The organism is Shewanella sp. SR44-3 (assembly GCF_014163735.1).
Lineage (GTDB): Bacteria > Pseudomonadota > Gammaproteobacteria > Enterobacterales > Shewanellaceae > Shewanella.
In genome coordinates this window covers 1-230686 of sequence record NZ_JACJDV010000001.1, presented here as the reverse complement: position 1 = coordinate 230686, position 230686 = coordinate 1, and the positions used below count along the sequence as shown (strand labels likewise).

Here is a 230686-nt window from a genome sequence, read left to right as displayed (position 1 = left end):
TGCTCGACGTTCCTTGTTCAGGGCTTGGCGTACTGAAACGTAATCCGGATTCTAAATGGCGCGATACTCCAGAACGCTTGCCTATTTTAATGGATTTACAAAAGCAAATTTTACAAAGCTACAGCCGTATGGTGAAAGTTGATGGTATTTTGGTGTATGCCACGTGTTCAATTATGCCTGCAGAGAACCGCTTACAAGTGGATGCTTTTTTAAGCGAAAACCCACAATTTATCTTATTAATGGATGAAAATATCACAGTTGCTGAGTCAGGATTTGATGGATTTTATTTAGCTAAAATGCAGCGCATAAGCGAATAAATAATGCTTGATGTACCACTAGCCGTTATCTTTCTGCTAGTGGTTGATTATTCATGAGCTAAGAAATCATTCCTCTCAATATTTTTCCCTATGATAGTATTAGCTTTTGTGCTTTATTAACTTAAAATAAGTATTATGCTTTTAACATGTTATCGGCGCTATACTCTTGATTAGTTCTGTCATAATAAAGTAAAGCCGCATAAGCCTAAGAGGGCCATTATTTCTGCGTTAACTCAAGTCATCTAAGGTGACGTCATCATAAGCTAAGCCCGTTGTTGCAGTGGAGAGGAAGCCACCTTGAATCGTCAAAATACTGAACCTAATATTGAACGCTATAGCGCTATTTTATCATTGGTGCTGGCGGGGGCTCCATTACAGGAAGTCTTGACTGCATTAGTGTTATTGATTGAAACGCAAAATGTTGGCACTAAAGCCTCGATATTATTACTCAGCGATGATGGAAAACGCCTACTCAAAGGGGCGGCGCCAAACCTTCCTAGTGGCTATAACGACGCCATAGATGGGGTTGTCATTGGCGCTTCAGTGGGGTCTTGTGGTACTGCAGCATTTACCCATAAGCGAGTGATTGTAGATGATATCGAGCATCATCCCCACTGGGAGCAATATAAGCCGCTGGCCCTAGGCTTCGGGCTTAAGGCATGTTGGTCTGAGCCTATTCTTGACAGCCTAGGTGACGTGCTTGGTACCTTTGCTATGTATTATGAGGAAGTGAAATCTCCCACTCCTGATGATCTGTTATTAATCGAGCAAGCCGCAAAACTTGCAAGCCTTGCCATTGAGCGCAACAAAAATACCCATTTACAAAAACTTACCCACATGATTTTTAATCATTTACCTATGGGTTTAGTGATCACTAACGGCATAGGTTCTATGCTATTTTCGAACCGCCTGTTTAACTCGATAATCTCCGGGAATGAAGTCAGTCCACAAACAAAACTGCAATTAGTTGAACAAGACAGAAGCCGAGTGTTTGAACCAGAGCAATTTTTTGCTGCGTCACCATCAACGGCATTGCAAAGCTTGCTTGAAAATCTCAATCAAAATTTATCTTGGGATGGCGAACTCTGTTGTCAAAGAGAAGATGGCCGTTTTATCTACCTTGCCTTGTCTGTGACTCCTTATCGGGATGTATTCGGACAGCAAAATTGTTTTGCCTGGATCATGGTCGATGTTAGCGACAGTAAAAAAGCTAAACGACTCATCCAATATCAAGCTAATAATGACTCTCTGACAGGGCTTAGTAATCGTAAGTATTTGCTGGAGAAGATAAAAAAATATGTTCACAGTAATAAAACTGAGCATCTAAAAACCGCTAAATTTAGCTTGTTACAGCTGGATTTAGATAACTTTAAGCAGATAAACGATACCTTAGGCCATGAAAATGGCGATGCTTTATTGATGGAAGTGGCAGACAGATTGAATCAAGTCTGCCCTAAAAAAGCCTTGCTAGCACGTTTAAGCGGTGATGAATTTATTCTAATGCTGCCTGAGAAAGTCGATGTTGATGAACTGAGTGAATTAGCACTCTCTTTGAATGAGTTGATCACAGAGCGTTTTGTGATTAATCAGCAAGTGTTGTATACCAGTGCCAGTATTGGTATCGCCCGCTATCCTGCGGATTCAACCAGTATTAGCGCGCTGTTTAATTGTGCCAGCCAAGCCATGTATAGCGCCAAAGAAAAAGGCCGCAATGGCTTTCAGTTTTTTGATCAACAAATGCAACTTAAAGCAGAGCGTACCGCCTACATTCATACACAGATCAAAGCCGCATTAGAAAACGATGAGTTTGAGCTCTATTATCAGCCGATAGTTAATATTCGCACAGCTTCAATTCACCGCGCCGAAGTCTTATTGCGCTGGCGCCATAATGGGGAATTTATCTCTCCAGATGAATTTATTCCAGTGGCGGAACAGACAGGTTTTATCGTTAGCTTAGGTGAGTGGATCCGTAAGGAAGCATTTAAAACCATAGACTTATTTCATCAGAATCAACTTTCTGTAGATTTAGCCATTAATGTGTCAACAATGGAATTTTGGACCACAGAGTTGCAGCAACGGTTCTTGGCTTCATTTGATGAAACCGTACGCGAGTTAGACTTGGATTATTTTCCTTATCATATGCTGACACTTGAAATTACTGAGTCTTTGATGATGCAGCAGCATTCTCAAATTGCCAATTTATTGCAAACCTTGCGTAAGCGTGGGATTAAAATCTCAGTGGATGACTTTGGTACTGGCTATTCATCATTATCCTATTTAGTTAACTTCCCAGTAGATCAGATTAAAATTGACAAATCCTTTGTGCAGAAATTGACTGAAGGTCACAGGCACATTGCCATCGTTGAAGCTATTGCTAGTCTGAGTCGTTCTTTAGAATTGACTGTTACTGCCGAAGGGGTTGAGACTAAAGAGCAATTGGCGATTATAAGTGGCAATCAAATTGATATGGTGCAAGGGTATTACTTTTATCGACCTATGCCTAAACAAGAATTTTTATCGTTACTGTTTGAACAAGCAGGTTACGGTTTGATTTAAGCTTTCTGAATCTAATGGGCTGAAGGGATAAAAAAATGCCGTTCAAGTTGAACGGCATTTTTTATGAGTTGCATTTAACCACGAATGTTTAACATTCAGTGCTGCGCTCAACTGCGATTATTCGCTCGACAAACTTAGGCAAGCAAGCTCTTAGGATCGGTGAACTCAAGGCTTAAGGCTTCAGCCACTTCTTTACATACAAGCTTACCGTGCATGACATTTAAGCCATTAAGTAAATGTCTGTCTTGCAGTAGGGCTTCTTTGTAGCCTAAATTAGCCAGTCTTAAGATGAAAGGCAGGGTGGCATTGTTTAGTGCAAATGTTGAAGTACGGGCAACTGCACCTGGCATGTTGGCAACGCAATAGTGCACCACATCATCAACAATGTAGGTTGGGTCTTGGTGAGTCGTTGCGTGTGATGTTTCAACACAGCCGCCTTGATCTATGGCCACATCGACAATGGCGCTACCAGGCTTCATGCGTGAAACCATACTGCGGGTAATGAGTTTAGGCGCAGCAGCACCAGGTACTAATACGCCGCCAATCACAAGATCGGCTTCTAATACATGACGCTCAATAGCATCAGCTGTGGAGTAGATGGCTTTAACTGCTGAACCAAACTGCACATTCAAACGACGAAGTGCATCTATGCTGCGATCTAATACCACCACATCTGCGCCCATGCCCACAGCCATTTGTGCTGCATTGGTACCGACCATGCCGCCGCCTAAGATAACGACTTTAGCAGGCTCAACACCCGGGACGCCACCGAGCAACATGCCGCGTCCACCTAAAGATTTTTCAAGGGCGCGAGCACCAGCTTGAATAGACATGCGGCCAGCAACTTCTGACATAGGGGCAAGTAACGGCAAACCACCGCGGTCGTCAGTCACAGTTTCGTAAGCGATACACACAGCACCACTTTTAATTAGATCTTGTGTCTGGGGTAAGTCTGGCGCTAAATGCAGGTAAGTGAATAGAATTTGGTCTTCACGAAGCATGGCGCGCTCAACGGCCTGTGGCTCCTTCACTTTTACTATCATGTCAGCTTTAGCAAACACTTCTGCAGCTGTATCTAAAATTGAGGCTCCTGCTTCTATATAGTCTTGGTTTGTCATGCCTATGCCTAAGCCAGCATCTGACTGAACAAACACTTGATGACCCTTGATGGTCAATTCACGAACACTCGATGGGACCATACCAACACGATATTCGTGATTTTTGATTTCACTTGGAACGCCAATAATCATTTTTGAGCCTCGATTTACATAAAACCCACCATAATAGGTGGGTAGAATTATTATTATTTAGGGACCTGAGATGTTCATTCAGGTGTAACTAGTATAGTATCCCTCTGGCAGTTTATGCTGCTGAAGTTCGGTGTGAAACAGGAAATAATATTGTTTTAGTGTAAGTTAATGGTGAAAAATATCGTGAGCGCAAAAAATAATCCACAAAAAGATCTCGATAGAATAGATCGTAATATTCTTAATGAATTACAACTCGATGGCCGAGTATCAAACGTCGAGTTATCTAAACGGGTCGGCCTAAGCCCAACCCCATGTTTAGAAAGAGTTAAGCGTCTAGAAAAGCAAGGGTTTATTAAAGGCTATACCGCGCTGGTAAATCCCAATTTTCTAGGGGCCTCATTATTGGTTTTCGTTGAAATTACTTTAAATCGCGATGTGCCTGATTTATTTGATAGATTTAACCGCGCAGTACAGTTACTGGATGATATTCAAGAGTGTTATTTGGTCTCAGGGGATTTTGACTATTTGCTCAAAACTCGGGTTTCAGATATGTCAGCCTATCGTCGCTTATTAGGGGAAACCTTAATGAAATTGCCTTCAGTGTCCGATACCCGTACTTACGTGGTGATGGAAGAGGTGAAACAGAGCACTCGGATTGGCTTAAATAACCTCGGAATGGATTGATTTTAGCTTCATTTACTTTAACTTCAGTGTGGCTGCACCTCAGTCGCAACAATAGATTGAGCTTGAGATAAACTCAAGGCATAATCATTATTCATTCAGTCAGTCGAACTTCATCTTTTATACTGACTTCTATCACTTTTTTATGGATGTCTGCGTGTGTCTCAGGGAAAAAATTTAACCACACTTAGTGGTATTCAGCGGTTACTTGAAGGTGGCCTGATTTTATCTTGCATGATTGCCACTTATATTCTGTTGGCTTTGGGCAGTTTTGACCCTAACGATCCTGGTTGGAGTCAATCCCAATATCAGGGTAAAGTGGCCAACCTCACAGGTTCAGTCGGAGCTTGGATTGCTGATGTCTTGTATTACTTCTTTGGTTTTATTGCCTATCTTATCCCGCTAATTATTGCCGCAACAGGTTGGTTTATCTTTAATCGCGCCCACAAGTTATTAGAAATTGACTATTTTTCAGTGGGGCTTAGGATCATAGGTTTTATGCTGATGATATTGTCATTGGCGGCGCTTGTCAGCATGAATGCCGATGATATGTATGTATTTTCAGCCGGCGGAGTGGCGGGGGATGTAATAGGCCAAGCCATGCTGCCCTATTTTAATACCATAGGTACTACCTTATTATTATTGTGTTTTATTGCGGCAGGTTTCACCCTTACTACAGGGGTCAGCATGTTAACGCTTATCGAGTTAACGGGTTACGGCACCATTTGGCTTTATAACAAAATTAAGACATTACCAGCATTGCTGGCGCCTGCCAAAGAGACAGATGATACTCGAGGCTTTATGTCTTTAGTGGAAAAGTTCCGTCAAAGTCGCGATGAACAAGAGTTTGATGAGATTAAATTTGAATCCGAGAGTCAGCACAGTAATAAAAGTCGTAAAAACTCAGACTTTGATGACAGTGAAGCCGCTGCAGATAGCGCGAGTCAGAATGAATATCCTGAATATGAAGACGATTCATTCTTCGGTAAATTGAAACGTAAAATGCGTCCAACTAAGCAGCGCCAAGAGCCGCAAGTCAGTAGCACTGCGGATATCGATACCGAGACTGCAATTGGAGCTGAGCCTAATGCTAAAGCTAGTTCTAAATCTAAGTCTTTTTCCACTATTGCTCCTTGGGTGGCCAATGATGATGAGCTTGATGCTGCAGGCCTGCAAAGCAATAGGGAAGATACCCATGGTATTAATGCCTTTGATGAAGATGAAGCGGTTATTCATTTTAGTCATCACCAGGATGATGATCTAGACCAGGACTTAGACAGTGATATCCATGATAACGAGATAGCGTTTGACACCACAAGCTCCCAAGGCGCGTTAACGGCTGAGCGAAAACAGGCGTTAGCCGTAGCCAAGGCAAAAATTGTTGACGGTATCGTTATACTGCCAGGGCAAGATAAGCCAGTGCCGCCTAAACCTATGACGCCATTGCCAAGCATTAGCTTACTTGATGTGCCTAATCGCAAGCAAAATCCTATTAGCGAAGAAGAGCTAGATCAAGTGGCTCGTTTGGTAGAAACCAAACTCGCTGACTTTAACATCATAGCGAATGTGGTTGGCGTGTATCCAGGTCCTGTGATCACCCGTTTTGAGCTTGAACTCGCCCCTGGGGTGAAAGCGTCAAAGATCACAAATTTATCTAAAGATTTGGCGCGTTCTTTACTTGCTGAAAGCGTTCGTGTGGTTGAGGTAATTCCAGGTAAAGCCTATGTCGGCCTGGAATTACCCAATAAATACCGTGAAACCGTGTATATGCGTGATGTACTTGATTGTCCCGCCTTTAGCGAGAGCAAATCAAACCTTTCTATGGTGCTGGGTCAAGATATTGCTGGCGATCCTTTGGTGGTCGATTTAGGCAAGATGCCGCATTTGTTGGTGGCAGGTACCACTGGCTCAGGAAAATCTGTGGGCGTCAACGCCATGATAACCAGCCTGTTGTATAAATCAGGTCCTGATGATGTGCGCTTCATCATGATTGACCCTAAGATGCTTGAATTGTCCGTCTATGAAGGTATTCCACATTTACTTTGTGAAGTGGTGACCGACATGAAAGAGGCGGCGAACGCCCTGCGTTGGTGCGTAGGTGAGATGGAGCGGCGTTACAAGTTGATGTCAGCCCTTGGGGTGCGTAACCTGAAAGGCTATAACATTAAAATTAAAGAAGCTATAGAGCGCGGTGCGCCCATTCAAGATCCACTGTGGAAATCCTCTGACAGCATGGAGGAGCAAGCGCCTGCGTTAGAAAAACTGCCATCCATTGTGGTTGTGGTGGATGAATTTGCAGACATGATAATGATAGTCGGCAAAAAAGTGGAAGAGCTTATTGCCCGTATCGCCCAGAAAGCCCGCGCCGCGGGTATTCATTTAATTCTGGCGACCCAGCGACCTTCTGTGGATGTAATTACCGGTTTGATTAAAGCCAACATCCCAACCCGAATTGCGTTCCAAGTATCATCGCGCATCGATTCACGCACTATCTTAGATCAACAAGGTGCAGAAACCTTATTAGGCATGGGTGACATGCTGTATTTGCCACCAGGCACTGGCGTGCCAATTCGTGTCCATGGCGCCTTTATTGACGATCATGAAGTGCACAATGTGGTGGCCGACTGGCACGCTCGCGGCAAGCCGCAATATATTGATGAAATTTTAAATGGTGGCAGTGACGGCGAGCAAGTATTGCTTCCGGGTGAAACCGCCGAGAATGATGATGAGCATGATGCTCTGTACGATGAAGCCGTGGCCTTTGTGACCGAAACTCGCCGAGGCTCTATTTCAAGCGTACAACGTAAATTTAAAATCGGTTATAACCGTGCGGCAAGGATCATCGAAATGATGGAATCCCAAGGCATAGTCAGCTCACAGGGCCATAATGGCAACCGTGAAGTGCTAGCACCGCCGCCACCAAGAAACTCTTTTGATTAGGATAAACCATGTTTAAACGCTTTTTATCGTCAATGTGTGTCACCGCTTTAGGTGCCAGCGCTATGGTGACATCAACGGTCAGTGTTGCCGATGATGCTATGCAGCTTCGCAGTAAACTTGCCGAGATTGATTCTCTGCATGCAGCCTTCAGTCAGCAAGTGACAGACATCAACAACAAAGTGATCCAGCAAGGTCAGGGCGTATTTGCACTGGCTTACCCTAGCAAGTTTTATTGGCATTTAGTTGAGCCTGATGAGTCATTAATCGTTGCGGATGGTATCAATCTTTGGGTATACAACCCCTTTGCCGAAGAAGTGACTGTGATGGATGTGTCTCAAGCGGTTGACGCTTCACCCATCGCTTTATTGGTGCACCGTGACGAAGAAACGTGGTCGCTATACCATGTTGAGCAAGCAAGCGTGCAAGGGAATAAGCAGTGTTTTGATATCTTGCCTAAGACGCTAAAAGCAAATGTGGTTGCGGTTTCAGTGTGCTTTAATGGTAAGCAACTAACAGATTTTAACCTCACTGATAGCCAAGGTAATCTAAGCCGTTTCGCTTTAAGTGCCCAGAGACAAGTGAAGAGTGATGAAGCTAAGCTGTTCAAGTTTGCCTTGCCCGAGAATGTTGATATTGACGATCAGCGCCTTAAGCAAGGTAAACAAGGTAACTAAGGTACTTAAAGTAAATAAGGTGATGTTTTGGCAAATCTAGGCTTCGATTTTTCGCCTGATTTTAGACCCTTGGCCGCCAGAATGCGCCCAAAGATCTTAAGTGAATACATAGGCCAGTCGCACCTGTTAGGTGAGGGCAAAGCCTTGCGAGTTGCCTTGGAGGCAAACCGTGCCCACTCTATGCTGTTGTGGGGGCCACCAGGTACGGGTAAAACAACCCTTGCTGAACTTATTGCCCATTATGCCAATGCCCATGTGGAGCGTATTTCTGCAGTAAGCTCTGGGGTTAAGGATATTCGCGCCGCCATTGAACAAGCCAAAGCCGTGGCCCAAAGCCGCGGTCAGCGCACCTTATTATTTGTCGATGAAGTCCACCGCTTTAATAAAAGCCAGCAAGATGCCTTCTTGCCTTATATCGAGGATGGCACGGTGATTTTTGTTGGCGCCACCACAGAGAATCCCTCGTTTGAGCTCAATAACGCGCTGTTATCCCGTGCGCGGGTGTATTTAATTCATAAATTAACCGAAGCTGAAATTACCGCGATTATCATTCAAGCCCTTGAAGACACCGAGCGTGGTCTTGGTAAGCGGCAACTGATTATCCCAGATGAGGTGATGACAGAGCTTACCCATGTTAGCGATGGCGATGCTAGAAAAGCGCTTAACTTAATCGAGTTAATGAGCGATCTTGTGGCCGATGGTGATACCTTTAACCTTGAGATGTTAAGCCAAGTGGTGGGCCATAAAGCGGCGGGTTATGATAAAAATGGCGATCAATTTTACGATTTAATATCAGCTGTGCATAAATCCATTCGCGGCTCCGCTCCTGATGCGGCGCTTTACTGGTTTTGTCGTATCTTAGAAGGCGGCGGCGATCCTTTATATGTGGCAAGGCGCTTACTGGCTATTGCCTCTGAAGACATAGGTAATGCCGATCCTGTCGCCATGACGGTCGCCTTAAATGCCTGGGATTGTTTCCACCGCGTGGGGCCTGCCGAAGGTGAGCGGGCTATCGCTCAAGCTGTGTTATACCTTGCCAGTGCGCCCAAAAGCAATGCGGTTTATACCGCCTTTAGCGCTGCCCGTGAGCTTGCCCGCGCCACAGGCCATGAAGCAGTGCCGAATCATTTACGCAATGCCCCTACCAAATTAATGAAAAGCTTAGCCGTAGGTGAGGGCTACCGTTACGCCCATGATGAGCCCAATGCCTACGCCGCAGGTGAATGCTATTTACCGCCAGCGCTTATTGGGCAACAATTTTATCAACCCACGGATCGGGGGTTTGAGAAACGCATCAAAGAGAAACTTAGCCAGTTAACTCAGCTCGATGAGCATAGTCGAGTAAAACGCTATGACTAATCTGTTGTTTGTCGCTCTAGGTGGTTCAATTGGCGCAGTTTTACGCTATCTTATGTCAATTATTATGCTTCAGCTATTTGGAAGCAGTTTTCCTTTTGGTACACTGTTAGTCAATGTACTGGGTTCATTTTTTATGGGCGTTGTTTACGCTCTGGGGCAAATGAGTCACTTAAGCCCTGAGTTGAAAGCCATGGTTGGTGTTGGTCTATTAGGCGCATTAACCACGTTTTCAACCTTTTCCAACGAAACCCTACTGCTGATGCAGCAAGGTTGTTGGTTTAAAGCACTTATTAATGTGTTGTTGAATGTTTCCCTGTGTATCTTCATGGTATATCTGGGTCAGCAACTGGTTTTTTCTCGCGTTTAACTTAAAAGAATATATGACATGCTTGATCCTAAATTTTTGCGTACTGAACTTGATGCCACAGCCGAGCGTTTAGCTAGCCGTGGTTTTACCCTTGATACTGCTCATTTGAGCCAACTTGAAGAGACCCGCAAGTCGCTACAAGTGGAAACAGAAGAATTGCAGGCTTCTCGTAATGCAATTTCTAAATCAATAGGTCAGGCTAAATCCCGCGGCGAAGACGTCAGTGCCATCATGGCGCAAGTGGGCGATTTAGGCAGCAAGTTAGATGCAAAGAAAGCGGAGCTTGCCGAGTTATTACACGCGATTAATCTTATCGCCATGAGCACGCCAAACTTGCCAGATGAAAGTGTGCCAATGGGTAAAGATGAAACAGAAAACCTTGAAGTGCGCCGCTGGGGCACTCCCAAAAACTTCGATTTTGAAGTCAAAGATCATCTTGATCTCGGTGAAGCCTTAGGCGGCCTTGATTTTAAAAGTGCGGTTAAAATTACCGGCTCACGCTTTATCGTCATGAAAGGTCAGCTTGCACGTTTAAACCGTGCCATCGGCCAGTTTATGCTTGATTTACACACCCAAGAGCACGGCTACACAGAAACTTACGTGCCATTATTGGTCAACGAAGACAGTTTATTAGGCACAGGCCAGCTACCAAAATTTGGCGAAGACTTGTTCCACACTAAACCCGCCACAGAAGAAGGGCAAGGCTTAAGCCTTATCCCGACCGCAGAAGTGCCCTTAACCAACTTAGTGCGTGACACTATTGTTGAAGTGAGTGATTTGCCGCTTAAGTTAACCGCGCAAACCTCGTGTTTTAGAAGTGAAGCCGGCTCTTATGGCCGTGATACTCGAGGTCTTATTCGCCAGCATCAGTTTGAGAAAGTGGAACTTGTGCAAATCGTTAAACCTGAAGATTCGATGCAAGCCCTTGAAGAGCTCACATTACATGCTGAGAAAGTGCTGCAGTTGTTAGGTCTTCCATACCGCACTATGTTGCTCTGTACCGGTGATATGGGTTTTGGCGCCAGCAAAACTTACGATCTTGAAGTGTGGTTACCGGCGCAAAATACCTACCGCGAAATCTCATCATGTTCAAACATGAAAGATTTCCAAGCCCGTCGTATGCAGGCAAGGTATCGTAACCCAGAAGACAACAAGCCTGCATTGCTGCATACCTTAAATGGTTCTGGTTTAGCAGTGGGACGTACTTTAGTGGCGATTTTGGAAAATTATCAAAATGCCGATGGCAGCATTACTGTGCCAGAAGCGCTGCACCGCTACATGGGTGGCATAACCGTTATAGGCTAAGCCCAAAAGGCATTGAATTTAATTCAATGCCTTTTTCTTAAACTTCATTTTTAAAAATTTTAGATTTTTGTTATTAATGCCGCTTTAATGCTTGATAAAGCTATATGCGAGATGCGAGAAACGCAAAGTAGGATAAGAAGCATATTAATGTGAGTTACCACTATGATGCATCAATAAGAGTCATAAGAAAGAACCCAAGCTAGGGTTCAGCATAATAATAGTGATATCTAGTAATTAGAATAGTGCCGTAATCTGCGCGGCAATGAAAGGAAGCCATGAGTTCAAGTCCAAGTTATTTTCGCTGGCTGGCCCGTAGTGCCGTCATTTTTACTTTTATGTGTTTTATCTTTAGCATGCTAGGCCAAGCCATCTGGATAATAGCAGAGCATATATTGATGGAGTTTTAACATTTCTCCTGTGATGCAAAATGGAACATAGATAATTCCAACAGGTTGAAAGGGACATTCGACGTATAATTAATGGTTTTTTGGGGGATTTTTACTAAAACCTAAAGATTTTATTAAAAAGTTAGACATTTCAAATACACTTTCTTAGTAGTAAATAAAATTATTTAATGTAACATTATTTACAAACTAATGGATGGGTGCCTAAATTGAACACACTGCTTACCTGGCTTGGTAATAAAGATCTTGAAAATATGCAAGCTGACAAGGGGGCGGCAATTGCAACCTTAGCAATAAAATCCAAAATCCCCTTCGATAAAATAGTCATTTTATCCAATAAAGATGAACAGCTATGGCCAAAATTTGAACGCTATTTAAAAAAACAACTGGCCATTAATCATCGACCTTTTGATGATATTCAAGTTTTTAAAGCCCATATAAATAGTCCGATTGATTACCCGTCAATTGCAAAAGCCAGCGAGCATTGGATAGCAAAACTCAGCGATGAGGCACAAACGCTATCAATAAATCTCACATCCGGCACGCCAACCATGACCACATTGTCAGTGCTCATAGGTAAAGGAAAACCCAATACCCATTTTTTACAAACCACCCCAGATAATCAATTAATTGAGGTGGATATCCCCCTCGACTTTGTTCACACCTATGTCAAATCCGCCGCTAAGAATATCGCATCGAGTGCCAGTGCCTTATCTATTCACAGCGCAGCGTTTGCAGCATTAACCTCCCAATCCCCCGCCATGAAAGCCCTTATTGTTAAAGCTCAAAAAATTGCCGTCTCCGAAGTTCCTGCGTTGATTTTAGGTGAAACCGGGACCGGCAAAGAGTTAATGGCTCATGCGATACATAAAGGCAGTTTAAGGGCTAATAAACCCATTAGAATCGTCAATTGCGGCGCGTTTGCACAAAACTTGGCTGACTCCACCTTATTTGGCCATAAAAAAGGCGCCTTTACCGGGGCGGATAAAGACTACGCCGGTTTATTTGAGCAAGCCGATGGCGGCACGCTTTTTCTCGATGAAGTCGGGGAGTTGCCGCTTGATATTCAAGTTAAGTTGCTACGAGCCTTACAGCAAGGTGAGATTAATCGCCTTGGAGACAATAAACCCATTTATGTGGATGTGAGAATCATTGCGGCCACACATCAAGATCTACAACAACAGATCGCCGCTGGCCAGTTTAGAGAAGATCTGTTTTATCGACTCGCGGTCGGCATTATCCAAATGCCAGCACTAAGAGAGAGAAAGCAAGATATCCCAGAATTAGTCAATCAGCTCATTAGCCAAATTAATCACGTTGGGGCCAAGCATCCCCAGTATAAAAGTAAGAATATTTGTGAAAAGGGAATAGAATTTATTTCCAATCAAGCTTGGCCAGGTAATATTCGTGAGTTATGGAGCACATTAAACCGTGCCTGCTTGTGGTCAGACTCAGAAATGATCACAGCTAACGATCTTGCTGATGCCTTGCTTGCATCACATAAACCACAGCAAGACGCTGATATTTCTATGTCTATTCACGATAAAATTGATATAGTGCAACTCACTGATGAGATTCAAAAAAACTATGTTAAAGCCGCGTTAAAAGCCAGTGGTAATGTAAAAAAACAAGCCACGCAAATGTTGGGCTTAAAAGATCATCAAACGCTAACCAATTGGATGAAGCGTTTGCAGATTGACATAGATAAATAACCATAGCAGCATAACTGGCATTATCATTGCTCAATAGGGATATAAAGGAAACAACACGGAATGAAGCAATCAATGAATTTTGAACATATTCAAACAAAGTGGCCGCAGCTCCATCAATTAGCAGCATTTGCCGAAGAGTATGCGATATCAGATCCACAAAGTGCATTGGTTAAACTTCGCTGTTTTGCTGAACAGGTTGTCGGCTATTTATATAAAGAACTTCAATTGCCTGCTTTTCCCAATTCAAATATCTATGACAAGCTCACATCGGATGATTTCACTAGCGTAGTCCCCAATTTAATTACCGATAAACTTCACGCAATACGCAAAAGCGGTAATCAAGCGGCACACGAAGGTCGAGTCGATCAACAACAAGCTATTTGGATTTTAAAAGAAAGTTATTATGTTGCCTGCTATTTATTTATGGCTTACGCAAATGGGAAACAAGCTGATTGCCCAGAATTTACTGCGCCTGAACAAAAACAGCCCTTAAATCAAGGTGACGCTGAATATACTAAAAAGAATAAACAACTAGCACTACAGCTGAGTCAAAATGAAGCGCGCCTCAAAAAAGCGTTAGAAGAATTAGAGGCTTCTCAACAAGCACAAAAACAAGCCCAGCAAGAAGCCGAAAGACTCAAACAAACGATAAATGAAACAAAAGTCGGTGAAGTTAAGGCGCTTAACAAACTTATCACGGCAAGTTTTAACTTTAGCGAAGCAGAAACACGTGCGCGGATCATTGACATGGATCTACGGGCTGCTGGTTGGCAAGTGTCTCTTGATGAAACGAGCACAGATGAAGTCGGTAAAGAAGTACAGGTAACTGATCAGCCTACCAGTACAGGCATAGGTTATGTAGATTATGTGCTTTGGGACGATGATGGAAAACCACTCGCAGTAATTGAGGCCAAACGCACTCGTGAATCTGTCGAAAAAGGCAGGCAACAAGCTAAGCTCTATGCCGATGCACTCCACAAACAGTACCATCAACGACCTGTCATTTTTTACTCTAACGGTTACGACATCCGTATATTAGACGATGCCCAAGGCTATAACAGTCGTAAACTTTACGGCTATTACTCTAAAGACTCGCTGCAATATCTAATTAAGCAGAGAGGCCTTAAAAAAGATTTAAATCAAACACCAATTGATACCAATGTCGCAGGCCGTTTGTATCAAATGGAAACAATCACTCGTGTATGTGAACGTTTCGCCGATAAACATCGCAAATCTCTTATCGTACAAGCAACCGGCACAGGAAAAACGCGTGTATCTATTGCGCTGGCTAAACGTCTACTCGATGCAGGCTGGGCCAAACGCGTACTGTTTTTATGTGATCGTAAAGAGCTACGTAAACAGGCGGGCAATGCCTTTAATGAGTTCACCAACGAGCCACTCTACATTGTGGGTAAAACCAAAAAAGAGTTAGCCACAAATTCACGGGTATTTATTGCCACTTACCCTGGCATGATGAGTATTTATCAAAAATATGATGTGGGTTATTTTGACTTAATCGTGGCTGATGAATCACACCGTTCTATCTATAATATTTATGGTGATATTTTTAAATACTTTGATGCACTAGAGGTCGGCTTGACAGCCACACCTGTTGAAATGGTATCGCGCTCAACGTGCCAGTTGTTTGGTTGTGATTTCAAATTACCTACCGCTAATTACCCATTAGAAAAGGCGATTGAAGAAGGTAACTTAGTACCTTATAAAATTGTTAGTTTAACCACTAAATTTTTACGCGAAGGTATCAAAAAAGATAACCTCACGGATGAGCAAATCGCACAATTAGAAGATCAAGGCTTTGACCCTAACGAGTTAAACTTTGACGCCAAACAAGTCGATGAAGCGGTAAAAAATAAAGACACCAATCGCGTTATTTTACGTAATTTAATGGAAAAGGGCCTGCGTGATAGTGACGGTCAATTACCTGGTAAAACCATAGTATTTGCCCGCAACATTGCTCATGCCGAACTACTGGCGCAGCTGTTTGGCGAAATGTATCCTCAATTAGGCAGTAACTTTTGTCGCGTTATCCATTCAAAATACGAACGGGCAGAAGAGTTAATTGATGACTTTAAATCAAATGAAGTCAACAGTGCTCGCATTGCTATCTCAGTAGATATGCTCGACACCGGAATTGACGTTCCAGAATGTGTCAATCTCGTATTTGCCAAGCCCATTAAGTCAAAAGTCAAATTTTGGCAGATGATTGGTCGTGGCACACGCCTATGCAAAGACCTCTACGGTAAAGGTAAAGATAAAACCCACTTCTTAATTTTTGACCACTGGGAAAACTTCGACTACTTCGATATGGACCCCAGCGAAGAAGATGTAAAACAGGCTAAATCTCTTACTCAAAAACTGTTTGAAAGCCGTCTGTTACTGGCTGAAACAGCGCTTAAAAAGGCAGACATCACCACCTTTGATGCCGTGATAAAGCTTATCCATCAAGACATTAAAGCACTTGATATGAACACTATTGCGGTGCGCGATAACTGGCAAGTGGTTGAATCCTGTAAAGATGAAAAAACGCTTAACCAATTTGCACCACAAACAAAAGCTAACTTATTCGAGCATATAGCGCCACTAATGCAATGGCGCAACATCATGGGGCAATCAGAAGCCTATAAATTGGATAATGAAATAGCCATCATTCAAACCCTAATGTTTACCGATCCCAATCAAATAGATCTTGTTAAGCAAGGTGTAATGGGCAAGGTAGAGTCATTACAAATGCACTTGAATGAAGTGCGCGCCAAAGCGAAAGATATTGCCAACATACAAACCAGTGCATTCTGGGACTTGCTAACCTTTGATGCATTAGAACAAAGTCGTTTAGCATTGCGCAGTATCATTCATTTACGCGACAAATTTGCTCAACCTCCAACGGTTGATTATGTTATTGACGTAAAAGAACAGGTTAGTGAAATACACGAAACAACGCGACCAACCAAAATAGTGTCTATCGACTATCAAATATTCCGCCAAGAAGTCGAAAAAACCCTTACACCATTATTTGCAACAGACCAAGTACTGCAAAAAATACGTAAAGGCGAACTGGTAACCGCAGATGATTTAGCTAAACTAAACTCCCTTGTGCATACCCAAAACCCAAGCGTAGACTTAAATACCCTTAAAGAGTTTTTTCCAGAATCTACCGCCACATTAGACAAAATATTGCGCACTATTGTGGGGATGGATAAACAAGATATTGAAGCCAAGTTCACCGTGTTTGTTCAACAAACCCACACTCACATGAATGCCAAGCAGCAACGCTTTATTGGCATGTTACAAAACCATTTAATTCGTTATGGCTCGATACAAATATCACAGCTTTATGATGCACCTTTTACCCAAGTTCATGATATGGGATTAGATGGGATATTTAGCGAGCAGCAAGCCGATGTGATTCAAGATTTTATTGCTCAATTTGATGTTCAATTAGGTCAAAAGACACAAACAATAGAACAAGTCATCACACAATAAAAACGAGTCTAATTTTAACTCCAAGGGTAACGGCTATTTAACGGTCGCTGCCTAATTTACAACCAAAGAGTACACCATGATCACAGGTCAACTAAAAAGTAAAATCGACAAGCTATGGGAAGAATTTTGGACCGGCGGCATTACCAATCCGTTAACGGTTATCGAACAAATTACCTTTTTAATGTACGCCCGCATGCTCGACATGAACGAACAAGTTGACGAAAAACGAAGTGCACGAACTGGCCAAGCGTTTAACCGTCGTTTTAATGATGCGCAGCAACACCTACGTTGGCAAAATATCCGTCATTTAGGTGCCGAGCAGCTATACAAAACAGTCAAAGATGAACTCTTCCCGTATTTTGGTTCAAGCTCTGCGGCATCAGTAAAAGAGGGTAACGAAGGCTCGTTATTTTCTGAGTTTATGAAAGATGCCCAGTTAATGATCCAAAAACAAAGCTTATTGGTAAAAGCGGTTGAAATGGTTAACGACTTGCCACTTGATAACAGCGATACCAAAGGTGATTTATACGAGTATTTATTAAGTAAACTGACCACCGCGGGGATTAACGGCCAATTTAGAACCCCGCGCCATATCATCCGCGCCATGGTCGAAATGTTAGACCCAAGCACAACCAGCCGTATTTGTGACCCCGCGAGCGGTACCGGTGGTTTTTTATCCATTGCTTACGAATACCTACTCGAAAAATACACCTCAAAAGACAGTATAGAACGTGAACCATTATTTGATGAAGACGGTAAACCGCTTCTAGACAATCAAGGGCAGCAGCTTGAAAATGTACTATTTTCTGGTGATTTAATTGACCCACAAGCACGCCAACACATAGACACCGACATGTTCCACGGCTTTGATTTTGATGCCACCATGCTGCGGGTAGCAGCAATGAACCTAGTGATGCACGGCATTAAACAACCCGACGTGCATTATCAAGACACCCTTAGCCAACGTTTTAGTGAAAACTTTCCACTGGATTCAAAAGAAGGCTTCGATGTCATTCTTGCTAACCCGCCATTTAAAGGCAGTTTAGATGAAGAAGATGTTTGCCCAGAGCTGCTGCGAAAAGTCAAAACTAAAAAGACTGAACTGCTGTTTGTTGCCTTAATCGAGCGCATGTTAAAAATCGGCGGCCAGTCAGCCACTATCGTGCCAGACGGCGTGTTATTTGGCTCATCCAATGCCCACGTACAATTACGTCAATTATTAGTCGAAAGTAACCAGCTTGAAGCGGTAATTTCATTGCCAAGTGGGGTATTTAAGCCTTACGCAGGTGTGTCTACCGCTATCCTGATTTTTACCAAAGGCGGCCCAGGATCACAAGGAACGGATCATGTATGGTTTTATGATGTGCAAGCCGATGGTTTCTCACTAGACGACAAGCGCACCCCAATAAAAGCTAACGACTTACCAGATTTAGTTGCGCAATTTAAAGCTCGTGATAAATCTGAGGCAATAGAACAAGAAAAACTCAGAAAAGCTGACGTGCAGGGAAGCACTAATGCCGCGGGTGCAGGACGCACAGGAACGGCTTTTTGGGTAAGCAAAGATGAAATCATTGCTAATAAATATGACTTGTCCATTAACCGCTACAAAGAAGTGGTGCACACCGCAGAAGTCTATGACGACCCAAAAGTTATCCTAGCCAAGCTTAAAGCACTAGAAAACGACATTCTAAAAGACTTGAATGAGCTGGAGGCAATGCTGTGAGTTCAAGAGTAGAATATTTTCCTGTTACTAAATGTTTCAATATTACAACTGGAAAACTAAATTCAAATGCTGCAATTGAAAATGGGAAATACCCATTTTTTACATGCGCAAAAGAACTGTTTCATATTGATACACATGCTTTCGATCAAGAGGCTCTTTTGCTTGCAGGTAATAATGCACAGGGACAGTATGACGTGAAGCATTATTCTGGGAAGTTTAATGCTTACCAAAGAACTTACGTTTTGACACTGGCGAATTCTGAACATAGTTATGATTTTTATAAATATGCGTTACAAGCTCAATTAGAAAAATTAAAACATGACTCGAAGGGAACAAATACAAAATACATAACAATGGAAATTTTGGAAAGGACTTTCTTACCCGTTCCTCTTCCTCAAGAGCAAAAACGCATTGCCGCGATATTAGATAAAGCCGATGCCATCCGCCGCAAACGTCAACAAGCCATCCAACTCGCGGACGACTTCCTCCGCAGCGTCTTCCTAGACATGTTCGGCGATCCTGTCACCAACCCGAAAGGTTGGGGAGTTAAAGAGTTAAAGAAATTAACAATTAAGTTAGGAAGTGGATCAACTCCTAGAGGGGGTAAAGAAGCTTACCTTGAAGAAGGGATTTCTTTAATTCGTAGTTTAAATATCTATGATAATAAATTTGTTCATAAAAATCTGGCTTTTCTATCTGACGAACAAGCTGAAAAACTTAAAAATGTGGTAATCGAAAAAAATGATCTTTTGTTAAATATTACTGGAGCTTCAGTGTGTAGAGCTACCTTAGTTGATAACAAAATTTTACCTGCTCGAGTAAACCAGCATGTTTGTATAGTGAGAGTTAAAGAAGACGTTATATTGCCCACTTATATAGCAAGGCTAATCACTGCTAAAAGCTATAAACAAAAGCTAATGAGTATTGCGACTGCTGGAGGCGCTACAAGAGAAGCGCTGACTAAACAACAAGTTGAGTCGCTTGAAATAATCGTACCGCCAATAGAGTTGCAGAAGAAGTTTGAAATGATAGTCATTCAGATTTTAGATATGCTTGAAAATGCAGAAACTCAAAATAAAAAACCATTATTTGATTCACTAAGCCAAAAAGCATTCACCGGCGAACTATAACTCTATTAATAAAGACAATAACAAGGACGTTTAGATGTCAGAAGAAAGAGAACAAGAAGAAACAAAACTTAAACGCATCACCATTAAAACCGAAACAGGCAGTAAATGGTTTGATGAACCTGAAAAGTTACTCGCTTGGGTTCAACAACAACGACAACTTTATGCTTTTGATAGAAATATTGCTCAACGCTATCAAATGCAACAGCTGTTCAGCATATTCGATGAGAGTTGGAATAATCTACAACAACAAATTACCAATGGTTTACAGCGATTTAAGCATGAACCGTTCAATTATAACGCCCGTGTAGAGCAATTTAGCCAGTCATTTACCAATTACTTAAATAGCAAGGGGCTTTACACTGAAGAAGCGACATTTAACGGATTTATTCAACGACAAAAGAATAAAAGCACAGAGTATGGTTTAGCCGCTATTGCTGTCGCGTTTGATATTAATGTTTCCCAAATTGACCGAAACATGTATCAAGGCCTGCTAGAAGCGGATGCTTACTTTTCCGGGAGTGAAGGCAGGATTGACGACGAGACAGAGTCGCTAGAACAATTAAAGCATCGTTGGGATGATGAGTTCACTAACAATAGAGATAATTGGGTTACTGAATATCAAATAAAAATTGACGAAGCAACTCGCCAGAACTTAACTGTTGATGGTTTGATCACTGATTGGCAAGACCAAACAGATACGCAAACTGCCGATTTGGAAACCCATAAAAATCAATTTAAAACAAAGTTCGATGATGAACTTGTAAAGGCAAAGACAGATTTAGAAAACCTCACAAAAACCTATGACGATAAGCTCGCTTTGCATGCTGCTGTGAGGTATTGGGGCATTCAACAAAAAAGTAACCGTAATAAAGCAATCGGCTTTGGTATTGTAATGTTATTGATGATTATCGCTGTTGTTACAACGCTAATATACTTTGTTGATAATCACTTAAACACAACGATTAAAGATGTCGCACTTAATAAGCTGATAACTGTTGCCGTTATTACTACATTTGGTATTTGGTTAATTAAAGTTGCAGCCAATATCTTTATGTCTCACCTACATCTCACTACCGATGCCCAAGAGCGCAGAACGATGATCCATACTTACCTTGCACTCACTCGTAAAGGACAAGGGCCTAAAGAAGAAGACCGCCAGCTTATACTGCAAACCTTATTCAGACCAAGTACAACCGATATGGTGAAAAACGACCAAGGGCCAACTCAACTTGTTGACTTAATTAACCGCTTATCACCAAAGCAGTAAAGGATTTTATTATGTCAAAGTCAAAAATAACAACGCTAGATAACTTAGCCAGAACGCGTTTATCAAAGCATTTTTTCTTACGTGATTTTCTGTTTTCCGAAACTGCCGCTGTTCATGGCATTAATAACATTCCAGATGATATCGAATTGGCAGTAGCAGCAGGTACGCAGCTTTGTGAAAAAGTGCTTGAGCCTATTCAAGAGGTATGGGGGCGTATTCATATTCGTTCTGCTTTTAGAAGATGTGAAGTAAACCAGTTGGGTAATGAACTAGGTGCTAATTGCGCGAGCAATGAAAAGAACTATGCTGGCCATATTTGGGATAGGCGAGATGAAAATGGCAATATGGGCGCAACAGCGTGTATCGTTATCCCTTCGTATCTTGATTATTTTGAGAAAACAGGTGATTGGACGTCATTAGCATGGTGGATTCACGCCCATATTCCAGCCTATAAGCATATGTACTTTTTCCCGAATTTATGTGCGTTTAATATTTCATGGTATGAAGACGAAAGCGCTCCTAAAAGCATTAGTTCGTATATTACCGACCCCAACACAGGACATAAAAAACGTATCTTAACCGCTGGGATAGAAAGTGACTATTACCAAGCTATTGCACTTGAGAAACGTTATAAGGCCTGTGAGAAAATCTTAACAACGAAGGAAGGTTTTTAATGGCAAATGGTAATACTGAGTACCCAAATATCGAAAAATGCTCTGCGACCGATGACTTTAAGGTATTTGTTAATAGAAAAGGGTTAGATAAGGCGGTATTAGATGCTGCAATTAACGTTATTCATCAAGCCAACTTTGATTTATGGAATGTGAGTCGTGGGCATACAAAGCTTCATTTTGGCCGAAAAAGCATTGATGAAACAAATGGTAAGGTTGTTGGTGACTTTCGCTTTATCAATAACGAATTAGTAGTTTGCTTTTCGAGTAAATATGAACGTAACAACGCTAAGCGCATTGAACTAACCAATAATCTTGCAGAAAACCAAAAACAGATAGAAGCAGAGTTAAATAGTCAGTCGGCAGTTTTTGAGAAAAATGCTTTGTACGGTAAAGGTCGTTGGCCTATCGACTACGGTGATGCCTCTGCTAACGTAAACCCTAGAGTTTGGAAGGTTTCTCACAGCCCATCAACATTCAAAAAAGAAGAACTTGATTGGCTAGAGCAAAATCATATTATTACTGTACATGAAAATACGGGTAATGGTAGCGCTAGCGCATTTAAGGAAATTAGTGAGGGAGATGTTGTATCGCTGAGTTACGGTGGCAAGGTATATCAGGTAGTTAGAGTTACGTCGGATGTCCAATATTTTGAGGGGCCATATTTCGATAATGAATGGATGATGCGTAAGTACGAGATTATTAAGCAATTAGATAAACCTATACAGTATCAGGGTAACCCTAAAAGGTGGTCGCCAAGCTTTAACGGCACAAGCTGGGAAGTACCTAAAAAAGAATTCTGGATGTTTGAAGAGGAAGTTCTTAAGCCATACTACGAACTTACATTTGAAGACTTGGGCTTCGATACTCGCCAAATAACTAAGCCTGAAAATAACAGTAGTAATGGATCTGTGGAAACAATGAATAGAGTACCTCTTAATCAGATTTTATATGGTCCACCGGGCACAGGTAAAACATATCACTCAATTCAAGCAGCGGTAAAAGCGGCTGAACCTAAAATGTTTAGTGCTCTTGGTATAGATGAAAGTTCAAGTGCAACACCAGATCAGCGAGCCGAATTAACTCGCCTTTACAAGGAACTTTATGACGCAGGACGTATAAAGTTTGTTACTTTTCATCAAAGTTATGGCTACGAGGAGTTCGTTGAGGGTTTAAGCGCTAAAACTGAGGGTGACCAGCTTAGTTACTTTGAAAAAGATGGTGTGTTTAAACAGATTTGTAAAGTTGCAAAGCGCAATGTAGAAGACAGTCAAAAATCAACCGCAAAATTAAAAGATGAAAGTAAGTTCAACCAAGCACTAGAAGCTTTCAAGTTATCAATGTTTGACGAAGCTGATGCCTACCCATTGACAGAGTCTTGCTCGCTTATTGCCATTGAAGAGGATGGCTTTAGATATGGTGGTAATTGGAATAATACGTCAAAAATGAAATATGATGATTTAAGGTCGCTATACCTTGAAGGGGTAGATAGCAGACAAGGCATTAAAAAATCAGATAATGTTTCAGGGCTAGCCAAGCAGCATGCATCTTACTATATTCGCGCACTAGATGCTGTTAAGGCTTGTATCTCGGAAGAAACTAGCGCAGTTGTTACTAATAAGCAAAATTACGTCTTGATAATCGATGAAATCAATAGGGGAAATATATCAAAGATTTTTGGTGAGCTAATTACATTGATTGAACCATCGAAGCGTTTGGGTGGTGAAGAGGTTATAGAAGTATCCTTGCCATACACTGGTGATAGGTTCTCTGTACCGGATAACCTTTATATAATCGGCACCATGAATACTGCTGATAGGTCGTTAGCACTTATGGACACAGCTCTTCGCCGCCGTTTCGATTTTGTCGAAATGATGCCTGATTACAATGTATTACATAACGAAGAAGGCTTGCCATTCAAACTTGCAAATGAAGGTTTTGAAATAGATTTAGCGCGTTTACTTGAAACAATGAATAAACGAATTTCAGCGTTATATGACAGGGAACATCAGCTAGGTCATGCGTTTTTAATGCCTGTTGTGAAAGTTATTGCTGCTGATAAAATTGATGAGCCACTTCATGAGCTTAGAAACTGTTTTCAGAATAAGATAATTCCATTACTCGCTGAGTACTTTTTTGAAGATTGGCAAAAGATACGTTTAGTGCTGGGTGATAATCAAAAGCCAGAAGCTTATCAGCTTATTAAACAGTCTGATGTCGATTACAGCGCGCTATTTGGTGACAGTGACGAAGTCAGTGACTTGGCTGATGGAGCCCAAGCGTTTAGCCTGATCAGTAATGATTCCAAGCTCTGGCAGAGTGTAAATACATATATTGCCATTTATGATGCTAGCCAATTACCTAAGATTGAGGCTTGATTAGTCAATCATGCTGAAGGGATTAAAGCAGCCAAAGAAGACCAATATTACTGTATTTGAATATGGTCTTTTAAGTGCAAGCGACAAAGCAGCTAAAGACGAACGAGTCAACGCGATTACGCAGCACGCTTTTGAATATTTAAAAAAGTGCTGTTTATGTGATGTTTCTGAGTCTCGATTTTTAAAATTAACAATTGCACACGGCATGGAAGTGCTGCAAGTGCAAAATTATGCTGGCGTTATACTGTGCCCAGATGGCACTCAGATTGAAGTGCTACCTAAGGTTGCCAAACACAGTGACATGAGCCCTATGGGTGATAAGCTTAGCAGTGATAACAATTGCCGTGATAGCAATTACTGCGATAACAAAGGCAGTGAAGAGCGGGCTAGGCTTTCATTGTTGATGATGCTGAAATCACTTAAGCAGTTTCGCCACATTGAAACTGAAGTGGCCAGCATCAAAAAGCAAAAAATGCCCTTAATGGAAATTTTTATTGCGCAGTTTTTAACTGCAGTGAACCATTTAATCAAAAAGGGCATTAAAAGTGACTATGTGAGAGAGCAAAGCAATAGCCCATTTTTAAAGGGTAAGTTGTTACATAGCCAACAGCTAAAACATAATTTTATCAACCGCCATAAATTTTATGTTGAGTATGATGCCTACCTTATGGATAGAGCTGAAAACCGCCTTATCCACTCAGCCTTAGGCAAGGTTGCCGGATATACCCAAGTGACTAAGAGTAAAAAGCTGGTTCAGGAGCTATTATTTGCTTTTGATGAGGTGCCGTTAAGCACCAATTATAAAGATGACTTTTCTCGTATCAAGCTGCAGCGGGGAATGCAGCATTATGATGTGCCGTTAAGTTGGGCAAGATTAATATTGCAAGGTTACTCTCCGCAATCAATGCTAGGCGAAAACAACGCTTATTCGCTGCTATTTCCAATGGAAGCCGTGTTTGAAAGCTTTGTTGCCCAATATTTGAGGAAGAAAGTCCAATACCCCTCTACGCTGTCTGCTCAAGTTCAATCTACGTCTTTAGTCACTTATGATGCAAAAAATTATTTCCACTTACGGCCAGATTTGCTTATAACAACCCCAGATCTAGGTTCGATTGTGCTTGATACTAAGTGGAAATTAATTGATATGGCTAAACCCAAAGGGAAAAACAAATTTGGACTGTCACAGTCAGACTTTTATCAAATGCTAGGTTATGGTCACAAATACTTACATGCCGAAGGTGAATTAGTATTGATATACCCTAAAACCAGTAGCTTTAACGCACCTTTCGAGCATAGTTTTAATTATGATACCGCAGGGAAGTTGAGGTTGTGGGTTATTCCTTTTGATATCAGTCACGATGCTAAAGACAGAATTAATCATCATATACTAGGTTTAAATCATGATTAACAAATTTCAAATGCAATTTAGTGTGTCAAATGCACTCAATAAATGGCTTAAGGCCGACTTACCTCGCTTACCTAATAAAGAGGGCCAACGAGTCGGGGTGCATAGCTTAACATCAGATGAGCAAACGTTTTGCTGGCAATTAAACATTATCGATAATGGCCCCGCTGTATATAGAGAGAGGGCTCGGCATAAAACCATTATTGCCTGTGAAGCAAACAGCCGCTTTATTGTGTTTATTCCAGTTGATACCAAGCTAACGCTGGATGAATTAGCAGCACGCTTACAAATGCAGTGGCAATATTCATTAGCAGAAACCTTGCAGCAACTGCGCGCCATACCAAGTAGTGATATTGCTATGTTATTAAGTGAGCTAGCTGAACTGCACATGGATACTCATTGGGTTAAAAATACCGATTTAAGCATTAGCGGCCATATTAGTGATGCCGCACTTTGGGTTAGCCAAGCGTTGGCGGAGCAGGGGCTTAATGAGCTGCCTTCTGATCTGTGCACCGATTTAGCGATTCATCTCAATACTCAAAAAAAGCGAGCAAATAATCAAACACAAAAATTTATGCCAATAGTAAAGATGATGGATTATTGTCAGGGGATATTGCTGGAGCCGCAATCCTTACCAGCAAAGCCAGATTTAGCATCTGCTACTAATACGGCTGCAGAGAGTGCGGCTGCAGAGAGTGCGGCTGCAGAGAGTGCGGCGGCTAATAGTACTCTTGTTGGCGGCAATATAGTTCAACTGAGTGATTACAGAAAGTAATAATAATTACCTATTATTAAAATTAACTACCTTCAATATTTAATGCGTTTAAGTGGGTTTGTCATAAGTAATTGAAATATTTAGAGTTTAATCGATGGCGCTGTTAGCGCAGTTTTGGCTCGGTTCTGGCATTAGCAGTCATACATTTATTGAAAAGGTATGAACAATGTCCAAGCTGTTGTTACTGTTAGCCCTGTTAGTGGTGATCTTAATCATCAACGCCATCGCCTTGCTAGTATACCTTGCCAAAGGCGACACCTATGAAGTGCCAGTTAGCAAAAACATTGCTAACCAAGATACTAAGCTTAAACAGCAACAACAGTTAAAGGATTAATATGACTCGCTTAGGATTAGCATTCATAAAGGCTGACAAGCCGAACCCCATAAAAGGGATATGCTGTGTATTCTGCAGTATTTGTCATGATTATTTAGCTTTGCTATCAAAAAAATTTGAGTTCAGCAAAGCTTCATGCTTGAATACAAGTCTCTGAAACAAGGATGTTTTTATGCCACTAGATCTTTCTAATACCTTAGTCGTTGGTATTTCAGCCACGGCCTTATTCGATATGGCGGAATCTGACCAAATTTTCAGAGAAACCTTTAAATCAGATCCTGGTACTGCCATTGAAAAATACCGCGAGTTTATGCTGGCACACGAAGATGAGCCGCTAAAACCTGGGACCGTTTACCCTCTGATCAAAGCTTTACTTGGCCTTAATCAATATCAGCAGGGCAATAGCCCGCTTGTTGAAGTTGTGGTGATGTCACAAAACAGCCCAGATACCGGTCTTCGGGTGCTTAATACTATTCGCCACGACAAGCTCAACATTACTCGTTCAGCCTTTACCGCGGGTGAAACCGTTGCCGATTATCTCGATGCCTTTGATGTGGATTTGTTTCTCACCACCAATGTTAAAGATGCTCAGCAGGTGATTGATTCCAAGAACTGCGCCGCGGCAATATTAAAAGCACCGCCAACGGATGCACCGGAAATACCCGAGGGTCAGGTCCGCATCGCCTTCGATGGTGATGCAGTATTGTTTTCTGATGAAAGTGAATTGGTTTACAAAACCCAAGGCATGGAAGCCTTTCATGCCGAAGAAGATGCAAAACAAAATATCCCAATGGCAGAGGGCCCTTACGCCAGTTTATTGCATAAGTTGTCTCGCTTGCAGGACAGATTACCCATTCGCGTTGAATACTCACCGATCCGCATCGCATTAGTCACAGCTCGTAATAGTCCATCAGAGATGCGAGTAATTAAAACCTTAAGGCATTGGGGCGTGTATGTTGATGAGGCTTTTTTCTTAGGAGGAGTAGAGAAGACTAAAGTGTTAAAAGCCTTTCGGCCTCACATCTTCTTCGATGATCAGGACGTGCACCTTGATGCAGCCGCAAATTTAGTTCCATCCGGAAAAGTCCCATATTTAAGTAGCTCAGAGTTATCAAAGCCAATAGTGGCAAATAAAATTGATGACATAAATGATTAGAAATCACAATCAATTATATGGTTAGCGATTCACAAAAAAAGTGTTGCAACATAAACATAACATCAATAGTTAGAGATATTTAGATAAGGACATTACCTTGACTGATTCATTAAAAATTTTTCGCCAATCTTTAAGCGAAGCCCGTGAACTGGCTGATTGTTATGATGTGTTTAATAGCCACCCAGAACTGTCTACTCCATCTTCATTAAAAAAAGCCTGCCTTATTTTAACGCTGACCGCATGGGAAACCTATATAGAGGATGTCGTTACTGAGCTGTTTGATAGTAAATTTAGTTTACTTAAAGGTTCTAAATTAGGCGTGTTTGCAGCAAAGCAGCTAAACGAGCGCTTGAAGTTTTTCCACAATCCAAATTCACAAAAAACAAAACATCTATTTGAAGAGTTCTTTGATATCGATGTCACCGAGCATTGGCAATGGAATAATGTTATGCCAAAAGATGCCAGAGAACAGTTAAACCGTTGGATTAGTAAACGAGGTGAGGCCGTGCACAGAGCTGGAGGGGATATGAATCAACCTCAAATAATCAAGAAAGATGAACTCGCTAAGTGTTTACGTTTTTTTGATGAGCTGGCCAAAGCCACTGATCACGTACTAGAACAAATTTAACAGAGTCTATCTAGATATATACTACTGTAAGAAATGGTACATCCGAGTGGACTCGCGCCTTAGACCCCTACCGCCGCCGTTAATAAAGAGAAGGTAGTGCGATGCTTTATTCTCTTAACGATACGCAACTGTAAATTTCAGGGACAAAAAAACCAGCTTATGCTGGCCGATACTTTATTCTTTTAACTTTAGGCATCAGTGAATTGTAGGCACAAAAAAAAACAACTTTCGTTGGCCAGTGATTCTTCACATCATATATCACTAGAGAAATGGTACACCCGAGTGGATTGGAGTCTTATACCCCTACCGCCGCCGTTAATAAAGAGAGGGTAGTGCTCTGCTTGTTTTAGGGTAACTATTCCACTGGACTAGGGTTAGAGTACAATTTTAAGGTACAAAAAAACCAACTTTCGTTGGCCTCAATTAGTCATTCAATCATTTACTAGCATGAGAAATGGTACACCCGAGTGGACTCGAACCACCGACCCCTACCATGTCAAGGTAGTGCTCTAACCAGCTGAGCTACGGGTGTATACAATTATCTCTATTAAAACTTCACTTTTTATAGTGGTACACCCGAGTGGACTTCTCTCTATTAGAGAATACCGACCCCTACCGCCAGCTTACAAATGAGTAGGTAGTGCTACTCTTTATTACCAACTGAGCTACGGGTGTATATTATCTAACTTTTAGCATTTTTTCAGTGGTTTTAACCACCGACCTCTACCGCCGCCGTTAACAAAGAGAGGGTAGTGTGATGCTTTATTCTAATTCCACATCTTAAAAGAAATGGTACACCCGAGTGGACTCGAACCACCGACCCCTACCATGTCAAGGTAGTGCTCTAACCAGCTGAGCTACGGGTGTATACAATTATCTCTATTAAAACTTCACTTTTTATACTCTGTGAAAGAGTGGTACAGCCGAGTGGACTTCTCTTTGTTAGAGAATACCGACCCTTACCGTTAGCTTTCAAATGAGCAGGTAGTGCTACTCTTTATTACCAGCTGAGCTACGGGTGTATTGTTTACGTTTCAATGTTTAAACCCTTTGAGAAGAGTGCTTCACCCGAGTGGACTTCTCTTTGTTTAGAGAAGTCCGCCCCTACCGCCAGCTTACAAATGAGTAGGTAGTGCTACTCTTCATCAACTGAGCTATTTAGGCGTATCGTTTTTAACAAATTGAGTTTGCGTCAAAGCGGTCGCTATAGTAAGGGTGATAGCCTGTTTGTTGCAAGTAAAAAAATGCTTTTTATTGCCAAATGGCGATTTGATGCGCAAATCGCATTAAGGATGAGCAAATGTGCCATTTGTTTTTGCCTTTCTCTTTGATAGAAAAGTCATTTTAATCGATTGCTTTTATCCAGAATGTGCACGTTATTCATCTTTTATGCTCGCCATGTCAGCATCCTTATTGCGAGCGTGGCTTAGTCTCAGTCTATTTCAACAAAGATGATGCCTTTCTTTTGAATGTACCTTAAGCGTATCGCAAACAGTATTGCTGCTGAGGTGAGTCCGGCGATTAAGCCTATCCAAAAACCGTGAGCGCCCATGGCGGGGACAATTAAGTCTGTGTAGGCCAGTGAATATCCCAATGTCATACCAATAAACCAGTAGGATACCAGGGTGATATAAAAAGCGCTGCGGGTGTCTTTGTAACCACGCAGAGCACCTGCTGCAACGACTTGGATTGAATCCGATATTTGGTACACGGCGGCTAAAAACATTAAGCTGCCCGCTAGAGTGACGACTTCTGGATTATCGTTATACAAAAGGGCGATTTCTTGTCTTAAACTGACTGTCAGCATGGCGGTAATGAAGGCAAGACTCAGTGATAAGGCGAGGCCCACTTTTGCCACTAAAGCTGCAATTTCAGTTTGCTCGCGTCCGAGGTAGTAACCAATGCGAATAGACACGGCAATACCGATAGACAATGGCAACATAAATACAATGGATGAAAAGTTTAACGCGATTTGATGGCTGGCAACCACGTTAGCGCCAAGCGGGGCGAGTAATAAGGCGATGATGGCAAATAGGCTCACTTCAAAAAACAGCGCCATGGCAATGGGGAACCCTAGCTTGGTCATGCTCCACATGCTGCTAAGTTTTGGTGCATAAAAGTGCTTAAAAGGCGCAAGTTCAATGAATTTCTTGTCTACTAACATGTAAATCACCATGGCGATAAACATGGCCCAGAACACCATCGCCGTCGCCACGCCGCAACCTGCGCCGCCCATGGCTGGCATGCCAAATTCACCGTAAATAAAGATGTAGTTGGCGGGAATGTTTACCCCAAGGCCAATAAAGCCAATCACCATAGTGGGCATGGTATAAGAAATGCCTTCACTGCAGCCCCTAAGGACTTGGTACATGATAAATGCTGGCACGCCCCATAAGAAACCATCAATATAGCCTACGGTAAGGCTATGCAATTTAGGCTCTAAATCCATAAATTGTAATAAATATCCAGAAGAGGCAAGAAATGCCATAACCCCTAGCGCACCAATCAATGCTATGTAACCAGCTTGATATAAGACTTTAGGGATAGCTTGCTGGTTGTCGGCGCCGTGATGCTGTGAAAACACCGGCGTAAATGCCATTAATAGTCCTTGGACAAATAAAATCGCAGGTAGCCACAAGCTGGTGCCTACTGCAACGGCTGCCATATCGACAGCGCTGACGCGGCCAGCCATAACCGTATCGATAAAGCCCATCATGGTTTGCGTCACTTGTGCGATAAGCACTGGCAACGCCAATTGAATTAAGCGTTTAACTTGAAAACCTGTATCATTCATCGAAAATAACCTTAACGCGTGGAGAGATTATGTTTACCGGTATCGTGCAGGCCAAATGTGAGCTGCTTAACATAGAGGAAAGCCCGGGACTAAAAACCTTTGAAGTCGCGATGACGCAGGCCTTAGTTCAGGGCTTAGTTCCCGGGGCGAGTGTTGCTAATAACGGTGTGTGCCTGACAGTCACCAAGGTGTTAAATGATAAGGTGTTCTTTGATGTAATGGAAGAAACATTAACCTTGACCAATTTAGCCCATTTAAGCGTCAGTGATAATATTAATATTGAGCGCTCGTTAACCTTCGGCAGTGAAATTGGCGGCCATATTTTATCGGGCCACGTGCATTGCCAGGCTCGAGTGAGCGCAATCAGTCACACGGATACTCATTACAATATTGAAGTCAGTCTAGACGCTAAATGGATGAACTATATCTTTTATAAAGGTTTTGTAGGTGTTAATGGCTGCAGCTTAACAGTAGGCGCGGTGAATAAGACCGGCTTTATATTGCACCTCATTCCAGAAACCTTGGCGTTAACTAATTTAAGTGAATTAGTCGTGGGAGATTTTATTAATATCGAAATAGACAGCCAGACCCAAGTTATCGTTGATACCGTTGAGCGAGTGCTCGCCCAGCGAGGCCTTGTCTGAGTACCTACTTAGTCAATAGATGTTTTTGCTGCTACCCATGTTCTTATGACTTATAAGTAAGGTTATGAATTTATTTGTTTAAAAAATTCGTGTTTAAATAGATGCGTGATGAGTCAGTAAATTTGTTCATCATCGGCATCGATATAAAGCTGGGCGCACTTACGCGATTCATCTAGATGCAGCCGCATGTGAATGGGATTACAGCAAATACGGCAGTCATAGTAGTCATCTTGATCGCCACCACTGGCGTCAATATCAACATTCTGGCTATGCCCGCAATAAGGGCAGCTAATGGCGCGGTTGAGTAATTGCATTTATTCACTCCCTAAGGCTTCCATTTAGTGCCATCGCATAATTATAGAGCATCAAAACAGTGAGGGTTTAGCCCTGGATGACTCTTGCGTGTGGTGACATAAATCTACTAGAATGGCTTTCTCTATGCTTAGAGGCCAAATTGGGTAACTAAGACTCTTGTACTGTCTTGATTTCAATAGGGCAAATATTGATGGGTGAGGGCTTCAGCACACTCAAAATAATCGAATTACATACTTAATTTTACATAAACCAAGTGGCCCTACGTGTGGGTCACCACTGGAAAGGACACTTCATGCCTATTATTACCTTGCCTGATGGCAGCAAACGCGAGTTTGCCAATCCCGTTTCAACCTTAGATGTCGCTTTAGATATTGGCCCAGGTCTTGCGAAAGCCTGTATAGCCGGTCGCGTTAATGGCGAGCTTAAAGATGCTGGCGATATCATCAGCACAGATTCGGATTTATCTATCATCACGGCAAAAGACGATGAGGGTGTTGAAATCCTTCGTCATTCTTGTGCGCATCTATTAGGTCACGCGATTAAGCAAATGTGGCCAGAAACCAAGATGGCTATTGGTCCTGTTATCGATAATGGTTTTTACTATGACATCGATTTGGATCACAAGCTGACCCAAGAAGACATCGAAGCGTTAGAGAAGCGCATGATGGATTTGGCTAAGACAAATTACGACGTAGTAAAGCGCGTAGTGTCTTGGCAAGAAGCTCGCGACGCCTTTAGCGAGCGCGGTGAAGAATACAAAATTGCCATTCTTGATGAAAACATCAGTAAAGATGCGACCCCAGCACTTTATCATCATGAAGAATACACTGATATGTGCCGCGGCCCCCATGTGCCTAACATGCGTTTTTGCCAGAACTTTAAGTTGATGAGTGTCGCCGGTGCCTATTGGCGCGGTAATTCAGACAACAAGATGCTGCAACGTATTTATGGTACAGCGTGGGCAGATAAAAAAGCCCTTAAGACGCACTTAACCCGTCTTGAAGAAGCGGCAAAGCGCGATCATCGTAAAATTGGCAAACAGCTTGACCTTTACCATATGCAAGAAGAAGCACCAGGTATGGTGTTCTGGCATAACGATGGTTGGAGTCTGTATTTAGAACTTGAAAAATTTATTCGTCAAAAGCTAGGTCAATACACTTATCAAGAAGTGAAGGGCCCACTCATGATGGATCGCGCCTTGTGGGAGCGCAGCGGTCACTGGGATAAATACTCAGATGCTATGTTTACCACCAACAGCGAAAACCGTGAATACGCGATTAAGCCGATGAACTGCCCAGGCCATGTGCAAATCTTTAACCAAGGCCTTAAGTCATACCGCGACTTACCGTTACGCATGGCAGAGTTTGGTTGCTGTCATCGTAATGAGCCATCGGGTTCATTACATGGCTTGATGCGCGTACGCGGCTTTACTCAAGACGATGCGCACATTTTCTGTACCGACAACCAAGTTCAAAAAGAAGTCAGCGATTGTATTCAAATGGTGTATGACACCTATGCGACATTCGGCTTCGAAAATATCGTAGTCAAGCTTTCAACTCGTCCAGAAAAACGCATCGGCGACGATGATATGTGGGACAGGGCTGAAGAAGCACTGAAGCAAGCGCTTAATGCTAATAACATCGAATTTGAAATCCTTCCTGGCGAAGGTGCCTTCTATGGTCCTAAAATTGAGTTCACTTTGCATGACTGTTTAGACAGAGCATGGCAGTGCGGCACAGTGCAATTAGACTATGCATTGCCGAGCCGTTTAGGGGCAACTTACGTGGCTGAAGACAACACTCGTCAGACGCCTGTGATGATCCATAGAGCTATTTTAGGCTCGTTAGAGCGTTTCTTAGGGATATTAATCGAAGAATACGCAGGTAAATTCCCAACTTGGCTGGCTCCTATGCAAGTTGTTGTAATGAATATTACTGACAAACAGGCTGATTACGTTCAAGATGTTGTAAAAATCTTCAAAGAACAAGGCATTCGTGCATCTTTTGACTTGAGGAATGAGAAAATAGGCTTTAAAATACGTGAACACACACTCAGACGTGTACCTTATTTATTGGTCGTTGGTGATCAAGAGATGGAAAATAAGGAAGTTGCGGTCCGAACTCGTGATGGTATCGATTTAGGCAAAATGAGCATTGAAGATTTTGCTAAAAAGATCCACAAAGATATTTCGAGCCGTAGTCTAAAATTGTTGGAGGAATAGGTCATAAAGATCAAAAGAGCAGCAGGGCGACAACCAGCCCCGAATAGAATCAATGACGAAATCACAGGCGTACTAGAAGTACGTTTGTCAGACATTGAAGGCGAGCCAGTTGGTGTAGTTAGCATCAAGGAAGCACAGAATTTAGCAGATGAAGCAGGGGTTGACCTTGTTGAAATCAGCCCAAATGCTGAGCCACCTGTTTGTCGCATAATGGACTACGGTAAGTTCCTTTTCGATAAGGCGAAAGCTCAGAAGGAACAAAAGAAGAAGCAAAAACAGGTCCAGGTTAAGGAAATTAAATTCCGTCCTGGCACTGATGAAAACGACTATCAGGTAAAACTACGCAACCTGATTCGTTTTCTGGAAGATGGGGACAAAGCGAAGATTACGCTGCGTTTCCGTGGTCGCGAAATGGCACACCAAAACCTAGGTATGGATCTTTTGAACCGTATCAAGGCTGATTTGGAAGAGTATGCGGTTGTTGAATCTTTCCCGAAAATGGAAGGTAGACAAGCAATTATGGTGCTAGCACCTAAAAAGAAATAGTAGGGCAACCCTAAAAGTAGCAAAAGTCTCTTGAGGCTTTTACTCGCCTTACGTTTATTAATATCCCAATGCGGAGTTTTAGAAATGCCTAAAATGAAAACAGACAAGGGTGTACAAAAGCGTTTTAAGAAAACCGCTAATGGTTTCAAACGCAAACAAGCACACTTACGTCACATTTTGACCAAGAAAAGCACTAAGCGTAAGCGTCACTTACGTGCTAAATGTTTAGTTGCTAAGTCTGATGTGCCAGCAATTGCACGTCAACTACCATACGCTTAATTAAAGGAGAGATGAACAATGCCTAGAGTTAAGCGTGGTGTAACCGCTCGTGCTCGTCACAAGAAAGTACTTAAATTAGCTAAAGGTTATTATGGCGCTCGTAGCCGTACTTACCGTGTTGCTGTTCAAGCAGTAACTAAAGCTGGTCAATATGCTTACCGTGACCGTCGTCAGAAGAAACGTCAATTCCGTCAATTATGGATTGCACGTATCAATGCAGCGGCTCGTCAAAATGGTCTGTCTTACAGCCGTTTCATCAACGGTCTGAAGAAAGCGTCTATCGAAATCGATCGTAAGATTTTGGCTGACATCGCTGTTTTCGACAAAGTTGTATTTGCAACATTAGTTGAAAAAGCAAAAGCAGCATTAAACTAATTTATTAGTTAAGCTCAAAAAAAGGAACCCCAGGGTTCCTTTTTTAATGTCTGAAATTTAAGTTTTGCTATCTAAAGAGTTGTAGCATTAAACCGGGCTATTCCCTAACCATGGCTGATGAAGCTTGGCTCATTTTTAGTCTGATGATTCTCGTGGCTAATGCTGGCAGCGACTTGCGTCATGGCCTGGGTCAGTTGGCTTAATTGCGCTGAACTGATGCTGTAGGGCGGCATGATGTATATCAAGTTACTGAAGGGGCGCACCCAGACGCCTAAATCCACGAAAGCCTGCTGGAGCTTGGCGGTATTGACTTGATGATTCATTTCTATCACTCCAACGGCGCCTAATACTCGTACATCTTTGACTTGTTCATACTCGATGGCATCAGCAAGCTCTAATCTGAGCTGGGCCTCAATGGCGGCGACTTGCTTGGGCCAGTGGTTTTGCTTAATTAAGGTTAAGCTTGCTGCCGCCGCGGCGCAGGCCAGCGGATTGCCCATAAAGGTGGGGCCGTGCATAAATACCCCAGCAGGTGAGTCACAGATCCCTTGGGCGACCTCATCCGTGCATAGGGTGGCAGCAAGGCTGATATACCCCCCGGTTAAGGCTTTACCTAGACAGAGAATATCGGCTTGAATATCGGCATGCTCATAGGCAAATAACTTGCCAGTACGGCCAAAGCCTGTGGCAATTTCATCTAAAATCAGTAGCACATCGAATTGAGTACACAAGGTTCGAAGGGCTGTTAAATAAGCGGGGGAGTAGAAGCGCATGCCACCAGCCCCTTGCATTATCGGCTCAATGATCACGGCGGCGACTTGGGCGTGGTGTTGCTCAAATTGTGCCCTTAAGACTTGTTCATCCTCAAGGCTAAAGGGGGCATCAAAGCCCAATCTTGGCGCCGGCATAAACAGCTGCTGGGTGACATTGGCGCCAAACATAGTATGCATGCCGCCGTCGGGATCGCAGACACTCATGGCGGCGAAGGTATCACCGTGGTAGCCGGATTTCACCGTCATAATGCGCTGTTTGTCTTGGCGTTGTCGCCCTTGCCAATATTGCAGCGCCATTTTTATGGCCACTTCCACGGCAATGGAGCCAGAATCGGCGAGAAATACCTTGCTAAGGGCTGGGCTTGTCATTTCAATCAGCAGCTTGGCTACATCGATAGCGGGCTGATGAGTGATACCACCAAACATCACATGGCTGAGAGTACGCAATTGCTGCTCCATGGCCGCGAGAATATCGGGGTGGCCATAACCATGAACGCAGGCCCACCAAGAGCTAGTGCCGTCGATGAGCACAGTGCCATCTTCTAAGGTTAGCTCGCAGCCTTGACCGCTGACCACGGCTTGTACTGGCAGGGGAGAGGCCATCGAAGTATAAGGGTGCCAAATATGGGCACTGTCGAAGGCAAGGTCGAGTTTGAGATCACTGGCTTTAGATTTGTTCATATTTTAACCGCTAGTCAAGTTTGGAATCTGGTCTGCGTTGACAGTCTAAGGCCTCAAGGTATGCTAGCCAACATAAAAACACATTAAAAGGGTTGTCCATGTCGTTGTTTGAAGTCCGCCATGATTGGAAAAAAGCTGAAATCGAAGCCTTATTTGCTCTGCCTATGAACGATTTGTTGTTTAAGGCGCACACCATTCATCGTGAAAGCTTCGATCCAAACGAAGTGCAGATCAGTCGTTTATTGTCTATCAAGACGGGCGCTTGCCCTGAAGATTGTAAGTACTGCCCACAAAGTGCTCGCTATGATACGGGTCTTGAGAAAGAGCGTTTACTGGAAATTGAAAAAGTACTTACCGAAGCAAAAAGTGCCAAAGCGGCGGGGGCTTCACGTTTCTGCATGGGCGCAGCTTGGCGTAATCCTCGTGATAGAGATATGCCCTATTTGACTCAAATGGTTAAAGATGTCAAAGCCTTAGGGCTGGAGACTTGTATGACCCTAGGCATGTTGTCCACAGAGCAATCTCAAAAACTTGCGGGCGCTGGGCTTGATTATTACAACCATAATTTAGACACCTCGCCAGAGTATTATGGCGACGTTATCACCACCCGTACTTATCAGAGCCGTTTAGATACCTTATCTAATGTGCGCGCCTCTGGCATGAAAGTCTGCTCTGGCGGCATTGTTGGTATGGGCGAGAAGGCAAGCGACAGGGCGGGGTTACTGCAGCAGCTCGCCAATCTTGAACAGCACCCAGATTCAGTACCCATTAACATGCTGGTCAAAGTGGCGGGGACGCCGTTTGAGAAAATCGATGATTTAGATCCGCTGGAATTTGTGCGCACTATCGCTGTGGCACGGATCATCATGCCAAAATCACGGGTGCGCTTATCGGCAGGGCGTGAAAACATGAGCGATGAACTGCAATCCATGTGTTTTTTTGCCGGCGCGAATTCGATTTTCTACGGTTGCAAACTACTGACCACAGCGAATCCGGAAGAAAACGATGATATGAGCCTGTTTAAGCGTTTAGGTCTGCGTCCAGAGCAAGGTCCTGCAGCCCCTGTCGCCCATGAGGCAAACAGTCTGGAAGAAGAACAAGCCCTACTGAAAAAAGCCAGTGCCTTAAATGAGAAAGCGACTCAGCAGTTTTATGATGCGGGCGCACTTTAATATAACTTAAGGCATGTAGGCGGTTCATTGATAGTTATGCTAAGACTTGAGCATGGCCATAGCGGTATCGTTTTAGGATAAAAGGTTAACAGTCATGAGCCATCCTCTGATGGATAAAATGCGCCTGCAAATGCAAGGTCTTGAACAGCAAGGCCTGTTACGTAAACGCAGACTTGCTAATAGCAATCACGCTATCGATTTTAGCCATAATGACTACCTTGGGCTTGCATCAAGTGAGGCACAAGCTAATGCCCTCTATGAAGGCGCACTGCACTATGGGGTTGGCAGCAAGGCATCACCTTTGGTGAGTGGCTACTCAAAAGCCCATGTTGAGCTTGAGCAAAGCTTGTGTCAGTACACTGGCCATGAAGCGGCGATGTTGTTTTGCTCAGGTTTTAGCGCTAACAGTGCTTTGATGAGCGCCTTATTTAACCAAGATGACGTGGTTATCGCCGATAAATACGTCCATGCCTCCATTATTACTGGAATTCAATCAAGCAATGCGAAACTGGCGCGCTTTATTCACAATGATTTAGCCAGCGCGGCTGCTCAAATAGCTCGCTATCCTCGCTCAACCATAGTCACAGAAAGTATTTTCAGTATGGACGGGGATATCGCCCCCATTGATGCGTTATCGACCCTTGCTAAGGCACAGGGAAGTCTGCTTATTGTGGATGATGCCCACGGATTTGGGGTATTGCCCCAAGGCGTAATCAGTGCAGAGAAGGTCGATATTCAAATCGTCACCTTCGGCAAAGCCCTCGGCTGCCAAGGCGCAGCAATCCTTGCTTCACAAACCGTGATTGATTTTTTAGTGGCTAATTCACGGCATTACATTTATTCCACCGCTTTGTCACCTGCTTGTGCGCATCTTGCCTTAAATGCCATTAACTTGTGCCAACAGCCTGCAGCAAGATCAAAGTTAATGGCCAATATTTTACTGTTTCGAACACAAGCCAAGGCGCAGGGCATAAACCTAAGTGAGATGGCTGACTCTGAAACCGCTGACAGTGGAATGAACAGCCTTGAGCTAGTAAGCAGCCTTGAGCCTGCTGAAATGAACAGCCATGAGCGAGTCATAAATAGCCCCATTCAGCCAATCATTACGGGTAGTAATGAACGCACTATGGCCATCGCTAGTACCTTAGCTGATAAGGGGTTTATCGTAGGGGCTATTCGCTCACCTACAGTGCCTTTTGGTCAAGCAAGGCTTAGGATCACCCTAAGCGCACTGCACAGTAGCGAGCAAATCATCTCATTGGTTAACGCCCTAAAGTGCGCCTTAGAGGATACGCCGTGATGACGGTTAAACCAGGTGTTGCAGTTATGGGTGATTCAGCTGTTCCTTTACAAGCTAGCTCACAAGTCTGCGGGCAAGCCAGTTCACAGGCTTTGCCCCATATTGAGTGTTTTTCAAAGGCCGCTAAGCACTATAAACAGCATGATGTGCTGCAGCGATTAACCGCAATTCGCTTACAAAAAAACGCGAATTTATCAGGCCGTTTGTTGGATGTGGGCGCCGGTCCTGGGACCTGCTTTGCAGCATTTAGTGATATAAAACAAGTCATCGCCTTGGATATCGCTCAAGGGATGTTAGAGACTTTAAGTGCGCGTTTTAAGGATTATCACACAGTGTGCTGCGATGTGCAGCGTATAACACTCGATGATGATGCTGTTGACAGTCTCTATTCAAACTTAGCATTGCAGTGGTGCACGGACTTACCGCGCGCCGCAGCGGAACTTGCCCGTGTGTCGGTTCGCGGCGCTGAGTGTCATCTCAGCATAGTGGCGGCAGGCAGTTTACCTGAGCTTGAGGCCCTAGGTTTTAGAACTAATAGCTTCATGAGCTTAGCTGAAATCATTAAGGCTGTTACTGGCATTAATCAAACAGAAAATGATCGCGTTAAGCAATCTCAATCCCATGATTTAACGGCAAAGACTTGGCAAGTGCTAGATGCGAGTATTGAACAAACCCAAGTCTATTTCAATGATTTACGCAGCATGCTGTATTCCATTAAAGGAGTTGGCGCATCAGCCCAAAGCAAGCTTGCTAGCCACACCTTACCAGGAGAGACTACTCGAGCTGATTTGCTATTAAACTCCACAGCAGTAATGTCTAAAAGCCAATGGCAGCGTAGACTTAAACTTGCTGAAACCATGCGCACAGAACAAGGCTTACCTCTGACTTACCAGATTGCCTATTTGAGGCTTAAATTAGCCTAGCAGGCAGAATAATTGGGATCACCACATGGTATTTTTCGTAACAGGTACAGACACAGACTGCGGTAAAACTTTAGTGTCCGCCGCATTGTTATCATTAGCAAGTGGCCAAAAAACCGGGCTTAAACCTATAGCCTCTGGCTGCATGCAAACCGCCGATGGACTTAGAAACTCAGATGCACTGCAGTTAATGGCTCAATCAAACATGGGGCTCAGTTATGAGGAGATTAATCCCATCGCTTTTGAACCCGCCATAGCCCCTCATATAGCGGCAAAACACGCTGGTATCAGCCTTACGCTTGATGCCATTGATGCAGCTATGCCATGGACACAGCTTAAGGGTGCTGATTTTGCTTTGATTGAAGGCGCAGGAGGCTGGCGTTTACCTTTAGGAGAAGGGCGCTATTTGTCAGAACTTGCTCAGCACTGGAATACCAAGGTGCAACAGGATCAAAATGGGCTTGGGATCATCCTTGTGGTGGGCATGAAGCTGGGGTGTTTGAACCATGCCTTACTCACCCAGGAGGCGATTCTCAATGATGGGCTTAAGATTGTCGGCTGGGTGGCTAATCAAGTGGATAAAGATATGGCTTGTATCCATGATAACCTTGATAGCCTTCAGCAGGTGATGCAAGGTGAATTTTTAGGTTATGTGCCATTTCTCTATGAACCAAATCCTCAAACTGCCGGCCTTTACTTAAATTTTGATGCCCTAGGTAATCTGCAGTTCCTTTAAAATACTTTATAACGATTATTGCCTTATACAGCCAAAAATGAGCACCTAACTGCCATCTGCTGAGTGAATTTGAAACTGTAGCACTCATCCCTCATAGGATATCCCTCATTAAAATATCATCTTTGTCGACAATCTTCCGGTAATTTATTGACCATTGGCATAAATGGCGCTACATTGTCGACAACCTTGTTAATATATTGCTTATCAAATGACATTCCATTCACAAGCACCGATCACAACAGCAGATAAAACCTTTATTCTTCTTCGAGATGATATTGTCGAAGGACGTATTCTGGCTGGCGCTAAGCTCAGCGAGACTGAGTTGTCGACAAAATACGGTGTCAGCCGCGCCGTGATCCGTGAAGCCATTAATCGTTTAGAGTCGTGCCACATCGTTGAGCGTAAAGCCAATGTGGGCGCTAGGGTGGTGGCCTTAACCTCCGAAGGGTTGGCGCAGCTCTATGAAGTGCGTGAATCCTTAGAAGGCATGGCAGCAAGGCTTGCGGCTAAAAACATGACCTTAGAAGAAATCAATGAATTGAGCGCTTTATTAACTCGCCATTTTGATGAAGTCAAAGGCGGCGAGTCCTATTACCAAGAAGCGGGAGACGTGGACTTTCATTATCGCATTATCCTAGGCAGTAAGAATAAACACCTGATTGCACTGCTATTTGATGGCATTTATCACCTAGTGCGCATGTATCGGGTGCAACTTGGGATGGCGGGGCCGCGAGTGACCACCGCATTTGATGAGCACAAACATATAGTGCAGGCCATTAGTAACCGCGATGAAGAATTAGCCGAAATTTTGATGCGGCGCCACATAATGTATTCAAAACACAATATTGAAACCAAGTTGGCATAAGCCAGCATGACATTTATATACACCAGACTGATGAGGGAACACCATGAGCGCAGGTAAAAAATTCCGTCAGGCATTAGCCGACAATAAGCCACTGCAAATTTTAGGCACCATCAATGCGTACAGCGCGATTATGGCGAAAAAAGTGGGCCATAAAGCCATTTATTTAAGTGGTGGCGGCGTGGCTAACGCTTCATACGGTTTGCCTGATCTTGGCATGACCTCCCTTAACGATGTGTTAGTGGATGTGCAGCGCATCACTGCAGCCTGCGATTTACCATTATTGGTGGATATCGACACAGGTTGGGGCGGCGCGTTTAATATCGCTAAAACCGTGCGCGACATGGAAAAAGCGGGCGCTGCGGCGGTGCACATGGAAGATCAAGTGGCGCAAAAGCGTTGCGGTCACAGACCTAATAAAGAAATCGTTTCAGTAGAGGAAATGGTTGACCGCATTAAGGCGGCCGTGGATGCGCGCACAGATCCTGATTTTTTCATCATGGCGCGCACTGACGCCTTCGCTCAAGAAGGATTGGAGGCCGCCATTGCCCGTGCTAAAGCCTATGTGGCAGCTGGCGCCGACGGTATTTTTGCCGAAGCCATTAAAACAGAAGCTCATTATCGCGCCTTTGCTGAAGCCTTAGATGTGCCGATTTTGGCGAACATTACCGAGTTTGGCCAAACTGAGCTTTGGAACAAAAAAGAGTTGGGCGAGTGGGGCGTAAGCATGGTGCTTTATCCTTTGAGTGCGTTTCGCGCCATGAACAAGGCGGCAGAAATGGTGTATCAGTCTATTCTTGAGCAGGGCGATCAAAAAGCCGTGGTCGACAGCATGCAGACCCGCATGGACTTGTACGATTATTTGGGCTATCACGAGTACGAACAAAAGTTAGACAGCTTGTTTGCTGAAGGAAAAAATAAGTAAATCATTAGCTTAAGCAAAGATTGAAAGATAAATAATAAGAATCAACATTCACCCTACACGTCGCGGCCACTTAAGTGGCCGTGATCTAAAAAAAGGAAGCTATCATGGTAGATAAAAAATTAGCGGGCGCAGGTCTTCGTGGTCAAAGCGCAGGGGAAACGGCCTTGTGCACTGTGGGCAAATCAGGTTCAGGCCTTACTTATTGCGGTTATGACGTGGCAGATTTAGCCGATAACGCGACGTTTGAAGAAGTGGCCTACTTGCTGTTCAATGGCGAGCTACCAACAAAAGCCCAGCTTGATGTTTACCAGAGCGAATTAACCGCCATGCGCGACTTGCCTGATGCACTTAAGCAAGTGCTTAAGCTTATTCCAGCTTCAGCCCATCCAATGGATGTGATGCGCACCGCTTGCTCCTTTTTAGGTAATATCGAACCAGAAACGGATTTTAGTGCCCAGACAAAAGCGGCTAACCGTTTATTGGCGGCGTTCCCTGCCATCATGTGTTATTGGTACCGTTTCAGCCATGAAGGCGTAGACATCGAGTGCACCACAGATGAGGCCTCTATCGGTGGTCACTTCCTAAAGCTGCTTAACGGTAAGACACCTTCTGATCAGCACAGACGTGTCATGGACGTGTCATTAATTTTGTATGCAGAGCATGAATTTAACGCATCAACCTTCACCGCTCGTGTGTGTGCATCGACGTTATCTGACATGTTCTCATGCGTCACTGGCGCTATCGGCTCACTTCGCGGTCCACTCCATGGCGGCGCAAACGAAGCGGCGATGGAGATGATCCAAAAATTCAGCTCGCCAGAAGATGCCAAAGTACAAATGGCGGCCATGCTTGAGCGTAAAGAGAAAATCATGGGCTTTGGTCATGCGATTTATCGAGATTCGGATCCCCGCAACGTCATCATCAAAGCCTGGTCTGAAAAGCTGGCTAAAGAAAATGGCGATACCTCACTGTATGACATTTCGGTTGCCTGTGAAGAATTTATGTGGGACACCAAGAAACTCTTCTGTAACGCCGATTTCTTCCACGCCTCTGCGTATCACTTTATGGGCATTCCCACCAAGTTATTTACCCCCATTTTTGTATGTTCACGGGTAACAGGTTGGGCGGCCCACGTGATGGAGCAGCGCAGCAATAACCGCATTATCCGTCCAAGTGCCGATTACACGGGCCCAGAGCCGCGTAAAGTGGCGCCTATCGCACAGAGATAGCCAGCAACAACCCATGTTCCAAGCTATCACTTGAAACATAAAGAGAGTGCCAATGACGAGGTAATCCGTTGCCTCGTCATTTATCGCACTGTTTTATCTTGTTAAATTGCTTATGGATTAAGTTATGAATTCGTCATACCGCAAGCCGTTACCCGGCACTAAGTTAGATTTTTTTGATACCCGTGAGGCAGTCGACGCCATTTCTCCCGGCGCATTCGCCACTTTGCCTTATTGCTCCCGCGTGTATGCCGAAAACTTAGTGCGCCGCTGCCCGCCAGAGGCCCTTGAAGCCTCACTGAAACAAATTATTGAACGTAAACGTGACTTAGACTTCCCCTGGTTTCCTGCACGGGTTGTGTGTCATGACATTTTGGGCCAAACCGCACTGGTAGATTTAGCCGGCCTTAGAGATGCCATTGCCGAGAAAGGCGGCGACCCATCAAAAGTTAACCCTGTGGTGCCAACTCAGCTTATCGTGGATCATTCTTTAGCCGTGGAACACGCGGGTTTTGAAACCGATGCCTTTGAGAAAAACCGCGCCATCGAAGACAGACGCAATGATGATAGATTCCATTTCATCAACTGGACCAAAACTGCCTTTAAAAATGTCGATGTTATTCAGCCCGGCAACGGCATCATGCATCAAATTAACTTAGAGCGCATGTCACCTGTGGTCCATGCCCGTGATGGCGTGGCATTTCCTGATACCTTAGTGGGTACCGACAGCCACACGCCTCACGTGGATGCGCTTGGCGTTATCGCTATCGGTGTGGGCGGCCTAGAAGCGGAAAGTGTGATGCTTGGACGCGCTTCATACATGCGCCTGCCAGACATTATCGGGGTAGAGCTCACCGGTAAGCCGCAAACAGGGATCACGGCAACAGACATAGTGCTGGCATTGACCGAATATTTGCGCGCGCAAAAAGTGGTGTCCTCTTATTTAGAATTTTTTGGCGAAGGTGCAGCCCACCTCACATTAGGGGACAGAGCGACCATTTCTAACATGACCCCTGAATATGGCGCCACCGCTGCCATGTTCTATATTGACCAGCAAACAATTGATTATCTTAAGTTAACAGGCCGTGATGACGAGCAAGTTAAATTGGTTGAAACCTATGCTAAGCACACAGGCCTGTGGGCTGATAGCCTAACTACGGCTGTGTATGAGCGTAACTTAAGTTTTGATTTATCCAGTGTTGGCCGCAATATCGCCGGTCCCTCAAACCCTCATGCACGGGTGGCCACTAAAGATTTAGCCGCTAAGGGCATATCTGGCATAGTTGAAAATGAGCCAGGTAAGATGCCAGATGGTGCTGTGATCATCGCCGCTATCACCAGCTGCACCAACACAAGTAACCCAAGAAACGTGATTGCAGCAGCGCTTTTGGCTCGTAATGCCAATGCCGCTGGCTTAAGCCGTAAGCCATGGGTGAAAACCTCACTGGCCCCAGGCTCCAAAGCGGTGCAGCTGTATTTAGAAGACTCGAACCTCTTGACCGAGCTTGAGCAATTAGGCTTTGGTATTGTTGGTTTTGCCTGTACCACTTGTAACGGCATGAGCGGCGCCCTTGACCCAGTTATTCAACAAGAAGTCATTGAGCGGGATCTTTACACCACAGCTGTGCTGTCTGGTAACCGTAACTTCGATGGCCGTATTCACCCCTATGCTAAGCAAGCCTTCTTGGCATCTCCGCCTTTGGTGGTGGCTTATGCCATCGCTGGCACCATACGTTTTGATATCGAAAAAGACGTGCTGGGATTGGATAAAAACGGCAATGCCGTGACCTTGAAAGATTTATGGCCATCGGATGAGGAAATCGATGCTGTGATTGCTAAAAGCGTAAAACCTGAGCAATTCCGTAAAGTGTATGAGCCGATGTTCGACTTAAAAGTCGAATACGGTAGCCACATCAATCCTCAGTATGACTGGCGCCCTCAAAGCACTTATATTCGCCGCCCGCCTTATTGGGAAGGTGCACTAGCAGGCGAGCGTGCCATGAAAGGCATGCGCCCCTTGGCCGTGCTTGGGGATAACATCACCACAGATCACTTATCGCCATCAAACGCCATTTTGCTCGACAGCGCCGCCGGTGAATACCTGCATAAAATGGGACTGCCTGAGGAAGATTTTAACTCTTATGCCACCCACAGGGGCGATCATTTAACTGCCCAGCGCGCCACCTTTGCGAACCCTAAACTATTTAATGAAATGGTGAGCGAAATCGGCAAAGACGGCGGCGTTAAGATAAAGCAAGGCTCTTATGCTCGCATCGAGCCTGAAGGTCAAGTGACCCGCATGTGGGAAGCGATTGAAGCCTATATGGAGCGTAAACAACCGCTTATTATTGTTGCTGGCGCCGACTACGGCCAAGGCTCGTCTCGAGATTGGGCGGCCAAAGGTGTACGCCTAGCTGGGGTTGAAGTGATTGTCGCCGAAGGCTTTGAGCGCATTCATCGCACTAACTTAGTGGGCATGGGCGTATTACCGCTTGAATTCGTCAATGGTGATAATCGCCATACTTATCAGATTGATGGCACAGAAACCTATGACGTTATTGGGGATCGCACCCCAGGCGCCATGATGACACTTATCATCAACAGAAAAGACGGCCAGTCGGTATCTGTACCGGTGAAATGTCGCCTCGATACCGAAGAAGAGCTGTCTATCTATGAAGCAGGCGGCGTGCTGCAACGCTTTGCTCAAGACTTCTTAGCAGGCAATGCTTAACTCTCTTTGTTAGCTTGGCTGTGCTCGACTGTATTCGCGCTGCGGTATTAGCTCTAGGGTATTAGTTCGGCAATATCTGTCTGGCAATATTAGCTAAGCCATATTAGTTTGAAAAGCGACAACAAAAAGGCGCTATCGTTTTTATCATGTTAAATGACTGATGAAATACGATAGCGCCTTTGATTAAAAGGATCTTCCAATGACGTCTTCAACTCAGTTAACTTTCCCCCCCCAATTGAGAGTGCCCGCCACCTATATGCGCGGCGGCACCAGTAAAGGGGTATTTTTTAGCCTCAAGGATTTACCCATAAAAGCCCAAGCGCCGGGGCCTTATCGTGATGCCCTGTTATTGCGCATTATCGGCAGTCCAGACCCATACGCCAAACAAACCGATGGCATGGGCGGCGCCACCTCAAGCACCAGCAAGACGGTAATTTTATCTAAGAGTGAGCAAAAAAATCACGATGTGGATTATCTGTTTGGCCAAGTGGCCATAGACAAAGCCTTTGTGGACTGGAGCGGTAACTGCGGCAACTTAAGCGCTGCCGTGGGGGCGTTTGCCATCAGCAATGGCCTAGTGGACAGCAGCCGTATTCCACAAAATGGCATAGCCACAGTGCGTATTTGGCAGGCCAATATTAATAAAACCATCATAGCCCATGTGCCCATGACGCAAGGTCAGGTGCAAGAAACCGGTGATTTTGAGCTAGATGGCGTGACCTTTCCCGCAGCCGAAGTGCAGCTTGAATTTATGGCACCAGCGGACGGTGAGGGCGCCATGTTCCCCACAGGTAATCTTGTCGATGAATTAGCTGTGCCAGGCCTTGGCAATATTAAGGTCACCTTAATCAATGCCGGTATCCCCACCATTTTTGTCGATGCCGCCGCCATAGGCTACAGAGGCACTGAACTTCAAGATGCCATCAATAATGATGACAACGCCTTACGTCTATTTGAAACCATACGTGCTCATGGTGCGGTAAAAATGGGTTTAATTAAGCACATAGATGAAGCACAAAACCGCCAACATACCCCCAAAGTTGCCTTTGTGGCCGCGCCATTGGACTATCATGCGTCTAGCGGGAAAAGGGTCAATGCCAGCGATGTCGATTTATTAGTGCGCGCCATGTCCATGGGTAAATTACACCATGCCATGATGGGCACCGCAGCGGTTGCCATAGGTACAGCAGCAGCAATTCCCGGCACCTTAGTGAATTTGGCAGCGGGCGGCGGTAACCGTCAAGTGGTGAGTTTTGGTCATCCATCTGGGGTGTTAAAAGTGGGCGCAGAGGCTGAATTTATTGGTAATGAGTGGCAGGTGACGAAGGCAATAATGAGTCGCAGCGCGCGAGTGTTAATGGAAGGCTGGGTGCGAGTGCCAGAGCCTGAAATGTAGCATACAGCTGTAATAGAAAGTCAAAATAGCGTGAAAAAAGAGCAAAAAGGCAGTTTCAGCAAGTTGGAATAACTAAATTTTTCAACTTGCTGACTTGGCTCTACAAATCAGCGCCTTGGGGTGGTATAAAGAGCTATCTTTCGCTTTTATCGCCATTCTAGGATATTCAAATGATTTTTACCGACATGCTTCTTGCTCCAGCAGATCCCATTTTAGGCTTAAATGATGCGTTTAATGCCGATCCGCGTCAGGATAAAGTCAACCTAGGTGTGGGTATTTATAAGACAGATGCAGGTTTTACGCCGGTATTAAGCTCGGTAAAAAAAGCTGAAGCTTGGTTACTCGCAGAAGAGAAGAGCAAAAACTATTTAGGCATTGAAGGGGTGAAAGCCTATAACGCTGGAGTTCAACGTTTACTTTTTGGTTCACAACATAAGGTGATCCAAGACAAACGTGTGGTGACGGCGCAGGCGCCTGGCGGTACTGGATCTTTGCGTATCGCGGCTGAGTTTTTAGTGCGCCAAACTAAGGCTCGCCACATTTGGGTCAGTAACCCAACTTGGGCCAATCATCACAACATTTTCGAAACCGCAGGGCTTATTTGCAAAGATTATCGTTATTATGACGCCGCGAGTCATGATCTTGATTTTGATGCCATGTTAGTTGATTTAAACAAGGCCAATGAAGGGGATTTAGTGCTGCTTCATGGCTGTTGTCATAACCCAAGCGGCATAGATTTAAACTTAAGCCAATGGCAGCAAGTGGCTGAGCTTTGCCGTGACAAAAGCTTAGTACCGTTAGTTGATTTTGCCTATCAAGGCTTCGGCGCTGGCATTGAAGAAGATGCGGTGGGCCTTCGAGTGCTTGCAGATACCGTGCCTGAGCTTATTGTCGCTAACTCATTTTCCAAAAATTTTGGCCTCTATAACGAGCGCATTGGCGCCGTGACCTTAGTGGCACAAGATGAAGACACTGCCGTTCGCAGTTTTAGCCAAATAAAGAAAACTATTCGCGCAACCTACTCAAATCCGCCCGCTCACGGTGGGTTAATTGTCAGCACCATTTTAGCCAACCCAGAGCTGAGACAAGAATGGGAAGGCGAGCTAACCCAAATGCGTGAGCGTATTGCTCAAATGCGGGTGTTATTTGTTGAACGTTTAAAGCGGGCTGGGGTAACTCAAGATTTTAGCTTTATTTCCCGTCAGACAGGCATGTTCAGTTTCTCAGGCCTTAATAAAGAGCAAGTTATGCGCCTACGTGAAGAATTTGGCATTTACATTGTCGGCTCTGGCCGCATCAGCGTTGCCGGCATGACAACGAACAATATGGATAAAATCTGTCAGGCGATAGCCCAAGTACTCTAAGGTTCACGCATCGCTTAATAAAAAACCGCCAGTTAATCACTTAACTGGCGGTTTTTTATCAGATAAAGTGGCGGTTTATCGACATTTCTCTGATTATATTTTTCCAGAAATATGCAAAATACTTACCTTTGCATCGGTTAAAAAGTAGCTGTCCCGAGATACTTTGGCCCATTCTTGTCTGAAATCGGCATAAGATGTACTGTTTTTAGATTCGACTAAGATCAAACCCAGTGAGGAGTTGAAACTAGTGGAAAGATTGATTTTATGAACGGCATCCGTTGGTAATTCAATCAAGGGCAAGGTTCCTGATTTTGCACCTTCAATACTCCAATCCCAAGCTTGTGAGCCGAGTTCAAAGTTGACAGCTGAGATATTGGCGTCATATTGGCTAAAGTCATAGCTTGTCGCTTGGTTCGCTGCAACGCCTTCTAACACAGGCTGTAATGCCTCGAGTAGTGGTGCGAAATCTCGGTTTATTTCAGCATTATAGATTTTATTTGCATCGTGTATTTGCTGAGTATGGGCGCTTAAATAGAAAATCGATGTTCCATTGGGCAGATTATGGAATTGGGTATGACTGGCTGAAACATATTCTTCACCAAACTGTTGTGGGAACGCATAAGCTGATTGCTGCCAACTAAATTGTTGATCTGCGCCTGATTGGCGATTTGAGACACTACCAGTACTTAGGTGATCACCTGATACAAGTCCATCGAGCGTGATAGCTTGGCCTTGGCGATATTCACCATTAAAATCTTCAGCTTTAAGCAGTATAGCCTGACCGTTAATTAGGTTGTTAACATCAATGCTTGTTGCAATTGGGGCAACACCATCCTGAGTTGGCACTAAAGCAAGGTTAATTGACTGGTATTTACCTTCAACTTTACAGACTTTCACATTTGATGATGAAGGCAGTAATTGGGTATTAGGATAAAGAGGTGCAATTTCAGAAGTGTCAAAATTGACGTAAGTACAATCACAATTGTTAGTGGCATCACTTTTCAACGGAATAAGACCAAGATCACCAGCACTGACATTTAGCAGTGTTTTTGCGTGTAAGTTGACACCATTTTTAACAAAAGAGATATGAGTATCACCTTTATCCCAAGATACGCTGAACTCACCATCATCAGTATTTTTAACCCGTTTTACTATTTTTCCAGCATTGTCATGTACCAGTACTTCAACACCAGGATAACTTTGATTTCCACACGTGGTTTCATTGATGACTCGACCTTTAATCGTTTCTACAATCACAGATGCTGAGTTATTGTCACCGCCACTTCCGCCACCACATGCAGTTAGTAGACTTAGCGTTAATCCAACAAGAACTAATTTATTTCCTTCCATATATCCTCTTTAATACCACTTAAAGTAAAGAGTGCGCATTTTGATTAATCTAGTGCAGAAGACAAGTGATAGATGCTTAATCTATGATGCTATGCGCTAAAAAATGATTAGATGAATATAAAATAGACAATGATTGTCTTTTATCATTATCGAAGCTGCTGGCTTTAGGATAAACCTAAGTACCAGCCTAGGCTGAATAACACGCTAAAAACGAAAGTCAGCAGTGCGGTTTTGGCCAGAATAGGATTAAGTTCAGCGCCGCTTAATTCATGGAAATGCAGGCTGAGTTTGCGGGCATAGAGTAAACTTAATCCGCATAAAATGACTGCGATTCCTGGTAAAAAGCCCAATAAAAATGCGCAAATAATAATAGCGTAAGGCAAGTATACTAAGGTTTGGTAGAGCACCCGCGCTTGGCTTTGCCCTAAGCGCACCGCTAAGGTGCGCTTATTGGCTTTAGCATCAGTACTCATATCACGGGTATTATTGACTAGCATAATGGCAGCATTGAGTGAGCCAATGGCAGCGCCCAAAAGCCAAGCTTCTTGACTGGTAATGCCGGTTTGCAAATAAAAACTGCCGACCACTGCCACTAAACCAAAAAAGATAAACACAGTCAATTCACCCAGTCCGTGAGAGGCGAGAGGATAAGGCCCGCCGCTGTAACTTAAGGCGGCCAAAATACTGGCTGCGGCCAATAGCCCGATAGGCCAGCCGCCAATGACGATAAGATAAAACCCCACTAAAAATGCGCTGATAAGGCTCGCTATCATGGCATTTCGCATTTGTTTTGGGGCAATAATCCCAGCTTGAGTGAGTCGCAGCGGCCCGAGGCGTTCATGGGTATCAACGCCAGAGACACTGTCAAAATAATCATTACCCAGATTGACGGATATTTGCAGCAACAAGCCACAACCAAGGGTGATTAGTGCGGTCAGCAAGCTAAAACCTTCAACGCCTAAGGCAAGCACATTGCCCACTAATAGCGGCCCAATGGCGGCGGGGAGTGTGCGCGGCCTAATGGCCAGTAGCCAAGCGCGAGCTTGTGATATATCTGCGATGTCTTGAGTCATAAATCCGTTATCTAGCGAAATAATCTGTGGCGCTAGCATAGCAAAAAAATCTCTTAAAAGACGAGCGTTAAGGCTTTTTCATGGCTTGGGTGATAATTAGGTGATAAGTCCTAGGAAGGGGCCCTAGAGATGAGGTAACCTTATGAGCATGCAGAATTTTTAAAGAGCGAGTTTATGAGTCAAGTATTGGACGATTTGGTGTCATTGTTATCCCTTGAGCAACTTGAAATGGGCCTTTATCGCGGCCAAAGCCAAGATTTGGGTTTTGGTCATGTATTTGGTGGTCAAGTGATGGGCCAAGCCTTAAGCGCTGCTAAACAGACGGTGGCAGATGACCGTGCTGTGCATTCGTTGCACTCTTATTTTCTGCGCGCAGGTGATGAAAAATTACCTATCGTTTATGACGTAGAAATCATGCGTGATGGTGGCAGCTTTAGCGCAAGGCGAGTCAAAGCCATTCAAAAAGGTCAGCCCATTTTTTACATGACCTGCTCATTTCAAACCCCAGAAATCGGTTTTGAACACCAAAGCGAGATGCCAAGTGTGCCAGGCCCTGAGGGTATACTCAATCAGCGCGAGCTTGCCATGACCATGGGAGATAAAGTACCACCTAAAATGTTAGCCAAGTTTTTAGCTGACACCCCCATAGAAATGCGAGTGGTGGAGCCGGTGCACCCTGTCTCGCCAAAAATCACTGAGCCTAAGCGTTATGTGTGGTTAAAGGCCAATGGTAATTTGCCCTTCGATCCCAATATGCAGGCATATTTATTGGCTTATGCCTCGGATTTTAACTTTCTAATCACAGCCACTCAGCCCCACGGTGTTTCCTATTTAACGCCCGGCATTCGGATGGCAACCATAGATCATTCAATGTGGTTTCATCGCCCCTTTAAACTCGATGAATGGCTGCTTTATAGCATAGAAAGCACCAACGCCAGTGGTGGCCGCGGTTTTGTGAAAGGCCAGTTTTTCAACACCCAAGGTCATTTGGTGGCATCTTGTACTCAAGAAGGCATGATAAGGATGAAAACAGCATGATATTAATCAGATTATGTAACAGGGTAGCCACTGGGATGAACGTCATCAAGACATCTATGGCATTACTGCTTAGCTTAGTGCTACTTGCAGGCTGCGTGACAGTAAAGCCTGAGCCGCCAGTGGTGGTTAACGGCTATGCAGGGTATTTAGAGCGCATTATGTTGCCTCAAGGCTGTAAAATTAATATTGCCGTGATTGATTTTAATACCCCAAACCGCATTATTTCACAGAAAACCTTCGATATTGCCAGAGCGCCAGTCCCTTTTAAGTTTATTTTTCCCGCCAACAGCATAGAGAAAAACACCGATTATGGTGTGGTGGCCATGATAACCTATCAAGGCAAAGCACTGTTTCAAACCTATGAGAAGTTTAGGGTTATCCATAACGATAAGTTCACCACTGAAGTTGTCATGAAGCAGGTGCATTAATTCATTGAATGACGTAAATCCAAGGCGATTGATCTGGGGGCTGTGCATCGCCTCCGTGGTCATTTACATTAATCTGTACCTGATGCAAGGCATGCTGCCTTCTATTGCGGAGCATTTTAAGGTGAGTGGTGCCAATGCTGCCTTGGTATTATCGGCCACAAGTTTTAGCCTCGCTTTTTCCTTGCTTATGTTTGCCTTGATTTCAGATAGAGTCGGCAGACAGGGACCGATTATCATCACCTTGTGGTTATTAGTGAGCTCAAATCTGCTGCTTATTCTAGTGCAAAACTTTGATGATTTAGTGGCGATTCGTCTGTTACAGGGCGTATTACTGGCAGGCGTTCCCGCAATTGCCATGGCGTATATGAAAGAGCAATTATCCGCGGTATTCATCTTAAAGGCGGCGGCTATTTACATCATGGCCAATAGCTTTGGCGGGATTTTAGGGCGGATTGTCGGCGGGGTATTGTCCCAGTATTTTGACTGGCAACAGAGCATGATAATACTGTTTATTATGACGTTGTTAGGTGTTGGATTAGTGCAGTATTTGCTCAGGGTTAAAACTTGGCCGTTAACCTCAAACCGTGATGCATCCCTTAAGGGGTTAGAGAGTACCGCGGAACGGTTATTTAGCACCCAAGTTAGCCCCAATGCGAGCCAAGCGGTGCTGAACCCAGTGGCGACTCAAGTTCAAGGCTTGAGTCAAAAAGCCAAGTTAGCTCAAGATATCGCAGGCTTTTTATACCACTTAAGTGATAAGCAAATGCGGCTTGCCTTCATCATTGGCGGCTTAGCTTTCTTTGTGATGGTGAATCAATTTAGTTTTATTCAGCTGCACTTAATGGCAGCCCCCTACGGCCTAAGCCGCTTTCAAGCGACCTTGATTTTCCTGTGTTATTTAAGCGGCACTCTGACCTCTTATTTGTCTGCCCGCTGGATAGCTAAATTTGGCAGCTTGCCGTTATTTCAACTGGCCTTAGGCTTAATGCTGCTGGGCAGTGTGCTGACATTATTCAATACTTTGTTCATGATAGTGGTCGGTTTTTTACTTACAGCAGCGGGATTCTTCCTCACCCACAGTTGCTGCAATGCCTTTGTGGCCATTCGGGCTCAAAGTCACAGGGCGAAGGCGACCGCGCTGTATTTATGCAGTTACTACTTAGGCGCCGCCTTGGGCGGGCCTTATCTTATGGTATTTTGGCAACAAGCCCTGTGGCCAGGAGTGGTATTAGGCTCAGTTGTCATCATGCTGTTGTTGCTACTTGCAATAGTGAGACTAAGCAAATATCAAAAATGCGCTTAACTCATATAAATTCAATTTTTTGAAGTTTAAATCGGATAATTTAATACAAGGAATGTTCATGAGTTTTTTTAAAAAACTATTTAGTGGAAAAAGTAATAAAAAAAATATCGAAGAACCGAGTTGTTCTGACTTAGGTAAAACGCAATCAAAAGATAACCTAGTTAAGGTTCATGATGAATACGGTCGTGAGATTCATATTGATCGGAACGTTTGGCTAGACAGTGTCTTGATCGGAAACCTAGAGAAAAATCGTGATAACCCTGATGAACTTTATAGCATGATCCTATCAGGGCTGGATGACGGGTTTGAGGTACACCTTCAAGACGCGAGCGCGCGCCTGTATGAGATAGACCCAAATAAAGAACGAAGTGCTTGCATTTATGCAATTGTATTAATGAAAAATAAATGCCTAAAGCAAGCAGAGAAAATTCTAAAGGAAACCATGAGTGTTATTGGCGGATCAGGGGTGTTACTTACTAACTTGGCTAAGGTTTACGCTATGCGTAATGAGCATGGCACGGCAGAAACGATTTTATGGAGTGCACTTGAACTAGATCCTAATCAAGATAATGCTCTTGATTGGTACTCCGTCATTCATCATGAACGGGGAGGGAAACCTGCTTATATTGATGCGCTTACAAAAGTCAGTAAGCTTTCTGGTGCCTGGAGGCCACATTTGTGGTTAGCTCGTGAATCTCTGGAACGTGGAGATAAGGATGTTGCAATTTCTTGTTACGAGGAAGTTTTTCTGCGAGCTAAAAATCCAAATTCACAAGTGCTACAGCAAATAAGTGGAGATCTTGGACTAAAAGGGCATATTGAAGACATCCTTACAGTCGTAGTGCCGCATTTCAATATCGAACAACATGGTTTTTCAGTTGGGAACAATTTGATAAAAGCTTTCATTGAATTAAAAAGATATCAGGAAGCTAAATCTCTTGTTGAAGCTCTATTTATGCAAAAACGATCAGATTGGAAAGAAGGATTGAACTATTGGAGTGATGAATTAGACAATTTGATGATGGACTTCGGTCCTGTAGAAGATAATGAACCACCTAAGGTAACTTTGATGCCTATTACAAAGCCCATTTGGTTACATAAATTAAATTCAGTAGACAATATTATACCAGCTAAAATGAGCAAGCCTTTTACTATTCTTACCACTTCGGGTAGTTGCTCACTCAAAGAAAATCATGATGAAATAATCATACAAAAAACGAATGAAGAAGGCAGCATCTGCCGTGGTGTTCCTCTGTCTTTTTGCGATAAATTGAACTTGGAAACTAATGGGCAAGCTACCATGGTAGTGCCATTTTTTGCAAATGCAGGTTTTGTTTTTTGTGCAAAACGCCATGAAGTAGATTGGGCCATCAAACTAACAGAGCAAATGCCATGTGACATAATTGTACTTCCACATCTTTATGCTGATTTGGATATATGGAGAATGGAGTTTCGCATATTTGAGCCGACTGTTCCTCAACAAGTAAAAACCATTACTGTTGAATTCAACCCTGAACAACCATCATTGGCTTTAAAACAACTTGTGGATGAAGCTTGCCTTTATATAACGGAAAGTTATTCAGTTAAATTAGCTAACGGGCTTGTTAGCGCCAGCCAAATAACTCCTGACTTATTTGCTCATTATGTTGACGCTAATGAGAGTTGTTTAGCACTCTCATTAGCATGTAACATTGAAGATGGAGCGAGCACTTTGTATGGAGAAAGGCATATTTTTGATAGGCTACTAGCGCTTGCTCTTGAGGAACCGAATAGTGATATTCATAAAATGATGCTTATTTCTGCAATGGCAAAAAATAAGGCATATTCTTCGGATATATATCAAGAGTATGAAAAGAAGCTTCAGAAATTGTTCAAAGAACAAACATCAACAAGCATGGTCTCGACTGTTCTTAATAATGCTTTAGGTGATATCTATGGGCGTGAAGCATGCTCGTTAATTATTGAATAAATTAACTAGAACGTTCCAAATTTCACGCCTCAACAACAATGTTTTGTAGTCATAGAGCAGTGTATTCAATATCAACAGATATGCCACTATCTATGTGGTATATCAATTATTAAAAGGTCGTGCTTTTACATTGAATATCTGTGGTAGTTAGCTAAATCTAAACCTCAACTTAAAAAGTGTTTTCTGTCTAAGGCAAATTTTTGCATCTTGTCATACAAGGTTTTGCGGGGCAGAGCTAATTGCTCCATGGTGAGTTTTATGCTGCCATTATTGTTTGCTAGCGCATCTTCAATTAATAACTTCTCGAAAAACTCCACTCGCTGACTCAGTGACATACTGGCGCGAACGCTCTCTTGGTTGAGTTCAATGCCAAAGGCGGTATCGGCTCCCAGCAGCACATATCGTTCGGCTAAATTTCTTAGCTCGCGCACATTGCCGGGCCAAGAGTGAGCGGTAAGCTGGGTGCTTTGTTCAGGATTTAGCGGCACTAGGGCCATGTGGTAGCGGGCTGAGGCGATACGGGCAAAATGCAAAAATAGCAGCTGAATATCTTCTCGGCGTTCTCGCAGCGCTGGTATGGTTAAGGTAACGAGGGCCAGGCGGTAGAATAAATCCTCACGAAACAAGCCTTGGCGGCAAAGGGCTGAAAGATCAACTTTAGTGGCGGCAATCACGCGGATATTGAGTTTAATGGGTTTATTTGATCCAAGGCGCTCCACTTGTCTGTCCTCAAGTACCCGCAGCAGCTTTACTTGCAGGCTCATGGGCGTACTTTCGATTTCATCGAGAAATAAGGTGCCGCCATTGGCGTATTCGAACTTGCCGATCCTGAGTTTATCGATACCAGTATACGCCCCAGCTTCAGCGCCAAAGAGCTCACTTTCAATGAGGTTCTCCGGAATCGCGCCGCAATTAATGGCAACAAAATTGGCTTGTGCTCTCAGGCTATGGTCGTGTAAGTAGCGAGCGACCAACTCTTTGCCTGTGCCTGTTTCACCTTCAAGCAACACATCGGCGGGAGCATTAATGACCTTGTCTATTATGGTGCGCATCTTGGTGATGCTAGGGCTAACACCTAAAATTCTTGGACCTGGAGCTTGGTGGGCATCGAGCGCTTTTTTAAGGGCGCGGTTTTCTAAGGTGAGCTGGCGCTTCTCTAGTGCTCGTTTGGTGACGTCGAGTAAATGCTCATTATTAAAGGGTTTTTCAAGAAAATCATAGACTCCTCGTTTAACCGCGTTAACGGCCATGTAAATGTCGGCAAATCCTGTGAGAAGAATAAAAGGTAAATCTTTATCTATTTGTTTTATCTGTAAAAAAAGACTTAATCCATCGAGTTGTGGCATCGCCATATCTGAAATTATCACCCCAGCCCAATGGGGATGAATATTCACCGCCACCTGAGTCGGAGCTGTGGTGGCGATGGCTTTGATGCCCTCAAGCTCAAACAGCTGCACCAGCACTGTGCCTATGGCAGATTCATCATCGACGATAAGGACTGAATAGCTATCAAGGTTTGCAAGATGTTCCATAGCGTTAGGCTTTCTCAATTAGGTGGGCGGGCAGAATGATAGAAAAGATAGCACCGCCTTGGCTGGCATTTTCAACGGTAATACTGCCTTGCATAGATCCAATAATACGCTCTGAAATCGACAAGCCTAAGCCCAATCCTTGGCGTTCACTGGTGGTGAAATAGGGTTCAAATATCTTGTCAAGTTGACTCTCCATCACCCCTGGGCCACTGTCTTGGATAGTAATGATGATTTTATTATCACAACGCACCTTAATCGCTAATGTTTTAACTTGGGTGTGCTCCATGGCGGCGATGGCATTGGTCATTAGATTCACCAAGACTTGTTGCAGCCGTAAGCCATCCCCCCAGATCTGACAGCGGCCACTGGGTAAGTGAGTGCGTAATGTTATATGGCACTTTTCAATCTCAGGTTTAACTATCACTAGGGCTTGAGTGATGGTCGTGGCGATTTCCACCGCATTATCTTGGCCCTGACTTTTACGGGTGAAACTCTTAAATTGACCTATGATATCGGCTAATCTGTCGGTGAGCTGGATCATAATGTGAATGTTTTCATTAGCCTTGTCTATCATATTCCGTTGCATAAAGGCTTGGGTATTTTGCGCATAACTTCTAAGTGCGGCCAAGGGTTGATTCAATTCATGGTTGATACTGGCAGATAAGCTGCCAATCACGGTCAGTTTAGCCGCTTGGATTAATTCTTCCTGGGTATGCTTAAGCTTATGGTTACTGTGCTCAAGTTCTGCGGTGCGAAGCTTAACCCTTTGTTCAAGTTGCTCTTTTGCATTGCTCATCTGGGAGTAATAACGCCTGCGCTCAAAGCTGTAAATGATGGCCAGTACAAATAATAAATACAGGGTTCCCGCCAATAACAATGCCGTTGGGAGGGTGTTATATAAGGGCGACATCGGAGCCAAAATATGGACACGCCACTTAGCTGCAGGCATGGTTTCACTGATTTTTAAATAACGCTTAGGGCTGGTGACTAAGTTTATAGTAAACACCTGAGGCTGGGTTTGCATGGCCATGGCGTTACTCACTTGCTCACTTGAGCCGAACGAATAAAAGTCTTCTACATAGGCAGGTTTGATGCTTAATTCGGTAATTGAGCGGGTGGCATAGCGTTTTGATGCATTGAGTTTATGGCGTTTATTTTGAGTCAAAGGGGTTAAGGCTGCATAACGCCAACTGTTAATACTGGCAAGAAACACCACATCGTCAGGATCGCTTATCATAAACTCAAACCCGCTGGCATTGGCTATGCCAAGGCTTTGATTTTCTAGGGCATCTATATCCATTTTTACTACAATCACCCCTAACACTTCATTTGCACTTGATACGGGATAAGAGAAATAATAGCCGCGTTTGTCTGAGGCTGTGCCTACGGCGTAGTAACGTCCTTGTTCTCCTTTTAATGCATCAATGAAATAGGGCCTGAAGGAATAGTCCTGATTAATGAATTTATCACTTAGCTGCCAATTACTGGCTGCTAAGGTGATCCCCTGAGCATCGATTAAATAGATATCAGAAGCATGGGTCGCTTGCTGTATTTCTTGCAAGTAATGATTCAGTTTGTCTATTTTGGCTTTATTTTTATTGTCCTTTAGGGCATCGGCCAGTAAGGGATTGTTGGACAGTACCTTAGGGATTGTTTCATAACGGTCGAGGGCATGACGCCAAAAAAGAACCAGCTCATTGAGCTGTTTTGTTGAGGTTGCCGCGATATGAGCCGTGCCTTGGGTGAGTAAATACCAATAACTTATGCTTAAACTGACGGCTAAACCTAGACAGAGAAACAGCGAGAGTAATGCTTTACGTTGTCGACTCTTAGTCAAAAAGGTCATTGAGTTTCCTTTAGAGGATCTGGGCTAATACCATGGAGTTAGCTCAAGTAAGGCTGAACAATAAGTGTATACCAAGCTGATTAACACTATGGATATTAGGGTAATTCTACTATGGGCAGGGTCTTAGCGCCCGCCCATAGTCACGTTTTTGAATTATCCTTTAGTCTAATACCCGTTTAATTTATCAATATATTCAGGAAGAAAGAGTGATATTTGTGGCACATAAGTGATTAAGATCAAAAATCCTAATAACAGCAATAACCACGGCAGGCAGGCATGAATAACCCAGCCCATACTTTTTCCTGTTATCCCCGCAGTCACAAACAAGTTGAGGCCAACAGGGGGGGTGAGCATGCCTATCTCCATATTCACCACCATGATTATTCCAAGATGAATAGGATCAATCCCTAGTTGAGTCGCTATGGGGAACAGAATAGGTGCCATGATCAATAAAATGGCTGAGGGCTCCATAAAGTTACCCGCCGCCAAGAGTAGCAAGTTGACTATGATCAAAAATCCCCATGCCGGTAAGCCAAAGCCAATGATGGTTTCGGCTATCATGTGGGGAATGCGCTCAGTGGTGAGAACGTGGGCAAACAACATGGCATTGGCGATGATAAACAGCAGCATAATGCTGACTTTAGCGCCGTCTCTGACCACGTGGCGTATGTCTTTATCTGTGGGAGTTTTTAGCACAGCAAGCAGGCTGCAACCCAAATTACGCAGTCCCGCTAGCGCAATGGACTCTTGAGGTTTGCGCCAAGGTACAGCCTTAAGCGGACCTATGTCTCGATAGCCAAAAACTGCGATGAAATAGGCATAAACGCAGGCGACAGCCGCCGCTTCTGTAGGACTTGCGACGCCGCCGTAAATTGAGCCAAGTACGATAATAATAAGCGCCAATCCGCCCAAGGCTTTTGCGCTGGAAAGGGCTAATACCTTTACCCCAGGGAATGGCCGTGAAGGCAGGCCTTTTATCCGTGCCACGATGTAAATGGCTAGCATCAAAATACCGCCCATCATTAAACCGGGAATAAGCCCAGCCATAAACATCCGCGCCGCTGAGACTTCGGTTGCCGCTGAATACACCAGCATCACGATTGAGGGCGGGATTAAAATACCTAAGGTGCCCGAGGTAGTAATCACGCCCGCGGCGAACTTTTCAGGATAACCTGCCCGAACCATACCCACGATGACAATGGAGCCGATGGCTGCAACGGTTGCAGGCGATGAACCTGAAACTGCGGCAAATAGCATGCAGGCCATGACTGATGCCATGGCAAGGCCACCACGAATGTGACCCACACTGTCCATGGCAAAATCAATGATGCGTCTGGCAACACCGCCTGTGGATAAAAACGCGGAAGACAGAATAAAAAATGGAATGGCTAATAGGGTGTAATGCTCTGAGGTAGATTCATAAAGTTTAAGCACGATTGAGGCTAATGAATCGTTAGAGAACAACATGATAGTTAATATGCTGGAAAAGCCTAAAGCGATGGCAATGGGCATGCCAATTAACATGCACCCCAGCAAGGCGATAAATAAAGTCGCTATGGTCATTAGCTGGCATCCTTATTATTGTTTTTCTGGGCTGGACTTTTGGTGATTGTACTCTTTGTTATTGTACTTTTCGGGATCGTATTTTGCCGGCTTGTATCAAGCTTGGTGCTATCAACTTGGGTTGTACTAAGCTTGGCTTCGTCAACAAAGTGCATGCTGTCTTTGGCTTCATCGGCAAATTGAAAACCGTCGACTTTATCGGTCCAGATGGCCTTGAATAAGCCCATAAAACGCCAAGTCAGCATCAGAAAACCTATCATGATGATGCTTTGAGACATCCAAATCGGCACAGCGCCATCTTCAACATCAATACGCAGTGTGTCCCAAGCAAAATCCGGATCGAGGCGTTCAATTAAGATTGACGGCAAGTCTATGTCTTCCATGGGAATGCCAATTTGGTACATCTGAGATAAATAATCCCAACTGCCTTTAATAAACAAGGCGCAGTAGAGTAAACATCCGCCACAGGCGACAAGCGCCGCGATTTTACGTTTACTCGGCGACAGGCGAGTCACCAGCGCGTCCACCCCGATGTGCGCGCCGACTTTAACGCCGTAGGACATGCCAAAAAGCACAAACCAACCACAGAGGGTCAGGGTCAGTTCTTGGATCCAAAGGAACCCAGTATTAAAAAAGAATCGGGCAATGACTTCACCAAAAACCAGCAGTGTCATCATAGTGATTAACAGGTTGAGAAAACCTTCTTCGAAATTGTCCAGCAGCTTAGCGATCACAAGCTTGCTCCTTCGTTAATGGATTTTGAGTTGTGCCACTGAGCCCTAGGGTTATCCATGGGGCAGTGGACGGCTCTTTTTAATAGCTCTTTGTAATAACTCTTTATCAATAGCACTTTACTAATAAAGCAGGGCTTAGCTTATGAACTAAGCCCTATTTGTCGCAGGCTTGAGTTATTGCGGTGCTTGATTAGCAGCTTGAGCGGCTTTCAACATATCGCTGCCAATCTGTGTTTCAAACTTAGTCCACACAGGCTTCATGGCATTGACCCACTGCATGCGCTCAGCAGGGCTTAGGGTCACAAGTTTAGAGCGCTTAGAATCTAAAATAGCCAGTTTGTCTTCATTGTCTTTGGCGGCGGCAATTTCATTGCCTAATGCAATGGCCTCGGCCAGGGATTGCTTAAGAATATCGCGTTTGTCTTTGGGTAGCCCTTTCCAGAATTTATCTGAGGTCACGACCATGTAATCGAGCACGCCGTGGTTTGATTCGGTGATTTGGCTTTGAACCTCAAAAAATTTCATTGAATAGATGTTTGACCAGGTATTTTCTTGGCCATCAATAGCGCGGGTTTGCAATAAGGTGAACACTTCAGAAAAAGGCTTTTTCACTGGTATGGCACCAATAGCATCAAACTGTGCAGCAATCACATCTGAGGCCATAATCCTAAACTTTTTGCCTGCAGCATCTTTTGGCAAATTTAAAGGATCATTGGCTGAAAACTGTTTCATGCCATTGTGCAAATAGCCTAAACCAACTATGCCTTTGCGGGTCATAGCATTGAGTAGGCTTTGGCCTGCATCGCCTTGCTGGAATCTATCAACAGCGGCCATGTCTGCAAACAAGAAGGGTAAGTCAAACACTTGCAGTTTTTTAGTGTAACGCTCGAACTTAGACAAAGAAGGCGCCACAAATTGCACATCGTTTAGTAGCAGTGCAGCGAGTTCATTGTTGTCACCAAAAAGTTGAGAGTTAGGATAGACGCTGACCTTGTATTCGCCCGGCAGTCTTTGTTCCACCAATTGCTTAAATTTAAGGGCCATTTGACCTTTTGGGGTATTTTCTGCCACCACATGAGAGAACTTAAGTTCAACGGGCTCGGCACTGGCGCTGAAACAGGTAAAGCAAAGCGCGGCAGCGCTGGCAAGCTTGCTGAGATTAGTGAGGTGTTTTTTTAAGGGATGGAGGGTAGAGAGAGTCATGTTTTGCTTCCTTTTATGTTGTATTTTTGTGTTCACTCTAGTTAATTAAAGCTCAAAGGTGACACTTTTCATTAACAAGGTTGCAATAACTATAGGCAAAGACTAAGCCAAGATTTTATAAAAATATAATCCATTGTTTATTAATGACTATTTAATATTTCACTCCATGTTGCGATACCGTTTTGTGTGAACTTCCCTCTACAGGTGTTAAGCGGATGGGTGGGCAATGACCCATATTGAATTATTTTGCATTGGCTAACTCGAGTTGAGACGAAGTTGCGGCATAAAAAAACGCCCATTGAGATCAATAGGCGTTGAGTGGTTTTGACTTAAATAAGACCAACATAATGCTAGCTGGCTTAGCTCATGATTTAACTTATACTCATGGCTGTTTAGCCTTCGTAGGGCTTGATCTGCGGGGTTAATTTTTGCTGTGCGTCTTGCTGCATTTCTTGTTCTAGCTGCTGGTAAGGATCGATGCTAGGTTGCTCCACAGCTTGTGGCACAGGGGCTGAAATCACTATGGGTTTAACTTGAGTTGGCTGTGTCATCTTACGAATTTGCATCACTATCCCCATCTGAGGATGGTCAAAGTAATGAATTTCACCGCTTCTAACCCGTCTATTCTGCTGTAGCGGAATAGACTGCAAGAAAGGTGTCATGACTTTTTGCGCTGGGCCTTGGCTGTTAAAACCCACGACTTCGCCGTGGCTAGGATCCATCAATTTTTGGCTCACTTTACGCAAGAATACATCGGTTTCAATGTACAGGTAATGGCTTAAGTAGATGTTGATGCTGCCATCGAGCTCCCATACTGGCATTACTGGGGCCGGTGCGCTGAAGCTACCAAGGGCTGAATAATCACTGAGCATATCTGCCGTAGCACTGGGTTGAGATTGGTTCACTTGCTGGCCATGATAACTAAATTGTTTAGAGAAATCGCGGCCACCTATTACCCTAATCGCTTTCGCTTGCCGACGAGATTGCATATTTTGCTGCCAAGTGAGGTGGACAATACCTTGAATGTTCCCTTCACGGGTTAAGGTTTTAATTAATTGCTTAAATTGACCTTGATGTTCGGCTAATAACACCGCTGACTCACCTATATAGGCCTTCTTGGGTGTTTTTGGCGCGATAGTAAAAGGCAATAAGCTTGGGTAGCTTTTGGTGCTATTACTGACTTTAGGATCATTACAGCTACTGGTGTCCACAGCCCAATCACTGGAGTCACAACCTGAAAGGCCGATGGCAACACCTGTGATATCTGTGCTTATCTCAGGGGTAAGAATGTCAATTAATTGTTTATTCTTATTCGGGGCGCTTAAGTCAGGCCACTGTTCTAAGCTGTTGCTTTGACGCTCAAAGATAAACACTTCCACTTCAAACCATGATTCTGCATGGGCGTTGAAGGGTTGGGTTAGGGCAATAATAGCGGCCAAGCTGGTGGCAAATTTAGCGAGCACTATTTCTCTCCAATGCTGTGTTGAGCGAGTTGTTCAAGCAAGGTCGCCATAAGTTCAAGGCGTTGTTTGCTGCTTTCTGCTGGAATGGCGAATCTTAGCTTATTTGGCCCTTCCATTCGATAGATATTTGGCTGCTTTTGCAATAAACCTATGATGAACATGGGGTCGATTTTGTGACTGTCACCAAATTCTATGCTGCCGCCTTTAGCGTGCATTTCAATTTTAGTGGCCCCAAGTTTAGTGGCTTGGTGTTTGTATAGGCTAAGTTCCAGTAAGTTTTTTGTCGGCTCAGGTAATAAGCCGAAGCGGTCGATAAACTCGACTCTGAGCTCATCCAGCATGGCTTCACTGTTGCAGTTAGCGATGCGCTTGTACATGGACAGGCGCATGTTGACATCGCTGACGTAATCTTCTGGCAACAGGGCCGGAATACGCAAATCCACTTCACATTGGGCGTTAAGCATGTACGCCAATGAAGGTTCTTTACCTTCTTTTAAGGCACTGACCGCAGATTCGAGCATCTCCATATAGAGGCTGAAGCCAATTTTTGAGATGTGACCGCTTTGCTCGTCGCCTAATAATTCACCGGCGCCGCGAATTTCAAGATCTTGGGTGGCCAGCATAAAGCCTGCACCTAATTCTTCTAATGCGTCTATCGCCTCAAGGCGTTTGCGCGCATCGGTTGAAATTAGCTTAATCGGTGGGGTTATCATGTAAGCATAAGCTTGGTGATGGGAGCGTCCCACGCGGCCACGGAGCTGATGCAGCTGGGCTAGACCAAACTTGTCGGCCCTGTCTATGATAATCGTATTGGCGCTGGGCACATCAATACCGGTTTCAATAATGGTGGTACACACCAGTACGTTGAATCTTTGATGATAAAAATCTGCCATCACTTTTTCAAGGTCCCGTTCACGCATCTGGCCGTGACCTGTGACCACTCGAGCCTCGGGCAATAAGTCTCGTAAATCTTGGGCGCACTTTTCTATGGTTTCGACATTGTTGTGCAGGTAATAGACTTGGCCGCCACGAAGGATTTCACGCAGCAGCGCTTCCCTGATGGTGGCTTGATGGTATTCACGCACGAAGGTTTTGACCGCTAAGCGCTTAGCGGGCGGGGTGGCGATAATGGATAAATCACGCATTCCCGACATGGCCATATTGAGGGTTCGGGGAATGGGGGTGGCGGTTAAGGTCAAGATGTCGATATTGGCTCTTAGGGCCTTGATTTTCTCTTTTTGGCGCACCCCAAATCTATGCTCTTCATCTATGATCAATAAGCCTAAATCGACAAATTTTGCCTCAGATTGCAGTAGCTTATGGGTACCAATAACGATATCCACCTTGCCTTCGCTTAAGGATTGCAGCACTTGTTCTTGCTCTTTGGCGCTGCGAAAACGTGACATGACCTCGATTTCTACCGGCCAATCGGCAAACCTGTCTTTAAAGTTTTCATAGTGTTGCTGAGCAAGCAGGGTGGTGGGCACTAATACCACCACTTGTTTACCGGCATTGACGGCCACAAAAGCGGCGCGCATGGCCACTTCTGTTTTACCAAAGCCCACATCACCACAGACGAGACGATCCATGGAGGTTGGCGCCTGCATATCATCAAGCACGGCTATGATGGCACTTTCCTGGTCAACCGTTTCCTCATAGGGAAAACCTTGGGCAAATTGCGCGTATTCATCGGCATCTAAACTAAGGGCTTCACCGGGGCGAGACTGACGTCTGGCGTAAACATCCAGGAGTTCGGCTGCCACATCGCGAATTTTCTCAATGGCTTTTTTCTTGGCTTTGGCCCAAGTCTCATTGCCCAATTTATTTAGCTGGGCATTGTCTTCAGAATTAGCGTTGTAGCGGCTTATTAAATGCAACGACGATACTGGCACGTAGAGCTTATCGCCACCGGCGTACTCAAGTTTTAAATATTCGGCTACGAGCCCGCCTGTGTCTAAGGTTTCAAGGCCTTGATAGAGGGCAACGCCGTGCTCTAAATGCACGATGGCTTGGCCCACTTTAAGTTCGGCCAAGTCTTTAATCAGCGCATCGCTACTGACTTGTTTTTGCTTATCACGGCGGCGCTGCTGAGCAATTTTATGACCAAAAAGCTCGGTTTCACAAATTAGGCTTAACTCACCTCGTGGGGAGTCAAGCAGTATGCAGCCGCGAGAAAGCGGCGACACGATTAAGCCATGTAAGGGGGCTTTTGAGGCGCCCTTGGCGGCTAAAAATTCATCTAAATGCTTAAATAGCGTCGGCTTGAGACCAATTTTAGCCAGCAATGCCAATAGGGCCTCGCGGCGTCCTTCAGATTCTGCGCTAAATAGCAGTTGCTTGTTGTCTTGAGCAAAGACTTGCAGGCTTTCTAGGGGTTGCTTAAGTTTGTGATTGGCATTGATATTAGGCAGTGGAGCAACGTTGGCTTGTAAGCTGCCGTCTTTAGCAACATCGTCACCTAATAGAGCATCTTCTGCGACGTGAATAAAAAATTGGCTGCGCTTAAAAGGCTTAAAGGCGGCGAAGAGTTGCTCTTGAGTCAGGTACAACTCATGGGGCGCAAGCAGTGGCCTTAATGGATCGACTCGTCTGTCTTCATATCTATGATGAATTTCACTTAAATGACTGGCGCAGGCTTTATCTATATCGCCTAAGGTCACCAGCTGAGTATTGTCTGGCAGATAATCAAATAGTGATGCCGTGTCATCAAAAAATAATGGTAGATAATTTTCAATGCCTGCAGGCATCAGATTACGGCTCACCAACTGATAGACGGATTCAGCTTCTTTTGAAATGACCTCAAAGCGGCGGCGATACCTTTGCCTAAAGCCTTCAATGGCGGCGCTGTCGGTGGCAAACTCTTTGGCGGGCAACATACGTATAGCATCGACCGCCACCTCAGAGCGCTGAGTCTCCACATCAAAATGGCGAATGGATTCGATTTCATCATCGAATAATTCTATTCGCAGTGGCTGTTGGCAGCCAGTGGGGAAAATATCTAAAATCGAGCCGCGAATCGCAAATTCGCCATGTTCATACACTTGCTCAACCAAGTGATAACCGGTATCGACTAAGTGTTGCCTTACCGTTTGCAGGGCATAGGTATCACCTTTTTTAAGCACCATGACATTGGCACTCAAGTAAGCTTTAGGGGGTAAGCGCACCATCAAGGTATTGATCGGCACGATAACGGCACTGTGAGCATGGTTACCCAGTTGCGCTAAGGTCTCAAGGCGCTGGGAAATCAAGTCTTGGTGGGGTGAGAAACTGTCGTAGGGCAGGGTTTCTCTGTCTGGGAATAAGCACAGGTTAACATCATGATTTGCCAGTAAATAATGCAGTTCAGTTTCCAGCAATAGCGCTGTAGGCGTATCGTGAGTTACGATAAGGCTAGTGCCCTTATTGGCTAAAATAAGCTGGGCTAAGCTTAGGGCTTGAGACGCGCCCCCTAAGGTAACAAGACGTTGGGTTTGTTGGCCTTTTTTAACACTAGGCGGAGTGAATACACTAAATTGACTCATGGTAATAAGGTCGATAATTCCATTTTAAATGAACCGCTGAAGACCAAGTTTATGGCTCCCAGCATAGGCAATGCCGCACATAGCACGGCTTGAGCATAGTAGGCTTCGAACATGACGGCTTACGCAAGCTAGGGCGTACTTTAGGTGAATGGTGTGCAATATTAGGTCGCTTGCTGTCGCTGTTTTTTACGTTTTTTTAGCATTTTTTGCTGTACGTTTAAACTGGCTTTCACTAATTGCTCGACATCGGTATCTAAAATTTGGCTGAACTCCAGTTCAATGAGATAACCTGTGTCAGCGTTAACATCGTCTGGGTTAACATTGGCGTTCTCGATACTGTTGCTGCCATGATTAATCTCCATTGGTGTTAAGGTTGTTTGTGGCTTACAGCTCACTACAGTGCAAAAGCATAATAATGCCACCAGCTCAGAGCTGATGTAAATATGGCTCTTAAACACGCTGCCAGAGAGAAGCGCCTTAGGAGAGGCAATACTGAATCCAGAACCACCAAATTGCAGCCCTTGGTGGTATTCACCTTCCTGTATTTGTTTTTCCAATATATGTTGCAATACCAGATCGACCTTGCGTGATTGCAGTTTTAAGAAGTCCACCACAGCTTTAGCTTCATTATCTAAGTGACGCAGTTGCATTAAGCAATCGGCCTCTAAGGTTTTAACTTCGCTAAGTAGCTGTAAACCGGTGGATTGCATCTCTCTGAGTTCGTCTTCATCAGGCAGCGGTGCACCTTGACTCCAAGGTGTCAGATAAGCGGCAAAGCTATGGGGCACACTAAAATAAGAATTGAGTTCGGGGAACACGGTTTTGCCTCTTTATTTATCACGCTAATACCCCTATTATCGTGCCCAACTTAATGATTTAGCAAGTCATACCCAAAGTGATTCAGTTTTGGATAAAAATTAGTCACATTATAAGCTTAGGATAATGCTGTTTTGATGAATTTTGGCGTTTCTTTTTTTATTGGTTATCGCTATTGGCGCGCAAAGAAAGCCAATGCGTTTGCCTCTTTCCTGACCTTGTTTGCGGTATCGGGGATTTTCTTGGGAGTGGTGGCGTTAATTTTAGTCAGTTCAGTGATGAATGGCTTAGAAGGGCAGCTAAAGCAGCGGATCTTAGGTGCTATTCCGCAGCTCACTGTAATAAATGATGCAGGCTTTACCCAGTGGCAGCAAGATATTGCCCCAATAGAAGCCTTACCTCAGGTCCTTGGCGCTTCGCCAACGGTCACCACCCAAGCCATGATCCAATCCGTTGAAAATATTGGTGCCGCCCAGATCTACGGCATCTTCCCCGAACAAGAAGCTCGGCTTGCCGCCAAAATAGGCAGTGTCTATTCTGCCGCGTTTGAATCCCTTGAGCCTAATCACTATCGCATCGTTCTGGGGGTTGAGCTTGCCAGAACGTTAAGCGTTGATGTGGGCGATAAAATTCGGCTATTAAGCGGTGATGGCGTGGTGTATTCCCCCATAGGGCCAGTGCCAAGTCAGCGTAAGTTTGTGGTCGCTGGGATATTTGAAACCGGATCTCAAGTGGATGCCAGTGTGGCCTATGTGCATTATCAAGATGCCAGGCGACTGATGCGCTTAGAGAGCCAAAGCATTAATGAAGTCAGATTGTATTTAACCGACCCTTTTTTAGCCCCCAGTTTAAGCCGACAGGCCATCGAGTTGATGGCAACTCAAGGTATTGAGGTACGTAGCCGAGATTGGCGCGCCGATTTTGGTCAGCTATTTGCCGCCGTTAAGATGGAAAAAAGCATGATGGCCTTAATGCTAAGCCTCATTGTGGCAGTAGCGGCATTTAATATCGTCTCAGCCTTGGTGATGATGGTGGTGGATAAAACCGCCGATGTAGCGGTATTAAAAACCCAAGGACTGCCAACCCTTGGGGTGATGAATATTTTTATCGTTCAAGGCTCACTCAATGCGATATTGGGACTCGCCTCTGGGCTTTTGGTGGGCGTTATCTTAGCATTAAATTTAAATTCCATCCTTAATCTGTTTGGGGTGTCAATTTTAGGCACAGGACAGTCATTACCCGTGGCATTAAGCGCAGAGCAACTTGGACTTATTGCTGTTGGCACTTTAGTTATCACCTTACTTGCGACCATATATCCCGCATTTACTGCCGCACGGGTTCAACCTGCTAGCGCCTTGAGATATGAATAATGACATCCGAGTCTATAACCCACGAACCTATGAAATTTGAGTCTATGACATTATTAGAAATTAACGCAGTGAGCAAAGTATTCCATGATGGCGCCAGTGAAACTCAGGTGCTAAAAGGGGTGAATTTATCTGTGATGCGCGGCGAACAGCTTGCCATCGTGGGCAGTTCAGGTTCGGGTAAGAGTACGCTTTTGCATATTATGGGCACCTTAGAAAGCCCAACGTCTGGCACTGTATTGTTAGAAGGCGAAAACTTACATCAATTGTCGTCCAAGCGCCAAGCTGAGGTTCGCAATCAAGATCTAGGTTTTATTTACCAATTTCATCATCTGTTGCCTGAATTTAATGCATTAGAAAACGTCGCTATGCCAGCATTTATCCAAGGTAAGAATAAAACTCAAACCTTAGTTGAGGCGACGGCGTTACTGGAGCGGGTCGGCCTTGGGCACAGATTAACCCATCTACCGTCGCAGTTATCGGGCGGTGAACGTCAGCGAGTTGCCATTGCAAGGGCGCTTATTAATAAACCTAAATTGGTATTGGCTGATGAGCCCACAGGTAATTTAGATGCGGCCAGCGGCGAGGCAGTGTACGGGCTTATTCGTGAGCTAGCCGAGCAGCTAGGCACCGCATTTGTGGTGGTGACTCACGATGCCAACCTTGCCGCCAGAATGGATCGACAAGTGAGCATGAAAGACGGCGTGTTAACGCTGTCTGAGGCTGGCCAATGAGTGCGCTGCTGCCTTTCACAATAGGCTGGCGTTTTTACCGTGCGCGTCAATCTAACGGTTTTATTGGCTTTATTTCTTTTGCCTCCACGGCAGGTATTGCCCTTGGAGTGGCGGTGCTTATTTTGGTGTTATCGGCCATGAATGGCTTTGAAGAGCAGTTAGAGGACAGATTACTGGCTGTGGTGTCTCACGGCGAGCTGGTTGGCGCCCAAGGCCCTATTCGCAATTGGCAGGCGATGGCCGATGATGCTCGCTTAATGCCTGAGATTGTGGCAACAGCGCCCTTTATTCGTCTGCAAGGCTTAGTGCAAAAGAGTGGCGGCTTTCAGGCATTAATGGTCAATGGCATAGAAACCAGCCTTGAGCCTAAGGTGTCTAAGATTGCCGACTTTATGCCTGAGTCTGCCTGGGCGTCACTGATGCCAGCTGCAAACAATATTGTCTTAGGTGAAAGCCTACTGAATAAACTTGGCTTAAGTGTTGGTGATTCACTGGTGTTGTATACCCCAAGCATGACGGGCCGCGCCGGCAAAAAAGCCTCGACAACCAAGCTTAATGCCGCCAAAAGTCACATCTTTTTGGTGTCTGGGGTGTATAAACTTGGCGGTGAAATCGAGTCGAGCCAAGCTTATGTGTCCATGAGTTACTTAAGTCAACTATTAGATATGGGTGATGGTGTCACAGGGCTTAGGCTTAACATTGCCGATGTGTTTGCCGCGCCTAGGGTGACAAGAAGCTTAGGGATGACTCAAGAACAGTACTTATATTTAAATGATTGGACTCGAACTCAGGGACATTTATATCAAGATATTCAACTCGTTCGCAGCATAATGTATTTAGTGCTGGCGCTGGTTATTGCGGTGGCTTGCTTCAATATTGTTTCCACCTTAGTGATGGCAGTACGTGATAAAGCCGCTGAAATTGCAATTCTGATGACCATGGGCTTAAAGCGCGGTGCTGTCATGAGCATTTTTATTATGCAAGGCGCCCTTAACGGCGTGTTAGGTTGCAGTATTGGCGCCGCACTTGGGGTGACCATGGCGGTAAATTTATCTTCAATCGCGTCAAGCATAGAAGCTGTATTTGGCATAGAATTGCTGGCAGGGGACGTGTACTTTATTGATTTTTTACCCTCAAAATTGCAAGGGCAAGATGTGGTTATGGTCGTTGGCATGGGCTTATTAATGAGCCTAGTGGCGACCTTATATCCAGCGTACAAAGCAAGCCACATAGATCCTGCAGCGGCGTTAGCAGGCCGCTAATGGCTAAAAAATTTAGCCTAAATGACAGTGATGTAAAGGCTTAAGGCGAGACAAGAGTAGAGAAGCATATCGAGTGTGATAGCCACTAATAGGGGAAGGGCAAAATGACAAGTTTAACCATAACAAGACCAGATGACTGGCATGTGCATTTGCGTGATGGGGTGCAGCTTAATGATACTGTGCGTGATATCAGCCGTTATATGGGACGCGCGATTATTATGCCCAACCTTATGCCGCCAGCGACTTGCACCCAGACGGCTTTAGCTTATCGAGAGCGCATTCTTGCCGCTAAAGCGCCGTCAAATCAGTTCGACCCTTTAATGGTGCTCTACCTTACAGATAACACTAGCCCTGATGAAATCCGTAAAGCCAAGGCCACAGGGCTCATTCACGCTGCCAAGCTTTATCCTGCTGGAGCTACCACCAACTCCGATTCCGGCGTCACTAGCATTGCTAACTTATATCCAGTGCTGGAAACTATGGCCGAAGTAGGCATGTTGCTGCTAGTGCACGGTGAAGTGACGGATTCAAGTATCGATATTTTCGATCGTGAAAAAGTCTTTTTAGATACAATTCTGGCGCAAGTAGTGATTGATTTTCCTACGCTTAACATTGTTCTTGAACACATTACCACCTCTGATGCGGTGGAGTTTGTGAATAAGGCGCCAGACAATGTTGCGGCCACCATTACCGCCCACCATTTGCTTTATAACCGTAATCACATGCTTGCAGGCGGCATTAGACCTCATTTTTACTGTTTGCCGATCCTTAAGCGCAACACCCACCAACAAGCATTAATTACAGCGGCCACCAGCGGTAGCAAAAAATTCTTTCTTGGTACCGATTCAGCGCCGCATCTTAAGGATAAAAAAGAAGCCTCATGTGGTTGTGCGGGCTCTTATACTGCCCATGCGGCAATTGAATTGTATGCCGAAGCCTTTGAAGCGGCGGGAGCCTTGGATAAGTTGGAAGGTTTTGCCAGTTTTTATGGCGCCGATTTCTATGGTTTGCCCCGTAACACTGACACCATCACCTTAGAGAAGCGTCAATGGCAGGTGCCTGACTCGTACCCGCTGGGCAATGACAAGGTGGTGCCCATTCGCGCCGGTGAAATGCTGGACTGGCAAGTCGTGGATTAATGGCCTTGCATTAATGTTAAAAAAGACGCTGAGGCGTCTTTTTTTATGACTATAGCTGGGATGGAACGCGGCTCTATCAACTACAATTTAAAGGTGGTTTTTTAAACTACAGGCACTAATCGTTCTTTAAGAGATTGATTAAACTAATTTGGATATGCAGATTGATTTGCACCGTTAAAGAAGGGATTCATTATGTCGCTATTATTTCCCCGTAAACACCCATCATTACCCCAAAATGACACGCCTGCTTTACAGGCAAAACGCAAGTGGCAATTAGCTCACAGCAGATTGAGTTATGTGTGGGATGATCAAAATCCCAATGTAGGTCCAGTGCCGATGGCAAAGTCAGTGCCGAAGGAAGCGACCCCGACACTCACTTGGTCGGTGAATGTGATCCGTGTGTTGATCCCTATTGTTGAAAACTTAGTGGCCAATGTTAAAGATGAACTGCAATTGGCAGAGGTGCAAAGCCATTTATCTGAGATAACTCAAGCATTGGAGGCGGCGAAAGTTGGCGCACACTGGCCATTAATTACCCATACCAGCCATACCCTTAAAGATCTGGTGGCGTTATTTCAGGATTTAGTGAAAAAAGAGTTGCAACAAGAGTCCAGTCAAGAGCAGCAAGAATTGGGCGTGCAAGCATATCGCGATCAATTCAAAACCTTAGATTTACCCAGTGTGGCCGATGTGTTCACTCAGAATCAAAGCTTTGCACGCTATCGAATTGCGGGTCCTAATCCCATGTTGATCAAACGCTTAACTGAGCCTATGGCAAGCTTTCCCTTAAGTGATACCGACTTTAAACAGGTGATGGGCAATGACGACTCATTGGCTAAAGCGATAACGGACAAACGTGTTTATGTGGTGGATTATAAAGAGCTCAGCGTGCTGGTGGACCATCCACAGGCCGCGAATAAGCGCGTATTTGCCCCTATCGCCTTATTCGCGGTAGCAAAAACTGGCTCAGAATTATGCCCAGTTGCGATCCAGATGGGTCAAGATGCCGCTCACTCACCCACAGTATTGGCGGTCACAGATACCCAAGATGCAGCAGCATTTTGGCAATGGCAAGCTGCTATGAGCACAGTGCAGGTGGCAGATGGCAATTATCATGAGTTATTTGTGCATTTAGGCAGAACCCATTTACTCAATGAAGCCTTTGCAGTGGCAACAGAGCGCGAACTTGCGCAAAATCATCCCGTTAATATCCTGCTTACGCCGCATTTTGAGGGTACGCTGTTTATTAATAATAGCGCCGCAGGTTCACTGATTGCCGCAGGTGGCCCCATTGAAAGTATATTTGGCGCCCAGATAAGCGCGACGCAAAAAGCGGCGGCGCTCGATAGGCTGTCACTGGATTTCTACGCCTATATGCTGCCCAATGATTTAGCAGCCCGAGGCGTAGCCGATAAAGATTACCTGTCAGATTATCCTTACCGTGATGATGCCCAGCTAGTTTGGGACGCCATTGCCACCTGGAGCAAGCATTATGTCGAGGTGTATTATCAAAATGATGCAGCTGTTGTGAATGATTATGAGTTAGCAAAATGGGTGTCAGCCGTCGCCACTCAAGGGGCGGTGACAGGCTTTAAAGCCATAGAGAGCCGCCCGCAGCTGGCTGAAGTGCTGACCATGATAATCTTTACCGCCAGTGCGCAACATGCTGCGGTAAACTTTCCGCAAAAACCTTTGATGAGCTTTGCCCCAGCGCTCACAGGGGCAACGTGGTGTGAAGCACCCAGCGCAATAACCACTCAAGCCCAATGGATAGCCAACATGGCGCCACTGCAAAAGTCGTTGCAGCAATTATCTTTATTGCAGATTTTAGGCGGAGTGTATTACCGCCAGTTAGGGGATTATCAAACTAATAACTTCCCTTACTTTGACTGGTTTGAAGACAAACAAATCACTCAATCTGGCGGACCGCTGGCACAATTTAAATCAAGCCTTGCCAGCATAGAAACCACCATCAATGCCCGCAATCAGCACAGACCCGAGTACAATGTCTTGCTGCCAAGTAAGATCCCAGTGAGTATCAATATTTAGGCCTATTTTGATATGGGTTAAGTCATGATGACTCATTAGATCCGTAAACATCGAGCGCTAACTGAGGTTAGCGCTTTTTTGTGTGTGTCGAGCAAGGAAGAGAAACTCAATCAGAACAATCGATTAGCGCGAAGGCACTGAAACAACTACCGTAAAAAATTTCTATAGCGTAAGGCGCACCAAATAACATGGGCGTGGTAGTGGCCAAATCCAACACGCGATGTATGCCTTGCAAACAGCACAAGGCATAAATACTAAGACCTTAAATGAATTCGGATATGCACACAAAAAATAAAAAGATCGGTTCACAGGTACTGTCTTCATTGTTTGTAATGAAGGATGATAATCGTAGGTTCATTGGGCCATTACAAACCTAGTTAAAAGAAAAAACTGAGGTGTACAGTGTTTTTCTGCCGTCGGCGTTGGGTTCTAGATAAAAGCGTCGTATCATAAATCTTGCGGTAAGATTTGGTTAATCAGTGGTCGAAAAATGTATAGTCAAATCCTCCCGCTGGGTGAAAACACTCTATTTTTCAGGGCTTAGCTTGCAAGTTAGTGATTTATCAACCAAGGTTAATGCTCCTGCAGCCCAGAATTAATGTTTGTGGCCATTGATGATTAAGATAAACCGAATATGCCAATAAATAAAAGTTTACACGTCAAGCATGCCGCTAAGTTGGGAGGGGCTATTTTTGCGCTTGGTCTAAGCATTAGTATCACAGTGTCGATATTAGTTGATCGTAATAACCAAGACATCATAATCAGTTCTTTAAAAAACCTGTCACAACAAGTGATCAATAATATCACCGATCGTTTTGTGCTCTACCAATATGGCTTAAAAAGTGCGAGGGCGCCGATTATTACCGCGGGAGAAACGGCGATTACCCGTAAGGTATTTAATCATTATAGTTTGACCCGAGATGTGGATGAAGAGTTTCCTGGTGCCCGTGGCTTTGGCTTTATTCGCCGAGTGCCGCTAGCCCAAGAAGCGGATTTTATCTTGAATGCTAAGCAAGACAGTTGGCCCGATTTTGCCATTCGCCAGCTTAACCCCCATAACGGTGAGCGTTACGTCATTCAATACATTGAGCCTGTGGAGCGCAATTTAGCTGCAGTTGGGTTAGATATTGCCTCAGAGTCCAACCGCCAGCAGGCAGCACAAGCTGCGATGTTGACAGGGGAGACACGTTTAAGTGGTCCAATTACCTTAGTGCAAGCGACGGGCAGCCCGTTGCAATCTTTTTTGATTTTAATGCCCATATATCGAACCGGCGTGACGCCAGCGAGCATGGAAGAGCGAAACGCTCAGGCCTTTGGCTGGAGCTATGCAGCTTTAGTCACTAATGAGGTGCTCGCCGATCTTGAACTGTCACAAGCGCTCACCAAATTGACGCTTACCGATGTCACAGACCGCCATCAGCCAGTTCACTTCTATGAAACCCATCTTAATGATCAAACTCGATTAACCGACTACAACATCACAGTGAACCGTGACGTCTTTGGCAGACAATGGCAAATAGCCTTAAGTGCCTATCCGCAGTTTATAAAGAGCTTGAACTTAACGTCTGCCAGCTTCGTTTTTATTTACAGCCTGCTTTTGAGTATGTTGCTTGCTGGTGTGGTGGCCTTGTTTGGCTTTAATCAGCAGCGTAAGCAATTATTGGTGGCTGATAACGCTAGACGAGCCAATATTCTTGAACATTCACTCGATGCCATTATTAGCTTTGATCTTGATGGGTTAATTAGCAGTTGGAACCTAGGGGCCGAAACCATTTTTGGTTACACTGAGCCCGAAGTCATAGGCCATAGTAGTCAAGCATTAATAGTCCCTGAGCATTTACACCTTGAAGAAGCTGAGCATTTTAAGCAGGTTTCAAAAGGCATACCTTTGCTTAATCACATGGGACAACATCAGGATAAATTTGAGCGAAGCCTATCAACAAGCATGACGTCCTTACCTATTTACGATGAGTTTGGTCACATCATAGGCGTAAGCCAAACCATACGTGATATTAGCGTGCAATTGGATGCACAGCGGCAAATATTAGAGTTAAATGCCAGCTTAGAGCTCAAAGTTAGCCGTAGAACGCAAGCGTTGGAGCATGCCCTTGCGGAGAATAAAACCCTATTAGACACTATTAATAAGCAATTGCTCTATTCAGAAACGGACAGGCAAGGGGTTATTCTGGCAGTTAATGATAATTTTTGCATCGCGACAGGTTATAGCCGTGAGCAATTGGTGGGCAAGAGTCATACATTAGTCAAATCCGGTGAACACCCAAAAGATTTTTGGACGTCCATGTGGCAAAGATTGCTTGTGGGCGAGTCGTGGCACGGAGAAATTTGTAACCGTAATAGCAATGGTGAACTACGCTGGTTTGATACTGTTATTGGCCCTATTTTTGATGATAAGAGACAAATTGAACGCTTTGTTGCGCTAAGAACGGATATTACCGACAAGAAAAAAGCCCAGCTGGAAAAAAATAAACTCGCAGCCCTGCTGTCTAGTGTGCTGAATGCGGCATCAGAAATTTCAATTATTGCCACAGATGAAACGGGTATCGTTAGCATTTTTAATAGAGGGGCACAGTTGTTATTGGGCTATAAAGAAAATGAGGTTGTTGGCAAGGTTAGCCCAGGAATTTTTCACTTAGAAAGCGAAGTCAAACAAAGGGCGAGTCAACTTAACCGTGATGAAGGCCTAAATGTCAGTGGATTTGAAGTTTTTGTTTATAAAGCCCGTACCTATGGACCAGAAACCAGCAATTGGACTTATGTCCGTAAAGATGGTTCTTTATGTCGCGTGTCCTTGTCTGTGTCTGCCATACGTGATGAACAAGACGTGATAACCGGCTATCTTGGGGTTGCTATTGATGTGGAGCTTTTATTGCATCAGCAAGAAGCGCTGATCTCGGCGAGCACCCAGTTAAGTAAAGCTGCAGAAGTTGCTGAGCTGGGTATTTGGACCTTAGATTTACAGACTAAAACAGAGGAGTGGAACGATCGTATGTTTACTATGTACGATCAACCGAAAAGCCTACGTGAAGAAGGCTTAACCTATGAGCATTGGCTAATGCGAATGCACCCTGAAGACGTTGAAATGGCAGAAGAAAGCTTGAATAAAGCCATTGAAGGCCACGCCATTTATGAGCCTATCTTTAGGATTATTACAAGCGCAGGGGTACGCTATATCCAAGCTTGGGCACAAATTTCCTATGATAATCAAGGTAATGCCATAAAAGTTGTTGGAATTAATCGTGATATTACTGAGCAGCGAGAACTAGAGCATACTCTTAGGCAGGCAAAAGCTTCAGCAGATGCTGACAGCGCCGCTAAATCGGCCTTTTTAGCGAACATGAGTCATGAAATCAGAACCCCGATGAACGCAGTGCTTGGCATGCTACAGCTGGTGCAGCACACAGAAATGACGGCTCAGCAGCTCGATTACGTCACAAAAACAGAAGTGGCGGCAAAGTCCTTGCTTGGCTTACTTAATGATATTTTAGACTTTTCTAAAATTGATGCTAATAAATTGGAGCTGGACCTTCATCCATGCTCCTTTGAAGCCATTATGCGCGAGCTATCGGTATTACTGGCAGCCAACCTGCAACATAAACCCGTTGAAGTTATTTTTGATATTGACCCTAACATGCCTATCTTATTGCTTGGTGATCAGCAAAGGATCAAACAAGTGTTGCTTAACTTGGCGGGAAATGCGCTGAAATTTACCGAACAAGGCCATGTGGTCGTAAGTATTAAGTGTGTCAGTCAATGCAAAGGTAGCGTCACGCTGGAGATCAGTGTTACAGATTCTGGCATAGGCATATCCCAAGCTCAGCAGGGCAAGATATTTCAAGGTTTCGTGCAGGCAGAGTCTTCAACCTCACGGCGTTTTGGCGGTACAGGCTTAGGCCTTGCGATTACCAAGCGTTTAGTCGAATTAATGGGCTCAGAATTGCGAGTGAACAGCGAGCTGGGTGAAGGCAGCCGCTTTAGCTTTGAATTAGCATTGGAGGTGGTGTCAGATAAAACCATGGCTCAAGCAATGGATTTGTCTAACAAGCGTTTGCTGTTAGTGGATGATAGCGCCATGAGCCGTAAAATTTTGGCTAAAACCTTAAGCAGCCATGGTGCACAGGTGAGTGAGGCCAGTAGCGGTAAAGAAGCATTAAGCATTATTGAGCGGGATAGTGAAGCTGATCTAAGCTTCGACTTGATCTTAATGGACTGGCGTATGCCAGATCTGAGTGGGCTTGCGACTGCAGAATTAATCATCAGTCAATTTGATGCTACTCAGCCGCCAGCAATTATCATGTTAACTGCCTATGGGGAAGAAATGTTCCTTGAAGGTAAAAGTTATGTCAAACAACCCTTTGTTAGTCTATTAACTAAACCCGTTACCGCTAATCTTATTCTAGAGACGGTCGATAACATTATTAGCAGTTATGTAGATTATGACAATATGCAGATGCCTCTGGCCTCAAAACAGCAACAAGGGGCATTGCTCAAAGATGTGTCAGTATTAGTGGTAGAAGATAATCAGCTTAATCGTCAAATTATCGATGAATTACTGCGCTTACAGGGCGCGCGCGTAACATTAGCCCATGGCGGGCTGGAAGGTGTTGCACAAGTGGTTGAAAGTGGGCTCCATTTTGATATTGTAATTATGGACATGCAAATGCCCGATATGGATGGCCTTGAAGCCACACAGCTTATTCGCCAAGACCCACGTTTTGATACTTTACCCATTCTGGCCATGACAGCCAATGCATCGGCATTAGACAGAGAACTGTGTTTAGCCGCTGGCATGAACGAGCACGTAGGCAAGCCTATCGATTTAGCCCTAGTGTTGCCGAAAATGCTCGGGTTATTGGGGCGAGAGATCCCAGCACTTTATAAGGGGTCAACCCAAGCCCATAGGGCTCAATTACACGCTGAAGTTGATATAGAACAAGTGGCTATTTTAGAGCACACAGAGTCTATACTACGGCGTTTTGGTGGCGAAATGGCCTTTTTTGTTGATGTAAAAGAGAGTTTTATCTCAGAAATGGCGATTCAGCTGACACAACTAGAAACGACCATAGCGAATAAGGATTTAGTCAATTTAGGCTTAATTGCCCATACGATTAAAGGCACTGCCAGTAATATTGGTGCTAAACGTTTATCACATTTTGCAGCCCAACTAGAAACCCATTGTCAAGGAACAGCTCCCTTAGATGGCGCCGCTTGGTGGCTTGAAAAAATGCAGAATTATGTGGCTCAAAGTGTTGAAAAACTTGAACAACTATTTCCATCAGTGAGTCCAGAGGATTTGCCGCTGCCAAGCCCTAAGCATTTGATACCTGAAACCGAAATAATGGGATCTTTGCTAACATTAGACAAGTTATTGGCAGAACAAAACTTAGATGCACTTAGCAATATGCAAGAGCTACTGGCAAAAGTGCAGCTAAGCGATCTTTGGTTAACGCTCAACGCCCAAGTGAACGATTTGGCGTTTGCTGATGCACTACAGACAACAAAAAAAATTAAAAAGGATCTAACGACATGTTCATAGATGAGTATGTGTCGGCGGTGCTCCCCATACGGGGAAAAATACTGCTAGTGGACGATCAAGTGGTTAACATCAAAATTCTACACCAGCTTTTGAATGACGATTATGACATTCACATGGCTAGAGATGGTGTTCAAGCCATTGATATGTGTAAAAAAATACAGCCTGATATCATATTGCTAGACATAGAAATGCCGACCTTAAGTGGCTTTGATGTCTGTGAAAGACTCAAAGCCGATCCTTTGACGCAAGATGTGGTGATTATTTTTGTCACTGGTCATTTTGATGAAGAAAAAGAAGTCAAAGGCTTTCAATTGGGGGCGGTGGATTTTATCCATAAACCTATTAATCCAGTGATCACTAAAGCGCGGATTAAAAACCAGTTTACGCTCAAATGCCAGTCAGACTTATTGCGGAAAATTGCTTTACTTGATGGCCTTACAGGGGTTGCCAATCGCCGAAAATTTGAAGAGAGCTATCCTCAATCTTGGCTTTATTGTGTCCGCGCTAAGCAGCCCATTTCAATCATAATGTTAGATATTGATTATTTTAAGCGCTATAACGATCATTATGGGCACTCTCAAGGGGATACTTGCTTGCGCTCTGTGGCCCAAGCTATCAGCAGTAGGGTCAATCGTCCCTATGATTTAGTCGCACGTTTTGGCGGTGAAGAATTTATCTGTGTCTTACCTGACACCGATTACGATGGTGCCTTATTTGTTACTCAGCAAATCGTGGACAGCATTATCGCCCTAAAAATTCCTCATCAAGGATCAGATGTAATGGCATTTGTCACCATAAGTGCAGGGCTTGCTAGCGTGAATCCAAGTCAAGACATGGATCTTCAGACCCTTGTTGAAACTGCAGATAAACAATTATATCGCGCCAAAGAAAATGGCAGAAATCGAGTTGAAGCCATTAATATGGACAGCATTTTATGATCCCTTAAGCTTGCTAATTCAATCTCAAGGAGACTTAAATTTCGCTAAAATAGATTGAGCGATGTGGCGCTTAGAGGTCTAGCGATAAGCTCGACACCTTCGGTGGAAAGATTAAGGCTAAGATCGGTTTTGGGAATACAGCAGCAGGGCAGGCATTCATCAGCTTTGAGGCTGGCGATAGGCTCTTTGATGTAGCTGACTTCGCCGGACAACACTTGGGTTTTACAGGCACCGCAAAATCCATTGCGGCACTCTGAAAAGATGTTAACTTTTTTCTGTTCTAACGCTTCCAGCAGCGTTGGTTGCTGCCCATCAAACAAGATGACGGGCTGCAGGTTTAAGCTGACGATAGGCGCTTTCTTAAACAGTTTACAGGTCAAAATCTAAAAACTCGTCACTGTTAACGGAAGAGTCAATCTGTCCTACTAGGTAAGAGGATACTTCCACTTCTTGAGGGGCTACTTGCACAGCATCACTTTCTAACCAGTTTTTCATCCAAGGTAAAGGATTAGAGATTTCAGCATAAGGCTGAGGTAAATGCACTGATTTCATTCTTTGATTGGTGATGTATTCCACGTATTGACACAAGATCTGCTCATTTAAGCCAATCATGGAGCCGTCTTTAAACAGGTACTTGGCCCATTCCTTTTCTTGCTCAGCTGCTTTGTAGAATAAATCATAGGCTTGCTGCTGGCATTCAATGGCGATCTCGGCCATTTCAGGATCATCTTTGCCGCCTTGCATTAAGGCTAAAATGTGCTGCGTGCTGTTTAAATGTAGGGCTTCATCACGGGCGATTAAGCGGATGATTTTGGCATTACCTTCCATGACCTTACGCTCTGCAAATGCGAATGAACAGGCAAAGCTTACGTAAAAGCGGATCGCTTCAAGGGCATTGACTGACATCATGCACAAATACAGTGACTTCTTGAGCACCTTTAAATTAACCGTAACTTGCTTACCGTCAATAAGGTGGGTACCTGCGCCATGAAGGTTGAAAATCTGAGTTAAATGGATCAAGTCATCATAATACTGGGCAATATCACCGGCGCGTTTAAGGATTTCTTCATTCACTACGATATCATCGAAAATCACCGAGGGATCGTTAACAATATTACGAATAATATGCGTGTAAGAGCGGGAGTGAATGGTTTCTGAAAATGACCAAGTTTCAATCCAAGTTTCAAGTTCTGGCAAGGACACTAACGGCAAAAACGCTACGTTGGGTGAGCGGCCTTGAATAGAGTCCAGCAGGGTTTGATACTTAAGATTAGAGATAAAAATGTGCTTCTCATGATCAGGCAAGGCATTGAAGTCGATTTTGTCACGGCTGACGTCAACTTCTTCTGGACGCCAAAAGAAAGACAATTGCTTTTCGATTAGCTTTTCAAATACGTCGTATTTTTGCTGATCGTAGCGAGCCACGTTGACCGTTTGACCAAAGAACATAGGTTCTTTGGTGGCATCGTTCGGTGTTTGACAAAATGTTGAATAAGCCATGTTTACGCTTCCATGAGAAGGGGGACTCAAGGTCCCCATACAAGTTAAATATTGAGTGTAAAATTAAATTTTACACGCACCGCCGGCACAATCATCATCTTCTTCAATCACGGCAGTGATGTCATCGAATTGATCAGAGGCACCATCGCGAGTGTTATGGTAATACAGGGTTTTAACGCCGAGTTTATAGGCACCTAACAAGTCTTTAAGCAAGGTTTGCATCGGCACTTTACGGCCTTCAAAACGGCTTGGATCATAGTTAGTGTTGGCTGATATCGCTTGGTCGATAAACTTCTGCATTATGCCTACAAGTTGTAAATATCCATCGTTGTTTGGCATGTTCCAGAGCAATTCATAGCTATCACGCAGCTCTTCAAAATCAGGCACCACTTGCTTTAACTGGCCATCTTTACTTGCCTTGACGCTGATAAGTCCACGTGGTGGCTCGATACCATTGGTGGCGTTAGAAATTTGCGATGAGGTCTCAGACGGCATAAGCGCTGACAGGGTCGAGTTACGTAAGCCGTATTCTTGAATGTCTTTACGCAAGGTTTCCCAATCCATGTGCAAGGGTTCATTGCAAATGGCGTCTAAATCACGCTTATAGGTGTCGATAGGCAAGATGCCTTTAGAGTAAGTGGTCTCGTGAAATAACGGGCATGCACCTTGCTCTTTAGCCAAGTTCATTGAAGCTTTTAACAGGTAGAACTGTATGGCTTCGAATGTCTTGTGAGTTAAATTGTTAGCAGAGCCGTCCGAGTACTTCTTACCATTCTTGGCTAAGTAGTTGGCGAAGTTAATCACGCCTATGCCCAGTGTACGACGGTTCATTGACCCAAGCTGCGCCGAAATAATCGGGTAATCTTGATAATCTAATAGATTATCAAGGGCGCGAACAGCTAAGTCAGCCAAGGGTTCAAGCTCACTTAAATCTTTGATTGCACCTAAGTTAAGGGCTGAAAGCGTACAAAGCGCGATTTCACCGTTTGGATCGTCAATATTTTTAAGTGGCTTAGTCGGCAATGCAATTTCTAAACATAAGTTAGATTGCTTAATTGGCGCTACGCTTGGGTCGAACGGGCTGTGGGTGTTGCAATGATCCACGTTTTGAATGTAGATACGGCCCGTTGAGGCGCGTTCTTGCATCATGAGTGAAAATAATTCAACAGCCTTTAAGGTCTTACGACGCACACTCGTGTCTTGCTCATATTGCAGATACAAACGCTCGAACTCCACTTGGTCAGCGAAGAAAGCATCATAAAGACCAGGTACATCTGATGGGCTGAACAGGCTAATGTCTTGGCCTTTGATTAAGCGTTGGTACATCAACTTGTTAAGCTGCACACCGTAATCTAAATGACGCACGCGGTTGTCATCGACGCCGCGGTTGTTCTTAAGTACTAGTAATGACTCAACTTCTAAATGCCAAATTGGGTAGAACAGGGTAGCAGCACCGCCACGTACGCCGCCTTGAGAGCACGACTTAACCGCGGTTTGGAAATACTTATAAAAAGGCAAGCAACCTGTGTGGAATGCTTCACCGCCACGAATTGGGCTACCTAAGGCGCGAATACGACCGGCGTTGATGCCAATGCCTGCGCGCTGGCTAACGTATTTAACGATAGAAGATGCCGTGGCATTGATTGAATCTAAGCTGTCATCACACTCTATCAATACGCAAGAGCTGAATTGACGCGTTGGGGTGCGCACACCAGACATGATAGGTGTTGGCAATGAAATCTTAAAGCTTGAGGTCGCATCATAAAAATCTTTGATGTACTTAAGGCGCGTTTCGGCCGGGTAGCGAGCAAACAAACACGCCGCCACTAAGATGTAAAGGAACTGGGCGCTTTCGTACACTTCGTGAGTGACGCGGTTTTGCACTAAGTACTTGCCTTCAAGCTGCTTAACCGCAGCGTAAGAGAAGTTCATATCGCGCCAGTGATCGATATAAGTATCCATCACTTCAAGTTCTTCACGGGTATAATCAGTAAGAATGTTTTTGTCGTATTTACCAAGCTCAACTAAACGGGTGACGTGATCAACAAGTGATGGCGGCTCAAACTGGCCATAGGCTTTTTTGCGCAGGTGAAACACCGCAAGACGAGCGGCAACGAACTGGTAATCAGGTGCCTCTGGGGAGATAAGATCCGCCGCAGCTTTAATGATGGTTTCATGGATGGCTTCGGTGGGGATACCATCGAAAAATTGCAGATGAGATCTCAGCTCAACTTCAGAAACCGAGACATTTTTTAATCCCTTGGTAGACCAAGTAATTACGCGGTGGATTTTATCCAAATCTATGGATTCACGTTCGCCACTTCGTTTGGTGACTGTCATATTGGTATTCATTAAAGAGAGGCCCTGTTGCTATCTTTTGATCACTAAAAGCGTTTGCGCAGGGCTTAGGCCTGCGAACGCGATGGCGGCTAAACTAGCCAAGTAAATTCAAAGTAAAACGACGCACCTTGTCATGTTTACTTTGTCTTGAATAGTGGCTTAGAACATGAGTGACACACAAGATATAGTGTTAAATAAATTTTGTACCTACAAGATAGTGAGTTTGGCCACTATTTGCAAGCAGGTTTTTTTTAATAAGTTGTGGATATCTTGAGGATAACGAGTAGCGTTAGTAGCGGCTAACCCTAGAGCTCAAATTGAGCTAGGTTTTCAAAGCTGAGAACAAAACTTAATCATTTTTTCGCTTTGTTTTGATCGCTAAAATAAGCAGCGATCGATTTCTGCAGACATCTTTGTGATTGATCTTTCCTGTGAAATAAGATCGCGGCTAAATGGACCATGCTAAGCAACAAAACACGCCATGACGGTAGCAAGAAGTAGACGGTCGCTTCGCTTTCCCGTGGTGAAGCGTCATGGTTCACCTTCTTAGCAGTTGTGTATCTGTTAGCCCTTAAAAGATTATCAATCTGACTTTGCAATCAGGCAGCATTTCCAGCCATTAACCAAACTGGTTTGGGACAGGAGTTTGTTATACACCAAAATAACTTAATTCCAGTGTTGCGAGTACAGGCTTGCCATGGCCCATTTCTTTCATAAAAAGTCTCACCGACACGCGTGCTCTTGATTTAAATCAAATACCTCCCTGTAGCTCGCTTCGACGTCCTGTCTCAGACGGTCGTCTCGCAAACACTCATGGTTCACCTTTTCAGTTTTGTATATGTTGACTCAAAAGACTGCACCCAAAATTAAACAATGATTGCCACCGTTAAATTGTGGAAGCAGTGCATCGTCAGTTTAGAAAGCTAACCAAAACCAAGGGGGGTTTTACCAACGAGAACAGTTTACTCAAGATAGTTTGTGCGGGTTTCATATTGAAGACCATTGCGCGTTCGACTCACCCGATGCAGAATTGGAATTTGACACTATCGCAGCTATCAATCCATTTCGAAGGCCGTTTGGACGAATATATCATTCTGTGAAATTAACCAGACACAGAATTATTAAGGCCCTCCTTTGGTGAATGAGTAATCGAAGTGCTGAATCTTTCTAGCCAGTTTTTTGCTTTATTTATGTTAAATGCTTTTGTTCCATATCCGGTAGAAAGGATTTCTTCAGGTAAGAACTCGTCAAACTTATCTACTCGTTTTTCTAAAACACTGCGAGCGAGCTCTGTTGCGTTAGGTATATCTGTACTTGCCAAGGAGTGTAAGGTCGCCGTAACATCACTTAAAGATGCTTTACTCACTTCGATAACCCCAGCATAAGCGCCTGCTTCATATCCATGCATAATTAGCAGAGCAGCTATCGTATTTACCGTTTTGTCACCAAGCCACGTAAAAATATAGGTACTATTACCATGCTGCAGCAATACGTTATGCGTTAAATTGGTCTTCCTAAAAAACGCCATGCTTTCCTGAAATAACGCCCTAGCGTTCGCATCGGCAAAATCTATCTTCTGATCTGCGACAGATATTCGGTAATCGCCTTCACAGAGAATTTGGAACATCTCCTGACGCACAACATCATGTACCGACATGCCACTACCACCAAATTTGGGTGGTTTCCCACCTTTGGCATGTTCAACATAAATGGTCTTTTTGTCGCTATCTATGTCTTTAACTATCCATCTTTTGCCGCCGAATATGATGTGCTGACCAACTAACACCAAAGAATCGATAGGCAGCGTACCCAGAGTTTTGGTGCCGCTGATAATCCTAAACTCTTCTGGCGTTTTGAATACGGCATAAAATGAGTAGTGGCTGGTAATACGCTCACCTAACACGCCTAAAACCAGCTCTCCACTACCAAGCTGGGTAATTAACTCTGTGCTACCCATATGCAGCAGAACGGCCTTGTAGTCTTCTACAGCAATGTGTTGGAATGGGCCCTCTTTACACAGCAGGTTGAACAGCTGATCAGCTCTAATCCCTCCCCATTGTGCAAGAACAGCAAGGATCTGATGTAAAAGAGTAGAAAAGTGGTGAAGGGATGTATCTGCCGGCTCGTACCATTTACTGCTAATCAATAGCCTGATCATTGCAAATGACTGTATTAGCTCCAAACGGAGATTATCAATAACACTTGAATCTTTAGTCAGTTCATCTTCTGCAATCAACATGCGCAGAATAGATGGGCCACCACGTCGCCCGGCACGTCCCATCCTTTGGCGAAGGCTTGAAACAGAGTGGGGAGCGGTTACCTGGACAACCGAATTGACTTTTCCGATGTCGATACCCAATTCCAACGTCATGGTACACAAAGCAGTTGTGGGATATTGCTCTTGTTGAAGGCGCTTTTCGAGGCTTTCCCTCAGTTCCTTCGATAACGAACCATGGTGTGGAAAAAATTCATTTGGCACCGACAGTTGATCACATAAGTCACTCAACGTTGCAGCTATGCTCTCAGTTCTGCTCCGGCTATTTGCAAATACTAAATGGTTACTTCCACGGCAAAATTTGAAGAGATCTTGGCAGATCTGATATTCGGCATCGACTGGCATCTCGGGATCTAACAAAGCAGGATTTAGGTACCCCTTGATTTGGACCTTGAGAGTCGATGTCGAACTTGAATCCCGGATAATTCTGCAGGGTAAAGATTGATTTGGCCGCAGTGATAACGGGACTTTATCTAGCTCGCCAAGTGTGGCACTCAATGCCACTCTGGGAATTGGTGTTTTTAAGCGCCCGAGCAGATGTTCCAGCCGGTGCAGCAGCGATAATAAATGATGTCCGCGCTCTGAACTCAAAAAGGCATGAAATTCATCTATCACAATGTATTTTAAAGATGAAAATGCGGACTTTACCCAACTGGCATCACGAATAAGTAGAGACTCAAGTGACTCTGGCGTGATCAAGACAATACCTGCAGGTGATGCCTTTAGCTTATTTTTTCTGCTTTGTGGACTATCGCCATGCCAGGGTGTGACCGGCATATTGAGTAAATCAGAGAGGCTTTCCAAACGCCTGTCTTGATCATTGATCAAGGCTTTAAGTGGGCTGATATAGAGAATACCTACCCCATTTTCTTGAGCCGAAATCGCGCTAATGGCGGGAAGAAAGAAAGCTTCCGTCTTTCCCGCTGCAGTTGACGCACTGATTAAAACATCGGTGTTTGCGGATAGTATCGGCTCAATGGCCAGGCACTGGATTTCTCTTAGGCTGGGCCAACCTTGCTGGAAAATCCAGCGTTGAACTCTGATATCAAGCTTCTCATGTTCGTTTCTCATAGCTTAAAGTCAGCCAACTCTTCCTCTGTTTCTTCGATATCGAGCTCTACATCAGAAGGCTTCTCCTCTTCGATTGCGACAGAGGCGACCAAGTTACTCCATGCTATACTTGGATTTTGATCGATGACAGCAAGCATATCTAAAAATGCTTTTATTGTGTTTCTGGGCGTTCTGAAATAAGCATCCCCGATAGTTTGACTACAGTGCTTTAGAAACGCTTTTAAGGATTCATCAGGAACAAGATACTTACTTTCATCACCTTCAGCATGTACGTGGCGTAAGTTTTTAAGCAAGATATAGAGCTCTTCCGGGGTCAAACTTGCAAGATGCAATGCGGGAGATGAGTAATCGATAACACCAGCTTGTTTAGCAAAGGTGTTGCCAGCAAGCCTGGATTGCAGCGCTTCATAGCTATAAAGACCTTTCCTTGGGTCGAGAAGGAACTCAGGTGTTCCGCCAAGCAAGAAACCCAAGTGCTCTGCTGTACCTTGGAGACAGTCATTAAGAATTCGCAATATTTGTTCGTAGTTTGACGTTCTGGCGGTGGTGTTGTTAAGTTTATAAAGATTCACCATCTCATCAAGGTTTACCAATAACCCCTGATAACCAGCTTGGCGAACAAAAAGACTCATTAACTTAAGCGAGTCATAAAAAGATGCATCCGATATGATGGTTCTTACATCAAGGTCATTACGGGCATCTGTCTTAGTCGAGTATTCAGCACGCAACCACCTTATGGCGTTCACTTTTAGTGCTTCGTTATCGGCTTCATGACCATTCCAATAGGCCTCAATAACCTTCGCAAAATCATATCCACCAACAAGCTCTGACAGTGACGACAGCTTTTCATGAATAACGGCATTGATGCTTTTACCGCTGCTGTCTGCTGCCATCCGAGCTTCTGTGATAAATTTTTCCACAACACTTGTCAATGCATTGCCATCCGGCTTATTGCGTGTGGACATGTTACGCATAAGCTCTGAATAAAGATTTCTTGCCTGGCCAGCCGAGGCATGGATCCGCCTGACCGGTGACAAGTCGGCATTGATAGTCACCAGCTTTCTTTCTAACGCAATAGCTCTTACTACACTCAAAAAGAATGTCTTCCCCGAGCCATACTCACCGATAATAAGCCTGAAGGCAGAACCACCGTCTGAGATCCGTTCAATATCTTGAATCATAGCTTTTAGTTCATTCACTCGGCCGACTTGAATATGTTGGATCCCAACCTTGGGTGTTACACCAGATTTCAGAGATTGGATAATTGCGTCTCTTTCCTTAGCTCGAATTTTCTTAACAATCATCATTTACTCCTTTAACTCTTCAACAATTTCGAGATCAACATAGATATCACCATCGTCATCCAACACCGGTGCATCGACTTTTTCGTATGCCCAATCATTAATCGTTTCGATAGCACCATCAACCATCAGTTGGAGTTTAATGCAAAGCTCGTTAACGTCATTACGAGCCCATACAGCTTTAGTGATTAGCGCGTCAAACAATGCTTTATGAGTTATATTCAGACCATCTGGCTTAGTCGCTAATGAACTTTTTTGCTCAGGTTCTGGTTCATCATCCACAGTAAAGATATTTGCTAACATTGACTTGGCATCACTGGTATCACTCTCATGCATTGCAAGAATGTCTTCATCCAGCTGGAATACATCTTTATTTGGGCCAACGTCTGACGTCGAAGATGATGTTGGTCTCCTAGTCGTTGTTACGTTGTGAACGTCACTTGCAACCAGTGATTTATCGAGCCCCAATGAGGTATAAAGCTTTTCAATTTGTTTTATTTCCGACGGTTCAACCTTACCGTCAGCAAGAGCAATGGAAATGATAAGTTTCTTCAAGAACTCGGTTTGGTTGGAGTTTAATAACTCTATTCTTGCACTCAATCCTACGGTGTTAGCAGGGCTATTTAATCGCCAAGTAAGATAAGCTGACAAGGAGTTTTTCTCCGTTGGCGACAATTTATCATCATGCTCAATAAGCTTGCGAAGAGTTTGCTCTTCATCAATATCAACAGTGCCGTCAATGGTCGCCACCATCGCACCGAGCCTTAATGCGAGCATTACCTGATGAAAGGCTGGGCGAGGCTCAAAAAACTCTCCATGCCCAGGCGAAAACAATACGATATTTCCGTCTACTTTGAATTTGGTGAAATGAAAACGTTGGTCGGGTGCAATACCAATATCAGCTTTAGTTGCGAGATTAGTCAGCAGTTCAATCTCTTTTTTATTAATGGCTTTTGGCAGTGGCATTCCTGTTTGGGACCAAAACTCTTGTACTGTTGTTAACCCCATATTGTTCTGGATTAATTGCTCAGCCCATTGCTTAAATGATTCGATAACTGGGGAGTTTGATTCATTTACCAGCTCTTTAGGCAACAGCATTAAAGCCGCAATATCATTCTCAGAGGTATCTGCTTTACCCAAATAGCGACTGTAACTGTTCAGTTCTTCTGTACACAGCTCTGCAATGGGAATGAGTTTATTTATTGGTGCTTTTAAAAGACTTGGATCCGGTAGATCGTGTTTATTGATTTCAACACTGTGAATACCATTACTCGCTGAATGGTATGTCAGTGAGAGCTTGGTTTTATTTGGCTTAACCGAAATTCCATCGCCAAATTTTTTAGTAAATCTTATATTGAACAGCTTTCTGAACTCGTCTTCACATCTTCGCGCTGGCGTTTTCAGAGAATACTCAAACGTATTTTTTAACCACTCTAGTGCAAGATCTGCATCAACTGGCTGATTGTTTGCTATCGTAGTTGCAAGTTTAACTTTGAATGACAATCCATTGCTTGTTTCCGGGATTTCCTTCGTTCTGTGTTTAAGCAGATCGGGTCTGAGCAAGGCCATTAATTCCAGGAAATTAGCCGAATATCCCCTAAAAGAACGGTTCGCATTGAACACTTGGTTAAGGCGTAGTACCTCTTCAAATATCGTGAGGAACTCTTGATCTGAAACCAGCTTATTCGCTCGGTTTTCAATAATTCGTCTCTCGAACCCATAGAAGTAGATGAATACGTACCCAATGGGGGTGGTTGGTTCTGAACGATCAGAAGCTAAAAAATCGAGATACGCCCCTCTACAACCTTCTGAAAGGGAAGCATAACTTGGCCAGTACCCGAAGGATTCATCGGTATATAATTCAGATCCGATGTTCACTGACATCAGCAGTGCTGGCAGCTTATCATCGACCAAAGAGGGCTCGGTGCCATAGCCCGAGAGGGACTCCATAACCCCACCAAAATAAAAAAGCCCTCTGGTAAATCGCCTTCCATTAATTGTCAGTTGTTCACTTTCTCCAACCCAGCGACCTTTCTGTTTATTGGTAGATTTTTCTGTTTCTCTGCCAAAACTTGTATGGACTGTGAAAGTCGCAAGGTCGTCATTGTCATTACTAGAAGAAATAGTTGTAGATCGAGAGCTAGTTGAGTAGCTGCTTTGAATATCTGGGGTGACAGGTTTACTGCTGGTGGAGCGAGTAATTGAGCTGCTTTTAGGTTTTCCTGATACAAGCTTGTACAGAAAATAAATGATGACGATCCCTATCACGAATTCCATTTTATTGTCCTTATAATGGTCAGGAAATAAGCGAAAAATATTCCTTGGGGCCTATGTTTACCGAAAACAACTACTTTTACAATATCTTATTTCTTATCAGAGTTAAGTTGCATTCAATCATGTGCTCAACATACAGATATTCATCTGCATGCCCAGGTTGAGTTTGGCAAACTCCGGACCTCATTTTAAGTCTTAAAAGGGTTTAGAGCCTAGATTGGTTGACATTGTAGCATTACAAAATCATGGGCTGTTCTAAGTAACCTTGGTGCAAAAATGTGTCAGAACTTAACTATGATGCACATACCGAAATATGCCTGTTGATAAAAGCTAAATGGCAACTCCGATGCTAATGAGAGGGGGTTGGGCTAAATGGCTCGGGTGCGTGAGCAGCAGGGATGCTGCGCCCGAGCCCACAAGGACGTGTTGACGGCGTCACTCGAGACGTTAGTCCAATGGCTGAGATCGCCAGTTGAATTTTTGCTTAACCCATTGCTAAGAAAACAGCGCTGTTACCTCAAACGCGCTATTAAATTGGTATTCAGACGGCCAAGAGGCGGGCTCATCATCACGGGCCAAATACCCCCACAGGGCAATACCGCCTTGCATATTGGCATTGCGCGCGGCTTGAAGGTCACGCAGTGCATCGCCTAAATACAAGATGTGCGCGGGCGCCACAGCAATCTGCTGGGCGGCCAATAACATGGGCGCGGTATGGGGTTTAGGATGAAGCGTGCTATCGCCACTGATAATGCAGCCAAATTGGTCGGTTAGGCCTAAGGCATGGATAAGTGGTCTTGCAAAACGGGCGGGCTTATTGGTCACTATGCCAACGGGCAGGCCTTTACGTTTAAGCTGGGTAAGTAATGCCGCTATACCATCAAATAACTGGCTCTGCTGACCATTAATGCGCAGGTAATGCTCAAGCAGCCCTTGGCGCACGTTGGCTTTTATGTCCTCATTGGCATGAAGAATGGCCGCGTTGACCATGGCCATGCTGCCATGGGAGGCAAAGGGGCGGATAAACTCAGGCGATTGGCGCTCAAAGCCTGCATCGTTAAGGCTTAAGTTAAGCGCTTCAATTAAGTCAGGTGCGGTATCGACCAAGGTACCGTCTAAATCAAACAATACCGCCTTAATTTCTGGGTTATTCGTCAAGTGCTGAGCTGCTAACTGCTGAGATAGTGACATTAATCGGCCATCTTCTGCGTGGCTATCATGTAGTTCACCTCAAGGCTTTTGGTGTAGCTAAAGATAGAGGTTAGTGGGTTAAAGCTAATGCCTAGGGCATCTTTACAGATTAAATCAGTGTTATCTACCATGGCCATGAGTTCAGAAGGGCGAATAAACTTGCTGTGATCGTGGGTGCCAATAGGTAACAGCTTTAATAGATACTCGGCGCCTAAGATGGCTTGCACGTAAGAGAGCATATTGCGATTAATGGTTGAGAAAAACACAAAACCACCAGGTTCTACCATGTCACAACAGGCTTGAATGACGGATTGCGGATTGGGCACATGTTCCAGCATTTCCATACAGGTCACCACTTGATAGTGATTGGCATGAGTTTCACTGTGAGCTTCTGCGGTAATTTGGCTATAACTTAGCTTGACCCCAGACTCCAGTGCATGCAGGCGAGCAACTTCCAGCGGCGCTTCCCCCATGTCGATACCGTCGACCTTAGCACCGAGCTTGGCCATGCTTTCAGATAAAATGCCGCCACCGCAGCCAACGTCTAGCACCTTTTTATCAAACAGGCCGCCACAGGTGCTGTCGATGTAATTAAGTCTTAACGGGTTGAGCTGATGTAAAGGCTTAAATTCTCCGTTGGGATCCCACCAACTTTGTGCCATGGCTTCAAATTTTGCGATTTCTGCTGGGTCAACGTTAGCTTGATTCATTTACGCCTCTTGTACCTGAATAATGACCTAAGCGCTTGCCTAAGGTTTTGATTATCTTCTAGGCGGCATTATAGCCTTTGAATGAGACTAAAGTCCTGTGCTAATAAATCGCGAACAGGCAATTGATTAATTAATCGACAAAACAGCCATTAGGCAGCTAAAAAGTGTGCTTAACCGGCGAAAAATAGCCCAAATTGGCTGATGTTACAGCGCGAATGTCAGCGGTAATCTTGCTGAATATATTCATGTTTATCATTCTTTTATGATCTACAAAGGATTAACTGCGTCTTAGCCCTAGCGACAATAAATATCTGTGTTAGAATGCCAAATCACGTTTTTGAGCTCGGCGATAAATGGAATCATAATTGCCGGCTAATTTTCAGGGGAACGAGCAGTTTATGACTGATCTGGCATCATCTATTTCGCCAATTAATATCGAAGACGAACTTAAGAATTCTTACCTTGATTACGCCATGAGCGTAATCGTAGGCCGTGCACTACCGGACGTTCGTGATGGCTTAAAGCCAGTGCATCGCCGGGTGCTATTCGCCATGAGCGAATTAAAGAACGATTGGAATAAACCTTATAAGAAATCCGCTCGTGTGGTCGGTGACGTAATCGGTAAGTATCACCCCCATGGTGATAGCGCTGTATACGACGCAATTGTTCGTTTAGCGCAGCCGTTTTCACTGCGTTACACCTTGGTCGATGGTCAAGGTAACTTCGGTTCGGTAGACGGCGATAGCGCGGCAGCAATGCGTTATACCGAAATCCGTATGCAGAAATTAGCCCATTCACTATTGGCTGATCTTGAAAAAGAAACCGTGGATTTTGTGCCTAACTATGATGGCACTGAAATGATCCCTGCGGTATTGCCGACACGGGTACCTAACCTGTTAATTAACGGTTCATCGGGTATTGCCGTGGGTATGGCAACCAATATTCCGCCACATAACTTAACGGAAGTGGTTAAAGGCTGTTTAGCCTTAATCGATGAGCCAAGCTTGTCCATTGAACAGTTGATGGAATATATCCCAGGTCCAGATTTCCCAACGGCAGCGTCTATCAACGGTCGTAAAGGCATTATTGATGCCTATAAAACCGGTCGCGGCCGCGCGGTTATGCGCTCAAAAGCTGAAATTGAAACCGAAGACAATGGCCGTGAACGTATTATCGTTCACGAAATTCCGTATCAAGTGAACAAAGCCCGCTTAATCGAGAAAATTGCTGAGCTAGTTAAAGATAAGAAAATCGAAGGCATTAGCGGTTTACGTGATGAGTCTGATAAAGACGGCATGCGTATCGTGATTGAAATCAAACGCGGCGAAGTGGGCGAGGTAGTATTAAACAACCTTTATGCTCAAACTCAGATGCAGTGTTCTTTTGGTATTAACATGGTGGCGTTAACTAACGGCCAACCTAAGTTATTTAACCTGAAAGAAATGCTTGAGTGCTTTATTCTTCACCGCCGTGAAGTGGTCACCCGCCGTACCGTATTTGAACTGCGTAAAGCCCGCGAACGTGCGCACATTTTAGAAGCGTTAGCCATAGCACTGGCAAACATTGACCCGATCATCGCGTTAATCAAAGCCTCGCCAACGCCAGCTGAAGCTAAGCTGCAATTAGTTGCACAAGGTTGGGAACTCGGCCATGTACAAGGCATGCTTGAAAAAGCCGGCGATGATGCAGCGCGTCCTGAATGGTTAGAGCCTGAGTACGGCATACGTGATGGCCAATATTTCCTTACTGAGCAGCAAGCCCAGGCGATTCTTGAGTTACGTCTTCACAGATTGACCGGTCTTGAGCATGAAAAAATTCTGTCTGAATATGAAGAATTATTGATTGTTATTGCGGGCTTATTGCTTATTCTTCGCAGTCCAGAGCGCTTGATGGAAGTCATCAAAGAAGAGCTTGAAGAAGTGCTTGAGCAATATGGCGATGCACGCCGCACTATCATCAACGAAAACGAAATTGATATGAGTCTTGAAGATCTTATCAATGAAGAAGACGTTGTGGTGACCTTGTCTCACACAGGTTATGCCAAGTATCAGCCGTTATCTGATTACCAGGCGCAGCGCCGAGGGGGTAAAGGCAAGGCTGCGACTAAGGTAAAAGATGAAGATTTCGTTGAAAAGCTGTTGGTGGCTAACACTCACGACACCATTTTGTGCTTCTCAGACTTCGGTAAGATGTACTGGCTTAAAGTGTATCAATTACCCCTTGCGAGCCGTACAGCCCGTGGTCGGCCTATTGTTAACTTGTTGCCGCTATCCGATGGCGAGCGCATTACGGCAATATTGCCAGTACGTGAATACGCCGATGATAAGTTTATTATCATGGCGACCTCACACGGTACGGTGAAGAAAACCGCATTAACAGCGTATAGCAATCCAAGAGCCAACGGCATTATTGCGGTGAACTTAAAAGATGGCGATCAGCTGATTGGCGTTGATATTACTGACGGCAGCGACGACATCATGTTGTTCTCTAACGAAGGTAAAGTGGTACGTTTCAACGAGAAAGCGCGCGATTCTGAAACCGGTGAAGTTAAGATTGACGCCGAAACTGGCGAAGAAATTATTGCACTGCGTCCAATGGGCCGCACCGCAACCGGCGTTCGTGGTATTAAGCTTGAAGATGGCCAGAAAGTGGTGTCACTTATTGTGCCTAAAGGCGATGGCGCTATCTTAACTGTGACCGAAAACGGTTACGGCAAGCGTACTGAACTGAATGAATACCCAGCGAAGAGCCGCGGCACTAAAGGTGTGGTGTCTATCAAGGTCACAGAACGTAACGGCGCTGTTGTTGGTGCTGTGCAAGTGGGTGAGTTTGATGAAATTATGCTTATCAGTGATAAAGGCACCTTAGTGCGTACTCCAGCTGAAGGCGTATCTATCATAGGCCGTAACACTCAAGGCGTAACCATCATTCGCACCGCAGAAGACGAAAAAGTCGTCGGTTTGCAGCGCATTGAAGAAATTCAAACTGATGAAGTTCTCGATGCCGACGGCAACGTGATCGTGCCTGCTGAGTCTGTGGATGGTGATGAGCTAAGCGTTGGAAGCGTTGATAGTAACGCTGAAGCTGCTGCTCAAACAGACACTGCTGAAGACGAGCAAGAATAAACTTCTTGTTTGACTTTAATGCCACAACGAGCGCCCTAGGGCGCTCGTTTTATTTTGCGGAAAAAATATCATCTAAAACAACCGATAAAGGCCTATTCAAATACAGAGTAAATACTTTAGTATTGGATGATTAGCACATTAGTTTTGATCTTGAGGAGTATGCAGTGAGCCGTATTTACAACTTTTGCGCGGGGCCAGCCATGTTACCCGCAGCCGTGATGCAAAAAGCCCAACAGGAATTACTCGATTGGAACGGCCTTGGCGTCTCCGTGATGGAAATTAGTCACCGCAGCAAAGAGTTTATTGCCTTAGCTGAGCAAGCCGAAGTGAATTTACGTCAGCTGATGAATATTCCTAATCACTACCATGTGCTGTTTATGCACGGCGGTGGCCGCAGCCAGTTTTCCAACGTGGTGAATAACTTTCTTGGCGAGCACGGCCGGGCGCTGTATCTTGTTAGCGGTCAATGGTCAAAATCAGCTGTTGAGGAAGCGCAAAAGCTAGCCGGTGAAGCGCAAATTGATGTGCTCAATATTGTCACTAAGCTCGATGGCCTTAATCAAGTGACATTACCTGACTTACACAGCATCAAAAAAGATTACCGCTATGTGCATTATTGCAGTAATGAAACCGTAGATGGCATTGAAATATTTGATGAACTCGACAGTCCTTGGCCAATCGTGGCCGATTTATCTTCGACAATCATGTCCCGTGAGATTGATGTTAGCCGTTATGGGCTCATTTATGCTGGCGCCCAGAAGAATATCGGCCCTTCGGGGTTATCCATAGTTATCGTGCGTGATGACATGCTAAAGCTTGCAAGCTTACCGCAATCCTCAGTGATGGATTATCGCATCGCGGCTGAAAATGGCTCAATGTTCAATACCCCGCCGACCTTTGCCTGGTACTTGGCCGCAGAGGTGTTTCGCTGGCTCAAAGCCCAGGGCGGTGTTGAAGCAATGGCAAAGATTAATCAGCAAAAAGCCCAGCTGCTATACGCATGTATTGATGATAATTCTTTTTATTGTAATGGGGTCGCTAAGCAGAACCGCTCCCAGATGAACGTTACGTTTCAACTCGCCGATGACTCCCTTGACAGTACATTCCTAGCAGAAGCTGAACGCGCAGGTCTTGTTGCCCTAAAAGGTCACAGGATAGTGGGCGGCATGCGGGCAAGTCTCTACAACGCCATGCCAATTGAAGGCGTACAGGCCTTGGTTGATTTTATGAATGCCTTTGCCGCAAAACATAAAGCCAATTAAACGCAGAAAAAAAAACCGCCATTGAAAGACAATGGCGGGTGAGTTTAAGCGTAACGGAATAGAGATCTCAAGATAGGCCTTCGGGCACGATAAAGTCTCGATTTAGGCGATTTTTTGCGCCTCTGATTGGCTGGCTAAGTATTCATCGAAGCTGCCTTGGAAGTTAATCAATTTTTTATCTTTAATGTCTATGATCCGCGTTGCTAGTGACGAAACAAATTCTCTATCGTGGCTTACGAAAATCAAGGTACCTTCGAAGTCTTTTAAGGCGTTATTCAAAGCTTCAATGGCTTCCATGTCCATGTGGTTAGTGGGCTCGTCCATGATAAGCACGTTGACGTCTTGCATCATCAACTTGCCAAATAATAGACGGTTTTTCTCACCACCTGAACAATTACGGGCTTTCTTGTTGGCATCATCTTCGGTGAACAGTAAACGGCCTAACATGCCGCGTACCATCAAATCGTTATGCTTAGGTAAACGCCACTGTGACATCCAATCCATCAGGGTAAGATCGTTATCAAAATCGGCGCTGCTGTCTTGGGGACAATAACCCACGGCCGCATTTTCTGACCACTTGACCACGCCTTCTTTATGGCTTAATTCGTTGACTAGGCAGCGTAAAAATGTGGTCTTACCCACGCCGTTCTCACCTATGATAGCGAGCTTGGCGCCGGCTTCTAAGATCAAATCGCCACCGGTAAATAGCATGCCTTCATCGAAACCATGGCCTAAGCCTTCTAGTATTAACGCTTGGCGGTGCATTTTCTTGCCGGCTTCAAAACGAATAGACGGGGTAATGCGGCTGGATGATTTAACATCATCAAGTTTAATTTTGTCCATTTTCTTAGCGCGAGAGCTGGCCTGCTTAGCTTTAGAGGCATTGGCACCAAAACGGTTAACGAAGTCTTGTAATTCATCGATTTCAGCGCTCTTCTTGGCATTTCCTGCCAACAATTGTTCGCGTAGTAAGCTTGATTGAGCCAAGAAGAACTCATAGTTACCTGGGTAAATGCGCAATTCGCCGTAATCTATGTCAGCCATGTGAGTACAGACAGCATTTAAGAAGTGCCTATCGTGAGAGATGATGATCATGGTGCATTTGCGCTTATTAAGCTCGGTTTCTAACCAACTGATGGTGTGAATATCCAAGTTGTTGGTCGGTTCGTCCAGTAGCAAGATGTCTGGGTTGGCAAATAGTGCTTGAGCCAATAACACCCTTAATTTTTTACCTGGAGGCACTTGCTGCATTAAGCCAAAATGCATTGACTCATCGATGCCTGCTTCGATTAATATTTCACCGGCGCGGCTTTCAGCGCTGTAACCGTCCATCTCAGCAAATTCGCTTTCAAGATCGCCCACTCGCATGCCATCTTCATCTGTCATATCAGGCTTAGCGTAAATGGCTTCACGCTCTTGCTTGACCTTCCACAGTTTCATGTCACCCATGATCACAGTATCAATCACGCTATGCTGCTCAAAGGCAAATTGATCTTGACTCAAGTTACCCACTTTTAAACCTGGGGTAATGGATACATTGCCTGAGGTTGGGGCTAGTGCGCCGCTTAATATTTTCATAAACGTCGACTTACCACAGCCATTAGCACCGATTAAGCCGTAACGGTTGCCGTGACCAAATTGCGCCGATATGTTTTCGAATAATGGCTCTGGGCCAAATTGCATGGTGATGTTTGCGGTAGAGATCAAAGCGGGACTTCCTAGGGTATCAATGAGATAAGGCGGCACGGGCCATTTATGTGAAACGGGGCAAGTGCCTAGAACTGGTCGCGCAGTATACAGACTAAGGCATCAAGATGCGAGTGGAACACTCAAGTATTAGCTAGATAGATGCCAGCAAGCAGCTTATTGCATAGCAGCGACGACATCACAGTAGGGCTACAGCGACAGGTAGATGCTTGATGATCAGAGTGTTGTTAAGGTCGGTCGTAATAGGGCTTGCAGTTTGACGGCGTTTTCTTCTGCGATGAGCCGTTCAATGGCTTGGCGTAGCAGTTGTTTGTCGTGTCTGCCGCTGTCTTGTGCTGATGCCAGTGGAAAGTGGTTGTACAGGCCATTGAGTTCTATATGGCTGCCTTGACAAATAACTTGTCGGATCACGTCTTTGCCTATGGCTTGATGACACCAAGCGATTTTATCAGCCAAGCTGAAGTGTTTTGCTGGGGACAACTCTTGGTGCAAGTTATCTATAAAAATGATTTGAGCTTCAGTAGTTCTTAGGGCTTTAGCTAATTCGGGTAATAATAAGTTGGGCATAATACTGGTCAAAAAACTGCCTGGACCTAGCAAGATCACCTCGGCGTTTAAAATAGCTTCACTGGCCTCGAAGGTGGCGCTCACTTGAGGTTCTAGCATCAAGGCAAGCGGCGCATCGCTCATGTCATCGACGCTGAGCTCCCCAAAAATTTTGGCACCGCAGGCACTTAATGCCACCAAGTGGGTGGAGTGCTCTGACATTGGAATAATGCGAGTGTCTATTTGTAACATATTGCGGATAAGATCCACCGCTTCCAATGGGCGCACACAGAGTTGGTCCAGCGCATAAAGGATAAGGTTACCCAAGTTATGGCCTTTGAGTTCGCTTTCAGTTTCGAACCTGTGATCCAATAACCGCGCGCCAAGGGATGGGCGGGTGGCAAGATGAGAAATACAGTTACGTAAATCTCCCCAAGCGATGGTGTTTTGATCTTGTCTTAATCTACCCGTGGAGCCGCCATTGTCCGTAGTGGCAACGATTCCTGTGAGACGTGGGCCAAGGGTAGATAATGCAGATAATACTCGGCCTAAGCCGTGGCCGCCGCCAATGGCAACCAAGTGCTGTACTGAATCGAGCTGATTTGTAACGGCTGAAATATGTTTACCCATGCAGGGATTTTCCTTAAAACCTGACAATGACAGGCCATTCTAATGTAAATTTAGCCAGTTTACCCTTTGCAAATGCAATAATTCAGATGCTTGTCTGAATTATGGCCAATGAGGCGGCATATTTGCGAGTAATGCATGATTTTATAGCGATTTCAGTTACACTGTTGCGCTGTTGCGCTGTTGAACTGGGTTCTAGGATGGATCATTTTTCGTTCAGCGAATTTGCAGCATCAATATTGTTTATCTTTAAAAACTCCAAGGAAACCCAGTTATGAAACTGTCAGGTCTAAGTACATGCCTACTGAGTGCGGTATTGGCGATTAACTCCGCAGGTGTCAGCGCGGAGACTGTCTCACTGGAATATGCAGGTTTCTATGACAGATTAAAACAGGTTAACAAACACAATTATCCCTTTGCGGAGCTGGCTTTTAGCGTACCCCAAACCGCTGACTGCACCATCATATCTGGCAATATCACCACAGTGAAGACCCGTGCACCACTGTCTTATGATGAGTCGCAACGGTTATTTTTGCCTTTTGATGCCGAGTTTAAATCAGATCGCGGCTTAATTAACCTAGAGATGGCAGGAAAAGCCGGCACTTGCGCTATCGCCATGCAGGTACGGGCAAAATCCGTGCAGCAAGACTACAGTCAAACAGAGTTACTGATGCTAAAAGCGGACATGGATGCACTACTTGATGGTTTGCAGGGGTTTCCGATGAAATATTTCAGAAAACCCTTAAGCGGCTTAACCTTTGAGTTTGCAACAGATGCAAAGCAGGGCACTGTAATAAGTACTGCAATCAGCCCAGTAGTACGTCTTAATGGCATTGAGCAGCAACTCACAGAACATGGGCGCTTTACCTTAACCAATGAGCAAATTGATCAATTAGAGCAGTTGCAGTTGAGTATTAAGCCACAGGTGATAAGCCCGCTGATTGATTAATAACTTTGGTTTTAGCGGCATAAAATTTCAGGCAATAAAAAACGCGCATTAGCGCGTTTTTTATTGCCTGAAACTTATCTATTGATAGAGTAAAGCTAGCAATAGCTATTAGAAGCTTGCAGAGCGTGGAGCACGAGGGAAAGGAATAACGTCACGAATGTTGTTAACACCAGTCACGTAAGACACTAACCGCTCAAACCCTAAGCCAAAACCTGCGTGTGGTACTGTGCCGTAACGACGTAAATCGCGGTACCACCAGTAATCTTCTTGGCTTAATTCCATTTCAGCAAGGCGCGCATCAAGCACATCTAAACGCTCTTCACGTTGTGCACCGCCGATGATTTCGCCTATGCCTGGTGCCAATACGTCCATGGCAGCAACGGTTTTACCGTCATCGTTGAGGCGCATGTAGAAGGCTTTGATGTCTTTGGGGTAGTTTTTAACTACCACAGGGGCTTTAAAGTGTTCTTCAGCTAAGTAGCGCTCATGCTCAGACTGTAAGTCGATTCCCCATTCAACGGCGAATTCAAACTTTTTGCCACAGTTTTTAAGGATTTCAACTGCATCAGTGTAATCCACTTGGGCAAAGTCACTGCTAACGAAGGCTTGCAGGCGCTCAATAACGGTTTTGTCGACACGCTCGTTGAAGAAGCTTAAGTCATCCATGCGCTCATTAAGCACGGCGTTGAAAGCAAATTTTAACATGTCTTCAGCTAACTTTGCTGCATCATCTAAGGTGGCGAAAGCCACTTCAGGTTCAACCATCCAAAATTCAGCCAAGTGGCGGGTGGTGTTTGAATTTTCTGCGCGAAACGTCGGGCCAAAGGTATACACTTTTGACAGGGCGCAGGCATAAGTTTCAGCATTCAACTGACCCGATACCGTAAGGAAGGATTCTTTACCGAAAAAGTCCTTGTCGTAATCCACTTTACCCGCTGGTGTGCGCGGCAGGTTTTCCATGTCCAGTGTTGAGACACGGAACATTTCACCGGCGCCTTCACAATCAGAAGCCGTAATCAGTGGGGTTGATACCCAAATAAAACCTTGCTCGTGGTAGAAGCGGTGAATGGCTTGAGACAAGCAGTTACGCACTCGTGCTACGGCGCCAATGATGTTAGTTCTTGGGCGAAGATGGGCAAGTTCACGTAAATGCTCGATAGAATGGCGTTTAGCTGCCATAGGGTAAGTATCGGGATCATCAATCCAACCCGTAACTTCAACAGCAGTCACTTGCAGCTCGAACGCCTGACCTGCGCCAGGGGATTCAACCACATCACCAGTCATGACAACAGAGCAACCGGCAGTAAGCTTAAGCACTTCATCGTCGTAATTGGGTAAATTATTAGGCACAACGCCTTGGATAGGATCGAAACACGAACCGTCATACAGGGCTAAAAATGAAATACCAGCTTTAGAATCACGACGGGTTCTAACCCAGCCACGTACAGTGACTTGTGAACCGACAGCATGATCACCGTTAAATACAGACGCGACAGATGCAATGCTCATTGTTGCTTAACTCTCCAATGGATCGAAATAAGATAAAAAAGTGCATTTATCTTACCTTGCTGGAGACATTTAACAAGCTGTAAACGCTGATCTATAGAGATTATCAGTCAAGTTTTTGTTATCGTATCTAAATCGGCTTAAAAAAGGCGAAAACTGATTAAAAATAGTGCAGTATCTAGCTGTAATAACGTTAAACAACGCCAGCCAAAGGTAGACTCAGTGGCAAATAAGGATTGATGGCATGAATAAGGTACGAGTTTTTCAGGCAATACTAACGCTGCTATCTATCGCGGGCTGGGCATTGGCCGTGTATGCGTTATTGGTTTTTGGCGAAGCGAGACCTGACAGGGCGGTGGGATACTTCCTTAGCAAAGGGGTCGCTGTCAGGCTAGAGTGGGATCCAGCATTAACTGTGCAATTGGAATATATTATATGGGCCTGTGCGGCCATCAGTTTTGTCAATTTAGCGTTTAACTTTTATGTCTCAAGCCACAGTAAAGTCGGCTATTGGGTCAATATTCCCTTGTTGTTTTTAGTGTCTTTGGCGGCTGGCCTGTATATCCGTTACGTGGTTTAATCGTCAGTATTGCATTGAGCTTAAATACTCGGCGCATCATTACTAATGTGGCGGCAAAGTAAGTCTATAATCGCCGCTGTTACCCCCCAAATGAAGCGATTCTCAAATGGCATCAGATGCACTGTGTAGGTGTTGCCATTACGCACAAAACGTTTTTGATGGCGGTTTTCCTGCTGAATAAAGTAATGCAAGGGTACGGTAAAACAGTCTTGCACTTCGCCAGGGTCAAGCACCAGCTTAAACGGCTTCTCAATGATCCCAACCACAGGAGTGACATCAAAACCGGTAAAGGTTTTATGGGCTGGGAATTGCCCCAGCACTTCTACATTACTACTGACTAAACCAATTTCCTCATGGGCCTCCCTTAATGCGGTGGCAATATCATCCTTATCGTCTTGCTCCGTCTTGCCGCCAGGAAAGCTAATTTGGCCGGGGTGAGAGCGTAAATGCAGCGGTCTTTGGGTTAGCAGTAAATGCAGTTGTTGGTTTTTTTCGATTAAGGGAATAAGGACTGCAGCTTTTCGGCTCGGTATTTTGGTTGGTGCCGAAGGAATAATACTACTGAGCCGGTGTAAGCTATAGCGGGTTCTAAACTCATTTTTATCCATTAATATCCATCCCTCTACTTTGTCCCCAAGCTGTGAAACATAAATGTTGCTATTACTATCATACCACTGACTTCGAGTCTTGACTGCGACTGTCAGGTGGCACTCAGATCTTCGGCTATCACATGCTTGAGATAAATCACATTTGAAAGCTGTATTTGATATAGATCAAGGAAGCCTGCCAGAGAAAAGCATAATTTACAGGGGTTTTAAAACGAGTGTTTGATTTTAAACTTGCCTGTTGAGCAAAGCTCAGTCTCTAAGCTAAATAAGGCCAGTTATAAAAAGACACTTTTACCACTTTAAACCCTATGAATAAGGTCTTGCCATGTACGGTATTTTATTAAACACTCATATAGCCCTAGTGGTACTTAGTTTACTCAGCTTTATCCTACGAAGCAGCTGGGCTTATTTCTCCCCTCAGCTGTTAGCCAATGAGCTGGCACTTAAGGCCCACAAGGTCGTAACCTTACTACTACTCTTGTCAGCCTTACTCTTGTGCATTTCTATTGGACAATATCCCTTCCTAGAACCCTGGTTAACTGAAAAGTTACTCTTCTTAGGCTTGTATGTTGCAGGGGCTTTGTTTGCCTTTAACCCCAAGGTTTCCAGAAAAATACGCAGTGTTTTTGTGGTGTTTGCTAGCGCCAGCTTTGTGCTGATATTTATCATAGCCAAAACTCATTCGCCAATCTTTATCTCTTGAGCAACCAAGAGCAAGATCAAAGGCTAACTTGTTAAGCCGTTTGCATCAACATAGCGCAACCAAGTACGATTAACGCACTATAACAGTGCGTTAATCGTACTTGGTTTCTTTTCTCATTGGTTATTTATTGCCACCATTCACATTATTACACGAACAATAAATTTTCCGCACCATATACTATTTGCCTGATAACAATAGCTTTATTTAACTATGCTCTTAGTGATTAATTTTGTCATATTGCTGTCGCTAAACTGTTATCTAGGACTGGCATAGTAGCTGCTACATCACTATAGATGGGTTAAGCAGCAATGAGCTTTAATCAGCAATGGGTCTGCCAAGGGATGAAGGCAATATGGGACTGGAAAAGTTACTGTATTTACAGGGAATAGGGGCCGAGTTTATTGATTGCCTTGGTCATAAAGTGACTATAGAACACAAGGACAGGCTAGGCATTCTGGCGAGCATGTTATTGCACAAGCCATGGGAAGAGGGCGCCATTAATGCAGCGCACTTACTCCAAAATAGCTCAGTCCAAAATGGCTTAGTTCCAGCTAGTTTAGCCCAAGACGAGTTGGCACAGGCATTCGATGATGATTTTATCGATCAACGTATTTTTGACCTCGATGTTGCCCCTTGGTTTGAGCCAGTGCATGCTTTTCAATGGTGCTATCAGGATCAGCCAGCCTTAGATTTTTTCTTCCCTGAAAACGGTGCTCAAAATAGCGTCAATCAAGACGCTGATCAAAAGCTCTGCGTTAGCTTAATCTCAGCACAGGGGCACAAACGAGAATATCACTTTGCTATCCAAGATATGATCATAGTAGGGGATTATGTGTTTGGGGATACCCGTTTTTGTCATTACCGCTATGCCTTAGAACCTAATTCTCTTGAGCTGGGGTACTTTGACTTAAGCCTCACTTTAGACTCCAAAGTCAATGTTGCAGCACAGCCCCCAATAAGTGCTAGGGCAATAGAAGGAAGCGTACAAGATCAGCAGAATCGCTATCAGGGCAGGCTAATGCTAGCGCCGCGAAAGGCGTATTCGACTGATTTTGTGCACGCTAAGCGCCCTTGGGGTTTGAGTATTCAGCTCTATTCATTAGTCAGTGAGAGCCATTGGGGGATCGGCGATTTTGGCGATCTTATGTCTCTTATCTCTTTGACGAAAAACTGGGGTATTGACTTTATAACTCTTAATCCTTTGCATGCCTTAGACATAGCCAATCCAACTCATGCCAGCCCCTATAGCCCCAGTGATAGGCGCAGGCTTAATCCACTGTATATTCATATTGAAGCGGTAGCTGAATATGCTGAGATAAAAAATCAACTTGAAAGCCCACAATGGCAGCGGCGTAAACAGGCTATTAGCCAAGAAGATTTGATTGATTATGCGGCAGTACATGACCTTAAATATGATGCCTTCTTTATTATGTATGAAATATTTAGAACCAAAGAAAAGGCGGGTGACACAGCGAGATACCATGATTTTTTGGGCTTTAATGCTAAGGGGGGGCTTGAGTTAGATTCTTTTTGCCAGCATGAAGCTTGTCTCGGATGCGAAAAATTCACAGCAGAACCGCTCTTTTATGCTTATTTACAGTTTATCGCTGAGTCCCAATTAGCCGCTTGTCAGGCAAAGGCTAAACATCAAGGCATGAGTCTGGGGCTGGTGCGGGATCTTGCCGTTGGGGTTAAGGAGGCTGGCGCCGAAGTATTGCAAGTCCCTTGGCTATTTTGCCAACAAGCTAGCATTGGCGCACCACCAGATCCCTTCTCAATACAGGGACAAAACTGGGGGTTGCTCCCCCTAGATCCCAGTAAATTGAAACATTCTGATTATGAACATTTTATTCGATTAGTACGCAGCAATATGCAGTCATGCGGCGCCTTACGTATCGATCATGTGATGGGATTATTACGCCTATGGTGGTGGCCCCAACAGGCTGGTCCTGAGCAAAAGCTTGGCCACGGCGCTTATGTGTATTACCCCTTCGATACCTTGCTGGCTATTTTATGCCTTGAGAGTCATCACGCTCAGTGCCTCTTGATTGGCGAAGACTTAGGCACTGTGCCTCCTGAAATCATCTCCAGCCTTGCCAATGCTGGCATTTACTCCAACCAATTGTTTTATTTCTGTAAAGATCATGATGGCTTCACGGCGCCTGCTCAATATAAAGCTCAAAGCCTAATGATGCTGGCTAATCACGATGTACCGACTATGGCAGCTTGGTGGACAAAGGAAGATCTTACGTTACGTCTGAGCTTGTCCTTAATGACAGAAGATGAATTTCAACAAGCTTTGCAAAGCCGCAATCATGAAAAACAGACGCTGCTTGCTGGACTTATCAATGCAGGCCTTATTGATGCGACACATTTATCACTGGCCGAACATCAGGATTTAGATCTTAGTCGCTTAGATCTTCAGCAGATAAGCTTTGAGAGCATCATGGGGCCTTGGTGTGAATGGGTGGCAAGTGGTGAGAGTGGCTTGTTTTGTGTACAGCTTTGCGATCTTATCGCTCAAATCCATGGGGTTAATATTCCTGGTACATGGAAAGAGTACCCCAATTGGCGGCAGCGCTTATCCCTGAGTTTACAAGATATTTCACAAAGTTCTCAGCTGCACTCATGGGTAAAGACCATAGATAAAGCAAGAGATAAAAGCTAAATAAAGTGTCAAAAAACCTTGAGCACCAATACTTTGCTCATCAAGGATCACAATTTTTGCAAGTGCATTGTCTAAACATACCATCTGACACTGCCTAAGGAGGGCTAAATGGCAAAGCTAATGACATCACAGGATAAGCAGCATCAAATACATTCAGGTGTTGAAACTCTGGAAACGCCCCCTGAGCAGGACAGCACTGCCCTAGAGGAGTTGCGCCTAATCCAAGCATTTTTGAATTTACAGCTCCAAGATGTATTTTCCTTTTTAGGGCTACACAGCAGTGAACATCGCAAAGGATTAACACTGCGTTGCTTTTTACCTGGGGCATTGAATGTGGATTTGCTGGATAAAAGTAGTGGCCGTAAGGTCGCAAGCCTGACTCAATTTGAGACTAGCGGACTTTTCAGCTCACAACTTCGCCGTGTTAACCCTTTTGCTTATCAACTGAGGGTAACCTATGGGCAATGTGAGCGGCTTGTGACTGATCCCTACCAATTTAATTGTTTGTTGCAAGATGATGATGTGTATTTATTCAACGAAGGCCAGCAGTTGCAAGCCTATCGTTTTCAAGGGGCAAACTGGCGTCAATATCAGGGCGTCACTGGGGTGCATTTTTGCGTCTGGGCTCCTAATGCTAGCAAGGTATCCTTAGTCGGTGATTTTAATCAATGGGATAGACGTCAGCATCAGATGCGCCGCCATATTGCCAGTGGCTTGTGGGACATTTTCATCACTGATGTGGAGCCTGGAGAGCATTATAAATTTGCTATCGAACAAGGTCACGGGCACTGGGAAGCAAAAGCCGATCCCTACGCTGTATCCATGGAAGGAGCACCGGGCAATGCTGCCATAATACCAGCCCAAGCTGGCCACAGTTGGCAAGATGATAATTGGTTAGCTAAACGCACCCAAACAGCTTGGCACAAGGCCCCGATATCCATTTATGAAGTGCATTTAGGCTCTTGGCGCCGTAACGGTGAGGATGGTGGTTTTCAACTGCAATATCAGCAGCTTATCGATGAGCTTATTCCCTATGTGCTGGATATGGGTTTTACCCATGTGCAATTAATGCCATTAAGTGAATACCCTTTCGAAGGGTCTTGGGGATATCAGCCAGTAGGGCTTTATGCTCCGAGTCACAGGTTCGGCAATGCCTTAGCACTTAAGGCATTTATCGATGCCTGCCATCAGGCAGGCATAGGTGTGCTACTCGACTGGGTGGTGGCGCATTTCCCCCGCGATCCTCATGGACTAAAGCAGTTTGACGGTACTTATCTTTATGAGCATCAAGATCCTCGCAGGGGCGAGCATCCAGATTGGGATACGTTAATTTTTAATTACGGCCGCGCCGAAGTGCGAAGTTTTCTGCTCAGTAACGCCAATTATTGGCTCAGTGAGTTTCATATCGATGGGCTTCGTATTGATGCTGTCTCATCCATGCTTTACCTCGATTACAGCCGCGAAGAAGCCCAGTGGTTGCCTAATGAGCACGGGGGCCGTGAAAACCTAGAAGCCATTGAGTTTTTACAACAGCTCAATGCCAGCATGTATGCCGCCCATAGTGGCATAGTCATGATAGCAGAAGAATCTACGGCTTGGCCTGGCGTCACTCAGGCTACGTCACAGCAAGGCCTAGGCTTTGGTTTTAAATGGAATATGGGCTGGATGAATGACACCTTAAGCTACCTTAAACGTGACCCTATTTATCGCTGCCATCACCATAATGAATTGACCTTTGGGCTGATGTACGCTTTTAGCGAGCAATTTATCTTATCGGTAAGCCATGATGAAGTCGTTCATGGTAAAGGATCTTTACTGCATAAGATCCCAGGAGATGATTGGCAAAAATTCGCCACCTTGCGGGCTTATTACGGTTTTATGTGGGGACATCCGGGTAAAAAGCTGTTGTTTATGGGAGGAGAGTTCGGGCAGCGTGATGAATGGAACCACGATAAAAGTTTGGATTGGCACCTGTTGCAATATGCGCCACATAAAGGTTTGCAGGCATGGGTGCGCACTTTAAATGCCTTGTATCAAGCCCAAGAAGCCCTGTATCTCACCGACACTGAAGCCTCAGGGTTTCGCTGGTTAGATTGTGAAAATACCAAAAATAGTATCCTTGTCTTTATGCGTACTGGCGCAGAACCAGACTCAGCGCTGATTTTTATTATCAATATGACGCCCACACCCCATGATGATTTTCGCGTGGGTGTGCCTAAGGCTTGTCAATATTATCAAGTGGCCAACAGCGATAGTGCAGAATATGGCGGCAGCAACTTGGTGATGGACTGGGCTATCCCCTCAGAGTCTATGCCATGGCAGGGCATGGATAACAGCTTGTTGCTCACAGTACCGCCATTGTCTTGCGTGGTGTTAAGTGCACATAAAGTTGATGACACTGGATCCGAGCTTGAGCCGCACTTACTTCAAGGCAGATCACAAGGTGTAAGGGGATAACCATGAATATACTCGGTGCAGGCGTTAGCATCTTAGATAAAAAGGCGTTTGCGGTTAACCCTTTGGGCATTAGCATGTTAGCTGGTAAACCTAGCCCACTTGGGTCGACTGTCGATGATGGCGGAGTTAACTTTGCCATTTTTTCAGCCCACGCCACCCAAGTTGTGCTGTGTGTCTTTGATCAAAGCGGCACTAAGGAGTTAGCCCAATACAGCTTACCTCAGTGTACTAGACAAGTGTGGCACGGTTACTTGGCCGGAGCCCAAGCAGGATTGTGTTACGGTTACCGAGTGTATGGGCCATGGGAGCCAGAGCTTGGGCATAGATTTAATCCTAATAAACTCTTGCTAGACCCTTATGCTAAAAAATTAGTTGGTGAGGTCATAGAGCACCCAGCGCTTTATGCCTATGAGCCCAATGGCCATGATCCCAAGTCACTTATGCTAGATTTAACCATGAGTGACACTGATAGTGCCCCCTTTATGGCTAAATGTCAGGTAGTGGATCTCAATATGGCGCATCTTGCTCCTATCACTGCGCTTAATACTCCCCTTGAGCAAACTATCATCTATGAAATGCACGTTAAGGGCTTTAGTCAGCTAAATCCTGAGATAAGTCCACATTTAAGAGGCAGCTTTTCCGCCTTGGGCGAGCCAGCATCCATAGCCTATTTGCAACAATTAGGGATAACCGCGGTAGAGCTTTTGCCGGTACAGGCATTCCTCAGCGAAGCCTTCCTCACTGCGAAGGGCCTTAGTAATTATTGGGGCTATAACAGTATTGGCTTCTTTGCCCCGCACTCAGCTTACCTTAATCGAGGGGATATTTTTGAGTTTAGGGAAATGGTGTCAAAGCTTCATCAGGCAGGCATAGAGGTTATTTTGGATGTGGTCTATAACCACACTGCTGAAGGCAATGAACTCGGTCCAAGTTATAGCTTCAGAGGCATAGATAACGCTAGCTACTACAGATTAAATCAGGCTAACCCGCGCTATTACCTCAACGATACTGGTTGTGGTAATACGCTGAACCTTAATCATCCCCAAGTGCTAACCCTGGTGATGGACTCATTGCGTTACTGGGTTCAAGTCATGGGGGTGGATGGTTTTAGGTTTGATTTAGCCACTAGCCTTGGACGTGAGGCTTATGGCTTTGATAAAGGTGCTGGTTTTTTCGATGCCTTAGCACAAGATCCTGTGTTATCTCACGTTAAATTGATTGCCGAGCCCTGGGATATTGGCCCTGGTGGCTACCAGCTAGGGAATTATCCGTTAGCCTTTAGCGAGTGGAATGACAGGTTTAGAGACACAATGCGCCGATTTTGGCGCGGTGATATAGGCTTATTACCTGAATTTGCCCACAGATTTCATGGATCGAGTGACTTATTTGAACACAGCGGCCGCTCTCCCAGTGCCAGTATCAATTTTATCACCAGCCATGATGGCTTCACCTTGTTGGACTTACTCAGTTATCAAGATAGGCACAATCTGGATAATGGTGAAAAAAATCGTGATGGCCATCAAGAAAACTTTAGTGCCAATTACGGGGTAGAAGGCAGCACATCAGATAAAAATATTCTCGCCTGCCGTGCTCGCCAGCAGCGTAATTTACTTAGCTGCTTATTATTGTCCCAGGGAGTGCCCATGTTGTGCGCTGGCGACGAAACTGGCCATAGCCAACAAGGTAACAATAATGCGTATTGTCAGGACAACCCGCTGACTTGGCTCGATTGGCAAGAGTTTGATCAGACCTTGATAGGGTTCGTCGCAAGGCTTATTGAGATCAGAAAAGCATTTCCCGCCCTGTGTGCCCAGAAGTTTATTCACAATAGCCAATCTAGCACTGAGCCCAGTTTTGCTTGGTTTAGCCGTCAAGGGGAGGTAATGACTAAGTCTCACTGGAGTGAATGTCATAACAAGACTTTGATTTTAGTCTTGTCGGCGCCCAAAGAATACCCATTGCAACAAACAGAAGCGAATCAACCCAGTAGTGGGGAGCTTGAGCCACAGCAGGCCTTGCTGCTGATGCTTAATGCCGATGATAGCGCCCATGAATTTGCCTTTCCACAACTTGCCACTTTAGCACCTTGGCAATGTTTACTTTCAAGTGAAACTGCCGCCAATGAAGATGTTGATGCTACAGCACAATATTCCCTTATGCCTCGCAGCCTAGGTTTGTTTTATGGGCAAATTTATCAAGCGGGCGAACTTAATTGATGATCACACTTATGTGTAGCATAAGTTTGCAACAATAAGCCGACAGAGCAAGGAGACAAGTATGGCTAAGCCAAGAGAGTCAGCGCTAAAGGGTGAACTAAAAAATGATCTGAAACAGTCGCTTGACCATGGGTCAAAACCTAAGGCAGACCATGCCCTAGAGGAGCCCTGTGAAGATTGCGATAGCCTAGACGTCTCCTTTGAGCGCCACCTTAGGTATGATTTAAGCCGAGAGCAGAGCCAAAGTGGTGAGCTATTCAATGCCATGGCTAGAAGCGTGAAAGAACAGATGTTCGACCTGTGGCGCAAGACCCGCTTGGCAGATAGCCAATATGAAACTAAAAAGGTGTCATACCTTTCCTTGGAGTTTTTACTTGGCCGCACCTTAGGCAATGCACTATTGAATTTAGATTTAACAGAGCAATGCAAACAGGCTTTGAAACCTCATGCGGTCAGTTTAGAGGAGCTTGAAAGCCATGAGCATGATGCGGGCTTGGGTAATGGTGGCCTTGGACGTCTGGCGGCGTGTTTCTTAGACAGCTGCGCCAGTATCGACCTTGCAGTAACAGGTTATGGCATTCGTTATCAATACGGCATGTTTGTGCAGAAAATGGATAATGGCTATCAGGTAGAAGGCCCAGATCTCTGGCTTAGGGACGGCAACCCCTGGGAAGTGCGCATGGTGAATCGCATCGTCAGCGTGCCTTTTTTTGGTAGCACTAAAAGTTATATTGATAAAGACGGTAAGCGTAACTTTGTCTGGCAAGGCACTCAAGATGTGCTGGCGGTCCCCTACGATATGCCCATCGCAGGCTATCGTAATGGTCGGGTGAATACCTTAAGGCTGTGGCGGGCAGAAGCCAGTGATGACTTTGATTTAACTGAATTTAATGAAGGGGATTACACTGAAGCTGTGGCCCGTAAAAATTTGGCAGAGCAAATTACCATGGTGCTCTATCCTAATGACAGCAGCGAAAACGGCAAAGAACTGCGCTTACGCCAGCAATTTTTCTTGTCATCGGCAAGCCTTCAAGATGTGCTCAATCAATATACCGCTAAACACGGCAAAGACTTTAGCCAGTTCAGTAGCAAGCACGTGTTTCAGCTCAATGATACCCATCCCAGCATTGCGATCCCCGAGCTGATGCGCTTATTGCTCGATGTCCATGGTCTTGATTGGGATAAAGCATGGGACATCACCCGCAGCGTCATGGCTTACACCAATCACACCTTGCTGCCAGAAGCCTTAGAACGCTGGCCTGTACGTATGTTACAGCATATGTTGCCGCGTATTTTAGACATCATCTATGAGATCAATGGCCGTTATCTTGAGCGGGTTGCCCACCGCTGGCCAGGCGATGCTAATAAGCTCAGGGCCATGTCCATCATAGAAGAAGGCGATGAGCCCCAGGTACGTATGGCTTACCTTGCTATAGTGGGCAGTTTCTCGGTGAACGGCGTGGCGGCCCTACACAGTCAGCTGCTAACCAGCACCTTATTTAATGATTTCTACCAGATGTGGCCGCAGCTGTTTAATAACAAAACCAATGGCGTGTCACCTAGGCGCTGGCTGATGCATGCCAATCCAGATTTATCAACACTTATCACTAAGGCTATTGGCACTAGCTGGCAACGGGATCTCACCCAGCTCACCAGCCTTAATGGGCTAACCCAAGATAAGGCCTTCATCAAGCAATGGCAGCAGGTTAAATTTGATAATAAAGCCAAGCTTGCAGCGCTGGTGGCCCAAGAGTGCGAGGTAGAATTTGACCTTTCTATGCTGTTTGATGTGCAAGTCAAGCGTATCCATGAATACAAGCGTCAGTTATTAAACCTGCTGCATGTGGTGCACCTTTATGGCCGCATTCTCGATGGGGATGTAAAAGACATGGTGCCAAGGTGCGTACTGATGGGCGGTAAAGCCGCGCCAGGTTACGCTATGGCTAAGCTCATCATTAAATTTGCCAATAACCTTGCCCATATGATCAATTCTGACCCTAGGGTAAAGCCTTATCTAAGAATGGCCTACTTGCCTAATTACAATGTCAGCGCCATGGAGGTTATTTGTCCGGGCACAGAATTATCGGAGCAAATATCGACCGCGGGTAAGGAAGCCTCAGGCACGGGCAACATGAAGTTTATGATGAACGGTGCACTCACTATTGGCACTTTAGATGGGGCCAATATTGAAATTCGTGAGCAAGTGGGGCCAGATAATTTTTTCCTTTTTGGTCTAAGTGCTGAGCAAGTAGCACAAGCTAACGACACCCAAGAAAACCAGATTTTTTCGCCAGCCCTGTTAAAGGTGATTGCATTACTTAAGAGCGGGCATTTTAACTTGGTTGAGCCTGGTATTTTTGACCCGATTATCGCCGCTATCGAAGCGCCTAAAGATCAGTGGCGACTGGCGGCCGATTTTGACAGTTATTGTCAGGCTCAATTACAGGTGGCTAACACTTATCTTGATAAAGAAACTTGGCAGCAAATGAGCATACGTAATACCGCCGCCAGTGGGCGTTTCTCCAGTGACGTCACCATAGGGCAATACAGGGATGATATTTGGATGGCAAAAAAAACGGCAAACAACAATCGCTAAGGATGATTTAAGGCCTTAGCTTGGTATCAAAAATGTGTGGCAAAGTGTAAGCGCACAATTTTATGGCCAAACGTTAACAATTTCGGTTCTCAAGGAAGCAGAGTATGAATGGCAATGTAAGATATATCAGCAACTTAACTAGGGATACCTATGCGATTATTCTAGCGGGTGGGCGCGGGTCTCGTTTGTTTGAATTAACAGATTGGCGCGCAAAACCTGCATTGTATTTTGGGGGTAAATTTAGGATCATAGATTTTCCCTTATCTAACTGCATTAACTCAGGCATTCGCCGAGTGGGCGTGGTGACTCAATATAAGTCGCATTCACTCATTCGTCATATTACCCGTGGTTGGGGCCACTTTAAAAAGGAGCTTGGCGAGTCGGTGGAAATTTTGCCCGCCTCGCAGCAAACCTCCGGCAATTGGTATGAAGGCACCGCAGACGCTGTGTTTCAAAATATCGATATTATTCGCCATGAATTACCAAAGTACGTGATGATTTTATCTGGCGATCATGTTTATCGCATGGATTACGCCGGCCTGTTGGCGGCCCATGCCGAATCAGGCGCGGATATGACAGTATGCGGTTTAGAGGTTGATATTGCAGAAGCGGCGGGGGCCTTTGGGGTAATGGAAGTGGATGAGAGTAATCGCATCATAGGCTTTGAAGAGAAACCAGCATCGCCCAAGCCACTGCCAAACGATCCTGAGCGCTGCTTTGCGTCCATGGGGAATTATGTTTTCAATACCAAGTTCTTGTTCGAGCAACTCAAAAAAGATGCTAAAAATGAGCATTCAGATCGAGATTTTGGCAAAGATATCATCCCCAACATTATTGACCAGCATAAAGTGTTCGCTTTTCCCTTTAGAAGTGAAATTGAAGCAGAGCCGGCTTATTGGCGAGATGTGGGTACTTTAGACTCTTTCTTTCAAGCCAATATGGAGCTATTGAGTCCCATCCCAGCATTGAATTTATACGATGCCAAATGGCCCATTTGGACTTATCAAGAACAATTACCGCCAGCCAAGTTTGTCTTCGATGATGACGATAGGCGCGGTATGGCAGTGGATTCCATCGTGTCTGGTGGGTGCATTATTTCCGGTGCAACGGTGAGACGCAGTGTATTATTTGATGAAGTACGGGTTTGTTCCTACTCCACAGTGGAAGATTCGGTGATCTTACCCGACGTGGTGGTGCTTAAACATTGTCTGATCAAGAATGCCATTCTAGACAGGGGCTGCATTATTCCTGAAGGGACGGAAATTGGGGTAAATCGCAAGCATGATCTGGCCCGAGGTTTTAGGGTGTCAGAAAAAGGCATTACCTTAGTCACCCGAAAAATGCTGGGTTTAGCCGTGGGTTATGAGTAAAGGAGTCATGCTTAGAATGAAGCAAGTATTGATGGTTGCTGCGGAAAATGGCGCCTTTAAAGGCGCTAAAGTGGGCGGTATGGCGGATGTTATCCGTGATTTACCTCAAGCGTTGCTGAGCCAAGATGTGCGGGTTCATGTGGCTATGCCAAGCTATGGTTTTTTGGCAGCCCAAGAACATGGCGAAAAACTCAACGCGTTTTCCCTTGAATTTGCTGGTGGTCAGCAACAGGTAAGTGTCTACCGTGTGAATGCCGCTTCAAAGGAGGTCGGTGAAGGCAGATCTAAGGTAAATCAGACTAAAACTTATCTGTTTGATCATCCCTTGTTTAATGATGGCGGGCAAATATACAGCCATGGGGATGCGAGTCGCCCCTTTGCTGCAGATGCCAGCAAATTTGCCTTTTTCTCCCTCTGCGTCGCAAAGGCCCTGGTACTTGAGATTATTCCAAGGCCTGATGTGCTGCACCTTCATGACTGGCATGCAGGTACCTTAGCCCTGCTTCGCCACTACGTTAATGAGTTTTCTTCCCTTAAATCTTTACCCTGTGTTTACAGTATCCATAACTTAGGCATTCAAGGTCTTCGTCCTTTATCTGGAGATCAATCGTCTTTATTTCACTGGTTTTCCCACTATGGCGATGAGATAAAGCAGCAAGGCTTGAGTGAGGTTATCGATCCAACACACAGCCAATGTTATAACCCGATGCGGGCGGGGATAGTGCTCAGTGACAAGGTGCATCTTGTTTCACCCAGTTATGCAAAAGAGGTGCTTTTGCCATCCGCGCCCGAAAAAGGCAGCTATTGCGGCGAAGGGTTAGAGCAGGATTTACAGTTAAAGCAGCAAAATGGTCAGGTATTTGGCATTCTTAATGGCTGCTTTTATGATGAGAACCAAGATCTTGCTCCCACCCCTTGGGTTGAACAGGCAGAGGCGACGCTGTTATCTTGGCAGGGACTTGGGCAACATCAAGTAGACCATCAATATGTCAGATCTGTCGATCAAATTGCGCTGCAGCGTATCAATCGACTCCTGTTTAGCAGCCATCACAGTGACTCCACTAATCAAACTAATCGAACAAATAGCACAAATGACACAAATGACACAATTAGCACAAAGGGTACTGACAAAAGGGCAGATAGCAGATTCTTACTCACTTCTGTGGGCAGGCTGACGGATCAAAAAGTGCTCATTCTAAGGCAGACAATACTAAGCCAAACAACAGATAAAACCGTCACAGTGCTAGAGGCCATATTACAGTGCCTTAAACGCCATCAGCCAAACGGGCTATTTGTTATGCTTGGCAGTGGTGATGTAAAAATAAGCCAAGAATTTCAGATGATTGCCAGTAGGTATGCTAATTTTATTTTCCTTAATGGCTATGATGAGCCGTTAGCGAATACCTTGTATCGACAGGGACATTTATTCTTGATGCCAAGCTCCTTTGAGCCTTGCGGGATAAGCCAGATGCTCGCCATGGCACAGGGGCAGCCTTGTCTGGTGCACAGTGTTGGCGGCCTTAAAGACACAGTGCAACACGGCGTCACGGGTTGGCATTTTTCAGGGGATGATCTTAAGGCTCAAGGTGAGCAATTAATCATGGCTTTAGATACCTTGCTCGATAGCAGTCAAAAAGAGGGTTATGGCAGTCAAGCGTGGAAGCGAGTGTGCGCCAATGCAAAAGAGCAGCGATTCGATTGGCCCAAGGTTGCCGAGCAATATTGCCAATCTTTATATAATCAATAAATGCCAAGGGCTGTGATAGCCCTTGGCATTAGATAAGCCCTTATAAAGCTTAGATCTGCAGCTCAAATTGCAAATAGAAGCGCCGTCCGGCTAAGTCGTAGGTGAACACGTCGGTATTGGCATCGTTCCATGAGGTCAGATAAGGCGCTTTGGTATCAAAGAGGTTATCAATCCCAAAGGCTGTGCTGAAATTATCAATAGGCGACCATTTCACGCTTACATCATGGTAGACAATACTGGGGACCGAGCGGCCGATAGGCAAACCGCCTTGTTGATCGTCAGCTTTACCTAAATAGCGCACATCCCAATTCCCTTGCCATTGCGCTGTCGCCATTTTAAGGCCTAGATTGGCTTTCCATTTAGCAAAACTGCCTCTGTCGGCGGTGATTTTGCCGAGTAATACTTCAGGCTCTGCATCGGGGAAGGCCTGGTTTTCATGGGTCAGTAATCGCGTCGCATCCAGATTAATGCCAAAGACTATGCCTGCAAGCTCAGCGTTATAACTGATATTGCTATCAATACCGGCAACTTGTTCCAGTGCAGCATTCAGTGGCTGCTTGGATAAACTCACTATCTGATGAGTAATGGGGTTACGGCTAAACCCTTGGCAAAAGTCTTTATAAAGCTGAGGATCTGTATAGCACAGCCTTAGCTGGTTTGAGCCATCAACTGATGCAATGGCATTTTCCACTTCAATATCAAAGTAATCCACTGTCATGGAGAGGCCATCAATAACGCTTGGCTCGTACACTAGCCCTAAGGTGAGTGTGCTCGCTTTTTCGGGTTGCACATTGATATTGCCGCCAACGCCTGTAAGCACGGTAGAGCCGTCTTGACTAAAGCCTAGGGGGACATTATCGGCTAAGCAATTGCTGGCAATCACTCCAGTTGCGCCATCGCAGGGATCCTTGGTGGGTAAGTTTTCTTGGTTGGTGCCGCCAAAGAGCTCTGGCACACTGGGGGCACGAAAGGCGGTGGATTTTACTGAGCGCAGCATCAATTCATCGTTAACTTGCCACACTAGGCCGAGTTTGTAAGTGGATTGTCCGCCAAAGCTTGAGTAGTCTGAATAGCGCCCTGCTAGGCTTAAATCCAGTTTTTTGATGAAGGCCAGATCGGCGAGCAGCGGAATGTTAAATTCAGCAAAGGCTTCAGAGACATCCACATCGCCATCAATGGCATCTTCAGCGCCGCTTTGTAGCACCACTGGGTCAGGATTGCGCCAGCCTTGCTCGTTTCTGCGCTCAATGCCAAAGGCGCTACTTAGGCTGCCAGCGGGTAAGTCTATGATGTCACCGCTTACGCTTAAGTTGGCGCTGGATAATTGATTGCCACCAGTGCCTAAGCGAGAATAGGTTACATAATCAATGACTTCTGGGCTCAGTTCATAGGCGCCAAAGAAGTCACCACAAGGGATTGCGGCGCCAGGCGTGGTTGAGCACTGACTCATGTCTAAGGTTTGCGCCACTTTTTTATGGTCAATGTCTGATGACCAGCCATCTTTGGCGGTATTACGGCCAACACTGTAGCTCACGTCCCACTGCCAATTATCAGAAAGCTGCCCTTTAAGGCCCACTAAAGCTTGAGTAATGTCCACATCTTGAAAGAAGTGCGGCGTATCTACTTCAATGAGTCGGCGATTTTTAAGGGTTAAATCTTGCCCTGTGGGGTTATAGATAAAGTCTTTACTCACAGGGGTCGCTTTAAGGCTTCTGGGAGTAATAATTTGATTGGATTGACGCTGGCTGTGGAGTAGGTCGGTGTAAAGGCTTAATCTCGAGTTAATTTCATATTCAAAGGATGCCGATACATTCAAGCGCTCCATAGGGCTTTGGGCATTAAGGTAGTTAAACCAGTTTAAGCCGTGTTTGTTGCTGTCGTAAGCTTCAAAGAAATCGCCGTTGCCGCCTTTTTGTTGGTTAAATTGCAGCTCTGTCCCGTCACTTAAGTGAGCACGGCCGCCTATGGTGCTTGAGCTGCCAATGCAATTTAAGCCTGTTGTGGTTTCTTTTAATGGGCAAGGGCTGCGAGAAGATTGCACTATGGCGCCAGTTTCTATGTAGCTTAAATTGATAACGCCGGTAAGCTTGTCTTGATTAATGCCAGCGCTAACGTTGATTTGCTTCTCTTTACCGTCGCCTTTGCTGGTTTGACCGTATTTGCCTGAAACCTTAACGCCTTCCTGGCTGCGCTTAGTGATGATGTTAATCACCCCAGCAATGGCATCGGCGCCATAAATCGCAGACGCGCCGTCTTTAAGCACATCGATGCGCTCAATCATGCCAACGGGGATCATGTTCAGATCCACAGAGGCATTAGCCCCTGTGCCGCCATTGACCACCCGTTTGCCGTTAAGCAGCACTAAGGTGCGATTAATGCCAAGCCCACGCAGGTTAATTTGCGCTGTGCCGTAGCCGTTACTGGTCCAGTAGGCGTTGGTGGCATTGCCAGCAGGCCCTGCGGCCGCGCTAATTTCTTGAAGCAAATTCTCAAGATTTACATGGCCGCTTTGAACAATCTGCTCATGAGTTATCACTGTTACAGGGCTTGCAGTTTCAAGATCGGCCCGCTGAATGTGTGAACCTGTAACGCTAATGCGCTCCATCTGCGCGGCATTTACTGCTGTGCTTAATACACTTAATCCTGAGCTTATGGCTGTGATGAGCCCGATGGTAACTAGGCTAAGTTTACTACGGGAAGCATAAGTAGGTTGGAGGCGAGTTGAACTGAGTGGGTTTATAGGTCTTACTGCTGACATGTTATCATTCTCCCTATTTATAATGCTGGGCATTATAAGGAGTTAATGGCGTAACAGTCGCAAGTGCGACAATATGCCGCACTTATATAAGGTATTGATTTAAAATGAATAACACGAAACAAGTATTTTAAAGCATTGTTTATATGCGCGGGATCACTCAATGCAATATTAGATTGTGCAAATATTGGCCAGCATGGTTATTTAAAGCGCCAACATTAAGAACTTCTCAATGTGCAGAAACACTACGCCAGTCTCTATTGCGGTGATTGCTGTAACATTGATCCTACTGGCAGCTTGTTATCTGGGCTTAATACAGGCAAAGCCTGCATACGATTTACTAAAACCAGTGATTATTCGCCAAGGGGTAAACTTGGCTCAAGTCGAGGGCGGGATCAGTTGCCAGTAAATTGGCTAAGAACGGGCAGTATTTTACTCACCTTATCAAAGCTTTCTTGATATTCAGCGCCCGCTATTGAGTCTGCCACTATGCCGCCGCCAGCCCAGCAGTATAGTTGGTTGTCGGCGCTGCTGTTGATATCGGCTTTTTCAGCCACTAAAGTGCGTATTGTGATGCTGGTATCCATATTGCCATTTTGGCTGATGTAGCCAATGCTGCCGCAATAGAGGCTGCGCCTTGAGGGCTCAAGTTCTTCAATAATTTCCATGGCGCGAATTTTAGGTGCGCCAGTAATTGAGCCGCCAGGAAAGGCCGCGTGCAGCACATCTGTTGCTGTAAACTTAGGTTTTATCTTAGCTGTAACTGTGCTGACCAAATGGTGTACAGCAGGAAAGCTTTCAATAGCAAAAAGCTGAGGTACAGCAACTGTGCCCGCTTGGGCAACTTTACTGATATCGTTTCGCAGCAAATCCACTATCATGACGTTTTCAGCTCTGTCTTTTTCTGAGTCTTGTAGTCGCTTGGCATTGCGCTCATCCTCCAAAACTGTATTGCCCCTCGGCTGAGTGCCTTTTATGGGCTTGGTACTTAGCATGTCGCCATCGAGCTTGATAAAACGCTCGGGTGATATTGACAATAGGCTGTGGTTTTCTAAACGAATAAACGCCGAAAAAGGCGCGCTATTTGCCTTAGATAAGGCCTGATAAGCTTGCCATTCATCCCCTTTATAGCTGGCGCTAAACCTTTGGGTTAGGTTTATCTGGTAACAATCACCACTGAGTAAATACTGCTGCACTTTGGCAAATTTTTCATTGTATTGGGCTTGAGTTAGCTGGCATTGCCATTCAGAACTGAGCGAAAACCCTTGATTGTCGGGAGAGACGTTAGTGCTGTTGTCATTGATATTGATAGAGACATTGTTGCTGACGCTGCGACTGGGATGAATTTTTTGATGAAGATTTTCGATGGCTAAACTAAGGGCAGCCTCACCTAGGTAGTGTGCAGCAAACCATGCTTTGTCGTGATGTGAATAGACGAGGCAAAAGTCATAAAACCCGATATTCATTTCATTTAGGTGAATATCATTCATGGCAGTGCTGGGGAGTTTTTCAAGTTGACGCCCTAAATCATAGCTAAAGCTGCCTAGGGCACCGCCACTAAATGGCAGTTGTGAGTCAAACCCATGGGGGTAGAGTAATTGATTGAGCTGTTTTAAGAATTGAAGCGGCTGAACGTCAGTTTGTTGGTCGCTCATTTGCTGCTTTAATTCGTTATTAAGCACACAAAACCTTGAGGTTTTTCCTTGGGTCACTAAGGTGGCGATTGGGTCAAACACTATGATATCGAACTGGGCATCAACATGGCGCGAGGGAACACTGATTTGCGGGAGTTCGGTTTGCGTTAAATCATCCGTTTGCATCAAATCGGTTGGGACGCCAGAATCGAGCAGCATGGCCCAAGGCTGGTGGGAAACTAGGCTAAACAAGGCATGTGTGCTGATCTGCCAGTCTAATTTTTGTACTGCTAATTGAAGATTGCCCCGCATCTGCGTCTATTTATCCTATCTTAAAATGTGAAGTAGCCCCAAAAGTGCGGAAAGAGTATCATAATGACCTTGAAAGGATTAATAGCAATTTTGTTCAACTCTCTATAAAAACAATAAACTGTTAGGCCACAATGGCTGCTGGAGCGCCCCATTATGTCAGTTACAACACATTCTTCTACGTCTGCGGTGATCAAGCAGGCTGATTTTATTGCAAGTATTGAAGATGCTTTGCAATACATCTCTTATTACCACCCAAAAGATTTCGTCGATGCGATGACAGAGGCTTATGAGCGTGAAAAAAGTCCGGCTGCAAAAGATGCTATCGCGCAAATTTTAATAAATTCCCGCATGTCAGCTGAAGGCAAGCGTCCTTTATGCCAAGACACGGGTATTGTTACCACCTTTGTAAAAGTAGGCATGGCGGTTGTGTGGGATAAAACCGACATGACCATTCAAGAAATGGTCGATGAAGGGGTACGCCGCGCTTATTTAAACCCAGATAACCCGCTGCGTGCATCAATTGTTGCCGATCCTGCTGGTACCCGTAAAAATACCCGTGATAACACCCCGTCTGTGGTGCATATCGATATGGTTCAAGGCCATCACGTTGAAGTGCAAATTGCAGCCAAAGGCGGCGGCTCGGAAAACAAATCTAAGATGGCCATGTTAAACCCGTCTGATGATATCGCCGCTTGGGTTGAAAAGACCTTGCCGACCATGGGGGCAGGTTGGTGCCCACCTGGCATGCTGGGCATAGGCATTGGCGGCACGGCAGAAAAAGCGGCCGTTTTGGCAAAAGAGTCATTGATGGAAAGCATTGATATCCATGAGCTGATGGCTCGCGGCGCTGAAACCACAGAAGAAAAACTGCGTTTAGAAATCTTTGAGCGCGCCAATAACTTAGGCATAGGTGCGCAGGGCCTTGGCGGTTTGACCACTGTGCTTGACGTTAAAATTAAATCTGTGCCAACCCATGCTGCGTCAAAGCCTGTGGTGATGATCCCAAATTGCGCGGCAACCCGCCACGTGCATTTTCATCTAGATGGCACAGGGCCTGCTGATCTTGTGCCGCCATCATTGTCTGATTGGCCTGAAATCACCCGTGAAGCAGGGGAAAACACCCACAGAGTGAATTTAGACACAGTGACACAGGCTGAAATCGAAACTTGGAAAAGCGGCGATACCTTACTGCTAAACGGTAAAATGCTTACCGGGCGCGATGCGGCGCATAAGCGCATTCAAACCTTGCTGGAGTCCGGTGAAGGTCTACCTGAAGGCGTCGATTTTAAAGGTAAGTTTATCTATTACGTTGGCCCGGTTGATCCTGTGCGTGACGAAGTGGTTGGCCCAGCAGGCCCTACTACGGCAACCCGTATGGATAAATTTACCGACATGATGCTGGAACAAACTGGTTTGATGGGCATGATAGGTAAATCTGAGCGCGGCCCACAAACCGTAGCGTCTATCAAGAAGCACAAAGCTGTGTACTTGATGGCTGTTGGCGGCGCGGCGTATTTAGTGTCTAAAGCGATTAAGAAGTCTAAAGTGGTGGCCTTTGCTGATTTAGGCATGGAAGCCATTTATGAGTTTGATGTGCAAGACATGCCAGTGACAGTGGCTGTGGATTCAAATGGGGTCAATGCCCACGAAACGGGCCCAGCGGTATGGAAAGTGAATATCGCAAACAGCAAGCCTTAAGCCGTTAAATGGCCAAGCCATTAAATGATTAAGCGATAAAAATAACGCTCAAGTTACCGTTTATTACCTCTAGATGGTTGCTTGAGCGTTTTGTTTTGGCTAGTCTGCTTATAATTTTTTTGTGTTGGGCCAATTTTCCCAACTAATTGACAGAGAATGGATAACAATGAAAAAGACCTCTCTTTTACTCGCCTTGATGGCCTCAGGCATTTGTAGCTCAGTTCAAGCTGCCCAGCCGACAGCCTTTAACGTGCAGCAACTGGTTAATCTTAATAAGCTGCATTCAGCAGCGGTATCGCCTGATGGCACTAAGCTGGTTTATGGCGTAAAGATAAAAGACGCTAACAACGAAGCAAGCTCTGATCTTTATTTGCTGGATTTAAAAAACAAAAATGCCAAGCCGATGCAACTTACTAGCGCAGCAGGCACAGAGTCGGATGTAAGCTTTGCCCCCGATGGTCAGTCTATATACTTTATGGCGGCGCGCAGTGGTTCAAGTCAGTTGTATCACCTAGCCCTTAGCGGCGGCGAAGCCACTCAAGTAACAGACTTACCCCTTGATGTTAATGGCTACAAATTGTCACAAGATGGCAAGCAAGTGGTTATGACCATGCGGGTATTCCCTGAGTGTAATGACCTTAAGTGCTCAACAGATAAGTTCCAAGCTGAGAAAGACAAAAAGACCACAGGTCGTGAATACAAGCAGTTAATGGTGCGTCATTGGGATACTTGGGAAGATCATGCCCGTAATCATTTATTTGTCGCACCATTAAATGGCAACAAAATCACTACAGCGATTAACGTCACTCAAGGCCGCGACACAGAAACGCCGCCTAAACCTTTTTCTGGCATGGAAGAAGTGACTTTTACCCCAGATGGTCAGCACCTAGTCTATAGCGCTAAAGCGCCAAGCACAGATCAAGCTTGGACCACCAACTACGATTTGTGGCAAGTGAGCGTGAAGGGCGGCGAGACAACTAACCTGACCCCAAGCAACACAGCTTGGGATTCACAACCTGTGTTTTCTGCCGATGGCCGTTATTTAGCCTACCTAGCAATGAGCAAACCTGGCTTTGAAGCGGACCGCTACAGGATAATGCTTCGCGATAATGTTACCGGACAAGAAAAGGAAGTCGCGCCGCTGTGGGACAGAAGCCCAAGCTCGCTTAATTTTAGCAGCGATGGCCGCACGCTATATGTGACAGCTCAAGACGTTGGTCAAGTGTCAATTTTTGAAGTGAATACCCAATTTGGTGATGTGCGCCCAATTTACAATCAGGGCAGCAGTCACTTAGTGGCCGTTACCGCCAATGGACTTATTTTTGATAACGCGAGCTTAACCGAGCCTGGCGACATCTATAAAATCAGTTTAGAAGGTGAAGAGTTAACCCGTTTAACTGAAGTGAATAAAGACAAGCTTGCCAATATAAAGTTTGGTGAGTATCAGCAATTTAACTTCAAAGGCTGGAACGATGAAACCGTGCATGGCTACTGGATAAAACCTGCAAACTTTGAAGAAGGCAAAAAATATCCTATTGCTTATCTTGTTCATGGCGGCCCTCAGGGGTCATTTGGCAACAGCTTTAGCGGCCGCTGGAACGCACAGCTTTGGGCGGGCGCAGGATATGGCGTGGTCATGGTGGATTTCCATGGTTCAACCGGTTACGGTCAAGCCTTTACTGACTCTATTTCAAAAGATTGGGGCGGTAAGCCATTAGAAGATTTACAAAAAGGCTTAACAGCAGTGGCAGAGCAGCAGCCTTGGCTCGATGCCACCAATGCTTGCGCCCTTGGCGGCTCTTATGGCGGTTACATGATGAACTGGATCCAAGGTAACTGGAATACTGGCTTTAAGTGCCTAGTCAATCATGCGGGTCTATTTGACATGCGCTCCATGTACCATGTGACTGAAGAGTTATGGTTCCCTGAATATGAATTTGGCGGCAGCTACTCAGATAACAAAGCACTGTACGAGAAGTTTAATCCAGTGAACTATGTAGAAAACTGGCAAACCCCTATGCTGGTTATTCACGGTGAAAAAGATTTCCGTGTCCCTTACGGTCAAGGTCTAGCGGCGTTTAGTTACATGCAACGTAAAGGTATTCCGTCAGAGTTATTGATGTTTCCAGATGAAAATCATTGGATTTTAAATCAAGATAACCTGCAGCAATGGTACAAAAATGTACTGGGCTGGATGGATCGCTGGACAGCAAAATAATCTCGAACCTTGTACTAAAACCGTCAGTCTTGCTTGCATCTTAAAGGATGCAATGAAGCACACCAAGAGGAGGCCTTATGGCCTCTTTTTTTATGCAAGGATTTTTTATCAGCATCAACTCCATTTATTCATCTCTTAACCCGAGTTGAGGTTGGTGTGTTATCTCATTATGTTCGCTGAGTTAGCCTTACTGTTCGCTATGAGAGAGCGCTTGCGGGGGGGGGCTCATTAGCCATGGTGATTATTAGTTTTAAGCGGGCTAAAAAAAAACCTATGAATAGGTCGTTCATTATTCTAAGGTCTACAGGCTCGACTAAAATAAGTTTTTCTAATGTGATCTGTGCTAAAAAATGAAAAAATCTCATTTTTGCAAGCATTACACTTAAGCTAAAGTAGCGCGCCTAACAGCAGGGCACTTCTGCCTACTATTTAAAGAGGATATGTCATTGGACATAATGATTTACGTAAAGTTTTTCTTAGGCTTATTGGCGATTATTAACCCAATAGGGCTATTACCAGTGTTTGTGAGTCTTACCAGTCATCAAACTGAAGCCGAGCGCAATCATACTGGTAAAGTGGCAAACTTTGCCGTGGTGGTAATTTTATTGGTCACCATGCTAGCCGGTCAGCATATTCTTAATTTATTCAGTATTTCCTTGTCAGCGTTTCGCATCGCCGGTGGCACCTTGATTGCCATTATCGCCATGTCTATGCTGCAAGGTAAGCTCAGTGAAGTGAAGCGTAACCAAGAAGAAGACAGGGAATCGTCGGCGATGGAGTCAGTGGCTGTAGTCCCGCTTGCTTTGCCATTGATGGCAGGCCCAGGCGCTATCAGTTCTGTGATTGTATTCGCAGCTGGGCATAACAGCTTAGCCAATTTTTTCGGCATGTTTATCACTATCGTGTTACTGGGGCTGGTGAGTTTTGGCTTATTTAGAATGGCACCAGTGATATTTAAATACTTAGGTAAAACCGGAATTAACGTTATTACCCGTTTAATGGGACTACTCATGTTATCTCTTGGGATTGAAGTCATCGCCGCCGGAGTTAAAGGCTTGTTTCCCACCTTATTAGGCTAACGCTTGCCAAGGGCGAGTGCACAGTACGCCGATTTGTATCAAGGTTTGCACAGCAATTGTGCAAACGCTTGAATATAGGATTTTTTAGCTTGACCCTCCTAAGTGATTTGCGTAAAGTAGCGCCCGTTCAACAGGGTATTTGATGTATCAATACTCGGCTTGAAACAGAATTAAGGTGACGTGTCCGAGTGGCTGAAGGAGCACGCCTGGAAAGTGTGTATACGGCAACGTATCGAGAGTTCGAATCTCTCCGTCACCGCCACATTGTTGTAAAGCAAATAAAAAATGACGCCTAGCGCGTCATTTTTCATGGCTGAAATTTAGTGTTTATTGCTTATCTTTATTTTCCCGCGACTTTTTCATTGCACAGTTTGATAAATCCGAAAAATAAACATAGAAGTGCAGCACTCAAAAACACACTTGTACCGATAATATCCTGCTCTATAACGTTATAAATCAATCCTAAAGAAAGACTTCCTGATGCGATAAAATAATACTGAGATTTCTTGACGGTGTTAGTTTTCACTGCTGTTCCTTGGCTGTTTATGTCGCGATTGTATTATAAATTAATAACAATCTTATGTTTAATCAATCTTTTGCTTAATTTTTCTCTTGTGCTGATGGCATTTCAGCGTTGATCTCAGCAGCAATACGTTTGGCCCATGCGGTATAAATCTGTGCACCGGGGTGAAAGCCGTCTGTGGCCATCACTTGCGCCATAAAGGCTAACATGCTGCTATGTTGTTCGGGCTTTTCTAAGGGCAAATGGATCAGGCTAAACTGCGTATTATTTGTTGTCCCGTTAAACCTGTCTACTTGCAGCTGTAATTGCCGATTAAAGCGCTGCGCTTTTTTGCCCAAGCTCCAGCGCAGTGGATTAGGCAGTGCAGGGAACAACCCAAGTGGCGGCACAGCCGTGAGCAAAATGTGTTTTGGGCTATAACGCTGGGTTAATAGCATTATTAGCTGGGTTTGTTGCTCAAGCCATTTGTCGCAGCGAATGGGAGAGGTGACATCATTGACGCCAAGGGAGGTAATAATCACATCAAAATGTGGTTGACTCAGAATGGGGTGGGATGAGTGAATATTTTTCTCAAAGGTTTGCAAGGTGCTTGCGGTGGTTGCGCCAGTTTTAGCGAACAAGTTAAAGCTTAGGTCACCTAAAGGGGCTAATTGTTCAACCACCTGACCCAAGAGGGCTTGTTGTTGATGTAAAACGCCGACGCCTGCTGCTGCAGAGTCTCCTAAAATAAGCACACTTAGTGTGGGTGAAGCACCGGTTTGCCCCATACGCTCACCCTTAGGTTCAGCGAGCCTTGGGGTCTTGCGGTGAACGTGTAAGCCCTGGATCAGCAATAGCGGCGCGAGCATAATCGATATTCCTTGGTCTAGCATTGGTGCTCCTTAATAATTCATCATCCTAAGCGCTTGGTTTAGTGATTTTTTACTTGCCCTTACTTTAGGTTTGCTTTGGCGCCTGATAAGCTTCGCGGTATCTGCAGATCCTTGTGCTAGCTTTGCATGCTGTTACATTAACAGGCTTGCCAGCGCAGAGCGTTAAGTTGAGAATAGGGCAATCTTAATGCTCAATCCAGATAAAAAGTTAATCATTCAAGGACTCAAGATGAAAAAAGCGCCACTTGCATTCGCCATTACCTTAGGCATGTTAGGCTTAAGTGCCTGTGATAAAACTCCTGATAGCGAAATCGCCTCTAAAGCTCCGCCGATAACAGAAAAACAAGCTGCTAACACTGCCTCACAAACAGCTGCTGAAAAGTTAGATTTTAGTGGCTTTTCCGAGCAGTTCATTGATGCCTTGTGGACCTTATCCCCCACCTGGGCCTTGTACAGTGGCAAGCATGTGAATGATGGTCATCTTGAAATCCCCAATGAAGCTAGCCGCAGTGCCACACTGGCGTTTGTCAGTAAGCAACAAGGTCTGCTGACCCAGTTTGATAGGACAAGCTTAAGCCCATCAGATTTGATTGATTATGAGCTGGTGAGTAATTTGCTCGGCAGCATGAAATGGGAAGTGGAGCGCTTTAAGTCTTGGCAGTGGGATCCATCAAGTTATAACGTCTCTGGCGGTTTTGCTCAGCTCATTAATGAAGAGTTTGCGCCTATGGACGAACGCTTAGTGTCAGTGCTTGCGCGAATGGAGCATGTACCAGCGTATTACCAAGCTGCGCAGGCGAACATAGAGACGCCAACCCTTGAGCACACTCAGCTGGCAATTATGCAAAACCAAGGCGCTTTTTCAGTATTTTCAGATGAATTATTGGCTAAAGCTATGGCTTCTAGCTTAAGCGATGAAGATAAAAGCTTGTTTAAGACCCGTTTTGATACCAGTGTCGCAGCCATTAAACAACACATTCAATGGTTAACAGAACTTGAGAAAAGCTTAACCCCTGAAACTGCTCGTAGTTTTCGCATTGGCGAAACCTTATATGAAGAAAAGTTCGCCTTTGATATTCAGTCAGGCATGACGGCCAAGCAGTTATATTACAAGGCCCTTGACGATAAGAATAATGTCCAAGCTGAAATGACCAAGATCACCGATAAAATATGGTCTAAGCACATGAACACCCCAAAGCCTGTCGACAGCAATGAAGCCATTAAGCAGCTGATTGATACCTTATCGTCAAAGCATGTAAGCCGAGATAAGTTTGTTGATGAAGTGCGTGCTCAAATCCCTGAGCTGATTAAATTCGTGAATGATAAAGATTTGCTAACATTAGATCCTAACAAGCCGTTAGTTGTGCGCGAAACCCCAGAGTACATGCGCGGGTTTGCAGGCGCGTCAATCAGTGCGCCAGGGCCCTACGAGCAAGAGGCTAATACTTATTACAATGTCACCCCGTTAGATGGCATGAGTGATGAGTCTGCCGAGAGCTATTTACGTGAGTACAACCACTGGATTTTACAGGTACTCAATATTCACGAAGCCATTCCAGGGCATTACACTCAGCTAGTGTACTCAAACCAATCACCAAGCCTAATCAAGAGTCTTTTTGGTAATGGTGCCATGGTTGAAGGTTGGGCCGTGTATACCGAGCGGATGATGTTAGAGCAAGGCTATGGCGATTTTGAGCCAGAAATGTGGCTGATGTACTACAAATGGAATTTGCGCGTTATTGCGAATACCATTTTGGATTACAGTATTCAGGTGAAGGGCATGACAGAAAAAGAAGCCATCGCCTTTATGACTCAAGAAGCCTTCCAGCAGCAAGCAGAGGCAGAAGGGAAGTGGCGCCGTGCGACCTTAAGCCAGGTGCAATTGACCAGCTATTACGCAGGCTTTAGAGAAATCTATGATTTACGTGAGGCACTCGCGCAGTCACAGGGGGAAACCTTTGAGCTTAAACAGTTCCATGAACAGTTTTTAAGCTATGGCAGTGCCCCAGTGAAATACATAAAGCAGCTGATGCAGTAACGATTTAATAAGCAGAAGACGGAACTTTTTTGTGGCGTTAACCAAGCCTGATGATAAATCAGGCTTTTTTTTGATCTTTTTTCACCGTATCGACAATCAAACCTAGCCGAGCAATTGCTCTCATGGTAATCTAAATGACAATGGTTATCGTTTAGCGGTTTGTGATATGGATAAGATACTACTCATCATTGAAGATCAAAACACGGCGCAGATTTTTCTCTCCGAGCTGCCTGAACAAGGCTTTGATCTTATGTGGGTCAACAGTGCACAGGATGGCTTAAGTGAAATGGCGCGCTGCGAATTTGCAGCTGTGCTGTTTGACTTGCAACTGGCTCACGATAGCCAGAGCTTAGAGAAAAAAGCTGACTGTCATCACTTTTGGCAAGCGCAATTAGCCTACCCTAGATTGCCGGTTGCGGCCTTATCGTACAGTAATAGTGATATCGAACGTTTAGATGCCCTGGAGCTCGGTGCTGACATGTACCTAAAGCGGCCATTTCATATCAAAGAACTGCTGCTTAAGATTGCGGTATTTCGCCGCCGTGGTGGGCTGGGGCAGATGGTGGGACAAGGCGTTCCAAAGCAGATTGCATTTGATGAACACCGTTACACCATCAGCGCACAGCAACAAAAATTAGTGCTAACCCAAACGGAATTTAGGTTGTTTAAGTATTTATTCGAACGTGACGGTGAGGTGGTAACCAAAGAAGAGTTACAACAGAAAGTGCTCAATAAACCCTTAGGACGTTTTGATAGAAACTTGGACATGCACATCAGTAATACCCGGCGTAAGCTCAGTCAAATTAGCTTGCCAAGGGAGTGGATTAATACAGTGCGTGGCCAAGGGTATCGCTTTAATGCAGCGATGAATGAGCCATAAGTAACCTTGCTCGAGATAATAAATGCATCTCACGTCTGTGACAGTAGGCGTTACGACTTGATTAGCCAGCGCCATGTTGGCTTTTTATTTCTAATAACACTATTGGCCGTTATTCAGAAGGAAACTGTCAGATAATCTAAACTCACCATGAATTAGTGCTAATCGCAACCCAAGTGTCATAAGCCTTTGCAAGGGCGAGAACAAAAAACTACAATAAACCGTCCCATTTGTCTCATGGACAACAAGTATTTAGCGACTGAGCCTATGGCTTGGTTGATTAACAGTTTTTTATCTCTTTGTCTCGCACTACAAGGCAATTCGCAATTGCGAAGGCCATAGTCAACATTTAAGGAAGCATTATGCGGATCAGCGCCAATTTTGATGGTGGTAATATAGAAACCATTAGTTTAGCTAACCACGATGATATTCAACTGGCCATTCGCCCAGATGTTGGTGGTGAATTTTATCAGTGGTTTAACTTCCGTTTCGAAGCCACTATCGGAAAAACCTATACCCTTAATATCCTCAATGCTGGCAGCGCCTCTTACCCTAAAGGTTGGGAAGATTACCAAGCCGTGGCAAGTTACGATCGCCAAACTTGGTTTCGTCTGCCAACTGAGTACAAAGACGGCAAGCTTAGCATCAGTGTTGAACTCGATTGTGAAGCGATTCAAATTGCCTACTTCACCCCTTACAGCTATGAACGTCATTTAGATCTTATCAGTGCGGTGCAATTGCACCCATTAGTGAGCACTGAACATTTAGGTTTGACCTTAGATGGTCGCGATATGACGTTAGTTAAAGTCGGTGATGAAGACCCAGGCAAAAAATCTATCTGGATCACAGCAAGGCAGCATCCGGGCGAAACCATGGCTGAATGGCTAGTAGAAGGACTATTAAATCAATTGCTAGACAATGATTGCCCAACATCGAAAGCGCTGCTGGATAAAGCCAATTTTTACATAGTGCCAAATATGAACCCAGACGGCAGCGTTCGCGGTCATTTGCGCACTAACGCCGTGGGAACCAACCTTAACCGCGAATGGTTAACCCCAAGCCTTGAGAAAAGCCCTGAGGTTTATTATGTGGTGAACAAAATGCACCAAACAGGCGTTGACTTGTTTTATGATGTTCACGGTGATGAAGGCCTGCCTTATGTGTTCTTAGCGGGTTGTGAAGGCGTGCCAAATTACAGCGATAAGTTAGCATCATTGCAACAAGACTTCGTGGCGGCGTTAAGCCTTGCCAGTGCTGATTTTCAAACTGAATTCGGTTATGACAAAGATGAGCCAGGTAAAGCAAACTTAACGGTTGGCTCAAACTGGGTTGCAAATACCTTTAAATGCCTATCAAACACCCTTGAAATGCCTTTTAAAGACAATGCGAATCTTGCCGATCCCTTCCAAGGTTGGTCACCCGAGCGCAGTGTGTATTTAGGCGAAGCATCATTAATCGCTATGCGAGCGGTTATTGACAAAATAGGTCAGTAATCATGGCATTGATGAGTTGTCCTGCCTGTCAAAAGCGCATTTCAAGCCAAAGCAAGAGCTGTCCCCATTGCAAGGCAGAGTTAGGCGAGCGTACAGAAACCTTAGCTAAGATAAGTCATATTGAGCAGTCTAATCGCCTAATGACTCACAGTTTTGTGTTTTTAACCCTGTTTATTGCAGGCGTTGTGGTGTGGTTCTGGGGCGGCGAGCCTGCCCAAGGGATCACTGCGACCTTGTCCATCGCCTGTTTTGTGTTTGGTTTTGTGGGGTATTTAATTACCCGGGTACGCATCGTATTACATAAGCGAAGAAGTGTATGAAAGATATCAATAAAGTCATAGATGAAATGCCAGAAGAAGTCTACCTAAGGCTATTGTCGGCAACAGAGCTTGGCAAATGGGATGATGGTACTGTGCTCAGTGAGGCTCAACGTGAGTCAAGCTTGCAAGTGGTGATGATGTATCAGGCGCGTAAATTGGCGCAAACTGAGCATTTTACCATAGCTGCAGGTGGTAAGCTCAATGAGCTATCAAAATCTGAGCTTAAAAAGCAATTCCGCGGTGAGCCGATCGCAGAATTTAAAGAAGCCGATTTATAAGCTTTATAGCTTAAGTAAAAAAAGCACTGAAATTTCAGTGCTTTTTTATTTGAATTCCATTCAACTCATCAACTAGTCAGGGGTTAGTTCACCCACTAAGTTTTCTAGCATGGCAGCTTTAACTTCACCAGAGCTGAGCTCCATTGACAATAAATAATGCAGCTTAGCAAGTGCAGCTTCTACTGTCATATCATTACCGCTGATAACCCCTGCGGTTGCGAGAGCATTACCTGTGGCATAGCCTCCCATATTCACCTTTCCTTGGAAACACTGGGTCAAATTCACTAAGACTATCCCGCGTTCATCCGCTTGCTTAAGGGTATCGAGCAATTGGGGATCTTGAGGGGCATTACCCACACCAAATGAAAGTAAAATTAAGGCTTTAACAGGTTGCTGCAGCATATTGCTGAATATTTCAGTGGAAATGCCGGGGTACAGGGTCACCACGCCAATAGGCTGGGGCTTAATGGTGACCACCTCTATGTCTTGACTGGTTGCTGTGGTTATCTTGCCAGCTTTGACACTGATTTTAATCCCAGCTTCCAATAACAGTGGGAAGTTAGGTGACGCAAAGGCATCAAAACCATCCGCATGAGCCTTAGTGGAGCGATTACCGCGAAACAGCTTGTTATTAAAAAATAAACAGACTTCAGCTATGGGGTAGTTCGCCGCAATGTACAGGGCATTGAGCAGATTAGTTTGCCCATCTGAGCGCAACTGTGCCAATGGGATTTGCGAGCCTGTCACTATCACAGGCTTAGTTAAGCCTTTAAGCATAAAAGACAGGGCTGAAGCGGTATAAGCCATAGTGTCAGTGCCGTGCAGAATTACAAAAGCATCATAATCTTGATAATTGGCTTTAATGTCATTGGCGATTAGCTGCCAATCTTTAGGGGCCATATTGGATGAATCAATCAGCGGGCAATATTCGTGGATAACAAAGCTTGGCATTTCATCATGATAAAACTCTGGCATAGCCTTGACGCAATCGGTGAGGAAACCGGCTACAGGGACAAAGCCTTTAGCTGTTTTTTGCATGCCTATGGTGCCGCCAGTGTAAGCGACATAAATGGAGCGAGTGGTTGTGGAAGCCGTTGGCATGGAGAAGAGACCTAAAAATTGCAGATTGTGTAAATTATACGAGTTATGCCTAGATAAACCCAATAAAAAAGCCTGCATTGCAGGCTTTTTTTAAAGATATCTCAATCTAGATGATTAGTAATTGCAGAGATCGCAATAAAGGTAGACGCCGTTGGGATCATCAAAAGCATTAAACTCTTCAAGTACCACAGACCACTTCGCCAACATGGTTTCGATTAAACTGGTTTTTTGCAGGCTCTGGGGCAGGTAAGCGGCGGTAACCCCCATAACTTGTTGAATAAATAATTGCTCTGCCGTTAGCTCTTGCTCAATAAGTTTAGTGTCAAAGTTTTTCATCTTAGCAAGCTCAGCAGCTTTTGCCACAGCAAGCTCCATGTCACCAATTTCATCAATAAGACCAAGCTCCAATGCTTTTTTTCCTGTCCAAACACGACCTTGAGCTATACTGTCAACTTGTTCCAAGGTCATATTGCGCTCAGTGGCAACTAATGAAATAAATTCATGGTAACCCCGTTCTATATGACGTTGAATAACTGCTTCTACATTGCTATTCAGAGGTCTTGCTACAGAAAGGCCTGCCCATTCAGACGTTGCCACACCGTCGCTGTTAACCCCAATTTGTGCTAAGGCATCTTCGAAGGTAGCAAACATCCCAAAGATCCCGATTGAACCTGTGAGCGTGGTTGGCGTCGCATAAATGTAATCAGCGCTGGCAGAGATCCAGTAGCCGCCAGAGGCTGCTAGGCTCCCCATGCTGATGACCACAGGCTTGCCCGCAGCTTGGATGGCCAGCACTTCTTGACGGATTTGCTCCGATGCAAAAGCACTGCCACCAGGGCTATCAACCCGAAGCACTAAGGCTTTAATTTTGTCATCAAAGCGAGCTTTACGCAGCAGTTCTGAGGTACTGTCGCCGCCGATATCACCCGCTTGTTGATGTCCATTAAGTATGTTGCCCTTAGCAACGATAATGCCGACTGAGTCCTTTTCAACAAAATGTGCAACTGGCTTAACTAAGCTTAAGTAATCATTAAAGCCAACTTGACGGAAATATTGTGGGTCTTTACCCGCGCCGACAGCGTCTATCATTGCGAGTCTGAAACCTTCGGCTGATACCAATTCATCAACCCACTTCATTGATAACGCCATTTTAGCGCTATCACCTTCATTGCTATCAAGTTTTTCTAAATAATTATCAGGGCTAAGTACCAGTTCATCAGGGCTGATACCGCGATTTTTAGCTACGATTTCGCTGTAGCTGCCCCAAATATCGCTTAATAGGGCATTACTTGAAGCTTTGTCAGCCTCTGACATGTCATCACGGATAAAAGGTTCAACCGCTGACTTAAAGGTCCCTACACGGAACACATGGGTGTTGATCTTAAGCTTTTCTAACGCTGACTTATAATATAAGCGATAACGGCTAAGGCCATCCAATGACACCATGCCTTGGGTGTTCAAATAAATCTTGCTTGCATAGCTTGCAAGAAAATATTGGTTCTGACTGAAATAGTTACCATGGGCGATAACGGTTTTACCTTCAGCTTTAAATGCATTAAGGGCTTCACCTATCGCGGTCATCTTGCTGACACCAGCGGAATGCAAGTTAGATAAATCAAGCACGATAGTGTTAATGCGCTCGTCTTGAGTTGCATTATGGATGACATAAAGGATGTCAGCCAATAACACTTCAGCCTTAGGATTGTCTTGCTCGCCTTGACTCAGTGCGGCTTCAATGGGGTCAACAAAATGTTTTTGATCGACAATAGAGCCTGAGAGATTAAGCACCAAGGCGCTATCTTGTTCCACTATGATAGGTTCATCACTCATTAATGCCACGGCAATTAACGCCAGTAATGAGAAAAATATTAGGTTAAGAATAAGTTTGCGGGTGCCGTTTAGGGTATTCCACAATAATAAAAAGAATCTTTTAAAAAACGATGGTTTAGTGGTCATTTACCACTCCTATTTGATCATAATGGGCTAATGCTAACTGAAAAAGTGCTGAAAGAGAAAACTCAATTGTAAAGATTATTAACAAAGCCAAGGTGAAATCATTGAGCTTAGGAAAGTGAAAAGGTATGCTAGTTTAAATCACTTGTTTAAAAAGGATGTTTGAATGTCGTTTCCACATTTATTAGAACCCTTAGATCTAGGCTTTACTCAGTTAAAAAACCGAGTGTTGATGGGCTCGATGCACACAGGCTTAGAAGAAGAAAAGGGCGGCTTTGAGAAACTGGCAGCATTTTATAAAGAGCGTGCCGTTGGCGGCGTAGGCCTCATCGTTACTGGCGGTATATCGCCTAATTTTCGTGGCCGCTTAGCGCCCCATGCCAGCCAGTTAAGTTTTTCATGGCAAGTTAAAAAGCATAAGATAGTGACCGATGCAGTACATGATGGCGGCGGAAAAATCTGTATGCAAATTTTGCATGCCGGCCGTTATGGCTATCATCCTTTTAGCCAAGCACCGAGCAAGATTAAATCCCCTATTACACCCTTTACGCCTTCTGCGATGTCAGCGCGCCAAGTGCGAAACACCATTAAAGATTACGCCAGCAGCGCAGCATTGGCACAAAAGGCCGGTTACGACGGCGTTGAAGTCATGGGCTCTGAAGGCTACTTAATTAACCAGTTTGTCAGCTCACGTACCAATAAACGTGATGATGAATGGGGCGGCGATTTTAGTAAAAGAGCCCGTTTCCCGGTTGAGATTGTTAATGCCATTCGCGCCAAAGTCGGTAAAGAGTTTATTATTATTTTCCGTCTTTCAATGCTGGATTTGGTGGATAACGGCTCAACGTGGGATGAAGTGGTGCAATTGGCAAAATGGCTTGAAGAGTCAGGCGTCAGCATCATTAATACTGGTATCGGCTGGCATGAAGCGCGAGTACCGACCATTTCTACTAGTGTGCCAAGAGGCGCATTTTCATGGGTAACTGAAAAGCTAAAAAGCGAAGTGAAACTGCCGCTGATTGCCACTAACCGGATTAATACTCCAGAAATTGCTGAGTCGATTATTGCCTCAGGGCAAGCGGACATGGTGTCTATGGCGCGACCTTTCTTGGCAGATCCTGAGTTTGTTAATAAAGCGGCGGCAGATCAAAGTGAGATGATCAACACCTGTATTGGCTGTAATCAGGCTTGTCTTGACCATACTTTCGCCCTTAAACGTGCCACCTGCTTGGTTAACCCAAGGGCCTGCTATGAGACCGAAATTAACTTTATTCCCGCCACCAACAAGAAGCGCATCGCTGTGATGGGCGCAGGCCCAGCTGGGATGGCGTTTTCTGTGTATGCCGCTACTCGCGGCCATGAGGTGGTGCTTTTTGAAGCTAAGTCTGAAGTGGGCGGCCAGTTTAATTTGGCAAGAAAAATCCCAGGAAAAGAAGAGTTTAATGAAACCATTCGCTATTTCATCAATCAACTGGCGCTGCATAAAGTTGAACTCAGATTAAATACTCGCCTTGATGCGAGCGTACTTGCCACAGAAAAGTTTGATGAAGTGGTCATTTCATCAGGTGTGGTGCCAAGAGCGTTGAATTTGCCGGGCTTTGATAACCCTAAAGTGGTTGATTATCAAAAAGTCTTAAGCGGGCAAGTTGAAATTGGCGCTAAAGTGGCCTTGATTGGCGCTGGCGGTATTGGTTTTGATATGGCGCACTTCCTGTGTGAAAAAGAGTCCAGCACCTTACAGCCAGACAAGTGGCTTAAGCAGTGGGGCATCGATAAGAGCTACCAACATGCTGGCGGCTTAACCGATGAAGCTGAGCACCACCCAGGCCGTGAAGTGTACTTGCTGCAGCGTAAAACCAGCAAAATGGGTAAGGGTTTAGGCAAAACCACAGGTTGGATCCACCGCAGCGTGCTGAAACAGCACCAAGTGAAGACGATGACTGGGGTGAGCTACGAGAAATTTGATGAGCAAGGATTACACATTAAAATTGGCGAGAAATCAGAAATTCTAGCCGTTGATAATGTGGTCTTATGTGCAGGTCAAGAGTCTAATCGCACCTTGGTCGATGAAATGAAAGCCACAGGCTTGCCAGTCCACTTGATTGGCGGCGTAGATGTTGCTGCTGAGCTTGATGCTAAGCGTGCTATCAGACAAGGTGCAGAGCTTGCTATGGCTCTCTAGTGCGATTACTGATTAGTGCTTGGCGATAGTGAGGCTTAAGCGATTATCAGAGTACAACTAGGCGTTAGCGGTTAAAACCTAGCACTTTTCGGTGCTAGGTTTTTTTATTGTCTGTGTTTTATGACTCTAATCGTCAATAAATCAGGCCGCGAGGCAAGACTTAGCCTATTGAGATAGGCTAAAATGACGCAAATTTTTTTGGAGTATCACCATGAAACTGCGTCATTTTTTATCAAGCATAGCGTTAGGGCTTTTTTCCCCAATGGTGCTAAGTGCCACATTCACCTTTACCGCCATTCCCGATGAAGACGAAAGCCAATTGCGCACTCGCTTTGATAAGGTGGCTGACTACCTAGAAAAAGAGCTCGGCGTTGAGGTTAAGTATGTGCCGGTTAAATCTTACTCCGCAGCAGTAAGTGCATTTCGCACTAACCAAGTTCAACTTGCTTGGTTTGGTGGATTATCAGGAGTACAGGCGCGCCGTTTAGTGCCAGGTTCAGAAGCCATAGCCCAAGGTTTTGAAGACCAATTCTTTAAAAGCTATATCATTGCCCATCATTCTACTGGGCTTACCCGTACAGAAAAACTGGGGCCACTTGATGGCTACACTTTGACGTTCGGTTCAAAAGATTCGACCTCAGGTCGACTCATGCCGCAATTTTTTCTAGAACAAAGTGCTCAGCAAGAACTTGAAAAAGTCTTTAAGCGTATTGGCTTTTCAGGGGATCACAGTCGCACTATCAGTCAAGTTGAAGCCGGTGTATATCAACTTGGCGCAGTGAACTACAAAGTGTGGGATACCGCAGTTGAGCAAGCCCAGGTCGATACTAGTAAAGTGAGCGTTATTTGGCAAAGCCCAAGCTACCCTGATTACCAATGGACAGTCAGAGCTGGCAGTGATGCACAATTTGGTGAAGGCTTTAAAGCTAAACTGACCGCTGCATTACTCAATATGCAGGATAAAGATTTACTTGCAAGCTTCCCAAGAGCATCATTTGTTAAAGCCAGTAACAGTGATTATCAGCCTATTGAAGATGTGGCTAAAACCATTGGATTATTAGATTAATGCTCGATTTGGTGAAGTGTGACATTGGTTATGGCCCTCGCATTGTGCTGCCTAAGTTAAACTTGACACTCGCTGCGGGTGAACGAGTGGCCATTCTTGGCCCCTCTGGTTCAGGCAAAAGCACATTACTAAAACATCTTCATCAAATACTGAAATCCAAGGCGAGTTTTTGCGCGCAATCACAAACCTTGGTGGATAATCTGAGCGTATACCATAATATTTTTATGGGTGCGCTTGGTCGTCACAACGTATTGTATAATATCGTTAATTTGTTATATCCATTTAAGCAGAACCGTCAAGAAATCACCCAGTTATGCCTGACTCTAGAGCTTGATTGTGAGCTGCAACAGCAAGTGGAATATTTATCAGGCGGTCAAAGGCAACGGGTAGCCTTAGGGCGCGCTATTTACCAACAGCAAGCGCTATTTTTAGGTGATGAGCCGTTTTCGGCATTAGATCCCGCCATGGGTGAGCGTTTATTGCAACAGGTATTTGACGCTCATCAGAGCGTCATTTGTGTGCTCCACGACCCCATAATGGCGATGAAACACTTTGATCGGATAATTTTATTGCAAGAGGGGACTAAAACCTTCGATGGTCCGGCGACAACGCTTAGCCAAGCGCACCTACAAGCCTGTTATGATCATGATTTATCGAAAAAAGCTTCAGATCTCCCCGAATTAAATCCGCTAAATCAACATAATCCAGATGAATACCATTGTGTCAGATAGCCCTTTAAATTTTATGGGCTATTGGCAAAAGTTTACCTTAGGTCTGCTGCTACTAACCTTAATAAGCTTTGGGCTTGCCGATACCGAAGTCATTGCCTTAGAGCCTTGGAATGAACTTTCCCGCATGGGGCAAGGCTTGCTGCAGGTTGATTTTTTTGCCACCGAATATCTAGTCCAAGCCCTATGGCAAACAGTGAGCTTTGCTCTACTCGGCGTAAGTTTAGGCCTAGTGCTTGGGGCGCCACTAGCCCTTATCTATCATCATCCTTGGGTTGCTGCAGTGTGTGCCTTTGTGCGCGCCATTCATGAGATTTTCTGGGCACTGCTATTCCTGCAGATATTTGGCCTGTCAGCGCTTACGGGCATCTTAGCCATAGGCTTGCCTTATGGCGCCACTTTTGCCCGAGTTTTTTACGACATTTTGGTGCTGGCCCCTAAAGACACCCAAAGTGTATTGCCCCACAACAGCGATAAACTGAGCCGTTATATTTATGGCACTGTGGTCACTGTCTGGGCCCAATTAGCATCCTATTGCCGCTACCGATTTGAATGCGCCTTACGCTCAAGCGCAGTGCTAGGATTTATTGGCATGCCAACCTTAGGCTTCTATTTAGAAACTGCCTTCAGACAAGGGCATTACCAGCAAGGGTTTGGATTGCTCATACTGTTTATTGTACTGATTGGCACAGTGTCTTCATGGTGCCGAAAAATTATCATTCCAGTGTATTTGCTTGCTGCTGTGTATTTTTTACCTGAACTACCCCAAATGGATGGCGCGCTTATTTGGCGTTTTTTAAGCTATGATATTTTACCCCCAATGCTGCAAAATCTTGGTGCCGATGGCTTAAATCTTGGGGCTATGCTGGCGCTGATGCATTGGTTTACTGAGTTAGTGATATCCCAAGTGCTACCTGGCATCGCCGCGACCTTAGTGCTTGCGATTGCGGCCTTGGGGTTGACGCACCTGCTCACTATGCTGTTATTGCCATTAAACCTTAAGGCGTTAATACCGGCTTGGTTGTTACTGCCATTTCAAGGCGCGAATTTAATCTTACGCTCTACCCCAGAATATCTCATGGCCTTCATCTTTATGTTGCTGCTTGGTCCTTCAATGCTACCGGCCATCTTAGCTTTAGCCCTTCATAATGCTGGCTTAATGGTATTTCTTACAGCAAGGCAAGGGGACAAATTAACGGTGAGTCCAAGTTTTACACCTAGGCTTGATCATTACTGTTTTGAGCTAATGCCTAAGCTATACCCAAGCTTTATTGCACTACTCTGTTATCGCTTTGAAGTGATTATCCGCGAAACTGCTATTTTAGGCATGTTAGGCGTCGCGACATTGGGCTTTTATGTTGACAGCCAATTCTCTGAGATCCGCTACAGCGGCGCGCTGGTATTGCTGGTGTTTACCGCACTTTTAAATATTCTTGTGGATAGATTTTCAAGAAAATTACTGGCATCACCAACGAACTAACCTCCATTTGGGCTAAGGCATGAATGCATTGAGCATGAGTACCAAAAAATAGCCAAAAAACTCATTAAAATTTAAACGGAATTCAATATTAATTGACTAAACTCTAAGCTAATCATTATTAAGTGATTAATAGCCACCTTTGATAAGAGGAATCGCCATGCCGCATTTTATTGTTGACTGTTCAGAAGAGATTTTAGCATTTCACAGCATTGAAACCATTCTAAAGTATCTGCATCAGGTGGCAAATCATACCAAGTTATTTGAAGAGTCAGACATCAAAGTAAGAATTAATCCGTTTAAAACCTCTTGGGTGGGCAATAAAAAGCAGCCTTTTATTCATGTTTTTGCTCATATCATGGAAGGGCGAACGGATGATGAAAAGAACACCTTATCCACTTCAATGGTGAAACGTTTATCAATTATGTTTCCTGATGTTGAATCTATCTCAATGAGTATTGTTGATTTGCATAAGGTGGGTTACGTGAATTTGGCCATAATGCACGGCGCTACAGTTTCAGATCCAGACATAAATGATGGAAAAAGCGCCATCAAGAGCGAAGGCAAACCTGCGTCTAAGGCTGATAAACAGCCAGAATCAGCAGATAAAACTGCGGTGTAGTTAACCTTAAGTTATGCTTGAGACAAAATAAAAAGGCAGTCGCTCCTGAGTATTCAGTGACGACTGCCTTCATGGTATTTAGTACTTATATCATGTTAATGCTTAACCTGTGCCGTGCCTTTCTTCGGGTTCACCATCATAGGAATATCAGCACGGGTGCTGGGGATATTGTAAAAAAATGGCCCAGGGTGCATTTTTTCAGGCCAGTCCAACAACATCATGGCGAGTACGTTTCTGTGCTCACCGGATGATAAAATCCGTTTGCCGGCAGGAGATGGGATCATCTGATGTTTAGGGCTAAAGGCTTTAGTCACAAAATCTTGAGTAATACCTACGACTCTGTGCTCTGGTTTGCCCGCAAGAAGGAAGCTTATCCCTACTTCGGTGACTATATCTTCGGTGGCATCTTTTAAGATCCTGTCGATATTTTTATCAAAATAATCCAAAATCCATTTAAATTCTTTTGCGTCCACTGGGTACTGATAATAGTTACTGGCGGCGAAAATAAAATGGGTCATACCGTAAATTTTATTGCGGAACTGACTTTTCGATAATTTTTTGTCTTTGCTATCAGGATAAGCCTTGATAAAGGCTTTTTTGTATTGAGCCACATAACTGCCAACGCCCAATTGCTCAGCCCAGTAGGCATAGTTAATCAGCTGGGCAGCCCATGCTTTGATCATCTTTTTGTCAGTTAATGCAGGGGTTAAATCTTTTGCTTTAAGGGCGGCGATGATTTTGTCATGACATGGACCGGTAAAACCAAATTCATCAACGCGGCTGGCGTAGCGCAGCAAAATATCGGCATAAAACATAAAGTCAGGGTGAGGGGTGGTGGCTTTATAACGTGCTTGAGCACGTTGGCCAGGCATATCTTTAAGCTTATTGAGCTCTTTAAGTGATTGAGTACGAATAAAATCTTTATCGTCACTGCCACAAGCATAGAAACTCAGCCTGTCACTGATGGTGATTAAATCAACCAATGAGGCATTGGCATACTTAGTTTCACCTGTCATGCGGTACATGCGAATACCGTAATGGCCTTGAACCCGTGGCGGCAGTGAATACAAATTATGCTCGAAAGTGTCCTTAATCTTAGCCCGCACTTCCATTTGAGTTAAATTATGAGGCTCCGGCGTGACTTTGGCCAGTAAGGGGCCACTGAGTAACGCCAATGACAGTGCTAAATACGAGAGTGTCCTACTCTTGCGTAATACTTGCATGGGTAAATCTCCTGATCAGTGAAAGAGGATCTACGGGGCCCTGGATTAACTGCGCCAGTTGATCGGTAAGTGGTGCATAGGTTTCATTTACAATAAGAATGTTGAACACATCCTCATTGGATAACGAGTTAGATTGTTGAAAAATCAACCGGGCCAATGACCTATGCCACAGCGGAAGATAATAGCTTACGCCTTCATTAGCAATAGCCCCCAAGGCATAAATTAATTGGTCTGCATCTTGCCAAGGCTCGCCAAAGGAAAGTGCAAATGCTTGGGAGAGACTTTTCTTGGTTTTTGTTGAGAAATCTTGTTGCTCCTCAAGGTAGAATGCCAATATAAGCTTACTATTAAATACTTTAAGTTGTTGTTTATAGTCGTTAAGTAATTGCTCCCGTGGAGATTCAGGGGGCAGGGCAATAGCCTGAGTTAAATACTGGTTTAACCAGAGCGTACCGATAGCGCTTGCTGGCTGATGTCCTAAAGTTGCCACTAAATAAAACTGCGCGCCAGTAGCTAGTGAGGTAATGGCTTCACTCATGGCCTGAACGAGTGAAGCGACATCGGCGCGTCGAGAGAGTGTTGATTGAACACTTAAGGCAATCTGACCAAATTGTTGACCCGGCAAGGCTTGCCTGAGTGTATAAGCGATGTTTGTTGCCCCAAAACTTGTAAATATTTCTCCTAGCAATCTGTCATGGTGCCAAATGCGGTAAACATAGGTTTTGTCCACTTTGGGCTGCTCTGCATTATCAGGAGTGGCATTCTCTATGGCGGCATTGGTCGCAAGCTCATAATGAGACAAGGTTTCAACGGTTATGCCTAAGGAACTCAGCGCCTCAAACAATTGTGCTAATGTTTGCTCGCCATCGAGTGCAGTAAACTTATGGCTCTGCTTGGACAAGGCTTGTACTAGGTTCCAAGGTAATACTTGGGTAACGTGAGTTTGGCTTGCAAGGTAGGCGGTTAACTCTTCATGATTAAGCTGTTGCTGTTCAAGCTGCCATAAAGCATAGTTCTGCACGCCTTGGGATATCGCGAAATTTGTGCGTATTTGCTTAATAAGCTGCAGTGCTTGATGATTTCTCTGACGTAAACGTTGCTGATAATTTTGCCATGCTGCGCGGCGGCAAGGCTCATCATTATGATTGAGTAGATAGCGACTAATGCTCACAGACTCGGCTGGCGAAGGAGCAAGTTGACAGTTAAGGTCGTTAAATTGCAACCTAAACTCACGCTGCCTTAAACTGAAATTGACACTCGCTTGGGCACTATGTAATTGGGCTTTGATCGCAATAGGTAGCACATCATGCTGTAAACGTTGCAGCAGCAGAGCTAACTGTGGATAAGGTGCTGATAATAAACCTAGGTAATGAGTCCACTGAATAATATGAGGGCTGCTTAATAGCTTTGCTAACTCGTCGGCTAAATGAACTTGGCAAAGCAGTAAGTTTTCACCATGAATGGGATCTTTAACTAGGGTACGGTAATAGTTGAGTCTGTCATTAATATTATGCAGGCCGAGCAATGTCTGTTCTAAGGCTTGGGTTTTATCAGGTAAATCTTGGGCATAGCGAAAAGAGCCAATGTCTGCGTTAAAGCTGAGACATTGGTTCACAAATAATCCGAGGGGATCGGCAATGGCGGTCGCCATTGCCGACAGGTTAAAACAAAGCGCTACTGCTAAAATGTATTTTTGCATAAGCGACACGTTCTTCCACTGACATTGTTGGGCCTTTCATGGCTTCTACGTGCTTAAGTCTAGGCAAAATACCTTTACCATTTGCGATTTGAATCGTTAACCCTGGGCGAGCGTTAAGCTCTAATAATAACGGGCCTTTATTTTTATCCAGTACCATATCAGTACCTAAATAGCCCATTTCACACATTTCATAGGCGCTAGACGCAGTGTGCAATAAGGTTTCCCAATGGGGAACTTGAATGTTCGACAAGGGGAAGTGGGTATCGGGATGCTTAGTCACAGGTTTATCAAATTGCACTGCATGCAAACTCTTGCCTGTGGCCACATCAAGCCCAACGCCTACAGCGCCTTGATGCAAGTTAGCTTTACCATCTGAGGCGGCAGTGGATAAGCGCAACATGCCCATCACAGGGAAACCCTTAAACACGATGAGACGAATATCTGGCACGCCTTCATAACTGAAGCCTTCAAATACAGGGTCAAATTCAATTAGGCCTTCAACTAAGGCAACGTCAGGTTTACCACCCAAGGAAAACAATCCACTGAGAATGTTAGACACATGACGGTAAATCTCGTTAGGTGTCACTTCATGGCCGTTTGGCTTGTAATAGCAGCCATGCTCCACATTAGTGATAACCAGAATGCCTTTGCCACCAGAGCCCTTAGCGGGCTTAATCACAAAACCGGTACGATTTTTTACCAGTTCTGGGATTTCCTGAATTTTATGCTGCTCATGCACTACGCCAATCAGATCTGGCACGGCGATGCCGTTGGCCAGCGCCAATTGCTTAGTGATTAACTTGTCATCTACACGCTTATAGAACTTACGCTTATTGTATCGACCAATATAATCGATATTGCGCTTGTTCATATTCAATACGCCGCTTTTGCGTAATTCCCAAGGCCAAGCGTAATTCATTATTTGTCTCCAGCTAAAGGCTTGAAGCGCTTAAGCTCAGTCAAACGGTAACCTGTGTATTGGCCCATTATGAGGACTAACGCTAAGATCACTAAATGTATTCCAAGGAAGTTATATACCCAGTGCTGGATCCAAATGTTGTCCATGGCTAAATAGGCCAACGTTGCGACAAATAAACTGCCACCGCCAGAGGCAAAGACTTTCTTAGGGCCTTCTTCCTCCCACAATATCGACATACGCTCGATGGTCCAAGCCAAAATAATCATCGGGAAGAAGGTAATCGTTAAGCCTTCACTTAAGCCCAATTTGTAAGAAATAAGCGTGAACAAGCCGATGATGAAAATTACCACAATGATCACCGCTGATATTCGCGAGATGAGCAATAAGTTCAAGGTCGATAAGTATGAACGGATCATTAATCCGAAAGCCACAATCAATAAGAAGCCAATTAATCCGGTTAATAATGTGGTTTGAATAAATGCCAAGGCGATTAACACTGGCATAAAGGTACCCGAAGTCTTGATCCCGACGATAACGCGCAGGAACACCACCACTAATACCCCGATAGGGATCAACAAAATACCCTTAAAAGTGCTTTGCTCTTCTAGCGGCAATTGATAGAGAGAGAAATCTAAGGTGCCAGTGTTTGATAGCATGTCGATAGACGTCGCTAACGCTGAGCGAGTCTCTTGTAACATGGAGAAATTCACTTGAGAATTAGATGCACCAATGACGTCTAAAACTGAATTATCGCCAAACTCCCACAAGATAAGGTTTTGACCACGGCCTTGTTTGTTGTTGTTCACATCAAACAATTCCCACTTGCCTTGGTTGTAGACATGTACATAGTCACTCAGTTGCTGACGACGACGTTGATCTTCAAGTAATAAGCCGCTCACAGGTTTTGCAGGCACGCCTTTGCTGTGCAGCATTTGCAAAAACAGCTTAGTGGCGCTGTTGGTTGCCAGAAGCAAAGACATATTTTGACTTTGGTTAGTGTCATTGATAAGCCCCATCAACTGCTGAGCAAAAGACAAGTTAGTGGCGCTACGGCCCCAAACGTCATCGATGATCTGCTCGGCGGCAAGCTTTTCTGTCACCGGCCAAATGTAGGCTTCAGGGGGGGCAGGTTCTAGCTCTTCCACGATATCAAGCTTACCGGTTGGCACTAACGTGACACGATAATACAGGGCTTGGGGACCTGTTGCTTCGCGGATAGACCAAACGGCGCGGCGATTTTCCGTGCTATCGGTAATGTTTAAGCCATAACCTGGTGATGATGCGTTTTCAACTAACACATCAAAGGCTGGATCTTGAGGTAATGAAAATGACACTTCAGCAGGTTTTCCACGGCCTGAGAAACTGACTTTGGCATCCACAGACCAACTTTGAACTTGCTCACCGGGTACAAAAGGAACTTTGTGCTCTATCCCACGATACACGCTGGCAGCGATGCCAACGATAAAAAGTAATGCCACAAAAATGTAAAAAGGTTTACGAGAATGCATTGCAGTTCCTATTTGATTACGGTTGTGACTTGATTGTTAGCTTTACCATGAATGTAAGTCTGACCTACGTCCACAATAGCGATGTCTTTCATAAATTTGCGCCCCAGCAACAGCGGAAAATCTAAGTGGCTGCGGTCAGTAAGGTTAAGGTCGGTTTCGGCTGAGTATTTACCTATTTTAAGATGGGCATGGATCACGGGACGACGGTCATCGCCAGTGCTGGCATCTTGTTTGATGCGCACGAAACGTTCGACTTTTGATTCGTAAGTATTGCCTGGCTGATCTGGGCCATTAGTCATGACATCAAAACGTACCCATTCAACGCCATTGCGCTCAAATAACACTATGTTTCTAGCATCTAAAGAAGATGATTCCGCGCCAGTATCAATGCGAGTCGCGAATTGTGTTTTAACCTCATCTATATACACGCTTTCCAGTTCGCCTAATAGGAATTTCTCACCAGTTAGCGATTCAGGGCATTGCTGAATAATCGGCGCGACTTTTTGCACTGGGGCAGGCATATAGATAGTTTTAGGTTTCTGTGCCATAGATGCACCAACTTGGGACTTAAGTTGATTCATCTCGGCGGTCATCGCAGCCATGGCCATATCATTCTTGGTACACTGCGCTTCAAAGGCATCGATGATTTTAGCTTGGGAATCAGCAAGCCCAGTAATAAGCTCAGCATTGGTAAGGCTAGGCACTTTTGGTACTGGCTGAGGTATGGCACAGCCTGAAACAAGCGCTGTAGCAACGGATAGAGCGATTAACTGCTTAAACATGTTATTTCCTGTCATGTGTGTTGCTAAATTAAATCAGAATTAGGTTGATTCTTGGTGGCGATTATCGTCGCTCTTTTGGGCGCTGGATAGCCCTCAACAGTCAGATTTATATCTTTTGGATCAAGATAATCCACCAAAGATTCATTTTGCATCCATGCTGTGCTGCGTTGTTCTGCTAATGAGGTGGTGTCCACATCAACACAACGTATATCGGTAAAGTCACATTTCTTAAGCCATAACATCAGCGCCGCTACTGAAGGTAGAAACCAGACATTATTCATCTTGCCGTATCTATCTTTAGGCACCAGCACGGTATTTTCATCACCGTCTATGACTAAGGTTTCTAACACTAACTCACCGCCCATCCGCAACTGGTCCCTTAATTGGTACAAGTGATCAATAGGGGAGCGTCTGTGATATAACACGCCCATGGAAAATACCGTATCAAAGGCATCCAATGGCGGTAATTCTTCTATGCCTAAAGGCAATAAATGCACTGGGTGTTGGTTACCAGCGAGCCGTTTTATGGCTTCGAACTGGCACAAAAATAATGGCGATGGGTCGATGCCTACCACCCGCTCTGCACCATCACCCAGCATACGCCACATGTGATAACCACTGCCACAGCCTACGTCGAGGACAGTGCGCTTATTCAGCGGAGAAATATGCTTTCGCACTCGCTCCCATTTCCAATCACTGCGCCATTCAGTATCAATCTCGATACCGTGAACATTAAACGGTCCTTTACGCCATGGCTTAAACAGCACTAATAGATTTTCTAGTTTTTGCTGTTGTCCCGAACTTAATTGGGTGCCGCTACCAATAGTCACACTGCCAGTAAAATCTAAGGTATCAGGTGCAGCATAGTTTAGCTTATTAAGGACTTTTTCCCATTTGGGTAAATTGCCATGTTTGTGTTCGCGTTGCCACTTACCAAGAATAGCCGGTAAATCTTCTAGCCAATGTTGCAGGTTAGAATCGGCAATTTGTTGATAGAAAGAACTAAAGCTAATCACTTAATTGCCACCATAGATGCAAAATTAAAACATTGGAACCAAACACTAAAATGGCCAAAGCCACTGTCGGTTACCCGTTGTTGATGCTGTACTAATGTATCAGTTCGCATCACATTTTCAAGGGCGCTGCGCTTTTGACTGATTTCTAACTCACTGTATCCATTGGCGCGTTTAAAATCCAGGTGCTGCTCATCCAATAAATCTTGGATGGAGGGATCGGCAAACTTCACTTTTTCAGATAAGACTAATATACCGCCTGGCAGCATGCCGTCATAGATGCGCTTTATTAAGATATCTCTGTCCTCTGGCGGCAGAAACTGCAAAGTAAAGTTAAGCACCACCATGGACGCATTACTAATCTGCACATTACGGATATCATCACAAATTAATTGCACTTGAGTATCGCTGACGTAAGCCGCTAAATTCTCTTGGCAGCGCGCTATCATAGACTCGCTGTTATCTATGGCGATGATCTGGCACTGACGGCCTTCAATTTGGCGACGAATGCTTAACGTGGCCGAACCTAATGAACTGCCCAAATCATACACCTTGCTATTTGGCGTCACGTAGCGACGAGCAAAATCACCTAAGGTCGCTATGATCTGGTTATAGCCAGGAACCGAGCGGCGGATCATGTCATTGAACACACCAGCAACACGACTATCAAATTGAAAGTCACTGATGGTTTCAGCTGGCGTAGCGTAGATCTTATCTTGTTTAGAATTCATCGTTAAACAGTTAAAAAAGTTAGGCTGCTATTTTAGCTAATCCTATTCAATCCCAGCAAGTATCCTACTGGTATTTTGCGACTTTTTTTTACCAAAAAGGCGTTTATTGCGAAATAAAGGTGAATTATAGGTAAGTTAATTGTAATTTATCTGAGTTAACCTAAAGATATGACCTTTAAGGGAGTGAAATCCTTAAATGAGCCAGTAATTAATTCAGTTTATTATTTTTTTCAAATCAAGAAGAACATTTTATTTAGAGGCAAAATTATCGTTATGAAATGGCTCACCCTAATACTTAGCTGCGTGTTTCTTCTGCTTAGCAGCAATCTCGAGGCGGTTACGCTTAAGCCGACATTGAGCCAAGAAGCGCCATTGACATTAGTGTTAGGTGAGGGCAGCTATCCGCTCCAGTTTTTAACTGAAGAAGGTGAGCCAGCAGGATTATTAGTGGATCTATGGCGTCAGTGGTCAATTAAAACTGGTATTGAGGTGGTGTTTGTGGCCCGCCATTGGCGAGACAGCTTAAACCAAATCCACAAAAACCCAAATACAATCCATGTGGGCATGGCTATCACGGCGCCGCGCCAACAACGTTATCATTTCGCCAACCCTATCAGCACCATTAATAGTTATTTGTATTTGCATTCAGATATCGCGGCCAAAACCAGTATCCAACAGCTTATTCCATTTCAAATTGGGGTGGTGGCGGGCTCATCCCACGAAAGTACCTTGAAAGCCATTGAACCTAAACTTACTTTTCGTCGCTACCTTAATCGAGAAGCCATGTTAGAGGGCGTATCTAAAGGCGAAGTCTATGTTTTTGCTGCTATCGAGGGTTACCAGCGTGGGTTAGTGCTTGAAAAAAACATCGGTGAAAGCTTTAGCGCCTCGACCCGTATTTTGATTGAAAATGCTAGCCTAGCACCCGCAATAGGTTCAGATGATCCAGGGTTAATTAGCACGATAAATGAAGGCTTTAGCCTATTAACGCCCCTGGATATTGAACGGATTGAACGTCGCTGGCTTGGCTACCATAGAAAAACCACTGGCATAGTCATTGCCGCGCAAGCTGGTGTTGAGCCTTACATGGATATTGGCGTAGATGGCCAGCCCTACGGCATGTTTGTGGACATTTGGCGGCTTTGGTCTGAAAAGACAGGCATTAATATTGAGTTTTTAGTCAGCAATATGACAGACTCAATTAATGATGTGAGGCAAGGTAATGCTGATGTGCATATGGCTTACCCTGAAAGTCAGGAGCTCAATACTGGACTTAAGCAGGCATGGCAGATTTTTAGCCTTAAAAGCCGACTTTTTATGCACCTTACCCCAATAAAAAAGAAAACCGATCTCAAAGGCCTGCGGATCGGAGTGTTTCCTACAGCACCCTACCTTTCCCAGATCACAGCTCAACTGCCAGGGGTACATATCAAGTTTTATGACAACCTTGATTTGATGCTAGAGGCGATTAACAAAGGCTCAATTTCAGGGTTTATCGCAGCTGGTGCTATGACCCGTCACTATTTATTGAAACATAAGATCTGGGCGAATTTCCACCAATTTGATGGCCTTGATTTTGAAACTCAAATGTACAGTCTGACTCGACTTGAGGACAGTGGTCTAGTGGATCGTATTCAAGCAGGCTTTAAGCTTATTAAACAGCAAGAGTTAGCTAAAATTGAGCAAAAATGGCTTATCAACCCAGAAGACAGGCGTAGCCAAAGTGAAAGTACTCAAATAATACTATCAACTCAAGAACGTCAGTATCTAGACAGTTTAGGGGCGATAAAGATGGGATATTTAAAGGAATGGGCGCCCATGGAGTTTCAAGGCGATAACGGTGAGTTCTTTGGGATAAATAATGATGTTCGGCAAATTATTCAAAAGCAACTTGGCATAACCATTAACCCCGTAGCTTATGATAATTGGTCACTGTTGCTGCAAGATTTAGTGCAAGGGAATATTCAGCTTGTGGCTAGCGTTGGCAAACACAGGGAGCGAGACATGCTATTTTCAGCGCCTTATTGGCCATCTCCTTGGGCATTGGTGAGCAATTTCAATCAAGCCAGCGTGTTCGATTTAAACCAACTTAATGGCAAACGAGTCGCAGTTGTTGAAGGCTATAACTTGATTAAAGAGTTAATCGGCCAATATCCTGGCTTGAACATAGTGCTAGTGAAAGACATTAAACATGGGCTTACCTTAGTATCACAAAATAAAGTGGATGTCTTGATTGAACAAGTGGTGATCTTGGCAAGTGCCCTTAAACATTATGAATACCCTAACTTAAAAATTGCCGTATTAACCGATCTCGCTCAACGTCAAAGCCATGTTGGGATCTATCCAGGCATAGCGCCACTGCTTGGGCCTCTTAATCGTGCCCTTAGTAGCATAGATGAGCCGATGCAGCAGCAAATCAATCAAAAATGGGTCTCGGTTGAACTTGAGTCTGAATTTAGCAAATACCTGCAGTGGCTTTTTATCTCTTTGATTGTCTTAAGTATCGTATCTGTGATTGTTGTTACAACCTTGCTGATTAATCGGCGCTTAAAGGCAGAAATTATCCGCCGTAAACACGCTGAGCTGGCCTTAACACACATGGCGCAATATGACAGTTTAACTGAGCTGCCTAATCGTAATTTACTGGATGACAGATTGCAGCAAGCGGTGTTATCCCATTATCGCAGTGAATACAAATTCGCACTTATGTTCATCGATTTAGAGGGTTTAAAACAGGTTAACGACACCCACGGTCACCCAGTAGGGGATGCCTTGCTGGTTCAAGTTGCCGCGCGTTTGAATCAATTGTTTAGGCAATCAGACACCTTAGCCCGTTTTGGTGGTGATGAGTTTGTGGTGTTATTAAATAATATCGAGAGCTTGGAGCACGCTAAGTTAGTAGAAAGTGCGATTCACTCAGCACTTGCTAAAGCCTTTAAGGTTAATGACACTGATGTGAAAGTGGGGGCCAGTATCGGGATTGCTATCTATCCCGATGATGCCGATGACGCCATCAGCTTAATGCGCATCGCAGACCGACTGATGTATCAAGATAAGCATTCTGAGTGTTAGATGATTAACTCACCGCTTTTGAGTGCTTTTTAGCCATACAGTAAGCACAATCTCAAATACTTGCCTTAAGGTTATGGTCAAAGTGGTTAATCTACTCAATACTGGCAAACATCAGAGTTTAAGTGCTTTGGTTGCGGGCATTTTTTTACTATAATGCCGCCCAATAAAGGTTTTTATAAGCCGTATGGTTTTTTAGATTAAAGGATAAGGTTGAATGCGAAGTCATTATTGTGGAGACATCAATAAGTCTCATCTTGGTCAAGAAGTTACCTTAGTCGGTTGGGTTAACCGTAGCCGTGACTTAGGTGGGGTGGTGTTCTTGGATTTGCGTGATAGAGAAGGCTTAGTGCAAGTCGTCTATGATCCTGATCTTAAAGACGTCTTCGATGTAGCCAGTAGCTTACGCGGTGAGTTTTGTGTTCAAGTCACAGGCTTAGTTCGCGCCCGTCCTGACAGCCAAATCAACAGCCAAATGAAAACCGGTGAAATTGAAGTGTTAGGCAAAGGCTTAACCATTATCAATGCCTCAGCGCCATTGCCATTGAGCATGGACAATCACCAGAATAACAGTGAAGAGCAACGTCTTAAGTACCGTTATTTAGATTTACGCCGCCCAGAAATGGCCGAACGTCTGATTTTCCGCGCTAAAGTCACAAGTTCCGTGCGTCGCTTCTTAGATAGTAACGGCTTCTTGGACATAGAAACCCCGATTTTAACTAAGGCAACCCCAGAAGGTGCCCGCGATTACTTAGTGCCAAGCCGTACCTATAAAGGTCAGTTCTTTGCCTTGCCTCAGTCGCCACAGCTGTTCAAACAGTTGTTAATGATGTCAGGGTTTGACCGTTATTATCAAATCGTTAAGTGCTTCCGTGATGAAGACTTACGTGCTGACCGTCAACCAGAATTTACCCAAATCGATATCGAAACCTCGTTTATGACATCAGAGCAAGTGATGGTCAAAACCGAAGAAATGATGCGCGGTTTGTTCCTTGAGCTATTGAATGTGGACTTAGGCGAGTTCCCTCGCATGACCTATAACGAAGCGATGCGCCGTTTTGGATCAGACAAGCCAGATTTACGTAACCCACTTGAGTTGGTGGACGTTGCTGACTTACTAAAAGACGTAGAGTTTGCAGTATTTAATGGCCCAGCTAACGATGAGGAAGGCCGCGTTGCTGCGCTGCGTATTCCAAATGGAGCCACGCTTTCACGTAAGCAAATTGATGATTACACTAAGTTTGTTGGCATCTATGGCGCCAAAGGCCTAGCATGGATGAAAATAAATGATTTAGCCGCAGGCATGGAGGGCATTCAATCGCCAGTGCTTAAGTTCTTAACTGAATCAATCGTTAATGACATCATCAGCCGCACTGGTGCACAAACTGGCGACATCATTTTATTTGGTGCCGACAAAGCCAACGTAGTTGCCGAAGCCATGGGCGCATTGCGCTTAAAAGCCGGTGAAGATTTTGACTTACTTGAAGGTCAGTGGCGTCCACTTTGGGTTATCGACTTCCCGATGTTTGAAAAAATTAACGGCGGTTTCCACGCAGTACACCACCCGTTTACCGCGCCTCGCGGCGTAACGGCGGCTGAACTTGAAGCCAACCCAGCTAACCGAGTGTCAGATGCTTATGACATGGTATTAAACGGTTGTGAATTAGGCGGCGGTTCAGTGCGTATTCATAACGCTGAAATGCAAAGCGCTGTATTCCGTATTTTGGGTATTGAAGAAGAAGAAGCCAAAGAGAAGTTTGGTTTCTTACTTGAAGCCCTGCGTTATGGCACGCCGCCACACGCAGGTTTAGCCTTTGGTCTTGATCGCATCATAATGCTAATGACGGGCGCAAGCTCAATCCGCGATGTGATGGCTTTCCCGAAAACCACCACAGCGGCGTGTCCATTAACAAATGCCCCTGGTTTTGCTAACCCAGCTCAGTTAACTGAGCTAGGCATCAAGGTTATTGAAAAAGTGAAAGCTGCAGACGCTGAATAAGCTTCACAGCCTGTTAGGCATAGTTAAAAGGTGTTACCCAGTACCGAGGCTTATGCCTCGGTCTGTTTTTATAGCAAAGGAGAAGTAATATGGCAGGTCATAGCAAATGGGCCAATATTAGGCATCGCAAGGCAGCGCAAGACGCTAAGCGTGGCAAACTTTTCACTAAATTTATTCGTGAGTTAACGGTCGCAGCCCGTGAAGGCGGCTCAGATCCCGACGCCAATCCTAGACTTCGCGCCGCCATAGATAAATCCCTGTCAAACAATATGACCCGCGACACGGTTGAGCGCGCCATTAAACGCGGCGCCGGCGAGCTGGACGGTCAACAGTTAGAAACCATTATTTACGAAGGCTATGGCCCAGGCGGCACGGCGGTGATGGTAGAAACCATGACCGATAACCGTAACCGCACCGTATCGGGTGTACGCAATGCCTTTAATAAATCCGGCGGTAATTTAGGTACAGACGGCTCGGTGGCTTATTTGTTTACAAAATCTGGCATCATCTCTTTTGATAACAGCAATGATGAAGATGTCTTGATGGAGCAAGCATTGGATGCGGGCGCCGAAGATGTGATAAGCCATGATGATGGCTCTATAGATGTGCTCACAAGCCCAGACAGTTTTGGCAAAGTGAAAGATGCATTGGACAGTGCAGGTTTAACAGCCCTTAATGCCGAAGTCACCATGCTGGCCTCACTTAAAGCCGAGCTTGACCTTGAAACCGCAGAGAAATTCTTGCGTCTTATCGATACCTTAGAAGATCATGATGATGTGCAAGAGGTGTATCATAACGCCGAGATTTCCGATGACGTTATGGCGCAGCTTGATTAATGGCGATTATTTTAGGGGTTGATCCCGGCTCACGTATCACAGGTTATGGGGTGATTCAGTGCCAAGGGCGACAGCAAATCTACTTGGGTAGCGGCTGTATTCGCACCAGCTCTGATGAACTGGCCATCCGCCTTAAGCAAATTTTTGAAGGCTTAACTGAAATTATTCGCCAATATCAGCCGGAACAATTTGCCATCGAGCGGGTATTTATGGCAAAAAATGCCGATTCTGCCTTAAAGTTAGGTCAAGCCCGCGGTGCGGCTATCGTTGCTGCAACTTTTGCTGACTTACCGGTGGCCGAATACAGTGCCACTCAAATTAAAAGCGCGGTTGTGGGAACAGGGCGGGCGCAAAAAGCCCAAGTGCAACACATGATCCAACAATTATTCAAATTGCCCGCCGCGCCACAGGCCGATGCAGCCGATGCCCTAGGGGTTGCCCTGTGTCATTATCATACACACCAAAGCTTGGTAGCCATGGGCGGCCGAGCCAGTAGCAGAACTTACGGACGATACAGATGATAGGTAGATTGAAAGGTATTCTAGTAGAAAAGCAGGCCCCAGAAATCGTCTTGGATGTCGGCGGCGTCGGTTATGAGCTGCAAGTGCCAATGACCAGCTTTTATGAACTGCCAGAACTCGAACAGAGCGCCACCCTTTACACCCACTTTGTGGTTAGAGAAGATGCGCAACTGCTTTATGGTTTTATCACTAAGCAAGAGCGCGCCTTGTTTCGCTTACTGATAAAAACTAATGGCGTGGGACCTAAGCTTGCGTTAACGATTTTATCTGGCATGACAGCTGGGGAGTTTGTCTCTTGTGTTGAGCGTGATGATATCGTCACCTTGGTTAAGTTACCTGGTGTTGGCAAGAAAACCGCCGAGCGCTTAGTGGTGGAAATGCGCGATAAACTCAAGAGTCTGCTCGAGGCTTCTGTGGGCAATGAGCGCGAGTTTATGCTGCAAAGCAATTACACAGCGCCTGTGGCAAATGCCGAGGAAGATGCAATTTCCGCTCTAGTATCACTAGGTTATAAGCCGCCTCAAGCGAGCCGTGCGGTATCCAATGCTTATAAAGAAGGCATGGATACAGAAACCTTGATTAAACTGGCGCTTAAATCCATGTTATAGCCCCAGTGCCGTGGTTTTTTGCCGCAGTTACTTAGCTAAGCCGTGACATCAGATATACCTTTAAGCCCGATACGCCCGTTCGATCAGTTAATAAGAATATGAGAGTGCCATGATAGAAGCAGATAGATTAATTCAGCCCCAAGTCCTTGCTCAAGATGAGCAAATAGACAGGGCCATGCGGCCAAAACTCTTAGATGACTACACAGGTCAGGATGACACTCGTGCTCAGCTTAAAATTTTTATTCAAGCTGCCATGAATCGAAAAGAGGCCTTGGATCACATGCTAATCTTCGGCCCGCCAGGTCTGGGTAAAACCACCTTGGCAATGATTGTCGCCAATGAAATGGGTGTTAATATTAAGTCGACCTCAGGCCCAGTGCTTGAAAAGGCCGGCGATTTAGCGGCATTACTCACTAATTTGGATGAAGGTGACGTGCTGTTTATCGATGAAATACACCGTTTAAGCCCTGTGGTGGAAGAGATTTTATACCCAGCTATGGAAGACTATCAGCTGGATATCATGATAGGCGAGGGGCCGGCGGCCCGCTCAATCAAGCTAGACTTGCCGCCTTTTACCTTGATTGGCGCCACAACGCGAGCAGGGGCGTTAACCTCACCACTACGTGCTCGCTTTGGTATTCCGCTGCGGTTAGAGTTTTATAACGTAAAAGATTTATGCACCATAGTCACCCGCTCAGCCAAAGTGATGGAGCTTGCCATCGATGCCGGCGGCGCCCTTGAAATTGCCAAACGCTCCAGAGGCACACCGCGCATTGCCAATCGATTACTGCGCCGAGTGCGGGATTACGCCGAAGTAAAATTTGCAGGTAAAGTCACAGAAGATGTCGCCCAACAAGCCCTTGATATGCTAGATGTAGATCAAGAAGGTTTCGATTATCTTGACCGTAAGCTGTTGTTATCCATCATAGACAAATTTATGGGAGGACCTGTGGGACTCGATAACTTAGCCGCCGCCATTGGTGAAGACAGGGATACCATAGAAGACGTGTTGGAGCCTTTTTTAATTCAGCAAGGTTTTATTCAGCGCACCCCAAGGGGCCGTATCGTCACCTCAAGGGCGTACCAGCATTTCAATATCATCGCCCCCGATGTGCCTAAGTAGTCATTTTAATATATTGCTAAAGGCAAGGCCCTGTTAATACAGGGCTTTTTAATATAGATGTTATAGGTGGGATAATGTTAAAAGAAAAAAGACAAGAATAGGAAATTTGTTGATTCAGCGAGTGTAAAGCTTAGCCACAATTTGCGAATTCTAGGGCATAAAACCCTATCCGACCTTGCTCGTTGTGGAAAAGGGATGGTCGGTGAAAATGTAGGAAAAAAAAGACCCAAAACTATCCTGTTGTCTTAGGTCTAGGGAAATTGATGCTGCAGTAAGATGCTAGATGAGCTTTAGTGGATTATAGTTGGCTAATATGATTTAGCGCGAAAAATCCTTTTTCAAAGCTAGATTGTTTAGTTATATCAAGCTAGCCGTTGCTGACAGCAGAGGGGGTATTGAATTCACTCTCCTTCGATTTTCCCTTATGTTGGCAATAATAGTGGTTTTTATATTGGGATTGACGTTAAAAAATTTACTTTTAAAATTATGTTTAGCCCAGACATTCTTTGCTGCTTGTGACGTCAAGATCGGTCAATAAACCATTATTAATCCCGTAGATCCAACCATGCACGGCGACATCTTGTCCACGATCCCAGGCTTCTCTGACTATTGTGGTGCTGGTGACATTGGCGACTTGTTCGATGACGTTTAGCTCACAAAGTCGTCTAAATCGCTCCGCTTCATCAAGCTTGCCTAATTCCGCATCATGCATACGATAAATATCACGTAAATGCCCCAACCAATTATCAATTAATCCCAGCCTTAGGTTATCCATAGCAGCGCGTACGCCGCCACAGCCATAATGACCCACAACCATGATGTGTTTGACTTTGAGAACATCTACAGCGTATTGAATTACAGATAAGCAGTTGAGATCGGTATGGATCACCATATTGGCAATGTTACGGTGGACAAATACTTCACCGGGCATAAGGTCGATGATTTGGTTTGAGGGTACTCGACTATCTGAGCAACCAATCCACAAGTATTCAGGATTTTGCTGTTTGGCTAATTTTTCAAAAAAACGGGGATCTTCTTTACTGATCCGCTCGGCCCATAGACGGTTATTATCAAACAGGGGTTTAAGTAATTTCATAGAACCGGAACAACCTTTTATTTACCTTAAGCAGTGGGGGTGACTGCTATTTTGGTTTGGGAGTATATCAGCATAGTTTTATTATCTGGTCTATCCATTTAACGGGTTTAACATCAAGATTCTTGCATATCAATCCTCGATGTTCTCCCCGAGTACGCGTTTGAGTTGATTTGATCCATAAGTGTTTAATTTGCAGTATGTCTGTCCCCTTAAACTTAATAAACATCAGCTAAGGCTTAATTTATGCGCTGTTGTAAAAAATCTTTAATCAGCGGATTTAATTGCTCGGCTTGTTCCAGATGAACCCAGTGCCCAGCTGATGCAATTTGGACTAATTGGCTGCCGTCTATGGTGTCTTGCATTAGATACGCTTCTAGTGGCGTGCGCAGTTGATTATGATTTGAGGCTATGATGAGGCTTGGCAGACAGAGCTTTTCAGCATCTTCTAAAGTGTCGCGCTTGTAAATTGCCATTGGCGCAAACTTAACAAGTGCCGCTAACTGTGCAGCATTAAGTGCGGTTAAGGCTTTAGCTAGACTTATTGCTGTACTGTCTGGTATTGGACTTTCTGTTACTTGATGTTCAGTTTTTGCTGATGCAGCTTTAGACTCGGTCATTAAATTTGCGCTACTGAAAAATAGCGAAGCGAGCTGTTGGGCGAGCGCCGCAGATACACTTTTATTGGCAATGATGTCATCTAACATGAGTTGATACTTGGCACAGTTCACTTCAGGTTCAAAACCAATAAACCCATTGATCATCACGAGAGCATTAATTTTACTGGGCGCAAGCAGCGCCATTTCGCTGGCAATAGCACAACCTGTGCCTAAGGCGATGAGGCTGCACTGATTGATGTTAAGTTCAGTTAATAGATTAAGTAACTGGCCAGCAATATCTTTAAGGTTGGCGGTGTTTTCTGGAAAAACCTGACTCTGACCATGGCCCCATAAATCGATGGCTATACAGCGATAATCCGCTTCTAATGCTTGGATTTGAGCTTGCCATTGGATTTTATTGCCGAGCAGGCCGTGTATAAAAACCAAGGTATTACCTTGGCCTTGCTCTGTAAAATACAGTGGTTGGCCTGCGATGGTGTGTGTCTTACTGTATGGGCTTGTCATTATATTCTCTAGTTTTTTGTACTGTCTGTTTAAGGCTTAGGATCTAACACTGGCAGCGGTGCGACAAAGCGTACATGGGAGTCGACAATATCACTCAGGCGCGCCAGTAATGCGGCTTTTGGACTGATGTCGCTCTGCGCTATCAGTTGAATTAAATCATGGCTATCGTAATCAGCGAGATAGCACGCCGCGACAGGAAAATAGCTAATATGCCAAGGCTCAGGACTGACGCCACTTAAGCCCGCTTGGTAGGGGAAATAGAATCCATACTCTGGCCCATGAAGGGAAAGCCACTGGGCCAAGGCATAGCAAGGGCCGCCCAGTTGATATTCATGACTCACGAGTTGCAGCTCGGCCTTGGTAATTTTATTTGCATCATACACATCTAAATCAGTACCCCAGTGGTGCCGTGAAGCGCCAGGGAGTGCTGACCACAACAAGATGGCATCGATAAGTTCATCAGGGCTTAAGTTTTCGTGGACGATGGGCTGTGAGTTGTTGTCCAGCAATGCTCGTTGACCACGGGCTTTGGCGTTCCAAATGGCCAGCTGTCGATCAAAATTGCGATAGGCTGAGCAAATACACAGATCAAAACCTGCAATAAGGGCAGCTTGTTTTAGGGATAAAAAAGCTTTAAGAGTGCGCGGTTCAAGTAACAAAGACTCACGATAGTCGTTAATACTGCCCTTAACATTAGCTTCAAAATCGACCAAGTGTGTTGCACTAAGGCCATAGAGCTGTGGTTGCGCTATGGCTGTGGTTTTTGTCTCTAGATCTTGAGTTAGCACAAGAGTTTTTCCAGCAGCTTTTCGTAGCACAACGCCAGTTGCTCTAAATCGGCAACCTTCACACACTCATTGACCTTATGTATGGTGGCATTGACTGGGCCGAGCTCAATCACTTGGGCGCCAGTGGGCGCAATAAAGCGCCCATCTGAGGTACCACCAGTGGTCAGTGGCGAAGTATCATAGCCCGTCACTTCGCGAATAGCTGTTTTAGTGGCTTCAAGTAATGGGCCTTCTCCTGTAAGAAACGGCAGACCATTAAATACCCAGCTGATATCGTAATCTAGGCCATGGGCATCAAGAATACCTAGCACGCGGCTGATGAGCTCATCGGCTGTGACTTCGGTGGAGTAGCGGAAATTAAACATCACCTGCAAATTCCCTGGGATCACGTTGGATGCACCTGTGCCACCATTGATATTGGCAATTTGAAAGCTGGTGGGCGGGAAAAAAGCATTACCATTATCCCAGTGCATTTGCGCCAATTCAGTTAATGCGGGGGTCGCTTTATGAATCGGATTATCGGCAAGGTGAGGGTAGGCGACATGACCTTGGATGCCATTGACAGTTAAATTGCCGGTTAGGCTGCCGCGGCGTCCATTTTTAACCACATCGCCAAGCTTATACGTTGAAGATGGCTCGCCGACTAACGCCCAGGTGATTTTTTCATTGCGGGCTTCTAGGGTGTCTATGACCCGAGTGGTACCGTTGACAAACGGGCCTTCTTCATCACTGGTAATGAGATAGGCAATAGAGCCGTGATGATCGGGATGTTTAGCGACAAAGCGTTCAGTAGCAACCAACATGGCGGCGAGTGAGCCTTTCATGTCAGCGGCGCCGCGCCCATGTAAATAGCCATCAATAATGGTGGGTTCAAAGGGAGGGGTGTGCCAGCGGGAAAGATCTCCTGTGGGCACCACATCTGTGTGGCCTGCAAAACAGAATACTGGCGCTTGAGTGCCGCGCCGCGCCCAAAGATTGGTGGTATCTTCAAACACCATGGGCTCAAGGGTGAAACCTGCCGCGGATAAATGTTTACCCATTAAGGTTTGGCAACCTTCATCTAAAGGTGTTACGGACGGGCGGGCGATAAGATCCATGGCAAGTTGTGTGACATCTGCGCTCATTTTGTGAACCATGCTTGATAATCAGCGGCGTTAAAGCCAAGTAATACCTTGTCGTCTTGAACTAGCACAGGGCGTTTAATTAATGTTGGTATTTCAAGCATAAGCGCTATGGCGCTTGTGCTATCCAACTTACTTTTTTGTGCGTCACTTAATGCACGAAAACTGGTGCTGCGTTTATTGAGTACAGCTTCCCAACCCAAAGTATCGACCCAGCTTTGCAGTTGCATTTGGGTTAAGCCATCGTCTCTGAAGTCATGAAACTGAGTTGTTACTTGTTCAGCTTCTAGCCATTTACGGGCTTTACGTACTGTGTCGCAATTTTTAATTCCAAAGAGTGTCACTGTCATTTACTGCACCTATTTTGTTAACGCTGAACTTGTATTAAATGAATGGCATTCGCTTAACTGGCATTAGCTGTACTGAAATAAAAATGAGCTGTATGGTTTGCAGCCCCAAAATAAACTTGTACCTTAAATTTGAGTCTTAAAGCTGGACAGTAAAGATGATGTCTTTACCTGCGATGACACTGCCTTGCTCTTTGTCTAAATATTTAATGTCTTCCATATTGGCCAGCACTACAGGGGTAAGCAGGCTGTCAACTTCACCTCGCAGGCTGTTTAAATCAAACCCGAGAATAGGCTGGCCCATTTTGACGTCTTGGCCTTCTGCTGCAAGGCGAGTAAACCCTTTGCCTCTGAGCTCAACTGTACCTACACCTAAATGGACAAATAGCTCTAGTCCTTGGGGGGATTCGATGCTGAAGGCATGATTGGTTTCGAAGATTTTACCAATACGACCATCAATGGGCGCCAGAATAAACTCGCCCTTGGGCATGATGGCAATGCCATCGCCGACAATTTTTTCGGCAAATACGATATCAGGTACGCTCTCGATGGCGACGATGTCTCCAGACACTGGCGCGTAAATAGGGATCCCGCCGGTGATCTTTGGTTGTCCTGAAATGAGTCGTCGAATGCGGCTAAAAAAACTCATGATGCCAGCCTCTTAATTAATGTTAATTATAAATGAAGTTACGTGCGATTACTGATGCTATAACCTAGTGATTATTGTAATTCTTAACGCATTGTTCTAAATCAGTAATTCTGTATTTAGCGAGGGCGTCTAACCCGTGGGCATAAAAACCTTTTGCACCACTAAACTTACCTAAACACAGCGCGGCTTTAACCTCTAAAATCTGTGCGGGGTTAACACTGAGCTCGTTAATTCCAAGGCCCACCAATAAGGGGGTCAATTTAGGGTCGCTTGCCAGCTCGCCACACAAACTTAAGGTCTTATTGAATGCCTTACAAGATTCCACTGTCATGGCGATTAACTTAAGCACTGGGGGAGACAGGGGCGAAAAGCTTTTAGTAAGCACAGCATTAGTGCGGTCCACCGCTTGAGTATACTGACTTAGATCGTTGCTGCCTATGCTGACAAAGTCTAATAAGGGTAATAAATTGGATAAATTTAACACCGCTGCAGGTGTTTCAACTACTATGCCAAGGCTTAATTCACCAAAGCCTTTTTCTTGCTCTAATAATTGGGTTTTGCACAGTTCAATTTGAGCGATTAGCAGCTCCAATTCTTCCAATTGATTGAGCATGGGGAACATCAGTCTTATGGGGCCATGGTTGGCAGCCCTGAGCACTGCCCGTAATTGAGGTTGAAGAATTGCGGGCTGTGCTAGGCTGAAGCGGATCCCTCTAAGGCCTAATGCAGGGTTATCTTCTTTTGCTTGGGCTACACAAGGCATGTCTTTATCGGCGCCGATATCAAATGTGCGTATGGTGAGCACTTGGCCTGCTAAGCTGTGCAGTGCATCACAATAGAGTTGATATTGCTCTTGTTCTGTAGGGACTTTCTTGGCGTGGATCAATAAGAATTCAGTGCGAAATAGTCCTACGCCTTGGGCGCCTGAATCAATTAAACGCAGCACATCGTTTAGTTCACCGACATTTGCGCGAATGGCAACGCTGTGACCATCTAAGGTTTCACTAGGACGAGCTTTATACTGCGCTAGGGCTTGGCGTCTTTGTTGTTCTTGCTGATATTTGGCCTCAAACTGTGCTTGTAGCTCCGTACTGGGGGCGTAGAAAAGCTCACCTGCAATGGCATCTAAAACCAATTTATCGCCATTTTTGATGCTGGTGGCTGAATTGCTACTTTTTTGCCACTGGCAATTGATCAAGGTAGGAATATCAGCGGCTCGAGCAAGGATAGCCGTGTGGCTGGTGACGCTGCCTGTGGCTAACACTAACCCCTTAACAAATTTAAGCGGTAACTGACCGAATTCAGCTGGGGTCAAATCCTGAGCCAAGATGATGCAATCTTCATCGATATTAGCAATGCCTAACTCTATAATGCCGCAAAGGGCACTATTAAGGCGCTTACCTAGACAGCGGATGTCTAAACTGCGATTAGCAAGATAAGGGTCGTCAAGCTGGGCTAGCTCATCGGCTTGCTGTGTAAAAATTCTATCGACAGCGACTTGTGCATTAAAGCGAAACTGACGGATATGCTGATTAAGTGCGCTAAGCAGCTCAGGATCTTCGAGTAACATGATATCGGCATCGATTAATTCGAAGGTGTCTTGCTCTGGTTTGAAGTTACATTGGCAGCGACGCAAATGTTGACACAGTTGATCTATGGCTTGTTTGAGTTTGGCTTGTTGCTCATCGATACCATCAAGGGGAATAAGTTGCCCATCTAAGCACTGATCTGGAGGCGTAATTAGTCGCGCGACACCGAAAGCGATACCTGATGATACTAAGGTTCCTGTGATTGGCATGACATGTCCTTTGCTGTTTATATGTAGGGGCTACAATATAAGGTCTACAAGTTATAGCATTAGCGTTGAGGCGTTATTCTAAGGTTTCAAGCAGTACCACTATGCTATCTACAGCAGTTTGTGACTGTAGCCCGTCGGCACTGACAGTGACATTGACTCCCTGATACAGCCCCAGTGTTTGTAGTTTAAACAAGCTCTTAGCACTGGCTTTTTTACCATTACATTCGACAATGACATCACAGTCAAAGGTTTTTGCTTGTTTTACAATTAATGCGGCTGGACGGGTATGGATCCCGTGAGGGGCTGTGATGGTTACTGACTTCTGATACATATAAAAAGACTCAAGATTAACAACAGCACTAATACTATCGTAAACTCAGTGAGCAAAGAAGATTGATTGGGCATTTTTCCAAGATATAAAGCCTTGCTTTTACTGAATGAGATTAAGCAATTGTGGTATTAATTGCTGCGTGAGTTACACTCAAACCTTATCACTTAAGCTTGCTGCTGGACTTTATTGCTAGCAATGTCGATTTAAGTTTTGATTTTTTGATGTTTTAGACGCAAGATTACCTCATATTTATCAATAGCTAGGTGTTTATATTATGAATTCTGCACAAATTGTCACCACAGATGATATTTTATTGAAATTGTGTCACTCAGTGTCTCATGTACTATCGAGCACCAGTGCGAGTCATGTCACCCACGCGGGTATGGTGCAAACCATTAATCGTACTCGTTTAAAGCCTGATCTTGGTTGTTTTTCGATCTTTGATGGTGGATTTTCAGGTCTTGTGGTGATTAACTTCTCCGCTGAATCGGCTATCGAAATTTATCGCCGTTATATGCTTAACATGGGTATGCCTGAAACCGAATTAGCGTTTACTCACACCTCTGATGATGTCAGCAACGTGATGGGCGAATTGATGAACCAGATTTTAGGTGACTTCATTGGTAAGATTTCTAAAGAGTTACAAACATCAATTAGCCAGTCTCAGCCTAAAATGTTAACAATAAACAAAGAGTTAACCATATCAATCGATGCAAATCTTGATAATCCAGTGGCCCGTAGAGTATCATTTAAAACTGAAAGTAATCACATTTTCTACCTTGAGTTTGCTATGGATGATACTCAGTTTATTGCCTCTGCAGAATTTGAGATGGATGAAGAATTCGATCCTGATTCACTGCTTGAAGAACATGGTAATACCTTGGCTGTCCATAAAAAAAATGTGAGTAAAAGTCGCCTAAGTAGTGCTAAAGCTAAAAATGTTGCCAAAGTCCAACAAGACAAGCTAAACAAAACAGCGCTAAAAGCAGCTGTTGCCGATGATGCCGACGATCTATTAAGTGAGTTAGGGCTTTAATGTACCCTAAGGTTGATGGGAGTGATGACGAGTGATTGATATTCGTCATTTTTCCTTTTTTTGACACAGTAACGAACCCAAAAATAATTATAAGAGTCACAGTCCATGGCGTCTAAAGCGACCTCTATCGACATTGCCTATCGCGCAGGGGTGTCGCAATCTACCGTATCACGCGCACTTCGCAACAGTCCTTTAGTTAATCCTGAAACTCGCCAGCGTATTCAAGCTATTGCCAAAGAACTCAACTACAAGGTTGACAAAAACGCCAGTAATTTACGCACTCAAAATAGCCATACCTTGGCCCTATTGATCTGTGAAGACCCCACTAATGATGACTCATTGATCAACCCGTTTTTCTTGTCTATGCTAGGTTCAATCACGCGAGCAACTGCTCAGCAAGGTTATGATTTACTGGTATCTTTTCAGCAATTATCCACAGATTGGCACGCAGATTATGAAGACAGCAATAAAGCCGATGGCATTATTTTGCTGGGCTATGGCGATTACATGGATTACGAGCAAAAACTGCTTAAATTGCTGGAGCAAGATACCCATTTTGTTATTTGGGGGGCAGAACATAATAATAAGTCAGTGCTGTCTGTGGGGTGCGATAACCATCAAGGTGGCATGATGGCAACTGCACATCTGCTATCCCTTGGCATCACTGAACTTGCATTTCTTGGGGATGCCTCCAGTCACAGCCCTGAATTTAGAGACCGTTACCTAGGTCATGTTAGCGCCATGAAAGCTCACGGTATAAAAGCGGATAAACGTAAGCAGTTCGATGCCATTAATACCGAGGCGTCAGGATTCGATGCTGCCAATGCCTTGTTAGATAAAAACTTGAGTTTTAATGGTATTTTTGCCGCCAGTGATTTGATAGCCATTGGGGCGATACGGGCATTGAGCCTTCGAGGCGTACGAGTCCCGGAAGATGTCGCGATTGTCGGGTATGATGATATTCCAGTGGCAAGCTTTGCTAATCCAGCGTTAACTACAATCAAACAAAACACCCGCCTTGCAGGGAAAATCTTGGTGGATAGCGTGCTTAAGCTGATCCGTGGCCAAGAAGTGAGCCCACAACTTATTGAAACGGAATTAATAGTGCGCCGCTCCTGTGGTGAAAAACGGGCTTAACATAGGTTTAAGTGCAGTGTGATACTCGTGCTGTGTGGTACTTAGTGCAGTGCGATTTGATTATCAAGATATTAAAGGACAGATTATGGCTGGTGCAAGCTTACTCACACTACTCGATGATATTGCTACAATTTTAGATGATGTTGCCGCCATGAGTAAGGTGGCTGCTCGTAAAACCGCAGGAGTATTAGGGGATGATTTAGCCTTAAACGCCCAGCAAGTATCAGGAGTTGCCTCAGAGCGTGAGTTACCCGTGGTTTGGGCGGTGGCAAAAGGTTCTTTGGTTAATAAGCTAATCCTAGTGCCAGCCGCGCTATTGATCAGTGCATTTATCCCCTGGGCTGTCACACCACTATTAATGTTTGGCGGTTTATTTCTGTGCTATGAAGGCGTGGAAAAACTGCACCATAGTTATCAGCAAAAACAGGCCAAAAAGGATTCGGCAGCAAGCAGTAAAGTTGCAAATCATGCCTTAGAGGCCGATTTACAGAATTTAGCCCAGTTTGAAAAACAAAAAGTAAAAGGAGCGATACGCACAGATTTTGTGTTATCAGCTGAAATCATAGCTATAAGCCTGGGGGTGGTGGCGTTACAGCCATTGATGAACCAATTCTTAACATTATCTGTCATTGCTGTTGTGATGACTGTCGGGGTTTATGGTTTAGTGGCGGGTATCGTTAAAATTGATGATGTGGGCTTATATCTTAACCAAAAACAGGGCTCAGGTAGCAAAGTCGCCGTCTATCATGCTATTGGCCGCTTTTTAATTGCTGCAGCACCCTATTTGATGAAAGCGCTGACCATTATCGGCACTATTGCCATGTTTATGGTCGGCGGTGGCATTTTAACTCATGGGTTTCATAGTGTGTCGATGTGGATTACGCAAACTACCAGTACTGTGTCTGAGTTTGCTCTTGTCGGTCATGTAATAGCTTGGTTTACTCCTAGTATCCTCAATGCCTTGTTTGGTTTAGTGGCTGGTGTGTTGGCGCTGGCGGTGATAAGTCTTGGTCAACATGGTTTTGCTAAGTTTAAAAAGACTAATGATCACAGCGATTAGCCGTTATACCCAATATTATGCCTAAATTAAGGCTCACAATAAGAGAATTGCCAGAATGGCACAGCAGCTGAACAATACTGCCAAATCGACATTGTGACGACTGAGACTCAGATGTTGCTTACCTTGCTTTAAACTAGCAATAAGTTGATTTTGTTTGAATACTTGACAGGTTAATTGATCAGTTTGTGGATCCAGTTGTAATCTAAACTTACAAGGTTTACCGTCTTTGAGCTCAACGTAGTGGGTGCTATTAGCACCAAAGTTGATTTTACTCGATACCGATTTCCCATTTAGCAACAAGCGTTCAATACCAGACCAATTACTGGCTTGAAGCTCGACTTGATCGGGGAAAAAATCATACTGAAAACGTATCATAAACCCTACCTTTTGAATGCTACTTGTGGCGAAAAAGAGACTTAATAAAAGCACTATTGAGCATGTTTTTCCAATGCTAAAATTGAAGAATACCAGCAAAAAAAGCTATCCTATTGAGACGGCAATAGATTTATATTTTGACTTTTTTTACTGGTTAAATGGTGAGAGTTTGCTAAGGGAATAAGGGCCTGTCAGTCGAAATAAGGGGGGAATAAGCCGCAGGGTTATTCCTGTAGCCGTTTAGAAATTCTTTGAAATATTACGGTAAATAACAAGCCCACTAACACAGTTCGCGGGCTTGTTATTGGTATTAACTCCAGCGCTAATTAAAGCAATTATGAGCCTACTCTATACTTTGGCTGCCATGATGATGGCTTTTGCCATTTCATCGGCAACTGAGCCTGTTGTGCGGTTTTCTGCTTGTGCACGGCTAAAAATCGTCAACAGAGTTTGATAAATTTCCTCTACTTTGGCGGTAGATTTAGCGGCATTGTAATTCTTTTCAAAAGAGACATTAATGATGCCACCGGCATTAATGACATAATCTGGGGCGTATAAAATGCCTAACTCTTTCAGTTTTTCACCGTGACGTGTTTCGGCTAATTGATTATTAGCACAACCTGCCACGATCCGTGCTTTGAGCTGTGGAATAGTGCTGTCGTTAATGGTGGCGCCTAGGGCGCAAGGGGCGTAAACATCCACATCTTGACTGTAAATCTCATTTGGCGTCACTATGTTTGCACCAAACTCACTGACGACTCTATCAAGGGAGGCTTGGTGAATATCAGTGACAATCAACTCAGCACCTTCTTTATGCAAATGCTTACATAAGTAATAGCCCACATGGCCTACGCCTTGAACTGCGATTTTTAAGCCTTTTAGGCTGTCAAGGCCGCGCTGATGCTTAACTGCGGCTTTAATACCTAAAAATGTGCCTAGGGCAGTGAAGGGGGATGGATCGCCGCTCTTACCTTCAAGTCCTGCCATATAGGGAGTTTCTTGATGAGCTATCATGATGTCAGCCGTGGTCGTGCCGACATCTTCTGCTGAATAATATTTTCCACCTAAGGTATGAATGAAACGACCAAATGCGCGGAATAAGGCTTCACGTTCTGTGGTTTTTGGATCGGCGATAATCACTGACTTGCCGCCACCCATGGTAAGACCTGCAAGGGCATTCTTATAGGTCATGCCGCGAGATAAACGTAAGACGTCTGTCAGGGCTTCATCGTCAGAGGCATAATTCCACATCCGACAGCCGCCTACCGCTGGGCCTAAATTGGTATTGTGAATTGCAATAATGGCTTTTAGGCCACTTTCTTTATCATGACAAAAAACCACCTGTTCGTGCTCATCAAAAGAGACATGATTAAATACTGCCACGGTAACTCTCCATTAAGGGATAAGACGCTGTCTGTTGTGCAGACTATTAATTTATTTGCAGCACGATAGCATTTAGGGATATTCTCACCAAGCACACTAACGTTATTTTTGTGCTCCCTGTGGCAATTTAGCTTGCCACTTTACGTAAACGTAAAGTATTTTAGGTTCGCAGTCGATAAGTTTTCAAAAAAGACGAAGCCCAGCTTCGGCAGATAATAAGATAGGAAGTTAGTATGACAGATGAAGTTGTTGATCAAGTTTTAGAGCAATCCATTGATAATCAAGGGATTGAACCACAAACAGCCACATCTGGTGAGGCAGCCACATCTGGTGAGGCTAAAACGCAAGATCCTGAGCTCCTTAGACAAGAGTGGGTCAGGACCCAATTCCAAAAAGCTAACCGTTTCTTAGGCGAAAAAGGCGTGATCCCCAGCAAAGTGATTACCGATGAGAGCCGTTATTTGGCGCCTTATTTTGCCATTTGGAAAATGGAGTCCAAGCAGCCAACTAAGCAAACATTCTGGGTGATGTCCGGTGATTTACCTTCAGATTATGTCGATGTTAATGTTGCCAGCACCGCCCGTGAAGCCGTGCGTCATTTCTCTATGATGTGGCAAGTAAAAGCGGAAAACTTACACAGAGCAGGTGCGACAAAGGACGCCACTCAAGCTAAATTTGCTGATTTATTAGTGTCACGTGCAGAAAGTCTTTATAAGATGCAAGCTGACGATAAATTATGGGCTTAATGCGTTAATGCTGTCCATAAATGAATGAAAAAAGGCACTTAAGGTGCCTTTTTTGTATCAAGATTTCAGTCAATGCATTACCAATGCGCGAGGCTTGTTGTGCTGAGGCTTACTCGCCTAGAAAGAACAGGCCTTGATTGATGAGCTCAACCAATAGTTCACAGACAGGGGTGCTGCGACATAGTTGCAGTGCAATTTGTGTATCTAAATGAACTTCACGGCTTAATATGGCTAGGTCTTCTTGGATCACATCAGGAGTGTTAAACACTTCGCCATTGATAAATAATCTTGGCTCAGTATCGCCCTCAAGTTGAAGCACTTTAAGACCGCCAATACGGGCAATACTCGCACCTTCTTCTAACAGCGCTAGTAATTCTTCAACACTAAGCGGCTCTTCACCTTCACAGATATCAAGTTCGAAGCGGTTTTGGCTGAGCATTTTACCTAGCATAGTTTGGTAACTTGCGGGTTCTTGGGCAAGCTGTGCCAATAGTGCCATAATGCCTTGTTGTTGGCTTTGACTCAGTAAACCTGGATTTGCAGGCTCGTCACTTGAAGTGAAGCGCTGCTGACCGCCATTGCTGTCTATGAGTGAGTCCGCAAGTTGGGTGAGTAGCTCTTGCTGACTCGGCGCACGAAAACCAACAGAATAACTCATAGCCATAGTGAGGGTTTCACCGCTGTGTGGGAAACCAGGGGGAATATACAGTACATCGCCCTTTTTTAGCACCACATCCAAAATGGGTTCAAAATCTTCCACAAGAGGTGACATGGGGTCATTATTGCGGCGCTGATGATTGCCTTTGTCACCCACACGCCAACGGCGCTCACCTTCACCTTGAATGATGAATACGTCATAGTTATCAATGTGAGGACCTACGCCGCCAAGTGGCGTCGCAAATGAGGCCATTAAGTCATCAAAGCGCCAGTCGGGTAAGAAGCGAAAGGCTTCAACCAAAGGTTGGGAGTCCGGATACCAATGATTCACCGCTTGCACGAGTAATTGCCAGTGGGTTTCTCCGCGGTCGTCATAATCTTCAAACGGCCCAGTAATAACCTCCCAATCATTATCTTTGGTGACGACTATGCGTGAGGAAATTTCTTCTTCACAGGCAAGGCCAGCTAATTCATCAGCGGCGATTGGATCAGCAAAATCTTTAAAACCTTGAGTGATTAGTAGCGGTTTTTTCTGCCACACGTCACTTAAGAAGTGGGCTTTATCAATATCAAGTGTATACATATGATTAAAAAAAGCGGCAACCCCCTAAAGAGTTGCCGCCAATCCTTAGAATGAGTGAATAATTAGTTTAGTTCATCAACGAAGGCTTCGGCACGGCCAATATAGTTGGCAGGCGTCATCTTTTTGAGTTCGGTTTTAACATCATCAGGAAGCGCCAAACCATCGATAAATAGCGCTAATTGCTGGGCATCGATACGCTTGCCTCGGGTGAGTTCTTTTAACTTTTCATACGGCTTTTCAATACCATAACGGCGCATAACCGTTTGCACTGGCTCGGCAAGCACCTCCCAATTTTTATCAAGCTCAGCCAATAGCTGGGCTTCATTGACTTCAAGCTTACTGATGCCCTTTAACGTTGACTGATAGGCGATAAGTGAATGGGCCAAGCCGACACCTAAGTTACGCAGTACAGTTGAATCGGTTAAATCACGTTGCCATCTGGATACCGGTAGTTTAGCCGAGAGATGCTGCAGTATCGCATTGGCTATGCCTAGGTTACCTTCAGAGTTTTCAAAATCGATAGGGTTAACCTTGTGAGGCATGGTCGATGAGCCAATTTCGCCCGCGATTGTGCGCTGCTTGAAGTGACCCAAGGCGATATAGCCCCAAATATCACGATCAAAATCGAGTAAAATAGTATTGAAGCGGCTTACTGCATCAAATAACTCCGCGATATAGTCATGGGGTTCAATTTGCGTGGTGTAGGCATTCCAGACCACGCCAAGGCTAGTCACAAAACGCTGTGACAGCTCATGCCAGTTAACTTCTGGGTATGCAGAGATGTGAGCATTGTAATTGCCTACAGCGCCGTTAATTTTACCCATGATTTCAACCGCATTGATTTGCTTTAGTTGACGATCAAGACGCACGGCCACGTTGGCCATTTCTTTGCCTAAGGTCGATGGTGATGCTGGTTGACCATGGGTGCGTGACATTAACGGCACGCTCTTGTTGTCATGGGCTAACTTCTTTATCGCATCGATAATCTGTTGGCAATGAGGCACTAACACTTGATCGCGAGCTTCTTTAAGCATTAACGCATGAGATAAGTTATTAATGTCTTCTGAGGTGCAAGCGAAATGCACAAACTCATCGATGGCGACCAATTCTGGGCTGCTAGCAATCTTCTCTTTAATGAAATACTCAACCGCTTTGACATCATGATTGGTGGTGCTTTCGATGGCTTTAACTCTCAGTGCATCTTGCTCACTGAAGTTATCTTTAATGCTGTCGAGTAAGGCGAGGGCACTTTCGCTAAAGGGAGGAACTTCTTCAATCTCTGGGCAGCTTGATAGCAGCTTTAACCAGTTAATTTCCACTTGTACTCGGTACTTGGTCAGGCCAAACTCGCTGAAAATACCTCTAAGTGACGCGGTTTTACTACCATAACGGCCATCTACTGGGGAAACGGCCGTGAGTGCAGAAAGATCCATGTGAAGCTCCTTAATGAACTTTTTATTGTAGGGTGATTCGATTAGTTATTCTTTAATGCCAATTTAGCAGCGTCCACAACGGCTTTACGAGACAAAACAAGTTGTCTGCGTTTACCGCCGAGTTGACGCCAAAGTACGGCACTACGCATAGCTGCAAGCAGTAAGGCACGTATTTTTTGTTGTACTAAAGGACGTTGCAAGGTAGCAGGGTTGCCGGAAATTTGCAGTTTAGGTCCAAGGTTACTGATGATATCGCTATATATGCTGGCAAAATTAGCTAACACTTGCTCATCTGTAATAGCAAAGTGGGCTAATTGACGGTGAACTTGATTAATGCGCTCAGCGAGCATGCCCATGCCATTGGCTGAACGGGTAAGTTTGCGCTCAAGGGCTAAAATACCCACTAAGTAGCGCGTGGTTTCAACGTCTTTTTGCTGGCTATCGCCGAGTTGATTGATAATAAGCTTATAGCCTTTTTCAAGCTCGCTAAAGGCAGGATACACCTCCTGAATATTCTCAGGTTCAGTGACGATAATGGTGCGCAAGCTGGCGCTGAGCAGCGCATCGTCACTCTCACCTTGTCTTGCTAACGTTTGCACTTGGGTAATGGCCTGCAATATACCGGCAAAGGCCATGCATCTTTCCATCAATTGGCTATCAGGGATATGGTTGCTCACGGCTTATCCTCTTATGAGAGTGTCAATGATGCCGCCACCTAGGCAAACATCACCATCATAAAATACCGCAGACTGGCCAGGGGTTACGGCCGCCACTGGGTCATCAAAAACCACGGTTATCTGCTCAGCGTCATCAAAACTGATACGGCAGGGGACATCTGTCTGACGGTAGCGGGTTTTCACCACTAATTGACTGTTAGTGGCAGGACCTTTACGGTCAACCCAGTGTAATTGATTGACTGTCATGCCGTGGGACATGAGTCTTGGGTGGTTGCCACCTTGGGCCACAATTAATACATTGCGCAGTAAATCCTTTTCAACCACGTACCAAGGATCTTCATTGCTGTCTTTAAGGCCGCCAATGCCTAAGCCTTTACGCTGGCCTAAGGTGTGATACATCAAACCTTGATGTTTGCCAATGATTTCCCCTTCTGGGGTTTCTATGTCACCTGGCTGGGCTGGCAGGTAAGTGGCTAAGAAGTCGGTAAACTTGCGCTCACCAATAAAACAAATGCCGGTGCTGTCTTTTTTGTCATGGGTGATAAGGCCCATTTGTTTGGCTATGTCGCGTACTTCATGTTTTTCAAGTTCACCGACAGGAAACAAGCTTCTGGCAACTTGTTCGTGGCTTAAGGTGTACAAGAAGTAACTTTGATCTTTATTACCATCTACACCGCGCAGCATTTCTACGCTGCCGTCATCGTTATCACGGCGACGAACATAATGGCCCATGGCGATGTAATCGGCGTCGAGAATGTCATCTGCAAATTCAAGGAAGGCTTTGAATTTGATTTCTTTATTGCACATGATGTCAGGATTCGGAGTGCGGCCGGCCTTGTACTCGGCGAGGAAGTATTCGAACACATTGTCCCAATACTCAGCGGCAAAGTTCACTGTGTGCATCTTGATCCCAAGCTTGTCACATACGGCTTGTGCATCTTTCAGATCGTCAGCCGCAGCGCAGTACTCGTCGGTATCATCTTCTTCCCAGTTTTTCATAAAGAGGCCTTCAACTTCATAGCCTTGCTGCATAAGCAAGTAAGCTGATACTGAGGAGTCCACACCGCCGGACATGCCGACAATGACCTTTTTACCTTTATGAGTGGGTTTGATTGATGTCATAGATCCTAAAACCATAATGCAGATTGGCGGGGCTAGAAGCCTAATGAAGTCGCCAATCAGGTGTTTAAAGTGTGATGCTAAACAGGGGTTATTCAAACTCTGTTGCAATGAATTAACATAAGTATTCCATTGTCTTAAAGAGTCTGCTTCAGGCTGCTTAAGTGCTTATTCTCGCGGCGCGCATTCTATCACGCTTTCCCTGTTTGGGCTATCGCCACAGGGGTAAGGTTAATTATCTTATATTCACCATTATTTAGGTCATCTAGACTCCATTGGCCTATTTTATAACGGATTAATCTTAGGGTTGGGTGGCCTATGTGGGCGGTCATGCGCCTAACTTGTCTATTACGGCCTTCACAAATTTGCACTTCAAGCCAAGCAGTGGGGATGGATTGGCGTTCACGCACCGGTGGAGTACGTGGCCAGACATCGGGCGGCGCCATTAAAGACACTTTTGCCGGTAAAGTCATGCCATCTTTAAGCTCAACCCCTTCACAGAGGGCATCGATTGCAGCTTGACTTGGCTCACCTTCTACTTGTACCCAATAGGTCTTAAAGGTTTGTTGTTTAGGTTCGGTGAGTTTTGATTGTAATTTGCCGTCATTGGTCAATAACAATAACCCTTCGCTGTCTCTATCTAACCGGCCTGCAGCATAGACACCAGGCACAGGGATAAAATCTTTTAAGGTTTTACGGCCAGCTTCATCGGTGAATTGGCATAAGACATCAAAAGGTTTGTTAAACAGCACCATCACAGGATTGGCCACCGGCGGTTTACTGGTAGGTTTTCTAATGGAACGCGGCTTAGCAAACGCACGTTTACCGCGAGGATTATCACGGCCCGTAGTCAATGGACTAGGCTTTTTAGGGAGTGTTGGGCGAGACATTGGTGATTCTGGTGCTCCTAAAGAGAATAAAGCGGCAAAGAGTGTCAAGTTTACTTGGCATTGGTCTTTAGTGGAATTTGAATATTACTTAGAATGATCTATTATGTCGGCCTAAACTGATGCCAACACAAATAAAACTGCTTTTCTGGCGCCTTGAGTGCAGCAATGACGTACCCAAGTGACAGTTCCGATTTGTTCGATAGATAATTATAATGATAATAAACAGCTAAGTTGTTAATTTACAATAACGTAGGATATAAAATGAACGATAACTCTCCAACTATCATCTACACAGAAACAGACGAAGCGCCAGCACTGGCGACCTTATCTCTACTGCCTATTATCCGTGCGTTTACCGATGCAGCAGGCGTTAAAGTTGAAACTCGCGACATTTCATTGTCTGGCCGTATTCTGGCTAATTTCCCAGAAAACCTCACCGCTGAGCAAAAAATTGCTGACGCCCTGACTGAGTTAGGCGAAATGGCTAATCGCCCAGAAGCCAACATCATCAAGCTGCCAAACATCAGTGCCTCTATTCCTCAGCTAAAAGTGTGTATTGCTGAGCTGCAAGCTAAAGGCTATGACATTCCAAACTACCCAGATGAGCCTAAAAATGATGCTGAAAAAGAAACACAGTCTCGTTATGACAAGATTAAAGGCAGTGCGGTAAATCCGGTATTGCGTGAAGGTAACTCAGACCGACGTGCACCCACGTCAGTGAAAAACTACGCCAAGAAGCATCCGCATTCAATGGGTAAGTGGGCCAGTGATTCAAAGTCTCACGTTGCTCACATGAATGAAGGCGATTTCTACGGTAGCGAGCAATCAGTTACCTTAGCTAAAGCGGATAAAGTTAGCATAGTATTAGCGAAAGCCGATGGCACAGAGCAAGTACTTAAAGCGGGTCTAAGCCTGCTTGCGGATGAAGTTATCGATACCGCAGTCATGAGCAATAAAGCCCTAATCGAATTTTACAGCCGTGAAATAGAAGCGGCTAAATCTGAAGACGTGCTGTTATCGCTGCATTTAAAAGCCACCATGATGAAAGTCTCAGATCCTATTCTGTTCGGTCATGCGGTTAAGGTTTTCTTCAAAGACGTATTTACTAAACACAGCGCCTTATTTGCTGAACTCGGTGTTGACGTGAACAACGGCTTTGGTGACGTGTATGCCAAGATTAAGTCACTGCCCGATGACAAGCGTGCTGAAATTGAAGCGGACATTGCCGCCGTGTATGCCGCGCGTCCTGCGCTTGCTATGGTTGATTCAGACAAAGGCATTACCAACCTTCATGTACCTAGTGACATCATCATCGATGCTTCAATGCCTGCAGCTATTCGCTCATCAGGTCAAATGTGGGGTCCTGATGGCCAATTGCAAGACACAAAAGCTTTGATCCCAGATCGTTGCTACGCCGGTGTATATCAAGAAACTATTGCATTTTGTAAAGCCAATGGTGCATTTAACCCAAGCACTATGGGTAGCGTGCCAAACGTAGGTTTGATGGCGCAAAAAGCCGAAGAGTACGGTAGCCACGATAAGACATTCGAAATCAAAGCTAAAGGTACGGTTAAGGTTATCAATCAAGCTGGCGATGTATTAATGAGCCATGATGTTGAGATAGGTGACATCTACCGTATGTGTCAGGTGAAAGATGCCCCCATTCGCGACTGGGTAAAACTTGCGGTTAAGCGTGCACGCTTGAGCAACACTCCAGCCATTTTCTGGTTAGACAGTAAGCGTGCCCACGATGCTGAACTTATCAAGAAAGTGAATAAGTATTTACCTGAGCATGACATCAACGGCTTAGATATTCAGATAATGTCACCGGTTGAAGCGACTCGCGCTACTTTAGCGCGGATCATCAAAGGTGAAGACACCATTTCAGTGACAGGTAACGTATTACGTGACTACTTAACTGACTTGTTCCCCATTCTTGAATTAGGCACCAGTGCGAAAATGTTGTCTATCGTGCCATTAATGAACGGCGGCGGCTTGTTTGAAACCGGCGCAGGCGGCAGTGCGCCAAAGCATGTGCAACAAGTTGAGAAAGAAGGTCACTTACGTTGGGATTCTCTCGGTGAATTCTTGGCCTTAGCGGCATCCCTTGAGCATTTAAGCCAGACTCAAGCAAACCCTAAAGCACAAGTGCTTGCAGATAGCTTAGATGTGGCCATTGGTGTGTTCCTTGATACCAACAAGTCACCCTCGCGCCGTGTGGGTGAGCTTGATAACCGTGGGAGCCATTTCTACTTGGCTATGTACTGGGCACAAGCGTTAGCCGCGCAAACTGCAGATGCTGAGCTTGCGGCTCACTTTGCAACCCTAGCAACTGCACTTAGCACTCAGGAAACGACTATCATTGCTGAGCTAAATGGCTCACAAGGTCCAGCGGTTGATCTAGGCGGTTATTACCGTTTAGATCTGGCTAAAGCCAGTAAAGCGATGCGCCCAAGCGCTAGCTTGAATGCACTGATAGGCTAATTGCCTCTTAAACGTAAAATTGTGATAAAAAAATAAAAAGACAGGGATTAAAATCCCTGTCTTTTTGCTTTATAGTGAGTTTTTACTATTTAGCTGAAATGGCTGAGGCGTGCATTCCTTTGGGGCCTTGCTCTACTTCAAATTGAACCGGTTGGCCTGCTTTTAGAGTTCTATAGCCTTCCATTTCAATTGTTGAGTAGTGCGCAAATACATCGTCGCCACCTTGATCTGGGCAGATAAACCCGAATCCTTTGGCGTTATTGAACCATTTCACCGTTCCGTTTGCCATACTTCCACTTCCTTCTGTTGTCTACTTACCAGTAAGATAGTCAAACTTAATTTAGAGCGGGCAATATTTCCGCTAAGCAACAGAATGAAATTTGTACGAAAATATGTCAAGCAAAAATTAACATTAAATCTACAATTGATTAATTTTTTCGCATCAAGTGGTTGTAGGTCAAACGAGAGGCTAGTATTAGAGCATGGGTAAGATTGGAAGCGTAGAGCACACAAAACAGCGTATTGAATCAGAGTTAATGCCACCGTCTATGTATAAGGTGATTTTAAATAATGATGATTACACGCCGATGGATTTTGTTATTGAAGTGTTAGCAACGTTTTTTGACAAGCACGAGCCATTGGCCACGGACATTATGCTCACTATCCATCATCAAGGTAAGGGAATATGCGGTGTTTATCCATTTGGGATTGCAGAAACGAAAGTGTTACAAGTAAATCAATTTGCAAGAGAAAACCAACATCCATTACTCTGTACTTTAGAGAAAGCTTAACGCGTAGAATCGTATTCGAAGATAATTTAAGGGGTGCTTATGCTGAATAAAGATCTTGAAGTCACCTTGAACCTAGCTTTTCAGCGGGCTAGAGATTCACGTCATGAGTACATGACAGTAGAACATTTATTATTGGCGTTAATCGATAATCCATCGGCTAATGAAGCGTTAACTTCTTGTGGCGCCGATATCGAGCGTTTGCGGGAAGAAGTTGCTAATTTTATCAAGCAAACCACCCCGCTTATCGCTGAGGTCAGTGAGGAGCGGGAAACTCAACCTACACTAGGTTTTCAACGTGTGTTGCAGCGCGCTGTGTTTCATGTGCAGTCTTCGGGCCGCAATGAAGTCACAGGTGCCAATGTGCTGGTGGCCATTTTCAGTGAACAAGAATCTCAAGCGGTATATTTATTGCGTCGCTGTGACATTACCCGTCTAGATGTGGTTAATTACATCTCTCACGGGGTGGCAAAGGATGATGATGCTCAAGGCAATCCAGAACAAGAGCGTATTGAAGATCAATCTGACACCGCTGAAGATCGTAGCATGTTGACGCAATTTTGCGCCAACCTGAACCAATTGGCATTAGATGGCAATATCGATCCTCTTATTGGCCGTGATGATGAAGTTGAGCGCGCCATTCAGACCTTATGCCGCCGCCGTAAAAACAATCCGCTATTAGTGGGTGAGGCCGGAGTGGGTAAAACCGCTATCGCCGAAGGCTTGGCTTACCGTATTGTCAAAAAGCAAGTCCCAGAAGTGATGGCCGAGGCAACGGTTTATTCGTTAGATTTAGGCTCATTACTCGCCGGCACTAAGTACCGTGGTGACTTTGAAAAACGCTTTAAAAGCCTGCTTAAAGAGCTTGCAAATGATAAGCACGCGATTCTTTTTATTGATGAAATCCACACCATCATAGGGGCGGGCGCAGCATCCGGCGGGGTGATGGATGCCTCGAATCTGCTTAAGCCTTTATTGTCTAGCGGTAACTTACGCTGCATGGGGTCAACCACCTTCCAGGAATACCAAGGGGTGTTTGAAAAGGACAGGGCATTAGCTCGCCGTTTCCAAAAAATCGACGTGCATGAGCCGTCTGTTGCAGAAACCACTAAGATTTTGATGGGCCTTAAGTCTAAATATGAAGCTCACCATGGAGTGCGTTATACCCAAGCGGCCATTAGCAGCGCCGCTATTTTAGCCGCCAAGCACATTAATGACCGTCATTTGCCGGATAAAGCTATCGATGTTATCGATGAAGCGGGCGCACGTATGGTGATGATGCCCCAAAGCAAACGTAAGAAGACCATTGGCCAAGCGGAAATTGAAGCCATTATCGCTAAAATCGCGCGTATCCCTGAGAAGTCGGTATCGTCCACTGATAAGGATATGCTGCGTAATCTTGAACGTAACCTTAAGATGGTGGTATTTGGCCAAGACAAGGCCATTGAGACCCTTAGCGCGGCTATACGCTTATCACGCAGTGGCTTAGGTTCAGATAACAAGCCAGTGGGCAGTTTCTTGTTTGCAGGCCCAACTGGTGTGGGTAAAACCGAAGTCACCAATCAATTGGCCACAAGCTTGAGCCTGAAATTGATTCGTTTTGATATGTCCGAATACATGGAGCGCCATACAGTATCGCGTTTAATTGGTGCGCCTCCGGGTTATGTTGGTTATGAGCAGGGCGGTCTATTGACTGACGCTGTGATAAAGAACCCTCATTGCGTGGTATTACTGGATGAAATCGAGAAGGCTCACCCTGATGTCTACAACTTGCTGCTGCAAGTGATGGATCACGGCACCTTAACTGACAACAATGGCCGCAAGGCCGACTTTAGAAACGTCACCCTAGTCATGACCACCAACGCTGGCGTACAAGAGACCATACGTTCATCCATTGGTTTTAAACAGCAAGATCATAGCCTAGATGCATTGTCTGAGATAAACAAAGTCTTTTCCCCCGAGTTTAGAAACCGACTCGATTCAATCGTCTGGTTCAACCATTTAGATATGACGATCATTGCCAAGGTGGTAGACAAGTTCTTGGTGGAGCTGCAAGCGCAACTTGATGATAAATCTGTGGTACTTGAAGTGAGCGATGAAGCCCGCACCTTGTTAGCCGAGAAGGGCTATGACAAAAACATGGGAGCAAGACCTATGGCTCGGGTGGTTACGGATCTAATTAAGCGTCCTTTAGCGGATGAGATTTTATTCGGGGTCTTAAGTTCAGGCGGCATTGCCCATGTGGATGTCGTTGAGGGAGAAATCGCAATTAGTTGTGAATGTCCAGAGAAGGTTGCCCACTAGCAATCGCTTATTTTTACCCATAAAAAAATGGCTTTAGGGCCATTTTTTTTATGTCTATCAATCAGACTCACTAAATTACATGTTAAGCTCATCTGATTGAAATAGAGTAGGTATTAAAGAGACAAAAATAAAAAACCCGACAGGAGCCGGGTTTTAGACTTATGGCTAATTAACGTGCGCGGAAGACGATACGACCTTTAGATAAGTCGTAAGGAGTCAACTGAACAGTGACCTTGTCACCCGTTAAAATACGGATGTAGTTTTTGCGCATTTTGCCAGAGATGTGAGCTATCACCACATGTCCATTTTCCAGCTCTACGCGGAACATTGTATTTGGCAAGGTCTCAAGGATAGTGCCTTGCATTTCAATGTTGTCTTCTTTCGCCATTAATAAATTATCCCATTAGCCTTCAATTGTAAAAATCGGGCGTATCATGCCCCAAATTGCCGCTGCTGTAAAGCACCGTCATAGTTAACTGCCACTTTATTCTATGTTTTCTTCCCAGCCAACGGCCGTTAAAATCTGATAAGGGCGGTATAAGCGTTTATATTTCATTTTAGTATTTTCATCGATTTGGTAGCCTAAATACAAGAAGTCTTTTTGCCATATTTTGGCTTGTTGGCACTGAAGTAAGATTAAAAATGCCCCAAGGGAGCGTTTTTCATAGTCAGGATGAAAATAACTGTAAATTGCCGACAAGCTGTGTGGCATCACATCTGTGACCGCTACGGCAACAAGTGTATCACCATCGAACACTTGAATGTAGTGCGGCGCGAGCCAAGAGCAATTAAGAAAATCATCAAATTGCTGTTGAGATGGCGGGAACATAGGCCCATCGCTGTGACGCTCTGCAATGTATTTTTCATACAAGGCATACTGCTGTGGATGAGCTTGCGCACTCATCACCCAGTGTAAATCTTGATTAGCTTTTAAGGTGCGTTTTTGCCGTTTTGATAAGGTGAACTTAGCGACAGGCACTCGAATGGACTGACAAGACTGGCAGTTAGGACAACGGGGTTTATAGATAGAATCACCATTGCGGCGAAATCCCATACCGAGCAATTGTTCAAATAAATTCGCATCTAACTGCGCCTCTTTAATGACCAAAAGTTGCTCTTTTTGGCCACTAATATAATTGCAATCAAAGGGCTGACTTATTCCTACAGTGACATAATTAGTATTCAAGCTTAACCTCTTGAGCATGCCAAGCGCTGGCTGGACTGAGGTGATGTTTCAACTGTGCTAATTGAGTCAAAAATGCCTCCCTAGGCAAAGATTGCGCCCCTAGACGGGCTAAGTGTGGGTTCATTACTTGGGCATCGATGAGTGTAAACTCAAACTGTCTTAAGTGGGTGACAAGCACATGAAAAGCGGCCTTTGAGGCATCGGTTTTGAGATGAAACATGCTCTCGCCGCAAAAAACTCTTCCCACAGCGATACCGTACAAGCCACCGATCAACAATTCTCCTTGCCACACCTCGATAGAATGGGCATCTCCTTGGGCGTGTAATTGGCTGTAAGCCGCTTTAATGGCTGGGGATATCCAAGTGCCTTCTTGGCGTAAAGCGGCGCACTGGTGAATAACTGAATCGAAGGCGTGATTGATGGTAAAGCGCCACTGTTGACGTTTAAGGGTTTTCATTAAACTGCGGCTCGGCCGATAATCTTCAATAATAAATATGGCTCTTGGGTCTGGCGTCCACCATAGAATAGGCTCTCCCTGATTAAACCAAGGGAAAATACCTTGCTGATAGGCACTTAACAACCGCTCTGGTTGTAGATCGCCGCCAACCGCTAATAAACCATTAGGCTCGGTAAGCGCTTTGTGAGCAGATGGAAAACAATCTGCTTGATTTAAATAGCACAGTGACTTCACAATCGCGTATATTCAGTGATTAACTTTCATTATACGTTAGCGGAAATTTGTCTATGTTGAAACTCACAAACCTAAGCTTTTCATTGTTCGTTGGTATTTTAACCGCAACGCTTTCTTTACCTAGCCTTGGGGAAGTGAGTCGTCCCTATGATAGAAACCAAGCTGTGCCGGTTGAAAAGGTGGTATATGGCAGCATCAGTTCCATTCGTCATATCACCGAAAAGCAATTAGTTGAAGATAGTCACAGTGGTTGGCGTACCTTTGGCGGCGCCCTCATTGGCGGGGTGATTGGTCACCAGTTTGGCGGCGGTAGCGGCCAGAATATAGCGACAGTGCTTGGGGCATTATTGGGCGCAGGCGTTGGCAGTCGCTATGGTGAAGAAGCTTATTATTTAGAGTACAGATTAATCGAGCTGATGATCAAGCAAGATGATGGCACTGATATTATGATCATCCAAGATGTGGATCCTGGTATGCCTTTCATGGTCGGAGATGAAGTTCGAGTGGTGTATCTTACAGGTTATGTGCGCATAGATAAGGCGATGTAATTGCCTATAATGCTCGCGCCTTGAAACGCGTATACGGCGTTGATTTCAAGGCGCTGCCACTCGTGATACGACTTTGTTTATTAAGGTTTTCAACTCATATTTTGACTTTGATTCAGACTTGGCATTTGTTTACTGTGCTTGTTCAATTTTTAGCAGGACGCAGCTGATTAAACTCAGAACCCGAGTAATACCCTGGCCAATCTTGGTTATTACCTAAAGCCTCTGCGGCTTGGTAATACACAGCTAAATCTTGCAGTGCACCGCTTAAATCCCAATCCTGATGGTAATGATCGCAGACATTGTGATAACAGCCCTTCATTTTAGCCTGCATCATGGTTTTGTACTTGAGCGTGGCGGCATCTAACGGCTCACTGCCGCCCCCTGCGAACACGGCAGGCACACCAAATTTTGCAAAACTGAAATGATCTGAGCGGAAAAAGCCGCCAGATGCTGGGTTTGACTCAGCGGTGGCTTGTCTTCCTTGGCTTTTAGCGGCATCAATCAGGTAAGTTTCAAGCTCAGACTGCCCTTTACCGACAATGGTGTAATCTAACGTTTTTCCGTAAACATTACCGCTGTCTAGGTTAAAAACCGCAACTGTTTTATCAATGGGATACAGGGGGTTTGCGGCATAAAAACGTGAACCTAATAAGCCTTGTTCCTCCCCTGTGGTCGCAATAAAGGTAAGGCTTCGCTTAAGGCCATTGCCCGCTTGAGCTTGCGCTGAAAATTGACGAGCAATTTCCATAATACCTGCCGTGCCAGTGGCATTATCTAGCGCGCCGTTATAGATGTTGTCGCCGGTTTTTGTGATGTCAGTGCCAATATGATCCCAGTGCGCGGTAAACACAATATGCTCGTCAGCTTGGCTCTTTTGTGATGATGTTGGCGCTGACTCCGTGCTTGTATCTGCCGTAGATCCTGGTAGCGTGGCAACAAGATTATAACTGTCACTGTAGCTTGCTTGATTGTTAAAATGGATATCAGCAGTCAGGGATAATGCCTGATTGGTGGCTTGCTCCGCAGCTTGAGCCATTAGGTTGTCAAGATTAACTCCGGCTTTAGTAAACAAAGCCTTAGCTGTGTCTAAGGTTAGCCAGCCTTCTACTTGCACCCGTGCATCCTGCACGGCTTTATCCTGCACTAAGTCTTGCTGCGCGCCGGTCCAACTATTTTCTACCACAGACCAAGGGTAAGATGCAGGCTTTGTGTCATGGATGATGACAGCGCCGAGGGCGCCTTGACGGCTGGCTTCTTCAAATTTGTAATTCCAGCGCCCGTAATAGGTCATCGCTTTGCCATTAAATAATGCACGCTCCGGTTTAGCAAAGCCTGGGTCATTCACTAAAATGACCGCTATCTTGCCTTTCATGTCCAGCCCTTGATAATCATTCCACTGGTATTCAGGGGCATTAATGCCATAACCCACAAACACTAAGGGCGCTTTTTCGATAGTGATGTGTTGATTATCGTGGCGACTGCTTAATACCATGTCTTTGCGATACTTAAGTGTAATACCGCCAAAATTAACCTGTTGGTCTTCACTTGCTGTATAGCTAACCATAGGAACAGCTTGCAAAAAACTGCCATTATTGGCGCCTTTAAGGCCCATTTCACTAAAGGCTTGGGTCAAGTAATCTAAGGTGAGTTTTTCTCCTTTAGTGGTCGGTGCGCGGCCTTCAAAGGCATCTGATGATAAGGTTTGTATATCTTGTCTAAAGCGGGCTTCATCAAACGCTGGCGTATGAGCGTTTATCGTACTAATGACTGAAACAGCACTTTTGGCAATTAAGGTTGAGTCTTTGCTGACATCACTGTTGTCTGTACAGGCACTTAACAGCACCATGGCACAAAGGGGGAGATATGGCTTCACAGGGTATTCCTATTTATTATTGTTTTAAAAATCAATGCTGCTTGAGATGTTTCCCAAGGGCGGGTTTCAAAGGGGATTTCGCTGCGTTAAAGACTTTTGACATAGCACCACTATGCCTTCAAGCCCCCGCTTTGATTAATCCCCCTTTGAACTCCCGCTGAATGACCAGATAATTAATACGATTGGTATTAAACCACGTCTATGTCTCCGGCGCAGGCGAACACATGATTAGGGCGAAACGGCTCTTTGCCAATATCACTGAGTTGACTCACGCCACTGGTCACTAAGATGGTTTCAAGCCCAGCTTGAAATCCTGCCAAAATATCGGTGCGCATATTGTCACCAATGATCACGGTATTGTCAGAATGGCCTTTAATATGATTAAGCGCAGAGCGTATGATCCAAGCACTCGGTTTGCCCACATAAAACGGCATTTTCCCGGTAATACGCTCAATGGATGCACACAATGCACCGCAGGCAGGACTAAAAGAGGGGCCGTGAGTATCAGGATTGGTGGCAATAAAGCGCGCGCCGCCAGCAACAAACTGCGCCGCCTTGTGGATCATATCCCAATTGTAGGCACGGGTTTCGCCAACAATCACAAAGTCTGGGTTGATATCAGTAATGGTAAAGCCTGCTTTATACAGTTCATGGGTGAGGGCGCCTTCGCCGATCACATAGGCTTTACTGCCTTCTTGATGGGTCAAAAAATCAGCCGTCGCCATCGCAGAAGTATAAAAACAATCTTCAGGGACATTAATACCTGCAGCACCTAAACGGTTTTGTAGGTCTTTCCCTGTTTGAACTGGGTAATTGGTTAGAATAACCAGAGGGTTACCTTGTTCTAATACGCGGTGAATAAAGGTATCACTGCCGGGGATTAACTTGTTATCGTGCAGCAGTACACCATCGATATCACAAATAATATTCTTCATTTTTGCCATCCTAGAGAAATGTCGCACTCAGACTTTAAATTAACATAACAAAAGCTTAGCAAGAATAGCGTTAGATAAATACTGGCGCTGCCTTGAACCGATATTTGGACGTTTAGACGAGTTCATGGCATTTATATGAGGGAATGATAGGAAAAAAGGTGAGTAATACCAACGTTTGGCTCATCCTGACTATGCTTAGCGGTAATAAAAAAAGAGACCATGCGGTCTCTTTTTGGTTATTTTAGTTGTTAAACGTTAAGGGGGAGCAGGTTTAACACTCAACAATGTTGACGGCGAGACCGCCTTTGGCGGTTTCTTTGTACTTGCTGCGCATATCTTTGCCTGTGTCCATCATGGTTTTGATGACTTTATCTAACGACACTTTATGGTTGCCATCGCCGCGAAGGGCCATGCGTGAGGCGTTAATGGCTTTAATAGCCCCCATGGCATTTCGCTCAATACAAGGTACTTGCACTAGTCCGCCTACAGGATCGCAGGTTAAGCCTAAGTTATGCTCCATACCAATTTCAGCGGCGTTTTCAACATGTTCAACCGTGCCGCCCATGATCTCAGTTAAAGCGCCAGCCGCCATAGAGCAGGCAACCCCGACTTCACCTTGACAGCCCACTTCAGCGCCAGAAATTGAAGCATTTTTTTTGTATAAAATACCGATCGCTGCCGCTGTGAGTAAATAACGGCTGCATACATCGATATCAACTTCTTGGACAAACATATCGTAATAACATAATACTGCTGGGATAATGCCTGCAGCGCCATTGGTGGGCGCTGTGACAACGCGATCGCCTGCGGCATTTTGCTCATTTACAGATAAAGCGAATAAATCCACCCAATCCATGGCGGTTAATGGGTCAACGTTATTACGTCCTTCGGCTTTTAGGCGGCGATAAAGGGCTGGTGCACGGCGGCGAAGTTTAAGACCACCAGGCAATATCCCTTCTTTTTGATACCCACGCTCGACACAGGCCTTCATGGTCTGCCAAATATTCCACAGGCCTTTTTTAACATCTTCTTCTTTAGCAATACTAAGCTCGTTAGCCATCATGAGTGATGAAATGCTTAAGCCGTTCTCAAAACACATCTCTAACAACTGCGCTGCGCTATTAAATTCATAGGGGGCGCATTCAATAGGTGTTGCTGGGGAAGCGTTACGCTGGACAATTTCATCTTCATCTAAAATAAAACCGCCACCCACGGAATAGTAAGTACGTTGGTAAATGATTTCACCAGCAGCTAGAGCGTACAAGGTCATGGCATTGGCGTGTGCAGGTAAACTCTTACGGCGATGAAAAGTGATGCCATCGTCACGGGTGAATTTAATGTAGCGGCCGCTGGCAAGTTGCAGCTGTTGGTCTTCTGAAGCACGGATTAAAATTTCATCGATGGCATCGGTATCAACGGTCTCAGGATCTTCACCCATCAAACCTAAGATAACCGCTTTCCCTGTGCCGTGGCCTTTACCCGTTTGCCCTAAGGAGCCAAAGAGTTCAGCTTGCAACTCATCGATTTTTTCAAGTAAGCCAAGGCGCTCTACTTGCTCAATAAAAAATTTACCCGCTTTCATCGGGCCCACTGTGTGTGAACTTGAAGGGCCAATGCCTATCTTGAACATGTCAAATACACTGATCATTTTGTCGTCGCCTTGTGCTTAAGTCTTGTTATTATAGTCGGTAAATATCATTGCAATTACATCAATATTGCTGGGCAACAGCTGTCTGGTTTGTTCGCAATAAAAGGGGTATTCTGTAGCCAATTTACCAAGCTAGTGAGTGTTATTTACCTTAATCTAAGGCTAGTATCCCATATTTTTATTTCATCAGTTCATTAGTTTTTTTTATGAATGATGATTCAGATTAGCTAATTTTGTTTTATCGTTTTTTCCAGGTGATTGCTGCTTGTTTTTAAAGTAAAAACTTTATTATTTTTACATTCTTTTGTCAGAAAGAACCGCATCTTTTTGGCTGCCAAGATTGAGGTTATAAATGAGTTATTTGATGATGGATTTGCAAGGGCTTAGTGTTAGCGAGCATGAAGCCAGTTTATTAGGCCATCCTATGGTCGGCGGTATTATTTTGTTTTCACGCAATTTTTCTAATAAAGCGCAGCTCACAGAGTTAGTGAAACAGGTCCGCGCTATTCGAACTGAACTGCTTATCGCCGTTGATCATGAAGGCGGCCGCGTGCAGCGTTTCCGTAATGGCTTTAGTGCAATTCCAGCCATGGGTGATATTTTACCTAAAGCTAAAAGTGATATGAATTTGGCTAAATGCTGGGCTAAAGAAGCCGGATTTTTAATGGCCATAGAATTATTAGAATGCGATATCGATTTAAGCTTTGCGCCAGTATTAGATGTCAACGGTATTAGCCAGGTCATAGGAACTCGCAGTTTTAGTGCCGTTCCAGAAGAAATTTCCTTGCTAGCTAACGAATTTATTCACGGCATGAATCAAGCGGGGATGGCGGGCGTGGGCAAACATTTCCCTGGTCATGGCAGTGTTTCTGCTGACTCCCATATTGCAATGCCAGTGGATAATCGTAGTAAGGATGAAATATTTTCACATGACATGCAGCCGTTTTCTACGCTTATCGATGCAGGAATGCTGGCTGGCGTCATGCCTGCTCACGTGGTTTATGCCAAAGTAGACCCAAATCCTGCCGGCTTTTCATCTTACTGGCTACAACAGGTGCTTCGCGGTGAACTTAATTTTAAAGGAGTGATTTTCTCCGATGATTTAGGCATGAAAGGGGCGCATTTTGCAGGGGATTATTTAGGTCGAGCTGCAGCTGCGTTAACAGCGGGTTGTGACATGATTTTAGTCTGTAACGATCCACAAGGGGTTGAAGTGCTGTTAACCGAATTTGTCTGGCCTAAGAATGCCCCTAACGCCAATGCCAGTGGTTTGTTATTAAATAACGCCCAGCGAAAGTTAGCGTTAGCAGACGTTCAGCGCATCACAACGGCCAAAGAATTGATGGCGCACATAGCATCTGAGTAACGCTACTCAGTGCGTCTTTTTATCGAATATTGTTTATGGTGGTTTGTTTAACCTATGATTGTCAGTTGTTAATGACGACTCTAGAGATAAGCAACTAAAAATAAGGACATTACCATGATAAAAACGACACCGAGTAGATTACTCACTATGATGAAGCAAACAACGTCAAGGCTGCTACCCAGCCTATTTCTACTGAGCTGTTGCTTCAGTCTGTCAGCTCACGCAGAAACAGCTCATCCGTCACAAGGGGCAAAGGACATGGCAGGAGCCAAGGGGACGTTTGCATTTAAGCCCAGTGATTGGCAACAAGGCAAGAAAACCTGGTGGAAAGACACCGACGGTATCGCCCCGGGTGTGGCTGGGTGCCATTTAGGTACCAATGAGCAAGGCGAGACAAATGGCCGCATGTTTGGTGAAGCTTGCCTTGATAACGGCTTACTTGTGGAGTCTAACCCTAGTGCCGATAAGGTTCATGGCCACAACGATGATACTGGGCATCCCGATACTTTTGATTGCAATACTTGGTGCATCGCTGAAGGCATGCAAGCTGGACAATGCGAAATCGCTCCAGCGCCCCCTTGCGAGCAATCGGCCATGTGTGTTTGCAAATAGACATAAAAGATTGAGCTGATAACCTCACCAATACTGCCAAAAAAGAGCCCTTGCGTGGCTCTTTTTTATTGGACTCATCTTTGTGTAAATCTTCAGTGACAATAATTTTATCTTCTTTGACTAAAGTTTGACGGCCTAGCACTTGCTTTACGTTAGCGTAAACGTCAGAGTGGGTGTCATAGATAATGTTAATAGATTAATCTTGAGTCACAACGTCGATGACAATCAAATCGACTCAGGTAACAGCGGAGAAGTTATGAGTTCAGTCCAATCAAACCAAGATATCGTTATTGTTGCAGCAAAGCGTACCCCAATGGGCGGCTTTCAAGGTGCGTTAAGCGCCGTGGCATCACCTGTATTAGCGGCGACTGCCATCAAAAGCTTACTTGAGCAGACAGGCATAGCCCCGAGCGCGGTTAACGAAGTATTAATGGGCTGTGTGTTGCCAGCAGGCCTAGGTCAAGCGCCAGCGCGACAAGCAACCTTAGGTGCAGGCTTACCTTTAAGCGTAGGCGCGACCACAGTCAATAAAGTCTGTGGTTCAGGCATGAAGACGGTAATGCTGGCCCACGATTTAATCAAAGCCGGCAGCAGTGAAGTTGTGATCGCAGGTGGCATGGAAAGCATGAGTCAAGCGCCATACCTGCTTGATAAAGCCCGTTCTGGCATGCGCATGGGTCATGGCAAAGTGATGGACCACATGTTCCTTGATGGCTTAGAAGATGCTTACACAGGTGGCGCTATGGGTACATTCGCCCAAAAAACCGCCGATGATTTTAAGCTCACTCGCGAGCAAATGGATGATTTTGCCCTAAATTCACTTGAAAAAGCCAATGCTGCCATTAACTCTGGTGCATTTAACGCTGAAATTACCCCTGTGACCATTAGCGAACGCCGCGGTGATGTGACCATAGATACCGATGAGCAGCCAGGTAACGCCCGCCCTGAAAAAATTCCGACGCTGCGCCCAGCGTTTACTAAAGATGGCACCATTACCGCCGCCAATTCTAGCTCAATTTCAGATGGCGCGGCGGCGTTAATGTTAATGACAAGGGAAAAAGCCAGCAGTTTAGGACTTGAAGTTATGGCGACCATTAAAGGCCACAGTACTCACGCCCAAGAGCCATCGTTATTTACCACAGCGCCTGTGGGCGCCATGAACAAATTGCTCGATAAGGTGAACTGGAACAAGGATGAGGTAGATTTATTTGAAATCAACGAAGCCTTTGCCATGGTGACCATGTTAGCGATTTCTGAACTTGGTTTGGATGCCAGCAAAGTTAACGTTAATGGCGGCGCTTGCGCTTTAGGTCATCCTATTGGCTGCTCAGGCTCACGTTTATTAGTGACCTTGATTTATGCATTAAAAGCGCGCGGCCTTAAGCGCGGCGTAGCCTCATTGTGCATCGGCGGCGGCGAAGCCACGGCGATGGCTATCGAAGTGTAATTACGGTTAACCGCGTCCATATTCAGGGCGCGAGATAATTTACGTTTAACGCTTATATTGAAAGATTAGATTAATTTGACAAGACTCAAAGTACCGCTAGGGCGGTTAGTGTACATGTGTTGCTGCTTGCAGGTGTTTATGTAAAGCGGCGCCAATAACCACTGATCATAATAAAAAGCTCAGCAGTGCTTACCCTCAACATTCATCTTATGCTGCAAAGTGTAACTGAAAAAACGAACTGAAAAGTTCAAGGAATCTACATGACAACGATGACTCAAGTTAAGCACTATATTGACGGTGAATTCACCACAGGCACAGGCACCAACACGATTGCAGTAACCAATCCTGCCAATAACGCTGTGATTGCTAACATTAATTGCGCCACAGCTGAAGAAGTTGCTCAGGCTATCGCATCGGCTAAAGAAGCCTTTAAAACCTGGAAAGAAGTGCCAGTGTCAGAGCGTGCTCGGGTCATGCTTCGTTACCAGCATTTGTTAAAAGAGCACCACGATGAAATCGCCACCATCTTAGCCCATGAAACAGGCAAAACGTTTGAAGATGCCAAAGGCGATGTGTGGCGTGGTATCGAAGTGGCAGAACATGCCTGTAATGTGGCTTCCCTCTTAATGGGTGAGACCATGGAAAACGTAGCCCGTAACATAGATACCTACAGCTACACCCAGCCATTAGGGGTGTGCGCCGGTATTACCCCGTTTAACTTCCCGGCGATGATCCCGCTGTGGATGTTCCCATTAGCCATTGCGTGCGGTAATACCTTTATTCTTAAGCCTTCTGAGCAAGATCCAATGACGCCTCAGCGCTTGGTTGAGCTGTTTGTCGAAGCTGGCGCGCCAAAAGGCGTATTACAACTTATCCATGGTGACAAAACTGCGGTGGATATTTTATTGCGTGACCCTGCTATCAAAGCAATCTCCTTTGTGGGTTCGGTCAATGTGGGTCAATACATCTACAAAACCGGCACCGATAACCTGAAGCGAGTACAAGCCTTTGCCGGTGCAAAAAACCATTGCGTTATTATGCCTGATGCCAGCAAACAGCATGTGATCAACAATCTTGTGGGGGCATCGGTGGGCGCAGCGGGTCAACGCTGTATGGCGATTTCTGTAGCGGTATTTGTCGGTGCTGCTAAAGCGTGGATCCCAGAGCTTAAAGAAGCCTTAGCAAAAGTGCGCCCAGGTCTTTGGAATGATGAAAACGCCGCTTATGGCCCAGTGATCAGCCCAGCAGCCAAAGAGCGTGTGCTTAAGCTAATTGCCCAAGGCAAAACTGAAGGCGCGGATTGCCTGCTCGATGGCAGTGACTTCACGGTTGCCGATCATGAGTCTGGCAACTGGATTGGCCCAACCATGTTCGACAAAGTCACCACAGACATGAGCATCTATAAAGAAGAAATTTTTGGCCCAGTTCTGTGCTGCATGGAAACTGACAGCCTAGATTCAGCCATTCAAATTGTTAACGACAGTCCCTTTGGTAACGGTACTTCTATCTTTACCGCAAGTGGCGCCGCCGCCCGTAAATACCAGCATGAAATTGAAGTGGGACAAGTGGGCATTAACGTACCTATTCCTGTGCCATTACCTTTCTTCTCATTCACAGGTTGGAAGGGCAGCTTCTATGGCGATCAACACGCCTACGGCAAGCAAGGCGTGCGTTTCTACACTGAAACTAAGACCATCACCTCACGCTGGTTTGACACCGATGCGGTGAGCGGCCCTAACATGAGCATCAATCTTAAGTAATTAAAGTGTCACTTTGCAGCCCTAGACTCATTTTTATGCCTAGGGCTTTGCCGTTATCAAGGCTTTATCAGTTGCAATGAATATCAACTGACCCAAGAGTCAGCTTATCCATTAAGGAGTCCACAGATGGATTTTAATTTAAATGACGATCAGCGCCAATTTGCCGAACTTGCCAGACAATTTGCCGCAGATGAATTAGCCCCGTTTGCTGCCAAGTGGGATGAAGAACACCATTTCCCCAAAGATGTGATCCAAAAAGCCGGTGAGTTAGGCTTTTGCTCACTGTATTCTCCAGAGTCTGAGGGCGGTATGGGGTTGTCACGCTTAGATTCATCGATTATTTTTGAAGAATTATCAAAAGGTTGCACCGCAACCACCGCCATGCTCACCATACACAACATGGCCACCTGGATGATCACCACTTGGGGCACACAAAGCCTGCGTAGGACTTGGTCTGAAGGCTTAACCACAGGTCAACTGCTGGCTTCTTACTGCTTAACAGAGCCAGGCTCAGGCAGTGATGCCGCGTCTTTGCAAACCAAAGCGGTGCGTGATGGCGAGCATTACGTGCTTAATGGCTCAAAAGTGTTTATTTCTGGCGCGGGCGCTACCGAAATGTTGGTGGTGATGTGCCGCACCGGTGAGGCTGGCGCTAAAGGCATTTCTGCCATTGCCGTGCCTGCAGATCTTGACGGCATTATCTACGGCAAAGCTGAAGATAAAATGGGCTGGAACGCTCAGCCAACTCGTCAAATTACCTTCGATAACGTCCGCGTGCCAGTGGATCATTTACTCGGTGAAGAAGGCCAAGGCTTTACTTTCGCCATGAAGGGGCTAGATGGCGGGCGCATTAATATTGCCACTTGCTCGGTGGGCACAGCCCAAGCCGCCCTTGAGCGTGCTACCCAATACATGAATGAACGCAAGCAGTTTGGTAAGCCGTTAGCGGCGTTTCAAGCGCTGCAATTTAAATTAGCTGACATGGCAACTGAACTGGTTGCCGCGCGGCAAATGGTGCGCCTTGCCGCCTTTAAATTGGATAATCAAGATCCAGAAGCCACCGCATATTGCGCCATGGCAAAACGCTTTGCCACTGATATAGGCTTTACTGTGTGTGACAGTGCGCTGCAAATTCACGGCGGTTATGGTTATATTCGTGAGTATCCCCTAGAGCGCCATTTCCGTGATGTGCGGGTGCATCAGATTTTAGAGGGCACTAATGAAATCATGCGGCTTATTATTGCTCGCCGTTTATTAGATGAAAACGCCCACGCCATATTGTAAGGGGCGGATAACCTAACACGATTAAAGGTTAGAGATTGAATAGGTCACAACAAAGGATATCAAAATGACACAGCAGATAAATTTAATCGAGCGCATTGAAGGCCATACGGCCATTTTGACCATGAGTAACCCACCGGCGAATACGTGGACGGCTCAGAGCCTGCAGGCACTCAAGGCCAAAGTGCAAGAGCTTAACGCCAATAATGAGATTTATGCCTTAGTGATAACCGGCGAAGGGGAGAAGTTTTTTTCTGCCGGCGCCGATTTAAAATTATTTGCTGACGGTGACAAAGGCAACGCCGCCACCATGGCAAAACACTTCGGGGAAGCCTTTGAAGCTTTAAGTGCGTTTCGCGGTGTCTCTATTGCCGCTATCAATGGCTATGCCATGGGCGGCGGCTTAGAAGTGGCCTTGGCCTGTGATATCCGTATCGCTGAAGCCCAAGCTCAAATGGCGCTGCCAGAGGCGACCGTGGGCTTACTGCCCTGTGCTGGCGGCACCCAAAACCTTAGCGCCTTAGTGGGTGAGGGCTGGGCTAAGCGCATGATCTTGTGTGGTGAGCGTATCGATGCAGCCAAAGCCGAGAAAATCGGTTTAGTTGAAGAGGTGGTTGAACAAGGTCAGAGTTTATCGGCGGCCATCGCCTTGGCGGCCAAAGTGGCCAAACAGAGCCCAAGCAGCGTTGCCGTGTGTAAAACCTTAATTCAAGCGGGCCGCACTATGCCACGCAGTCAGGCATTGCCCCTTGAGCGTGAACTGTTTATCGGTCTATTTGATACTGAAGATCAAGCGGAAGGCGTGAACGCTTTCTTAGAGAAACGCAGCCCACAATGGAAGAATCGCTAATGACTCAGGATGTGGTATTTCAGATCTTAGGCACTGTCTCGGGTAAATCTATCGGCGTTGTGACCTTAAACGTCGAAAAAGCCCTCAATGCCTTGAATATCGACATGGTGCAAGCCATGAACGCTCAGCTTAAAAAGTGGCAGAGCGATGACAATGTGGCTTGTGTGATGCTAGAAGGCAGTGGTGATAAAGCTTTCTGCGCTGGCGGTGATGTGCGGGCGATTTACCAAGCCTCTATCGAGACGCCAGGGCAGATGACCCGCCAAGCCTGTGAATTTTTCACACAGGAATATCAGCTGGATTATCTACTGCACAGTTTCGGTAAGCCAGTGCTCGTGTGGGCCGATGGTATAGTGATGGGCGGCGGGTTAGGCTTAATGGCTGGCGCCAGTCATCGAGTGCTCACAGAGCGCAGCCGTATTGCCATGCCTGAGGTCACTATCGGTTTATATCCTGACGTGGGCGGCAGTTATTTCCTTAACCGTATGCCAGGTAAAATCGGTAAATTCCTAGGCTTAACCGCTTACAACATGAATGCGGCCGATGCACGTTTTGTGGGTTTAGGTAATTTTTATCTTAACAGTCAAGACAATGAGCCCTTGCTTGATGCCATGGCTGAAATCGACTGGTCTAGCGATATTAACGCTAACCATCAGGCATTAACGGCATTACTGCATTCCCTTGAAACTCAAGTTAGCTTACCGCTTGGACAAAGTGTATTAGCCGAGCAGCAAGGGCTAATTGATAATTTAATGGTAGGTTCTATCAATGAAATTCATAGCAAACTTTGCGCCTTGGACATCAAAGAAGGCGAGGCGGATTGGTTAATACGCGCTCAAAAAACCGCCTTGGCTGGCAGTCCATTGAGCTGGGCTTTGATAGAAGAACAGTCAAAGCTCGGCACAGAAATGAGCCTAGTGCAGTGTTTTCAATGGGAGCTGGGAATAAGCGTCAATTGCTGCGCCATCGGTGACTTCTGTGAAGGCGTTAGGGCCTTATTGATTGATAAAGACAGAAACCCTAAGTGGCTATATAGTGGGCTTAATCAAGTTGATAGCAGTAAAGTTACCGCATTGCTCAGCTCGCCATGGTCTGAGAATGAGCATCCCCTAAAGGACTTGTAGCAGTAGATGCTTTTGCCCAGGCTCAAGCATAAATAGCTCAAGTTAATTAGCTAATAATTAAAGGATTAACACCATGACTCAAACTATCACTCAGGTTGCATTTATTGGTTTAGGAAACATGGGCGGCCCAATGGCTGCCAATTTAGTTAACGCAGGCCTTAAAGTCACAGTGTTTGATCTTATGCCACAAGCTGTTGCCGAACTGGTTAAGCAAGGTGCTAGTCGTGCGACTTCAGCCAATGAGGCCGCAATACACGCCGATGTGGTGGTCACCATGTTGCCCGCAGGCAAGCATGTGCGCAGCTTATATTTGGGCAATCCCCAAGGGGACGTGCAAGGCTTATTAGACGTGGTGCCTAAACACTGTTTGTTGATTGATTCATCAACCATAGATGCCGCCAGTGCCCAGCTTGTGGGCCAAGCGGCTAAAGCTAAAGGGCTCGAGTTTATTGATGCACCGGTTTCTGGCGGCACCGCAGGCGCGGCAGCTGGCAGCTTAACTTTTATTTGCGGTGGCAGTGATAAAGCTTACGCCATGGCTCAAGAAGTGCTTGGGATCATGGGCGGTAATATTTTCCACGCAGGTGACGTCGGTGCAGGACAAATTGCTAAGATTTGTAATAACATGCTGCTTTCGGTATTAATGGTCGGCACTAGCGAATCATTGCAGATGGGCATAGACAATGGGCTAGACCCCAAAGTCTTGTCTGACATCATGAAAGTCAGCAGTGGCGGCAACTGGACTCTAGAGAAATACAATCCTTGCCCCAAGGTGATGGAAAACGTGCCTTCATCTAAGGACTATCAAGGCGGCTTTATGGTCGATTTGATGGTCAAAGATTTAGGCTTATCTCAAGAGGCGGCGCTGGCATCAAATTCAAGCACCCCTATGGGAGCATTAGCCCGCAGTTTGTATGTTACCCATGCTCGTCAAGGCCATGGTAAACTTGATTTCTCAAGCATTTTCGAACAATTTGCTAATAAAAATAAGCAGTAAAAGGAACACCCGATGGAATTAAAAGACAAGGTTATCGTCATTACTGGCGGTGCAGGTGGCTTAGGCCTAGCGATGGCGCAAAATTTTGCTGCTGCAGGTGCTAAATTAGCACTTATCGATATGGATCAAGAGAAACTCGAACGTGCTTGCGCCGAACTTGGAAGCCAAACTGAAGTTCAAGGCTATGCCCTTGATATTACTGATGAAGAAGATGTGATATCAGGCTTTAAATTTATCGTTGAAGACTTCGGTAAGATCAATGTGTTGGTCAACAACGCCGGTATTTTACGTGATGGCCTAATGGTGAAAGCCAAAGAAGGCAAAATCGTTGACCGCATGTCTCTTGAGCAATTTCAATCGGTTATCAATGTAAACCTAACCGGCAGCTTCCTTTGCGGCCGTGAAGCCGCTGCCGCCATGATTGAAACTGCGCAGCCAGGCGTTATCGTCAATATTTCAAGTTTGGCCAAATCTGGCAACATGGGACAATCTAATTATTCAGCGTCTAAGGCAGGCGTGGCTGCGATGAGTGTCGGTTGGGCGAAAGAATTAGCCCGCTATAATATCCGCAGCGCCGCAGTAGCACCCGGTGTTATCGCCACCGAAATGACCGCCGCCATGAAACCGGAAGCCTTAGAGCGTTTAGAGAAAATGGTACCGGTTGGCCGCTTAGGTCAAGCAGAAGAAATTGCCTCTACGGTGCGATTCATTATTGAAAATGACTATGTAAATGGCCGCGTATTTGAAATCGATGGCGGTATTCGTTTATAAAGAAAATCATTTACGCAGCGTAAGTGCTTAAGGCCGAGCTCAGCTCGGCTTTATTGTGTCTTCCATTAGCCAAGTGCCGATGTTGAAACAAACACTATTTTTTAGCATAGGATAAATGTGTGTTGATATTAGAAAAATTACTCAAGAAAATTATGCTTATCATGGGCCTATTAGGGGTTGTTATCATCTATGGTGGCTTCTTGTATTTGTTGTTTACCGGTCGCTCGACTGTAAGCCTGCCTTGGTATTTACTGCTATCGCCGTGGATTTGTGTGTATTTTGGCCTGACACAAACACAGCAATTGAGCGCAATGACTTGGATTAAGGCTAAATTTAGTCGTTAAAGTCACTCAGTCCAAATATCAAAACAGACATTCTGCTACTACAAACGTATGCAATGCTTCAGCTTCTGTGATCCCGCCCGTTAACTTGATATCATGCTCAGCCATCTAATACCTTTAGTGTAAACCGCCTTATTGCGGCTCTTTTTACAGTGACTTAGGTTACTCATGGGATCCTTTCAATGACTCATTCTTCACCCATCTCTGATATTGCAATGATAGGCCTTGGTGTTATGGGCAAAAATCTGGCGCTCAATATTGCCGATCACGGCTATCATGTGGCGGTTTTTGATTTAGATAAACTCAAAGTCAGCGCCGTCATTAATCAAGAGGCCGAGGAGCGCGCCACAATCACTGCCGCCGATAAGACTGCGGCGCGGATGACCGCTTGTGACAGCTTAAAAATGGTACTCGAAAACCTTGCCAAACCTAGAGTCTTAGTCTTGTCTGTCCCCGCTGGCTCCCCGGTTGATGGTGTGTGCCAGTCGTTAATTGAAGCTGGTATAGAAGCCGATGATATCGTTATCGACACTGGCAATAGCTTGTGGACAGATACCGTGGCCCGTGAAGCCCAATACCAAGGTCAATTTATCTTCTTTAGCTCGGCGGTCTCAGGCGGTGAAGTCGGTGCTCGTTTTGGCCCCTCGTTAATGCCAAGCGGTAACCCAGCAGCCTGGCAGCATGTGGCACCGATTTGGAATGCAATAGCGGCCAAAGTGGATGCTAAAACTGGCCTGCCCATAGAGAGCTTTGAGCCCGGCAACCCTGTGACTGAAGGCGAGCCGTGTACGGCCTACATAGGTCCTGCAGGCGCGGGGCATTACGTTAAAATGGTTCACAATGGCATTGAGTACGCCGATATGCAGTTAATTTGTGAAGCTTATCAAGTGTTAAAAGAGGGCCTAGGCTTCAGTGCTTTGCAAATTAGTGAAGTATTCAGTACTTGGGATAAAGGCAGCCTTAACAGTTATCTGATGAATATCAGCGCTAAGGTGCTTAAGCAGGCCGATCCACTGACAGACAAGCCTCTGGTTGAAATGATTTTAGATAAGGCTGGCCAAAAGGGCACGGGTCTATGGACAGCAGTAAGCTCATTGCAAATTGGCTGTCCAGCGCCCACCATAGCTGAAGCGGTATACGCTCGTGCTGTGAGCACCCAAAAGCCGCTGCGCCAAGCATTATCCACAAAGCTTGCTGGCCCAACAACGGCACTAAATCAATCAAGTGAGCAGCTAAGCGTACAACACCAGCAGGCCTTTATTGATGCACTAGAAGATGCACTCTATTGCGCTAAGGTTTGCTGCTATGCCCAGGGCTTCCAGTTGATGGCCATGGCAGCGGCTGAGCAAAACTGGCAACTCAATTTTGCCGAAATAGCCAAAATCTGGCGCGCAGGCTGCATCATACGCGCCAGCTTCTTGCAATCCATCACCCAGGCTTATGTTGAAAACCCTGAGCTTAAGCATTTACTGTTGGCTGACAGCTTCAATCAAAGCTTATCCGCTAAGCAAATGCAGTGGCGCCGCACTGTTGCAGCAGCTGTGATGCAAGGCACTCCAGCCCCCTGTATCACCTCGGCGCTCGGCTATTACGACAGCTACCGCTGTGAAACTTTACCAGCCAATTTACTCCAAGGTCAGCGTGATTTCTTCGGCGCTCACACCTTTGAGCGTACCGACAAGCCCGCAGGGGAGAAGTATCACTTCAATTGGAGTGACAAAAATCCAAGCCTGACTAAAGTGTAATAGCGGATGTTAGGGGCTTAAGATTGAGTATCTTGAGCCCTTAATTTTAAAGCGCAGCCATCTATACCGTTTACATTTAGCCTTATGCTTTGAGTATTTCGTTGAGCTTGAGCGGTATCCCGAGCATAAAAAATCCCCTGAGAGTACTCTCCAGGGGATTTTCACTTTACAGTTACTCGTGTAGCACAACATGAGTGTCATTAACCTCAATGTGCTGATGACTTCACTAAGCGATTTTAAGGTACTGAGCTATGGTTGCTGCGCCATTGTTAGCATTAATAGGTTTGAAGATGAAGCCTGAAATCCCGAGTTTTTGACACTGTTTAACCAATATGCTGTCGGTGACTGATGACAGCATCACCACAGGCACCTGTGAGCCCATATTGCGGATTTCGGCTAATGCAGCATCACCGTTTAAGCGTGTCATGACCACATCCATGAAAATGAAGTCAACCTTGTCGGCTTTCACTGCTTCAATGGCGCCAATGCCATCGTCAGCTTCGAGAATGTTTTGATAACCTAAGTTGCTTAAGAAGCGGTTTAAGGCTTTACGGATCATGGCGCTGTCATCCACAACTAGTACTCGGCTTGCGAGCGGCAGGGGCGTTGTGTGTGGGTTTGCTATGGCTAAGCTTGCTTGTGCATCTTGGGCTTGAGTCAGGTGTTCTGTGACGTCGCGAACCAATAAGTTGAAATAATAACGTCCCACACCTTCGACCATAATAGGCACAGTAATAACTTGCTTCACGCCGACTAAGTACTTGTCCATCTCGGTTAAATCTTCGACAAAGTAGGGGCTCGAAAAACCGTATTCTAAATGATGGCGCCCGTGTTGGTCTGTTGAGCGCCCGACGATGGTATTTCCCCATTCAGCCAACGCATTGCGCAAGTCATCGTTAATAGTTTCAAAAGCATAAGCTTCATCAAACAAGTTTTGGCATACGCTATTGCCAATAGCGATGGCGGTTTCTGGGTAATGGTGCATCATGATCACGCCATCGAGCTGACCCGTGACGTCTGAACACACGGCGTAACCTTTAAAACGAAACTCTTCAACCTTATCCATAAAAGGCTCACCGGCAACACCGGTTAGGTTGGTCATAGCCTTGAGGCTTGCGATAGATTCTTTAATAAAAGGATGAAGTATGACTTTAAAAAGCGGATCGACTGACATATAAGTACCCAATATTATTATTGTTATTGAACTAGGCTGATTAAATTACAAGAGGCATTACTGATTTGCAACATAATCAAAACATAAATAGTGGATTATGTTTAACCAGTCACAAATAGTAGCCATGCTCGATATAAATGATGAGACTCGGACCATAAATGTCATTCCACAATGGCCAGTGGTGCCTTGGGAGACAAGCAGCGCTGTCCCTGATGTTATCTTACATGACAGCGTGATTTTAGAGTTTACTGAGCACCTAGATATTCGCCCAGAGGCTAATGCGGTGTTTGTTCGGGGTGAACAGCAAGGCGTAGCAGTGAAAGTGAAACGCTTCGGGACCGCTGGCGATAACTTTGCTGCTGATATAGTCGATAAGTTAATCACAGATAACCAAGCCGCAAGGATGCGGGGAACCACTGAATTAGCCAATGCGGGCAACAAGATACAAAACAGCATTCGCACTAAAGTCCTGAATGACTTGCCACCAATTCGGCCAGGCATGTTGGTTGGGATAAGAAAGGGCGCTGAGGTGTTTAAATCTGTCTGTGATGCCTCAACCATTGCCGCCAGTGTCAATAGCACTAATGGTCAAGTCACTGTTAACCAGACCATCAGCTTATTGCGAAATGAGAACACCTTATGAGTAATATTTATCAGCGCTTAGCAAACCTAAACCCTAAGGCTCAACGAGCGGTTGCAACCGTGGTTTCAGTGAGCAATGGCACCACTAGTGTTTTACATGCTGATGGCAGTCACCAAGTGGTGTTAGGGGATAGTATACCCAGCGGAAAGGTGTACATACTGGATGGCCAAATCCAAGGCCAGGCCGCTGATTTACCTTTTTCAGAAATAGCAATTTAGAAAAGTGTTACTAGGTAACTTTCATGATCCCTAGACTATTAACTGATGTTTAATCAGCATTTAAAAAGGGCCTCTAAATGCAGTTTATAAACGATTTGGGTTTAATAGGCAGGTTAGGGTATGCCTATTCAGTCAACAAGGCTGTAAACGAAGATCGCGAAAGCATAGCGCTATATAAAGGCAGCTTGTGCCGATAAGTTTTCATTTTGGATGAATTGGCTAGCAAAATTACCCTACAAAGGTAGGACTAGCAGGTTTGCGTCCGTTAAACTCAAAATTAAATTTCTCACTTTAGGTGGATCCGTTTCTCAAACTCGGTGACGCGCTACAAAAAAGAAAGTTTATTACTAGCCACAAGGCTAACATCAGACATTTCGCATTTAGCCCAAATCCCGCACCCTGATTGGCTTAGCTTGAGTTATCCACTATTTCTGTGGATAAGCCTGTGAATTACTCTTATTTATAGGCTGCAAACCCCTATAATCCTTGGGTCGGACTTAGATTTGATATTTTGTTAGTTGAAAAAATATATTGTTAATATTCAATAATATACTAATTGCAACTGGTTTTATTCAGCATGATTATTTTACTTGACTTAGGGACACTCCTGTAAGTGTATTTTTGTGTATTAAAATGGCGGAAACACTAAGTTATAGCTTGAAATTTGTTCATTTACGCGATTATTTGAACTGTTAAAAACTTTCAATCAATTTGGGTTTCTTGCTAACTTCTACAGCCTTTTTGCTTGAAATACGCTAGGATACTGAGGCTCGATTTCCCCGCTTGAAAACAAGCTTTATTGGTTAATCAAAAAACCATCGATATTGTACTTTTTAGTACTTTTGCCTGTGTAAGGAATGTTTACTGTGTCTAGTGCCGAGTTTGATCTTCATTTTCCTTTTCCCCCAGCAGGGGATCAACCCACCGCAATTGCTAAGCTTGTCGATGGTCTAGAGGCGGGACTTGCCTGTCAAACACTGCTTGGGGTAACAGGTTCAGGTAAAACTTACACTATCGCCAATGTAATAAAAACTATGGGGCGGCCTACCATTATCATGGCGCCCAATAAGACTTTGGCGGCGCAGCTCTATGGTGAGATGAAGGAGTTCTTCCCTAATAATGCGGTTGAATATTTTGTCTCATATTATGATTATTACCAGCCCGAAGCTTATGTGCCTGCATCAAATACCTTTATAGAAAAGGATGCTTCGGTGAATGCCCATATCGAACAGATGCGCCTATCGGCCACTAAAGCCTTGCTCGAGCGTAAAGATGTGGTGTTGATTGCCTCTGTATCGGCAATTTATGGATTGGGCGATCCTGATTCTTACCTCAAAATGTTGTTGCACCTGCGCCAAGGCGACACTATGGGGCAGCGTGATATCCTGAATCGTTTGAGCGAGTTGCAATATAAGCGCAATGATATGGAATTGTCCCGAGGCACTTATCGGGTGCGCGGTGAAGTGATTGATATTTTCCCTGCCGACTCTGAACGTGATGCCATTAGGGTAGAGTTGTTCGATGATGAAATTGAACGTTTAAGTGAGTTTGACCCCTTAACGGGTCAGATTAAAAAGCGCGTTGCACGCACCACGGTTTACCCTAAAACCCATTACGTGACACCAAAGGATAAGATTATTGCCGCCACTGAGTTTATTAAGGAAGAGTTGCGGGAACGTCGCCAGTATTTACTTGATAATAATAAGTTAATTGAAGCTCAGCGGATCACCGAACGGGTACAATACGATGTTGAAATGATGGTGGAATTGGGCTATTGCTCAGGGATTGAAAACTACTCGCGTTACCTTTCTGGCCGTACGCCAGGAAGTCCGCCGCCCACATTAATAGATTATTTGCCCAGTGATGGCCTGCTTATTATTGATGAGTCCCATGTCACAGTGCCGCAAATTGGCGCCATGTATAAAGGCGATCGCAGCCGTAAAACCACCTTAGTGGAATACGGTTTTCGCTTGCCAAGTGCGCTGGATAACCGCCCGCTGCAATTTGAAGAGTTTGAGCAGCTGATGCCGCAAACAGTGTTTGTTTCAGCCACCCCAAGTCAGTATGAGTTTGATAAGAGTAACGGCGAGATTGCCGAGCAAGTGGTACGGCCGACAGGGTTACTGGATCCGGTATTGGAAGTTAGGCCTGTGGCTATTCAAGTTGATGATTTATTATCAGAAATTGCCAAGCGTGTTGCAGTCAATGAAAGGGTGCTGGTCACTACGCTAACAAAGCGTATGTCAGAGGATCTCACCGACTACCTTGATGAACACGGGGTTAAGGTGCGTTATTTGCACTCAGATATTGATACCGTTGAACGGGTGGAAATCATTCGTGATTTACGCCTAGGGAAATTTGATGTGCTAGTGGGGATCAACCTGCTCCGCGAAGGATTAGACATGCCGGAAGTGTCACTGGTGTGTATTCTCGATGCGGATAAAGAGGGATTCTTGCGCTCAGAGCGTTCACTCATTCAGACCATAGGCCGCGCTGCCCGTAACATTAATGGTAAAGTTATCCTCTATGCCGATAGAATTACCAAATCGATGGCTAAAGCCATGGAAGAAACCGACCGGCGCCGTGAAAAGCAGCATCAGCACAATCTGGCCCATGGGATCACACCTAAAGGTGTAGTGAAATCCATTACCGATGTGATGGACGTCGGAGATGAGTCCACTACAGGCTATCGTAAAACCGCGCCTATGCCAGGTAAAGTAGCCAGCAAACCAGGTCAATATGACGATCTTAACAGCATTTCTGAGCTCAGCCGCGCCATTGAAAAGCTGGAAAAACAGATGCTGCAACACGCAAGAGATCTGGAGTTTGAACAAGCCGCAGCGCTTCGAGATGAAGTCCATGCCCTGAGGGAGCGGATCATCAAGATAAGCTAATGGCTTACTTTTTTTCATCCACTTTGCATTCATTAATAGAAGATTAATCCTATGTACATAGGTGAAGTATCAAAAAAAACGTCTCTGTCCATCAAGGCCATCCGTTTTTATGAGGCCAAAGGCTTGATCAATCCACCCAAGCGGCTAGGGCGTTACCGGGTTTACCAAGCCGCCGATGTTGACTTGCTGATACTGATTAAACAAGCCAAGCAATTAGGGGTCAGCTTATCTCAGTTAAAAGGGGTCATAGTCTACCAAGACGGTAAGCTTGATTGGTTAAGAATAAAACTGTTCTTGGCGGAGCTTAGAGTACAGTTGCAGGCAAAAATTGCTGATTTAACGGCAAATATAGCCAATATTGATGAATGCTGCCGTCAAATAGACACTGACCACAGCCTGAGTGACTGCTCAACACTTGCCAACTGCCGTTAATGAATATTGCCCTTGACTCTGCCCTTAGGGGGAGACACTAGACTTAAGCTCAGTGTCATTTAATCAAGGATCAATAATGTCAAAACGTGTGCTGGTGTTAGTCGGTAACCCAAAGGATAAGAGTTTTTCAAATCATCTGGCGAAAGTGTATGTAAACGAGGCCGAAAAACACTGTGAAGTGCGTTTATTTCGACTCTATGATATGGAGTTTAACCCTGATTTAGTGCTTGGTTACGACGATAAACAGGAATTAGAGCCTTGCCTTGTGCAATTTCAACAGGCATTAGTGTGGTCAGAACATCTGGTTATCATCACCCCTATTTGGTGGGGCGCAATTCCGGCCAAGCTGAAGGGGCTCTTCGATAGAACATTTTTGCCTAATTTTGCCTTCAAGTATCAAGCGGGTAAATCAATCCCCATAAAGTTACTCAAGGGAAAAACCTCAAGACTTATCATGACCATGGACACCCCGCCTTGGTATTATTGGCTGGTGCAGGGCGCGCCAGCACTCAAGCAATTAAAAACAGCCACCTTGGCGTTTTGTGGATTTAAATCGGTTAAAAGCAACATGCTTGGGCCAATGATTAACTCAAGCGAGGCCGCAAGAGACAAATGGATCAAGGCTATTGCTCAGTTGGGGCAAGCTGCCAAGTAAGCCTAGTCGCTGGCGACTGAGGTTCTACAGTCGCCAAGGCGTTGCTGCTAGCCTTCCACATAAGCATTACCTTCCTGTGATTGAAAGTGTTAACACGACATGATCCTTACCGCATTAATACGCTTTGAGTTTGAGCTCAGCATGATATGCATACGTATTCATACCTCAAAAATTGTGCTTAAGCTTCGTCATTCCTCAGCCTGTGCTAATTTAACCATCAACTTTTAACATTGCAGCAACACTTGCAAGGATCCCTGATGGCGACTTCAAATACAAAAATAATAATCAAGAAACGCGCAAACTTTAGGCTAACATTTGCCCTCGTGGCGGGTTTTTCTGCTTTAGGACTTAACAGCAGTGCGAGCAGCGCCGAAAATGGCGTCATGATGCAGTATTTTCACTGGTACACCCCAGCCGATGGCAAGCTTTGGACTCAAGTTCAACAACAATCCAGCGCACTAGCTGCCGCGGGATTCAGCGCACTATGGTTGCCGCCGGCGTACAAGGGCGCATCCGGCGCCTTAGATGTGGGCTATGGTGTGTACGATATGTACGACTTAGGCGAATTTAATCAACAAGGGGCTGTGCGGACAAAATACGGCACTAAAACTCAATACATTAGTGCCATTAATACGGCCCACACACAGGGACTGCAAGTGTATGGCGATCTGGTGTTTAACCACAGAGGTGGCGCCGATGCTACTGAATCTGTCACGGCGGTGAGAGTTGCCCGAGACAATCGCGATAGGGAATTTGGCAATGATGTGCAAATCGATGCCTGGACTCAATTTAATTTTAGTGCTCGTCAAAATCAGCATTCTAATTTTAAGTGGCGTTGGTATCATTTTGATGGCGTTGATTGGGCGCAAAATCTCAAAGAAAACAGTATTTTTAAGTTTCGCGGTAATGGCAAGGGCTGGGATTGGGAAGTCGATACCGAGAATGTGAACTATGACTATTTAATGTTTGCCGATGTCGACTTTTCACACCCAGAAGTGGTGCAAGAATTAAAAGATTGGGGCGATTGGTATCTAACGCAAACTCAAGTCGATGGCTTTAGGCTGGATGCAGTGAAGCATATTCGCTATGAGTTTTTTAATGAGTGGCTCGACTATATGCGTGTTACTAGTGGTAAACCCCTCTTTACCGTGGGTGAGTTTTGGAGCTATGACACCAGTAAATTACACAATTATTTAAATAAAACGGCTGGGCGTATGTCCTTGTTTGATGCGCCATTGCATTTAAACTTTCATCAAGCTTCTACGGCTAATGGCAATTACGATATGCGCCGTATTTGGGATAACAGCTTGATGAAAGAGCAGCCCAATTTAGCGGTTACCTTAGTGGAAAACCATGATACTCAAGCCTGTCAGGCGCTGGCTTCTCCAGTCAATGATTGGTTCAAACCTTTGGCTTATGCCTTTATTTTGCTTCGAAGCCAAGGTTACCCCAATGTGTTTTATGCCGACTATTATGGTGCTAACTACACAAGCTCTGACAATGGCTGTAAAAACAGCGTGATAAATATGGTTTCCCATAAGGCAAAAATAGACGCTTTGCTGAAAGCCCGCAAAGATTATGCCTACGGCGTACAGCTTGATTATCTGGATCATTGGGACATCATAGGTTGGACACGTCTTGGTGATACTAGCCACCCCAAAGCCATGGCGGTGATAATGAGTGATGGTGCAGGCGGCAGCAAATGGATGAATGTGGGTAGGAAATCCAATACTTTCATCGACATAACAGGCAATCGCAGCGATATTATTCTTAGTAATCTTGATGGCTGGGCAGAATTCCCGGTTAACAATGGCTCTTACTCTGTATGGATTGAGCAAGATAGCCAAGGCAGCACAGTTGACGTAACCTTTAATTGCAATAATGGCATAACCACCCCAGAGCAAGAAGTGTATGTGGTGGGTAATGATGTCAGCTTAGGCAATTGGAATACTGAATTGGCAAAAAAACTATCCCCTAACACTTATCCAAGCTGGAACGCTGTAATTAAATTGGCAGCAAGCACAGCCATAGAATGGAAATGCATTAAAAAATCCCCAGCGATGTTAGTATGGCAATCTGGTACTAACAACATTTATACATCGCCAAGTAGCGGCACGGGTGCCACAAGCGCAAACTTTTAGAGACAACTAAGGATATATATTTAATGGCAGCACATCCTCTAATCTTAAACTTACTGTTACTGGTGGGATTAGCTTCGACTTCAACCATGGCACAGCAAAGTGAAACTGCGGCTACCGCTGCGAGCTATCAACTTAGCGCCAGTATCGAAGAGGGCGAGACAAAATGGCTGTTTGCCGATATTGAGCTGATCAATGAGCAATGGTCTAATGAAACACTTGCGATAACTGAAGTACAAGAAAAGCCGGCAAAGCGACAATGTCACTACAAAGCGAAGCTCACCCAAGAAGATACTCAATTATTACTTGAAGCCGTGATTAAGTGTGAGAGTACAAATCAACACAGCACTTATGAGCTGCCAGTGTTTATATTGAATCGCAGTGGAGGCGAAGCCAGTATGGAATTCGGCGAGCAACAAGGTATTCTCTGGAATTACCATATTAAGCTAGTCGCTAAGCTCAATTAAAATTATTTATCTGATAACAAAAAGGCTTAGATCCTAAAATCTAAGCCTTTTTTATCTTCTACTTACTCTAATGATTAGGGCTGGTAGGTGCTGACGATATCAATGCGTTGCAGGTTTTGCTCGTCGCTGCGGGCTTTAGCTGCATCTAAGTCGATATGTCCGGAATTGCTGGTGTCGAGAAAATCAAAAGCGGGCAAATCAGATTCTGCCACATCACCGCGCATGGGCGCATCAGGATCGCGGCTAAGACCGACAAAGTCGAAGTGCTCGCGGTCAACACCTTGGGATGGCGAGGTGTTTTGCATCGCGGTGAAGATGGATTCAATTCGCCCTGGGTGGTGTTTATCCCACTGCTTGAGCATGTCTTTTACTGCGGCGCGCTTTAGGTTTTCTTGTGAGCCACACAGATTACAAGGAATGATGGGAAATTCTTTAATTGCAGCGTATTCGGCGATGTCTTTTTCGCGGCTGTAAGCTAGCGGTCGGATCACCATATTAGCACCATCATCAGATAATAACTTAGGCGGCATAGCTTTCATTTTTCCCGCAAAAAACATGTTCAAGAACAAGGTTTCTATGATGTCATCCCTGTGATGACCTAAGGCAATTTTTGTGGCGCCGATGCGCTGGGCAAAGCCGTATAAGGTGCCGCGTCGTAGGCGAGAGCACAAAGAGCAAGTGGTCTTGCCTTCAGGGATCTTATCTTTAACGATGGAGTAAGTGTCTTTTTCAAGAATATGGTAAGCAACGCCTACTTTATCTAAATAGGCTGGCAGGATATGCTCAGGAAAACCGGGTTGCTTTTGGTCTAAGTTGACTGCCACAATTTCAAATGAGATAGGGGCTTTTTTTTGTAAACTAAGCAGAATATCCAGCATGGCGTAGCTGTCTTTACCACCACTGAGGCAGCACATGATGCGATCGCCATCTTCAATCATGTTGTAATCGGCAATCGCTTTACCCACTTCACTGTGCAAGCGTTTACTTAATTTATTGAGGCGAGACGCCTGCTTATTGGAAAAATCATCTACCACTATGTCAGACATAAAAAATGCGCCCAGTAACCATCTATTTCAGGGCGCATATTATTCCAGTAATCAGCGGCTCCGTAAAGGGAAAGCGCGCTTTACTCGGCTAATGGTGACACATAACCTTCAGGCTTTATGGCTAATAAGTCACAGCGAATACTGTCAATCACGTGTTCGGCGGTGTTACCAATCAAGGCTGCTGAGAATCCAGTGCGGCCGACAGTGCCTAAAATAACCAGCTCGGCGTCGATGCGCTCGGCAACTTCAGGGATAACATCCTCGGGTAAGCCTTCTTCAACATGACAACGGTCAAAAGAAATATCATAGGCTTGGGCTAAACATTCAACCCTAGACTGGTGCTGCATGCGTATGGTGTTGTTGTAGGCCGCAGCGTCAAAATCAGGCAGCTCAATGGCTAAATTAACAGGCGTACCAGGGTAGCCATTGACCAAATGAACTTCTGCAGAAAATTTAGCGGCTAAGTCTTTAGCGTGCTCAATAATTTTACCGTTAAGGGTTTGGTGCTCAGTGTCTTCTGATGACACATTTAAGGCACATAAAATTTTCCCTGCCACTGGCCAATCATGCTCTTTAACCATTAGCACTGGCATTGGCGCTTTACGCATTAAATGCCAATCGGTTGGGGTGAAAATCACCGCTTTAAGTTTATCGTGCTCATGGGTACTTTTAACAATAAGGTCGTACTCGCCTTCGAGGGCGCAATTGATCACACTTTCAAAGGGGCGGTTGTGCCAAATGACTTTAGTGTCGATGGCAATGCCTGAATTGCTAAACTGAGTGATGGCCGTCTCTAACCAAGCACTGCGCTGATCGATAACGCCTTGGCGCATGGCTTCACGTTCTTGGCTGGATAAAATTGAGGTCATCTCGTAGGAGAAATCATAGATAGATAAAAAAGCGGTAATACTGGCATTGCTCTTGGTGGCGAGCTCAACAGCACGTGCGAGACCTGCCTGATGATCTACAGTTGGGTTAATTACCACTAAAATCTTTTTATATTCCGTCATAAATCCTCCTAGGTGTTAATATACTGTTAGTATTACTGATTTTATATAAAATACCGTGAACTATATCAAGCTTTGCTAAAATTGAGTCTAGCTAATATTAATGCGGCTTTTTACTCATGCCAAACACAAGACAACTAGCTCTGGCTCTGTGTATGACCTGCCAATTCATTGAGTGCTTGGTGGTTGACTATGGTGATGTACTTGCCGTTGACAGCAATCATATCCGCTTTTTGAAAGCGTCCCAGCAAACGGCTGATGGTTTCAACGGTTAAGCCAAGGTAATTACCTATGTCGCCGCGAGTCATGGTGAGCCTGAACTCATTAGGGGAGAAGCCGCGATTGGCAAAACGATTGGCTAATTTGGCAATAAAGGCAGCGAGACGCTCTTCAGCATTTTTCTTTGATAACAGCAAAATCATTTCTTGATCGCTCATTATTTCACTGCTCATTAAGCGCATGATCTGTTGTCTCAGCTTAGGCATACTGCCAGAGAGACTGTCTAAGGTATCAAAAGGGATTTCGCATATCATCGAGGTTTCTAAGGCTTCAGCAAAGCTTTGGTGCGCCTCTTTATGAATGGCATCAAAGCCTATTACATCGCCGGCTAAATGAAAGCCAGTGATCTGTTCATCGCCTTGCTCTGTAATGGTGTAACTCTTGATGGTGCCAGAGCGGATAGCGTACAAGGATTTAAGTCCATCTCCGGACTTAAACAATTTATCGCCTTTTTGAACCGGCTTTTTACGCTCTATGATGTTATCCAGTTCCTCAAGCTCATTGGCGTTGAGGGTAAACGGGATACATAGCTCAGACATGCTGCAATCGTTACAGTGTATAGCGCAGCCTGTTGTGGCTGGGCGGGCTGGTTTTTTTGACGTCACTATCATATCCATGCTCGATTAATGATTATCTACCATAGTAAAACGAATACCACCGACATGCTAGCTAAGCTGCATAACGGCAATATAAAGTGTTTGTATTCCAAACAAAATCAGTAAGCCGCCACTGGCTAAGCGCACCGCTTTCTTTTGCACAAAATTAGCCAGTGCATTAGCTGCAAACCCAGCCGACAACAGCGCAGGTAAAGTACCAAGGCCAAAGCACAGCATAATAAGTGCGCCCTCTAGCGCATTGCCTGCCGCTACAGCCCAAGTCAAGGTGCTGTAAACTAAACCGCAGGGCAGCCAGCCCCAAATCATCCCCGCCATCAGGGCTTCACGTTTACGCTTAATGGCACGAAAGCGCTGGGTCAGTGGGGAGATATAACGCCATAAATACTTACCAAGGCGCTCAATTTTAGCGATAACAAACCATATCTTAGCAATATAAAGCCCGGTTAAGATCATCATCACACCAGCCAATACCCGCAGTACAATAAGGTAATCGTCAATAGCAAATAGCTTTCCTAACATGGCGCTACTGCCACCCACGAGTGCGCCAGCAAACGCGTAGCTGGTTATTCTTCCCAGGTTATAGCTGAATAAAAACCCCAATTGATGGCCAAGTAAGTTACGTCCTGGGGCTGCGGGGATTGAGTTTGAAAACAGTCCCACTAAACCGCCACACATACCAAAGCAGTGTGCAGCCCCCATAAGCCCCACTAAAAAGGCGCCAAATAAGCTAAATTCAATCAAGACGAGGCTCTTTGCTATTCTTGCTGGGCAAAGTGTTGGGCTGAGTGCTGGATGCAGTATGATTTATGTCAGTATGATTTACGTCAACTTGATGAGTTTTAGCCTGAGGCATTGTTTTAGCGGCGTTATTTAGATCGTCATCAAATAAAATAGACACACTTTGGCGGTCTAAATCATCAAACTGCTCCGATTTTACCGCCCAAAAGAACACAGCCACCGCAATCGCCACAAATAACATAGCGATTGGGATCAACACATAAATGATGCTCATAAATTTATCCTAAGGAGTCGCAGACTGTTGCTGACGACCAAAATGGAGCTTAATGACATGCCAAGGGCGGCGATATAAGGTGGCACATGGCCAGTTACAGCTAAGGGTAAAATCAATAAATTATACCCAAAGGCCCAAATTAAATTTTGCTTAATAATGGTGTTGGTTTTTTTAGCCACCTTCATGGCATCGTTAAAGCGCGATAGGTGATCTCCAAGTAAAATCAGATCGGCACTGTTTTTAGCAATCGCACTGCCACTGCCCATGGCGACCGACAAATAAGCTCCCGCCAGCACCGGCGCATCATTAATGCCATCACCAAACATGGCGGTATTCTTGCTGAGCTGCAATTGGTTAATCAAGGTCAGTTTATCTTGGGGCTTTTGCTCTGCATACACTTGGCTAATGCCCAAAGCATTGCCTAAAGCGTTGACATGACTCACGCTGTCGCCGCTGGCGATACTGACGTCAACACCTGCCTTTTTCAATTCATCGATGGCCTGCTTGGCATCGCTGCGCACTTGGTCCTGTATTTGAATGCTGGCGATAATATTGCCATTTTCGCTTAACCAAACGCAGGGCTCAGTAGAGGTATTTATTTGAGTTCTGAAGGCGTGGGCGTCAGTGCGTGCTGATGAGTTTGCATTAACCAATGCAAAACTTAGGTGACCAATACGGTACACCTTATGGTTAATTGTGCCTTCGATGCCTTGGGCCACATGGTGGGTAAGCTTAGAGGCGCTAATATTGGCATCAAGATGCCCAGTAAAAGCTAGGGCAATTGGATGTAAGGAACCTGCTTCTAATGCGGCGGCGATGGCAAGCACTTCGGTCGCTGTTTTTGTGGTGGCTTTTTCCGCTGTTTTTTTAGATATTGGCGTTTGAGGATCGAAGTTGGATGTGTCTGAGGCAGCATCAAATACGCTCACTTCGCCTAGGGCGATAACGCCCCGAGTTAAGGTGCCGGTTTTATCGAAAACCACTTGTTCTACGCTGGCGAGCTTTTCAAATACTCCAGCTTTACGGGTAATAATACCTAAGCGGGTAAAAATGGCCGTGGCACAGGTGACCGCCGTTGGGGTTGCTAATGCTAAAGCGCAGGGGCAGGTGGCCACAAGGACAGACAATGTCACCCAAAATGCATCATCGGGAGAGAATTGCAGCCAGACTAAATAAGTGATTAACGCTGTGGTCAAAATGGTGGCGGAGAAATAACGGGCTAATCTATCAACCATAAAGGCGATGGCCGGTTTGTTGGCGGCGGCGATTTCCTGCAGTCGAATGATCTCCGCCACCAATTGATCTTGTCCAAGGGCGGTCACTTTAACCTTCAAGGGTTGCTCAACATTAAGGGTGCCTGCAAACACTGGGCAATCTAAGTTTTTATCTACCGGCATTTGCTCACCAGTAAGCATGGCTTCATTGGCACTTGAATGGCCATCAATCACCACGCCATCAGCGGCGAAGGCATCCCCTGGGCGCACCAAAATAATGTCGCCTAAACGTAAGCTTTTAGCTGGAATTTCAGTCTGTTGGCTACCATCAAGGCGTAAAGCTGTTAACGGAACTAATTTATGCAGATTATTGCTACTGATACTGGCGCGGCGGCGGGCATTTTGCTCAAAATAGCGCCCTAATAATAGAAAGAAGGTAAACATGGACACAGATTCAAAATACACTTCACCTGTGCCATTGAGGGTCGCGATGCAACTGGCGGTAAAAGCGCCGCCGATGGCGATGGATACCGACACGTCCATATTAAGTTTGCCGCTAAGCAGGCTACGAAGGGCACTGAAATAGAAAGGCTGGGCCGAGTAAAGCACCACTGGAGCTGCAAAAATCATGCTGACCCAGCGAAAATAGTCACGTATTTCATCGTCAAGATCGCTAAAGTAACCAGTGTAGAGCGCCAGCGCAAACATCATCACTTGCATGGTGGCAAACCCTGCAAGTCCTAGGCGAAGCAAAAAAGTCCGGCTGTCTTTGTGATGCTGTTTTTCTTGCTCATCTTGCTGATAAGGCGCGGCTTGGTAACCAATTTGGCTAATTTGGCTTAAGATTTCACTGAGCTTAATTTGGCTATTATCCCAACTAATCATTGCCCTTTGAGTCGTGGAGTTCACCAGCACCTTAGCGACCCCTTCTATAGGGGTCAATCTATGCTCAATTAACCAAGCGCAAGCTGCGCAGCTCATGCCTTCAATCGTGATTGAGGTTGAACTTAACGCATCTTGCTGATGAACAAAATCTTGCTGCACTTCGGGTAAATCATAGGCACTAAAATGAGACAGCTGCTCAGGCACTAAGCCTGCTTGCTTCATGCCAGGTTCACTGCGATATTGGTAGTAACTCATCAGCCCCGCATCCATAATCGCCTGCGAAACGGCCTGGCATCCAGGGCAACACATGGGCTGCTCTGTGCCATTGATTTGGGTAAAGTAGGGCGGCTGAGTGAAGGTTTCAGCGCAATGAAAGCAGCTGTTCATGATTATTGCAGCCAGTATTCTGTTTGATCTGAGAAGCTGACTCGCTGCTGAATGCGCCATTGATTATCAAAGCTTTCTAAGCGTACTTCCCAGGTACCTAGAATGGCATTGGGTAGCTCAATACGGTAATGGTAGTTGGCATCCGTTGTGGCGAGGATTTTAAAATCTTTCTCTTCCATCGTCGGGTGAAACAACTCAAAGTTTAACGCCGCTGTGTAAGCGGGTCCGCCTTCTTGGCTCAAGACTAAGGTATTGCCTTCTTTGGTTATTAAAAAGCGAATACCTAAGTTTTTGGCTTGTTTAATTTTACGTAAGTCCATATTGATGGCTTTACCATCTTTGTAATAATCGTCTTTAACTAAGGCGTCTGAATTTTTGATGGCGATATACAGGGTAGAGAAACTGGCTACGACAGCACACAGTGGCAGGATAATAATAAACCAAGGCCAAAACTGCTTATACCAAGGGGGGGGAGTCGACATCTTTGATTCCAAAATAAAAGGGGTAAAACGGTGGTTAATATTAACGTGATTGCACTAAATAATCATCTTAAAAAAAAGGCCCCGAAGTCGAGGCCTTTAATTCAATCGTTAACCACTACTTGTTTGATAAACTATAAACATAGGCAGTAATAACGTGGACTTTCTCTTCGCCAAGAATGTTTTTCCATGCTGGCATAACACCGGCGCGGCCATTCTTAATCGATTCCATGATGATGCCTTTACTGCCACCGTATAACCAAGTGTTATCGGCTAAGTTAGGTGCACCCATGAACTTGTTACCAGTACCATCCATACCGTGACAGGCAAAACAGCCCTTCATGAATGAACCTTGGCCTTGAGCGGCTTTAGCTTCATCATGTTCACGTCCAGAAAGCTTAACCAAGTATTCGGCTAATGCATCCAGTTCGCTGTCATCGATAGGTAAACCACCTTTAGGTGGCATCATACCGTTACGACCATTCATAATAGTGGTTTTAATGGTGGCCAGTTCGCCGCCATATAACCAATCGCTGTCAGTTAAGTTAGGGAAACCTTTACTGCCGCGCGCATCTGAGCCGTGACACTGGGCACAGTTTTGTAAGAATAAACGTCCACCCACTTTAAGGGCTTCTTCATTCTTAACTAACTCTTCCAGTGGTGTTTCAGCATAAGCTTTGAAGATAGGACCATATTTAGCGTCAGCCTGTTCTACTTCACGGTCGTATTGAGACAATACACCTGCTTCTTTAGCTGCAATAACAGCGGCTTTGGATTCTTCAATCGAACGCACGCTTTGGTTTGAGCTGGTCCAGCCAAACAGGCCTTTGTAGCTACCTAAACCTGGATACATAGCCAAGTAAATCAAACCAAATACGATAGTGATGTAGAACATGTACGACCACCACTTTGGCAGTGGATTGTTCAGCTCTTCAATACCATCGAATGTATGTCCCATGGACTCGCCTTCTTTGATGCCAGTATTGTTCTTTGAACAGATACGTAACAACACAAAACAGGCGAAAATCACAAACAAGGATAAAACAGTGATCCAAATATTCCAGAAGTTACTCATTGTTTTTGCTCTCCTGAGTCCTTCGATTCCTGAGGTTTTTCATCATCTGAAAACACCAGGTTAGCCGCTTCATCAAATTGTTTCTGACGACGCGAGCTATAAGCCCAAGCAAATATACCGACGAAGGTGACCATTACAATGATGGTTAAAATGCCTTGCAAGGTTCCGTAATCCATATATTGCCTCCTTATTTAAGTGCATGACCCAAAGATTGAAGGTAAGCAATCAATGCTTGCATCTCTGTTTTACCTTCAACTGCTTTTTGTGCACCTGCAATCTCTTCATCTGTATACAGATTATGAGTTGGGTGGAGTTTACGTAAGATGTCCATCTTAGCGCCAGTCAGCTCGCCATCTAAGGTATTTTCCAATAACCAAGGGAAGGCAGGCATGTTTGACTGTGGCACAACGGCGCGAGGATCTGCTAAGTGAACCTCATGCCATTTGTCGCTGTAACGGCCACCCACACGGGCTAAATCAGGACCTGTACGCTTAGAGCCCCACTGGAACGGGTGATCCCATACGGACTCACCAGCAACAGAATAATGACCATAACGCTCAGTTTCTGCACGCAAAGGACGGATCATCTGGCTGTGACAGTTATAGCAACCTTCACGAACATAGATGTCGCGACCTTCAATCTGCAGGGCTGTGTAAGGAATTTGCCCTTCGATTGGCTGGGTGGTGTCTTTTTGAAACAGCAGCGGAGTAATCTGCACTAAACCACCAAAACTAATGGCGATGACAGTGAATATGGCCATAAGACCAATATTCTTCTCAATCATTTCATGATTAAATTTCATCGATTGGCTCCTTATGCTGCTTCAGCGATTGCAGGTAGTGACTCTTTTGGCGCTCTAACGGTTTTAATCACGTTATAAGCCATCAAGAACATACCAGTTAAGAAGAACACACCACCAAGGAAGCGCACGAAGTAGAACGGATAAGAGGCTTCTAAGCTTTCAACAAAGCTATAAGTCAAAGTACCGTCAGCATTCACAGCGCGCCACATCAGGCCTTGCATCACACCCGATATCCACATAGAGACGATATAAAGCACAGTGCCGATTGTCGCTAACCAGAAATGCACGTTCACTAAATTCGAACTGTACATGCGGCCGTGGCCAAATAACACAGGAATTAAGTGGTACAAAGAGCCGATTGATACCATAGCAACCCAGCCTAGCGCGCCTGAGTGTACGTGACCAATAGTCCAATCCGTGTAGTGAGATAAAGCGTTAACTGTCTTGATTGCCATCATTGGGCCTTCGAAGGTAGACATACCGTAGAAAGACAATGAAACAACAAGGAAACGCAACACAGGATCGGTACGTAGCTTATGCCATGCGCCTGATAAGGTCATGATACCGTTGATCATACCGCCCCAAGAAGGTGCGAATAGGATTAACGACATCACCATACCAAGAGACTGAGTCCAGTCTGGCAGGGCAGTGTAATGTAAGTGGTGAGGACCGGCCCAAATGTACAGTGCAATCAAGGCCCAAAAATGGACGATTGATAAGCGATAAGAGTACACAGGACGACCCGCTTGCTTAGGCACGAAGTAGTACATCATACCCAAGAAGCCCGCTGTCAGTAAGAAACCAACCGCGTTATGGCCGTACCACCACTGCACCATGGCATCAACCGCGCCAGAGTAGAGGGAGTAAGACTTAGTCATGCTCACTGGAACTGCCATAGAGTTAACTATGTGCAATACGGCAACCGTAATGATAAAACCACCAAAGAACCAGTTCGCCACATAAATGTGCGAGGTGGACCGTTTGATGATAGTGCCGAAGAACACAATGGCATAGCTGACCCACACAAGCGTGATGGCGATATCAATCGGCCATTCAAGCTCAGCGTATTCTTTACCTTGAGTGAAACCCATAGGTAAGGAAATTGCAGCAGAGATAATAATCGCTTGCCAGCCCCAGAAAGTGAATGCAGCTAATTTAGGTGCAAACAAAACGGTTTGGCAAGTGCGTTGTACGACATAGTAAGATGTTGCAAAAAGGGCTGAAGTGCCGAACGCGAAAATAACCGCATTGGTATGTAATGGTCGCAAGCGACTAAAGGTTAACCAAGGGGTTTCGAAGTTCAGCTGAGGCCAGATTAACTGGGCCGCAATCAATACACCTACGGCCATACCAACAATGCCCCACAAAACTGTGGTTAAGGCAAATTGACGGACGACAGTGTAATTGTAATCAGCGCCTGTAGACTGGGAATGGTTCATCATAATGCTTCCACGGCTTATTACTTTTTCTAATTATAGTAAAGTGAAACTTTACCTGTTTGGGTGACAATAGGTTAAAAAATGACGCGTCTTGCGACGCTTTTTATTACTTTTTGTCAAGGTGTTACCTCACGATGATGACTCTATCATGAGGTAACGCAATGATACTTGAGCTACATCAAAAAAGATACTCACAACCCAAGCTGAAAGTTGATCTGGATCAATCTCTCAAACATAATGCTACAAAATGCGTTTACAAGGTGAAATTCTATGATAGGCAGAAATTCAGCAATTGCTTTATTACTAATAATCAATATATTACAAGGTTGCCAGCCTGACTCTACAGCTAAAGACACCCACGCAATTGACGAGCCGAAAACGGCAACTGCGGCGGGAGATTTAGCCGCAAAGCAGACAGACGCACTGCAAGAGTCTAGTGTGGATCTGACACTTTGCCAGTTTAGTCAAGGTCAGTGCCAATTGCGCTTTGCCGACTTAACTTTAGACTTGGCCTTAACCCCAGAACATGCACCCAGTGAGACACCACTTTCAATCAAACTCACAAGTTCAGTTGCCACAGGCGCCGCTGCCATCAGTGATGTTAGCTTGCGCCTTGAAGGGCGTGACATGTTTATGGGGATTATTCCGATTATCATGAAGCGTATTTCAGACTCTGAGTATCAAGGTGATTTCATCTACGGTTCGTGCAGCAGTCATTACATGGTGTGGCGACTGTTTGTCAGCGTGAATGTTCAAGGTAGCACTAAATCGGGCTACATTGATTTTCTGGCCGACAGCGCCAATTAGCCCACGGCTCGATAAAACAGCACTGTAACGGTCCGCTTAACATGACTCAATGATAGTGCGCGATGATTAATGCGCGAGATAGTGCAGGTTAATTCAGTTATGCTGGATGCTGTTGAGCTAAAAAACTATTGCGCCAAAAAACTTGCTAGATGCAACAATGCCGCCGCGCTTACCTAACAAGCGTGGCGGCTTTGGTCTTATCCACTAACTCCCTTCTCTAGAGTTCAGCGCTGTCTTGCCAGCGGCCTTTAATCGTGACAAAGGTGTCAACATTGTCAATAAACACCTGTAAAATGTGAGGGTCAAAATGAGTGCCACTGCCGCGCTGCATTTCAGCAAGTACATCAGGCAATGGCCAAGCTTCTTTATAACAACGCTTATGAGTCAAAGCATCAAACACATCGGCAATAGCTACGATACGTGCAAAAATATCAATATCTTGCCCTTTAATGCCCGCAGGGTAACCTGAGCCGTCAAACTTTTCATGGTGCTGCAAACTTATGGTCGCTGCGGCCTTTAATATCGGCCGCTTAGAGCTGGCTAAAATTTGGTGCCCGATAACAGGGTGCTGGCGCATTATTTGCCACTCATCATTATCAAGCTTGCCAGGTTTAAGCAGCACAGCATCGGGAATGGCAATTTTTCCTATGTCATGCATAGGTGCAGCGCGCTTAAGTAAATCAGCCTCTGCCTCATCTAAGCCCATCATTAACGCTAATTCATAGCAATATTCTGCCATGCGCACCACATGATGAGCCGCTTCTTTAGAGCGGCTTTCAACCACGTCACCTAAGCGTAAGATAAGCTCGGACTGAGTGTCTTCAACTTCTTGGCTTAGGAGTAAATTTTCAAAAGCCACAGCGACGTTAATAGCAAAAATATCAATAAGCTGCTTATCTAAATCACTGATACTGCCCAAGCCTTCCATATAAAGTAAATTCACCGCCTGATGATTTTTGGTGGGGAAATACCCCACAAAGCAGTCCTCGTGGTAAAGGCAGCTTTTATTTTCGATAGCGCGATTAAGCAGTGCCAGCACAGTTAATGGTACATCCTGATTTTTACACAGATGAAAATGTCCAGTGCCTGCCAGCACTTCTATTTTAGAGGGCGCTAAATGACCACTCATGGCATCGATGGCGTTATAACTGAGTAATAAGGTTTCAGATTTAAGATTTAACAAGCTGGCCACTTGATTCAATAACCCATCGGCAAATTTATGCAGGGTGCGCAGCTCAAACAGGCCAGAGGTGGCTTTTAGCACCCGCTCTAAACCTTTACGATGCAGCACTTGCAGCTCACGGGCATGCTCAATCTCTATAATGTCACGGTAGGAGCGTAGGGAAGAGTAGACGCTGGTCATTAATTTACGTGAATCCAGCTCAGCCTTGGCTTTGTAATCGTTAATATCATAATTCACAATCACATATTCTTCCGGCGCTTGCCCAGGTTGGCCGGTACGTAATATAAGACGAATGGTGTTATTGCCAAGTTCTTCACGGATCCACTTAACCAGCTCTAATCCCGCATGATCATGTTCCATCACCACATCCACAAAAGCCACAGCAATATCATTGTCCTTAGTTAATATTTCTTTGGCTTCTTTTGCACTAAAAGCACTAACAAAAGTCAGGGCACGCTCATCTAATTTAAACCGAGATAAGGCCAATTTAGTCACCGCATGGACATCAGGTTCATCATCTACGATTAGTAACTTCCAATTAGGCTGTTTTGCTGTCGCTGCTGCCTGATTTTGTTGATCTTTTAATTGAACTGACGGTTTAGTTTTTCCATTGGTAAACAGCATTCGATACCTCAAGTGGTGAATGGCGCGAGGAATGACAAGGAGTAAAAAGATAATGAATAAAAGTGTAGGTGAATATTTTACAATCAAGACAGATTTCTTCAGTGTTTAGGCATATTTAGCCTAAGCTCGGGATAATAAATGCATATTAAGCCGTTTTTTGCACCGCTAACTGTGTGAGTCCTTTACACGAGAACTCTTGTAATAGACTCACTATGGACCTGTATTCTTCGCATAAGAAAGTACCTTATTAAAAGTGCCTGTTATCAGCACAAAGGTGATAGAGAAAAGGGCAGTGCTTATTGTTCAAAACGATGCAAATCTAATTGGTAACTATTCTCATTATCGATATTGACTGCTATCATGTTCATTAACGAAAGTTAATCTAGCCTCGGCTCATTTGAGCCCATCTCTTTAACGCTAAAATAAGATGAGCATTTCTTTGAGAGAGGGCAGCATGAGTCTAGTGAGCAGGTGTGGATAGAAGGAAGAGAATAATGGACAAGATGAACCTGGCTATTTCAGTTGAAAAGTTAGCAAGTCTGATAAAAGCAGGGCACTTGTGCGCCGCGGATCTACAATGCCTAGATAAGCAGACAAAACAGCGATTATGGCAATTGTGCCTGTGGTGTTGTGATAAGCGAGCCGTGTGTACTCAAGCGGCCTGTAAAACGGGGAGAAATAGCTCACAAAGCTGTCTTGGCATGGATTGCCAAGGCACCATTCAACCCAAGGAGCAGAGCAGCGAAGCCGAGTTAATTTATACTCGCGAAGGTTAAAGATGCAATGTTTTTAATCGTGAGTCATTTTTTATGAATAATTCTAGGGCTAAGCCTAATCACTCATTTTAGTGTTAATGTGATGCCGATAAATACCGTTATCGGCATTGAGGATTTTAGCCTATAATAGCTTTAAAGTTTAATTCTATTAATGAGTTAGCGTATCTATGACTATACCGCCAATTACCCCTCCCGTTATGCCACTATTTGATGCCGCAGCCTTTATCATTCAAGGTAATCCTATTGTTAATCAGTATATTACCCGTATAAGCTTGAGCGCAGTGAGTGATGCTGGGCTAGTCGTCGAACACGCTTCTGACTGGTTATTTGAGCAAAAAGGCAGTGAAAACAACTATAAAGCCTATCGCAGTGAACTCACCACATTCCTGCATTGGTGTTTTGATGTGGCGTGCTTATCACCAGTGAATGTCAGCCGTAAAGACATGAGCCGCTACGTGGATTATTGCCAAAACCCACCATTAGCCTTAATAGGCTATTTTAATGTGCCGCAGTTTTGTGTTGATAAAAGTAACCAAGACAGTGACGGCAGCGATCGCTTTCCAAACCCGAAATGGCGTCCTTTTGTCGGAAAAAAACACTTAGGGGAATGCCAGCCGTACCGCTTAAGTGACAATGCATTGAAAACAAAACTCGCCATTTTATCTTCCTTTTATGGCTATTTAATCAGTGAAGAATACAGCGAGCGCAATCCCGCGCAGTTATGGCTCAATCACAGCCGTTTTGCCATTGCCCGTAAATACACCATTAATGAAGACGATAATAACCAAGCATTTACCGAACTGCAGTGGTCTTATGTGATTAGCACAGCCAAAAACTTAGCTGAGAAAGAGCCGCAAACACATCAACGCAGCCTGTTTTTACTCTATTTACTGTATGGCTGTTACCTGCGTATATCTGAAGTCAGCGCCCGTGCAGGCTATTCGCCGGTAATGAGCCAGTTTAAGCAAGACAGACAAACTGGCATTTGGTATTTTCATGTGCCGATATCTAAAAGCGGCAAATCGCGCAATATCGCCATATCCAAAGCTTTGCTGACAGCCTTGATTGATTATCGACGTTTCTTAGGCTTAACAGATTATCCTAGCGCCGATGAAAACCAGCCGATATTCATCAGGCATCGCGCCGCTGGCCATGGCCGTGACACAGGTATTGTCAATGCCAATCTTGGGATCCGCCAAATCCGTGAGCAAATAGACATGCTTATTCAATTAGCCGCACAAGCCGCCTTTGATCAGGGTTTAGAGCATGACGCCAGTGCCATGAGAAAAATGACCGCCCATAATATTCGTCACACCGGAATAACCCACGACATCAACTTGAACCGTAGGCCGTTATCACACGTACAAGCCGACGCCGGCCACGAAAGCATAGACACCACATCACAATACCTACACACCAACCAAAGCGAACGTCACCAGAGTGCCTTCGAAAAACCACTGGATCATCTTGCGGGGATTGAATAATCACTCAGCGTAAAGCCCAAAAAACAAAGCCGCCATTGAACATAACCTTGAATGTGCGCATCGCTTGGTCAACACCTAACCAGAGTAAAAAAGCAGATACTTACATCTATGCGCACAATGTATATTATGTTAAATAGAGTTTCAGCGCCTTATTAAAGAACATCCTATTGTGTGGTTTCTCATACCAAATGAGTTTTGTCTCACTTCATGGATCTTGCTTTTTAGTATTAATAATCAGATAGTTAAATTGAAAAAAACGATTTAAGCGCACAACTTTGGTGCAATGTTCTATTCAGAGCGCTTTTTGGTGTTATTTTTACCACCTGACTTTTTCAAATCCTGTGTATGTTTTTCTCAGTTGGTGATATTGATAACTGAAGTGTGGTATTCCTTTAACAAAGCCTACAAATGCAAACAGACTTTGTAATGCCAGATCCATTTCGTAATTTTTTAAGCCTTTAGTTCAGACTCAGGGTTAAATCTTTGCTTATAGGTTTTCTTTACTCTCTCAAACCACGTATAGACCATCTCTCGAGTTTCATTTGTTGCGATTGAATTACGTATCCCGGAGATTTGATCCAATTCAAACATGCCTATTCGCTTATTTATTTTCACCCCTATGGTCACTCTTTGTGGGTGCTCCATTGTGAATGCACAATAATGTCCTGCGATAATCCGATTGTGATAAACAGCGATACAATGTTTTTGGCTAATCCCTTCATTAATAAGATCATCATAATTTTCTATGGCAAAAATGTTCGACTCACTAGGGATAAGTTGTGGGTATGGCGTATCAGCATCAACTGGTCTAGATGCTACCTGCCTAGCATCATTACGGAAATCTATCCATTGTTGATGTAACCTTTCAAGTTCATTCAGTGACGAAAGCTGTCCAATTCGTTTTGCAACCTCATTCATACCAAGTGCTAATCCAAGTGCTATTGTATCGGCTAGACATGCACGCAAAGGCCCTCTTTTGAGGTTTTTATTATTTGCTATCGCATGGCCTAATTTTGTGCAGGTCAAAAATGGGTATCGGTTATCCAGACTTATGGTCACATAGTTTATTGTTGGGTGATGTTTAAAAACTTTGTAGCGACACAAGGTTTTGTCTAACAGCTTTTTCAAAAACTTTAACTCTACATCTCGCTCGAATTTTAGTGTCAACTTGTCGATAAATTTAAGTGTTACTTTTGCGTTGTCGTAGCCGAGTTCATTGAGAATGTCGCGCTGCCCAAGATGACTTAACGCTAACGTTTTGTCATTATCAATCGGGTATTGCTCACAAATAAGTACCAACAACAATGGTCGCATTAATAACAATTGAGCCGCTTGCTCACTATTAGCTGCAAGCCACAACAGCTGATATTCATGTTCAGGAAAAATCTTTGTAACGGCTAAATATTGTTTAGGGATCTGAGCTAACCATTCATCGCTTGATGAAAACTGGGTTATGAGGTTTAGCCCTAATCCCAGCCCTCCTTCTAACCGTTCTTTAGGCTTAGTACCGAATACTCGATAGGCTTGTAGTTTTTGCTGCCAGCTATTCACTTCTATGTCATAGTCAAATCCTAGAACGGAAGTTTGTATCGTCAGTTGTAAATCCATTTCCTGCCTGTTGTTACCCAGTTGATATAAACTCTCTGAAACTAATTAAATACCTCAGCCTACTCATGCTTTGCTGTCTGTCAAAACCTCTAACATGAGCGATTCGTGTTTTTCGATATTTTTTAATCCTTGCCCAACAGGGCCCCACTCAGGATAATTCATCATAATCGCTTGCTTTAAACTCTCAGCGCGATTGTTTTCTCGATAGAACTTCTTCTTATCTTGCGGAGAATAATTACTAAGTCTTGAGTTACTGCTTGGCGAAATTAGACACAGATTGCCAAAGCGATCGACATCCTTCATTTTTCTTGCACCAGATGGATCGGTTTGTGGAAAGTAATGCTCAACAGAGGTTCTGAATGCAAATTGAAAGCTTGTAAAGTGCTCTTTTAGATCCTCTTTAGTGATGTCGCCGACAGATTTTCCATCTAATAGGTTTCGCCAAAGTAGGTAATCCAACCGATTAAACACGAAGTTTTGCACACCAGTACCTTGATGCAATACTCCAGAATTATCTTCACTAAACGCTAAAGCTTGACCATTAGTCATTTCTTCAAAATAACGACCGCTTAAGCGCTCAAGCTCAGTTAAGTACACCTCACCCTGCAAGGCAAGCGCCCTGCTACCATCGATGCTTACAGTCGGGCCGTCAGGCGTATCTCAGCCTACTTCGACTGCTGCCCCGACAAGCTTAATCGGTTGGATTACCTACTTTGGCGAAACTCACAACCGCTGATTTGAAGCGCTATTTTGCCGATTTAATCGCTTCTCACTCATGGAGTACGGTAAAACTCGACCGTAATGGTCTGCAATTCTTCTATCGCCATGTGCTCAACCAATCTTGGCAGTGGCTCAACATCGTCAAGCCGCCGCAAGTCAACCATCTGCCCGATATCCTCACCCCCGCTGAAGTGTCTATCGTCATTAGCCTCACCCATAAGCTGCGATATCAAGTGTGCTTTTTAACCCTTTACAGCATGGG

At 44.9% G+C, this 230686-nt stretch carries 182 protein-coding genes, 4 tRNA genes and 3 pseudogenes (1 of these 189 cut by a window edge); 110 read left to right on the top strand and 79 right to left on the bottom strand.

The annotated features are described in order from the left end of the window. Together H5073_RS00945 and H5073_RS00940 are read left to right on the top strand one after the other, a co-directional pair. On the top strand, positions 1-317 hold the final stretch of the coding sequence (locus tag H5073_RS00945) for an RsmB/NOP family class I SAM-dependent RNA methyltransferase (RefSeq protein ID WP_182676232.1). The gene continues 898 nt to the left of window position 1, outside the view; the window shows 317 of its 1215 coding nt (coding positions 899-1215); its start codon lies off the left edge, out of view; the stop codon is at positions 315-317. A gap of 297 nt (positions 318-614) precedes the next feature. Continuing rightward, a complete protein-coding gene (locus tag H5073_RS00940; RefSeq protein WP_182676231.1) occupies positions 615-2873 on the top strand; it encodes an EAL domain-containing protein in 2259 nt (752 codons plus the stop codon). A 134-nt stretch (positions 2874-3007) separates the two neighbouring features. Here the strand turns inward: H5073_RS00940 and ald are convergent, their stop codons facing one another. Then, on the bottom strand, positions 3008-4123 hold the full coding sequence (gene ald / locus H5073_RS00935; protein WP_182676230.1) for an alanine dehydrogenase: 1116 nt from the start codon (positions 4121-4123) through the stop codon (positions 3008-3010). Positions 4124-4291: 168 nt separating this feature from the next. Between ald and lrp the strand changes: the two genes are divergently transcribed. The 18 genes from lrp to H5073_RS00845 all read left to right on the top strand — a co-directional run bounded on the left by lrp (position 4292) and on the right by H5073_RS00845 (position 28533). After that, positions 4292-4807, top strand: a complete 516-nt coding sequence (gene lrp, locus H5073_RS00930; protein ID WP_182676229.1) for a leucine-responsive transcriptional regulator Lrp — start codon at positions 4292-4294, stop codon at positions 4805-4807. Between the two features lie 156 nt (positions 4808-4963). Then, positions 4964-7744 (top strand): DNA translocase FtsK, encoded by a 2781-nt coding sequence (locus H5073_RS00925; RefSeq protein WP_182676228.1) that lies wholly within the window; start codon positions 4964-4966, stop codon positions 7742-7744. Between the two features lie 8 nt (positions 7745-7752). Next, positions 7753-8418, top strand: coding sequence for an outer membrane lipoprotein chaperone LolA (lolA, locus tag H5073_RS00920; protein WP_182676227.1), 666 nt, complete (start codon positions 7753-7755; stop codon positions 8416-8418). Positions 8419-8499: 81 nt separating this feature from the next. Further along, the gene (locus H5073_RS00915; protein WP_404948368.1) at positions 8500-9777 is read left to right on the top strand and encodes a replication-associated recombination protein A; all 1278 of its coding nucleotides are present in this window, start codon (positions 8500-8502) and stop codon (positions 9775-9777) included. After that, positions 9770-10144: a fluoride efflux transporter CrcB gene (gene crcB, locus H5073_RS00910; protein ID WP_182676225.1), complete on the top strand. Its 375-nt coding sequence runs from the start codon at positions 9770-9772 to the stop codon at positions 10142-10144. The genes H5073_RS00915 and crcB overlap by 8 nt, the downstream gene beginning before the upstream one ends. Positions 10145-10162: 18 nt before the next feature. After that, positions 10163-11449, top strand: coding sequence for a serine--tRNA ligase (serS, locus tag H5073_RS00905; RefSeq protein WP_182676224.1), 1287 nt, complete (start codon positions 10163-10165; stop codon positions 11447-11449). A 613-nt stretch (positions 11450-12062) separates the two neighbouring features. Next, a complete protein-coding gene (locus H5073_RS00900; RefSeq protein WP_182676223.1) occupies positions 12063-13565 on the top strand; it encodes a sigma-54 dependent transcriptional regulator in 1503 nt (500 codons plus the stop codon). Between the two features lie 60 nt (positions 13566-13625). Then, the gene (locus H5073_RS00895; protein ID WP_182676222.1) at positions 13626-17066 is read left to right on the top strand and encodes a DEAD/DEAH box helicase family protein; all 3441 of its coding nucleotides are present in this window, start codon (positions 13626-13628) and stop codon (positions 17064-17066) included. A 76-nt stretch (positions 17067-17142) separates the two neighbouring features. Continuing rightward, positions 17143-18789, top strand: a complete 1647-nt coding sequence (locus H5073_RS00890; protein WP_182676221.1) for a class I SAM-dependent DNA methyltransferase — start codon at positions 17143-17145, stop codon at positions 18787-18789. Beyond that, entirely contained in the window at positions 18786-19919 is a 1134-nt protein-coding gene (locus H5073_RS18490; RefSeq protein ID WP_182676220.1) for a restriction endonuclease subunit S, read from the top strand. The genes H5073_RS00890 and H5073_RS18490 overlap by 4 nt, the downstream gene beginning before the upstream one ends. A gap of 34 nt (positions 19920-19953) precedes the next feature. Further along, entirely contained in the window at positions 19954-21186 is a 1233-nt protein-coding gene (locus tag H5073_RS00880) for a DUF6161 domain-containing protein (protein WP_182676219.1), read from the top strand. An 11-nt stretch (positions 21187-21197) separates the two neighbouring features. After that, complete coding sequence (locus tag H5073_RS00875; RefSeq protein WP_182676218.1) at positions 21198-21860, top strand: peptidase M15; 663 nt, start codon at positions 21198-21200, stop codon at positions 21858-21860. Next, entirely contained in the window at positions 21860-24235 is a 2376-nt protein-coding gene (locus H5073_RS18315; protein WP_182676217.1) for an McrB family protein, read from the top strand. Before H5073_RS00875 ends, H5073_RS18315 begins: the two co-directional genes overlap by 1 nt. A 10-nt stretch (positions 24236-24245) precedes the next feature. Next, on the top strand, positions 24246-25643 hold the full coding sequence (locus H5073_RS00865; RefSeq protein ID WP_182676216.1) for an McrC family protein: 1398 nt from the start codon (positions 24246-24248) through the stop codon (positions 25641-25643). Next, the gene (locus H5073_RS00860; protein ID WP_182676215.1) at positions 25636-26415 is read left to right on the top strand and encodes an amino acid adenylation; all 780 of its coding nucleotides are present in this window, start codon (positions 25636-25638) and stop codon (positions 26413-26415) included. Before H5073_RS00865 ends, H5073_RS00860 begins: the two co-directional genes overlap by 8 nt. A gap of 166 nt (positions 26416-26581) precedes the next feature. Further along, a complete protein-coding gene (locus H5073_RS00855) occupies positions 26582-26749 on the top strand; it encodes a hypothetical protein (protein WP_182676214.1) in 168 nt (55 codons plus the stop codon). Positions 26750-26921: 172 nt separating this feature from the next. Continuing rightward, positions 26922-27905, top strand: a complete 984-nt coding sequence (locus tag H5073_RS00850) for a 5'-nucleotidase (RefSeq protein WP_182676213.1) — start codon at positions 26922-26924, stop codon at positions 27903-27905. 97 nt (positions 27906-28002) lie between these two features. Next, entirely contained in the window at positions 28003-28533 is a 531-nt protein-coding gene (locus H5073_RS00845) for a HEPN domain-containing protein (RefSeq protein ID WP_182676212.1), read from the top strand. Between the two features lie 455 nt (positions 28534-28988). Here the strand turns inward: H5073_RS00845 and H5073_RS00840 are convergent. From H5073_RS00840 to H5073_RS00825, 4 genes are all read right to left on the bottom strand, one after another. Continuing rightward, positions 28989-29065 (bottom strand) — tRNA-Val (locus H5073_RS00840). Positions 29066-29101: 36 nt separating this feature from the next. Then, positions 29102-29208 (bottom strand) — tRNA-OTHER (locus tag H5073_RS00835). Between the two features lie 115 nt (positions 29209-29323). Further along, positions 29324-29400: transfer RNA gene (locus H5073_RS00830), tRNA-Val, on the bottom strand. A 565-nt stretch (positions 29401-29965) separates the two neighbouring features. Then, positions 29966-31327 (bottom strand): MATE family efflux transporter, encoded by a 1362-nt coding sequence (locus tag H5073_RS00825; RefSeq protein ID WP_182676211.1) that lies wholly within the window; start codon positions 31325-31327, stop codon positions 29966-29968. Positions 31328-31356: 29 nt separating this feature from the next. Between H5073_RS00825 and H5073_RS00820 the strand changes: the two genes are divergently transcribed. Continuing rightward, positions 31357-31971, top strand: coding sequence for a riboflavin synthase subunit alpha (locus H5073_RS00820; RefSeq protein WP_182676210.1), 615 nt, complete (start codon positions 31357-31359; stop codon positions 31969-31971). A 113-nt stretch (positions 31972-32084) separates the two neighbouring features. Here the strand turns inward: H5073_RS00820 and H5073_RS00815 are convergent, their stop codons facing one another. Then, the gene (locus tag H5073_RS00815; RefSeq protein WP_182676209.1) at positions 32085-32285 is read right to left on the bottom strand and encodes a CPXCG motif-containing cysteine-rich protein; all 201 of its coding nucleotides are present in this window, start codon (positions 32283-32285) and stop codon (positions 32085-32087) included. 293 nt (positions 32286-32578) lie between these two features. Here H5073_RS00815 and thrS point away from each other — a divergent pair, with 293 nt between their 5' ends. The 4 genes from thrS (at position 32579) to rplT (ending at position 35707) form a co-directional block, all read left to right on the top strand. Beyond that, positions 32579-34507, top strand: a complete 1929-nt coding sequence (gene thrS / locus H5073_RS00810) for a threonine--tRNA ligase (RefSeq protein ID WP_182676208.1) — start codon at positions 32579-32581, stop codon at positions 34505-34507. A gap of 3 nt (positions 34508-34510) precedes the next feature. Further along, positions 34511-35053, top strand: a complete 543-nt coding sequence (gene infC, locus H5073_RS00805; RefSeq protein ID WP_310734215.1) for a translation initiation factor IF-3 — start codon at positions 34511-34513, stop codon at positions 35051-35053. Positions 35054-35137: 84 nt separating this feature from the next. Beyond that, entirely contained in the window at positions 35138-35332 is a 195-nt protein-coding gene (gene rpmI / locus H5073_RS00800; RefSeq protein WP_011865828.1) for a 50S ribosomal protein L35, read from the top strand. An 18-nt stretch (positions 35333-35350) separates the two neighbouring features. Further along, the gene (gene rplT / locus H5073_RS00795) at positions 35351-35707 is read left to right on the top strand and encodes a 50S ribosomal protein L20 (protein WP_182676207.1); all 357 of its coding nucleotides are present in this window, start codon (positions 35351-35353) and stop codon (positions 35705-35707) included. Positions 35708-35811: 104 nt separating this feature from the next. Here the strand turns inward: rplT and bioA are convergent, their stop codons facing one another. Continuing rightward, positions 35812-37161 carry an adenosylmethionine--8-amino-7-oxononanoate transaminase gene (gene bioA / locus H5073_RS00790; protein WP_182676206.1) on the bottom strand — a complete coding sequence of 450 codons (1350 nt, stop codon included), beginning with the start codon at positions 37159-37161 and terminating at the stop codon, positions 35812-35814. A 98-nt stretch (positions 37162-37259) separates the two neighbouring features. Here bioA and bioB point away from each other — a divergent pair, with 98 nt between their 5' ends. The 10 genes from bioB to H5073_RS00740 all read left to right on the top strand — a co-directional run bounded on the left by bioB (position 37260) and on the right by H5073_RS00740 (position 49793). Next, a complete protein-coding gene (bioB, locus tag H5073_RS00785; RefSeq protein ID WP_182676205.1) occupies positions 37260-38333 on the top strand; it encodes a biotin synthase BioB in 1074 nt (357 codons plus the stop codon). A 94-nt stretch (positions 38334-38427) separates the two neighbouring features. Next, a complete protein-coding gene (locus H5073_RS00780) occupies positions 38428-39633 on the top strand; it encodes an 8-amino-7-oxononanoate synthase (RefSeq protein WP_182676204.1) in 1206 nt (401 codons plus the stop codon). Next, entirely contained in the window at positions 39633-40556 is a 924-nt protein-coding gene (locus H5073_RS00775) for a methyltransferase domain-containing protein (protein WP_259394775.1), read from the top strand. Before H5073_RS00780 ends, H5073_RS00775 begins: the two co-directional genes overlap by 1 nt. 25 nt (positions 40557-40581) lie before the next feature. Beyond that, positions 40582-41289 (top strand): dethiobiotin synthase, encoded by a 708-nt coding sequence (bioD, locus tag H5073_RS00770; RefSeq protein WP_182676203.1) that lies wholly within the window; start codon positions 40582-40584, stop codon positions 41287-41289. A gap of 208 nt (positions 41290-41497) precedes the next feature. After that, on the top strand, positions 41498-42154 hold the full coding sequence (locus tag H5073_RS00765; protein ID WP_182676202.1) for a GntR family transcriptional regulator: 657 nt from the start codon (positions 41498-41500) through the stop codon (positions 42152-42154). A gap of 43 nt (positions 42155-42197) precedes the next feature. Continuing rightward, positions 42198-43076, top strand: coding sequence for a methylisocitrate lyase (prpB, locus tag H5073_RS00760; protein WP_182676201.1), 879 nt, complete (start codon positions 42198-42200; stop codon positions 43074-43076). Positions 43077-43180: 104 nt separating this feature from the next. Continuing rightward, a complete protein-coding gene (gene prpC / locus H5073_RS00755) occupies positions 43181-44305 on the top strand; it encodes a 2-methylcitrate synthase (RefSeq protein WP_182676200.1) in 1125 nt (374 codons plus the stop codon). A 124-nt stretch (positions 44306-44429) separates the two neighbouring features. Beyond that, positions 44430-47033, top strand: a complete 2604-nt coding sequence (gene acnD, locus H5073_RS00750; protein ID WP_182676199.1) for a Fe/S-dependent 2-methylisocitrate dehydratase AcnD — start codon at positions 44430-44432, stop codon at positions 47031-47033. Between the two features lie 199 nt (positions 47034-47232). Next, a complete protein-coding gene (gene prpF, locus H5073_RS00745; protein ID WP_182676198.1) occupies positions 47233-48429 on the top strand; it encodes a 2-methylaconitate cis-trans isomerase PrpF in 1197 nt (398 codons plus the stop codon). Positions 48430-48599: 170 nt separating this feature from the next. Further along, positions 48600-49793, top strand: a complete 1194-nt coding sequence (locus tag H5073_RS00740; protein WP_182676197.1) for an amino acid aminotransferase — start codon at positions 48600-48602, stop codon at positions 49791-49793. Positions 49794-49886: 93 nt separating this feature from the next. On the opposite strand, the gene H5073_RS00735 is transcribed toward H5073_RS00740, so the two are convergent. Then, positions 49887-51143, bottom strand: coding sequence for a hypothetical protein (locus H5073_RS00735; protein WP_182676196.1), 1257 nt, complete (start codon positions 51141-51143; stop codon positions 49887-49889). A 164-nt stretch (positions 51144-51307) separates the two neighbouring features. Beyond that, positions 51308-52216: a 1,4-dihydroxy-2-naphthoate polyprenyltransferase gene (locus H5073_RS00730; RefSeq protein ID WP_259394774.1), complete on the bottom strand. Its 909-nt coding sequence runs from the start codon at positions 52214-52216 to the stop codon at positions 51308-51310. Positions 52217-52390: 174 nt separating this feature from the next. On the opposite strand from H5073_RS00730, the gene tesB reads away from it, so the two are divergent. The 4 genes from tesB to H5073_RS00710 are packed head-to-tail and all read left to right on the top strand — an operon-like array spanning position 52391 to position 56954. Next, positions 52391-53254, top strand: a complete 864-nt coding sequence (gene tesB, locus H5073_RS00725; protein WP_182676194.1) for an acyl-CoA thioesterase II — start codon at positions 52391-52393, stop codon at positions 53252-53254. A 35-nt stretch (positions 53255-53289) separates the two neighbouring features. Next, positions 53290-53682 carry a YbaY family lipoprotein gene (locus tag H5073_RS00720; protein WP_182676339.1) on the top strand — a complete coding sequence of 131 codons (393 nt, stop codon included), beginning with the start codon at positions 53290-53292 and terminating at the stop codon, positions 53680-53682. 4 nt (positions 53683-53686) lie between these two features. Further along, entirely contained in the window at positions 53687-54985 is a 1299-nt protein-coding gene (locus H5073_RS00715; protein WP_259394765.1) for an MFS transporter, read from the top strand. 58 nt (positions 54986-55043) lie between these two features. Further along, entirely contained in the window at positions 55044-56954 is a 1911-nt protein-coding gene (locus H5073_RS00710) for a lipopolysaccharide assembly protein LapB (protein ID WP_182676193.1), read from the top strand. Positions 56955-57118: 164 nt separating this feature from the next. Here the strand turns inward: H5073_RS00710 and H5073_RS00705 are convergent, their stop codons facing one another. From H5073_RS00705 to H5073_RS00670, 8 genes are all read right to left on the bottom strand, one after another. Further along, complete coding sequence (locus H5073_RS00705; RefSeq protein ID WP_182676192.1) at positions 57119-58486, bottom strand: sigma-54 dependent transcriptional regulator; 1368 nt, start codon at positions 58484-58486, stop codon at positions 57119-57121. Between the two features lie 4 nt (positions 58487-58490). Next, positions 58491-60332 (bottom strand): ATP-binding protein, encoded by a 1842-nt coding sequence (locus tag H5073_RS00700; protein WP_182676191.1) that lies wholly within the window; start codon positions 60330-60332, stop codon positions 58491-58493. A 165-nt stretch (positions 60333-60497) separates the two neighbouring features. Next, positions 60498-61895, bottom strand: a complete 1398-nt coding sequence (locus H5073_RS00695; RefSeq protein ID WP_182676190.1) for a TRAP transporter large permease — start codon at positions 61893-61895, stop codon at positions 60498-60500. Beyond that, positions 61895-62629, bottom strand: a complete 735-nt coding sequence (locus H5073_RS00690; RefSeq protein WP_310734212.1) for a TRAP transporter small permease — start codon at positions 62627-62629, stop codon at positions 61895-61897. Before H5073_RS00690 ends, H5073_RS00695 begins: the two co-directional genes overlap by 1 nt. Positions 62630-62803: 174 nt before the next feature. Next, complete coding sequence (locus H5073_RS00685) at positions 62804-63832, bottom strand: TRAP transporter substrate-binding protein (protein ID WP_182676189.1); 1029 nt, start codon at positions 63830-63832, stop codon at positions 62804-62806. 392 nt (positions 63833-64224) lie between these two features. Then, positions 64225-65295, bottom strand: a complete 1071-nt coding sequence (locus H5073_RS00680; protein ID WP_182676188.1) for a peptidoglycan binding protein CsiV — start codon at positions 65293-65295, stop codon at positions 64225-64227. Then, entirely contained in the window at positions 65295-68816 is a 3522-nt protein-coding gene (mfd, locus tag H5073_RS00675; RefSeq protein WP_182676187.1) for a transcription-repair coupling factor, read from the bottom strand. The genes H5073_RS00680 and mfd overlap by 1 nt, the downstream gene beginning before the upstream one ends. Before the next feature lie 161 nt (positions 68817-68977). Then, positions 68978-69634 carry a hypothetical protein gene (locus H5073_RS00670; RefSeq protein ID WP_182676186.1) on the bottom strand — a complete coding sequence of 219 codons (657 nt, stop codon included), beginning with the start codon at positions 69632-69634 and terminating at the stop codon, positions 68978-68980. 135 nt (positions 69635-69769) lie between these two features. Between H5073_RS00670 and H5073_RS00665 the strand changes: the two genes are divergently transcribed. From H5073_RS00665 to H5073_RS00635, 7 genes are all read left to right on the top strand, one after another. Further along, entirely contained in the window at positions 69770-71002 is a 1233-nt protein-coding gene (locus H5073_RS00665; RefSeq protein ID WP_182676185.1) for a lipoprotein-releasing ABC transporter permease subunit, read from the top strand. Between the two features lie 29 nt (positions 71003-71031). Then, positions 71032-71733: a lipoprotein-releasing ABC transporter ATP-binding protein LolD gene (gene lolD / locus H5073_RS00660; protein ID WP_404948367.1), complete on the top strand. Its 702-nt coding sequence runs from the start codon at positions 71032-71034 to the stop codon at positions 71731-71733. Further along, positions 71730-72995, top strand: a complete 1266-nt coding sequence (gene lolE / locus H5073_RS00655) for a lipoprotein-releasing ABC transporter permease subunit LolE (protein WP_182676183.1) — start codon at positions 71730-71732, stop codon at positions 72993-72995. Before lolD ends, lolE begins: the two co-directional genes overlap by 4 nt. Positions 72996-73099: 104 nt before the next feature. After that, positions 73100-74134, top strand: coding sequence for a dihydroorotase (pyrC, locus tag H5073_RS00650; protein WP_182676182.1), 1035 nt, complete (start codon positions 73100-73102; stop codon positions 74132-74134). Positions 74135-74326: 192 nt separating this feature from the next. Further along, positions 74327-76183, top strand: a complete 1857-nt coding sequence (locus tag H5073_RS00645; protein ID WP_182676181.1) for a lipoxygenase family protein — start codon at positions 74327-74329, stop codon at positions 76181-76183. Between the two features lie 634 nt (positions 76184-76817). Further along, positions 76818-81737, top strand: a complete 4920-nt coding sequence (locus tag H5073_RS00640) for a PAS domain S-box protein (protein ID WP_182676180.1) — start codon at positions 76818-76820, stop codon at positions 81735-81737. After that, positions 81728-82675: a diguanylate cyclase gene (locus tag H5073_RS00635; RefSeq protein WP_182676179.1), complete on the top strand. Its 948-nt coding sequence runs from the start codon at positions 81728-81730 to the stop codon at positions 82673-82675. Before H5073_RS00640 ends, H5073_RS00635 begins: the two co-directional genes overlap by 10 nt. Positions 82676-82719: 44 nt before the next feature. On the opposite strand, the gene yfaE is transcribed toward H5073_RS00635, so the two are convergent. From yfaE to nrdA, 3 genes are all read right to left on the bottom strand, one after another. After that, a complete protein-coding gene (yfaE, locus tag H5073_RS00630) occupies positions 82720-83055 on the bottom strand; it encodes a class I ribonucleotide reductase maintenance protein YfaE (protein WP_182676178.1) in 336 nt (111 codons plus the stop codon). Then, on the bottom strand, positions 83045-84175 hold the full coding sequence (nrdB, locus tag H5073_RS00625) for a class Ia ribonucleoside-diphosphate reductase subunit beta (protein WP_182676177.1): 1131 nt from the start codon (positions 84173-84175) through the stop codon (positions 83045-83047). The genes yfaE and nrdB overlap by 11 nt, the downstream gene beginning before the upstream one ends. A 63-nt stretch (positions 84176-84238) precedes the next feature. Beyond that, on the bottom strand, positions 84239-86527 hold the full coding sequence (gene nrdA, locus H5073_RS00620) for a class 1a ribonucleoside-diphosphate reductase subunit alpha (protein WP_182676176.1): 2289 nt from the start codon (positions 86525-86527) through the stop codon (positions 84239-84241). Between the two features lie 881 nt (positions 86528-87408). Here nrdA and H5073_RS00615 point away from each other — a divergent pair. Then, positions 87409-87615, top strand: a pseudogene (locus tag H5073_RS00615) (IS256 family transposase); the annotation flags it as partial. Between the two features lie 2 nt (positions 87616-87617). Here H5073_RS00615 and H5073_RS00610 read toward each other — a convergent pair. The 5 genes from H5073_RS00610 to ubiG form a co-directional block, all read right to left on the bottom strand. Continuing rightward, complete coding sequence (locus H5073_RS00610) at positions 87618-89861, bottom strand: DEAD/DEAH box helicase (protein WP_182676175.1); 2244 nt, start codon at positions 89859-89861, stop codon at positions 87618-87620. Then, positions 89858-91168: an ATP-binding protein gene (locus tag H5073_RS00605; protein WP_259394764.1), complete on the bottom strand. Its 1311-nt coding sequence runs from the start codon at positions 91166-91168 to the stop codon at positions 89858-89860. Before H5073_RS00605 ends, H5073_RS00610 begins: the two co-directional genes overlap by 4 nt. Beyond that, entirely contained in the window at positions 91169-93439 is a 2271-nt protein-coding gene (locus H5073_RS00600) for a TerB N-terminal domain-containing protein (protein ID WP_182676174.1), read from the bottom strand. 492 nt (positions 93440-93931) lie between these two features. Then, positions 93932-94627, bottom strand: a complete 696-nt coding sequence (locus tag H5073_RS00595) for an HAD family hydrolase (RefSeq protein ID WP_182676173.1) — start codon at positions 94625-94627, stop codon at positions 93932-93934. Further along, positions 94627-95337, bottom strand: coding sequence for a bifunctional 2-polyprenyl-6-hydroxyphenol methylase/3-demethylubiquinol 3-O-methyltransferase UbiG (gene ubiG / locus H5073_RS00590; protein WP_182676172.1), 711 nt, complete (start codon positions 95335-95337; stop codon positions 94627-94629). Before ubiG ends, H5073_RS00595 begins: the two co-directional genes overlap by 1 nt. A gap of 398 nt (positions 95338-95735) precedes the next feature. On the opposite strand from ubiG, the gene gyrA reads away from it, so the two are divergent. Together gyrA and serC are read left to right on the top strand one after the other, a co-directional pair. Continuing rightward, complete coding sequence (gene gyrA / locus H5073_RS00585) at positions 95736-98462, top strand: DNA gyrase subunit A (RefSeq protein WP_182676171.1); 2727 nt, start codon at positions 95736-95738, stop codon at positions 98460-98462. 164 nt (positions 98463-98626) lie between these two features. After that, complete coding sequence (gene serC / locus H5073_RS00580) at positions 98627-99724, top strand: 3-phosphoserine/phosphohydroxythreonine transaminase (RefSeq protein ID WP_182676170.1); 1098 nt, start codon at positions 98627-98629, stop codon at positions 99722-99724. A 102-nt stretch (positions 99725-99826) separates the two neighbouring features. On the opposite strand, the gene H5073_RS00575 is transcribed toward serC, so the two are convergent. Next, on the bottom strand, positions 99827-101431 hold the full coding sequence (locus H5073_RS00575) for an ABC-F family ATPase (RefSeq protein ID WP_182676169.1): 1605 nt from the start codon (positions 101429-101431) through the stop codon (positions 99827-99829). Positions 101432-101647: 216 nt separating this feature from the next. Continuing rightward, positions 101648-102607 (bottom strand): uridine diphosphate-N-acetylglucosamine-binding protein YvcK, encoded by a 960-nt coding sequence (gene yvcK, locus H5073_RS00570; protein ID WP_182676168.1) that lies wholly within the window; start codon positions 102605-102607, stop codon positions 101648-101650. A 271-nt stretch (positions 102608-102878) separates the two neighbouring features. Between yvcK and H5073_RS00565 the strand changes: the two genes are divergently transcribed. Beyond that, positions 102879-103553, top strand: coding sequence for a DUF2987 domain-containing protein (locus tag H5073_RS00565; RefSeq protein WP_182676167.1), 675 nt, complete (start codon positions 102879-102881; stop codon positions 103551-103553). A 108-nt stretch (positions 103554-103661) separates the two neighbouring features. Here the strand turns inward: H5073_RS00565 and asnS are convergent, their stop codons facing one another. Continuing rightward, positions 103662-105062: an asparagine--tRNA ligase gene (gene asnS, locus H5073_RS00560; protein WP_182676166.1), complete on the bottom strand. Its 1401-nt coding sequence runs from the start codon at positions 105060-105062 to the stop codon at positions 103662-103664. Between the two features lie 241 nt (positions 105063-105303). Between asnS and H5073_RS00555 the strand changes: the two genes are divergently transcribed. Next, positions 105304-105639 carry a hypothetical protein gene (locus H5073_RS00555; RefSeq protein WP_182676165.1) on the top strand — a complete coding sequence of 112 codons (336 nt, stop codon included), beginning with the start codon at positions 105304-105306 and terminating at the stop codon, positions 105637-105639. A 20-nt stretch (positions 105640-105659) separates the two neighbouring features. Here the strand turns inward: H5073_RS00555 and H5073_RS00550 are convergent, their stop codons facing one another. After that, on the bottom strand, positions 105660-106247 hold the full coding sequence (locus H5073_RS00550; protein ID WP_182676164.1) for a CoA pyrophosphatase: 588 nt from the start codon (positions 106245-106247) through the stop codon (positions 105660-105662). A 325-nt stretch (positions 106248-106572) separates the two neighbouring features. Here H5073_RS00550 and H5073_RS00545 point away from each other — a divergent pair, with 325 nt between their 5' ends. The 7 genes from H5073_RS00545 (at position 106573) to H5073_RS00515 (ending at position 120004) form a co-directional block, all read left to right on the top strand. Beyond that, the gene (locus H5073_RS00545) at positions 106573-106950 is read left to right on the top strand and encodes a SirB2 family protein (RefSeq protein ID WP_182676163.1); all 378 of its coding nucleotides are present in this window, start codon (positions 106573-106575) and stop codon (positions 106948-106950) included. Positions 106951-107275: 325 nt separating this feature from the next. Continuing rightward, positions 107276-109618 (top strand): 4-alpha-glucanotransferase, encoded by a 2343-nt coding sequence (gene malQ / locus H5073_RS00540; protein WP_259394763.1) that lies wholly within the window; start codon positions 107276-107278, stop codon positions 109616-109618. A gap of 108 nt (positions 109619-109726) precedes the next feature. Then, positions 109727-112075, top strand: a complete 2349-nt coding sequence (glgB, locus tag H5073_RS00535) for a 1,4-alpha-glucan branching protein GlgB (protein WP_259394762.1) — start codon at positions 109727-109729, stop codon at positions 112073-112075. Between the two features lie 74 nt (positions 112076-112149). Continuing rightward, positions 112150-114291 carry a glycogen debranching protein GlgX gene (glgX, locus tag H5073_RS00530; protein WP_259394773.1) on the top strand — a complete coding sequence of 714 codons (2142 nt, stop codon included), beginning with the start codon at positions 112150-112152 and terminating at the stop codon, positions 114289-114291. Between the two features lie 61 nt (positions 114292-114352). Beyond that, positions 114353-116887 (top strand): glycogen/starch/alpha-glucan phosphorylase, encoded by a 2535-nt coding sequence (locus tag H5073_RS00525; protein ID WP_182676161.1) that lies wholly within the window; start codon positions 114353-114355, stop codon positions 116885-116887. Between the two features lie 104 nt (positions 116888-116991). Then, positions 116992-118257, top strand: coding sequence for a glucose-1-phosphate adenylyltransferase (glgC, locus tag H5073_RS00520; RefSeq protein WP_182676160.1), 1266 nt, complete (start codon positions 116992-116994; stop codon positions 118255-118257). A 16-nt stretch (positions 118258-118273) separates the two neighbouring features. Then, positions 118274-120004, top strand: coding sequence for a glycogen synthase (locus H5073_RS00515; RefSeq protein WP_259394761.1), 1731 nt, complete (start codon positions 118274-118276; stop codon positions 120002-120004). Positions 120005-120053: 49 nt separating this feature from the next. Here H5073_RS00515 and H5073_RS00510 read toward each other — a convergent pair whose 3' ends face one another. Then, a complete protein-coding gene (locus H5073_RS00510; RefSeq protein WP_182676159.1) occupies positions 120054-122762 on the bottom strand; it encodes a TonB-dependent receptor in 2709 nt (902 codons plus the stop codon). Positions 122763-122991: 229 nt separating this feature from the next. Here H5073_RS00510 and H5073_RS00505 point away from each other — a divergent pair, with 229 nt between their 5' ends. Beyond that, positions 122992-123168, top strand: coding sequence for a hypothetical protein (locus H5073_RS00505; RefSeq protein WP_182676158.1), 177 nt, complete (start codon positions 122992-122994; stop codon positions 123166-123168). On the opposite strand, the gene pabB is transcribed toward H5073_RS00505, so the two are convergent. Further along, positions 123155-124705, bottom strand: coding sequence for an aminodeoxychorismate synthase component I (gene pabB, locus H5073_RS00500; protein WP_182676157.1), 1551 nt, complete (start codon positions 124703-124705; stop codon positions 123155-123157). The two genes, H5073_RS00505 and pabB, sit on opposite strands and share 14 nt — an antisense overlap. A gap of 153 nt (positions 124706-124858) precedes the next feature. On the opposite strand from pabB, the gene H5073_RS00495 reads away from it, so the two are divergent. The 4 genes from H5073_RS00495 to H5073_RS00480 all read left to right on the top strand — a co-directional run bounded on the left by H5073_RS00495 (position 124859) and on the right by H5073_RS00480 (position 129962). After that, a complete protein-coding gene (locus H5073_RS00495) occupies positions 124859-126403 on the top strand; it encodes a fumarate hydratase (protein ID WP_182676156.1) in 1545 nt (514 codons plus the stop codon). 166 nt (positions 126404-126569) lie between these two features. Then, positions 126570-128621 carry a S9 family peptidase gene (locus H5073_RS00490; RefSeq protein ID WP_182676155.1) on the top strand — a complete coding sequence of 684 codons (2052 nt, stop codon included), beginning with the start codon at positions 126570-126572 and terminating at the stop codon, positions 128619-128621. A 440-nt stretch (positions 128622-129061) separates the two neighbouring features. After that, a complete protein-coding gene (locus H5073_RS00485) occupies positions 129062-129700 on the top strand; it encodes a YchE family NAAT transporter (RefSeq protein ID WP_404948366.1) in 639 nt (212 codons plus the stop codon). 174 nt (positions 129701-129874) lie between these two features. After that, positions 129875-129962, top strand: a tRNA-Ser gene (locus tag H5073_RS00480). A gap of 78 nt (positions 129963-130040) precedes the next feature. Here H5073_RS00480 and H5073_RS00475 read toward each other — a convergent pair. Both H5073_RS00475 and H5073_RS00470 read right to left on the bottom strand, forming a co-directional pair. Further along, positions 130041-130226, bottom strand: coding sequence for a hypothetical protein (locus H5073_RS00475; RefSeq protein WP_182676153.1), 186 nt, complete (start codon positions 130224-130226; stop codon positions 130041-130043). A 74-nt stretch (positions 130227-130300) separates the two neighbouring features. Continuing rightward, entirely contained in the window at positions 130301-131095 is a 795-nt protein-coding gene (locus tag H5073_RS00470) for an SGNH/GDSL hydrolase family protein (protein ID WP_182676152.1), read from the bottom strand. 229 nt (positions 131096-131324) lie between these two features. On the opposite strand from H5073_RS00470, the gene H5073_RS00465 reads away from it, so the two are divergent. From H5073_RS00465 to H5073_RS00445, 5 genes are all read left to right on the top strand, one after another. Continuing rightward, on the top strand, positions 131325-133133 hold the full coding sequence (locus H5073_RS00465) for a DUF885 domain-containing protein (RefSeq protein WP_182676151.1): 1809 nt from the start codon (positions 131325-131327) through the stop codon (positions 133131-133133). Positions 133134-133299: 166 nt separating this feature from the next. Next, positions 133300-134013 carry a response regulator transcription factor gene (locus H5073_RS00460; protein ID WP_259394760.1) on the top strand — a complete coding sequence of 238 codons (714 nt, stop codon included), beginning with the start codon at positions 133300-133302 and terminating at the stop codon, positions 134011-134013. Between the two features lie 359 nt (positions 134014-134372). Continuing rightward, entirely contained in the window at positions 134373-135503 is a 1131-nt protein-coding gene (locus tag H5073_RS00455) for a carboxypeptidase family protein (RefSeq protein WP_182676150.1), read from the top strand. A 2-nt stretch (positions 135504-135505) separates the two neighbouring features. Further along, positions 135506-135823 (top strand): zinc ribbon domain-containing protein, encoded by a 318-nt coding sequence (locus tag H5073_RS00450; RefSeq protein WP_182676149.1) that lies wholly within the window; start codon positions 135506-135508, stop codon positions 135821-135823. Further along, complete coding sequence (locus tag H5073_RS00445; protein ID WP_182676148.1) at positions 135820-136101, top strand: YeaC family protein; 282 nt, start codon at positions 135820-135822, stop codon at positions 136099-136101. Before H5073_RS00450 ends, H5073_RS00445 begins: the two co-directional genes overlap by 4 nt. A gap of 72 nt (positions 136102-136173) precedes the next feature. On the opposite strand, the gene ansA is transcribed toward H5073_RS00445, so the two are convergent. Both ansA and sppA read right to left on the bottom strand, forming a co-directional pair. Then, positions 136174-137202, bottom strand: a complete 1029-nt coding sequence (ansA, locus tag H5073_RS00440) for an asparaginase (RefSeq protein ID WP_182676147.1) — start codon at positions 137200-137202, stop codon at positions 136174-136176. Positions 137203-137316: 114 nt separating this feature from the next. After that, positions 137317-139158 (bottom strand): signal peptide peptidase SppA, encoded by a 1842-nt coding sequence (gene sppA / locus H5073_RS00435; RefSeq protein ID WP_182676146.1) that lies wholly within the window; start codon positions 139156-139158, stop codon positions 137317-137319. Between the two features lie 163 nt (positions 139159-139321). On the opposite strand from sppA, the gene H5073_RS00430 reads away from it, so the two are divergent. The 5 genes from H5073_RS00430 to H5073_RS00410 all read left to right on the top strand — a co-directional run bounded on the left by H5073_RS00430 (position 139322) and on the right by H5073_RS00410 (position 145230). After that, a complete protein-coding gene (locus H5073_RS00430) occupies positions 139322-141337 on the top strand; it encodes an FAD-dependent oxidoreductase (protein WP_182676145.1) in 2016 nt (671 codons plus the stop codon). A gap of 211 nt (positions 141338-141548) precedes the next feature. After that, positions 141549-142403 carry a putative selenate ABC transporter substrate-binding protein gene (locus H5073_RS00425; RefSeq protein WP_182676144.1) on the top strand — a complete coding sequence of 285 codons (855 nt, stop codon included), beginning with the start codon at positions 141549-141551 and terminating at the stop codon, positions 142401-142403. After that, positions 142403-143134: an ATP-binding cassette domain-containing protein gene (locus tag H5073_RS00420; protein WP_182676143.1), complete on the top strand. Its 732-nt coding sequence runs from the start codon at positions 142403-142405 to the stop codon at positions 143132-143134. The genes H5073_RS00425 and H5073_RS00420 overlap by 1 nt, the downstream gene beginning before the upstream one ends. Then, positions 143112-144611, top strand: a complete 1500-nt coding sequence (locus H5073_RS00415; protein ID WP_182676142.1) for an ABC transporter permease — start codon at positions 143112-143114, stop codon at positions 144609-144611. Before H5073_RS00420 ends, H5073_RS00415 begins: the two co-directional genes overlap by 23 nt. A gap of 157 nt (positions 144612-144768) precedes the next feature. Further along, a complete protein-coding gene (locus tag H5073_RS00410) occupies positions 144769-145230 on the top strand; it encodes a 5-carboxymethyl-2-hydroxymuconate Delta-isomerase (protein ID WP_182676141.1) in 462 nt (153 codons plus the stop codon). Positions 145231-145325: 95 nt separating this feature from the next. Here the strand turns inward: H5073_RS00410 and H5073_RS00405 are convergent, their stop codons facing one another. Genes H5073_RS00405 through cmoA form a run of 7 tightly spaced genes read right to left on the bottom strand, consistent with a single transcriptional unit; the run spans position 145326 to position 153105 of the window. After that, a complete protein-coding gene (locus H5073_RS00405) occupies positions 145326-146453 on the bottom strand; it encodes a DUF3541 domain-containing protein (protein WP_259394759.1) in 1128 nt (375 codons plus the stop codon). Then, complete coding sequence (locus tag H5073_RS00400; protein WP_182676140.1) at positions 146431-148152, bottom strand: hypothetical protein; 1722 nt, start codon at positions 148150-148152, stop codon at positions 146431-146433. The genes H5073_RS00405 and H5073_RS00400 overlap by 23 nt, the downstream gene beginning before the upstream one ends. Continuing rightward, positions 148115-149071: an alpha-L-glutamate ligase-like protein gene (locus H5073_RS00395; protein ID WP_182676139.1), complete on the bottom strand. Its 957-nt coding sequence runs from the start codon at positions 149069-149071 to the stop codon at positions 148115-148117. The genes H5073_RS00400 and H5073_RS00395 overlap by 38 nt, the downstream gene beginning before the upstream one ends. After that, positions 149071-150579, bottom strand: a complete 1509-nt coding sequence (locus H5073_RS00390) for an inactive transglutaminase family protein (protein ID WP_182676138.1) — start codon at positions 150577-150579, stop codon at positions 149071-149073. Before H5073_RS00390 ends, H5073_RS00395 begins: the two co-directional genes overlap by 1 nt. An 8-nt stretch (positions 150580-150587) precedes the next feature. Then, on the bottom strand, positions 150588-151361 hold the full coding sequence (locus tag H5073_RS00385; protein ID WP_182676137.1) for an ATP-dependent zinc protease: 774 nt from the start codon (positions 151359-151361) through the stop codon (positions 150588-150590). Positions 151362-151384: 23 nt separating this feature from the next. Beyond that, the gene (gene cmoB / locus H5073_RS00380) at positions 151385-152377 is read right to left on the bottom strand and encodes a tRNA 5-methoxyuridine(34)/uridine 5-oxyacetic acid(34) synthase CmoB (RefSeq protein WP_182676136.1); all 993 of its coding nucleotides are present in this window, start codon (positions 152375-152377) and stop codon (positions 151385-151387) included. Continuing rightward, positions 152374-153105, bottom strand: coding sequence for a carboxy-S-adenosyl-L-methionine synthase CmoA (gene cmoA, locus H5073_RS00375; protein WP_182676135.1), 732 nt, complete (start codon positions 153103-153105; stop codon positions 152374-152376). The genes cmoB and cmoA overlap by 4 nt, the downstream gene beginning before the upstream one ends. 273 nt (positions 153106-153378) lie before the next feature. Between cmoA and H5073_RS00370 the strand changes: the two genes are divergently transcribed. The 7 genes and pseudogenes from H5073_RS00370 to H5073_RS18570 all read left to right on the top strand — a co-directional run. Beyond that, positions 153379-156177 carry a diguanylate cyclase domain-containing protein gene (locus H5073_RS00370; protein WP_182676134.1) on the top strand — a complete coding sequence of 933 codons (2799 nt, stop codon included), beginning with the start codon at positions 153379-153381 and terminating at the stop codon, positions 156175-156177. A gap of 214 nt (positions 156178-156391) precedes the next feature. Further along, a complete protein-coding gene (gene aspS / locus H5073_RS00365; protein ID WP_182676133.1) occupies positions 156392-158173 on the top strand; it encodes an aspartate--tRNA ligase in 1782 nt (593 codons plus the stop codon). Positions 158174-158262: 89 nt separating this feature from the next. Continuing rightward, on the top strand, positions 158263-159009 hold the full coding sequence (locus H5073_RS00360; RefSeq protein ID WP_182676132.1) for a YebC/PmpR family DNA-binding transcriptional regulator: 747 nt from the start codon (positions 158263-158265) through the stop codon (positions 159007-159009). After that, complete coding sequence (gene ruvC / locus H5073_RS00355) at positions 159009-159530, top strand: crossover junction endodeoxyribonuclease RuvC (RefSeq protein ID WP_182676131.1); 522 nt, start codon at positions 159009-159011, stop codon at positions 159528-159530. The genes H5073_RS00360 and ruvC overlap by 1 nt, the downstream gene beginning before the upstream one ends. Next, positions 159527-160138: a Holliday junction branch migration protein RuvA gene (ruvA, locus tag H5073_RS00350; RefSeq protein ID WP_182676130.1), complete on the top strand. Its 612-nt coding sequence runs from the start codon at positions 159527-159529 to the stop codon at positions 160136-160138. Before ruvC ends, ruvA begins: the two co-directional genes overlap by 4 nt. Positions 160139-160247: 109 nt before the next feature. Beyond that, complete coding sequence (gene ruvB / locus H5073_RS00345; protein WP_182676129.1) at positions 160248-161261, top strand: Holliday junction branch migration DNA helicase RuvB; 1014 nt, start codon at positions 160248-160250, stop codon at positions 161259-161261. A 105-nt stretch (positions 161262-161366) separates the two neighbouring features. Continuing rightward, positions 161367-161510 (top strand): annotated as a pseudogene (locus H5073_RS18570) (hypothetical protein); the annotation flags it as partial. A 241-nt stretch (positions 161511-161751) separates the two neighbouring features. Here the strand turns inward: H5073_RS18570 and can are convergent. The 8 genes from can to H5073_RS00300 all read right to left on the bottom strand — a co-directional run bounded on the left by can (position 161752) and on the right by H5073_RS00300 (position 168512). Further along, positions 161752-162357, bottom strand: a complete 606-nt coding sequence (gene can / locus H5073_RS00335; RefSeq protein ID WP_182676128.1) for a carbonate dehydratase — start codon at positions 162355-162357, stop codon at positions 161752-161754. Between the two features lie 236 nt (positions 162358-162593). Then, positions 162594-163478, bottom strand: a complete 885-nt coding sequence (locus H5073_RS00330) for an alpha/beta fold hydrolase (protein WP_182676127.1) — start codon at positions 163476-163478, stop codon at positions 162594-162596. 29 nt (positions 163479-163507) lie between these two features. Continuing rightward, a complete protein-coding gene (locus tag H5073_RS00325) occupies positions 163508-164266 on the bottom strand; it encodes a M15 family metallopeptidase (protein WP_310734211.1) in 759 nt (252 codons plus the stop codon). Next, on the bottom strand, positions 164260-165390 hold the full coding sequence (gene dapE, locus H5073_RS00320; protein WP_182676126.1) for a succinyl-diaminopimelate desuccinylase: 1131 nt from the start codon (positions 165388-165390) through the stop codon (positions 164260-164262). Before dapE ends, H5073_RS00325 begins: the two co-directional genes overlap by 7 nt. After that, entirely contained in the window at positions 165387-165737 is a 351-nt protein-coding gene (locus H5073_RS00315) for an ArsC family reductase (protein ID WP_182676125.1), read from the bottom strand. The genes dapE and H5073_RS00315 overlap by 4 nt, the downstream gene beginning before the upstream one ends. Before the next feature lie 136 nt (positions 165738-165873). Then, positions 165874-166383 carry a PTS glucose transporter subunit IIA gene (gene crr, locus H5073_RS00310; RefSeq protein ID WP_182676124.1) on the bottom strand — a complete coding sequence of 170 codons (510 nt, stop codon included), beginning with the start codon at positions 166381-166383 and terminating at the stop codon, positions 165874-165876. A 64-nt stretch (positions 166384-166447) separates the two neighbouring features. Further along, positions 166448-168181, bottom strand: coding sequence for a phosphoenolpyruvate--protein phosphotransferase (gene ptsP / locus H5073_RS00305; protein ID WP_182676123.1), 1734 nt, complete (start codon positions 168179-168181; stop codon positions 166448-166450). A 73-nt stretch (positions 168182-168254) separates the two neighbouring features. Further along, the gene (locus tag H5073_RS00300; RefSeq protein ID WP_182676122.1) at positions 168255-168512 is read right to left on the bottom strand and encodes an HPr family phosphocarrier protein; all 258 of its coding nucleotides are present in this window, start codon (positions 168510-168512) and stop codon (positions 168255-168257) included. A 274-nt stretch (positions 168513-168786) separates the two neighbouring features. On the opposite strand from H5073_RS00300, the gene H5073_RS00295 reads away from it, so the two are divergent. The 3 genes from H5073_RS00295 (at position 168787) to H5073_RS00285 (ending at position 171745) form a co-directional block, all read left to right on the top strand. Then, positions 168787-169548: a DUF3334 family protein gene (locus tag H5073_RS00295; protein ID WP_182676121.1), complete on the top strand. Its 762-nt coding sequence runs from the start codon at positions 168787-168789 to the stop codon at positions 169546-169548. Between the two features lie 105 nt (positions 169549-169653). After that, positions 169654-170685: a LacI family DNA-binding transcriptional regulator gene (locus H5073_RS00290; protein WP_182676120.1), complete on the top strand. Its 1032-nt coding sequence runs from the start codon at positions 169654-169656 to the stop codon at positions 170683-170685. An 85-nt stretch (positions 170686-170770) separates the two neighbouring features. Continuing rightward, positions 170771-171745, top strand: coding sequence for a DUF808 domain-containing protein (locus H5073_RS00285; protein WP_182676119.1), 975 nt, complete (start codon positions 170771-170773; stop codon positions 171743-171745). A 33-nt stretch (positions 171746-171778) separates the two neighbouring features. On the opposite strand, the gene H5073_RS00280 is transcribed toward H5073_RS00285, so the two are convergent. Both H5073_RS00280 and H5073_RS00275 read right to left on the bottom strand, forming a co-directional pair. Next, on the bottom strand, positions 171779-172120 hold the full coding sequence (locus H5073_RS00280; protein WP_182676118.1) for a hypothetical protein: 342 nt from the start codon (positions 172118-172120) through the stop codon (positions 171779-171781). 348 nt (positions 172121-172468) lie between these two features. Next, complete coding sequence (locus H5073_RS00275) at positions 172469-173503, bottom strand: Glu/Leu/Phe/Val dehydrogenase (protein ID WP_182676117.1); 1035 nt, start codon at positions 173501-173503, stop codon at positions 172469-172471. 233 nt (positions 173504-173736) lie between these two features. Here H5073_RS00275 and H5073_RS00270 point away from each other — a divergent pair, with 233 nt between their 5' ends. Continuing rightward, on the top strand, positions 173737-174249 hold the full coding sequence (locus H5073_RS00270; RefSeq protein ID WP_220487832.1) for a DUF4826 family protein: 513 nt from the start codon (positions 173737-173739) through the stop codon (positions 174247-174249). A 109-nt stretch (positions 174250-174358) separates the two neighbouring features. Here the strand turns inward: H5073_RS00270 and H5073_RS00265 are convergent, their stop codons facing one another. The 5 genes from H5073_RS00265 to H5073_RS00245 all read right to left on the bottom strand — a co-directional run bounded on the left by H5073_RS00265 (position 174359) and on the right by H5073_RS00245 (position 179608). After that, on the bottom strand, positions 174359-175489 hold the full coding sequence (locus H5073_RS00265) for a cupin domain-containing protein (RefSeq protein ID WP_182676116.1): 1131 nt from the start codon (positions 175487-175489) through the stop codon (positions 174359-174361). A gap of 62 nt (positions 175490-175551) precedes the next feature. Then, positions 175552-176922, bottom strand: coding sequence for an adenylosuccinate lyase (gene purB, locus H5073_RS00260; RefSeq protein WP_182676115.1), 1371 nt, complete (start codon positions 176920-176922; stop codon positions 175552-175554). A gap of 41 nt (positions 176923-176963) precedes the next feature. Next, positions 176964-177569 carry a high frequency lysogenization protein HflD gene (hflD, locus tag H5073_RS00255; protein ID WP_182676328.1) on the bottom strand — a complete coding sequence of 202 codons (606 nt, stop codon included), beginning with the start codon at positions 177567-177569 and terminating at the stop codon, positions 176964-176966. Positions 177570-177602: 33 nt separating this feature from the next. Further along, on the bottom strand, positions 177603-178721 hold the full coding sequence (gene mnmA / locus H5073_RS00250; RefSeq protein WP_182676114.1) for a tRNA 2-thiouridine(34) synthase MnmA: 1119 nt from the start codon (positions 178719-178721) through the stop codon (positions 177603-177605). Between the two features lie 188 nt (positions 178722-178909). Beyond that, on the bottom strand, positions 178910-179608 hold the full coding sequence (locus H5073_RS00245; RefSeq protein ID WP_182676113.1) for a pseudouridine synthase: 699 nt from the start codon (positions 179606-179608) through the stop codon (positions 178910-178912). Positions 179609-179869: 261 nt separating this feature from the next. Here H5073_RS00245 and H5073_RS00240 point away from each other — a divergent pair, with 261 nt between their 5' ends. Further along, the gene (locus H5073_RS00240) at positions 179870-182092 is read left to right on the top strand and encodes an NADP-dependent isocitrate dehydrogenase (protein WP_182676112.1); all 2223 of its coding nucleotides are present in this window, start codon (positions 179870-179872) and stop codon (positions 182090-182092) included. A gap of 85 nt (positions 182093-182177) precedes the next feature. Here the strand turns inward: H5073_RS00240 and cspD are convergent, their stop codons facing one another. Then, positions 182178-182381 carry a cold shock domain-containing protein CspD gene (gene cspD, locus H5073_RS00235; protein ID WP_011496273.1) on the bottom strand — a complete coding sequence of 68 codons (204 nt, stop codon included), beginning with the start codon at positions 182379-182381 and terminating at the stop codon, positions 182178-182180. A 193-nt stretch (positions 182382-182574) separates the two neighbouring features. Here cspD and clpS point away from each other — a divergent pair, with 193 nt between their 5' ends. Together clpS and clpA are read left to right on the top strand one after the other, a co-directional pair. Further along, positions 182575-182883, top strand: a complete 309-nt coding sequence (gene clpS, locus H5073_RS00230; RefSeq protein ID WP_182676111.1) for an ATP-dependent Clp protease adapter ClpS — start codon at positions 182575-182577, stop codon at positions 182881-182883. A gap of 39 nt (positions 182884-182922) precedes the next feature. Further along, complete coding sequence (gene clpA, locus H5073_RS00225) at positions 182923-185184, top strand: ATP-dependent Clp protease ATP-binding subunit ClpA (RefSeq protein WP_182676110.1); 2262 nt, start codon at positions 182923-182925, stop codon at positions 185182-185184. Between the two features lie 169 nt (positions 185185-185353). On the opposite strand, the gene infA is transcribed toward clpA, so the two are convergent. The 3 genes from infA to aat form a co-directional block, all read right to left on the bottom strand. Then, positions 185354-185572 carry a translation initiation factor IF-1 gene (gene infA, locus H5073_RS00220; RefSeq protein ID WP_011496276.1) on the bottom strand — a complete coding sequence of 73 codons (219 nt, stop codon included), beginning with the start codon at positions 185570-185572 and terminating at the stop codon, positions 185354-185356. A gap of 96 nt (positions 185573-185668) precedes the next feature. Next, entirely contained in the window at positions 185669-186388 is a 720-nt protein-coding gene (locus tag H5073_RS00215) for an arginyltransferase (RefSeq protein WP_182676109.1), read from the bottom strand. Continuing rightward, complete coding sequence (gene aat / locus H5073_RS00210; protein ID WP_182676108.1) at positions 186360-187061, bottom strand: leucyl/phenylalanyl-tRNA--protein transferase; 702 nt, start codon at positions 187059-187061, stop codon at positions 186360-186362. The genes H5073_RS00215 and aat overlap by 29 nt, the downstream gene beginning before the upstream one ends. A gap of 53 nt (positions 187062-187114) precedes the next feature. Here aat and H5073_RS00205 point away from each other — a divergent pair, with 53 nt between their 5' ends. Next, positions 187115-187609: a glycine zipper 2TM domain-containing protein gene (locus H5073_RS00205; RefSeq protein WP_182676107.1), complete on the top strand. Its 495-nt coding sequence runs from the start codon at positions 187115-187117 to the stop codon at positions 187607-187609. Positions 187610-187751: 142 nt separating this feature from the next. Here H5073_RS00205 and H5073_RS00200 read toward each other — a convergent pair whose 3' ends face one another. The 3 genes from H5073_RS00200 to H5073_RS00190 form a co-directional block, all read right to left on the bottom strand. Beyond that, positions 187752-189482, bottom strand: a complete 1731-nt coding sequence (locus tag H5073_RS00200) for a M28 family metallopeptidase (protein ID WP_182676106.1) — start codon at positions 189480-189482, stop codon at positions 187752-187754. 188 nt (positions 189483-189670) lie between these two features. Further along, positions 189671-190417, bottom strand: coding sequence for an HAD-IIA family hydrolase (locus H5073_RS00195; protein WP_182676105.1), 747 nt, complete (start codon positions 190415-190417; stop codon positions 189671-189673). Between the two features lie 271 nt (positions 190418-190688). Then, positions 190689-192065: an L-serine ammonia-lyase gene (locus H5073_RS00190; protein ID WP_182676104.1), complete on the bottom strand. Its 1377-nt coding sequence runs from the start codon at positions 192063-192065 to the stop codon at positions 190689-190691. Between the two features lie 352 nt (positions 192066-192417). Between H5073_RS00190 and nagZ the strand changes: the two genes are divergently transcribed. From nagZ to gndA, 11 genes are all read left to right on the top strand, one after another. Beyond that, positions 192418-193431: a beta-N-acetylhexosaminidase gene (gene nagZ, locus H5073_RS00185; protein ID WP_182676103.1), complete on the top strand. Its 1014-nt coding sequence runs from the start codon at positions 192418-192420 to the stop codon at positions 193429-193431. Positions 193432-193545: 114 nt separating this feature from the next. After that, a complete protein-coding gene (locus H5073_RS00180) occupies positions 193546-194043 on the top strand; it encodes a hypothetical protein (RefSeq protein WP_259394758.1) in 498 nt (165 codons plus the stop codon). 256 nt (positions 194044-194299) lie between these two features. After that, entirely contained in the window at positions 194300-195490 is a 1191-nt protein-coding gene (locus tag H5073_RS00175; RefSeq protein WP_182676102.1) for an acetyl-CoA C-acyltransferase, read from the top strand. 269 nt (positions 195491-195759) lie between these two features. Further along, positions 195760-197250, top strand: a complete 1491-nt coding sequence (locus H5073_RS00170) for a CoA-acylating methylmalonate-semialdehyde dehydrogenase (RefSeq protein ID WP_182676326.1) — start codon at positions 195760-195762, stop codon at positions 197248-197250. A 126-nt stretch (positions 197251-197376) separates the two neighbouring features. Continuing rightward, positions 197377-198534, top strand: a complete 1158-nt coding sequence (locus H5073_RS00165) for an acyl-CoA dehydrogenase family protein (RefSeq protein ID WP_182676101.1) — start codon at positions 197377-197379, stop codon at positions 198532-198534. A 64-nt stretch (positions 198535-198598) separates the two neighbouring features. Next, positions 198599-199381 carry an enoyl-CoA hydratase gene (locus H5073_RS00160; RefSeq protein ID WP_182676100.1) on the top strand — a complete coding sequence of 261 codons (783 nt, stop codon included), beginning with the start codon at positions 198599-198601 and terminating at the stop codon, positions 199379-199381. Then, on the top strand, positions 199366-200505 hold the full coding sequence (locus H5073_RS00155) for an enoyl-CoA hydratase/isomerase family protein (RefSeq protein ID WP_259394757.1): 1140 nt from the start codon (positions 199366-199368) through the stop codon (positions 200503-200505). The genes H5073_RS00160 and H5073_RS00155 overlap by 16 nt, the downstream gene beginning before the upstream one ends. 85 nt (positions 200506-200590) lie before the next feature. Then, positions 200591-201502 carry a 3-hydroxyisobutyrate dehydrogenase gene (gene mmsB, locus H5073_RS00150; RefSeq protein ID WP_182676324.1) on the top strand — a complete coding sequence of 304 codons (912 nt, stop codon included), beginning with the start codon at positions 200591-200593 and terminating at the stop codon, positions 201500-201502. 12 nt (positions 201503-201514) lie between these two features. Then, the gene (locus tag H5073_RS00145) at positions 201515-202273 is read left to right on the top strand and encodes an SDR family oxidoreductase (protein WP_182676099.1); all 759 of its coding nucleotides are present in this window, start codon (positions 201515-201517) and stop codon (positions 202271-202273) included. Positions 202274-202425: 152 nt separating this feature from the next. Then, the gene (locus tag H5073_RS00140; protein ID WP_182676323.1) at positions 202426-202617 is read left to right on the top strand and encodes a hypothetical protein; all 192 of its coding nucleotides are present in this window, start codon (positions 202426-202428) and stop codon (positions 202615-202617) included. Between the two features lie 179 nt (positions 202618-202796). Next, positions 202797-204359 (top strand): NADP-dependent phosphogluconate dehydrogenase, encoded by a 1563-nt coding sequence (gene gndA, locus H5073_RS00135; RefSeq protein ID WP_182676098.1) that lies wholly within the window; start codon positions 202797-202799, stop codon positions 204357-204359. Between the two features lie 226 nt (positions 204360-204585). Here the strand turns inward: gndA and H5073_RS00130 are convergent, their stop codons facing one another. Continuing rightward, positions 204586-205533, bottom strand: a complete 948-nt coding sequence (locus H5073_RS00130; RefSeq protein WP_182676097.1) for a response regulator — start codon at positions 205531-205533, stop codon at positions 204586-204588. Positions 205534-205642: 109 nt separating this feature from the next. Here H5073_RS00130 and H5073_RS00125 point away from each other — a divergent pair. From H5073_RS00125 to H5073_RS00095, 7 genes and pseudogenes are all read left to right on the top strand, one after another. After that, positions 205643-206176 (top strand): annotated as a pseudogene (locus H5073_RS00125) (hypothetical protein); the annotation flags it as partial. Next, a complete protein-coding gene (locus H5073_RS00120) occupies positions 206173-206394 on the top strand; it encodes a hypothetical protein (protein WP_182676096.1) in 222 nt (73 codons plus the stop codon). The pseudogene H5073_RS00125 and the gene H5073_RS00120, both read left to right, overlap by 4 nt. Positions 206395-207260: 866 nt before the next feature. Next, complete coding sequence (uvrB, locus tag H5073_RS00115) at positions 207261-209288, top strand: excinuclease ABC subunit UvrB (protein ID WP_310734210.1); 2028 nt, start codon at positions 207261-207263, stop codon at positions 209286-209288. Positions 209289-209339: 51 nt separating this feature from the next. Further along, complete coding sequence (locus H5073_RS00110; protein WP_182676094.1) at positions 209340-209720, top strand: MerR family transcriptional regulator; 381 nt, start codon at positions 209340-209342, stop codon at positions 209718-209720. A gap of 76 nt (positions 209721-209796) precedes the next feature. Next, positions 209797-210375, top strand: a complete 579-nt coding sequence (locus H5073_RS00105) for an NAD(P)H-dependent oxidoreductase (protein WP_182676093.1) — start codon at positions 209797-209799, stop codon at positions 210373-210375. Between the two features lie 257 nt (positions 210376-210632). Next, complete coding sequence (locus tag H5073_RS00100; RefSeq protein ID WP_182676092.1) at positions 210633-212516, top strand: alpha-amylase; 1884 nt, start codon at positions 210633-210635, stop codon at positions 212514-212516. A 23-nt stretch (positions 212517-212539) separates the two neighbouring features. Next, positions 212540-212980: a hypothetical protein gene (locus H5073_RS00095; RefSeq protein ID WP_182676091.1), complete on the top strand. Its 441-nt coding sequence runs from the start codon at positions 212540-212542 to the stop codon at positions 212978-212980. Between the two features lie 74 nt (positions 212981-213054). Here H5073_RS00095 and ttcA read toward each other — a convergent pair whose 3' ends face one another. The 11 genes from ttcA to ccoN form a co-directional block, all read right to left on the bottom strand. Then, a complete protein-coding gene (ttcA, locus tag H5073_RS00090) occupies positions 213055-214026 on the bottom strand; it encodes a tRNA 2-thiocytidine(32) synthetase TtcA (RefSeq protein ID WP_182676090.1) in 972 nt (323 codons plus the stop codon). 80 nt (positions 214027-214106) lie between these two features. After that, positions 214107-215036, bottom strand: coding sequence for a universal stress protein UspE (gene uspE / locus H5073_RS00085; protein ID WP_182676089.1), 930 nt, complete (start codon positions 215034-215036; stop codon positions 214107-214109). A gap of 134 nt (positions 215037-215170) precedes the next feature. Then, positions 215171-215923, bottom strand: coding sequence for an FNR family transcription factor (locus tag H5073_RS00080; RefSeq protein WP_182676088.1), 753 nt, complete (start codon positions 215921-215923; stop codon positions 215171-215173). Between the two features lie 54 nt (positions 215924-215977). Further along, positions 215978-216670 (bottom strand): sulfite exporter TauE/SafE family protein, encoded by a 693-nt coding sequence (locus H5073_RS00075; RefSeq protein WP_182676087.1) that lies wholly within the window; start codon positions 216668-216670, stop codon positions 215978-215980. Further along, complete coding sequence (gene ccoS, locus H5073_RS00070) at positions 216663-216941, bottom strand: cbb3-type cytochrome oxidase assembly protein CcoS (protein ID WP_182676086.1); 279 nt, start codon at positions 216939-216941, stop codon at positions 216663-216665. The genes H5073_RS00075 and ccoS overlap by 8 nt, the downstream gene beginning before the upstream one ends. Continuing rightward, positions 216938-219427 carry a heavy metal translocating P-type ATPase metal-binding domain-containing protein gene (locus tag H5073_RS00065; protein WP_220487830.1) on the bottom strand — a complete coding sequence of 830 codons (2490 nt, stop codon included), beginning with the start codon at positions 219425-219427 and terminating at the stop codon, positions 216938-216940. Before H5073_RS00065 ends, ccoS begins: the two co-directional genes overlap by 4 nt. A gap of 2 nt (positions 219428-219429) precedes the next feature. Next, positions 219430-219909: a FixH family protein gene (locus H5073_RS00060; RefSeq protein ID WP_182676085.1), complete on the bottom strand. Its 480-nt coding sequence runs from the start codon at positions 219907-219909 to the stop codon at positions 219430-219432. Between the two features lie 115 nt (positions 219910-220024). Next, complete coding sequence (gene ccoP / locus H5073_RS00055; protein WP_182676084.1) at positions 220025-220981, bottom strand: cytochrome-c oxidase, cbb3-type subunit III; 957 nt, start codon at positions 220979-220981, stop codon at positions 220025-220027. Continuing rightward, a complete protein-coding gene (locus H5073_RS00050; protein WP_182676083.1) occupies positions 220978-221157 on the bottom strand; it encodes a cbb3-type cytochrome c oxidase subunit 3 in 180 nt (59 codons plus the stop codon). The genes ccoP and H5073_RS00050 overlap by 4 nt, the downstream gene beginning before the upstream one ends. Before the next feature lie 11 nt (positions 221158-221168). After that, entirely contained in the window at positions 221169-221783 is a 615-nt protein-coding gene (gene ccoO / locus H5073_RS00045; RefSeq protein WP_182676082.1) for a cytochrome-c oxidase, cbb3-type subunit II, read from the bottom strand. Between the two features lie 11 nt (positions 221784-221794). Beyond that, positions 221795-223225, bottom strand: a complete 1431-nt coding sequence (gene ccoN / locus H5073_RS00040; RefSeq protein WP_182676081.1) for a cytochrome-c oxidase, cbb3-type subunit I — start codon at positions 223223-223225, stop codon at positions 221795-221797. 267 nt (positions 223226-223492) lie between these two features. On the opposite strand from ccoN, the gene H5073_RS00035 reads away from it, so the two are divergent. Beyond that, positions 223493-224029, top strand: coding sequence for a hypothetical protein (locus tag H5073_RS00035; RefSeq protein WP_182676080.1), 537 nt, complete (start codon positions 223493-223495; stop codon positions 224027-224029). Positions 224030-224246: 217 nt separating this feature from the next. Here the strand turns inward: H5073_RS00035 and H5073_RS00030 are convergent, their stop codons facing one another. Continuing rightward, a complete protein-coding gene (locus H5073_RS00030) occupies positions 224247-225836 on the bottom strand; it encodes a DUF3369 domain-containing protein (RefSeq protein WP_182676079.1) in 1590 nt (529 codons plus the stop codon). 494 nt (positions 225837-226330) lie between these two features. On the opposite strand from H5073_RS00030, the gene H5073_RS00025 reads away from it, so the two are divergent. Both H5073_RS00025 and H5073_RS00020 read left to right on the top strand, forming a co-directional pair. After that, positions 226331-226612: a hypothetical protein gene (locus tag H5073_RS00025; RefSeq protein WP_182676078.1), complete on the top strand. Its 282-nt coding sequence runs from the start codon at positions 226331-226333 to the stop codon at positions 226610-226612. 167 nt (positions 226613-226779) lie between these two features. After that, positions 226780-228096: a tyrosine-type recombinase/integrase gene (locus H5073_RS00020; protein WP_182676077.1), complete on the top strand. Its 1317-nt coding sequence runs from the start codon at positions 226780-226782 to the stop codon at positions 228094-228096. Positions 228097-228546: 450 nt separating this feature from the next. On the opposite strand, the gene H5073_RS00015 is transcribed toward H5073_RS00020, so the two are convergent. Together H5073_RS00015 and H5073_RS00010 are read right to left on the bottom strand one after the other, a co-directional pair. Continuing rightward, positions 228547-229704 (bottom strand): PcfJ domain-containing protein, encoded by a 1158-nt coding sequence (locus H5073_RS00015; protein ID WP_182676076.1) that lies wholly within the window; start codon positions 229702-229704, stop codon positions 228547-228549. Between the two features lie 63 nt (positions 229705-229767). Continuing rightward, on the bottom strand, positions 229768-230301 hold the full coding sequence (locus tag H5073_RS00010) for an HNH endonuclease family protein (protein ID WP_310734209.1): 534 nt from the start codon (positions 230299-230301) through the stop codon (positions 229768-229770). Positions 230302-230417: 116 nt separating this feature from the next. Between H5073_RS00010 and H5073_RS18310 the strand changes: the two genes are divergently transcribed. Then, positions 230418-230686, top strand: a 269-nt coding sequence (locus H5073_RS18310; RefSeq protein WP_310734208.1) for a phage integrase N-terminal SAM-like domain-containing protein, incomplete at its 3' end; no start/stop codon positions are given.

Coding starts and splice junctions, on each gene's coding strand:
- ald (WP_182676230.1), bottom strand. CDS start 4,123: ATGATTATTGGCGTTCCAAGTGAAATCAAAAATCACGAATATCGTGTT.
- lrp (WP_182676229.1), top strand. CDS start 4,292: ATGGTGAAAAATATCGTGAGCGCAAAAAATAATCCACAAAAAGATCTC.
- lolA (WP_182676227.1), top strand. CDS start 7,753: ATGTTTAAACGCTTTTTATCGTCAATGTGTGTCACCGCTTTAGGTGCC.
- H5073_RS00915 (WP_404948368.1), top strand. CDS start 8,500: ATGCGCCCAAAGATCTTAAGTGAATACATAGGCCAGTCGCACCTGTTA.
- crcB (WP_182676225.1), top strand. CDS start 9,770: ATGACTAATCTGTTGTTTGTCGCTCTAGGTGGTTCAATTGGCGCAGTT.
- serS (WP_182676224.1), top strand. CDS start 10,163: ATGCTTGATCCTAAATTTTTGCGTACTGAACTTGATGCCACAGCCGAG.
- H5073_RS00895 (WP_182676222.1), top strand. CDS start 13,626: ATGAAGCAATCAATGAATTTTGAACATATTCAAACAAAGTGGCCGCAG.
- H5073_RS00890 (WP_182676221.1), top strand. CDS start 17,143: ATGATCACAGGTCAACTAAAAAGTAAAATCGACAAGCTATGGGAAGAA.
- H5073_RS00880 (WP_182676219.1), top strand. CDS start 19,954: ATGTCAGAAGAAAGAGAACAAGAAGAAACAAAACTTAAACGCATCACC.
- H5073_RS00875 (WP_182676218.1), top strand. CDS start 21,198: ATGTCAAAGTCAAAAATAACAACGCTAGATAACTTAGCCAGAACGCGT.
- H5073_RS18315 (WP_182676217.1), top strand. CDS start 21,860: ATGGCAAATGGTAATACTGAGTACCCAAATATCGAAAAATGCTCTGCG.
- H5073_RS00865 (WP_182676216.1), top strand. CDS start 24,246: ATGCTGAAGGGATTAAAGCAGCCAAAGAAGACCAATATTACTGTATTT.
- H5073_RS00860 (WP_182676215.1), top strand. CDS start 25,636: ATGATTAACAAATTTCAAATGCAATTTAGTGTGTCAAATGCACTCAAT.
- H5073_RS00855 (WP_182676214.1), top strand. CDS start 26,582: ATGTCCAAGCTGTTGTTACTGTTAGCCCTGTTAGTGGTGATCTTAATC.
- H5073_RS00850 (WP_182676213.1), top strand. CDS start 26,922: ATGCCACTAGATCTTTCTAATACCTTAGTCGTTGGTATTTCAGCCACG.
- H5073_RS00825 (WP_182676211.1), bottom strand. CDS start 31,327: ATGAATGATACAGGTTTTCAAGTTAAACGCTTAATTCAATTGGCGTTG.
- H5073_RS00820 (WP_182676210.1), top strand. CDS start 31,357: ATGTTTACCGGTATCGTGCAGGCCAAATGTGAGCTGCTTAACATAGAG.
- H5073_RS00815 (WP_182676209.1), bottom strand. CDS start 32,285: ATGCAATTACTCAACCGCGCCATTAGCTGCCCTTATTGCGGGCATAGC.
- thrS (WP_182676208.1), top strand. CDS start 32,579: ATGCCTATTATTACCTTGCCTGATGGCAGCAAACGCGAGTTTGCCAAT.
- rpmI (WP_011865828.1), top strand. CDS start 35,138: ATGCCTAAAATGAAAACAGACAAGGGTGTACAAAAGCGTTTTAAGAAA.
- rplT (WP_182676207.1), top strand. CDS start 35,351: ATGCCTAGAGTTAAGCGTGGTGTAACCGCTCGTGCTCGTCACAAGAAA.
- bioA (WP_182676206.1), bottom strand. CDS start 37,161: ATGAACAAATCTAAAGCCAGTGATCTCAAACTCGACCTTGCCTTCGAC.
- bioB (WP_182676205.1), top strand. CDS start 37,260: ATGTCGTTGTTTGAAGTCCGCCATGATTGGAAAAAAGCTGAAATCGAA.
- H5073_RS00780 (WP_182676204.1), top strand. CDS start 38,428: ATGAGCCATCCTCTGATGGATAAAATGCGCCTGCAAATGCAAGGTCTT.
- H5073_RS00775 (WP_259394775.1), top strand. CDS start 39,633: ATGACGGTTAAACCAGGTGTTGCAGTTATGGGTGATTCAGCTGTTCCT.
- bioD (WP_182676203.1), top strand. CDS start 40,582: ATGGTATTTTTCGTAACAGGTACAGACACAGACTGCGGTAAAACTTTA.
- H5073_RS00765 (WP_182676202.1), top strand. CDS start 41,498: ATGACATTCCATTCACAAGCACCGATCACAACAGCAGATAAAACCTTT.
- prpB (WP_182676201.1), top strand. CDS start 42,198: ATGAGCGCAGGTAAAAAATTCCGTCAGGCATTAGCCGACAATAAGCCA.
- prpC (WP_182676200.1), top strand. CDS start 43,181: ATGGTAGATAAAAAATTAGCGGGCGCAGGTCTTCGTGGTCAAAGCGCA.
- acnD (WP_182676199.1), top strand. CDS start 44,430: ATGAATTCGTCATACCGCAAGCCGTTACCCGGCACTAAGTTAGATTTT.
- prpF (WP_182676198.1), top strand. CDS start 47,233: ATGACGTCTTCAACTCAGTTAACTTTCCCCCCCCAATTGAGAGTGCCC.
- H5073_RS00740 (WP_182676197.1), top strand. CDS start 48,600: ATGATTTTTACCGACATGCTTCTTGCTCCAGCAGATCCCATTTTAGGC.
- H5073_RS00735 (WP_182676196.1), bottom strand. CDS start 51,143: ATGGAAGGAAATAAATTAGTTCTTGTTGGATTAACGCTAAGTCTACTA.
- H5073_RS00730 (WP_259394774.1), bottom strand. CDS start 52,216: ATGACTCAAGACATCGCAGATATATCACAAGCTCGCGCTTGGCTACTG.
- tesB (WP_182676194.1), top strand. CDS start 52,391: ATGAGTCAAGTATTGGACGATTTGGTGTCATTGTTATCCCTTGAGCAA.
- H5073_RS00720 (WP_182676339.1), top strand. CDS start 53,290: ATGAACGTCATCAAGACATCTATGGCATTACTGCTTAGCTTAGTGCTA.
- H5073_RS00710 (WP_182676193.1), top strand. CDS start 55,044: ATGAGTTTTTTTAAAAAACTATTTAGTGGAAAAAGTAATAAAAAAAAT.
- H5073_RS00705 (WP_182676192.1), bottom strand. CDS start 58,486: ATGGAACATCTTGCAAACCTTGATAGCTATTCAGTCCTTATCGTCGAT.
- H5073_RS00700 (WP_182676191.1), bottom strand. CDS start 60,332: ATGACCTTTTTGACTAAGAGTCGACAACGTAAAGCATTACTCTCGCTG.
- H5073_RS00695 (WP_182676190.1), bottom strand. CDS start 61,895: ATGACCATAGCGACTTTATTTATCGCCTTGCTGGGGTGCATGTTAATT.
- H5073_RS00685 (WP_182676189.1), bottom strand. CDS start 63,832: ATGACTCTCTCTACCCTCCATCCCTTAAAAAAACACCTCACTAATCTC.
- mfd (WP_182676187.1), bottom strand. CDS start 68,816: ATGAGTCAATTTAGTGTATTCACTCCGCCTAGTGTTAAAAAAGGCCAA.
- H5073_RS00665 (WP_182676185.1), top strand. CDS start 69,770: ATGAATTTTGGCGTTTCTTTTTTTATTGGTTATCGCTATTGGCGCGCA.
- lolD (WP_404948367.1), top strand. CDS start 71,032: ATGAAATTTGAGTCTATGACATTATTAGAAATTAACGCAGTGAGCAAA.
- lolE (WP_182676183.1), top strand. CDS start 71,730: ATGAGTGCGCTGCTGCCTTTCACAATAGGCTGGCGTTTTTACCGTGCG.
- pyrC (WP_182676182.1), top strand. CDS start 73,100: ATGACAAGTTTAACCATAACAAGACCAGATGACTGGCATGTGCATTTG.
- H5073_RS00645 (WP_182676181.1), top strand. CDS start 74,327: ATGTCGCTATTATTTCCCCGTAAACACCCATCATTACCCCAAAATGAC.
- H5073_RS00640 (WP_182676180.1), top strand. CDS start 76,818: ATGCCAATAAATAAAAGTTTACACGTCAAGCATGCCGCTAAGTTGGGA.
- H5073_RS00635 (WP_182676179.1), top strand. CDS start 81,728: ATGTTCATAGATGAGTATGTGTCGGCGGTGCTCCCCATACGGGGAAAA.
- nrdB (WP_182676177.1), bottom strand. CDS start 84,175: ATGGCTTATTCAACATTTTGTCAAACACCGAACGATGCCACCAAAGAA.
- nrdA (WP_182676176.1), bottom strand. CDS start 86,527: ATGAATACCAATATGACAGTCACCAAACGAAGTGGCGAACGTGAATCC.
- H5073_RS00610 (WP_182676175.1), bottom strand. CDS start 89,861: ATGAGAAACGAACATGAGAAGCTTGATATCAGAGTTCAACGCTGGATT.
- H5073_RS00605 (WP_259394764.1), bottom strand. CDS start 91,168: ATGATGATTGTTAAGAAAATTCGAGCTAAGGAAAGAGACGCAATTATC.
- H5073_RS00600 (WP_182676174.1), bottom strand. CDS start 93,439: ATGGAATTCGTGATAGGGATCGTCATCATTTATTTTCTGTACAAGCTT.
- H5073_RS00595 (WP_182676173.1), bottom strand. CDS start 94,627: ATGTCACTATCTCAGCAGTTAGCAGCTCAGCACTTGACGAATAACCCA.
- ubiG (WP_182676172.1), bottom strand. CDS start 95,337: ATGAATCAAGCTAACGTTGACCCAGCAGAAATCGCAAAATTTGAAGCC.
- gyrA (WP_182676171.1), top strand. CDS start 95,736: ATGACTGATCTGGCATCATCTATTTCGCCAATTAATATCGAAGACGAA.
- yvcK (WP_182676168.1), bottom strand. CDS start 102,607: ATGGGTAAACATATTTCAGCCGTTACAAATCAGCTCGATTCAGTACAG.
- H5073_RS00565 (WP_182676167.1), top strand. CDS start 102,879: ATGAAACTGTCAGGTCTAAGTACATGCCTACTGAGTGCGGTATTGGCG.
- asnS (WP_182676166.1), bottom strand. CDS start 105,062: ATGAGCATTGCATCTGTCGCGTCTGTATTTAACGGTGATCATGCTGTC.
- H5073_RS00555 (WP_182676165.1), top strand. CDS start 105,304: ATGAATAAGGTACGAGTTTTTCAGGCAATACTAACGCTGCTATCTATC.
- H5073_RS00550 (WP_182676164.1), bottom strand. CDS start 106,247: ATGGATAAAAATGAGTTTAGAACCCGCTATAGCTTACACCGGCTCAGT.
- H5073_RS00545 (WP_182676163.1), top strand. CDS start 106,573: ATGTACGGTATTTTATTAAACACTCATATAGCCCTAGTGGTACTTAGT.
- malQ (WP_259394763.1), top strand. CDS start 107,276: ATGGGTCTGCCAAGGGATGAAGGCAATATGGGACTGGAAAAGTTACTG.
- glgB (WP_259394762.1), top strand. CDS start 109,727: ATGGCAAAGCTAATGACATCACAGGATAAGCAGCATCAAATACATTCA.
- glgX (WP_259394773.1), top strand. CDS start 112,150: ATGTTAGCTGGTAAACCTAGCCCACTTGGGTCGACTGTCGATGATGGC.
- H5073_RS00525 (WP_182676161.1), top strand. CDS start 114,353: ATGGCTAAGCCAAGAGAGTCAGCGCTAAAGGGTGAACTAAAAAATGAT.
- glgC (WP_182676160.1), top strand. CDS start 116,992: ATGAATGGCAATGTAAGATATATCAGCAACTTAACTAGGGATACCTAT.
- H5073_RS00515 (WP_259394761.1), top strand. CDS start 118,274: ATGAAGCAAGTATTGATGGTTGCTGCGGAAAATGGCGCCTTTAAAGGC.
- H5073_RS00510 (WP_182676159.1), bottom strand. CDS start 122,762: ATGTCAGCAGTAAGACCTATAAACCCACTCAGTTCAACTCGCCTCCAA.
- H5073_RS00505 (WP_182676158.1), top strand. CDS start 122,992: ATGTGCAGAAACACTACGCCAGTCTCTATTGCGGTGATTGCTGTAACA.
- pabB (WP_182676157.1), bottom strand. CDS start 124,705: ATGCGGGGCAATCTTCAATTAGCAGTACAAAAATTAGACTGGCAGATC.
- H5073_RS00495 (WP_182676156.1), top strand. CDS start 124,859: ATGTCAGTTACAACACATTCTTCTACGTCTGCGGTGATCAAGCAGGCT.
- H5073_RS00490 (WP_182676155.1), top strand. CDS start 126,570: ATGAAAAAGACCTCTCTTTTACTCGCCTTGATGGCCTCAGGCATTTGT.
- H5073_RS00485 (WP_404948366.1), top strand. CDS start 129,062: ATGTCATTGGACATAATGATTTACGTAAAGTTTTTCTTAGGCTTATTG.
- H5073_RS00470 (WP_182676152.1), bottom strand. CDS start 131,095: ATGCTAGACCAAGGAATATCGATTATGCTCGCGCCGCTATTGCTGATC.
- H5073_RS00465 (WP_182676151.1), top strand. CDS start 131,325: ATGAAAAAAGCGCCACTTGCATTCGCCATTACCTTAGGCATGTTAGGC.
- H5073_RS00460 (WP_259394760.1), top strand. CDS start 133,300: ATGGATAAGATACTACTCATCATTGAAGATCAAAACACGGCGCAGATT.
- H5073_RS00455 (WP_182676150.1), top strand. CDS start 134,373: ATGCGGATCAGCGCCAATTTTGATGGTGGTAATATAGAAACCATTAGT.
- H5073_RS00450 (WP_182676149.1), top strand. CDS start 135,506: ATGGCATTGATGAGTTGTCCTGCCTGTCAAAAGCGCATTTCAAGCCAA.
- H5073_RS00445 (WP_182676148.1), top strand. CDS start 135,820: ATGAAAGATATCAATAAAGTCATAGATGAAATGCCAGAAGAAGTCTAC.
- ansA (WP_182676147.1), bottom strand. CDS start 137,202: ATGCCAACGGCTTCCACAACCACTCGCTCCATTTATGTCGCTTACACT.
- sppA (WP_182676146.1), bottom strand. CDS start 139,158: ATGACCACTAAACCATCGTTTTTTAAAAGATTCTTTTTATTATTGTGG.
- H5073_RS00430 (WP_182676145.1), top strand. CDS start 139,322: ATGTCGTTTCCACATTTATTAGAACCCTTAGATCTAGGCTTTACTCAG.
- H5073_RS00425 (WP_182676144.1), top strand. CDS start 141,549: ATGAAACTGCGTCATTTTTTATCAAGCATAGCGTTAGGGCTTTTTTCC.
- H5073_RS00420 (WP_182676143.1), top strand. CDS start 142,403: ATGCTCGATTTGGTGAAGTGTGACATTGGTTATGGCCCTCGCATTGTG.
- H5073_RS00415 (WP_182676142.1), top strand. CDS start 143,112: ATGAATACCATTGTGTCAGATAGCCCTTTAAATTTTATGGGCTATTGG.
- H5073_RS00410 (WP_182676141.1), top strand. CDS start 144,769: ATGCCGCATTTTATTGTTGACTGTTCAGAAGAGATTTTAGCATTTCAC.
- H5073_RS00405 (WP_259394759.1), bottom strand. CDS start 146,453: ATGCAAGTATTACGCAAGAGTAGGACACTCTCGTATTTAGCACTGTCA.
- H5073_RS00400 (WP_182676140.1), bottom strand. CDS start 148,152: ATGCAAAAATACATTTTAGCAGTAGCGCTTTGTTTTAACCTGTCGGCA.
- H5073_RS00395 (WP_182676139.1), bottom strand. CDS start 149,071: ATGAATTACGCTTGGCCTTGGGAATTACGCAAAAGCGGCGTATTGAAT.
- H5073_RS00390 (WP_182676138.1), bottom strand. CDS start 150,579: ATGCATTCTCGTAAACCTTTTTACATTTTTGTGGCATTACTTTTTATC.
- H5073_RS00385 (WP_182676137.1), bottom strand. CDS start 151,361: ATGTTTAAGCAGTTAATCGCTCTATCCGTTGCTACAGCGCTTGTTTCA.
- cmoA (WP_182676135.1), bottom strand. CDS start 153,105: ATGAATTCTAAACAAGATAAGATCTACGCTACGCCAGCTGAAACCATC.
- H5073_RS00370 (WP_182676134.1), top strand. CDS start 153,379: ATGAAATGGCTCACCCTAATACTTAGCTGCGTGTTTCTTCTGCTTAGC.
- aspS (WP_182676133.1), top strand. CDS start 156,392: ATGCGAAGTCATTATTGTGGAGACATCAATAAGTCTCATCTTGGTCAA.
- H5073_RS00360 (WP_182676132.1), top strand. CDS start 158,263: ATGGCAGGTCATAGCAAATGGGCCAATATTAGGCATCGCAAGGCAGCG.
- ruvC (WP_182676131.1), top strand. CDS start 159,009: ATGGCGATTATTTTAGGGGTTGATCCCGGCTCACGTATCACAGGTTAT.
- ruvA (WP_182676130.1), top strand. CDS start 159,527: ATGATAGGTAGATTGAAAGGTATTCTAGTAGAAAAGCAGGCCCCAGAA.
- ruvB (WP_182676129.1), top strand. CDS start 160,248: ATGATAGAAGCAGATAGATTAATTCAGCCCCAAGTCCTTGCTCAAGAT.
- can (WP_182676128.1), bottom strand. CDS start 162,357: ATGAAATTACTTAAACCCCTGTTTGATAATAACCGTCTATGGGCCGAG.
- H5073_RS00330 (WP_182676127.1), bottom strand. CDS start 163,478: ATGACAAGCCCATACAGTAAGACACACACCATCGCAGGCCAACCACTG.
- dapE (WP_182676126.1), bottom strand. CDS start 165,390: ATGAGCGCAGATGTCACACAACTTGCCATGGATCTTATCGCCCGCCCG.
- H5073_RS00315 (WP_182676125.1), bottom strand. CDS start 165,737: ATGACAGTGACACTCTTTGGAATTAAAAATTGCGACACAGTACGTAAA.
- crr (WP_182676124.1), bottom strand. CDS start 166,383: ATGAGTTTTTTTAGCCGCATTCGACGACTCATTTCAGGACAACCAAAG.
- ptsP (WP_182676123.1), bottom strand. CDS start 168,181: ATGCCAATCACAGGAACCTTAGTATCATCAGGTATCGCTTTCGGTGTC.
- H5073_RS00300 (WP_182676122.1), bottom strand. CDS start 168,512: ATGTATCAGAAGTCAGTAACCATCACAGCCCCTCACGGGATCCATACC.
- H5073_RS00295 (WP_182676121.1), top strand. CDS start 168,787: ATGAATTCTGCACAAATTGTCACCACAGATGATATTTTATTGAAATTG.
- H5073_RS00290 (WP_182676120.1), top strand. CDS start 169,654: ATGGCGTCTAAAGCGACCTCTATCGACATTGCCTATCGCGCAGGGGTG.
- H5073_RS00285 (WP_182676119.1), top strand. CDS start 170,771: ATGGCTGGTGCAAGCTTACTCACACTACTCGATGATATTGCTACAATT.
- H5073_RS00280 (WP_182676118.1), bottom strand. CDS start 172,120: ATGATACGTTTTCAGTATGATTTTTTCCCCGATCAAGTCGAGCTTCAA.
- H5073_RS00270 (WP_220487832.1), top strand. CDS start 173,737: ATGACAGATGAAGTTGTTGATCAAGTTTTAGAGCAATCCATTGATAAT.
- H5073_RS00265 (WP_182676116.1), bottom strand. CDS start 175,489: ATGTATACACTTGATATTGATAAAGCCCACTTCTTAAGTGACGTGTGG.
- purB (WP_182676115.1), bottom strand. CDS start 176,922: ATGGATCTTTCTGCACTCACGGCCGTTTCCCCAGTAGATGGCCGTTAT.
- hflD (WP_182676328.1), bottom strand. CDS start 177,569: ATGGAAAGATGCATGGCCTTTGCCGGTATATTGCAGGCCATTACCCAA.
- mnmA (WP_182676114.1), bottom strand. CDS start 178,721: ATGACATCAATCAAACCCACTCATAAAGGTAAAAAGGTCATTGTCGGC.
- H5073_RS00245 (WP_182676113.1), bottom strand. CDS start 179,608: ATGTCTCGCCCAACACTCCCTAAAAAGCCTAGTCCATTGACTACGGGC.
- H5073_RS00240 (WP_182676112.1), top strand. CDS start 179,870: ATGAACGATAACTCTCCAACTATCATCTACACAGAAACAGACGAAGCG.
- cspD (WP_011496273.1), bottom strand. CDS start 182,381: ATGGCAAACGGAACGGTGAAATGGTTCAATAACGCCAAAGGATTCGGG.
- clpS (WP_182676111.1), top strand. CDS start 182,575: ATGGGTAAGATTGGAAGCGTAGAGCACACAAAACAGCGTATTGAATCA.
- clpA (WP_182676110.1), top strand. CDS start 182,923: ATGCTGAATAAAGATCTTGAAGTCACCTTGAACCTAGCTTTTCAGCGG.
- infA (WP_011496276.1), bottom strand. CDS start 185,572: ATGGCGAAAGAAGACAACATTGAAATGCAAGGCACTATCCTTGAGACC.
- H5073_RS00215 (WP_182676109.1), bottom strand. CDS start 186,388: ATGCTCAAGAGGTTAAGCTTGAATACTAATTATGTCACTGTAGGAATA.
- H5073_RS00205 (WP_182676107.1), top strand. CDS start 187,115: ATGTTGAAACTCACAAACCTAAGCTTTTCATTGTTCGTTGGTATTTTA.
- H5073_RS00195 (WP_182676105.1), bottom strand. CDS start 190,417: ATGAAGAATATTATTTGTGATATCGATGGTGTACTGCTGCACGATAAC.
- H5073_RS00190 (WP_182676104.1), bottom strand. CDS start 192,065: ATGATCAGTGTATTTGACATGTTCAAGATAGGCATTGGCCCTTCAAGT.
- nagZ (WP_182676103.1), top strand. CDS start 192,418: ATGAGTTATTTGATGATGGATTTGCAAGGGCTTAGTGTTAGCGAGCAT.
- H5073_RS00180 (WP_259394758.1), top strand. CDS start 193,546: ATGATAAAAACGACACCGAGTAGATTACTCACTATGATGAAGCAAACA.
- H5073_RS00175 (WP_182676102.1), top strand. CDS start 194,300: ATGAGTTCAGTCCAATCAAACCAAGATATCGTTATTGTTGCAGCAAAG.
- H5073_RS00170 (WP_182676326.1), top strand. CDS start 195,760: ATGACTCAAGTTAAGCACTATATTGACGGTGAATTCACCACAGGCACA.
- H5073_RS00165 (WP_182676101.1), top strand. CDS start 197,377: ATGGATTTTAATTTAAATGACGATCAGCGCCAATTTGCCGAACTTGCC.
- H5073_RS00160 (WP_182676100.1), top strand. CDS start 198,599: ATGACACAGCAGATAAATTTAATCGAGCGCATTGAAGGCCATACGGCC.
- H5073_RS00155 (WP_259394757.1), top strand. CDS start 199,366: ATGGAAGAATCGCTAATGACTCAGGATGTGGTATTTCAGATCTTAGGC.
- H5073_RS00145 (WP_182676099.1), top strand. CDS start 201,515: ATGGAATTAAAAGACAAGGTTATCGTCATTACTGGCGGTGCAGGTGGC.
- H5073_RS00140 (WP_182676323.1), top strand. CDS start 202,426: ATGCTTATCATGGGCCTATTAGGGGTTGTTATCATCTATGGTGGCTTC.
- gndA (WP_182676098.1), top strand. CDS start 202,797: ATGACTCATTCTTCACCCATCTCTGATATTGCAATGATAGGCCTTGGT.
- H5073_RS00130 (WP_182676097.1), bottom strand. CDS start 205,533: ATGTCAGTCGATCCGCTTTTTAAAGTCATACTTCATCCTTTTATTAAA.
- H5073_RS00120 (WP_182676096.1), top strand. CDS start 206,173: ATGAGTAATATTTATCAGCGCTTAGCAAACCTAAACCCTAAGGCTCAA.
- H5073_RS00110 (WP_182676094.1), top strand. CDS start 209,340: ATGTACATAGGTGAAGTATCAAAAAAAACGTCTCTGTCCATCAAGGCC.
- H5073_RS00105 (WP_182676093.1), top strand. CDS start 209,797: ATGTCAAAACGTGTGCTGGTGTTAGTCGGTAACCCAAAGGATAAGAGT.
- H5073_RS00100 (WP_182676092.1), top strand. CDS start 210,633: ATGGCGACTTCAAATACAAAAATAATAATCAAGAAACGCGCAAACTTT.
- H5073_RS00095 (WP_182676091.1), top strand. CDS start 212,540: ATGGCAGCACATCCTCTAATCTTAAACTTACTGTTACTGGTGGGATTA.
- ttcA (WP_182676090.1), bottom strand. CDS start 214,026: ATGTCTGACATAGTGGTAGATGATTTTTCCAATAAGCAGGCGTCTCGC.
- uspE (WP_182676089.1), bottom strand. CDS start 215,036: ATGACGGAATATAAAAAGATTTTAGTGGTAATTAACCCAACTGTAGAT.
- H5073_RS00080 (WP_182676088.1), bottom strand. CDS start 215,923: ATGATAGTGACGTCAAAAAAACCAGCCCGCCCAGCCACAACAGGCTGC.
- ccoS (WP_182676086.1), bottom strand. CDS start 216,941: ATGAGCATCATTTATGTGTTGATCCCAATCGCTATGTTATTTGTGGCG.
- H5073_RS00065 (WP_220487830.1), bottom strand. CDS start 219,427: ATGAACAGCTGCTTTCATTGCGCTGAAACCTTCACTCAGCCGCCCTAC.
- H5073_RS00060 (WP_182676085.1), bottom strand. CDS start 219,909: ATGTCGACTCCCCCCCCTTGGTATAAGCAGTTTTGGCCTTGGTTTATT.
- ccoP (WP_182676084.1), bottom strand. CDS start 220,981: ATGAGTAACTTCTGGAATATTTGGATCACTGTTTTATCCTTGTTTGTG.
- H5073_RS00050 (WP_182676083.1), bottom strand. CDS start 221,157: ATGGATTACGGAACCTTGCAAGGCATTTTAACCATCATTGTAATGGTC.
- ccoO (WP_182676082.1), bottom strand. CDS start 221,783: ATGAAATTTAATCATGAAATGATTGAGAAGAATATTGGTCTTATGGCC.
- ccoN (WP_182676081.1), bottom strand. CDS start 223,225: ATGATGAACCATTCCCAGTCTACAGGCGCTGATTACAATTACACTGTC.
- H5073_RS00035 (WP_182676080.1), top strand. CDS start 223,493: ATGATAGGCAGAAATTCAGCAATTGCTTTATTACTAATAATCAATATA.
- H5073_RS00030 (WP_182676079.1), bottom strand. CDS start 225,836: ATGCTGTTTACCAATGGAAAAACTAAACCGTCAGTTCAATTAAAAGAT.
- H5073_RS00025 (WP_182676078.1), top strand. CDS start 226,331: ATGGACAAGATGAACCTGGCTATTTCAGTTGAAAAGTTAGCAAGTCTG.
- H5073_RS00020 (WP_182676077.1), top strand. CDS start 226,780: ATGACTATACCGCCAATTACCCCTCCCGTTATGCCACTATTTGATGCC.
- H5073_RS00015 (WP_182676076.1), bottom strand. CDS start 229,704: ATGGATTTACAACTGACGATACAAACTTCCGTTCTAGGATTTGACTAT.